The 226620-nt window shown below is 64.1% G+C and carries 221 protein-coding genes, 4 tRNA genes, 1 pseudogene and 1 riboswitch (2 of these 227 running past the window's edge); of the genes and pseudogenes, 125 read left to right on the top strand and 101 right to left on the bottom strand.

From position 1 onward, the window contains the following. Positions 1-764: the 5' portion of a cardiolipin synthase B gene (locus HUK73_RS12050; protein WP_176592106.1), read on the bottom strand. It extends 469 nt beyond the left edge of the window; the window shows 764 of its 1233 coding nt (coding positions 1-764); it begins with the start codon at positions 762-764; its stop codon lies off the left edge, out of view. 88 nt (positions 765-852) lie between these two features. Between HUK73_RS12050 and rpoZ the strand changes: the two genes are divergently transcribed. After that, positions 853-1197, top strand: a complete 345-nt coding sequence (gene rpoZ / locus HUK73_RS12055) for a DNA-directed RNA polymerase subunit omega (RefSeq protein ID WP_176592107.1) — start codon at positions 853-855, stop codon at positions 1195-1197. Positions 1198-1297: 100 nt separating this feature from the next. Here rpoZ and mprF read toward each other — a convergent pair whose 3' ends face one another. The 4 genes from mprF to HUK73_RS12075 are packed head-to-tail and all read right to left on the bottom strand — an operon-like array spanning position 1298 to position 6623. Beyond that, positions 1298-3952: a bifunctional lysylphosphatidylglycerol flippase/synthetase MprF gene (mprF, locus tag HUK73_RS12060; protein ID WP_176592108.1), complete on the bottom strand. Its 2655-nt coding sequence runs from the start codon at positions 3950-3952 to the stop codon at positions 1298-1300. Then, on the bottom strand, positions 3949-5391 hold the full coding sequence (locus HUK73_RS12065; protein ID WP_176592109.1) for a virulence factor family protein: 1443 nt from the start codon (positions 5389-5391) through the stop codon (positions 3949-3951). The genes mprF and HUK73_RS12065 overlap by 4 nt, the downstream gene beginning before the upstream one ends. A gap of 11 nt (positions 5392-5402) precedes the next feature. Continuing rightward, positions 5403-5831 carry a DUF2147 domain-containing protein gene (locus HUK73_RS12070; protein ID WP_176592110.1) on the bottom strand — a complete coding sequence of 143 codons (429 nt, stop codon included), beginning with the start codon at positions 5829-5831 and terminating at the stop codon, positions 5403-5405. 42 nt (positions 5832-5873) lie between these two features. Beyond that, positions 5874-6623: an AcvB/VirJ family lysyl-phosphatidylglycerol hydrolase gene (locus HUK73_RS12075; protein WP_176592111.1), complete on the bottom strand. Its 750-nt coding sequence runs from the start codon at positions 6621-6623 to the stop codon at positions 5874-5876. Between the two features lie 100 nt (positions 6624-6723). On the opposite strand from HUK73_RS12075, the gene HUK73_RS12080 reads away from it, so the two are divergent. The 3 genes from HUK73_RS12080 to HUK73_RS12090 are packed head-to-tail and all read left to right on the top strand — an operon-like array spanning position 6724 to position 9224. Further along, positions 6724-7968 carry a glycosyltransferase family 1 protein gene (locus tag HUK73_RS12080; protein ID WP_176592112.1) on the top strand — a complete coding sequence of 415 codons (1245 nt, stop codon included), beginning with the start codon at positions 6724-6726 and terminating at the stop codon, positions 7966-7968. Between the two features lie 7 nt (positions 7969-7975). After that, positions 7976-8512 carry a sigma-70 family RNA polymerase sigma factor gene (locus HUK73_RS12085; RefSeq protein ID WP_176592113.1) on the top strand — a complete coding sequence of 179 codons (537 nt, stop codon included), beginning with the start codon at positions 7976-7978 and terminating at the stop codon, positions 8510-8512. Next, positions 8505-9224, top strand: coding sequence for an anti-sigma factor (locus tag HUK73_RS12090; RefSeq protein ID WP_176592114.1), 720 nt, complete (start codon positions 8505-8507; stop codon positions 9222-9224). Before HUK73_RS12085 ends, HUK73_RS12090 begins: the two co-directional genes overlap by 8 nt. 35 nt (positions 9225-9259) lie before the next feature. Here HUK73_RS12090 and HUK73_RS12095 read toward each other — a convergent pair whose 3' ends face one another. Beyond that, entirely contained in the window at positions 9260-9853 is a 594-nt protein-coding gene (locus HUK73_RS12095) for a nitroreductase family protein (RefSeq protein ID WP_176592115.1), read from the bottom strand. Between the two features lie 490 nt (positions 9854-10343). Between HUK73_RS12095 and HUK73_RS12100 the strand changes: the two genes are divergently transcribed. The 7 genes from HUK73_RS12100 (at position 10344) to HUK73_RS12130 (ending at position 18991) form a co-directional block, all read left to right on the top strand. Beyond that, entirely contained in the window at positions 10344-13691 is a 3348-nt protein-coding gene (locus tag HUK73_RS12100) for a glycosyltransferase (protein WP_176592116.1), read from the top strand. Between the two features lie 106 nt (positions 13692-13797). Next, positions 13798-14055: a hypothetical protein gene (locus HUK73_RS12105; RefSeq protein WP_176592117.1), complete on the top strand. Its 258-nt coding sequence runs from the start codon at positions 13798-13800 to the stop codon at positions 14053-14055. 73 nt (positions 14056-14128) lie between these two features. Then, positions 14129-14530 carry a PDZ domain-containing protein gene (locus HUK73_RS12110; protein ID WP_176592118.1) on the top strand — a complete coding sequence of 134 codons (402 nt, stop codon included), beginning with the start codon at positions 14129-14131 and terminating at the stop codon, positions 14528-14530. After that, positions 14527-15213, top strand: coding sequence for a response regulator transcription factor (locus tag HUK73_RS12115; protein ID WP_176592119.1), 687 nt, complete (start codon positions 14527-14529; stop codon positions 15211-15213). The genes HUK73_RS12110 and HUK73_RS12115 overlap by 4 nt, the downstream gene beginning before the upstream one ends. Positions 15214-15292: 79 nt before the next feature. Further along, entirely contained in the window at positions 15293-16585 is a 1293-nt protein-coding gene (locus HUK73_RS12120) for a HAMP domain-containing sensor histidine kinase (RefSeq protein WP_176592942.1), read from the top strand. A gap of 205 nt (positions 16586-16790) precedes the next feature. Next, positions 16791-17848, top strand: a protein-coding gene (locus HUK73_RS12125) for an IS630 family transposase (RefSeq protein WP_176592120.1) whose coding sequence is annotated in 2 segments (ribosomal slippage) — positions 16791-17276 and positions 17279-17848 — 1056 coding nt in all. Because the reading frame shifts where the segments join, the coding sequence is not laid out codon by codon here. Positions 17849-17989: 141 nt separating this feature from the next. Then, on the top strand, positions 17990-18991 hold the full coding sequence (locus HUK73_RS12130; RefSeq protein ID WP_176592121.1) for a LacI family DNA-binding transcriptional regulator: 1002 nt from the start codon (positions 17990-17992) through the stop codon (positions 18989-18991). Here HUK73_RS12130 and HUK73_RS12135 read toward each other — a convergent pair. Next, the gene (locus HUK73_RS12135) at positions 18976-19833 is read right to left on the bottom strand and encodes an SMP-30/gluconolactonase/LRE family protein (RefSeq protein ID WP_176592122.1); all 858 of its coding nucleotides are present in this window, start codon (positions 19831-19833) and stop codon (positions 18976-18978) included. The genes HUK73_RS12130 and HUK73_RS12135 overlap by 16 nt on opposite strands. 11 nt (positions 19834-19844) lie before the next feature. Further along, on the bottom strand, positions 19845-21002 hold the full coding sequence (locus tag HUK73_RS12140) for an aldose epimerase family protein (protein WP_369805485.1): 1158 nt from the start codon (positions 21000-21002) through the stop codon (positions 19845-19847). A 115-nt stretch (positions 21003-21117) separates the two neighbouring features. Between HUK73_RS12140 and HUK73_RS12145 the strand changes: the two genes are divergently transcribed. Further along, positions 21118-22422, top strand: coding sequence for a sugar MFS transporter (locus tag HUK73_RS12145; RefSeq protein WP_176592123.1), 1305 nt, complete (start codon positions 21118-21120; stop codon positions 22420-22422). Between the two features lie 96 nt (positions 22423-22518). Here the strand turns inward: HUK73_RS12145 and HUK73_RS12150 are convergent, their stop codons facing one another. Continuing rightward, positions 22519-23274 carry a FadR/GntR family transcriptional regulator gene (locus tag HUK73_RS12150; protein WP_176592124.1) on the bottom strand — a complete coding sequence of 252 codons (756 nt, stop codon included), beginning with the start codon at positions 23272-23274 and terminating at the stop codon, positions 22519-22521. A 247-nt stretch (positions 23275-23521) separates the two neighbouring features. Here HUK73_RS12150 and araD1 point away from each other — a divergent pair, with 247 nt between their 5' ends. The 7 genes from araD1 to HUK73_RS12185 all read left to right on the top strand — a co-directional run bounded on the left by araD1 (position 23522) and on the right by HUK73_RS12185 (position 33312). Continuing rightward, positions 23522-24514, top strand: coding sequence for an AraD1 family protein (gene araD1 / locus HUK73_RS12155; protein WP_176592125.1), 993 nt, complete (start codon positions 23522-23524; stop codon positions 24512-24514). A 4-nt stretch (positions 24515-24518) separates the two neighbouring features. After that, positions 24519-25445 (top strand): Gfo/Idh/MocA family protein, encoded by a 927-nt coding sequence (locus tag HUK73_RS12160; RefSeq protein ID WP_176592126.1) that lies wholly within the window; start codon positions 24519-24521, stop codon positions 25443-25445. A 16-nt stretch (positions 25446-25461) separates the two neighbouring features. Further along, positions 25462-27024, top strand: a complete 1563-nt coding sequence (locus HUK73_RS12165) for an alpha-N-arabinofuranosidase (protein WP_176592127.1) — start codon at positions 25462-25464, stop codon at positions 27022-27024. Between the two features lie 70 nt (positions 27025-27094). Next, the gene (locus HUK73_RS12170) at positions 27095-28132 is read left to right on the top strand and encodes an arabinan endo-1,5-alpha-L-arabinosidase (protein ID WP_176592128.1); all 1038 of its coding nucleotides are present in this window, start codon (positions 27095-27097) and stop codon (positions 28130-28132) included. A gap of 24 nt (positions 28133-28156) precedes the next feature. Beyond that, entirely contained in the window at positions 28157-29584 is a 1428-nt protein-coding gene (locus HUK73_RS12175) for a glycoside hydrolase family 43 protein (protein ID WP_176592129.1), read from the top strand. A gap of 254 nt (positions 29585-29838) precedes the next feature. Further along, a complete protein-coding gene (locus HUK73_RS12180) occupies positions 29839-32670 on the top strand; it encodes a TonB-dependent receptor (protein ID WP_176592130.1) in 2832 nt (943 codons plus the stop codon). 219 nt (positions 32671-32889) lie between these two features. Continuing rightward, on the top strand, positions 32890-33312 hold the full coding sequence (locus HUK73_RS12185; protein ID WP_176592131.1) for a DUF1810 domain-containing protein: 423 nt from the start codon (positions 32890-32892) through the stop codon (positions 33310-33312). A gap of 70 nt (positions 33313-33382) precedes the next feature. Here the strand turns inward: HUK73_RS12185 and HUK73_RS12190 are convergent, their stop codons facing one another. Next, a complete protein-coding gene (locus tag HUK73_RS12190) occupies positions 33383-34333 on the bottom strand; it encodes a LysR family transcriptional regulator (protein ID WP_369805486.1) in 951 nt (316 codons plus the stop codon). Positions 34334-34671: 338 nt separating this feature from the next. Between HUK73_RS12190 and HUK73_RS12195 the strand changes: the two genes are divergently transcribed. The 17 genes from HUK73_RS12195 to gltB all read left to right on the top strand — a co-directional run bounded on the left by HUK73_RS12195 (position 34672) and on the right by gltB (position 55476). Further along, on the top strand, positions 34672-36813 hold the full coding sequence (locus tag HUK73_RS12195; protein WP_255326268.1) for an FUSC family protein: 2142 nt from the start codon (positions 34672-34674) through the stop codon (positions 36811-36813). 525 nt (positions 36814-37338) lie between these two features. Continuing rightward, complete coding sequence (locus HUK73_RS12200; RefSeq protein WP_176592132.1) at positions 37339-38076, top strand: helix-turn-helix transcriptional regulator; 738 nt, start codon at positions 37339-37341, stop codon at positions 38074-38076. A gap of 145 nt (positions 38077-38221) precedes the next feature. Continuing rightward, the gene (locus HUK73_RS12205) at positions 38222-39655 is read left to right on the top strand and encodes a DNA recombination protein RmuC (RefSeq protein WP_176592133.1); all 1434 of its coding nucleotides are present in this window, start codon (positions 38222-38224) and stop codon (positions 39653-39655) included. Positions 39656-39819: 164 nt separating this feature from the next. Next, positions 39820-40449, top strand: coding sequence for a nicotinate-nucleotide adenylyltransferase (locus HUK73_RS12210; protein WP_176592134.1), 630 nt, complete (start codon positions 39820-39822; stop codon positions 40447-40449). A gap of 12 nt (positions 40450-40461) precedes the next feature. Then, entirely contained in the window at positions 40462-40851 is a 390-nt protein-coding gene (gene rsfS / locus HUK73_RS12215; RefSeq protein WP_176592135.1) for a ribosome silencing factor, read from the top strand. A 42-nt stretch (positions 40852-40893) separates the two neighbouring features. Next, complete coding sequence (locus tag HUK73_RS12220; protein WP_176592136.1) at positions 40894-41316, top strand: 23S rRNA (pseudouridine(1915)-N(3))-methyltransferase RlmH; 423 nt, start codon at positions 40894-40896, stop codon at positions 41314-41316. A gap of 86 nt (positions 41317-41402) precedes the next feature. Then, positions 41403-42638, top strand: coding sequence for a peptidoglycan DD-metalloendopeptidase family protein (locus HUK73_RS12225; protein ID WP_176592137.1), 1236 nt, complete (start codon positions 41403-41405; stop codon positions 42636-42638). 136 nt (positions 42639-42774) lie between these two features. Then, on the top strand, positions 42775-44127 hold the full coding sequence (locus HUK73_RS12230; protein ID WP_176592138.1) for a S41 family peptidase: 1353 nt from the start codon (positions 42775-42777) through the stop codon (positions 44125-44127). 129 nt (positions 44128-44256) lie between these two features. Further along, positions 44257-44742 (top strand): disulfide bond formation protein B, encoded by a 486-nt coding sequence (locus HUK73_RS12235; RefSeq protein ID WP_176592139.1) that lies wholly within the window; start codon positions 44257-44259, stop codon positions 44740-44742. Next, positions 44739-45305 carry a demethoxyubiquinone hydroxylase family protein gene (locus HUK73_RS12240; protein ID WP_176592140.1) on the top strand — a complete coding sequence of 189 codons (567 nt, stop codon included), beginning with the start codon at positions 44739-44741 and terminating at the stop codon, positions 45303-45305. The genes HUK73_RS12235 and HUK73_RS12240 overlap by 4 nt, the downstream gene beginning before the upstream one ends. A gap of 9 nt (positions 45306-45314) precedes the next feature. Then, entirely contained in the window at positions 45315-45905 is a 591-nt protein-coding gene (locus tag HUK73_RS12245) for a hypothetical protein (RefSeq protein ID WP_176592141.1), read from the top strand. Positions 45906-45996: 91 nt separating this feature from the next. Continuing rightward, complete coding sequence (locus HUK73_RS12250) at positions 45997-46395, top strand: hypothetical protein (RefSeq protein ID WP_176592142.1); 399 nt, start codon at positions 45997-45999, stop codon at positions 46393-46395. Positions 46396-46426: 31 nt separating this feature from the next. Then, positions 46427-46628, top strand: a riboswitch (yybP-ykoY riboswitch). A gap of 6 nt (positions 46629-46634) precedes the next feature. Further along, entirely contained in the window at positions 46635-47213 is a 579-nt protein-coding gene (locus tag HUK73_RS12255; protein WP_176592946.1) for a TMEM165/GDT1 family protein, read from the top strand. A gap of 124 nt (positions 47214-47337) precedes the next feature. Next, on the top strand, positions 47338-48264 hold the full coding sequence (locus HUK73_RS12260; protein ID WP_176592143.1) for a complex I NDUFA9 subunit family protein: 927 nt from the start codon (positions 47338-47340) through the stop codon (positions 48262-48264). A gap of 153 nt (positions 48265-48417) precedes the next feature. Then, positions 48418-49227 (top strand): undecaprenyl-diphosphate phosphatase, encoded by an 810-nt coding sequence (locus tag HUK73_RS12265; RefSeq protein WP_176592144.1) that lies wholly within the window; start codon positions 48418-48420, stop codon positions 49225-49227. A 165-nt stretch (positions 49228-49392) separates the two neighbouring features. Further along, the gene (locus tag HUK73_RS12270) at positions 49393-50844 is read left to right on the top strand and encodes an NAD(P)-dependent oxidoreductase (protein WP_176592145.1); all 1452 of its coding nucleotides are present in this window, start codon (positions 49393-49395) and stop codon (positions 50842-50844) included. Between the two features lie 93 nt (positions 50845-50937). Continuing rightward, a complete protein-coding gene (gltB, locus tag HUK73_RS12275; protein ID WP_176592146.1) occupies positions 50938-55476 on the top strand; it encodes a glutamate synthase large subunit in 4539 nt (1512 codons plus the stop codon). A gap of 10 nt (positions 55477-55486) precedes the next feature. Here the strand turns inward: gltB and HUK73_RS12280 are convergent, their stop codons facing one another. Next, positions 55487-55831, bottom strand: a complete 345-nt coding sequence (locus HUK73_RS12280; RefSeq protein WP_176592147.1) for a hypothetical protein — start codon at positions 55829-55831, stop codon at positions 55487-55489. Between the two features lie 52 nt (positions 55832-55883). On the opposite strand from HUK73_RS12280, the gene HUK73_RS12285 reads away from it, so the two are divergent. Further along, a complete protein-coding gene (locus HUK73_RS12285; protein ID WP_176592148.1) occupies positions 55884-57083 on the top strand; it encodes an IS256 family transposase in 1200 nt (399 codons plus the stop codon). A gap of 30 nt (positions 57084-57113) precedes the next feature. Here HUK73_RS12285 and HUK73_RS12290 read toward each other — a convergent pair whose 3' ends face one another. Beyond that, positions 57114-57392: a hypothetical protein gene (locus HUK73_RS12290; RefSeq protein ID WP_176592149.1), complete on the bottom strand. Its 279-nt coding sequence runs from the start codon at positions 57390-57392 to the stop codon at positions 57114-57116. Positions 57393-57541: 149 nt separating this feature from the next. On the opposite strand from HUK73_RS12290, the gene HUK73_RS12295 reads away from it, so the two are divergent. The 12 genes from HUK73_RS12295 (at position 57542) to HUK73_RS12350 (ending at position 67257) form a co-directional block, all read left to right on the top strand. Beyond that, a tRNA-Leu gene (locus HUK73_RS12295) sits at positions 57542-57628 on the top strand. 375 nt (positions 57629-58003) lie between these two features. After that, positions 58004-58789 carry an LPS export ABC transporter ATP-binding protein gene (lptB, locus tag HUK73_RS12300; RefSeq protein ID WP_176592150.1) on the top strand — a complete coding sequence of 262 codons (786 nt, stop codon included), beginning with the start codon at positions 58004-58006 and terminating at the stop codon, positions 58787-58789. A gap of 51 nt (positions 58790-58840) precedes the next feature. Further along, entirely contained in the window at positions 58841-60361 is a 1521-nt protein-coding gene (gene rpoN, locus HUK73_RS12305; RefSeq protein ID WP_176592151.1) for an RNA polymerase factor sigma-54, read from the top strand. A gap of 52 nt (positions 60362-60413) precedes the next feature. Continuing rightward, entirely contained in the window at positions 60414-61265 is an 852-nt protein-coding gene (locus tag HUK73_RS12310; protein WP_176592152.1) for a D-amino-acid transaminase, read from the top strand. A gap of 233 nt (positions 61266-61498) precedes the next feature. Then, positions 61499-62503, top strand: coding sequence for a MarR family transcriptional regulator (locus HUK73_RS12315; protein WP_176592153.1), 1005 nt, complete (start codon positions 61499-61501; stop codon positions 62501-62503). 86 nt (positions 62504-62589) lie between these two features. After that, a tRNA-Val gene (locus tag HUK73_RS12320) sits at positions 62590-62665 on the top strand. A gap of 87 nt (positions 62666-62752) precedes the next feature. Next, positions 62753-62926: a hypothetical protein gene (locus tag HUK73_RS12325; protein ID WP_176592154.1), complete on the top strand. Its 174-nt coding sequence runs from the start codon at positions 62753-62755 to the stop codon at positions 62924-62926. 53 nt (positions 62927-62979) lie between these two features. Then, positions 62980-63207 carry a zinc-finger domain-containing protein gene (locus HUK73_RS12330; protein ID WP_176592155.1) on the top strand — a complete coding sequence of 76 codons (228 nt, stop codon included), beginning with the start codon at positions 62980-62982 and terminating at the stop codon, positions 63205-63207. 45 nt (positions 63208-63252) lie between these two features. Continuing rightward, positions 63253-64695 (top strand): metalloprotease TldD, encoded by a 1443-nt coding sequence (tldD, locus tag HUK73_RS12335; protein ID WP_176592156.1) that lies wholly within the window; start codon positions 63253-63255, stop codon positions 64693-64695. Positions 64696-64750: 55 nt separating this feature from the next. Further along, positions 64751-65326 (top strand): DUF924 family protein, encoded by a 576-nt coding sequence (locus HUK73_RS12340; protein WP_176592157.1) that lies wholly within the window; start codon positions 64751-64753, stop codon positions 65324-65326. A gap of 160 nt (positions 65327-65486) precedes the next feature. Further along, positions 65487-65825: a P-II family nitrogen regulator gene (locus HUK73_RS12345; protein WP_013847864.1), complete on the top strand. Its 339-nt coding sequence runs from the start codon at positions 65487-65489 to the stop codon at positions 65823-65825. A gap of 13 nt (positions 65826-65838) precedes the next feature. Next, complete coding sequence (locus HUK73_RS12350) at positions 65839-67257, top strand: ammonium transporter (protein ID WP_176592158.1); 1419 nt, start codon at positions 65839-65841, stop codon at positions 67255-67257. 100 nt (positions 67258-67357) lie between these two features. Here HUK73_RS12350 and HUK73_RS12355 read toward each other — a convergent pair whose 3' ends face one another. The 4 genes from HUK73_RS12355 to crtY all read right to left on the bottom strand — a co-directional run bounded on the left by HUK73_RS12355 (position 67358) and on the right by crtY (position 71683). Next, positions 67358-68281 carry a phytoene/squalene synthase family protein gene (locus HUK73_RS12355; protein WP_369805522.1) on the bottom strand — a complete coding sequence of 308 codons (924 nt, stop codon included), beginning with the start codon at positions 68279-68281 and terminating at the stop codon, positions 67358-67360. Between the two features lie 107 nt (positions 68282-68388). Continuing rightward, a complete protein-coding gene (locus HUK73_RS12360; protein ID WP_176592159.1) occupies positions 68389-68970 on the bottom strand; it encodes a TIGR00730 family Rossman fold protein in 582 nt (193 codons plus the stop codon). Between the two features lie 71 nt (positions 68971-69041). Continuing rightward, positions 69042-70523 carry a phytoene desaturase gene (locus HUK73_RS12365; RefSeq protein WP_176592160.1) on the bottom strand — a complete coding sequence of 494 codons (1482 nt, stop codon included), beginning with the start codon at positions 70521-70523 and terminating at the stop codon, positions 69042-69044. Next, positions 70523-71683, bottom strand: a complete 1161-nt coding sequence (gene crtY / locus HUK73_RS12370; protein WP_176592161.1) for a lycopene beta-cyclase CrtY — start codon at positions 71681-71683, stop codon at positions 70523-70525. The genes HUK73_RS12365 and crtY overlap by 1 nt, the downstream gene beginning before the upstream one ends. Before the next feature lie 75 nt (positions 71684-71758). On the opposite strand from crtY, the gene HUK73_RS12375 reads away from it, so the two are divergent. The 3 genes from HUK73_RS12375 (at position 71759) to HUK73_RS12385 (ending at position 73644) form a co-directional block, all read left to right on the top strand. Further along, entirely contained in the window at positions 71759-72031 is a 273-nt protein-coding gene (locus tag HUK73_RS12375; RefSeq protein ID WP_176592162.1) for a metal/formaldehyde-sensitive transcriptional repressor, read from the top strand. Then, on the top strand, positions 72028-73053 hold the full coding sequence (dmeF, locus tag HUK73_RS12380) for a CDF family Co(II)/Ni(II) efflux transporter DmeF (RefSeq protein WP_176592163.1): 1026 nt from the start codon (positions 72028-72030) through the stop codon (positions 73051-73053). The genes HUK73_RS12375 and dmeF overlap by 4 nt, the downstream gene beginning before the upstream one ends. Positions 73054-73197: 144 nt before the next feature. Beyond that, complete coding sequence (locus HUK73_RS12385; protein ID WP_176592164.1) at positions 73198-73644, top strand: glycine zipper 2TM domain-containing protein; 447 nt, start codon at positions 73198-73200, stop codon at positions 73642-73644. 150 nt (positions 73645-73794) lie between these two features. Here HUK73_RS12385 and HUK73_RS12390 read toward each other — a convergent pair whose 3' ends face one another. The 4 genes from HUK73_RS12390 to HUK73_RS12405 all read right to left on the bottom strand — a co-directional run bounded on the left by HUK73_RS12390 (position 73795) and on the right by HUK73_RS12405 (position 77743). Beyond that, positions 73795-74979 (bottom strand): NAD(P)/FAD-dependent oxidoreductase, encoded by a 1185-nt coding sequence (locus HUK73_RS12390; RefSeq protein WP_176592165.1) that lies wholly within the window; start codon positions 74977-74979, stop codon positions 73795-73797. A 2-nt stretch (positions 74980-74981) separates the two neighbouring features. Beyond that, positions 74982-75410 carry a TIGR01244 family sulfur transferase gene (locus HUK73_RS12395; RefSeq protein WP_176592166.1) on the bottom strand — a complete coding sequence of 143 codons (429 nt, stop codon included), beginning with the start codon at positions 75408-75410 and terminating at the stop codon, positions 74982-74984. 63 nt (positions 75411-75473) lie between these two features. Then, on the bottom strand, positions 75474-77246 hold the full coding sequence (gene recQ, locus HUK73_RS12400) for a DNA helicase RecQ (RefSeq protein WP_176592167.1): 1773 nt from the start codon (positions 77244-77246) through the stop codon (positions 75474-75476). A gap of 182 nt (positions 77247-77428) precedes the next feature. Further along, positions 77429-77743 (bottom strand): hypothetical protein, encoded by a 315-nt coding sequence (locus HUK73_RS12405; RefSeq protein WP_176592168.1) that lies wholly within the window; start codon positions 77741-77743, stop codon positions 77429-77431. A gap of 96 nt (positions 77744-77839) precedes the next feature. On the opposite strand from HUK73_RS12405, the gene HUK73_RS12410 reads away from it, so the two are divergent. Beyond that, a complete protein-coding gene (locus HUK73_RS12410) occupies positions 77840-78961 on the top strand; it encodes a serine hydrolase (RefSeq protein WP_176592169.1) in 1122 nt (373 codons plus the stop codon). On the opposite strand, the gene HUK73_RS12415 is transcribed toward HUK73_RS12410, so the two are convergent. The 5 genes from HUK73_RS12415 to HUK73_RS12435 all read right to left on the bottom strand — a co-directional run bounded on the left by HUK73_RS12415 (position 78958) and on the right by HUK73_RS12435 (position 84039). Continuing rightward, a complete protein-coding gene (locus tag HUK73_RS12415) occupies positions 78958-79746 on the bottom strand; it encodes a PhzF family phenazine biosynthesis protein (RefSeq protein WP_176592170.1) in 789 nt (262 codons plus the stop codon). The genes HUK73_RS12410 and HUK73_RS12415 overlap by 4 nt on opposite strands. 404 nt (positions 79747-80150) lie before the next feature. Further along, complete coding sequence (gene aroC / locus HUK73_RS12420) at positions 80151-81242, bottom strand: chorismate synthase (protein WP_176592171.1); 1092 nt, start codon at positions 81240-81242, stop codon at positions 80151-80153. A 69-nt stretch (positions 81243-81311) separates the two neighbouring features. Then, entirely contained in the window at positions 81312-82118 is an 807-nt protein-coding gene (fabI, locus tag HUK73_RS12425) for an enoyl-ACP reductase FabI (protein ID WP_176592172.1), read from the bottom strand. Further along, positions 82115-83086 carry a YihY/virulence factor BrkB family protein gene (locus tag HUK73_RS12430; RefSeq protein ID WP_176592173.1) on the bottom strand — a complete coding sequence of 324 codons (972 nt, stop codon included), beginning with the start codon at positions 83084-83086 and terminating at the stop codon, positions 82115-82117. Before HUK73_RS12430 ends, fabI begins: the two co-directional genes overlap by 4 nt. Positions 83087-83100: 14 nt before the next feature. Next, complete coding sequence (locus HUK73_RS12435) at positions 83101-84039, bottom strand: DnaJ C-terminal domain-containing protein (protein WP_176592174.1); 939 nt, start codon at positions 84037-84039, stop codon at positions 83101-83103. Positions 84040-84177: 138 nt separating this feature from the next. On the opposite strand from HUK73_RS12435, the gene pdxH reads away from it, so the two are divergent. After that, positions 84178-84753: a pyridoxamine 5'-phosphate oxidase gene (pdxH, locus tag HUK73_RS12440; protein ID WP_176592175.1), complete on the top strand. Its 576-nt coding sequence runs from the start codon at positions 84178-84180 to the stop codon at positions 84751-84753. A gap of 158 nt (positions 84754-84911) precedes the next feature. Continuing rightward, positions 84912-86243, top strand: coding sequence for a dicarboxylate/amino acid:cation symporter (locus HUK73_RS12445; RefSeq protein ID WP_176592176.1), 1332 nt, complete (start codon positions 84912-84914; stop codon positions 86241-86243). 33 nt (positions 86244-86276) lie between these two features. Here HUK73_RS12445 and HUK73_RS12450 read toward each other — a convergent pair whose 3' ends face one another. From HUK73_RS12450 to HUK73_RS12460, 3 genes are all read right to left on the bottom strand, one after another. Beyond that, entirely contained in the window at positions 86277-86840 is a 564-nt protein-coding gene (locus HUK73_RS12450; protein ID WP_176592177.1) for an NADPH-dependent FMN reductase, read from the bottom strand. 58 nt (positions 86841-86898) lie between these two features. After that, entirely contained in the window at positions 86899-87078 is a 180-nt protein-coding gene (locus HUK73_RS12455) for a hypothetical protein (RefSeq protein ID WP_176592178.1), read from the bottom strand. Between the two features lie 62 nt (positions 87079-87140). After that, positions 87141-88430, bottom strand: a complete 1290-nt coding sequence (locus HUK73_RS12460) for an adenylosuccinate synthase (RefSeq protein ID WP_176592179.1) — start codon at positions 88428-88430, stop codon at positions 87141-87143. Positions 88431-88763: 333 nt separating this feature from the next. Here HUK73_RS12460 and HUK73_RS12465 point away from each other — a divergent pair, with 333 nt between their 5' ends. Then, positions 88764-89579 carry an alpha/beta hydrolase gene (locus HUK73_RS12465; protein ID WP_255326359.1) on the top strand — a complete coding sequence of 272 codons (816 nt, stop codon included), beginning with the start codon at positions 88764-88766 and terminating at the stop codon, positions 89577-89579. Here HUK73_RS12465 and HUK73_RS12470 read toward each other — a convergent pair. The 3 genes from HUK73_RS12470 to HUK73_RS12480 all read right to left on the bottom strand — a co-directional run bounded on the left by HUK73_RS12470 (position 89573) and on the right by HUK73_RS12480 (position 93664). Beyond that, the gene (locus tag HUK73_RS12470) at positions 89573-90709 is read right to left on the bottom strand and encodes an ATP phosphoribosyltransferase regulatory subunit (protein ID WP_369805523.1); all 1137 of its coding nucleotides are present in this window, start codon (positions 90707-90709) and stop codon (positions 89573-89575) included. The two genes, HUK73_RS12465 and HUK73_RS12470, sit on opposite strands and share 7 nt — an antisense overlap. Positions 90710-90763: 54 nt before the next feature. Further along, positions 90764-92344: a phosphoglycerate dehydrogenase gene (gene serA, locus HUK73_RS12475; protein ID WP_176592182.1), complete on the bottom strand. Its 1581-nt coding sequence runs from the start codon at positions 92342-92344 to the stop codon at positions 90764-90766. A 159-nt stretch (positions 92345-92503) separates the two neighbouring features. Beyond that, complete coding sequence (locus tag HUK73_RS12480) at positions 92504-93664, bottom strand: phosphoserine transaminase (RefSeq protein WP_176592183.1); 1161 nt, start codon at positions 93662-93664, stop codon at positions 92504-92506. A 177-nt stretch (positions 93665-93841) separates the two neighbouring features. Here HUK73_RS12480 and HUK73_RS12485 point away from each other — a divergent pair, with 177 nt between their 5' ends. The 6 genes from HUK73_RS12485 (at position 93842) to HUK73_RS12510 (ending at position 100146) form a co-directional block, all read left to right on the top strand. Then, positions 93842-94537 (top strand): extensin family protein, encoded by a 696-nt coding sequence (locus tag HUK73_RS12485; RefSeq protein WP_176592184.1) that lies wholly within the window; start codon positions 93842-93844, stop codon positions 94535-94537. Positions 94538-94615: 78 nt separating this feature from the next. Beyond that, positions 94616-95494: a TIGR00730 family Rossman fold protein gene (locus tag HUK73_RS12490; protein WP_176592185.1), complete on the top strand. Its 879-nt coding sequence runs from the start codon at positions 94616-94618 to the stop codon at positions 95492-95494. 44 nt (positions 95495-95538) lie between these two features. Further along, complete coding sequence (locus HUK73_RS12495; RefSeq protein WP_176592186.1) at positions 95539-96210, top strand: pyrimidine 5'-nucleotidase; 672 nt, start codon at positions 95539-95541, stop codon at positions 96208-96210. Then, a complete protein-coding gene (gene dapD, locus HUK73_RS12500) occupies positions 96207-97046 on the top strand; it encodes a 2,3,4,5-tetrahydropyridine-2,6-dicarboxylate N-succinyltransferase (RefSeq protein WP_176592187.1) in 840 nt (279 codons plus the stop codon). Before HUK73_RS12495 ends, dapD begins: the two co-directional genes overlap by 4 nt. 41 nt (positions 97047-97087) lie before the next feature. After that, a complete protein-coding gene (locus tag HUK73_RS12505; protein ID WP_176592948.1) occupies positions 97088-98956 on the top strand; it encodes an ABC transporter ATP-binding protein/permease in 1869 nt (622 codons plus the stop codon). Positions 98957-99162: 206 nt separating this feature from the next. Continuing rightward, positions 99163-100146 carry a TerC family protein gene (locus tag HUK73_RS12510; protein ID WP_176592188.1) on the top strand — a complete coding sequence of 328 codons (984 nt, stop codon included), beginning with the start codon at positions 99163-99165 and terminating at the stop codon, positions 100144-100146. Here HUK73_RS12510 and HUK73_RS12515 read toward each other — a convergent pair. After that, a complete protein-coding gene (locus HUK73_RS12515) occupies positions 100108-100356 on the bottom strand; it encodes a hypothetical protein (protein ID WP_176592189.1) in 249 nt (82 codons plus the stop codon). The two genes, HUK73_RS12510 and HUK73_RS12515, sit on opposite strands and share 39 nt — an antisense overlap. 54 nt (positions 100357-100410) lie before the next feature. Continuing rightward, a complete protein-coding gene (gene pgeF, locus HUK73_RS12520; RefSeq protein WP_176592190.1) occupies positions 100411-101166 on the bottom strand; it encodes a peptidoglycan editing factor PgeF in 756 nt (251 codons plus the stop codon). Between the two features lie 163 nt (positions 101167-101329). On the opposite strand from pgeF, the gene HUK73_RS12525 reads away from it, so the two are divergent. Continuing rightward, positions 101330-102946, top strand: coding sequence for an amino acid permease (locus HUK73_RS12525; protein ID WP_176592191.1), 1617 nt, complete (start codon positions 101330-101332; stop codon positions 102944-102946). A 41-nt stretch (positions 102947-102987) separates the two neighbouring features. Here HUK73_RS12525 and HUK73_RS12530 read toward each other — a convergent pair whose 3' ends face one another. Then, positions 102988-104256: a multidrug effflux MFS transporter gene (locus HUK73_RS12530; protein ID WP_176592192.1), complete on the bottom strand. Its 1269-nt coding sequence runs from the start codon at positions 104254-104256 to the stop codon at positions 102988-102990. A 200-nt stretch (positions 104257-104456) separates the two neighbouring features. Here HUK73_RS12530 and HUK73_RS12535 point away from each other — a divergent pair, with 200 nt between their 5' ends. Continuing rightward, complete coding sequence (locus tag HUK73_RS12535; RefSeq protein WP_176592193.1) at positions 104457-104753, top strand: SEL1-like repeat protein; 297 nt, start codon at positions 104457-104459, stop codon at positions 104751-104753. 38 nt (positions 104754-104791) lie between these two features. Here the strand turns inward: HUK73_RS12535 and HUK73_RS12540 are convergent, their stop codons facing one another. Genes HUK73_RS12540 through HUK73_RS12560 form a run of 5 tightly spaced genes read right to left on the bottom strand, consistent with a single transcriptional unit; the run spans position 104792 to position 108047 of the window. Beyond that, a complete protein-coding gene (locus tag HUK73_RS12540; protein ID WP_176592194.1) occupies positions 104792-105937 on the bottom strand; it encodes a GNAT family N-acetyltransferase in 1146 nt (381 codons plus the stop codon). Continuing rightward, positions 105934-106656, bottom strand: a complete 723-nt coding sequence (locus HUK73_RS12545; RefSeq protein WP_176592195.1) for a glycerophosphodiester phosphodiesterase family protein — start codon at positions 106654-106656, stop codon at positions 105934-105936. The genes HUK73_RS12540 and HUK73_RS12545 overlap by 4 nt, the downstream gene beginning before the upstream one ends. Next, positions 106640-107101 (bottom strand): RidA family protein, encoded by a 462-nt coding sequence (locus HUK73_RS12550; protein ID WP_176592196.1) that lies wholly within the window; start codon positions 107099-107101, stop codon positions 106640-106642. Before HUK73_RS12550 ends, HUK73_RS12545 begins: the two co-directional genes overlap by 17 nt. Beyond that, entirely contained in the window at positions 107098-107754 is a 657-nt protein-coding gene (locus tag HUK73_RS12555; RefSeq protein WP_176592197.1) for an HAD family hydrolase, read from the bottom strand. Before HUK73_RS12555 ends, HUK73_RS12550 begins: the two co-directional genes overlap by 4 nt. Continuing rightward, positions 107751-108047 (bottom strand): DUF3572 domain-containing protein, encoded by a 297-nt coding sequence (locus tag HUK73_RS12560; RefSeq protein WP_176592198.1) that lies wholly within the window; start codon positions 108045-108047, stop codon positions 107751-107753. Before HUK73_RS12560 ends, HUK73_RS12555 begins: the two co-directional genes overlap by 4 nt. A gap of 77 nt (positions 108048-108124) precedes the next feature. Here HUK73_RS12560 and HUK73_RS12565 point away from each other — a divergent pair, with 77 nt between their 5' ends. Together HUK73_RS12565 and HUK73_RS12570 are read left to right on the top strand one after the other, a co-directional pair. Then, positions 108125-108487: a response regulator gene (locus tag HUK73_RS12565; RefSeq protein WP_176592199.1), complete on the top strand. Its 363-nt coding sequence runs from the start codon at positions 108125-108127 to the stop codon at positions 108485-108487. A 152-nt stretch (positions 108488-108639) separates the two neighbouring features. Continuing rightward, positions 108640-110520 carry a PhoX family phosphatase gene (locus HUK73_RS12570; protein ID WP_176592200.1) on the top strand — a complete coding sequence of 627 codons (1881 nt, stop codon included), beginning with the start codon at positions 108640-108642 and terminating at the stop codon, positions 110518-110520. 136 nt (positions 110521-110656) lie between these two features. Here HUK73_RS12570 and rpmG read toward each other — a convergent pair whose 3' ends face one another. Beyond that, positions 110657-110824 carry a 50S ribosomal protein L33 gene (rpmG, locus tag HUK73_RS12575; protein ID WP_007687342.1) on the bottom strand — a complete coding sequence of 56 codons (168 nt, stop codon included), beginning with the start codon at positions 110822-110824 and terminating at the stop codon, positions 110657-110659. Between the two features lie 219 nt (positions 110825-111043). On the opposite strand from rpmG, the gene HUK73_RS12580 reads away from it, so the two are divergent. The 3 genes from HUK73_RS12580 to HUK73_RS12590 all read left to right on the top strand — a co-directional run bounded on the left by HUK73_RS12580 (position 111044) and on the right by HUK73_RS12590 (position 112571). Further along, complete coding sequence (locus HUK73_RS12580; protein WP_176592201.1) at positions 111044-111361, top strand: hypothetical protein; 318 nt, start codon at positions 111044-111046, stop codon at positions 111359-111361. A 32-nt stretch (positions 111362-111393) separates the two neighbouring features. Beyond that, a complete protein-coding gene (locus HUK73_RS12585) occupies positions 111394-111960 on the top strand; it encodes a TMEM165/GDT1 family protein (protein WP_176592202.1) in 567 nt (188 codons plus the stop codon). Positions 111961-112079: 119 nt separating this feature from the next. Beyond that, positions 112080-112571 (top strand): Dps family protein, encoded by a 492-nt coding sequence (locus HUK73_RS12590; protein ID WP_176592203.1) that lies wholly within the window; start codon positions 112080-112082, stop codon positions 112569-112571. 53 nt (positions 112572-112624) lie between these two features. Here HUK73_RS12590 and HUK73_RS12595 read toward each other — a convergent pair whose 3' ends face one another. The 6 genes from HUK73_RS12595 to HUK73_RS12620 form a co-directional block, all read right to left on the bottom strand. After that, the gene (locus tag HUK73_RS12595; RefSeq protein WP_176592204.1) at positions 112625-113095 is read right to left on the bottom strand and encodes a GreA/GreB family elongation factor; all 471 of its coding nucleotides are present in this window, start codon (positions 113093-113095) and stop codon (positions 112625-112627) included. A gap of 114 nt (positions 113096-113209) precedes the next feature. Continuing rightward, complete coding sequence (gene cobT, locus HUK73_RS12600) at positions 113210-115036, bottom strand: cobaltochelatase subunit CobT (protein ID WP_176592205.1); 1827 nt, start codon at positions 115034-115036, stop codon at positions 113210-113212. Beyond that, a complete protein-coding gene (locus HUK73_RS12605; RefSeq protein ID WP_176592206.1) occupies positions 115036-115821 on the bottom strand; it encodes a tyrosine-protein phosphatase in 786 nt (261 codons plus the stop codon). The genes cobT and HUK73_RS12605 overlap by 1 nt, the downstream gene beginning before the upstream one ends. Beyond that, positions 115818-116237, bottom strand: coding sequence for an OsmC family protein (locus tag HUK73_RS12610; RefSeq protein ID WP_176592207.1), 420 nt, complete (start codon positions 116235-116237; stop codon positions 115818-115820). The genes HUK73_RS12605 and HUK73_RS12610 overlap by 4 nt, the downstream gene beginning before the upstream one ends. Before the next feature lie 20 nt (positions 116238-116257). Beyond that, entirely contained in the window at positions 116258-117265 is a 1008-nt protein-coding gene (cobS, locus tag HUK73_RS12615; RefSeq protein WP_176592949.1) for a cobaltochelatase subunit CobS, read from the bottom strand. Positions 117266-117353: 88 nt separating this feature from the next. Then, positions 117354-118643: an Hsp70 family protein gene (locus tag HUK73_RS12620; RefSeq protein WP_176592208.1), complete on the bottom strand. Its 1290-nt coding sequence runs from the start codon at positions 118641-118643 to the stop codon at positions 117354-117356. A gap of 107 nt (positions 118644-118750) precedes the next feature. Between HUK73_RS12620 and HUK73_RS12625 the strand changes: the two genes are divergently transcribed. Next, complete coding sequence (locus tag HUK73_RS12625) at positions 118751-119020, top strand: DUF1294 domain-containing protein (protein WP_176592209.1); 270 nt, start codon at positions 118751-118753, stop codon at positions 119018-119020. 4 nt (positions 119021-119024) lie between these two features. On the opposite strand, the gene HUK73_RS12630 is transcribed toward HUK73_RS12625, so the two are convergent. Then, positions 119025-119642: a J domain-containing protein gene (locus HUK73_RS12630; RefSeq protein WP_176592210.1), complete on the bottom strand. Its 618-nt coding sequence runs from the start codon at positions 119640-119642 to the stop codon at positions 119025-119027. A 44-nt stretch (positions 119643-119686) separates the two neighbouring features. Here HUK73_RS12630 and HUK73_RS12635 point away from each other — a divergent pair, with 44 nt between their 5' ends. From HUK73_RS12635 to HUK73_RS12645, 3 genes are read left to right on the top strand one after another with little or no spacing between them, the layout of a single operon-like run. Beyond that, positions 119687-119971, top strand: a complete 285-nt coding sequence (locus tag HUK73_RS12635) for a BolA family transcriptional regulator (RefSeq protein ID WP_176592211.1) — start codon at positions 119687-119689, stop codon at positions 119969-119971. Positions 119972-120021: 50 nt separating this feature from the next. Beyond that, positions 120022-120729, top strand: a complete 708-nt coding sequence (locus HUK73_RS12640; protein WP_176592212.1) for a glutathione S-transferase — start codon at positions 120022-120024, stop codon at positions 120727-120729. Continuing rightward, positions 120726-121631, top strand: a complete 906-nt coding sequence (locus HUK73_RS12645) for a pirin family protein (RefSeq protein WP_176592213.1) — start codon at positions 120726-120728, stop codon at positions 121629-121631. The genes HUK73_RS12640 and HUK73_RS12645 overlap by 4 nt, the downstream gene beginning before the upstream one ends. Before the next feature lie 43 nt (positions 121632-121674). On the opposite strand, the gene HUK73_RS12650 is transcribed toward HUK73_RS12645, so the two are convergent. Next, positions 121675-122487, bottom strand: coding sequence for an MJ0042-type zinc finger domain-containing protein (locus HUK73_RS12650; protein ID WP_176592214.1), 813 nt, complete (start codon positions 122485-122487; stop codon positions 121675-121677). A 156-nt stretch (positions 122488-122643) separates the two neighbouring features. Here HUK73_RS12650 and ftsE point away from each other — a divergent pair, with 156 nt between their 5' ends. Genes ftsE through HUK73_RS12670 form a run of 4 tightly spaced genes read left to right on the top strand, consistent with a single transcriptional unit; the run spans position 122644 to position 125503 of the window. Next, positions 122644-123354 carry a cell division ATP-binding protein FtsE gene (gene ftsE / locus HUK73_RS12655; protein WP_176592215.1) on the top strand — a complete coding sequence of 237 codons (711 nt, stop codon included), beginning with the start codon at positions 122644-122646 and terminating at the stop codon, positions 123352-123354. Further along, positions 123354-124268: an ABC transporter permease gene (locus HUK73_RS12660; protein WP_176592216.1), complete on the top strand. Its 915-nt coding sequence runs from the start codon at positions 123354-123356 to the stop codon at positions 124266-124268. Before ftsE ends, HUK73_RS12660 begins: the two co-directional genes overlap by 1 nt. Further along, entirely contained in the window at positions 124265-124795 is a 531-nt protein-coding gene (locus HUK73_RS12665) for a YdcF family protein (RefSeq protein WP_176592217.1), read from the top strand. Before HUK73_RS12660 ends, HUK73_RS12665 begins: the two co-directional genes overlap by 4 nt. Positions 124796-124807: 12 nt before the next feature. Continuing rightward, positions 124808-125503, top strand: a complete 696-nt coding sequence (locus HUK73_RS12670; protein WP_176592218.1) for a 1-acyl-sn-glycerol-3-phosphate acyltransferase — start codon at positions 124808-124810, stop codon at positions 125501-125503. Here HUK73_RS12670 and HUK73_RS12675 read toward each other — a convergent pair. Genes HUK73_RS12675 through HUK73_RS12685 form a run of 3 tightly spaced genes read right to left on the bottom strand, consistent with a single transcriptional unit; the run spans position 125495 to position 128505 of the window. Then, complete coding sequence (locus tag HUK73_RS12675) at positions 125495-126400, bottom strand: prephenate/arogenate dehydrogenase family protein (RefSeq protein ID WP_176592219.1); 906 nt, start codon at positions 126398-126400, stop codon at positions 125495-125497. The genes HUK73_RS12670 and HUK73_RS12675 overlap by 9 nt on opposite strands. After that, entirely contained in the window at positions 126400-127497 is a 1098-nt protein-coding gene (gene hisC, locus HUK73_RS12680; protein ID WP_176592220.1) for a histidinol-phosphate transaminase, read from the bottom strand. The genes HUK73_RS12675 and hisC overlap by 1 nt, the downstream gene beginning before the upstream one ends. Positions 127498-127545: 48 nt before the next feature. Continuing rightward, positions 127546-128505 (bottom strand): 2-hydroxyacid dehydrogenase, encoded by a 960-nt coding sequence (locus HUK73_RS12685; RefSeq protein WP_369805524.1) that lies wholly within the window; start codon positions 128503-128505, stop codon positions 127546-127548. Between the two features lie 58 nt (positions 128506-128563). Between HUK73_RS12685 and HUK73_RS12690 the strand changes: the two genes are divergently transcribed. Together HUK73_RS12690 and metW are read left to right on the top strand one after the other, a co-directional pair. Further along, the gene (locus HUK73_RS12690) at positions 128564-129700 is read left to right on the top strand and encodes a homoserine O-acetyltransferase (RefSeq protein ID WP_176592222.1); all 1137 of its coding nucleotides are present in this window, start codon (positions 128564-128566) and stop codon (positions 129698-129700) included. Then, positions 129697-130284 carry a methionine biosynthesis protein MetW gene (metW, locus tag HUK73_RS12695; protein WP_176592223.1) on the top strand — a complete coding sequence of 196 codons (588 nt, stop codon included), beginning with the start codon at positions 129697-129699 and terminating at the stop codon, positions 130282-130284. Before HUK73_RS12690 ends, metW begins: the two co-directional genes overlap by 4 nt. A gap of 60 nt (positions 130285-130344) precedes the next feature. Here metW and HUK73_RS12700 read toward each other — a convergent pair whose 3' ends face one another. The 3 genes from HUK73_RS12700 to HUK73_RS12710 are packed head-to-tail and all read right to left on the bottom strand — an operon-like array spanning position 130345 to position 133465. Next, the gene (locus HUK73_RS12700; RefSeq protein WP_255326269.1) at positions 130345-130965 is read right to left on the bottom strand and encodes a glutathione S-transferase; all 621 of its coding nucleotides are present in this window, start codon (positions 130963-130965) and stop codon (positions 130345-130347) included. After that, a complete protein-coding gene (locus tag HUK73_RS12705) occupies positions 130962-132539 on the bottom strand; it encodes a peptide chain release factor 3 (protein WP_176592224.1) in 1578 nt (525 codons plus the stop codon). The genes HUK73_RS12700 and HUK73_RS12705 overlap by 4 nt, the downstream gene beginning before the upstream one ends. A 44-nt stretch (positions 132540-132583) precedes the next feature. Further along, positions 132584-133465 carry an aldose 1-epimerase family protein gene (locus HUK73_RS12710; RefSeq protein WP_176592225.1) on the bottom strand — a complete coding sequence of 294 codons (882 nt, stop codon included), beginning with the start codon at positions 133463-133465 and terminating at the stop codon, positions 132584-132586. Between the two features lie 93 nt (positions 133466-133558). Between HUK73_RS12710 and HUK73_RS12715 the strand changes: the two genes are divergently transcribed. Then, a complete protein-coding gene (locus HUK73_RS12715; RefSeq protein ID WP_176592226.1) occupies positions 133559-134086 on the top strand; it encodes a hypothetical protein in 528 nt (175 codons plus the stop codon). A 119-nt stretch (positions 134087-134205) separates the two neighbouring features. On the opposite strand, the gene pheT is transcribed toward HUK73_RS12715, so the two are convergent. From pheT to rpmI, 6 genes are all read right to left on the bottom strand, one after another. After that, positions 134206-136635 carry a phenylalanine--tRNA ligase subunit beta gene (gene pheT, locus HUK73_RS12720; protein ID WP_176592227.1) on the bottom strand — a complete coding sequence of 810 codons (2430 nt, stop codon included), beginning with the start codon at positions 136633-136635 and terminating at the stop codon, positions 134206-134208. Further along, the gene (gene pheS / locus HUK73_RS12725; protein ID WP_176592228.1) at positions 136632-137735 is read right to left on the bottom strand and encodes a phenylalanine--tRNA ligase subunit alpha; all 1104 of its coding nucleotides are present in this window, start codon (positions 137733-137735) and stop codon (positions 136632-136634) included. The genes pheT and pheS overlap by 4 nt, the downstream gene beginning before the upstream one ends. 23 nt (positions 137736-137758) lie before the next feature. Continuing rightward, complete coding sequence (locus HUK73_RS12730; RefSeq protein WP_176592229.1) at positions 137759-138118, bottom strand: GIY-YIG nuclease family protein; 360 nt, start codon at positions 138116-138118, stop codon at positions 137759-137761. A 78-nt stretch (positions 138119-138196) separates the two neighbouring features. Beyond that, on the bottom strand, positions 138197-138817 hold the full coding sequence (locus HUK73_RS12735) for a LysE family translocator (protein ID WP_176592230.1): 621 nt from the start codon (positions 138815-138817) through the stop codon (positions 138197-138199). A gap of 92 nt (positions 138818-138909) precedes the next feature. Continuing rightward, complete coding sequence (gene rplT, locus HUK73_RS12740; protein ID WP_007689504.1) at positions 138910-139272, bottom strand: 50S ribosomal protein L20; 363 nt, start codon at positions 139270-139272, stop codon at positions 138910-138912. Between the two features lie 13 nt (positions 139273-139285). Continuing rightward, positions 139286-139489 (bottom strand): 50S ribosomal protein L35, encoded by a 204-nt coding sequence (gene rpmI / locus HUK73_RS12745; RefSeq protein ID WP_007689506.1) that lies wholly within the window; start codon positions 139487-139489, stop codon positions 139286-139288. 334 nt (positions 139490-139823) lie between these two features. Between rpmI and HUK73_RS12750 the strand changes: the two genes are divergently transcribed. Continuing rightward, positions 139824-140237 carry a VOC family protein gene (locus HUK73_RS12750; RefSeq protein WP_176592231.1) on the top strand — a complete coding sequence of 138 codons (414 nt, stop codon included), beginning with the start codon at positions 139824-139826 and terminating at the stop codon, positions 140235-140237. Positions 140238-140240: 3 nt separating this feature from the next. Here the strand turns inward: HUK73_RS12750 and HUK73_RS12755 are convergent, their stop codons facing one another. Further along, positions 140241-141110 (bottom strand): tetratricopeptide repeat protein, encoded by an 870-nt coding sequence (locus HUK73_RS12755; protein WP_176592232.1) that lies wholly within the window; start codon positions 141108-141110, stop codon positions 140241-140243. Beyond that, a complete protein-coding gene (locus HUK73_RS12760; RefSeq protein WP_176592233.1) occupies positions 141110-141865 on the bottom strand; it encodes an alpha/beta fold hydrolase in 756 nt (251 codons plus the stop codon). The genes HUK73_RS12755 and HUK73_RS12760 overlap by 1 nt, the downstream gene beginning before the upstream one ends. 140 nt (positions 141866-142005) lie before the next feature. Between HUK73_RS12760 and HUK73_RS12765 the strand changes: the two genes are divergently transcribed. Further along, positions 142006-142092: transfer RNA gene (locus HUK73_RS12765), tRNA-Leu, on the top strand. A gap of 333 nt (positions 142093-142425) precedes the next feature. Here the strand turns inward: HUK73_RS12765 and HUK73_RS26775 are convergent. Next, complete coding sequence (locus HUK73_RS26775; RefSeq protein WP_255326270.1) at positions 142426-142656, bottom strand: hypothetical protein; 231 nt, start codon at positions 142654-142656, stop codon at positions 142426-142428. Between HUK73_RS26775 and HUK73_RS12770 the strand changes: the two genes are divergently transcribed. Both HUK73_RS12770 and HUK73_RS12775 read left to right on the top strand, forming a co-directional pair. Beyond that, a complete protein-coding gene (locus HUK73_RS12770; RefSeq protein WP_369805488.1) occupies positions 142640-143242 on the top strand; it encodes an alpha/beta fold hydrolase in 603 nt (200 codons plus the stop codon). The genes HUK73_RS26775 and HUK73_RS12770 overlap by 17 nt on opposite strands. Positions 143243-143295: 53 nt before the next feature. Next, a complete protein-coding gene (locus HUK73_RS12775; RefSeq protein ID WP_176592234.1) occupies positions 143296-144858 on the top strand; it encodes a benzoate-CoA ligase family protein in 1563 nt (520 codons plus the stop codon). A gap of 259 nt (positions 144859-145117) precedes the next feature. Here HUK73_RS12775 and HUK73_RS12780 read toward each other — a convergent pair whose 3' ends face one another. Next, positions 145118-146671 (bottom strand): ISL3 family transposase, encoded by a 1554-nt coding sequence (locus HUK73_RS12780; RefSeq protein WP_176592235.1) that lies wholly within the window; start codon positions 146669-146671, stop codon positions 145118-145120. A 168-nt stretch (positions 146672-146839) separates the two neighbouring features. Then, positions 146840-147340 (bottom strand): annotated as a pseudogene (locus HUK73_RS12785) (FMN-dependent NADH-azoreductase); the annotation flags it as partial. Between the two features lie 138 nt (positions 147341-147478). On the opposite strand from HUK73_RS12785, the gene HUK73_RS12790 reads away from it, so the two are divergent. From HUK73_RS12790 to HUK73_RS12800, 3 genes are read left to right on the top strand one after another with little or no spacing between them, the layout of a single operon-like run. Further along, entirely contained in the window at positions 147479-148513 is a 1035-nt protein-coding gene (locus tag HUK73_RS12790) for a TonB-dependent receptor (protein WP_176592236.1), read from the top strand. Between the two features lie 32 nt (positions 148514-148545). Further along, positions 148546-149160 (top strand): glutathione S-transferase family protein, encoded by a 615-nt coding sequence (locus HUK73_RS12795; protein ID WP_176592237.1) that lies wholly within the window; start codon positions 148546-148548, stop codon positions 149158-149160. A 1-nt stretch (position 149161) separates the two neighbouring features. Continuing rightward, positions 149162-150652 carry an MFS transporter gene (locus HUK73_RS12800; RefSeq protein ID WP_176592238.1) on the top strand — a complete coding sequence of 497 codons (1491 nt, stop codon included), beginning with the start codon at positions 149162-149164 and terminating at the stop codon, positions 150650-150652. 631 nt (positions 150653-151283) lie between these two features. Here HUK73_RS12800 and HUK73_RS12805 read toward each other — a convergent pair. Both HUK73_RS12805 and HUK73_RS12810 read right to left on the bottom strand, forming a co-directional pair. Next, positions 151284-152600 (bottom strand): FAD-binding oxidoreductase, encoded by a 1317-nt coding sequence (locus HUK73_RS12805; RefSeq protein WP_255326271.1) that lies wholly within the window; start codon positions 152598-152600, stop codon positions 151284-151286. Between the two features lie 25 nt (positions 152601-152625). Then, positions 152626-153870, bottom strand: coding sequence for an MFS transporter (locus HUK73_RS12810; RefSeq protein WP_176592239.1), 1245 nt, complete (start codon positions 153868-153870; stop codon positions 152626-152628). An 83-nt stretch (positions 153871-153953) separates the two neighbouring features. Here HUK73_RS12810 and HUK73_RS12815 point away from each other — a divergent pair, with 83 nt between their 5' ends. Beyond that, positions 153954-154523 (top strand): TetR/AcrR family transcriptional regulator, encoded by a 570-nt coding sequence (locus HUK73_RS12815; RefSeq protein WP_176592240.1) that lies wholly within the window; start codon positions 153954-153956, stop codon positions 154521-154523. 42 nt (positions 154524-154565) lie between these two features. Here HUK73_RS12815 and HUK73_RS12820 read toward each other — a convergent pair whose 3' ends face one another. Next, the gene (locus HUK73_RS12820; RefSeq protein ID WP_176592241.1) at positions 154566-156899 is read right to left on the bottom strand and encodes a TonB-dependent receptor; all 2334 of its coding nucleotides are present in this window, start codon (positions 156897-156899) and stop codon (positions 154566-154568) included. 180 nt (positions 156900-157079) lie between these two features. Here HUK73_RS12820 and HUK73_RS12825 point away from each other — a divergent pair, with 180 nt between their 5' ends. Together HUK73_RS12825 and HUK73_RS12830 are read left to right on the top strand one after the other, a co-directional pair. Beyond that, a complete protein-coding gene (locus tag HUK73_RS12825) occupies positions 157080-157454 on the top strand; it encodes a RidA family protein (protein WP_176592242.1) in 375 nt (124 codons plus the stop codon). Between the two features lie 48 nt (positions 157455-157502). Further along, complete coding sequence (locus HUK73_RS12830; protein WP_176592243.1) at positions 157503-159104, top strand: GMC family oxidoreductase; 1602 nt, start codon at positions 157503-157505, stop codon at positions 159102-159104. Positions 159105-159144: 40 nt separating this feature from the next. On the opposite strand, the gene HUK73_RS12835 is transcribed toward HUK73_RS12830, so the two are convergent. The 5 genes from HUK73_RS12835 to HUK73_RS12855 all read right to left on the bottom strand — a co-directional run bounded on the left by HUK73_RS12835 (position 159145) and on the right by HUK73_RS12855 (position 165803). Continuing rightward, positions 159145-160794, bottom strand: a complete 1650-nt coding sequence (locus HUK73_RS12835) for a Glu/Leu/Phe/Val dehydrogenase dimerization domain-containing protein (RefSeq protein WP_176592244.1) — start codon at positions 160792-160794, stop codon at positions 159145-159147. Positions 160795-160892: 98 nt separating this feature from the next. Then, the gene (locus HUK73_RS12840) at positions 160893-161270 is read right to left on the bottom strand and encodes an Hpt domain-containing protein (RefSeq protein WP_176592245.1); all 378 of its coding nucleotides are present in this window, start codon (positions 161268-161270) and stop codon (positions 160893-160895) included. Further along, positions 161267-163984 carry a response regulator gene (locus tag HUK73_RS12845; protein WP_176592246.1) on the bottom strand — a complete coding sequence of 906 codons (2718 nt, stop codon included), beginning with the start codon at positions 163982-163984 and terminating at the stop codon, positions 161267-161269. The genes HUK73_RS12840 and HUK73_RS12845 overlap by 4 nt, the downstream gene beginning before the upstream one ends. Beyond that, positions 163981-164643, bottom strand: coding sequence for a tetratricopeptide repeat protein (locus HUK73_RS12850; protein WP_176592247.1), 663 nt, complete (start codon positions 164641-164643; stop codon positions 163981-163983). The genes HUK73_RS12845 and HUK73_RS12850 overlap by 4 nt, the downstream gene beginning before the upstream one ends. Positions 164644-164918: 275 nt before the next feature. Further along, positions 164919-165803 (bottom strand): LysR family transcriptional regulator, encoded by an 885-nt coding sequence (locus HUK73_RS12855; protein ID WP_218036453.1) that lies wholly within the window; start codon positions 165801-165803, stop codon positions 164919-164921. An 88-nt stretch (positions 165804-165891) separates the two neighbouring features. Here HUK73_RS12855 and HUK73_RS12860 point away from each other — a divergent pair, with 88 nt between their 5' ends. Then, positions 165892-166860, top strand: coding sequence for an SDR family NAD(P)-dependent oxidoreductase (locus HUK73_RS12860; RefSeq protein WP_176592248.1), 969 nt, complete (start codon positions 165892-165894; stop codon positions 166858-166860). A 172-nt stretch (positions 166861-167032) separates the two neighbouring features. Here HUK73_RS12860 and HUK73_RS12865 read toward each other — a convergent pair. Next, positions 167033-167124: transfer RNA gene (locus tag HUK73_RS12865), tRNA-Ser, on the bottom strand. A 230-nt stretch (positions 167125-167354) separates the two neighbouring features. Between HUK73_RS12865 and HUK73_RS12870 the strand changes: the two genes are divergently transcribed. Beyond that, positions 167355-168167 (top strand): DUF1134 domain-containing protein, encoded by an 813-nt coding sequence (locus HUK73_RS12870; protein ID WP_176592249.1) that lies wholly within the window; start codon positions 167355-167357, stop codon positions 168165-168167. Positions 168168-168173: 6 nt separating this feature from the next. On the opposite strand, the gene dinB is transcribed toward HUK73_RS12870, so the two are convergent. From dinB to HUK73_RS12885, 3 genes are all read right to left on the bottom strand, one after another. Further along, entirely contained in the window at positions 168174-169256 is a 1083-nt protein-coding gene (dinB, locus tag HUK73_RS12875; RefSeq protein WP_176592250.1) for a DNA polymerase IV, read from the bottom strand. A gap of 63 nt (positions 169257-169319) precedes the next feature. Next, positions 169320-169844 carry a DUF177 domain-containing protein gene (locus HUK73_RS12880; RefSeq protein WP_176592251.1) on the bottom strand — a complete coding sequence of 175 codons (525 nt, stop codon included), beginning with the start codon at positions 169842-169844 and terminating at the stop codon, positions 169320-169322. Further along, on the bottom strand, positions 169841-170356 hold the full coding sequence (locus HUK73_RS12885) for a ubiquinol-cytochrome C chaperone family protein (RefSeq protein WP_176592252.1): 516 nt from the start codon (positions 170354-170356) through the stop codon (positions 169841-169843). The genes HUK73_RS12880 and HUK73_RS12885 overlap by 4 nt, the downstream gene beginning before the upstream one ends. 141 nt (positions 170357-170497) lie before the next feature. On the opposite strand from HUK73_RS12885, the gene HUK73_RS12890 reads away from it, so the two are divergent. After that, entirely contained in the window at positions 170498-171013 is a 516-nt protein-coding gene (locus tag HUK73_RS12890; RefSeq protein ID WP_255326272.1) for an outer membrane protein assembly factor BamE, read from the top strand. Here HUK73_RS12890 and HUK73_RS12895 read toward each other — a convergent pair. The 3 genes from HUK73_RS12895 to HUK73_RS12905 are packed head-to-tail and all read right to left on the bottom strand — an operon-like array spanning position 171010 to position 173257. Further along, positions 171010-171885, bottom strand: a complete 876-nt coding sequence (locus HUK73_RS12895; protein WP_255326273.1) for an NAD(P)-dependent oxidoreductase — start codon at positions 171883-171885, stop codon at positions 171010-171012. The genes HUK73_RS12890 and HUK73_RS12895 overlap by 4 nt on opposite strands. A gap of 8 nt (positions 171886-171893) precedes the next feature. Beyond that, positions 171894-172877: an ATP-grasp domain-containing protein gene (locus tag HUK73_RS12900; RefSeq protein WP_176592255.1), complete on the bottom strand. Its 984-nt coding sequence runs from the start codon at positions 172875-172877 to the stop codon at positions 171894-171896. Next, positions 172874-173257 carry a hypothetical protein gene (locus HUK73_RS12905; protein WP_255326274.1) on the bottom strand — a complete coding sequence of 128 codons (384 nt, stop codon included), beginning with the start codon at positions 173255-173257 and terminating at the stop codon, positions 172874-172876. The genes HUK73_RS12900 and HUK73_RS12905 overlap by 4 nt, the downstream gene beginning before the upstream one ends. On the opposite strand from HUK73_RS12905, the gene HUK73_RS12910 reads away from it, so the two are divergent. Beyond that, positions 173234-174070 (top strand): calcium-binding protein, encoded by an 837-nt coding sequence (locus HUK73_RS12910; protein WP_304413753.1) that lies wholly within the window; start codon positions 173234-173236, stop codon positions 174068-174070. The genes HUK73_RS12905 and HUK73_RS12910 overlap by 24 nt on opposite strands. A gap of 32 nt (positions 174071-174102) precedes the next feature. Here the strand turns inward: HUK73_RS12910 and HUK73_RS12915 are convergent, their stop codons facing one another. Beyond that, positions 174103-174615 (bottom strand): flavin reductase family protein, encoded by a 513-nt coding sequence (locus HUK73_RS12915; RefSeq protein WP_176592256.1) that lies wholly within the window; start codon positions 174613-174615, stop codon positions 174103-174105. Positions 174616-174720: 105 nt separating this feature from the next. Here HUK73_RS12915 and cofE point away from each other — a divergent pair, with 105 nt between their 5' ends. From cofE to cofC, 3 genes are read left to right on the top strand one after another with little or no spacing between them, the layout of a single operon-like run. Beyond that, on the top strand, positions 174721-175479 hold the full coding sequence (gene cofE, locus HUK73_RS12920) for a coenzyme F420-0:L-glutamate ligase (protein WP_176592257.1): 759 nt from the start codon (positions 174721-174723) through the stop codon (positions 175477-175479). Continuing rightward, positions 175476-176411 (top strand): 2-phospho-L-lactate transferase, encoded by a 936-nt coding sequence (cofD, locus tag HUK73_RS12925; protein ID WP_176592258.1) that lies wholly within the window; start codon positions 175476-175478, stop codon positions 176409-176411. The genes cofE and cofD overlap by 4 nt, the downstream gene beginning before the upstream one ends. Beyond that, positions 176408-176986: a 2-phospho-L-lactate guanylyltransferase gene (gene cofC, locus HUK73_RS12930; RefSeq protein ID WP_176592259.1), complete on the top strand. Its 579-nt coding sequence runs from the start codon at positions 176408-176410 to the stop codon at positions 176984-176986. The genes cofD and cofC overlap by 4 nt, the downstream gene beginning before the upstream one ends. A gap of 19 nt (positions 176987-177005) precedes the next feature. Here the strand turns inward: cofC and HUK73_RS12935 are convergent, their stop codons facing one another. Next, positions 177006-179267, bottom strand: coding sequence for an NADP-dependent malic enzyme (locus HUK73_RS12935; RefSeq protein ID WP_176592260.1), 2262 nt, complete (start codon positions 179265-179267; stop codon positions 177006-177008). A 137-nt stretch (positions 179268-179404) separates the two neighbouring features. Here HUK73_RS12935 and mutS point away from each other — a divergent pair, with 137 nt between their 5' ends. Both mutS and HUK73_RS12945 read left to right on the top strand, forming a co-directional pair. Further along, the gene (gene mutS, locus HUK73_RS12940) at positions 179405-182056 is read left to right on the top strand and encodes a DNA mismatch repair protein MutS (RefSeq protein ID WP_176592954.1); all 2652 of its coding nucleotides are present in this window, start codon (positions 179405-179407) and stop codon (positions 182054-182056) included. Positions 182057-182065: 9 nt separating this feature from the next. Continuing rightward, entirely contained in the window at positions 182066-184825 is a 2760-nt protein-coding gene (locus HUK73_RS12945; RefSeq protein ID WP_176592261.1) for a [protein-PII] uridylyltransferase, read from the top strand. Here the strand turns inward: HUK73_RS12945 and HUK73_RS12950 are convergent, their stop codons facing one another. The 12 genes from HUK73_RS12950 to HUK73_RS13005 form a co-directional block, all read right to left on the bottom strand. Continuing rightward, complete coding sequence (locus HUK73_RS12950) at positions 184826-185326, bottom strand: L,D-transpeptidase family protein (RefSeq protein WP_176592262.1); 501 nt, start codon at positions 185324-185326, stop codon at positions 184826-184828. It abuts the gene before it with no gap. Then, complete coding sequence (gene ribA, locus HUK73_RS12955; RefSeq protein ID WP_176592263.1) at positions 185323-186381, bottom strand: GTP cyclohydrolase II; 1059 nt, start codon at positions 186379-186381, stop codon at positions 185323-185325. The genes HUK73_RS12950 and ribA overlap by 4 nt, the downstream gene beginning before the upstream one ends. After that, entirely contained in the window at positions 186381-187178 is a 798-nt protein-coding gene (gene xth, locus HUK73_RS12960) for an exodeoxyribonuclease III (protein WP_176592264.1), read from the bottom strand. Before xth ends, ribA begins: the two co-directional genes overlap by 1 nt. A gap of 260 nt (positions 187179-187438) precedes the next feature. Continuing rightward, complete coding sequence (locus HUK73_RS12965; protein ID WP_176592265.1) at positions 187439-188077, bottom strand: outer membrane lipoprotein carrier protein LolA; 639 nt, start codon at positions 188075-188077, stop codon at positions 187439-187441. 546 nt (positions 188078-188623) lie between these two features. Then, positions 188624-190954 carry a DNA translocase FtsK 4TM domain-containing protein gene (locus tag HUK73_RS12970; RefSeq protein ID WP_176592266.1) on the bottom strand — a complete coding sequence of 777 codons (2331 nt, stop codon included), beginning with the start codon at positions 190952-190954 and terminating at the stop codon, positions 188624-188626. Positions 190955-191198: 244 nt separating this feature from the next. Further along, positions 191199-191690, bottom strand: coding sequence for a GNAT family N-acetyltransferase (locus HUK73_RS12975; protein ID WP_176592267.1), 492 nt, complete (start codon positions 191688-191690; stop codon positions 191199-191201). A gap of 10 nt (positions 191691-191700) precedes the next feature. Continuing rightward, complete coding sequence (locus tag HUK73_RS12980) at positions 191701-192609, bottom strand: DMT family transporter (RefSeq protein WP_176592268.1); 909 nt, start codon at positions 192607-192609, stop codon at positions 191701-191703. A 17-nt stretch (positions 192610-192626) separates the two neighbouring features. Next, entirely contained in the window at positions 192627-193787 is a 1161-nt protein-coding gene (gene ispG, locus HUK73_RS12985; RefSeq protein ID WP_176592269.1) for a flavodoxin-dependent (E)-4-hydroxy-3-methylbut-2-enyl-diphosphate synthase, read from the bottom strand. Positions 193788-193840: 53 nt separating this feature from the next. Continuing rightward, positions 193841-195136: an OmpP1/FadL family transporter gene (locus tag HUK73_RS12990; protein WP_176592270.1), complete on the bottom strand. Its 1296-nt coding sequence runs from the start codon at positions 195134-195136 to the stop codon at positions 193841-193843. A 411-nt stretch (positions 195137-195547) separates the two neighbouring features. Continuing rightward, on the bottom strand, positions 195548-196930 hold the full coding sequence (gene pgmG, locus HUK73_RS12995) for a phosphoglucomutase/phosphomannomutase PgmG (protein WP_176592271.1): 1383 nt from the start codon (positions 196928-196930) through the stop codon (positions 195548-195550). A gap of 20 nt (positions 196931-196950) precedes the next feature. Then, positions 196951-197388: a molecular chaperone DnaJ gene (locus HUK73_RS13000; RefSeq protein WP_176592272.1), complete on the bottom strand. Its 438-nt coding sequence runs from the start codon at positions 197386-197388 to the stop codon at positions 196951-196953. Further along, positions 197388-198194: a division plane positioning ATPase MipZ gene (locus HUK73_RS13005; protein WP_176592273.1), complete on the bottom strand. Its 807-nt coding sequence runs from the start codon at positions 198192-198194 to the stop codon at positions 197388-197390. Before HUK73_RS13005 ends, HUK73_RS13000 begins: the two co-directional genes overlap by 1 nt. Positions 198195-198303: 109 nt before the next feature. On the opposite strand from HUK73_RS13005, the gene panC reads away from it, so the two are divergent. Continuing rightward, positions 198304-199149, top strand: a complete 846-nt coding sequence (gene panC, locus HUK73_RS13010) for a pantoate--beta-alanine ligase (protein ID WP_176592274.1) — start codon at positions 198304-198306, stop codon at positions 199147-199149. Positions 199150-199192: 43 nt separating this feature from the next. Here panC and HUK73_RS13015 read toward each other — a convergent pair whose 3' ends face one another. Together HUK73_RS13015 and hemE are read right to left on the bottom strand one after the other, a co-directional pair. Continuing rightward, a complete protein-coding gene (locus HUK73_RS13015; protein WP_176592275.1) occupies positions 199193-199633 on the bottom strand; it encodes a CopD family protein in 441 nt (146 codons plus the stop codon). After that, positions 199633-200697 (bottom strand): uroporphyrinogen decarboxylase, encoded by a 1065-nt coding sequence (gene hemE / locus HUK73_RS13020; protein ID WP_176592276.1) that lies wholly within the window; start codon positions 200695-200697, stop codon positions 199633-199635. Before hemE ends, HUK73_RS13015 begins: the two co-directional genes overlap by 1 nt. 306 nt (positions 200698-201003) lie before the next feature. On the opposite strand from hemE, the gene HUK73_RS13025 reads away from it, so the two are divergent. The 11 genes from HUK73_RS13025 (at position 201004) to HUK73_RS13075 (ending at position 208074) form a co-directional block, all read left to right on the top strand. Next, a complete protein-coding gene (locus HUK73_RS13025) occupies positions 201004-201825 on the top strand; it encodes a pyruvate, water dikinase regulatory protein (RefSeq protein WP_176592277.1) in 822 nt (273 codons plus the stop codon). Between the two features lie 3 nt (positions 201826-201828). Continuing rightward, complete coding sequence (locus HUK73_RS13030; protein WP_176592278.1) at positions 201829-202434, top strand: nucleoside triphosphate pyrophosphatase; 606 nt, start codon at positions 201829-201831, stop codon at positions 202432-202434. Next, the gene (gene aroE / locus HUK73_RS13035) at positions 202431-203252 is read left to right on the top strand and encodes a shikimate dehydrogenase (RefSeq protein ID WP_176592279.1); all 822 of its coding nucleotides are present in this window, start codon (positions 202431-202433) and stop codon (positions 203250-203252) included. The genes HUK73_RS13030 and aroE overlap by 4 nt, the downstream gene beginning before the upstream one ends. A 6-nt stretch (positions 203253-203258) precedes the next feature. Beyond that, a complete protein-coding gene (gene coaE, locus HUK73_RS13040; RefSeq protein ID WP_176592280.1) occupies positions 203259-203852 on the top strand; it encodes a dephospho-CoA kinase in 594 nt (197 codons plus the stop codon). Positions 203853-203885: 33 nt separating this feature from the next. Next, on the top strand, positions 203886-204578 hold the full coding sequence (gene dnaQ / locus HUK73_RS13045) for a DNA polymerase III subunit epsilon (RefSeq protein WP_176592281.1): 693 nt from the start codon (positions 203886-203888) through the stop codon (positions 204576-204578). Between the two features lie 88 nt (positions 204579-204666). After that, positions 204667-205263, top strand: coding sequence for a ribosome hibernation-promoting factor, HPF/YfiA family (gene hpf, locus HUK73_RS13050; RefSeq protein WP_176592282.1), 597 nt, complete (start codon positions 204667-204669; stop codon positions 205261-205263). 120 nt (positions 205264-205383) lie between these two features. Then, positions 205384-205851, top strand: a complete 468-nt coding sequence (locus HUK73_RS13055) for a PTS sugar transporter subunit IIA (RefSeq protein ID WP_176592283.1) — start codon at positions 205384-205386, stop codon at positions 205849-205851. Then, entirely contained in the window at positions 205811-206308 is a 498-nt protein-coding gene (locus HUK73_RS13060; RefSeq protein WP_176592284.1) for a PaaI family thioesterase, read from the top strand. The genes HUK73_RS13055 and HUK73_RS13060 overlap by 41 nt, the downstream gene beginning before the upstream one ends. Continuing rightward, complete coding sequence (locus HUK73_RS13065; RefSeq protein WP_255326275.1) at positions 206298-206651, top strand: DUF1491 family protein; 354 nt, start codon at positions 206298-206300, stop codon at positions 206649-206651. Before HUK73_RS13060 ends, HUK73_RS13065 begins: the two co-directional genes overlap by 11 nt. Positions 206652-206828: 177 nt before the next feature. After that, positions 206829-207476, top strand: coding sequence for a cell wall hydrolase (locus HUK73_RS13070; RefSeq protein WP_176592285.1), 648 nt, complete (start codon positions 206829-206831; stop codon positions 207474-207476). 106 nt (positions 207477-207582) lie between these two features. Beyond that, positions 207583-208074, top strand: coding sequence for an MmcB family DNA repair protein (locus HUK73_RS13075; protein WP_176592286.1), 492 nt, complete (start codon positions 207583-207585; stop codon positions 208072-208074). A 47-nt stretch (positions 208075-208121) separates the two neighbouring features. Here the strand turns inward: HUK73_RS13075 and HUK73_RS13080 are convergent, their stop codons facing one another. Then, the gene (locus tag HUK73_RS13080) at positions 208122-208721 is read right to left on the bottom strand and encodes an ankyrin repeat domain-containing protein (protein ID WP_176592956.1); all 600 of its coding nucleotides are present in this window, start codon (positions 208719-208721) and stop codon (positions 208122-208124) included. A gap of 72 nt (positions 208722-208793) precedes the next feature. On the opposite strand from HUK73_RS13080, the gene HUK73_RS13085 reads away from it, so the two are divergent. From HUK73_RS13085 to HUK73_RS13100, 4 genes are read left to right on the top strand one after another with little or no spacing between them, the layout of a single operon-like run. Beyond that, positions 208794-209447, top strand: a complete 654-nt coding sequence (locus HUK73_RS13085) for an SCO family protein (protein ID WP_176592287.1) — start codon at positions 208794-208796, stop codon at positions 209445-209447. Positions 209448-209450: 3 nt separating this feature from the next. Then, positions 209451-209876 (top strand): YcgN family cysteine cluster protein, encoded by a 426-nt coding sequence (locus tag HUK73_RS13090; protein WP_176592288.1) that lies wholly within the window; start codon positions 209451-209453, stop codon positions 209874-209876. Next, positions 209857-210567: a M48 family metallopeptidase gene (locus HUK73_RS13095; protein ID WP_176592289.1), complete on the top strand. Its 711-nt coding sequence runs from the start codon at positions 209857-209859 to the stop codon at positions 210565-210567. Before HUK73_RS13090 ends, HUK73_RS13095 begins: the two co-directional genes overlap by 20 nt. 3 nt (positions 210568-210570) lie before the next feature. Next, positions 210571-210831 (top strand): hypothetical protein, encoded by a 261-nt coding sequence (locus HUK73_RS13100; protein ID WP_176592290.1) that lies wholly within the window; start codon positions 210571-210573, stop codon positions 210829-210831. On the opposite strand, the gene HUK73_RS13105 is transcribed toward HUK73_RS13100, so the two are convergent. Next, entirely contained in the window at positions 210828-211664 is an 837-nt protein-coding gene (locus tag HUK73_RS13105; protein ID WP_176592291.1) for a rhodanese-related sulfurtransferase, read from the bottom strand. The genes HUK73_RS13100 and HUK73_RS13105 overlap by 4 nt on opposite strands. Positions 211665-211728: 64 nt before the next feature. Between HUK73_RS13105 and pdeM the strand changes: the two genes are divergently transcribed. Both pdeM and HUK73_RS13115 read left to right on the top strand, forming a co-directional pair. After that, positions 211729-212394: a ligase-associated DNA damage response endonuclease PdeM gene (gene pdeM, locus HUK73_RS13110; RefSeq protein ID WP_176592292.1), complete on the top strand. Its 666-nt coding sequence runs from the start codon at positions 211729-211731 to the stop codon at positions 212392-212394. 150 nt (positions 212395-212544) lie between these two features. Next, positions 212545-215328 (top strand): TonB-dependent receptor, encoded by a 2784-nt coding sequence (locus tag HUK73_RS13115; RefSeq protein ID WP_176592293.1) that lies wholly within the window; start codon positions 212545-212547, stop codon positions 215326-215328. Here the strand turns inward: HUK73_RS13115 and HUK73_RS13120 are convergent. Beyond that, on the bottom strand, positions 215306-216040 hold the full coding sequence (locus HUK73_RS13120) for a YggS family pyridoxal phosphate-dependent enzyme (protein ID WP_176592294.1): 735 nt from the start codon (positions 216038-216040) through the stop codon (positions 215306-215308). The two genes, HUK73_RS13115 and HUK73_RS13120, sit on opposite strands and share 23 nt — an antisense overlap. Positions 216041-216062: 22 nt before the next feature. On the opposite strand from HUK73_RS13120, the gene HUK73_RS13125 reads away from it, so the two are divergent. Continuing rightward, positions 216063-216626 (top strand): thiamine phosphate synthase, encoded by a 564-nt coding sequence (locus tag HUK73_RS13125; protein WP_176592295.1) that lies wholly within the window; start codon positions 216063-216065, stop codon positions 216624-216626. Between the two features lie 62 nt (positions 216627-216688). On the opposite strand, the gene HUK73_RS13130 is transcribed toward HUK73_RS13125, so the two are convergent. After that, complete coding sequence (locus HUK73_RS13130) at positions 216689-217423, bottom strand: hypothetical protein (protein ID WP_176592296.1); 735 nt, start codon at positions 217421-217423, stop codon at positions 216689-216691. A gap of 239 nt (positions 217424-217662) precedes the next feature. Here HUK73_RS13130 and HUK73_RS13135 point away from each other — a divergent pair, with 239 nt between their 5' ends. From HUK73_RS13135 to HUK73_RS13160, 6 genes are all read left to right on the top strand, one after another. Beyond that, complete coding sequence (locus tag HUK73_RS13135; protein WP_176592957.1) at positions 217663-218112, top strand: DUF3576 domain-containing protein; 450 nt, start codon at positions 217663-217665, stop codon at positions 218110-218112. A gap of 82 nt (positions 218113-218194) precedes the next feature. Then, positions 218195-220726, top strand: coding sequence for a leucine--tRNA ligase (gene leuS, locus HUK73_RS13140; protein ID WP_176592297.1), 2532 nt, complete (start codon positions 218195-218197; stop codon positions 220724-220726). Between the two features lie 123 nt (positions 220727-220849). After that, complete coding sequence (gene lptE, locus HUK73_RS13145; RefSeq protein ID WP_176592298.1) at positions 220850-221347, top strand: LPS assembly lipoprotein LptE; 498 nt, start codon at positions 220850-220852, stop codon at positions 221345-221347. Continuing rightward, positions 221344-222381, top strand: a complete 1038-nt coding sequence (gene holA / locus HUK73_RS13150; protein ID WP_176592299.1) for a DNA polymerase III subunit delta — start codon at positions 221344-221346, stop codon at positions 222379-222381. Before lptE ends, holA begins: the two co-directional genes overlap by 4 nt. Positions 222382-222427: 46 nt before the next feature. Beyond that, complete coding sequence (msrB, locus tag HUK73_RS13155) at positions 222428-222832, top strand: peptide-methionine (R)-S-oxide reductase MsrB (protein WP_176592958.1); 405 nt, start codon at positions 222428-222430, stop codon at positions 222830-222832. A gap of 111 nt (positions 222833-222943) precedes the next feature. Beyond that, the gene (locus HUK73_RS13160) at positions 222944-225022 is read left to right on the top strand and encodes a transglycosylase domain-containing protein (RefSeq protein WP_176592300.1); all 2079 of its coding nucleotides are present in this window, start codon (positions 222944-222946) and stop codon (positions 225020-225022) included. On the opposite strand, the gene HUK73_RS13165 is transcribed toward HUK73_RS13160, so the two are convergent. Further along, positions 225019-225975: a retroviral-like aspartic protease family protein gene (locus HUK73_RS13165; RefSeq protein ID WP_176592301.1), complete on the bottom strand. Its 957-nt coding sequence runs from the start codon at positions 225973-225975 to the stop codon at positions 225019-225021. The two genes, HUK73_RS13160 and HUK73_RS13165, sit on opposite strands and share 4 nt — an antisense overlap. Positions 225976-226248: 273 nt before the next feature. On the opposite strand from HUK73_RS13165, the gene rho reads away from it, so the two are divergent. Further along, a protein-coding gene (rho, locus tag HUK73_RS13170) for a transcription termination factor Rho (RefSeq protein WP_176592302.1) crosses the window boundary here: on the top strand, positions 226249-226620 show its start. The gene runs 885 nt beyond the window's last position; only the first 372 of its 1257 coding nucleotides appear in the window; its start codon is at positions 226249-226251; the stop codon falls past the right edge of the window.

Here is a 226620-nt window from a genome sequence, read left to right on the forward strand (position 1 = left end):
GAGAAATAGGCCTCCACCATGTCCAGCCGTTCGGCCCGTTCCAGATCGCGCTTCACCAGTTGCGCCCAGGGGCTGAGGCGCCGGGTGGGACCGCCGATCACCCAGCGCATGGGCCCGTCCTGATCGTGGCCCGGCCCCTGCCAGTGGCGCACCATCCGGCGCAGCGTGCGGAAACGCTGCTTGCGGGTCGACACCCAGCGCCAGAGTTGGCCATACCAGCTCGACATCGCCTGCACCTGCGGCCCTTCGACCGACAGGCCCAGATCATACCAGCAATCCTCCGGCGGAATACCGAAATAACCGTCCTCGACATTGAAGCCGCCCATCAGCAGCAGCCGGTCGTCGGCAATCGCCAGCTTCTGATGGTTGCGGATCAGATAGCGCGTGGACCGCCGCGCCCCGAAGCGTCCGAAATGCGCGCCCGCCGCGATCAGGGGATCGAAAAAGCCAAACGGCGTCGCCGCCGATCCGAAAGCGTCGATCATCAGCGTGACCGCCACCCCCCGCGCCCGCGCAGCGAGCAGCCGGTCGAGGATCAACTGCCCGCTCTCGTCCGCCGCGAAGATATAATAATAGAGCTTCACGCTCTCATGGGCGCCGTCGATCAGGTCGACCAGCGCCTGCCGCAACGCCAGGCCCGTCTCGATCACCCGCAGCCGATTGCCGCGCAGCGACAGGCTGATCCCGTCTTCGCCAATATGGGCCTCAGCCTCCTGCATGGTCGCCATGCTCCGTTCATGCTCGCATTCGGGGCGGCTTGCCATGACTTTATGGGCTTTTCATTGACTCTTGTGGCGCGCGCTGTTAGGCGCCTCTCTCACGACTTTTCTCTGGTTGTTCAGGAGCGCCCGTTTGGCCCGCGTTACCGTCGAAGATTGCGTCGACAAGGTTACCAACCGTTTCGATCTCGTTCTGCTTGCTGCGCAGCGCGCCCGTGAAATTTCGGGCGGCGCCGAACTGACTCTGGACCGCGACCGCGATAAAAATCCGGTCGTCGCCCTGCGCGAGATCGCGGAAGAAACCATCCTGCCGGTGGATCTGCATGATTCGCTCGTCGCCTCACTGCAGAAGGTGCAGATCGACGACGACGATACACCGGATGAAATCGGATCGATCGCCCAGTCGGCGGAGGCCCTGCGCCTGACCGCCGCCGCCCCGCCGCGTAATCAGAATATCGGCGGCGACTACGACGGCTGATCCGTTCCAGTTTGGAGAGGGAATGAGGCCCGGCCTGCGCAAGCAGGACCGGGCCTCGACTTGTTGGGGCTGGCCGGAACAGCCTGCAGGGAAGCAACTCCTAATGCACTTCCGCGATTTCCGGGGCCGCAGACGCGTCATCCACTGGATCGACTGACGGAGAGGGCAAGGACAACTGCTTCCTCCGCGTCTTCGTCGCCGCGCTGCCCGACCCGCCGCCCACCAGCTTTTGCAGGTCGATCATCGCGCGGGACAGGGAAATACCGCGCGGTCCGGCAATGAAGCGCGGCTCCCAGCGCGGAGAATATTTGTCCTTATAGGCGCGCAGCCCCTCAAAGCCGTAGAAGCTTTCGCCATGGCGGAAGAAGAAGGCCCCCGCCTTGGCCCAGAGCGGGGAAAGACGCCGCGCCTCAATCCCTGAAAGCGGCGCCAGGCCCAGCGTGAACCAGTCATAACCCTGCTCCCGCCCCCACAGCATCAGCCGGATGAACAGGAAATCCATCGTGCCATAGGGCGCGTCGCCGACATAGCGCATCAGGTCGACCGACAGTTCGCGGCGATTGGCGGTTGCCCAGATATTGGCGAAGGCGACGATCCGCCCCTCCTGGCGCACGATGGCGCAGTCGCAGGTCGCGATATAGGCGGGGTCGAAACGGCCCACGCTGAACGCCTTTTCGCCATGGCCCTTGGCGGCGAGCCATTCGTCGGAAATCTGCTGCAACTCGTTCAGCAGCAGCGGGACATGGCGTCCGGGCACGATCTCGAAGCTCGCCCCCTCCCGCACGGCACGGCGCTCCGCATAGCGCAGCGGCTTGGCGTCGGGGCCCTCCAGCGTGAAATGATGCAGGTCGACCCGCGCTTCCTCACCATATTTGACGATGACGAAGCCCAGATCGATCGCCAGCGGCAGCGCGTCGAGGCTCAACTGATAAAGCAGCAGCCGCCCCTGCTCGGCATCGGCCCTTTCGCGCAATTGCCAGAGCAGGTCGGGCCATTCTTCCCGATCGCCCACGGGGTCGCCCATGACGATCCAGCTATGGCCCTGCACCTGATACATGACGAAGGCACGTCCGGATTCGGAGATCAGGAACAGCTTGTCCCCGGTCGTCGCCAGAAAGGCATCGGTCCGCTCGGCCAGCGCCAGCGCATCCGTGCTGGGGGTGTTGGATGGCCGGTCGGCCCGGCGCGGCGCGGTCGCCGGACGGAACATCCGCCAGAAGGCCGCCGCCACCGCCAGCACCGCGCTCGCCAGTCCCGCGCGCAGGAAGCGGGCGGCATTGGCGTGCGGGCCGAAATGCCACCACAAGTCATTCTGATAATCGACATGCTTATAGGCGAAGAAGCCGATCCAGATCGACAGGCCGACCGCGACCGCCAGCGTCGCGATCCAGGCGGGCGTCAGCGCTTCGGCGGTGAAGCTGGTGCGCCGGTAGAAGGCCCCGCGCGTCCATTGCAGCAGCCCGGCGATGATGAGCAGCGCGCTCGCTTCCTCATAATCCAGCCCCTTGATCAGCGAGAAGAGCGCGCCCGCCAGCAACAGGCTGCGCGTCATCCAGAAGGCGGCGTCCAGCCGGCGATAAAGGCCGGAGGCGAGCAGGATCAACAGGGTGCCGATGATGCTCGCGGCGAAATGCGACGCCTCGACAAAGCTCAGCGGCAGCCAGCCGGTGACGATGTGCATGCGATATTTGATCGCGGGCAAGGCGCCCGAAATCAGCAGGATCACCCCGCCCACCGCGACCAGCAGCGACAGCATGACCGGCGCCATGCCAGACGCGGCGGACTGGGCGCCGTCCAGCACCCGGCTGACGGGATGGCGCCAGTTATTCCCCTCATGCAGGGCGATGGCGATCACACCCAGCATCAGGGGAATGAGATAATAGATCAGCCGATAGGCGATCAATGCGGCCAGCAGGCTGGGCCTGTCGACATCGGGCAAGGTGGCGACGATCACCGCCTCGAATATGCCGAGGCCTCCAGGCACATGGCTGACCAGCGTGACGATGATCGCCAGCGCATAGGCCAGGAACAGCGTTGGATAGAGCGCGGGCGCGATACCCGGCACCAGAATGAACAGCGCTGCGCTGGCGGCGGCAAGGTCGATGCAGGCAACGCCGATCTGGGCGAGCGCCTGCCCCCGCGTCGGCAAGGCCAGCATCCAGCCGAAGATGCGCGGCGCACTGCCTTCCTTCCCTGCGGCAATCAGTCCCACAAGTGCGGCAAGGAGGATCGCACCGCCCGCCAGCCGTTGCAGCACCGGCGCAAAAGTGACACCCATCAGCGTGATATCCGCCGGATGGACCGCCATCAGCAACCCCGCCAACACGAACACCCCGCCCCAGAAGGAAAGCCCGGCAGAGGCAATGATGCGGGCAATGTCCCCGCCCTCAAGGCCTGCGGCGGTGTAGATACGGTAACGCGCCGACCCGCCGGTCAGCAGCGACAGCCCCAGATTATGGCTCAGCGTATAGCTGCAAAAGGATGCCAGCGCCGCCGTGCGCCATGGCAACGGCCGTCCCACGATGCGCAAGGCGACATAGTCGTAAAAGGTCAGCGCCACATAGCTCGCCGCCGTCAGCGCCAGCGCCCCGCCCAGTCGCCAGCCCGCGATCATGTGCACGGCATGGCGGATATCTTTCAGGCGCACCTCCGCCAGCAGGCCATGCAGCGCAACCAGCCCCAACGCCGCCACGGCCAGCATGACGGCAACGGTCAGCGGCGCCTTCCAGGGCCGGATGCGGTCGGCCAGGATCATATCGTCAGCCCCTTGAGCATATGGTTCACCAGCAACGGGGCGTTACGGTCGAAATGATGGCCGCCCGGCACCACCACCGTCTCCGCCAGTCCGCGGGGAATGGAAGGACAAGCGCTGTCATTCTCCTGGGTTCCCTTGACGCAGAGGATCGGCACGCCGCGCAGCCGGGCAATCGCCGGAACGGTCGGATATTGCGGGCTGTCGTCCATGTTGAGCCAGCTCGACAGGTGGAACTGGAAATCCGCCGACGGGCTGAGGCCCAGCAGCGACAGCCGCTCCACCTTCGCCCGCTGGGTCGGCGGCAGACTGCCCACGATATAGGGCAGCACGTCCGCGCCGAAACTGTATCCGACCAGCAGCACCCGCGGCCGGTGCCAGTGCTGCGAATAGCCCCTGATGATCGCGGACAGGTCGGCGGCGGCACCCCGCGGCGTACGCTGGCTCCAGAAATAGGAGAGGCTGTCCATGCCGACGACCGGAATGCCGGCATGGGCGAGCTGCCCCGCCACATCCTTGTCCAGCCCGACCCAGCCGCCATCGCCTGAATAGATCACGGCCATCATGTCCGTGCGCGGCGCGGCGGGATCGGTGACGATATTGACCGGCAACCCGACAGGCAGCGCGGCATCGGCGCTGACCGGCGGCGGTGCGAGGAAGGGCTGGATCTGCGTCAGCAGCGCCGCGTCCTTCTGCCCCACCGCCGTGACCAGCCGTCCGCTGCCCGTGCGGCTGACGAAGCGCTGCAAGGCCGCCGGGCGCATCGCGTGGCGCCCGCTATCGGTCAGCGCGATCCAGGGCGAAGGGAGTTGGCGACTGGGCGCGAAGGCAAAGCCGCGATAGGGCCGGCCATAGCCGGTAAGCTTCAGACTGCCCGACCGGCACCAGGGCCGCCCGCCGCTCAGCACGGGCGCGAAATCCTGCGACAGCACCGCCTTGTAGGCGCCGTTCGGCCCGGAGGCGAGCGCGGCATAGGCCAGCGCCGCCCCCTCGCCCCGGCCGATCAGGACCGGCTTGTTGTACATGGGCAGCTTCCAGCGATGCTGGAGGTCGCGGGCAAGGTCGATGATCCCGTAATTGGGGTTGACGCAGCGCTTCGACGCCTGAAGCGCCTTCAGAAATTGCGGCGTGGAGATACCCGCCACCATCGCCCCGCGCGCGGCCAGATGGCGGGCGAAGTCGGCACTGCCCTGATCCCATCCGTTCCGGTCGGACAGCGCCAGCACCACGCCGGTCGGCAGGCCCACCGGGCGATAGACCGCGATGGGCCCCATTGGCGGCAAGTCATAATCGCTCTCACCCACCATGCCGCCCATCGCCGCCGGCACCGCATCGGCTTCCGCCCGCGCCGGGTTCATGGCGTTGAAGGTCGACAGCAATATCCCCGCCCCGGCAAGCAGGCCGGGGATCAGCCACAGACGTGCGCGACGCAGCCGGATCATCCTTGCCTCCGTCAGTCCCCTGGAACCCGGTCTATCCGGGTCCATGTTTGCGACTTGCACAGCAGGCCGCCCAATATGCAGCCCTTGACCCGCATCTGGGCGGGCGACAACTGGCTGATCTGCGAACTGAAGCGGCGGCCCATGTCGGGGACGAAGACAGTACCGCGCCATTCATTCTTGCCGTCCGCGCGATAATCTTCCAGCAATTCGGTGCCGATCAGCCGGGCCGTGCCGCCGTCCCGCGCATCGTCCTGCGCCTCACGGTCGGCCCAGACGACCCAGCCGCACAACCGGTCACCGCAAGGGCCGGTACGCACCGCGACATTGTTGTGAGGGCCAAGCCACAGCCCCTCGGGCTGCGCGACGGGCACCTTTGCCGCCAATGCGGGCGCGGCACATGCCAGGCATGCACTTGCGATCAAAAGCCTCCCCAACCTCATATGACCATCCTTTCAGGAACGATCATCCTGTTTTAGGCCAGCTTACATTGCGCGTCGCTCTGCATATTCTGAATTTTTGGCAATGTTTGCCGCGCGCAGAACGGTGGCCGCCACCAGCGCCGAATCGCTGTGCAGGAAATGCCCGCCCGGCAGGCCGACGACATGCACATTGGACTGGCGCCAGCCCGAACACAGGCTGCCGCTTTCCTCCACCCCATGGATGCAGAGCACCGGCGCCCAGTCGAGCCGCAGCGCAGCGGGCCGGGCCGGGCCGTCATCGGCGAAGTCGAAGACCCCGCCCGGTGTGGCACGGAACAACATGGTGTCGGCCGGCACGATCAGCGCGACCATGGCCACCCGCGATCGCAAGGCAGGCGGCAGGGCCTCCACCCCCGCCAACAGCATGTTCGCGCCGAAGGACTGACCGACCAGCACCAGCTGCCGCGCGCCCGGCTCCGCCAGGGCGCGGCGCACGGCCTGCTCCACCAGCGTGCCGGTTTCGGCAAGCGTGCGGCGGCGGGAGAAGGCGGCCAGCGAGTTGACCCCGATCACCGGCAGCCCGCCCTGCGCCATATGACCGGCGATCACCGGCCCCATGCCCGCGTTGAAGCCCATGTCGCCGGACAGGAAGATCGCCACCGTGCCGTCGCGATTCGACGCCGGGGCCGGCACCAATGTGAACAGCGGCCCGTCGGGATAGCCCAGATACCGGCAATACACCGCCGCGCCGGTCAGCAGCGCGAAGATCGCCGCCAACGTCAGGCCCCATTTGCGGCGTCGGAAAAACGACATTGAAGACACCTGCATTGCTTAATCGCGGCGTGACGTTACCGGCTTTTCCCCGAACGCCAAGCCGCAGAGGGAATAAATGCCGATCGAACCGCGTATATGCATGATGAATAACAATACCGACCTTCGTTCCGCTGCCTCCCGTCTTCCTTTATCCCGTGTCGCTCTGGCCACCGCGCTGCGCCGTCCGCTGCGGGTCGCCCTGTTCTCCGGCAATTATGATTGCGTGCGCGACGGCGCGAACCAGGCGCTGAACCGGCTGGTCGCCTATCTGCTGAACAAGGTGCAGGCGGAGGTCCGCATCTATTCGCCGACTGCCCCGCGCAAGGCGTTTGATTCGGTGGGCGATGTCCGTCCGGTCCGGTCCGTCAGCATTCCGGGGCGGCCGGAATATCGCGTCGCACTGGGCTTTCCCCGCGCGACCCAACAGGATTTCGAGAGTTTCGCCCCTGACATCGTCCATCTCTCCGCCCCCGACCTGCTGGGGCGGCAGGCGCAGAAATATGCGCTTGCACGGGGCATTCCCGTGGTCTCCAGCCTGCATACGCGCTTCGAAACCTATCTCGATTATTATCGGCTGTCCTTCCTGCGCGGGCCGGTCAATCGCTATCTCGACCGCTTTTACGGCGGGTGCGCCTGCATACTCTGCCCAACCCTGCCGATCGCGCAGGAAATGGGCGACCGTTTCGGTACGGATCGCACCGCCATCTGGGGTCGCGGCATCGATCCCGCCTGTTTCCGCCCCGGCCTGCGCGACACGGGGTTCCGCGAGAGACTCGGCTACACGGCCGAGGATGTGGTGCCGCTCTTCTTTGGGCGGCTGGTGCTGGAAAAGGGGCTGGGCGTCTTTGCAGACGCCATCGACGCCCTGCGCGCGCAGGGGCTGGCGGTCCGCCCGCTGATCATCGGCGACGGGCCGGCACGCAATTGGCTGGCGCAGCGGCTGCCCAACGCCACCTTCATGGGGCATCTGGCGGGCGAGGCGCTGGGCCGCGCGGTCGCGAGCGCCGACATATTGATCAACCCATCGGTCACGGAAGCGTTCGGCAATGTCAATCTGGAGGCAATGGCATCGGGCCTCGCGGTCATTTCCGCCGATGTGCCCAGCGCCTCCTCCCTGATCGACGACGGGCGCACCGGCCTGCTTGTGCCGCCCAAGGACGTCGCAGCCTATGCGGAGGCCGCTGCCGCGCTGGTGCGCCAGCCCCATCGCCGCATGGCCCTGGGCACGGCGGCGGCGGAAGCGGCGACGCGCCATCAATGGGACGATGTGCTGGAGGCCGTGGTCCGCAGCTACGCCCAACTCCTCCAGATCCCGCTTGCCACGCCCGTCGCACGGGCGGCATGAGACAGCCATGATGGACGAAGATCCGGACATCCGGGACGATCTGGCGGCGATGCGGCGCTATGCGCGCTCACTGACCCGCGACGATCAGGATGCCGACGACGTCGTGCAGGACGCGCTGCTGCGCGCCATAGAGCGGCGGGCAACCTATCAGCAGGGCCGCAGTCGCCGTCGCTGGCTGCTGGCGATCGTCCACAATGTCTTTTTCTCCGCCAAACGGCGCGAGGCGTCGGAGGCCCGGCGCAACAGCCGCTTTGCCGAAACCCTGATCGACCAGCTGGAACCGGGGCAGGAGGAACATGCCCGCCTGACCGAAATCGCGCGGCAATTCTCCGCCCTGCCCGAACATCATCGCGCAGTGCTGCATCTCACCGCGATCGAAGGGTTGAGTTACCAGCAGGCGGCCGAAACCCTGGGCGTGCCGGTAGGCACGGTGATGTCGCGGCTGTCGCGGGCGCGGGCTGCGTTGCGGGAGCAGGAACAGGGACAGGGACAGGGACAGCAGGCGGCATCTGGCCTCCGGCTGATAGGAGGAAGCGATGACTGACCGTCCGACCGATGTGGAAATCGACGCCTATATCGACGGCGAACTGGATGCGGAGCGCCGTTTCGTGGTCGAAACCCATCTCTCACGCCAGCCGGCGCTGGCTGCGCGGGTCATGGGCGACCTCAGCACGCGCAGCGCGCTTCACATATTGGGCCATGACCGCCGTTCTCTTCCATCCGACCTGATGGCGAAGGCGCAGCGCCTGATCCCGGCGCAGAAAAGCCGCTGGCGCCGCCTGATGCCGGCGGGGCTGGTGGCGAGCAGCCTGGCGGCGGGCCTTGCGGTCTGGACCTTGGGCGTCCAGCATCCACCCGCCTATGTCAACTTCGCGGTGGCATCGCACCGCATCGCCATGATGCGGGCCGTCATGAATTCGCAGGTCGAAACGCCCAAGTTCGATGCGCGGGAAATCGCGCTCAACACCCGCATCGCCATGCCGCAATTGCCCAACGACTGGCATGTGACGGATGTCCAGCTGTTCCCGACCGACAGGGAACCCGCGCTGCTGATGGCGATCCGCACCGATCAGGGGCGCAGGATGACGATCTTCGCCGTGCATGAGAAGACCCATGCCCCCGAACAGCCCGACGCGGTGCGCGAAGGGCCGCAGTCGGTCGCCTATTGGCGGCGGGGCGACATGTCCTATGCGCTGACCGGCGATCAGGAGCCGGGGACGATGGATGCCACCGCCACCGCACTGACGCGGACATGATGGACGGGGCGCACGGAGCGCCCCATCGCTGACGCTCAGGCCTTGAAATTGCCCGCCGTGGCGAAGTCGGCAATATCCTTCCGGCCGCTTGGCGCTTCACGCGTCTGAAGCGCTTCGGGCAGGATCGACTTGTCCGCGATGCGGCCGATCGCCGCGGCCGCCTCGATACGGAAACGGTCGGGAACGGCCAGTTCGATCCGGGCCTTTTCGAAATCCAGGCCAGTCATGCCATGGCTGTGATAACCAAGCCGCGTCGCCTGCAACGCCATCAGCGCCCAGGCCGCACCCGCGTCGAAGCTGTGGCTGTGCGACGGCTTGAGCTCATCCGAGCCGGGAGAAGCCATCTTCGTGTCGGACAGGATGAAGATCAGCGCCGAGGCATTCTGCACCCAGCTCTGGTTGAACGGCAGCAACAGCTCCACGAAACGTGCCCAGTCCGCACTGTCGCGATGGGCATAGAGGAAACGCCAGGGTTGATAGTTGAAGGCCGACGGCGCCCAGCGCGCGGCATCGAATATCGTGTCGAGATCCTCCTGCGGGATCGCCGAGGAATCGAAGGCGCGGGGCGACCAGCGCTCCAGAAAAAGCGGATCGACGGCGCGTGAGACCGCGCGGGCAGCAACTGACATAATAACTCCCAATAGCCGTGGAGCGGAGGGCGGGACCGCCCATCCGGCAATGCGAGCGCGATATTGGTGGCAGGAATGGCGGCCGCAAGACCGGCCGGCATTTTAACTCAATTCGAGGGAGGGTTCGGCGCTCTTGACCTTATCCTTCGGCGGCACGGCATCGGGACCGCGCTCCAACAGGATGCGTTCCGGTTCGCGCAGCAATTCGCGCTTCATGGCGTCGCTTAACCGACCCCAATGTCGACCGATCGCCGAGCGCCACATCCTCTTTCTCTCCCCATGCCGAATCGAGACGGCTCTTATCTATTATGGCGGTAGAGAATTTTCGCTCAAGCATATCTGAAGGGATGGCGAGAAAAGCTTGTCCTGAAATAGGCACGTCACATCGCCCGCCGATCATGACCAATAATTCATGAACGGACCATCGGCCCGGCGTCCGGTATGGCGTAAAGGCGATCCCGTCACAGGGGTAACAGGCAAGTCACGCATCATGAGCAGACCGATTTTCTTCGATCCCACCGGTCGCCGGGGGCTTTGGGCGCGGCGGATACTGGCGGGCGGATTGCTCGCCATTCTGCTGGCCGCCATCGCCTTTGCCACCACGCTGGTGGCGGTGCCGTCGGAACGCGACCTTGCCCTGCCGTTGCCCCAGGCCCATGCCGCGCGCATGTCGGGCATGTCCACCCTGCGTCGCGACATCGCCAAATGGCTGCCGCACTGGGGCAAGACCCATGTGCAAGCCAAACCGCTCAATGTCGGCTTCTACGTGCCGGGCACGGAAAACAGCATCGCCTCGCTGCGCCGTAATGTCGGACAGCTCGATTGGGTGGTCCCCGCACTCGTCAACGTGGCCGGTCCCGGCGAGCCCATTCATTATGCCAATGATCAGGCCTTCGACCGGATGATCGCCGCCATGCCGCGCCCGCCCAAGGTGCTGCCGATGGTGCAGAATCTGGGGGCGGACAGCTGGAACGGCACGGGCGCGGCGCGGGTGCTGCGCGATCCTGTCGCCAGCAAGGCCCTCGCCGGGCAGCTCGGCGCCTATGTCGCCCGCCGCCATGAGGCGGGGCTGGTGATGGACTTCGAATCGCTGCCCGCCAGCGCCATGCCCTCCTATCTGCATTTCCTCCGCCTGCTGCGCACCCAGCTTCCCGCGGGCGCCAAGCTGGCCGTCACCGTGCCGGCGGATCAGGAGGAATGGCCGCTCGCCCAGTTCGCCCGCGTCGCCGACCGGGTGATCTTGATGGCGTATGACCAGCATTGGCAAAGCGGCGAGCCGGGCCCGATCGCCGCGCAGGACTGGTTCACGCGGGAGGTGAAGAGCGCTCAGCGCGCCATCGGCCCCGACCGCATCGTCGTCGCGCTCGGCAGCTATGCCTATGACTGGCATGGCGCCGAAGGCAGCAACAGCACGGCCGATGCCCTGTCGCTGGACGAAGCCTGGCTCGCCGCGCATGACAGCGACGCGCGCCCGATCTACGACATGGCCAGCGGCAATGCGGGCTTCGCCTATGACGAAGCGGGACAGCGCCACCAGATCTGGATGCTGGACGCCGCAGCGACATGGAATGAGTTGCTGGTGCTGAAGCGCCTGGGTATCCAGAGCATCGCCCTCTGGCGGCTCGGCAGCGAGGATCCGGGCGTCTGGTCCGACCTGACCGCCTGGCGCAATGGCGGCCGCCCCAATCTCAGCCACATGGCCAGCACGCTCGACACCGATGTCGAGGGATCGGGCGAAATCCTGCGGATCACCGCGACGCCGACCGAAGGCAATCGCACCATCACCTTCGGGCCCCAGAATGTCATCGAACGGGAAAGCTACGGCACGCTGCCCACCCCCTATCAGGTGCAGCGCACCGGCGGGCAGAACCCGAAGATGCTGGCACTGACCTTCGACGACGGACCGGACCCCGTCTGGACGCCGAAAATCCTGAACGTGCTGGAGCAGATGCACACGCCCGCGACCTTCTTCGTGATCGGGGAAAATGCGCTGGAACATCCGGGCCTGCTTGAGCGGATCGTCGCGGACGGGGATGAGATCGGCAACCACACCTACGACCATCCCAATCTCGCCACCTGGTCGGACGATGCGACCCGCTTGCAGCTCAACGCCACGCAGCGGCTGGTGCAGGCCTATACCGGCCATGGCATGCGGCTGTTCCGCGCGCCCTATTTCGGTGACGCGGAACCGACCACGGCGGACGAACTCGGGCCTGCACTAGCGGCGCAGAAGCTGGGCTACACAGTCGTCGGCCTGCACGTCGACCCCAATGACTGGCAGCGCCCCGGCGTCGACGCCATCGTCTCCCAGGTGATCGACCAGGTGCATAACGTGTCGGACGACCGGTCGGAAAATATCATCCTGCTGCATGATGGCGGCGGCGACCGGGCGCAGACGGTGGAGGCCCTGCCGCGCATCATCGCGAAACTGCGGGCGGAGGGCTATCGCTTTGTGCCGGTGTCGCAACTCGCCGGCCTGCCACCACAGGCCGCCATGCCGCCGGTCAAGTCCAGCGACCTGCTGGCGGTACGGGTCGATGTCGGCGTGTTCGTCGCGCTCGCCATCGTGAGCGCGCTGCTCGGCTGGATCTTCTACCTCGCCATTTCGCTGGGTCTGGCCCGGGCCGTGCTGATGACGCTGCTCGCCTGGATACAGGAACGGCGCGAACGGATCGTGCCGCCGGTGCACCAGCCGACGGTGTCCGTCATCATCCCCGCCTATAATGAGGCGCGGGTGATCGAATCGTCGGTGCGGCGCGTGCTGGCGAGCGATTATCCCGCCTTGCAACTGATCGTCGCGGATGACGGGTCGAAGGATGAAACCAGCGCCATCGTCACGCGCGCCTTTGCCGGCGATCCGCGCGTCACGCTGCTGACGCTGGTCAATGGCGGCAAGGCGGCGGCGCTCAACCGAGCGCTGAAGGAAGCCTCGGGCGAGATCGTCATCGCGCTGGACGCCGACACCCAGTTCGAGCCGCAGACGATCACGCGCCTCGCCCGCTGGTTCGCGGACCCCGCCATCGGCGCGGTCGCGGGCGACGCACGGGTCGGCAATCGCGTGAACCTCGTCACCCGCTGGCAGGCGGTCGAATATATCACCGCCCAAAATCTGGAGCGCCGCGCGCTGGCCGGTTTCGACGCCATGACAGTGGTGCCCGGCGCGGTCGGCGCCTGGCGCCGGGCGGCGCTGGACGCAGTGGGCGGCTATCCCGAAAACACGCTGGCGGAGGATCAGGACCTGACCATCGCGATCCAGCGCGCGGGCTGGCGCGTCACCTATGATCCGGAGGCCGTCGCCTGGACCGAAGCGCCTGAAAGCTTCAAGGCTCTGGCCAAGCAGCGCTACCGCTGGGCCTTCGGCACGCTGCAATGCCTGTGGAAGCATCGCCGCATCCTGCGCGAACGGCGGCCGACCGGGCTGGCGCTGGTGGGCATGCCGCAGGCGTGGCTGTTCCAGATCCTGTTCGCGGCGATTTCCCCGCTGATCGATCTGGCGCTCGTCACCTCAATCATCGGGACCACCATCCGGGTGCACCAGCATGGTTGGGCGCAGACCAGCAATGATGTGTGGATGATGGGCCTCTACTGGCTCGCCTTCACCAGCATCGATGTCGCGTGCGGCTGGGTCGCCTATCGGCTCGACAATCGCGACGTGCGCTATCCGCCGCATCTGCTGGTGGCGCAGCGCTTCGTCTACCGCCAGATCATGTACTGGGTGGTGGTGCGCGCCATCGCCTCGGCCATTGGCGGCTGGGTCGTGGGCTGGGGCAAGCTGGAACGCAGCGGCCGCGTCGCCGTGGCGGCCCAGGACAAGCCTGTAATTCCGTCCGGGGCATGAACAAAGCTTAACATGACTTGGACCTTCAGGCGCTTCATCCTTCATTCGGCGGCGGAAAGCCCGGCGATCCCGGTTTCCCGCCGCCGGAAAGTGAAGGAGATGATCCATGAAATATCTGATCTTCCCTCTCGTGGCCCTGGGGCTGGGTACGGCCGCCATGGCACAGCCGGCACCCAGCGCGCCCAAATCCTATCCGCCCTGTTCCAAAAGCGTGACGGACGAATGCATGGGCTCCTCGCACGCGGCGATGCACCACACCGCCATGCGTTCGCACCACAAGATGGCGACGCATCACCGGACCCATCACATGGCACATGCCGCCCATCATGGGATGAAGGCCAAGCCCGAACCGAAACCGTCCTGACGCCAGCAAGGCCGGGGAAGGATGGTCTCCCGACATCCCTCTCCGGCGCTTGCCGCGCGGGGGAGTGAGGCTGATGGGGAAGCGCTCGATCGACAATTATGCGACCGGACTGCTGCTGGCCGGCCTTGCCCTGTGCGCATTGTTGATGAGCGGCGCCTTCTTCCTTCACGTCCGTCACGCCACGGACGGCCATATGGAAGCCGCAGCGGCCAAGGCCCGCGCCCTGCCCGGCGTCACCCTGACTGACGGCCATCCCGGCGTCATCGTCACCAGCATGGAAACCAACGGCCAGGCCGCGCGCCTTGGCATCAACGTCGGTGACGGCGTGATCAGCCTGAACGGCACACCGATAAGCTCGCTGGATCAAGCCAGTAGCTATCTGTTACACCATCCCCAGCAAAGGATAGCGCTGGGGCTGAAACATGCGAATCAATTGCGCGTGGTGATGCTGGTCCGGCCGGAAAGGGGACAATGAGCCACAAGATATTGGTGGTGGAAGATGATGCGGCCACCGCCGCCTATGTCGCCAAGGGCATGAGCGAAGCCGGCTTCACCATCGACCAGGCGGACAATGGCCGCGACGGCCTGTTCCTGGCCAGTGACGGCAGCTATGGCGCGATCATCCTGGACCGGATGATGCCCGCGATGGACGGCATGGCGATGCTGAAGGCCCTGCGCGCGGCGGGGATCGAAACGCCCGTCATCATCCTGTCGGCGCTCGGCACGCCGGAGGATCGGGTGGAGGGCCTTACCAACGGTGCCGACGACTATCTGGTGAAACCCTTTGCCTTTGCCGAACTGCTCGCCCGCGTGCAGTTGCTGCTGCGCCGGGGCGGCAGCGGCAGCACGGTCGTCACCCATCTGCGTCATGAGGATCTGGAAATGGACCTGCTTTCCCGCCGGGTGAAGCGGGGCAGCCGGACCATCGACCTGCAACCGCGCGAATTTCGCCTGCTCGAATTTTTCCTGCGCCATCCCGATCAGGTGGTGACGCGCACCATGCTGCTGGAAGGCGTGTGGGATTATCATTTCGATCCCGGCACGAACGTCATCGACGTCCATGTCAGCCGCCTGCGCCGCAAACTGGACGAAGGCGGGGACAAGCCGATGCTGCACACGGTGCGCGGCATGGGATATCGTCTTGGCCCGGAGAACTGATCGGGTCTGGCGCTGGTTCGGCTTTGCCCGCTCGACCATCGGGCGGTTCGTCGGCCTTGCCTTTCTCTGCCAGTTCCTGCTGACCGGCGGCGTCCTGCTGTTCGTGCAGCAGGCGAGCCAGCGCACCGTCGTCGCCGCCGACCAGCAGGCGGTGGAGGATGCACGCGACGACATGCTCGCCCTCTATCGGGAGGGTGGCACGATGGCACTGCGCAGCGAAATAACCCGCCGTTTCCGCAGCGTGGAGGGCGAGCGCGCCGTGCTGCTCCTCACCGATACGAGCGGGCAACCGATCAGCGGCAATGTGGGCGCCTGGCCCGCAGGCCTTGCCGCGGACGGGCGCTGGCAGACCATGTCGCTCTACCGCGTCGGGCGCGACGAGCCGGAGCCGATCGGCGTCATCGCCGTCAGGCTGGAGAATGGCGATCAGATGCTGATCGGCATGGTCATTTCCAACAGCCTGCAACTGGCGCGCATCTATGAGGAGGCGTTGAGCGTCGCCTTCATCATGAGCCTGGTGCTGGCGCTGGCCATCGCCATCATGTTGGGCCGCATATTGGCGCGGCAGGTGTCGGACATCGCGCAAACGGCCAATGACGTCGCGGTCGGCGCACTCGACCGGCGCGTGCCGACCGACGGCAGCGGCGACGCCTTCGACCGGCTGGGCCAATCGATCAACGCCATGCTGGAGCGGATCGACGCGTTGGTGACGCAGCTTCGGATGATGACCGACGGGCTGGCGCATGACCTTAAATCCCCGGTGACGCGGCTGATCTCCGTGGTGGAACAGGCCAGTGCCCAGACCCGCGACGATGCCGCGCTCGACGCGCTGGAAAAGGTGCATCATGAGGCGCAGACGCTGCGTTCCATGCTGACCACGGCCCTGCTCATCAGCCGGACCGAGGCGGGTTTCGGCGGCGATCTGCTGCGCGACACCGATATCGGCAACCTGCTGCGCGACGTGGGAGAGGTCTATGGCCCGCTGATCGAGGACAGCGGCTTCGCCCTCACCCTCAGCGCGCCGGAATCGCTGATTTTTCCTCTGCACCGCGAACTGGTGAGCCAGTCGCTCGCCAATCTCATCGAAAATGCGCTTTATTATGCGGAGGGCGGCGACTGCATCGGCCTGAGCGCATCGCTGGTGGATGGCCATTTGCTGATCGAGGTGGCCGACAACGGCCCCGGCATCCCCGCGGCAAGCCATGCCGCCGCGCTCAAGCGCTTCGGTCGGCTCGACCCCGCGCGCGGCAAGCCCGGATCGGGGCTGGGCCTGTCGCTGGTGGAGGCGGTGGCGCGGCTGCACCATGGCATGGTGACACTGGCGGATAACGGCCCCGGGCTGCGGGTCACACTGACCCTGCGGCGGCCCTGAGGCCCGGCAAAAAGCCCATCCCGGGCGGAGTCTGACGCGTGCAGTTCGTCTGACCGCCACCCGAGATGCCCAACATTGCCTTGCATGGAGAGTATGACAACGTTGTCCTGTCGCTATTATACCAACGTCCGGAAAGCCTGACTCATAAGGGGTTGCCATGTCCGAGCGGTGCTGATTCAAGGTGGCAAACGAGCTGGAGTTTGTCATGCCGATCCCGCTTCGCGCCGACTTTGACGCTACCCTGGTGAGGGCCGCGGCCCGTAAATCGAAGGATGGCGCGCAAGCGCGGCGATTACTGGCGCTGGCGGCGATCTATGAGGGGTCGAGCCGTACCGAGGCGGCACGGATCGGCGGGGTGACGCTGCAGATCGTCCGCGACTGGGTGTTGAGGTTCAACGCGGCCGGACCCGATGGATTGATCGACCGGAAGGCGCCGGGCCAGCCCTCGCGCCTGAGCGCTGCCCACCGCGCAGCCCTCGTCGAGATGGTCGAACGGGGTCCGATCCCCGCCGTGCACGGCGTGGTGCGCTGGCGGATCATTGATCTGGCTCAGTGGCTATGGGACGAGTTTTCCGTCTCGGTTTCGAGGCCGACACTGAGCCGTGAGCTGCGGGCGCTGGGCTACCGCAAGTTGTCAGCCCGGCCCAAACATCATGCCCAGGATCCAGAGGCAATTGAGGCCTTCAAAAGGGGGGCTTTGCCGCCGAGCTGGACAAGGTCAAAGCGTGCCTCCCGCGGGGCACACCGATAGAAATCTGGTTCACGGACGAGGCCCGGATCGGACAGAAGAACAAGATCACGCGGCGCTGGGCCAAACGAGGGACGCGACCATCCGCGCCGCATGATCAGCGCACCAGCTCCGCCTATATCTTCGGCGCGATCTGCCCGCAGGAAGGCAAGGCTGCAGGCCTCATCCTGCCGTTCTGCAACACCGACACAATGAACCTGCACCTGGCCGAGATCTCACTGGCCGTCGCTCCTGACACGCACGCCGTGCTGCTCATGGACCAGGCTGGCTGGCATCTGACGCCCAAGCTCAACGTGCCCGGTAATATCTCGATCATCCCGATCCCATCGAAGTGCCCCGAGCTCAACCCGCAGGAGAATATCTGGCAGTTCCTGCGTGACAACTGGCTGTCGAACCGCGTGTTCAACTCCCACGAGGACATCGTCGATCACTGTTGCGACGCCTGGAACAGGCTCGTCGAACAGCCCGGGCGCATCATGTCGATCGGCCTGCGCGATTGGGCCCAGGGGTTCTGATCAGTGAATCTTGGTATTAGCCCTTTTGCACTTGTGAGATCAAGGTGATTTTTTCACCGGATGATCGCAGGCAAGCCCTGTTCCCTCCGCCCGCCTTCCATGGCAAGACCAGCCGATGTTCATCCCTCCCTTCCACCGCTGATGCCCAGCATTCGCGACGTCGCGGCGCTGGCTCGCGTATCGATCAAGACTGTGTCCCGCGTCGTCAACAAGGCGCCCAATGTCAGCGAGGAATTGCGTCAACGGGTCACGGCGGCGATCGACCAGCTCGATTATCGCCCCAACCAGTCGGCGCGTCGGCTGGCCGGCGGGCGGTCGTTCATGATCGCTTTCCTCTACAACAACCCCGCGCCGTCCTATAATAGCGGGATTCAGTCAGGCGCGGCGAACCGATGCCGGGATCTGGGCTATCATCTGGTGGTCGAACCAATGCCGCTGGCCGGGGAAGAGCGGCTTGCCATCCTCGACCGCCTTGTCGCCGCCTTGCGGCCCGACGGCGTGTTCCTGGTGCCGCCGCTTTCCGACGATGCCCATCTGCTCCAACGCCTGTCCGACCTGAAACTGCCCTGCGCCCGGATCGCCGGATCGGTGATGGGGGAAAGCTTCAACATTCCGACCCCCGATCGCGCAGCGGGGCGGATGATCGCGGACCATCTGATTGGCCTCGGTCATCGCCGCATCGGCGTGATCACGCCTCCCGCCGGCCATCGGGCCGCCATGCAGCGCATCGAAGGCTTTCGCGACGGTCTGGCCGCTGCCAATCTGCCCCTCGATCAAACGCTGTTCGTGGAAGGGTCGTTCGATTTCAGCTCCGGAATCGCGGCGGCCGAAACATTGCTGACCCGAAGCGAGCGCCCGACCGCGATCTTCGCCACCAATGACGATATGGCGCTGGGCGCCCTGACCGTCGCCCACCGGCTGACGCTGCGCGTGCCCGAAGAATTGTCGGTGGTCGGCTTTGACGACACGCCCGCCGGCCTCACTGCCTGGCCGCCGCTCACCACCGTCAGCCAGCCGCTGGAGGCGATGGGCAGCGCCGTGATCGACACGCTGGTGGGAGATTCCGACGCCGCGCCGCAATTCACCTTCAAGCTGGTGCAGCGCGGCAGTTCGGGACCGGCGCCCGATCAGCCCGCAAACTGATGGGTCGGCAGGCCCCGAACGCCTGGAAAGACCTCAAAAAAGGCACCGTCATATTCCGTTTCGGGCAGTCCGATGGAAGCGGAGCTGACGAACATCCGGTCCAGCTCCTCCCCGGCGAAGCAGATATTCGTCACCTGCTTCGCGGGCAGCGCGATCGACCGATCCAGCTTCCCGTCGGGCGTGAAGCGGCTGATCCGCCCGCCGCCCCAATGGGCAACCCAGAGATGCGCTTCCGCATCCACCGTCATCCCGTCGGGATAGCCATCCTCCTCGGCAAAACGGATGAAGGGCTGGCGGTCGCTGATCCCGCCCTCCGCCGTACGCGCGAAGCGATAGATTTCCCGTTTGACCGTATCGCTATGATAGAGCCACTGTCCGCAGGGTGAAAAGGCCGGACCATTGGGCACATGATAGCCGCTGTCCTGCACCGCCCAGCTTCCATCCGGATCGAGCCGGTAGAGCGCGCCGACATCCTCCGCCTCCGCCATGTCCATCGTGCCGCACCAGATGGCGCCGCTCGCATCGGCCTTGCCATCATTCATCCGGCTGCCGGGCCGATGCGGTTCGGGATCGCCGACCGGCATGATCGCCAGCGGATCGAGTGTGATCCGCGCGAAACCGCTCTGGAACCCACCGATAAAGCCGCCGCTGGCTCGCTCGGCCACCCAGCCCAGCGGTTCGGGCATGGCCCAGCGCCGGATGGCGCCGTCATCGAGCGACAGCCGGTTGAGCGCGGGCGCAAGGATGTCGACCCAATAGACCGCATTGTCCCGCGCCGACCACAGCGTCCCCTCGCCCAGCATATCGCGCGCATCGCGATCAATTCTGCGCCATTCGGTCATGTCCGTTCCCCTCAGCGCTTGACTGACAGACGATAGATCATCTGATGGTGATAGGGCTTGCCGGGATCGACCCGCGCCGAAAGGAACTTCGGCTGGTTGGGGGCATCGGGAAATTTCTGCGGCTCCAGCGCAATGCCATCCCCCATGCGGTAGAGATGCCCCTGCTTCCCCACCAGCGTGCCATCCAGGAAATTACCCGCATAGAATTGCACGCCCGGCTCGGTGCTCAACACTTCGAGCACACGGCCCGAAGCCTGATCTTCCAGTCGCGCGGCCAGTTCCGGCGTCCTGGTCGCCCCCTTGTCCAGAGCGAAATTATGATCATAGCCGCGCCCGGCAACAATCTGCGCATCGCGGCCGTCGCGAATGCCGTCCGCCACCCGGCGGGGCGCGCGGAAATCGAACATAGTGCCGTCCACCGGCTTCAGTTCACCAGTCGGGATCAGATTCGCGTCGACCGGCGTGAAGGCCTTGGCCGGAATGGTCAGCAGATGACCCAAGGCACCATCGGGCGCGCCCTCCCCCGCCAGATTGAAGATCGCATGGTTAGTCATGTTGACGATAGTCGGCTTGCTGGTTCTGGCGTCGAAGGCAATGCCCAGATTGCCCGCCTCATCCAGCGTATAGGTGACGGTGGTGTCGAGCTGGCCCGGATAGCCCGAATCACCATCGGGACTCATGTAGGACAAAATCAGCGTGGCGGTCGGCCCGCTCTTCAGCGACACGACCTTCCACACCTGCTTGTCGAAGCCCTTGCCCCCGCCATGCAGCGTGTTCACCTTGTCGTTGAGCGGCAGTTGATAGCCCTTGCCGTCCAGCGTGAACTTGCCGCCGGCGATGCGGTTGGCATAGCGGCCCACGGTCACGCCAAAATAATTGGGATGGTCGACATAGCCGGCCAGATCGTCATAGCCGAGCATGACATCGGCCACCTTGCCCCGGCGATCCGGCCCGGCCAGCTTCTGCAAGGTCGCGCCATAGGTCAGGATGGTGGCAGAAACCCCCTGTCCGTTTTTGAGCGTGATCGCCTCGATCGCGGTGCCGTCGGACAGCGTGCCGGCAGGGGCGCGGCTGGCCTCCGCCGCCAGTGCAGTGGCGCTTGTCATCACACACAAGGCACCGTATGACAACGTTGCCAAGACTGATCTGTTCATAAAGGCCTTTCGCATGCAGTTCCTCCCGGACGCCATTGACGCGCCGCGGGCAGAGATATACTCCTACAAAATAATCGGGCGCAACCCTGTTCCGGCGGCGCTTCTTTTCGACTTTTCCGGAGAAGGATGAATGGCAGGACCCATTTCCTCTGCTGCGGCGCCCGCCGCGGCCTATAATCCCGGCACGCGCTACGGCCCTGCCCTGACCTTGCTCGCCAGCCTCTTCTTCATGTGGGGCTTCATCACCGTCATCAACAACACGCTGCTGCCGCATCTGCGCAGCGTGTTCGAACTCAGCTACACCCAGACGACGCTGATCGAATCAGTGTGGTTCATCGCCTATTTCGTCGCCTCCATCCCGTCTGCGAAGCTGATCGAGCGGATCGGCTACCAGAAATCGCTGGTGACGGGCCTGCTCATCATGGCGGCAGGCGCGCTGGGCATGATGCTGGCCGCCAGCATCCCCTCCTATGGCGTCACGCTGGTCATGCTGTTCGTGATCGCCAGCGGCATCACCCTGCTTCAGGTCGCCGCCAACCCCTATGTCGCGGTGGTCGGCAAGCCCGAAACCGCGTCCTCGCGCCTCAACCTTGTGCAGGCGATGAATTCGGCAGGGACAATGCTGGCGCCGATGTTCGGCGCTTATCTGATCCTCGGCCGGTCGAAGAGCGGCACGGCGGAGGCCGGGGCGGTCATCAGCCAGGCCGAACGCCTGGCCGACGCCCAGTCTGTGATCCTGCCCTATGGCCTGGTCGCGGTGGTGCTGGTGATGCTGGCGGTCGTGATCGCGCGCTTCCCCCTACCCGCCATGGGTGCGTCCGCCCAGCGTCTCGCCAAGGAAGAACGGAAGAAACATTCGCTGTGGGCGCACCGCAATCTGGTGTTCGGCATCCCGGCGATCTTCATCTACCTGATCGCGGAAATCGGCGTCGCCAACCTGTTCGTGAACTTCGTCAGCCAGCCCGACATCGCCAATCTGACCCATGAGCAGGCCGGGCGCTATCTCAGTTTCCTCTGGGGCGGCATGATGGTCGGCCGTTTCGCCGGTTCCGCGATCATGCAACGCTTCGACGCGGGCAATGTCCTGGCGACCTTCTCGGTTGGCGCCTTCATCGTGATGATGACCACCGTCTTCGCCCATGGCCCCGTCGCCATGTGGTCGCTGATTCTGGTCGGACTGTTCCACTCGATCATGTTCCCGACCATCTTCACGCTTGGAATCAAGGGGCTTGGACCGCTGACCGAGGAAGGCTCCGGCCTGTTGATCATGGCGATCGCCGGTGGTGCGCTGGTGGTGGTGCAGGGCTATCTGGCGGACCATTTCGGATTGCAGACAAGTTTCCTGCTCACCGCCGTCTGCGAACTCTACATTCTCTTCTACGCGCTGTGGGGGTCGAAGCCGACCCACGCGCTGCCCGATCAGCAGATCGGGTAATCAGGGACCGAGGGTCGCCTTCCCGAAACCGAAAAGGCCGGAGCGGGATGTTCGCTCCGGCCTTTTTCATGTCCATCCCTTGGGAGGATCAGCACCTCACCGCGTCATGGCGCTGGCCGTATCCTCCAGCGCCAGATCGACCAGAACGCCCATCGCTTCCGCCGCGGCCGCCCCGTCGCCTGCGGCAATGGCATCATATACCCGCACATGGTCCGGGATCGGATTGCGCGGCAGGGCGCGAGCGCGTTGCTTGAACTGGGTCGTCCAGTTGACCGCCGCGCCGATGCTGGCCGACAGCGTCTGCAGCGCATCATTGCGCGTCGCATTCAGGATGGCATTGTGGAAATCGCGGTCCGCCGACCGTCCCGCCTCGGTCGCCAGCGTATGGCGGCGCATCGCGGCCAGCGCGTCCTTCATCAGCCTGATGTCGTCCTTGGTCCGCCGCTGCGCCGCCAGCCGCGCCGCCGCCGGCTCGACAATGGCGCGCAGTTCGAACAGGTCGCGCACGAACTGCACGTCCGGCTCCCCGGCAAAGGCCCAGGCCAGCACTTCGGGATCGAGCAGGTTCCAGCGGTTGCGCGGCAACACGCGCGTCCCCGCCTTGGGCCGGCTTTCCACCAGCCCCTTGGCGGTCAGCACCTGAATCGCCTCGCGATAGGCGCTGCGCGACACTTCCAGTTCCTCGGCAAAGGCGACTTCACCCGACAGCACGTCGCCCGGCGCATATTGGCCAGACAAGATCGCTGTTCCCAGCTTGTGCGCAATGGCGCCGTGCAGGCGCCTGCCGGGTCCACGCGCCTCCTTGGCGGCGGCGCCTTCAACCCCCTTCAAAGACCCCTTTTTCTCAGCCATTCATGCTCCTCCGCACCCCTCCTTAGCAGTCGATCCGGCCGCGTAAAACACAATCATTGCCTTCGCGGGCTTCCTGTAATATGTCGGAGTAATAAGGAGATTCACATGGCGGATAAATGCCCAACCTTCAAACAGCAGGGCAGGTAGATCGCCGCGCGGCAGTCTCGCGCTTACCAAATGACTGACAATTTTGCTTTTCGATGAAATTTGGCCAGCGCCGGCAGAGGCGCGCGGGAGGAGATTTTTCATGACTTTGCGCCTGTTGCAGCACCGTGCCGACCATGGCGCCCGCTCCGTCATCGCCGCGGAGGACGACGCAGCCCATTTCCTGATCGGCGTGGACAGCATCCGCACGCTGGCGCTGGACGCCATCGCCAAGGGTGTCACGCTGGCTGAGGCCGTTGCTGCCATCGCCAAGGGCGACGCCGTCGACATCGCTGCCGAATTCGAAGCGGGCCGCCTGCTCGCCCCGATCGATCATGATGATCCCGCCCATGTGCAACTGACCGGCACTGGCCTCACCCATCTTGGTTCCGCCGAGGGTCGCGACAAGATGCACCGCGAAGCCGCCTCCGCCGAGACCAAGACCGATTCGATGCGCATGTTCCTGGAAGGGCTGGAAGACGGCAAACCCGCCCCCGGCGCAATCGGCCAGCAGCCCGAATGGTTCTACAAGGGTGACGGATCGCAGCTTGTCGGCCCGACCGATCCGCTGACCATGCCCGCCTTCGCGCAGGATGGCGGCGAGGAACCAGAAATCGCCGGCATCTACATCATCGGCCCCAATGGCCGGCCCTATCGGCTCGGCCTCGCGCTCGCCAATGAGTTCAGCGACCATGTGACCGAGCGGCACAATTATCTGTGGCTCGCCCATAGCAAGCTGCGCCAGGCCTCGCTTGGTCCCGAACTGCTGGTCGGCCCCGCGCCCGAGCATATCGAGGGCAGCAGCCGCATCCTGCGCAATGGCGAAACCCTCTGGGAAAAGCCGTTCCTGTCGGGCGAAGGCAATATGTCGCACAGCCTGGCCAATCTGGAACATCATCATTTCAAATATGACCTGTTCCGCCGCCCCGGCGACGTGCATGTCCATTTCTACGGCACGGCGACCCTGTCCTTCACCGACGGCGTGCAGACCCAGGAAGGCGATGTGTTCGAAATCCTCGCCACGCCCTTCACCCTGCCGGTGCGCAACCCGCTGAAGCGCGCAGCGCCGGTCGAAGTGACCATCCAAGTCCTCTAAGGCCATGGACCCGATCCGCATCGCCATCGTCGGCATCGGCAAGATCGCGCGGGACCAGCATGTCCCCGCGATCCGGGGCAACAGCGCCTTCAGCCTCGCCGCGACCGTCAGCCCGCAGGATGCGGGGCTGGACGGCATACCGCATCATGCCAGCCTGGACGCCTTGCTGTCGGAGGGACCCGCTGTTGATGCCATCGCGCTCTGCACCCCGCCGCAGGTCCGCTACGAGTTGGCGTCGCAGGCCCTGGCGCGCGGCATCCATCTGTTCCTTGAAAAGCCGCCCGGCGCCACGCTGGCCGAGGTCGCCGCGCTGGAGGCGCAGGCGTCCAGGGTGGGCGTCAGCCTGTTTGCGGCCTGGCACTCGCGCTTTGCCGCCGGAGTGGCCCCGGCCCGCGCCTGGCTGGCCGAGCGCCGGATCGACAAGGTTTCCATCGTCTGGCGGGAGGATGTGCGCGTCTGGCATCCGGGTCAGGCGTGGATCTGGCAACCCGGCGGACTCGGCGTGTTCGATCCGGGCATCAATGCGCTGTCCATCGTCACCCACATCCTGCCGCGCCCCTTCTTCCTGAAGGACGCCTGCCTTGTGCTGCCGGAAAACCGCGCCGCACCGATCGCCGCCGACCTCGCTTTCCGCGACACCGGCGGCGCGGACATCCATATGGACCTCGACTGGCGCCAGACCGGCCCGCAAAGCTGGGACATCATCGTCGAAACCGACGCGGGCACGCTGAAGCTCAGCCAGGGCGGCGCCGTGCTGTCGCTGCCCAGCGGCACCGAGCATGGCGAGGATATCGAATATGCGGGCCTCTACAGCCGCTTCGCCACGCTGATCCGCAGCGGACGCAGCGATGTGGACACGACCCCGCTGCGCCTCGTCGCGGACGCGTTCCTGCGCGGCAAGCGTGAAACCACCGACGCATTTTACGATTGAATTCAGGGAGAGAAGAATGATCAAGGCCCTGCGCCGCACGACTGCCGCGCTCCTGCTCTGTGCCACGGCGCTGACCGGCGCGCACGCCCAGACCGACGGCAAGCCGACCACGGCGACCATCCACGCCGACAGGCCCGGCGCGATTTATGACAAGGCGATCTTCACCCAGTTCGCCGAGCATCTGGGCAACGGCATTTATGGCGGCCTGTGGGTCAGCAACGACAAGTCGATCCCCAATACCAACGGTTTCCGCAACGATGTCGTGGCGGCGCTGCGCAACCTGTCCGTGCCGATCATCCGCTGGCCGGGCGGCTGCTTTGCCGACGAATATCACTGGCGTGAGGGCATCGGCCCGAAGAAGGACCGCCCGACCAAGGTCAACACCCATTGGGGCGGCGTGACCGAGCCGAACAGCGTCGGCACCCATGAATTTTTCGAACTGCTGCGCCAGGTCGGTGCGCAGGCCTATATCGCCGGCAATGTCGGCAATGGCAGCCCGCAGGAAATGGCCGAGTGGGTCGAATATATGACCGCGCCGGCGGGCAGCCTGGCCGATCTGCGCGCCCGGAACGGGCATAAGGAACCCTGGGCGGTTCCCTATTTCGGCGTCGGCAATGAACTGTGGGGCTGCGGCGGCAATATGCGGCCGGAATTCGCGGCCGATGAAACCCGGCGTTACGCCACTTTCGTCAAGGCGCCTGCCGGCACGAAGATTCTGAAGATCGCTTCAGGCGCCAATGTCGACGATTATAACTGGACCGAAACGATGATGCGGGTGGCGGCCGACCGGCTCGACGGCCTTTCGCTCCATTATTATGTCCATCCCGCCGGTGGCTGGCCACCCCGCGCGCCTGCCGTGGATTTTGACGAGACGGGCTGGGCCGATGCGCTGAACGGCGCGATGCACATGGATGAGCTGATCACCAAACACAGCGCGATCATGGACCAATATGATCCGGCCAAGCGCGTTTTCCTTGCCGTGGACGAATGGGGCGCCTGGTATGCGCAGGACCCCGGCACGCATCCGGGCTTCCTGCGTCAGCAGAACACGCTGCGCGATGCACTGATCGCCTCGATCCATCTCGACATCTTCGCCAGACATGCCGACCGCGTTCGCATGACCGCCATCGCGCAGATGGTGAACGTGCTTCAGGCGATGATCCTGACCGAAGGCAGGAAGATGGTGCTGACACCTACCTATCATGTCTTCGAAATGTACAAGCCCTGGCAGGACGCCACGGTGCTGCCGATCGACATCGACACGCCATGGTATCACAAGGACAAGTTCACGATGCCCGCCGTCAGCGGCTCCGCGGTCAAGGGCAAGGACGGCAGGGTTCATGTCGGCCTGTCCAATCTCGATCCCAATCAGACCAACACCGTCACGGTGAAGCTGAGCGGCCTCAATCCCGCAAGCGTGTCGGGCCGTATCCTGACGGCCCCCGCGATCAATTCGCACAACACATTCGACGATCCGCAGGTGGTGAAACCCGCCGCCTTCACCGGCGCGCACGTCCGTGGCGGCACACTGACCGTCACGCTGCCGCCCAAGTCGGTGGTGGTTCTCGACCTGCAATAAGCCTTTGGAGCGGGCGGAGGGTGGAATCGCTGCCCGCTCCATCCCCTTTTGATTTCAGGAGAGCGGACGCATGGCGCGACCGGACATTTTGAAAGCGGCGAGCCTCGCCCTCATCGCCCTTGCGGCCCCGACCGGCGCTCAACAGGCCGCCCGGCAAGCCGACGCCACCCTCAACAGCCGCCTCTCCGGCGACCTCACGCCGACCCATGACCCGGTCATCATCCGCGAAGGCGACACTTACCACGTCTTCAGCACCGGCCATGGCCAGCGCCTGATCGAAACCCGCACCTCGCCCGACCTCATCCACTGGACCGCCGGCGCCCCGGTCTTCACCGCGCTTCCCGACTGGGCGACCAGAGCGATCCCCGGCAGCAACGGCATGTGGGCGCCCGACATCAGCTACGTCAACGGTCGTTACCGGCTCTATTATTCGGTCTCCACCTTCGGATCGAACCGCTCGGCCATCGGCCTTGCCACCAGTGTCACGCTCGATCCCAGGGCGCCCCATTATGGCTGGCGCGACGAAGGGCTTGTGATCATGTCGACCAGCCAGGACGACTTCAACGCCATCGACCCCAATTTCGTGATCGATCGCGAAGGGCGCCACTGGCTGACGCTGGGCAGCTTCTGGTCCGGCATCAAGCTGTTCGAACTGGACAAAAAGACCGGCAAGCCGCTGCACCCCGGCCAAAAGCCCTTCTCCATCGCCCGCCGTCCCGCCCCTACAGGGGGTCCGGCCCCGGTGGAGGCGCCCTTCATCCTCTCCCATGGCGGCTATTACTGGTTGATGGCGTCCTATGATTATTGCTGCAAGGGTGTGAACAGCACTTACTACACCGTGATCGGCCGGTCCAAAGCGATCACCGGTCCCTATCTGGGCAAGGACGGCAGCCCGATGATGGAAGGTGGCGGCACCATCTTCCTGCGCGCCGATCTTCAGGAACAGCAGCGCTGGCGCGGCCCCGGCCATGCGGGCTGGCTGCATGATCGCGACGGCAAGAATTATGTCGTCTACCACGCCTATGACAAACAGGCGGACGGGGCGCCGACCTTGCGGATCGCGCCCGTCCGCTGGGGCGCGGACGGTTGGCCCGTCGCCGATTATTGATGAATGCACCGGAGTAGAAAAACCATGAATTTCAGCCTGTCCCGCCGCGGTTTCATCGTCAGCACGGCGGCCATGTCCGCCGCCCCGATGATGGCCCGCGCCGCGACGCACGAGCAGCCTGCCCCGCCCCCCGTCAATCCGCTGGTGAAGCAGCGCGCCGACGCCCAGGTCTTCCGCCATGAGGACGGCTATTATTATCTGACCGGCTCGGTCCCCGAATATGACCGGCTGGTCCTCCGCCGCTCAAAGACGCTGGCGGGCCTCTCCACGGCGGAAGAAGTCGTACTCTGGCGCCACGAAAAGACCGGCCCCATGTCGGGTTTCATCTGGGCGCCCGAGCTCCATCAGATCGATGGCAAATGGATCATGTATTTCGCCGCCGGTCCCAGCGGCGGCGGCGAAGATGTGTTCCGCATCCGCACCTATGCGATCGTCTGCGACGGTCCCGATCCGATGACCGGCAAATGGAGGGTGCTGGGCCGGTTCCAGGCGCCCTGGGACAGTTTCAACCTCGACTCCACCAGCTTCGTTCATCGCGGCAAGCGCTATTTCGCCTGGGCGCAGCGCGAACCGGGGATAGAAACCAACAGCAACCTCTATATCGCTCCCCTTGAAACGCCGCTGAAACTGGCTGCCAAGGCCACCCGCCTCACCATCCCGACCCTCGACTGGGAAGTGCGCGGCTACAAGGTGGCGGAGGCGCCCGCCGTTCTGCACCGCAACGGGCGCCTGTTCATGACCTATTCGGCCAGCGCCACCGACGCACGTTATTGCCTGGGCCTGCTGACCGCACCCGAGGATGCCGACATCATGGACCCCAATGTCTGGGTGAAGTCGCCGCAGCCGGTCTTCACCACCTGCCGCGAAACCAGCGTCTACGGTCCCGGCCACAACAGCTTCACCGTGGACGAGAAGGGCCGCGACATACTGGTCTATCATGGCCGCGACTATGAGGCGATCAAGGGCGACCCGCTGTTCAACCCCGATCGCCACACCCGCATTCAGCGCCTTTATTACAAGGCCGACGGCACGCCCGATTTCGGCGTGCCCGTGGGCAATGGTCCGCTGCCCGAACGTTTCGCATCGGCCACCAATCCCAAGGCGCTGCTGGCGCATGAGGGCACCCGCCTGATCGCCGGCAATCCCTCCCTGCCCGCTACCCAGTTCCGCCAATCCGCCGGTCGCGCCGGACCGCAAAGCATCATGCTCTCCCCCATTCTTCTGCCCGATCATTATCTGGTCGCGGCCAAGGACGGCACGGTCGCGCTTGCCCGCGACGACCGCAGCGCGGATTTTGCCCTGCGCAGCCAGTTCGTCCGCTTCACCGATGCGCGGTCGGACACCGTGCGCTTCGTATCCATCGCCGTGCCGGGCAAGGCGCTGGGCGCGGTCGAGGGCGAAATCCGCCTGACACGCAGCCGCGACGCTACGGCTCATTGGATTGCCGACTGAACAAACTCAGACAAATAATTGACAAAGAGCCGGTCTTCTCCCGCGAAGGCCGGCTCTCTTTTTGCGATTGGACCGTGCTTCTTTCGGGGATGGAATGCCGAAATCATCGCCACTGCGGCAAATTTATCACGACCTTCCGATTTTCAGATGCACGGCGATGAAATTTCCTCTTGCGCTCTATTACTCCGAGAAATAATTAGTCAGAGTAATTCCTGGCGCACCAACGCGCCCAAATCTCCAGGGGAGGATACACCATGGCCGCAAAGCCACTCATTTCCACATCTGCATCCCTTCTGGCGCTCATGCTGGCCGGCGCCGCCCATGCCCAGACTGACGCCGCGCCGCAGACCATCCCGCAGCAGGACGAAGCCAATGACATTGTCGTCACCGGCGTCCGTGCATCGATCGTCGGGTCGCTGAATATCCGCAAGCAGTCGACCCAGATCGTCGATTCGATCGTCGCGGAAGACGTTGGCAAATTGCCTGACAACAACGTCATCGAAGCGCTGCAACGCGTCACTGGCGTACAGGTCAGCGACAAGGGCGGCGCGGAAGCCGGTGCGATCTATATTCGCGGCCTCAGCGATCCGCTCACCACGCTCAACGGTCGCAACATCTTCACAGCCGCCAACCAGTCCTTCTCGCTCCAGGATATCTCGGCGAACCTGATCAGCAGGGTCGACGTCTACAAGACCCGTTCCGCCGATCAGATCGAAACCGGCCTTGCCGGACAGATCAATGTCGACACCCGCCGCCCGTTCGATTTCGACGGCTTCGCCATTTCAGCCCTCGCCCGCGGCATCTATAATGAACAGGCCGACAGCTATAATCCCAACGTCGCGCTGCTCGTCAGCGACCGCTGGGAAACCGGCATCGGCGACATCGGCATATTGGTGAACGGCAGCTACAGCCGCAGCAAATATCGCCAGCAGACCGTGACCGCAGGCGCCTTCGTACCCTTCGCGACGATGACGCCTGCCGCCGGAACGGGTCTGACGCCCTTCCAACGGATCTTCCCGGCTGACCGCGATCCGGTCACCGGTGCATTCGCGGTGGCGCCGGCGCTCGGCGCATGGGAACCCGGCCTCAGCCAGGGTCTGCCGACCGCAGCCGGATCGACGATGTTGGTGAACGGTGTCGAAACGCCTTATTATCTGTCGCGCGACGCTGCGTTCAGCTCCGACCTCTACGGCAAGCGCACCCGCCCGTCCTTCAACGTCGCGCTGCAATGGGCGCCCAACAGCAGCTCGGTCTACACCGCCGAGGTCTTCTATGCCGGCTACCGTGATCAGACGTTCAACAGCCTGCAATTCAGCTTCGTCGACTATTGGGGCAACCCGCAAGCGCCGACGCTCTATGACGGCACCAACATCGTCAAGGCGCGCACGGCCAACAGCGTCTATGGCTTCAACAGCGGCGACTTCACCAAGAAGAAGACCGACAGCTTCGTCTATGCCCTGAACGGCAAGTGGGACCTGGGCGATCGCGGAAAGATCATCGGCGACGTCGCCTATCAGACCAGCAAATATCAGACATCCTTCATCGCCATGCGCACGGATCGCGTCGCGAACTCCATCGACGTCGATTTCAACGCAGGCGGCGGCATCCCCTCCTATCATTTCGACGATGATTCGCAGCTGACCAATCCCGGCGCCTGGAACATCGCCCAGCTTTACGACAATGCGCAGAAGGACAAGGGCAGCGCGCTGACGGGGACGCTGGACGCCTATTATAAGTGGGATGAAGGCTTCCTGCGCCAGATCAAGGGCGGCCTCCGCTATGACAACCGCAAGGCGTCGACCTTCGTGCGCACCCAGGATGCAGGCGCGCTCGGCACCAATTTCTCGACTCTGCCGGAAGAGGCCTATTTCACCAACAAGGACTTCTTCCAGGGTCGCGCCGACGTGCCGACCAGCTGGGTTCTGCCCAATGGCTGGTGGCTCTATGACAATGCGGATTATGTCCGTGGCCTTTATGGCCTGAAGACGTCCGACCAATTGTCCCTGCAGCGGGTGTTCGACATCGACGAAACCACCCTGTCCACCTATTTGCAGGCTGACGGCGAATTGTCGATCTTCGGCCGTCCGCTCCAGTTGCAGGCCGGCGTCCGCTATGTCGCGGTCGACACCAACTATAATTTCTTCGACCGTTATAATGGCGGCGCGCAGACCCGCGTCGGCAGCTATTCCAGCAAGTGGCTGCCCAGCTTCACCGCACGCTATGAACTGACCAACAAGCTACGCCTGCGCTTCAACTATGGTGAAACGCTGCGGCGCCCCAACTACTCGGACATCAACCCCAATTACTCGCTGACGGGCGACCTCACCAAAGTCGGCTATGGCAGCGGCACGGCGGGCACCGCGACCCTAAAGCCCACCCATTCGAAGAATTTCGACGTTGCGGTGGAATGGTATTTCGACCGCGACAGCGCGATCACCGTCACCGGCTTCCGTCGCGAAATCGACGGGCTGGTCGTGCCGCTGACCTTCATGGAATATATTCCCAACAACGGCATCATTGCCGGCGCGACCAACAATTTCTCGGTCACTCGCCCGGTCAACGCCTCCAATGGCGTGCTGAAGGGTCTGGAAGTCGGACTCACTTACTTCCCGCACTATCTGCCCAGCTTCCTCGACGGCCTGGGTTTCACCGGCAGCCTGACCGTGCTGGACTCGAACCAGACGATCCCGCTCTCGGACTCGCAGGGCAACATCACGGGCACGACCCAGTCGGATTTCTTCGGCGTGTCGAAGCTGTCCTACAACGCCACGCTCGCCTATGATAACGGCCCGATCGGCGCGCGCCTGTCCTACATCTGGCGCAAGGCGTTCCTCTACGCCAACGAAGCGCGCCTGTTCGCCAACCCGATCGGCATTTGGCGGACCCCGGAAAAAAGCTTGGATTTCCAACTCACCTGGAACATCAACGACCGTCTGGGCCTGACCTTCGACGCCGTGAACATCACCAAGTCGACGCAGCAGACCTATTACAAGTTCGACAATGTGGGGAATGCCGACCAGTTTAATCTGGGCACCACCCTGTTGCCGCGCACCCTCGCGCTGGGGGTCCGCTACACCTTTAAATAATAAATAAGTGCCCGATGGGATGCGGCGCCCTCCTTACCGCGTCCCATTTTCATGGCGGTCGTTCCGGCAAACCTCTCCAAATCGCCGGGACGGCCGCCATATTTGTTTCTGGCGTCAGCGATGCGAAACGCGCGCTTGCGGATTGGCCGACCACATGACTGCGTTCACCGATCCGGCGGCCCCTGACGGAAGCATGGCTGTAGCAAGGAGGATGATCCCATGACCGCAAACGACGCGCTTGCCCGCTTTGTTGAGGCCCAAGCCCATGTCTATGACACCGCGCTTTCGGAAATCCGGGCCGGTTCAAAGCGCTCGCACTGGATGTGGTTCATCTTTCCCCAGCTTCGGGGTCTGGGCCAAAGCCCCACGGCGCATCATTACGGCATCGCCTCGATCGAGGAAGCGCGCGCCTACCTCGCCCATATTGTGCTTGGCCCCCGCTATCGGACCTGCGTCGAAGCGCTGGAAGGCCTCTCCACCAACGACCCGGTTGCCGTCTTCGGCTCGGTGGACGCCATGAAACTGCGTTCCTCGCTGACGCTGTTCGAGGCCGCCGAGCCATCCCCCCTTCTCGCTCAGGCGCTGGACCGCTGGTTCGACGGCACGCGAGATCCGGCGACGCTCCGGATGCTCGCGGATTGACCCGTTTCGATATGAGCGCGTCGATGAGAAAGACGCTCGCAAAGACTCTCCGAACGGCCGGACGAACCGCTCAAACGCCACCCCCTCTGTTCGCGACATGCGCGAATTCCGGAGCCAGCGGCCATTCCCATTCGCGATAGAGCTGGCCGTAAAGTTCGAGCAGCGATCCCAGTTCGGCCGATCCATCATCCTTGCGAAAGCGTATGATCAGGGGCGCCGTCATCGGCTCTACAATATCGAGGAACAGCACGTCGCTGCGCCCATGATGGCGCACCGACTGCGGCACGATGCAAATGCCGATATCGGCCGCGACCATGACCAGCGCCGTCTGGAGTTCGCGCACTTCCTGAACATGTTCCGGCGTCATGCCATGGGCCGCAATGGCGGAAAGCACCAGATCGGCAAAGCTCGGCCGCGGTTCGCTCGGATACAGGATGAGCGGCGTCTTGCATAATGTCGCGAGATCCACGCAAGCGCCTCCCTCCGCGAGTTGATGATTTCGCGACACCGCCGCCACCAGCGGCTCGTCCCGCGTGACGATGTGCCGGACATTCGGGTCTTCGATCAGAATCCGGTCGAACCCGATGTCGATCCGCCTGTCGTTGAGGGCTGCCATCTGCTCCTCGCTTCCCATTTCGGCGAGGCCGACATCCACGTGCGGCACGATTTCGCGGAACCGGCGAATGACCTCGGGCAAGCCCGCATATAAGGTGGATGGCACAAGACCGAAAACGAACCGGGGCGCCTGACGGACAGCCATTCTTTGCATGGAGGTCTGCAATTGCTGCATCCCCCGCACAACCATGTTCGCCTGCTCGTACATGAGCTGCCCTGCCACGGTCAGCCGCAACGGCCTGCTTTCCCGTTCGAAGAGCGTCACGCCCAGAGCCGCCTCCAGTTCCTGAATCCGCTTGCTCAATGGCGGTTGCGCCATGTGAAGCCGTTCGGCGGCACGCGTGAAGCTGCGCTCATTTGCGACCGCGAGAAAGTAACGTAGCTGGCGAATATCAATATTGAGCACAATCTATCCGCTTCAATCCGTGGCTTGGCAGATTCTGGACGGCGCCATGTCGGGCCACTGTCCATGGTGCATCGGGTTTATATCGTAGCGATATGGAAACAGATCAACATGGTCCTGTTCATGCCCATCGCGAAGATGCAGTGACGCCGCCGTCGGCTCGCTGGCCGACTCTGGAAGGGCTGCTGTGACGCATGGCGCAAGTTACCAAATCCGTTGGCGTCGATGCCCCCCGATACGACGCATGACAATATGGTGACGACCGCCACATGTGGCGCGCGCCGCATGATATTGGCAACTCCTGCATGACGGCAGCCCCTTCCAGATATATCAAAACGGGCATGAGCTTGACCTCTTTGCGCAAGCCTCGGGAGGAAACGTCCAAGACATTGCGCACCGACAGGCAAAATGCGTTCATGGTCGCCGAAGGCAAGGCGGGCATCGCCGACGCGTGCTTTTCACTGAAGACCTATGCCTCGGCGATTCTCGCCTATTATATCGCTTTGCGTATAGGCCTGCCGCGCCCCTACTGGTCGATCGTCACCTGCTATATCGTGGCGCAGCCGCTGGCCGGGGCGATGATGTCCAAGGCCGCCTTCCGGATGATCGGCACGCTGTTCGGCGCGATGGTCGCCATCATCATCGTGCCGCAATTCGTGAATGCACCTGAACTGCTGTCCTGGGTTCTGGGACTGTGGCTGGCGCTGTGCACCTATGTGGCGATGCTGGACCGCACGCCACGTTCCTACACCTTCCTTCTTGCCGGTTACACGGCCAGCATCGTGGGCTTCCCCGCGGTCAGCAATCCCGGCACGGTCTTCGACATCGCCAGCCTTCGCGTGCAGGAAATCCTCATCGGCATTTCCGCCAGCACGCTCATCCACGCCCTTGTCCTGCCGCGATCCGTGTCCCTGAAACTGGCCGAACGCACCAGCCAGATATTGCGCGACGCGGAACTCTGGTCGCGCGACGCCCTGACCAAAGTCGATGCCGGCATGCTGGACCGGGATCGCCGCCGGCTGGCTCTCGACCTGCACGAACTGCATCAGTTGGCCGTGCACCTGCCATTCGATCTCTCTCGTCTGGCGGTGCGTGTCGCGGTGCTGCGCGTCCTTCAGGATCGGCTGTCGCTGCTGCTGCCGCTTGCCAGCGGGATCGAAGACCGTCTGGGCCAACTCCGCGCGATGAACGCCCTGCCGCGCGAGCTTGAGCGTCTGGTCGCCGACGTCGCGCAATGGCTGGAGAATGTTCAGGACGATCCGCGCTCAATCCATCTGGCCGACATGCTGACGGCAAGGGCCCGTGCGCTCGAACCGCTTTATGACGCGCCCTGGGATTGGGAAAGCGCGCTTCGCCTCAGCCTGCTCGACCGCCTGCAGGACCTGATCCGCGTCCATCGCGACGCCCGCGAACTGCACGACATCATCACGACCCATGGCCAGAAGGGATCACCCGCGATCCGCATGGCCATCCGCAAGGCACGCGCCCAGCCGCTGAACCGCGATTACGGCCTCGCGCTCCGCGGCGCATTCGCCACCATGGGCACGTTGGGGATCGGCACCGCCCTGTGGATCGCCATGGCCTGGCCCGAAGGCGGCAATGCCGTGGTGATCGCCTGCATCGTCTGTGCCCTGTACAGTCATCTCGACAATCCGGGGCCGACCGCGACCCAGGTGCTGTGGGGGACGATCACGGCCATCCCGGTCAGCGCCATCTACGCATTCATCATCATGCCGCGCACCAGCGATTTTCCGACGCTGGCCGCCCTTCTTGCACCTGCCCTGCTGGTGATCGGCAGCTTTCAGGCGCGGCCGGCCACTATACCCTATGCGATCGGGATCATGCTGACGCTGCCCGGTCTGCTCGGCCTCAACGAACATTATGACGCGCATTTTCAGCTGTTCCTGAATTCAGCCGTCGCCCAGCTCGTCGGCGTGGGCATCGCCGTATTCATGCTGAATTTCGCCAGTTCCATGGGTGCGCGGTCCAGCGTCATCCGGCTCGTTCGCGCCGGATGGCACGAACTGGCCGCGATGGCCGCCGGTAAGGGATCGCTTGACCCCAGCGCCTGGATCGGCCGGATGCTCGACCGCGTGGCGATGCTGACCCCGCGCCTCAAGACCCTGGCCCTCGATCCGACCCAGCCGCTGCTGGATATTCTGGCCGACACGCGTGTGGGCATCGCAATCACCGACCTGCGCAAGTTCCAGAAACGCTCGACACCCTGGGGCGCGAAGCTGGTCGCGGTCGTGCTGCGCCAGGTCGAGACGCATTATTCCGAACTGCGCGAGGATGGCCCTATCGATCCCGATCCCGCGCTTGTTCGGGCGATCGACCGCGTGCTGCCCAGGATCGCAGGGCTGGACGATCCGGAACTGCGCCGGCTGGGCGTTCTGGCCTTGACCAGCCTCCGGCGTAATCTCGCCTCCTATGCGCCGCCGCCAGCGTGGGTCGTGCATCCCTCTGCCGCCCTGCCGCGCTGACCCGCGTCAATTGCCCGGCGCATTGCCGATCAGGCCGGCGGAAATTTCATTCCAAGTTAATCTAGCGCCTTCTACCCAGTCTCGACACTTTGATGGCTGCGTGATGGGAGAAAGAAGATTGGCCCGGAACGAAATCCTTCATTTCAACGTGAGGCAGAAATGAGCTCACTCATATATGAATATGAGTGAGCTCAAGTTTGGAATCGACTTTTCATTAAAGCCGGTTCCTCGGGTCGCCTCTTAGAACTTTCAATAAATTTTCCACTTTATTTAAATAATTATTTATTTATAAATTAATTAATATTAAATAAATTAATTTATATTAATATCATTAAAAATAATTTCTTATGAAATACTCAATATTATCAGTTATCTATTTTAATAAGTTACACAACTAGTAAAATTACCGGATTTTCCACACCACATCATTCGATATCATTATACGAGAATCAAAAATGACAGACTTGGCCTGCCGCTCAACAGACAGGCATTCGAAGGCAAGAGTTCGAAGAGGAACTGGATTAAATGGCGCAAACAGAGCGTCGACGCCCCCGGAAAACCAATAAAGAAATTACCAATTACGATCGGCTATCTTTATCCTTTAAGGCGATTGGCGGCGGGATTTGGGATTTCGATATCGAAACCGGAAAGATGTTTTGCAACGAACGCTGGCATGAAATACTTGGAATAGATTATAATATAAAAAAGATTGAAACGATATCTGATTTCATATCGTATATATTTCCGGAAGATATCGAAAAAGCAACGCGTATAGATGATGATGCAATATCGAATCTTATTGAAAATGATGAAAGATATGACATCGAATTTCGGATTGTACGATCATCCGGAGAAGTGCGCTGGATAAGATCAGTCGCATCTATTATATATGACGCACAAAACCACAGACGCGCAATCGGTTGCATAACCGATATTACCGATTTCCGTTCCAGAACCTTGCAATCAGCCCTAAACGGCTCCCAACAACTCGAATTCTCGAACGGAAGCGGGGATGAAGCCACCGCACCCCCTATTTCTTCGAACATGCCAGGCGAAACCACCGACAATCTTCATCCCCTCACCGAAAAGGAGCGGGAATGCCTGCTCTGGGTCAGCGTAGGAAAGACTGCATGGGAAACGGCCGAGATCATCGGACGAAGCCGCCGAACGGTGGAATTCCACCTCAACAATGCCATCGTGAAACTGGAAGCGTCGAATAAGATCCATGCTACCGCCATAGCGATCCGAAACGGATGGCTATGAAAGATCAGGCTTGCTGCCGGGTGGTGGACGTCGACGGGATCGCCCGTAACCGTTGATTGATTTCCTCCCGATGCCAGGCGCGAGAAGGCTTGCGGGAATGACGTCACGCCGTTAAGTTCACCTTTCGTTCCAAGAAGGGGTGCCCATGGACAGCCTTGCCGTCATTTTCATCATTGTCGCGCTTGTCGCTGGGCTGGGCCTGGGCTGGCTGCTCGGGGGCAAGGCGGTGGCGCCTCTTGCCGCGGAAAAGGCCGATCTGACAGGCAAGCTCGACATGGCGTCGGCCCAGCGCAACGCGGCACTTCAAGAATTGGTTGTGGCGCAGGAGCGTGCGGCGCAGGCGGCGGATCTGTCTTTGAAGCTGGAAACGGAACGTGCGGGCCGGGAACTAGCGGCGCGGGAACTGGCGGCGCTGCGGTCCGACACGCAGGCGCGGGCGAAGGCTTTCGAGGCTCAGATCGCCGCGCTCAAGGATGCCAAGGAACAGCTTTCGGCGCAATTCAGCGAGATTGGCGGCAAGCTGCTGCATCAGGCACAGAACCACTTCCTCGAACGGGCCGACCAACGGCTGGCGCAGGCACATGAAAAGAGCGAGGCGCAGCTCAAGCAATTGCTCCACCCGGTCAACGAAACGATCCAGCGCTACGACCAGAAGATCACGCAGATCGAACAGCAGCGTACAGAGGCTTATGGCATCCTGCGCGGCGAAATCGAATCGATGAAAACGGGGCAGGAAGCGGTACGCGCGGAAGCCCAGCGGCTGGTCGATTCGCTGCGTCATGCCCCCAAGGCCCGCGGGCGCTGGGGCGAACAGCAATTGCGCAATGTCCTCGAAACCTGCGGCCTGAGCGAACATGTCGACTTCCAGACCGAAGTGAGCGTGGAGGGCGAAGATGGCCGGTTGCGGCCCGACGCGATCCTGCGCGTGCCGGGCGGGCGGGCGCTGGTGATTGACGCCAAGGTATCGCTGAACGCCTATCAGGACGCCTATGGCGCGGAGGGTGACGAGGAGAAAAAGCGCTTCCTTTCGGCCCACGCCGCCGCGATGCGCGCGCATGTCGAGACGCTGGGACGGAAGGCCTATGCCGACCAGTTCGACGAAGCTCCCGACTATGTGATCATGTTCGTGCCGGGCGAGCATTTCCTCTCCGCCGCGCTGGAACATGATCCCCAGCTCTGGGATCACGCATTTGGGAAACGCGTCCTGTTGGCGACCCCGACCAATCTGATCGCCATCGCCCGCACGGTCGCGGCGGTCTGGCGACAGGAAAAGATGGCGGACGAAGCCAAGCGGATCGGCATGCTCGGCAAGGAACTTTACGAACGGCTGGCGGCGGCGGCCGGATCGCTCAAGAAGCTCGGCAACCGGCTCAACGGCGCGGTGGGCGATTATAATGCCTTTGTCGGCAGCTTCGAAAGCCGGGTGCTGGTGACAGGGCGCAAGTTGCGCGATCTCAATATCGAGACTGGCGGCAAAGAGCTGGACGAACTGGAGCCTGTGGAAGCGCTGGTGCGTGAACCCGCCTCAGCCGAGGCCTTGCGGGCCTTGCCGGAAGCTTTACCCAGTGCGGCGGAATGATTCTGAAATGGCAAGACGATTAGGCAGCTAATTATATTATCAGCTTTCCGGTGGGTTTCTGCCTCGGGGAAAGCACCTCCATTAGTTTGCTAAATAATCATTAACCAAAGGAACGCTGCCAACAGATTTGCCCAAAACCCAAGCAACTGGCATGGGGCCGAATCATGAAATGCATTGGGCTTCTGGGCGGCTCCTTCAATCCGGCACATGGCGGGCATCGTGCCATTTCGACGTTCGCGGCGACGGCGCTGGGGCTGGATGAAGTCTGGTGGCTGGTGTCTCCGGGCAATCCTCTGAAACCAAAGACCGGCATGGCCCCTCTGTCCGCCCGGCTTGCCCACGCCCGAAAAGTCGCGCGGCGCAACCCCATACGTCCCACCGCCATCGAAGCGCAGCTTGGCACGCGTTACACCGTCGACACGCTCAAGGCGCTGCGCCAGCGCTATCCGCGCCACCATTTCATCTGGCTGATGGGCGCCGACAATCTCGCCCAGTTCGGCCAGTGGAAGGACTGGCGCGGCATAGCCCGGATAATGCCCATTGCCGTCATCGCCCGGCCCGGCTATGATGACGCCGCCCGTGGCTCACCGGCCATGAGTTGGCTGCGGCGCTTCGTCCGGCCCGCGCGCCAGAGTGCAGACTGGACGGATTGGAGACTCCCGGCGCTCGTGCTTTTGCGCTTTCGCCCTGATCCAAGATCGGCAACCCTGCTGCGGCAGGCGGACCCCCTCTGGCATCGCGAATATAGTAAAACGCGTGTGCGTGACCCGCTCACGCGCCGGATGATCGTCTAGAATGGAGCACTTTTGACCAGACCGCACCCCGCCAACGACACGGCCCTGAATGCCGACAGCGTTGCCGCCCTGCATGACCTTGTCCTGAAATCGCTGGACGATGACCAGGCGCAGGAAACCATCTCCATCCCCCTCGAAGGCAAGAGCAGCATTGCCGACCATATGGTGATCGCCAGCGGGCGTTCGTCCCGTCAGGTCGCGTCGATGGCACAGAAGCTGGCCGAACGGATCAAGCAGGCGACCGGGCGCTCCGCACGGGTCGAGGGCCTGCCGGTGGCCGACTGGGTGCTGATCGATGCCGGCGACGTGATCGTCCACCTGTTCCGGCCGGAAGTGCGCAGCTTCTACAATCTGGAACGGATGTGGGGCTTCGTCGACGCGCCGGTGGCGGGCACCGCCTAAAGCCCCTTCGACAAGCGCGCGATGAAGGGCTAGGGGCAGGCCATGCTCCTCCACATCATCGCGCGCGGAAAGATCGGGCGCTCGCCCGAAGCGGAACTGGTCGACCGCTATACCAAGCGGTTGACCATGCCGTTCAAGATCACCGAATTGCCCGATCGGGGCGGCAAACTGCCCCCTGCCCCGCCGGGGTGCGTCACCGTGATGCTGGATGAAAAGGGCCGCCAGCTCGGCTCCCTGGATTTTGCCCGGCGCATCGAGGGCTGGCGTGACGGGGGCAAGCGCGAATGCCGTTTCCTGATCGGCGCAGCCGATGGTTTCGATGATGCGGAACGGGACAATGCCGACCTGCTGATCGCCTTCGGCGCCATGACCTGGCCGCATATGGTGGCCCGCGCGATGCTCGCCGAACAGCTCTGGCGCGCCTGCTCGATCCTTGCGGGACACCCCTATCACCGGGAAGGTTGAGCGATCCGGCGCTCGACAGGAACGGGCGTTTCTGCCTAGTCAGGGAAGGTCGGCGCCGAACGCGGCACCGGCGGGGGGCATTTCAGGTGAAACGAACGGCGATTATCGCGGCATTCCTCGCTGGGGCGGCAGCCCTTGCCGCGTCGCGGCTTCCCGCCGCCGATGGTCAGGCCATCATCCTCCCCGGCACTGCGGGCACCAGCCTCTCCGAAGAACAATCCGCCCTCCGGACCGCCCGCCGCCAGTCGGAGGAAGCGCGCGAACGCTCCGAACGCCTTGAACAACAGGCCGCCGCCGCCCGTGACGAAGCCGAGCAGGCCCGCCGCCGCGCCGCCGCCATGGCCGCGCGCATCCAGCAGGCCGAGGCCGATATTCAGGCGGCGCAGGCCCGCATCGCCATCATCGCCCGGCTTCAGCGCGCACAGGCCGCCCGCCTCGCCGCCCGGCAGGAACCTGTCGTCCGCCTGACCGCCGCCTTGCAGATGATGGCGCAGCGGCCGCTTGCCCTGGCGCTGGTGCAGCCCGGATCATTGAGCGACGCCATCCATATGCGCGCCGTGCTGGGGCAGGTGCTGCCGGTCATCCGCGAACGCACCGCCGGGCTGCGCGCGGAACTGGATCGCAGCCGCGCCCTGCGGGCCACCGCCGAACAGGCGGCGAATTCGCTCACGCAGAGCCAGACGGATTTGAAACAGCGACAGACCGCGCTCCAGACGTTGGAGGCGCAAAAACGGCTCGCCGCGCAGGATTACCGGGCCAATGCCGATCTGGAGAGCGACCGCGCTCTCGCTCTGGGCGAACGGGCGCGCGATATTGTCGACCTGATGGACAAGCTGGAAGAGGCGGGCGACCTGCGCGACCGGCTGGCGGCCCTGTCCGGCCCGATACTGCGCCCCGCTCGCCCCGATCAGGCCCGCGCCCCTGTTCCGGAACAGGCTCGCGGCCCCAGCGCCGCGCCGCCCTACCGCCTGCCGGTCGTGGGGCAATTGGTGACAGGCATGGGCGAGGTATCCGAAAGCGGCATCCGCTCGCGCGGCCTTACCATCGCAACCCGGCCCAATGCCCTGGCCGTCGCGCCGACCGGGGGCCGCATCGTCTTTGCCGGCCCCTATCGCGGCTATGGGCAGATCGTCATCATCGACCATGGCGGCGGCTGGACGACGCTGATCACCGGCCTGCTGCGCCTCCGCACGGCGGTCGGCGACAGCGTCAGGCAGGGTGATCCGATCGGCAATAGCGGGCCGGGCCGGTCCAGCATCACCGTCGAATTGCGCCGAAACGGCCGCCCGGTGGACATCGTGCCGCTGGCGGGCCTTGGCTGACCCGCCAGATAGAAACCGGCAAAAACCAGCTTTTTGCGCGGGTCTGCCCCGTCCGGACCCGCCAGATGACACACGCTTTTGCTTCTGTCCGAAAAGCGCCTATACTGACCGTTCGATGCAGGACTCAAGGACAGCGATGAAATCCAATTTCTTCCGGGGCGCCATTGCCCTCGGCGCGCTCGCACTCATCCCCGCCACCACGGCCGCGCTCGCCGACGGGGAAGCCAGCAGCTACAAGGCCCTCGACGAGTTCATGGACGTGTTCCAGAAGGTCCGCAGCGATTATGTCGAGAAGGTCGACGATGAAAAGCTGATCAAGGGCGCCATTGACGGCATGCTCGCCAGCCTCGACCCGCATTCGAGCTTCCTCGATGCCCGCGACTTCCAGAATCTGCGCACCCAGACCGAAGGCAGCTATGGCGGCCTCGGCCTTTCCGTCACGCAGGAGGATGGCGCGGTCAAGGTGATCGCGCCGACGCAGGACACCCCGGCCTGGCGCGCGGGGATCAAGGCGGGCGATTATATCACGCATCTCGACGGGCAGCTGATCTATGGCGGCACGCTGGATGAAGCCGTCGACAAGATGCGCGGCGCGCCCGGCACGCAGATCAAGCTCACCATCGTCCGCCCCGGTCGCGACAAGCCGATCGAAGTGACGCTGACGCGGGAGATCATCCAGATCAAGCCCGTGAAATGGGAAGTGAAGAACGGAGTCGGCGTCATCAACATCGTCAGCTTCTCCGCCAATACCGGCGCCGACTTGCGTCAGGCGATCCGCAGCATCGACAAATCACTGGGCCACAAGCCGACCGGCTATATCCTCGACCTGCGATCCAACCCCGGCGGGCTGCTGGACGAAGCCGTCTCGGTCAGCGACACCTTCCTGGAGCGTGGTGAGATCGTATCGCAGCGCGGCCGCAACAAGGGCGATGTCGAACGCTATTATGCCAAGCCCGGCGACGATGCGAAGGGACTGCCGATCATCGTGCTGGTCGACGCGGGTTCCGCCTCGGCCTCCGAAATCGTGGCGGGCGCGTTGCAGGACCAGCATCGCGCGCTGGTGATGGGTGAACGCAGCTTCGGCAAGGGCAGCGTCCAGACCATGCTGCCCCTGACCAACACCACCGCGCTCAAGCTGACCACGGCACGCTATTACACCCCTTCGGGCCGCTCTGTGCAGGAGGGCGGGATCGAACCGGACGTGAAGGTGCCGCAGCTTTCCGACCCCGATTACAAGAGCCGCCCCAAATTCCGCGAAAGCGATCTGCGTCGGCACCTGATCAACGAGATCAAGACCGATAACGCCGCGCTGGAAGAGGATACGAAGGAGGATCCGCGCTTCGCCGCGACGGCGGAGGAGTTGAAGAAGAAGGGGATCGAGGATTTCCAGCTCGACTATGCGCTGAAGACCATTTCCCGCCTCGCCGCCAAGCCGGGCGCCGCCGTCGCGCAGGCCCAGCCCGCCGCGCGCAAGCCTGCCACGCGCTGAACCTTCCTCCCTTTCGTCGTGCAGACGCAAGTTCAGCATGACGAAAGACTTTGCGCGAAGATTCTTCTTTCCGCATTCTGCGAGCCGCCGACTGTTCCAGCCGGCTCCAGAATGCTTTAAGCGAGCAATATGAAGAGCCTGCCCCTCGCCCGCGCTCTGGCGCTGATCGTTCCCCTGGCCATGCTGGGGGGCGCCTATGCTTTCCAGTTCATCGGCGGACTGCATCCCTGCGAAATGTGCTGGTGGCAGCGCTATGCCCATATGGCCGCGATTCCCCTGGCCCTGATCGCCTATGCGACGCGCGGCAGGGATTGTGTGAGCGGGTTGTTCACGGGCCTTGCGGGCCTCGCCATCGGCATTGGCGGCGCCATCGGCCTGTTCCACGCCGGGGTTGAATATGGCTGGTGGCAGGGACTGACCGCCTGCTCCACCAGCCCGACCGGCGGCAGTTCGACGGATATCCTCAACCAGATCATGGCAACGCCGATCACCCGCTGCGATGTGGCGCCGTGGAGCCTGTTCGGCATTTCGATGGCGGGCTATAATGGCCTCTTGTCGGGGGCGGTTGCGCTCCTCATCTTGGTTTTGCTGCTCAGAAAAGGGAGCAAGGCATGAGCGCAAAGGATTTCCCCCGCCCCGATTTCCCGCGCCCCGGCCGCCGCCTGACTGACGCACAGCGCGCATCCATGCTGCGCGTCGATCAGGCCGGAGAGTTCGGTGCGACCCGCATCTATGCCGGGCAGCTCGCCGTGATGGGCGATCGCCATCCCGATTCCCGCATCATCGCCGGCATGGCTTCGCAGGAAGAGCGCCATCGCAAGCATTTCGACGCCATGATCGTGCGCCGGGGCGTGCGACCGACGGCGTTGCAGCCGATCTGGAATGTGGCGGGCTTCGCGCTGGGTGCGGTGACGGCTGCGATCGGACCGCGTGCCGCCATGGCCTGCACCGCCGCGATCGAAACCGAGATCGACCGACATTATGCCGAACAGCTGGAGCAACTGGGTCAGGACGACCCGGAACTCTCCACCGCGATCGCGGATTTTCAGGCGGAGGAAGTGGAGCATCGCGAGGCCGCCATCGCCCATGGCGCGGAGCAGGCTCCGGCCTATCCCTTATTGTCAGGCGCCATCAGATTGGGTTGTCGTGCCGCCATTGCCCTGTCGAAGCGGATCTGAGGAGAAAGCATGATGAAGACACATATGATCGCCGCCATGCTTTTGCTGGGCGCCGCCTCCCCCGTGCTGGCGCAGCAGGGACCGGCCGTTCCTCAGGAACAGGCCCCCGCCGGACAGGCCGGATCGGAACGGGTCAATCTGGTCATCGTCTATGGCGACGATCCCTGTCCGCAGAGCCAGGGCAGCGACATCGTCGTCTGCGCGCGCAAGGGCGAGGAAGAACGCTATCGCATTCCCGAACCGCTGCGCGGCGACCCGAACCAGCCCAGCCACCAGGCCTGGGGCGAGCGGGTGAAGTCGATGGAATATATCGGCCGCAGCGGCACCGAAAGCTGTTCCCCGGTGGGTGGCGGCGGCGCGACGGGCTGCTTTACGCAATTGGCGCGCCTCGCCAAGGCGGAACGGCAGGCCGCGAACAATGCGGGCTGGAAAGATCTGGTCGCCGCGGAACGGGCACGGCGCCTTTCCACCATCGATGCCGAAAGCAAGGCGATCGAAGCGCAGGCCGTGGCCGATGAAAAGGCGCAGGCTGCGCAGCAACAGGCTCAACCGACCGCTCCGGCACCAGCAACGGCTCAGGACACGGCTCCCAAACCCTGACGGGTTTCGCCGCCTGGCGGCGTTTGGAATAATGGCTGCCGGAACCGGGCAATCCGGGCGGTGGAAGAGGGGATCAACGAGGAATTTATCGATGCGTACCCCCTCTTCCCGCTTCCTGATGGCAGCCCTGCTGCTCTCGCCGCTGGCGTTGGCGACGCCGGCGCAGGCCGAACCGCCGGAACGCATCACCAATCTGGTCGTCTATGGCAATGACCCCTGCCCCCAGGGCAAGGGGGACGAGATCGTCGTCTGCGCCCGCCGGCCCGAATCCGAACGCTATCGCATTCCCAAGAAGCTGCGCGAGAAGCCGGAACCGATGGGCGGCCCCGGCTGGGGCAGTCAGGTCGCCACCATGGAACAGGTCCAGCGGCAGACCCTGCCGGGCAGTTGCTCGGCCATCGGCAGCAACGGCTTTACCGGCTGCACCGCCAAGGCGCTGGAGCAATGGTTCGCCGAACGGCGCATGCAGGAATCCAAGGGCGAGCCATAAGGCTTGCCTCCCCGATCCATCTGACCTAAAGACAGCCCCGTCATCTGGGGAGTAGCCAGCCGTCCGGGCTTCGGACGGGCCGTTCGTCAACATATTTGGCCGAGAGGTCATGGCGGGCGGGATACGAAGCACAGGCTTCGCATCGGGCGAGACCAATGGCACCATCTTCCCTGTCCGGCCGGGCGGGGGAAGGCGGTGGCATTGTGTCTTTTCTCTTCGCCCGGCCCTGGATCGATCGCATGGAAGCCATTCTCACCTCCACCGCTCTCGTCGCGCTCGCCGAAATGGGCGACAAGACGCAATTGCTGGCGATGCTGCTCGCCACCCGGTTCCGCAAGCCAGTGCCCATCATATTGGGCATATTGGTCGCGACGCTGGCCAACCATTTTCTCGCCGCGCTGGTCGGCCATTCGGTCGCGGGCGTGCTGACCCAGCCCTGGTTCCGCTATGCCATCGCCGTCAGCTTCATCGCCATGGCTGCCTGGACGCTCATCCCCGACAAGTTCGATGAAGACGAGCCGCTGAAGGCCCCGTCCAAGGCGGGCGTGTTCATGACCACGCTGATCGCCTTCTTCCTGGTCGAAATGGGCGACAAGACGCAGGTGGCGACCGTGATGCTGGGCGCGCGGTTCGATAATGTCTTTGCCGTCACCGCCGGGACGACGCTGGGCATGATGATCGCCAATGTGCCCGCCGTGCTGTTCGGCGACGTGCTGGCGAAGAAGGTGCCGATGCGGGCGCTTCAGATCGGCGCGGCTCTGCTGTTCCTGGGCCTTGGCCTGTGGATGATTGCTGATTTGCAGGGCTGGGTAGGCTAAAAAAGCGTAAGGCGGTTGTCAGCAGGCAGCGGCTGTTGCAAGGGGATGACGAACGGTCATCCCCCCAGCGAAAGACGGGATGGCCAAGAGTCATCCCCTATCAAAGACAGGCATTGGACGCGTGATGAAGGACAGTCTGGTAACGGTGTTCGGCGGCGGCGGCTTTCTGGGCCGGCAGGTCGCACAGGCCCTGATGGCGCGTGGCGCCCGGGTGCGCGTGGCCCAGCGTGATCTGGCGACCGCCTTGCGCGTCAAGCCGCTGGGTGGCCTTGGCCAGACCCAGTTCGTCGCGGCCGACATCCGCAAGCCCGCCAGCGTCGCGCGCGCCCTTGCCGGCAGCGATATCGTCATCAATCTGGTCGGCGTGCTCAGTGGCGATTTCGAAGGCTCACACCATGAAGGCGCGGCCAATGTCGCCCGCGCGGCGGCGGAGGCGGGCGTTCAGGCGCTGGTCCATGTCTCGGCCATCGGCGCTGATGCGCAAAGCCCTTCTGCCTATGGCCGGTCGAAGGCGGCGGGCGAAGCCGCGGTCAAAGCCGCCTTCCCCAATGCCACCATCCTGCGTCCGTCGATCATCTTCGGGCCGGAAGACCAGTTCCTCAACCGCTTTGCCGAGATCATCCGGCTGGCCCCGGTCGTGCCGGTGATTGGCGCGAACACGAAGTTCCAGCCCGTCTATGTCGCGGACGTCGCGCAGGCGATCGCCAATGCCGCCGAAAAGCCCGGCGTCTATGGCGGCAAGACCTATGAACTGGGCGGGCCGCAGACCTATTCGATGCTGGAACTCAACGCCTGGATCGCCAAGGCCATCGGCCGCCAGCGTAGCCTGTGCGCGGTTCCCGCCTCGCTGGCGTCGCTGATCGCCATGCTGCCGGGCGGGCCGATCACCCGCGACCAGCTGGCGATGCTGGGCAAGGACAATGTTGTCGCTGCTGGCGCGCAGGGCCTCGCCGATCTGGGCGTGGCGCCGACGCCCATGCCCGCCGTCGCGGAAAAGTGGATGGTCCGCTATCGCAAGCACGGCCGCTTTGCCGGGCGGGTTCAGGCCTGATCGGCTGGACCGATAAGGGACCGCGACAGACCGTGCGGCGCCTCGCTTGCGCAGGCCTTTCGCCGTTGCACAATATAATCCAATAGCTTCACGCCCTCTCCCAGCCGGGGGAGGGCTTCCTTTTGTTCGCCCCCACAAGGATCTGACCCTCCCATGGACCTGCACTATCTGACAGTCATCCTGCTTGGCATTGTCGAGGGGTTGACCGAGTTCCTGCCCGTATCCTCGACCGGCCATCTGATCCTGGCGAGCGAATTGCTGGGCTATGACGCGTCCACCTGGGCGATGTTCAACGTCATCATCCAGTTGGGCGCGATCCTGGCGGTGGTGGTGCTCTACTGGCGCACCTTCTGGGCGGTCGGCATGGGCCTGTTGCGCAATGAGCCGACCAGTTGGCGCTTCCTGCGCAATCTGGTGGTCGCCTTCATCCCCGCTGCGGTCATCGGCCTCGCGCTGCATAAATATATCGAGCAACTGCTCGGCGCCCCCAAGGTCGTCGCCTGGGCGCTGATCGTCGGCGGCGTGGCGATCCTGGCGATCGAGCGCATGGTGAAGGAGAACCGCTTCCACGGCATTGCCGACATCCCCTTCGTCCGGGTGATCGGCATCGGCTTCATCCAGTGCCTCGCGATGATTCCGGGCGTCAGCCGGTCAGGCGCGACGATCATGGGCGCGCTGACGCTGGGCGTCGAACGCCGCACCGCCGCCGAGTTCAGTTTCTTCCTCGCCATTCCCACCATGTTGGGCGCAACCACGCTGGAATTGCTGAAAAATGGCGACAAGCTGACCTCCGCCACGGTCGGCTGGGACAGCATCGCACTGGGCTTCATCGTCGCCTTCATCGTCGCGCTGCTGGTTATCCGCTGGTTTGTCGGGCTTGTGTCGCGCCACGGCTTCACCCCCTTTGCCTGGTATCGAATCATCGCGGGAATCACGGCTTTGGCGTGGCTTTCGATGAGATAGGACCGATACGGCCTTAATTAACGCAAGATTATTTCAGGGTTTCTTCGCCCATGCGGAAAATACGGTGAAATTAGGTAATATATACTGACTTAAATTGCAGAATCCGCGTGACTCCGGGAGTCTTTCTGCTATGTGCGCCCCTGACATCATTTTCAGGGACTCATCATGGCTGACAATCCAATGCTGAAATTCGTGGGAACGGGCCAAGCCTATCCCGAGAAACGTTCGGCCGACGATCGCGCCGACGACTTTCTGGAAATCAGCCGCAGCTTCATTCTGGACAAGGCGGAAGAACAGGCGTCGCGCTGCTCGCAATGCGGCGTGCCCTATTGCTCGACCCATTGCCCGCTGCACAACCATATTCCCGACTGGTTGCGCCTGACCGCCGAAGGGCGATTGCGCGAGGCTTATGAACTCAGCAACCTGACCAGCACCATGCCGGAAATCTGCGGCCGCATCTGCCCGCAGGACCGCCTGTGCGAGGGCAATTGCGTCATCGAATTTTCGGGCCATGGCTCCGTCACCATCGGCTCGGTCGAAAAGTTCATCACCGACACCGCCTGGAAGGAAGGCTGGGTCGAACCGCTGGTGCCCGGCGCCGCGACCGGCCAGTCGGTCGGCGTCATCGGCGCGGGTCCCGCGGGGCTGACCACGGCGGAATATCTGCGCGTCGCGGGCTATGAAGTGCATGTCTATGACCGGCATGATCGGGCCGGTGGCCTGCTGACCTATGGCATCCCCGGCTTCAAGCTGGAGAAGGACGTCGTCATGCGCCGTATCCAGCGGCTGAAGGACGGCGGCATCGTCTTCCACGAAAGCTTCGAGGTCGGCCGTGACGCGACGATGGAAGAACTGCGCAGCCGCCACGACGCGATCCTGATCGCCACCGGCGTCTACAAGCCCCGCGACATCAAGGCGCCGGGCGTCGGCGCGCCGGGCGTGGTCAAGGCGCTCGACTTTCTGATCGCCTCCAACAAGGCTGGATTCGGTGACGCCGTGCCGGAACATGAGGACGGCTCGCTGCACGCCAATGGCAAGAAAGTCGTCGTCATCGGCGGCGGCGACACGGCGATGGACTGCGTCCGTACCGCCGTCCGCCAGGGCGCCACGTCGGTGAAGTGCCTCTACCGCCGCGACCGCGACAATATGCCCGGCTCGCAGCGCGAAGTCGCCAATGCCGAGGAAGAGGGCGTCGAGTTCGTCTGGCTCTCCGCCCCGATCGCCTTCGAGGGCACGGATCATGTCACCGGCGTCAAGGTCACGAAGATGCGCCTCGGCCAGCCCGACGCCTCGGGTCGCCGCGCACCGGAACCCGATCCGGGCACGGAACACACGCTGGAGGCCGACCTCGTGATCAAGGCGCTCGGCTATGATCCGGAGGAGCTGCCCAGGCTGTTCGGCGCGGAGGACCTGTCGGTCACCCGCTGGGGCACGCTGCGCGTCGATCACAAGACGATGATGACCAGCATGGATGGCGTATTCGCCGCTGGCGACATCGTGCGCGGCGCTTCGCTGGTCGTCTGGGCGATCCGCGACGGCCGCGACGTAACCGAGCATATGCACCGCTATCTCAAGGCAAAGGCCAACGCCGCTGCCGGGGAAAGGCAAGCGGCTTAAACCATTTCAGCCCGTTCGGTTCGAGCTTGTCGAGAACGTGGCACAAGGATTTCCAGACAGGCTCGAACCGGACCGTACCAAGAGGAGGCGCTGATGTCCGACACCCCTTATATGGCGAGCCCCGAAGAGCGCGCGCGCCTGGCCCGTGAGGGCATGTATCATCCCGAGATGGAAGGCGATGCCTGCGGCGTCGGCCTGGTCGCCGCGACGGACGGCCGCCCGAGCCGCCGCGTGGTCGCATCGGCCATCGACGCGCTGAAGGCCGTGTGGCACCGTGGCGCGGTCGACGCGGACGGCAAGACCGGCGACGGCGCGGGCATCCATGTGGACCTGCCGGTGCGCTTCTTCGACGATGCGATCGCGGACTCCGGCCACAAGCCGCTGCCCAACCGCCTCGCCGTCGGCATGATCTTCCTGCCGCGCACCGACCTCAGCGCCCAGGAAACCTGCCGCACCATCGTCGAGGCCGAGATCATCGACGCAGGCTACACCATCTATGGCTGGCGCCAGGTGCCCGTCGACGTCTCCGTCATCGGCGAGAAGGCGCAGCGCACCCGGCCCGAGATCGAGCAGATCATGATCGCCGGCCCGATGCCGGAAGAGCGGGACGTCGCCGAGTTCGAAAAGGACCTCTACCTCATCCGCCGCCGGATCGAGAAGAAGGTGATCGCCGCGCAGATTCAGGACTTCTACGTCTGCTCGCTGTCCTGCCGCTCGATCATCTACAAGGGCCTGTTCCTCGCGGAATCGCTGTCGGTCTTCTATCCCGACCTTCAGGACGAGCGCTTCGAGAGCCGCGTCGCGATCTTCCACCAGCGCTATTCGACCAACACCTTCCCGCAATGGTGGCTGGCCCAGCCGTTCCGCACGCTCGCGCATAATGGCGAGATCAACACCATCCGCGGTAACAAGAACTGGATGAAGAGCCACGAGATCAAGATGGCCGCGCTGGCGTTCGGCGACCAGTCGGAGGACATCAAGCCCGTGATCCCGGCCGGTGCGTCCGACACCGCCGCGCTCGACGCCGTGTTCGAGGCGATCTGCCGTTCGGGCCGCGATGCGCCGACCGCCAAGCTGATGCTCGTCCCCGAAGCCTATCAGTCGGCCAGCGCCGAACTGCCGCAGGCCCATTCGGACATGTATGAATATCTTGCCTCCGTGATGGAGCCGTGGGACGGTCCCGCAGCGCTGGCGATGACCGACGGCCGCTGGGTCGTGGCGGGCGTCGACCGCAATGCGCTGCGTCCGCTGCGCTACACGCTGACCGGCGACAATCTGCTGATCGTGGGTTCGGAAACCGGCATGGTCGTGGTTCCCGAAACCACCATCGTGCGGAAGGGCCGCATGGGTCCTGGCCAGATGATCGCCGTCGACCTGCAGGAAGGCGTGATCTTCGACGATCATGAGATCAAGGACCAGATTGCGGGCGAGCGCCCCTATTCGGAACTGATCAAGGACTTCATGACGGTCAATGATCTGGCCGACGCGCCGAGCGCCCTGCCCAGCTGGGACAAGGCCGAATTGACGCGCCGCCAGGTCGCCGCCAACCTGACGCTGGAAGACATGGAACTGATCCTCGCCCCGATGGTCGAGGATGCGAAGGAAGCCGTCGGCTCCATGGGCGACGACACGCCGCTGGCCGTCATTTCCGACAAGCCGCGCACGATCAGCCATTTCTTCCGCCAGAATTTCAGCCAGGTCACCAACCCGCCGATCGATCCGCTGCGCGAGCGGTACGTCATGAGCCTGAAGACGCGCTTCTCCAACCTCCACAACATCCTGGAGCAGGACGCGCAGAACAGCCATGTGCTGGTGCTCGATTCGCCGGTGCTGACTTCCCCCGAATGGTCGAAGCTGAAGGGCCATTTCGGTCCTGCGGTAGCGGAAATCGACTGCACCTTCCCGGCCGAGGGCGGGCAGGAGCAACTGCGCGCCGCCATCGCCCGCATCCGTGAGGAAGCGGAACAGGCCGTGCGCGAGGGCCGCACCGAAATCTTCCTGACCGACGAGCATGTCAACGCAGACCGCGTCGCCATTGCCGGCGTGCTGGCGGCAGCGGCCGTCCACACCCATCTCGTCCGCAAGGGGCTGCGCAGCTACGCGTCGATCAACGTGCGCTGCGCCGAAGCGCTCGACACCCATTATTTTGCGGTGCTGATCGGCGTCGGCGCGACCACGGTGAACGCCTATCTGGCCGAAGCCAGCATCGCAGACCGCCATGCGCGTGGCCTGTTCGGCGATCTGACGCTGGAGGCGTGCTTCGAACGGTTCCGCGTCGCGATCAACGAAGGCCTGCTGAAGATCATGTCCAAAATGGGCATCGCGGTCATCAGCAGCTATCGCGGCGGCTATAATTTCGAAGCGGTCGGCTTGTCCCGCGCGCTGGTCAACGATCTCTTCCCCGGCATGCCCGCGAAGATTTCGGGCGAAGGTTATCAGTCGCTCCACTATAGCGCCAAGATGCGCCATGACGCCGCCCATGACAGCGCCGTGGTGCGCCTGCCGGTCGGCGGCTTCTACCGCCAGCGCAATGGCGGCGAGACGCATGCCTATTCGGCGCAGCTGATGCACCTGTTGCAGACCTCGGTCGCGACCGACAGCTATTCGACCTATCTGCAGTTCTCGCGCGGCGTGCGCGATCTGCCGCCGGTCTATCTGCGCGACCTGCTGGAGTTCAACTTCGCCCGCGAAGCCGTGCCGATCGATGAGGTCGAGGCGACCACGGAGATCCGCAAGCGCTTCGTGACGCCGGGCATGTCGCTGGGCGCGCTCAGCCCCGAAGCGCATGAAACGCTGGCCATCGCCATGAACCGCATCGGCGCCAAGGCCGTGTCGGGCGAAGGCGGCGAGGATGCGAACCGCTTCAAGCCCTATGAAAATGGCGACAATGCCAATTCGGTGATCAAGCAGATCGCGTCGGGCCGCTTCGGCGTCCATGCCGAATATCTGGGCAGCGCCGAGGAAATCGAGATCAAGGTCGCGCAGGGCGCCAAGCCCGGCGAAGGCGGCCAGCTGCCCGGTTTCAAGGTGACCGAGTTCATCGCCAAGCTGCGCCATGCGACGCCCGGCGTGACGCTGATCTCGCCGCCGCCGCACCATGACATCTACTCGATCGAGGATCTCGCGCAGCTCATCTACGACTGCAAGATGATCAACCCCCGCGCTCGGGTTTGCGTCAAGCTGGTCAGCCAGGCCGGTATCGGCACGGTGGCGGCGGGCGTGGCGAAAGCCCACGCAGACGTCATCCTCGTCGCGGGCCATGTCGGCGGCACCGGCGCCTCGCCGCAGACTTCGGTGAAATATGCGGGCACGCCATGGGAAATGGGCCTGTCGGAAGCCAATCAGGTGCTGACCCTCAACGGCCTGCGTCATCGCGTGAAGCTGCGCACCGACGGCGGACTCAAGACTGGCCGCGACATCGTGATCGCGGCGATCCTGGGCGCGGAAGAGTTCGGCATCGGCACGCTGTCGCTGGTGGCCATGGGCTGCATCATGGTGCGTCAGTGCCACAGCAACACCTGCCCGGTCGGCGTCTGCGTGCAGGATGAGAAGCTGCGCGAGAAGTTCACCGGCACGCCGGAGAAGGTCATCAACCTCATGACCTTCATCGCGGAAGAGGTTCGCGAGATCCTCGCCCGTCTGGGCTATCGCAGCCTCGATGAAGTGATCGGCCGCACCGAATTGCTGAAGCAGGTCAACCGTGGCGCCGAGCATCTGGACGATCTCGACCTCAACCCGATCCTCGCCAAGGTGGACGCGCCCGACGATCAGCGCCGTTTCAGCCTGACCGAATGGCGCAACGCCGTTCCGGACAGCCTGGACGCGCAGATGATGAAGGACGCCCGCGCGGTGTTTGAACGCGGCGAGAAGATGCAACTCACCTATACGGTGCGCAACACGCATCGCGCCGTGGGCACCCGCCTGTCGGCCGCCGTGACCGAGCGGTTCGGCATGTCCAGCCTTGCGGACGGTCATCTGACCGTGCGGCTGCGTGGTTCGGCGGGCCAGTCGCTGGGCGCCTTCCTCTGCAAGGGCATCAAGCTGGAAGTCTTTGGCGACGCCAATGACTATGTCGGCAAGGGCCTGTCGGGCGGCATCATCACGGTGCGCACGACCGTCTCCTCGCCGCTGTCGAGCAAGGACAACACCATCATCGGCAACACCGTCCTCTACGGCGCGACCAGCGGCAAGCTGTTCGCGGCGGGTCAGGCCGGGGAGCGCTTCGCCGTCCGCAACTCGGGCGCGCAGGTGGTGGTCGAGGGCTGCGGCGCCAATGGCTGCGAATATATGACCGGCGGCACGGCGGTCATCCTCGGCAAGACCGGCGCGAACTTCGGCGCGGGCATGACCGGCGGCATGGCCTTCATCCTCGACGAGGATGGCAGCTTCCCGACCCGCGCCAATCCGGAGAGCATCATCTGGCAGCGTCTGGAAAGCGCCCATTGGGAAGCGGAGCTGAAGTCGCTGATCGCCCAGCATGCGGTCGCAACCGACAGCAAATGGTCGAACACCATCCTGGACGATTGGGATCGCTGGCGCCGTTATTTCTGGCAGGTGTGCCCGAAGGAAATGGTGAACCGCCTCGCCCACCCGCTGAGCGATGCCCCGGCGGAAGTGGTCGCCGCAGAATAAGCGGCCCCGCTTAGTTGGAAAGAGCAGCGTCCGCCGGGATATCCTCGGCGGGCGTTTTGCTATTGGAAAGCTGCGCGATTCTGACCGTGCCCCAACTGCCCCCGTTCTCCCCCGCCGCGAAACGCTCGACCGACGCTGACAGCGGGTGGGCGGGCGGCGGTTCGCTATTCCCCACCGGAATCGCCTCATTCTGCGCTGCATGATCGCGCACCATCGGATCATTCATACCGTCCCAGCCCGCCCTGTCGGGATCGTGCCCCGCCGAGTGGTGTAGGTTCTGAGGGTAGCGAAACTGACCGGACGCGCGCTCATCGATAAAGCGCTGTAGCGGCCGGTCAGTTTTGCGGGTGGCCATCGGCGAACTTCGGATAAGCTTGGGTTGCGAAACTCAACTTACGGAGACACCGATGACCAAGGACATGATGGACGTGCAGTCGTTGATTGGGAAGAGCGCCGATGGCAATTTCCTGCGTGAGATGATTGGTTTTGCGGCGCAGCGGCTGATGGAGATGGAGGTTGGCGGCCTGACGGGCGCGGCGTACGGGGAGAAGGCTCCTGAACGTCTCGCCCAGCGCAACGGCTATCGCGAGCGGGACTGGGAGACGCGGGCCGGCACGGTGGAGCTGCGGATTCCCAAGCTGCGTAAGGGAACCTACTTCCCCGGGTTTCTGGAGCCGCGCCGGATGGCGGAGAAGGCACTGACCGCTGTCATCCAGGAGGCGTACATTCAGGGCGTCTCGACGCGGTCAGTCGACGATCTGGTCAAAGCGATGGGCATGAGCGGGATCTCAAAAAGCCAGGTGAGCCGCCTGTGCGAAGAAATCGACGTACGCGTGAAAGCTTTCCTCGAGCGGCCGATCGAGGGCGACTGGCCGTACGTGTGGCTCGATGCGACGTACATCAAGGTTCGCCGGGAAGGCCGGATCGTATCGGTTGCCGTGATCATCGCAGTCGGCGTGAACAGTGACGGCCGCCGCGAAGTGCTCGGCATGACGATCGGTCATTCCGAGGCGGAGGTTTTCTGGACCGAGTTCCTGCGCAGCCTGGCGCGCCGCGGCTTGCGGGGCGTGAAGCTTGTGATCTCCGATGCCCATGAGGGTATCAAGGCTTCTGTCGCCAAGGTGTTGAGCGCCACTTGGCAGCGGTGCCGTGTGCACTTCATGCGCAACGCCTTGGCGCACGCCGGAAAGAGCGGCCGCCGCGTCGTCTCAGCGTTCATCGCAACCGCCTTCGCCCAGGACACACCCGAAACGGCAAAAACCCAGTGGCGTGCGGTCGCAGACCAGTTGCGCTCTTCCGTCCCGAAGCTGTCCGCCTTGATGGACAGTGCCGAGGAGGACGTCCTGGCGTATATGACCTTCCCGGCTCAGCATCGCACCAAGCTTCACAGCAACAACCCCATCGAGCGCCTCAATGGCGAGATCAAGCGCCGCACCGAGGTAGTCGGGATCTTCCCCAACGAAGAAGCCATTACCCGACTCGTCGGCGCTATCTTGCTGGAACAGAACGATGAATGGTCGGTCCAGCGGTCCCGCTATATGACGCTTGAGAGCGTCGCGGGATTGAGCGATAATAGCCTCATCACGTTGCCCAACATGGCAGCGTGATCAACCCGGCCTAGCCGGAGATCGACGTGGCTACGCCCGCGATCCTACACCACGCAATGGGACACGATCCCTGTCGGCGGCCATTTGCCGGTCGGCCAGCGCCGGGCCGCAGCCCTTGCAAGTGACGATCGCAGGTCCGTTCAAGGCGACCGGATCATAAGCCGCGCTGTCGCCCCGCGCCGGCGCGTCAGGCAGAGCCGTTTCCATCGCGGGCCGGGGCAAGGCCGTGGCGTAAAGCCCAAGGCCATAGCCGCCGATCAGCGCCGCCCCCGCACAAGCCGATGAAAATAACCAGAAGCGCGCAGACATGGAACGACCCTTCCTTTTCCTCCGCTCGCTCCCCGACTTTCTCTATCCAAAATAACGCAGATGCAGATAGGTTGTTGCATGACCCAAAAGCCTTTGCTAAGGGCCGCCTCCTACCAAGGCACCGGCCCCGCCGGTTCCCCGGAAAATGTGCGGTCGTGGCGGAATTGGTAGACGCGCAACGTTGAGGTCGTTGTGGCCGAAAGGCCGTGGAAGTTCGAGTCTTCTCGACCGCACCATTTTCAAACCATCGGAAATGATCATTGCCTTCGGGCAACCGGCGCGCTTTTGCCGGCGAGCGGCGTTGAAAGCGGGCGGGCCAGTCCCAATCTTGCCGCGGTTCATGGCCTTAAGGGTCAATCGACATGCAGATGATGACGTGCCGAAAATGGTGATTTTTCGTGACCGGAGCGCAGCGTACTAAAAGTAGGTGAGCACCGGAAGCACGGAAAAGCGCCATTTGCAGGCCGTCAGGGCTGAATGTCGATTGACCCTGGCCGGCATAGACGATTTTCCCCCTTGCCCCAGCGGCAATCCCATGCACAAAGCTTGCCAATTGCCGCGCGGGATAGGGACACCCCCGCGATCAATCATCCGGCAGCAAGGACGATGTGATGGACGACGTGATGATGCAGGACAAGACAGCCCCGGCATCGCCCCTTTCGCCGCAGGAAGTGGGAGAGGGCCTGTCCGTCATCTCCATCGCCAAAAGCTATGACAAGCGCGTCGTGCTGGCCGATGTCTCGCTGACGGTCGGCAAGGGCGAGGTGGTCGGCCTGCTTGGCCCCAATGGCGCGGGCAAGACGACCTGTTTCTATTCCGTCATGGGTCTGGTGCGGCCCGATCACGGCCGCATCGTGCTGGACGGGCAGGATATCACCGGACTGCCCATGTATCGGCGCTCGATCCTGGGCCTGGGCTATCTGCCGCAGGAAACATCGATCTTTCGCGGCTTGACCGTCTCCCAGAATATCAGCGCGGTGCTGGAACTGGCCGAACCCGACAGGGAAGCGCGGGCGGCGCGGCTGGAGCAGTTGCTGGAGGAGTTTGGCCTGACGCGGCTGCGCGATTCATCGGCCATGGCGCTGTCGGGCGGTGAACGCCGGCGCTGCGAAATTGCCCGCTCGCTGGCGGCCAATCCGTCCATCGTCCTGCTGGACGAACCCTTTGCCGGGATCGACCCGCTCTCCATCGCCGATATTCGCGATCTGGTGAAGCAATTGAAGACCCGTGGCATCGGCGTCCTCATCACCGACCATAATGTCCGCGAGACGCTGGAAATCGTCGACCGCGCCTGCATCATCTATGACGGCAAGGTGCTGTTCGCGGGCAGCCCGACCGAACTGGTGGCCAATGCCGATGTGCGGCGGCTCTATCTGGGCGAGAATTTCTCGCTTTAGCATGACTGGCGCGCGGCCCCTTCCCCGGCTTGACGGCAAGGGCAGCGGCTGATGGCGCTCGCGCCCCGCCTCGACCTGCGGCAGAGCCAGTCGCTCGTCATGACGCCGCAGCTCCAGCAGGCGATCAAGCTGCTGGCGCTCTCCAATCTGGAAATCGAGGCTTTTGTCGCGGGCGAGCTGGAGAAGAATCCGCTGCTCGAAGCCGGAGGCCCTGCCGAGGATTTCGCACAGCCCGCCGCCGATGGCATTGACCGGGAAATGGAGGCCCACGCCGTCGCGGCGGAGGTCGGCCCAAGCGACCAGTTGATCGGGCAGGGATTGGGCGGTGCCGATTCGCCCCTCGACGTCGATTATGGCGCGGAAACCTTCATCGACAATGGGCCCGGCGACCGGATGGCGGGTCCTGCGGGTGGGTCGAGCGGCATGGACCTGCTTTCCCCCGGTAGCGGCGAAGCGCCCGATTTCGACAGTTTCGCCAATCCCGAACAGGGGTTGCAGGAACATCTGATGGATCAGGCCCGCGCCGCACTGACCGACATGGACCTGCTCATCGCGACCCAGTTGATCGGGCAGATCGATGAGGCGGGGTATCTGGAAACCAATCTGCTGGAGATGGCCCATGCGCTCGGCGTGCCGCTCCAGGCGGTCGAGCATGTGCTGGGTGTGATTCACAGCTTCGACCCCAGCGGCGTCGGTGCACGGTCGCTGTCGGAATGTCTGGCGCTCCAGGCGAAGGAAGCCGATCGCTACGACCCCTGCATGGCGAAGCTGCTCGCCAATCTCGATCTGCTGGCCAAGGGCGCCCTGCCCCAGCTGCGCCGGATATGCGGCGTGGACGAGGAGGATATGGCGGACATGATCCGCGAACTGCGCGGCTATGACCCCAAGCCCGGACTGCGCTTTTCCCATGAAAGCGCAGCCCCGGTGACGCCCGACCTGTTCGTGCGGGCCACGCGCGAGGGCTGGGCAATCGAGATCAACAGCGCTACCCTGCCCCGCCTGTTGGTCAACCGCAGCTATTATGTCGAACTGGCTTCCGGCCCGCAGGACAGGGTGTCGAAAGCCTGGCTGGCGGATTGCCTCGCCAGCGCCAACTGGCTGGTGAAGGCGCTGGACCAGCGGCAGAAGACCATCATCAAGGTCGCAAGCGAGATCATCCACCAACAGGAGGATTTCTTCCGCAAAGGGGTGGAATATCTGAAGCCCCTGACCCTGAAGGCCGTGGCCGACGCGATCCAGATGCATGAATCGACCGTCAGCCGGGTGACGTCGAACAAATATCTGTCCTGCCCACGCGGCCTTTATGAACTCAAATATTTCTTCACCAGTGGCGTCGCGGCGGCGGGCGGCGACGGCGCAGTGTCGGCCGAGGCGGTGAAGAGCCATATCAAGGCGCTGATCGGCGCCGAGACGCCCGATGCGATCCTGTCCGACGACACGCTGGTCGACCTGCTGCGCGCCAAGGGCATGGACATCGCCCGGCGCACCGTCGCCAAATATCGGGAATCGATGGGCATCGGCTCCTCCGTCCAGCGGCGCCGGCAGAAGGCATTGCGCGGGCGAGCGGCTTGACCGCAAAGCTCCGGCAAGCCAGATCGGCCGCTTCATATCAAGGGATCGCATCATGTCCGTCGCCTATCTGAACGGCCGCTTCGTGCCGCTGGAACAAGCCCAGATCTCCGTGCTGGACCGCGGTTTCCTGTTCGCGGACGGCATTTATGAGGTCGCGGCGGTGATCGACGGCAAGCTGGTCGACAGCGCATCCCATCTCGCCCGGCTGGAACGCTCGACCGACGCGATCGGTATCGTCCTGCCGCTCTCCCTTGCGGAGATCGAGGCGGCGCAGAAGGAACTGGTGGCCCGCAACGCGCTGACCGAGGGGCTGGTCTATCTCCAGATCACGCGCGGCGCCGATGCGACCCGCGATTTCCTGCCCTCACCCGGCCTCCAGCCGACGCTGCTGATGTTCACCCAGGTCAAGCCCTTTCTTGACGTGCCTGCGGTGCGCAACGGCATAGCGGTCGCGACCATGCCCGACCTGCGCTGGGCGCGGCGCGATATCAAGAGCGTCGGTCTGCTGGCGCAGGCCATGGCCAAGCGCGCCGCGGCCGATGCGGGCGCGCAGGAAGCGTGGATGGTCGAGGACGGCTTCGTCACCGAGGGCGCCTCCTCCACCGCCTTCATCGTCACGGACGAAGGCATCGTCACCCGGCCCTATAGCCGGGCAGTGCTGGCGGGCTGCACAGGCGCGGCGCTGGGCGCTCTGGCGGAGGAAAGCGGCATTGCCGTCATCCGCCGCCCCTTCACCGTGGGCGAAGCCCTGACGGCGAAGGAGGCGTTCATCACCAGCGCCTCGACCCTCTGCCAGTCGGTGGTGCGGATCGATGGCCAGACCATCGGCACCGGCACGCCGGGTCCCGTCGCGATGCGGCTACGCGCGCTGTATATCGACTTCGCCCGGCGCACGGCGGTCTGAAACCCGCCCGGTTACGAATGGAGCCACGCAAAACTTGATCCATTTCGGATGGAGGCCATCCCCGCCATTTCGGCGGCGCAAGACGCTCCATTTCGGTGTTCCGCTACGGCAACGGGCCGCCAAGGGCGACAGGGGAGGCCCGTCCAAAAGGGAAAATCTCCATATTGGAGAATGGCTTGGCTGCGTAATGGTGCTTTTGCGATAAGCTGCGGCCAACAGAGGGAGAGATCGGCATGGGAATGGATCAATCGGACATCGGCTTGGGCACATCCCTGGACCTGCCCTTTGGCGCGAAGGACGAGCGACCGGGCCTGTTGATCCTTGCGGACGACATCTATCTGGATGACGCCAAAGCGCTGAGCCGGGCGGCGGGCCTGCGCCTGCTGGGCGCGGTGCCGCTGGAACAGGCATCGATGCGGCTGGACGTGCAGATCGGCTGCGACGTCATCCTCTGTTTCTGCCCGTCGCCGGACGCCATGGTCGAACGCCTGCTGGTGCAGATCGAGACGCTGGCGATGCAGAACGACATGCCGGTCATCATCGTGGCGGGTCTGGATGCCATCGACCTTGCCTATGCCTCCATCCGCAGCGACCGCACGCAACTGCTCTGCATGCCCTCCCATAGCGATCTGGCCGCCGCGCTGCTCGCCGCCGCAAACGGCGCGCAATCGCACACCCTCCATGAGGCGACGCGGGACAGCGAGGGGCTGCGCCTGCAGCAGTTGAGCGAGGAGGTGAGCCGTCTCGCCCGCACGCTGGAGGCGCTGACGCTGCGGCCCCGCCATGCCACCCCCTCTTTCGAGCTTGGCCCGCGCATTTCGGACCAGCCCAGCGACTATATCGGCATGCCGGCGCTGGAACCGATCGGCAGCGCGGACAAAAATGCCGACGCCGTGGAGGTCGACGCGGCGCAGGTGCGCGATCTGTTGCGCGCGCGGCGGCTGCGCGACGATTTCCTGCCCGCCGACCTGTTCGCCGATCCCGCCTGGGACATGCTGCTGGACCTGCTCGCGGCGCGGCTGGAGCATGAGCGGGTGTCGGTGTCCAGCCTGTGCATCGCCTCCGCCGTGCCGCCGACCACGGCTTTGCGCTGGATTCGCACGCTCACTGAAAAGGGCTTTGTCCGCCGCCATGCCGACCCGCATGACGGCAGCCGTATATTCATCGCGCTGGCCGATCATACGGCCGAAGCGATGAGCCGCTGGTTCGCCGCCAGCCGCCGTTTCCTGTGCGCATGACGAATATCCTGTTTTGGCGGCTTGACCGGCGGGCGGATTGCCGTAGATAGGCGCGCACCGACGATCATGCCGTCAGCATGGACATCGGGCGATTAGCTCAGTTGGTAGAGCGTCTCGTTTACACCGAGAATGTCGGCGGTTCGAGCCCGTCATCGCCCACCATCCCCCTTCATCCGAAAGCTGCTTGCCGCACGGCCGCGATGGTTTATTGTCCGCCGCGCGTCAGGCTTTTGCGAGGCACCCGATCCCATGTCTCTCACGGTCCTTTTCGGCGGCACCATAGCGCCCTTTCTGTTGATCTTCTCACCGCTGTCGCTGGCGGTGGCCCGCGATTGCCTCGATTGGGAAGCGCCAGGCAAAGCGGTCGATGTCGCGACGAAAAAACCCTGCCACAGGAAAAGACCGCCGATTCTGCTGATGTAACCGGCTTTCGGGGATATTGCAGCGCAACGTCGGCGCTGCTAATCGGTGCCCCCATGATCCAGCCCCCTGAAATCATCCGAGTCACCAAGTCCCGCGTCGCCTGCGACGGATCGGGCGAAATTCCTGCCGCGCTCGGCCATCCGCGCATCTTTCTTGAGATTGACGAGCATGGCTATATCGACTGCGGTTATTGCGACCGCCGCTTCGTGCTGGCGGGTGGCCCGGCCGATACCCCGGAAATCGCGGGCCTGCCGGACATTTCCTCGGGCGCCAGCCTCTAAACAAATCGGTTGGGCTTGTGACCTGCCGCTCCTATATCGGGCGGCATGACCGACGCTGCTCCCCAGTTCACCGACGCCCGTGGCCTGCTTTACCGCCCCGGCCTGCTCGATCCCGATGGCGCGCGCCGCCTGACTGCCGAAGCGCTCAAAGGCTGCGACGATGGCGAGCTGTACCTGCAATATCGGGCGAGCGAGAGCTTCGGCTTTGACGACGGCCGGTTGAAGACCGCCGATTATTCGACCGATGCGGGCTTTGGCCTGCGCGGCGTGTCGGGCGAGATGACCGGCTTTGCCCATGCCAACGACATCAGCGAGGCGGCGATCCGCCGCGCCGCCGAGACGCTGACCCTGCTCGATCCGGCCAAGGGGCAGGCTGCCCCCCCGCCGCAGCACACCAACCGCCATCTCTACACCGACGTCAATCCGCTGGAGATCGTGCCCTTTGCGGAGAAGGTGACGCTCTGCGCCGCCATCGATGCTGCTGCCCGCGCCCGCGATCCGCGCGTCGCGCAGGTTTCGGTGAGCCTGGCGGGAAGCTGGTCAGTGATCGAGATCGTGCGCGCCGACGGCTTCACCGCCACCGACATCCGCCCGCTGGTGCGGCTGAACGTCTCCGTCATCCTGGAGGAAAATGGCCGCCGCGAAACCGGCGTGTTCGGCATTGGCGGACGCTATCTCTACGATCAGGTGATGGACCCGGCGATCTGGAATCGGGCAATCGATGAGGCATTGGCGCAGGCGCGGGTCAATCTGCGCTCCGTGGCCGCGCCTGCGGGCGAGATGACCGTGCTGCTGGGGCCGGGCTGGCCGGGCGTGCTGGTCCATGAGGCTATCGGACACGGGCTGGAGGGCGATTTCAACCGCAAGGGCACCAGCGCCTTTTCCGGCCGCATCGGCGAAAGGGTGGCGGCGCCGGACGTCACCGTGGTCGATGACGGGGCGATCATGAGCCGGCGCGGCTCGCTCTCCATCGATGACGAGGGCACGCCGACCCGCGAAAATATGCTGATCGAGGATGGCATCCTCAAGGGCTATATGCAGGACCGCCTCAACGCCCGGCTGATGGGCGTCGAGCCGACCGGCAACGGCCGCCGCGAAAGCTATGCCCATGCGCCGATGCCGCGCATGACCAACACCTTCATCAAGGGCGGGAAGGACGATCCCGAAGAGCTGCTGTCCCGCATGAAGTCAGGCATTTTCGCGAAGAGCTTCGGCGGCGGGCAGGTCGACATCGTGTCGGGCAAGTTCGTCTTTTCCTGCACCGAGGCGTACAAGGTCGAGAACGGCAAGCTGGGCGAGCCGATCAAGGGCGCAACGCTGATCGGCGACGGGCCGACCGCGCTGACCAAGGTGATCGGCGTCGGCCATGACTGGGCATTGGACGAAGGCATCGGCATGTGCGGCAAGGGCGGGCAGAGCGTCCCCGCCGGTGTCGGCCAGCCGACGCTGCTGCTGGAAGGCCTGACCGTGGGCGGCACGGCAACCTGAGCCGCCGACGCCATGGATTGAGGAACCAGCCGCCCCTTTCGACTTTATCCCTGTTATGAACATGTTGACCGACAGTCATGATGCGGTGACCGCCGATTGGGCGGCGGCACTGCTGGATTTCTGGTTCAACCGCATCGGCGAGGCAGGCTGGTGGGGCCACGACCCGGCGCTGGACCGGCAGTGCGCGGCGCAATTTGGCGATCTGTGGGCAGAAAAGCGCCGGTTGCCGCCCGGCGATTTCATCGATCGCGCCGACGACGCACTGGCGGCGGTGCTGCTGTTCGACCAGTTGCCGCGCAACATGTTCCGCCATTCAGCCCAGGCCTTTGCAACCGACGAACTGGCGCGGGAGGTGGCGCGCGGCGCCATCGCCCAGGGCTATGATATCCAGATCAGCGGCGCGGGTCGGCTGTTCTTCTACATGCCCTTCCAGCATAGCGAGGATCTGGATGACCAGAAGCTGTCGCTCAGCCTGTTCGAAGGGGCCGGCGACGCCCAATCGCTGGACTTTGCGCGGCAGCATCATGCAACCATCGAACGTTTCGGTCGCTTCCCCCATCGCAATGCCGTGCTGGGCCGGGCGACGCTGCCCGAAGAGCGGGAAGCCGCAAAGCAGGGGGAAGGCTGGTAAATCCAGCAGTGCTGCCTAAAATTTAGGCAGAGCCGCCCGGCTGCACAATTTTTCAGCGGCTTGTGCAAATCCGCCGCGCAAAAACCCCGCATGATCGCGCCTTTTACAAATTGGCACGGTGCTTGCTGGTATGTCGCTGCACACCATTAGAGGGGGCGACATGAAACTTGTCATGGCTATCATCAAGCCGTTCAAGCTTGACGATGTCCGCGAGGCACTTTCCTCGCTCGGCATCGCCGGCATGACGGTGAGCGAAGTGAAGGGCTTCGGCCGCCAGAAGGGGCAGACCGAAATCTATCGCGGCGCCGAATATTCGACCAACATGGTTCCGAAGATCAAGATCGAGGTGGTCTGCGACGACGACCTCGCGCCCCGCGTCGTGGAAGCCACGCAGGCGGCGGCCAATTCAGGCGCCATCGGCGATGGCAAGATCTTCGTCCTCGATGTCGAGCAGGCGGTGCGCATCCGTACCGGCGAGACCGGCGAAACCGCACTGTAAGAAGGGGGAATTGATGACCTTTTCCAAGAAACTTTGCGGCGTGATGGGGGCGGTTGGCCTGTCCCTGCTCGCGGCCGCACCGGCGCTTGCCGCGCCGATCAAGGCACCAGCCGCCGCTGCCATGGCCGGCATGGTCAACAAGGGCGACGTCGCCTGGATGCTCGTCTCGGCCGCTCTGGTCCTGATGATGTCGATCCCCGGCCTCGCCCTGTTCTACGGCGGTCTGGTCCGCACCAAGAACATGCTGAGCGTCCTGATGCAGGTGTTCATGATCGTTTCGGTCACGGGCCTGCTCTGGTGCTGCTACGGCTATTCCGTCGCCTTCACCAGCGGCGGTGAAAACCACTTCTTCGGCGGTCTTTCCAAGGCGTTCCTGATGGGCGTCGACGGCACGACCTATGCCGCGACGTTCAGCAACAACGTCTATCTGCCCGAACTGGTCTATGTCGTCTTCCAGATGACCTTCGCCATGATCACCCCGGCGCTGATCGTCGGCGCCTTTGCGGAGCGCGTGAAGTTCTCCTCCCTGATCGTGTTCGTCGTTCTGTGGTCGACTGTCGTCTACTACCCGATCGCGCACATGGTCTGGTATTGGGCCGGTCCGGACTTCCTGGCTGACACCCCGACCGATGGCGGCTTCCTGTGGGCCATGGGCGCACTGGACTTCGCCGGCGGCACCGTCGTCCACATCAATGCCGGTATCGCTGGCCTGGTTGGCGCCCTGATGATCGGCAAGCGCGTCGGCTTCCCCAAGGAGCCCATGCCGCCGCACTCGCTGACCATGACCATGATCGGCGCCAGCCTGCTGTGGGTCGGCTGGTTCGGCTTCAACGCCGGTTCCAACCTGGAAGCCAATGCCGTCACGGGCGTCGCCTTCATGAACACCATGGTCGCCACCTGCGCGGCAGCCGTCAGCTGGGCGCTCATCGAACAGATCCATCATGGCAAGGCTTCCCTGCTGGGCGCCGTCACTGGTGCGGTCGCCGGTCTGGTCGCCATCACCCCGGCTTCGGGCTTCGGTGCGCCGATGACCTCCATGGTCCTGGGCTTCGCCGTTTCGCCGGTCTGCTACTTCTTCGTGGCATTCGTGAAGGGCAAGCTCGGCTATGACGACAGCCTGGATGTCTTCGGCGTCCACTGCGTCGGCGGTATCTTCGGCGCCATCGCGACGGCGATCGTCGCCGACCCGGCGCTGGGTGGTCAGGGCTTCTTCGACTACACCGTCTTCCCGTCGGTCGTCGGCAAGTACGACATGGCCGCGCAGATCATCACCCAGATCAAGGCTGTCCTGTTGACGCTGGTCTGGTCGGGTGTCGGCAGCGCGATCCTCTACTTCATCATCGACAAGACGATGGGTCTGCGTCCGAGCAAGGAAGCCGAAATGGAAGGTCTCGACCTCTCCAGCCATGGCGAACGCGCCTACAATTACTGAGATCGGCAGGGCGGGCCGATCGACAAAGGCCCGCCCGCCTCACCCTGTTCCTCCTGCGAACAATCCTTGGGGCCGATACGCAAGTATCGGTCCCTTTTTTTCAGGTCCGGGGTCGGGTCCAGAGCGCGGCGGACCGCAGCGTTCCGGCAGGCCAGCGGCGAGCGCGGCCGGGAAGCTGAAGGCCCGCGCGCAGGACCCAGCCAAGCTTTTCGTTCCTGGATGTGGTCACGCGATGGTCCCAGGCATGTTCGCCCCGGCGGGCGACTTCGCGGGCGATGCCGCCATAGATTCCGGCGGCGGCCAGAACGGCCCAGGCGGACCGAAGCGGCAGAGCGCCGGTCCCATGGCGGGCGCTCTCCTCATAGGCAGCGGCCCTATCGGCAAGGCGGCGCGCAAGAATGGCAAGGCGCGGACGCACCCAGGGCTTCATATGTTCACCGGGCGGGATATCCATTTCGACCAGCCATTCCTCAGGCAGATAGCAGCGGTCGGCGACTTCATCCTCGCTGATGTCGCGGGCGATATTGGCAAGCTGGAAGGCAAGGCCAAGGTCGCAGGCGCGGTCGAGCATGGCTTCATCATCGGGGTCCACACCCATCAGGATCGCCATCATGCAGCCGACCGTGCCCGCCACATGATAGCAATAGCGCAGCATGTCGGCTTCGCTGCGGGGCCGCCATTCGCGCGCGTCGAGGGCAAAGCCTTCGATCAGGTCATGGGCATAGCGCTGCGGAATGGCGCATTCACGCATGACGAGTCCAAAGCCATCAAAGGCCGGATCGCCGGTCGGATCGCCATGAAGCGCCGTGCTGGTGAGGACGCGGATGGTCGACAGGCGGGCCTGACCATCGGCCACGCCGCGCATCGCGCCGCCATGATCCTGCCCGTCCGCGATATCGTCGCATTTGCGGCACCAGCCATAGAGCAGCCATGCCCGTTCGCGGGTTTTGCGGTCGAACAGCTTCGATGCCAGAGCAAAGGAACCGGAACCGCGAGCGATGCTCTCACGGGCGTAGGCGATCAGGGTCGCGCGGTCTGGCGGGACAGCGGTCAGGGTCACTTCCCTGACATGCTCTCCCCCGTCCGCCGCGTCGAGTCACTTGCCCGCCGGCAAGGTGCGCGGCAGGCAAGTCAGAGCCGGTCGGCTTTCATCGTGAAGATGGTTTCATGGGGTTGATAGGCCGCCATATGATCGAGCAACGCTTCGATGGCGTTGGCGTGGATCAGGATGTTCGCATGCTGCGCCCGGATGAAACCGGCTTCGACCATATGCTGGTTGAAGGCAATAAGCTGGTCGTAGAAGCCCGCGGCATTGAGCAGGCCCACCGGCTTATGATGATAGCCAAGCTGCGCCCAGCTTATCGCTTCCCACAACTCGTCCATCGTGCCGACGCCGCCCGGCAGGGTGACGAAACCGTCCGAAAGGTCGGTGAAAAGCTGCTTGCGCTGATGCATGGTCCGGACGACGTGCAGTTCCGTGCAGCCGCGATGCGCGACTTCCGCGCCGACCAGCGCCTCAGGGATGACGCCGATCACTTCGCCGCCCGCATCCAGCGCGGCATCCGCCACCGCGCCCATCAGGCCCAGACGGCCGCCGCCATAGACGACGCCGATGCCGCGTTGGGCCAGCACGCGCCCGACATGGCGGGCGGCTTCGACAAAGGCGGGATCGGCCGGGGTGGCCGAACCGCAATAGACAGCCAGTCTCTTCATAAATCCTTCAATCCGTTCCTGGTGGTCGCATTTTGCGAGTCATCGGCTGTTCCAGCCGATTTCAAAATGCTTCAAGCAAGGTCTTCCAGCATCAGCGCGGCAGTGGCCTTGGCGCTGCCGACCACGCCGGGTATGCCTGCGCCCGGATGCGTCCCGGCTCCTACCAGATAAAGGTTCGGAATGACATCGTCGCGATTATGCGCCCGGAACCAGGCGCTTTGGGTCAGCAACGGTTCCAGGCTGAAGGCGCTGCCCAGATGCGCCGACAGGTCATGGCGGAAATCGGGCGGCGCATAGTGGAACTGCGTCACGATGCGCGAGCGAATGTCGGGAATCAGGCGATGCTGGATTTCGTCGAGAATCCGCTCGGCATAGACCGGCGCGAATTGCTGCCAATCGATCGGCAACTTGCCCAGATGCGGCACCGGGGCAAGCGCGTAGAAGGTCGAATGACCATCGGGCGCCATCGACGGATCGGTGACGGTCGGATGATGCAGATAGAGGGAGAAATCCTGCGGCAGCACGCCATGATCGTAAATGTCGGCCAGCAATCCTTCATAGCGCGGGCCGAAGAGGATCATGTGGTGCGGAATGCCCGGCCAGCTGCCCTTGATGCCGAAATGCAGCACGAACAGGCTGGGCGACCAGCGCTTGCGGGCCAGCTTTTCCGCCTGTTTTTCCCCGCGCGGATGATGGCCGATCAGGTCGCGATAGCTGTGCATCAGGTCGGCATTGGACGCGACGGCATCCGCCTCCCCCCGCCAGCCTGAAGCAGTGCGCACGGCGACGGCGCGGTCACCATAGGTTTCGATCTGCACCACCGGATCGGCCAGGCGCAGCGTGCCGCCCAGCCGCTCGAAATGGGTCGCCATCGCCTGCACCAGACGGTTCGTGCCGCCTTTCGCGAACCACACGCCGCCATCCTTTTCCAGCTTGTGGATCAGCGCATAGATGGCGCTGGTCCTGAGCGGATTGCCGCCGACGAGCAGCGTGTGGAAGGACAGCGCCTGCCGCAGCTTCTCATTCTTCACATGGGATGAAACGACCGAATAGACCGAACGCCAGGCCTGATGCTTCACCAGCGCGGGCGTGGCCCGGACCATTGAGGCGAAGTCGAGAAAGGCGACCGAGCCGAGTTTGCGATACCCCTCCTCATACACCCCGCCGGCATAGTCGAGGAAGCTTTCATAGCCCGCCACATCCTCCGGATTGAGTTTGGCGATCTGGGCACGAAGGGCCGTTTCGTCGTTGGAATAGTCGAAATTCGTCCCGTCACGCCAGTTCAGCCGGTAGAAGGGCGAAACGGGGACAAGGCTGACATCCTCCGCCATGTCATGGCCGGACAGCCGCCACAGCTCGCCCAGGCAATCGGGGTCGGTGATGACGGTGGGGCCGGCGTCGAAAACGAAGCCGTCCTTCTCCCACATATAGGCGCGCCCGCCCGGCCGGTCGCGCGCCTCGACCAGCGTGGTGTCGATACCGGCGGATTGCAGACGAATAGCGAGCGCAAGGCCGCCAAAGCCCGCGCCAATGACGATCGCTTTCCTGTTCATCAGGCGGGAGGGCTCAACAATGCTCGCATGGCGTCCCTTATGGGCACCGGGGGCCGCCCGCACAAGATGCGTATGCGATCCCTGAATGTCGGGCACCCGGCATAGAAACGGCCGATCAACGCCGGGCTAAGCCGATAGAAACGTTCGAAGATGCGCCAGCGTTGCTCAGGCCTGGCCGCGCCGAACAGCATCCGCCCCAGCAGCCGGTAATAGCGGCCCTGACGCCAATGAAATTGCGCCCTGCCCCGCGTCACATGGGCCAGAAGCGGGCCATCCATCGGCCAGTCATCCGCCAGACACAGCGCGAAACGCACCGCGTCCGGCAGGGAATAGCCGGTCATGGGGTGGAACATTGCCGCCCTCACCCCCGCCCGGGCAACCGGATCGTCCTCCGGCCAGAAACGGTCGAAATCGCCGCCATGAACGACCGGCAGAACGCCGCTTTCGCTATGGAGGATGGCCTCGACCTGCCAGCCCTGCGCCCGGACATAGGCGGCGATCTGGTCGTTGAGCGTGGGCGGGTCGAGATCGGAACGGTCGCTATAATAGGTATCCTCGACAAAGACGGTCCGCTCATCCCAGGGCAGCAGATAGACGAAACGATAGCCGTCCTGTTGTTCGACGGTGGCATCCATGATGACGGGTCGGGCAAGGCCGTGCGTGGTTCGCAACCTCAGCATCTGGCCCACGAACTTCTGCCAGCCGCAGCGCAGGGCCGAAAGATCGCCCCCGCCTCTGGCGTCGATCACCGCCCCGGCGTGCAGGATATAGCCATCGGACAGGGTGATGCTGGTGGGCGTCAATTGGGTGGCCTGCGCCCCGGTCATGACGGCATCGCCCAGAATGGTACGGACATGGGCATCAAGGGAGGCCGAGGTGATGCTGTTATAGGGCGCGGCCAGCCTGCGGCTGTGTCCGGGGAAGCGAACCTCATGCCCGTCGGGCCAGCGGTGGGCGATCAGCGGATCGACCAGCCAGCGGTCCCCGGCAGCCACATCGCCATCGAAAAAGGACCAGATATGTTGGCCGGCCAGCATGCCGGCACTTTCCACCAGCCGCAGGGAAACATCCGGATGTCGCGCGGCGAAGGCAAGTGCGATCAGGCTGCCGGAGAGGCCGCCGCCCACTATAGCCAGGTCGCAATCATTCCGGTCCGCCATCCACCCTTGTTAGGGGGGTGGCGCCGCAAATGCACAGATTGTTTTCGGCCGCAATATAGTATAGGGGGGTATCCTATGCACATCATTGCGGATCGGGAAAAGCTGTTGGCGCGGGTGCGCCGGATCGCGGGACAGGTCGGCGCCGTGGAGCGGCAACTGGCGGGCGATGCAGGCTGTTCGGAAACCTTGCAGCTTGTCGCCTCCGTCCGGGGCGCGGTCGGAAGTCTGATGGAAGAGCTGATCGAGCAGCATATGCGGGAACATGTCGCGCGTCCGGGCATCAGCGATGAAGCCAGGGAAGCAGCGGCGGAGGAAATGCTGGCACTGATCCGGCGGTACGGGAAATGAGCATGCACGGCGATCATCATCATGGCGGGCACCATCATGGCGGGCACCATCATGGCGGGCACCATCATGGCGGGCATAACCATGATCATTCTTACGCCCTGCCCCCCGCCTTCACCAATGGCGATGGCGAGGAAAGCCATTATTTCGACCATATCTACCTGACGGCGGGGCATGACCAGAATGCCCGCCGGACCATCTGGGTGCTGTGGCTGACTGCCGCGACCATGGTGGTGGAAATCGTCTTCGGCTGGATCACCGGATCGATGGCCCTGCTGGCCGACGGTTTCCACATGGCGACCCATGCGGGCGCGATGGCGGTGGCGGCGGCAGCCTACAGCTATGCCCGGCGCCATGCGCGCAATCCGCGCTATACCTTCGGCACGGGCAAGGTAGGCGACCTGTCGGGCTTCGCATCGGCGCTGATCCTGGCCTTCACCGCGCTGTTCATCGCCGTCGAATCGGCCATGCGCCTGTTCCAGCCGGTGACGGTCGCCTTTGGAGAAGCCGCCTTTGTCGCCGTTCTGGGCCTCATCATCAACCTGATCAGCGCGCTGATGCTGGGCCATGACCATAGCCACGATCATGCGCATGACCATGGGCATGATCATAAACATAGCCATGCCGACAATAATCTGCGCGCCGCCTATGTGCATGTGCTGACCGACGCGCTGACCTCCATACTGGCCATCGCCGCCCTGCTCGCCGGGCGCTATATGGGCTGGTGGTGGATGGACCCTGCGGTCGGCCTGCTCGGTTCCGCCGTGATCGCGCAATGGGCCTGGGGGTTGATGAAGGACACCTCCACAATTCTGCTCGATACCGCCGAACCGGGACTGATGGCGCGAATCAAGGCGCTGGCGGAGGCTGAAGGCGCAACGATCCGCGACCTGCACGTCTGGCGGCTGGGACCGCATGCCCATGCGGCGATCATCAGCCTGGCCCCCGGCGCCGATGCGGCGGCGGTGCGACAGGCCGTGAACGCCCTGCCCCGGATGGAGCATGTGACCGTCGAAACGGTCTGACCGCGCAAGCCCTTCATTTTCGGTCGGATAGCCCCCGATCCGCGACCGCAGGATATTTCTGAACGATTGCCGACCGAAATATTCAGCGAACTGTCATGGTCGAACCTCCATAACGCTCTTCACAAAGGGTCGCTGGAGGTTTCCATGTTCAAGAAGATGATTGCATCCGTTTCCATTGCCAGCGCCGCCATCGTCGGCTTCGCAGGCACGCCCGCATTGGCGCAGAGCAATTACCATTATAGCGAACGCTATGAAGGCGATGACGGCAGCTATTATCGCAGCGAAACCTATCGCGGCGATGACGACCGGGGTTATTATGACCGCGGCTATCGCGATAGCGGCTATGACCGGCGCCCGGTCGAATATCGCGAGGATTATCTCCGTGAACGGCCGCGCCCCTATCGTCACCGCTATGCCAACTGTTCGTCGGGCACCACTGGCGCGGTCGTGGGCGGCGTGCTGGGCGGCCTGCTGGGTCGCGAGATCGGGCGCGGCGGGCGCTGGGATCGGCCGAGCACCACCGGCCTGATCCTGGGTGCCGGCGCGGGCGCTCTGGCCGGACGTGAGGTCGAACGGAGCGATTGCCGCTAAAACAAGGTGCGAAGGATTTTTTCTCAGTAGCATCTTGAAACTGAATTGGACGAGCCTATTTCGGTGTCGTCCCGGTTTTCCCTCCCCCTCTGCCGGGACAATCCCTGAGCAGCCCCGGCGTCCCTTGCGCCGGGGCTTCTTTTTCAGGCGTCAGATAGCCTGCGCCGCCGCCCAGCCGCTGGCCCAGGCCCATTGGAAATTATAGCCCCCCAGCCAGCCGGTGACGTCAACCGCTTCGCCGATCGCGTAAAGGCCGGGAACGCGGCGCGCCTCCATCGTCTGCGAGGAAAGTTCAGCGGTGGAGATGCCGCCGATGGTGACTTCCGCCTTGGTGAAACCTTCCGTGCCATTAGGACGGAAGGACCAGGCCGACAGGCGGCGCTCGGCCTCCTGCAACTTGCGGTCGGGGAGATTGCCGAGATCACCGGGAAGCGCGAGGCGTTCATTGAGCGCATCGGCCAGCCGATCAGGCAAATGACCGCGCAGCAGACCGACCAGCGTGCCGCGGGGCCGGTTGCGCTTGGCGTCGGTCAGCCAGCCCTGCGGTTGGCCGGGCAGGAAATCGAGGGTGATCGCCTCGCCATGACGCCAGTAGGAGGAGATTTGCAGGATCGCCGGGCCGGACAAGCCGCGATGGGTGAGCAGGGCAGCCTCGCGAAAGGCGGTCTTGCCATGACGGGCGATCACCTCCGTGGAAACGCCGGAGAGCGAGCGGAAGAGCAGATCGTCGCCGCCCAGCGTCAGCGGAACCAGCGCCGGACGCGGTTCGATGATTTTCAGGCCGAATTGACGGGCAAGGTCATAGGCAAAGCCGGATGCGCCGATCTTCGGAATGGACGGGCCGCCAGTGGCGACGACCAGCGCCGGGGCCGTGGCGACCCGGCCGCCATGGGTGACGCTGTAACGACCGTCCGCATGGCTGACCGAGGCGATGACGTGATCGAGGCGAAGGGTGACGCCCCCCGCTTCGCACTCCGCCAGCAGCATGGCGACGATCTGGCGTGCGCTCTGGTCGCAAAAGAGCTGGCCCAGCGTCTTTTCGTGCCAGGCTATGCCGTGCCGTTCGATCAGGGCCAGGAAATCCTGCGCCGTATAACGGCCCAGCGCCGACTTGGCGAAATGGGGATTGGCCGAAAGATAGCAATCCGGCGCCGTGTGGATGTTGGTGAAATTGCAGCGGCCACCGCCGGAGATCAGGATCTTCTTTCCCGGCTGGTCGGCATGGTCGATGACCAGGATGCGCCGACCACGCTGACCGGCCATGGCGGCGCACATAAGGCCAGCGCCGCCAGCGCCCAGCACGATGGCGTCATAAAGATCGATCGGATTGGACAAGATCAGCCTGCGGCGAGCGCATCCATGATCTGGCGCACGGGCGTGACATCATAGCCCGCCGAAGCCGCCTGCTCGGTCAGGGCGGCGGGATGGTCGCCCGCGCGGGCGCGGGTCAGCGCCCAGAGCAGAGTGCTGCGCGTGCCGGAGCGGCAATAGGCCAGAACCTTGCCCTCGCCAGCCTGTTCCAGCGCGGCGGCCATGCCGTCAAGCTGCCAGGGGGCGAACCCGCCATGCGCCACCGGGACGGCCGCATAGCCGATGCCGGCGGCCTTGGCGGCGGCTTCGATCTCCGCACCGTTGGTCTGGCCCGGTTCCTCGTCATCGGGGCGGTTGTTAACGATCATGGTCACGCCCAGCGCCTTGGCCTCCGCCACCTGATCGACGCCGATCTGCGGGGACACGTAGAGGCTGTTGGTGATCTTGCGGAACATGGGTCGGACTCCTTCTTGGGCGATGCCATGCGCCTGTGGAGCCACGGATTCAAGGGGAAAGGATCAGGCGTAGGGACGGATGGCGGCGAGGAAGGCATCGCCATAGGCGTCGAGCTTGCGCTGGCCGATGCCGCTGATGTGGCCGAGTTCGATCAGCGTCGTGGGGCGCTGCTCCGCCATTTCGCGCAGGGTCGAATCGTGGAAGATGACATAGGGCGGCACGCCCGCCTCTTGCGCCAGTTCACGGCGGCAGGTGCGCAGCGCCTCGAACAACGGATCGCCGACCGGATTTTCGGCGCTGCCGTTGCGGGCGCTTTTGCGGCGGCGTTCCCTGCGCGGCGGCAGGACCAGACTGACCGCCTCCTCGCCGCGCAAAATGGGACGGGCATTGGGGCCGAATTCCAGCCCGCCATGCTCATTGGTCTGGAGCGCGTCACGCACCAGCAGGGCGCGGGATACGGGACGGAGCAGCGCCGTTTCCTCGCCCTCGACAATGCCATAGACCGAAATCCTGTCATGGCCGCGCTCGCGGATCTTGTCGCTGACGGCGCCGGTCAGGACCTGTTCGATATGGCCGACGCCAAAGCTCTGCCCGGTGCGGTAGACCGCCGAGAGGAATTTCTGGGCGGTCTGGCTGGCGTCGATGCTGGCGGGCGGATTGAGGCAATTGTCGCAATTGCCGCAGACCTGCGGCGGATGCTCCCCGAAATGGCGGAGCAGGATGGCGCGGCGGCAGGTGCCGGTTTCGACCAGCCCGCCCAGCGCCGTGATGCGCGCGCGCTCGCCCTGTTGGCGCAGGGGATCGAGTTCGCCAATGCGCTGGCGGGCGCGGGCGAAATCGTCGGCGCCCCAGAATAGATGCGCCTCGGCCGGTTCGCCGTCGCGCCCGGCGCGGCCGGATTCCTGATAATAGCCCTCGATCGATTTGGGCAGTGCGGCGTGGGCGACGAAGCGGACGTCGGGCTTGTCGATGCCCATGCCGAAAGCGATGGTGGCGACCATCACCATATCCTCACTGGCGATGAAGGCGGCCTGATTGGCGGCGCGGACCTGCGGGTCGAGGCCCGCATGATAGGCGCGGGTCGGGCGGCCGGTCTTCGCAAGCGTTTCGGCCAGCTTCTCGGTCGCGGCGCGCGTGGGGGCATAGACGATGCCGGGGCCGGTCTGGCCGGCGATGAGGTCGGCAAGCTGACGCGGCAGGCCGTCGCGGGGATGAACGGCATAGCGGATATTCGGACGGTCGAAGCCCGCAATGACAAGGCCGTCGCGCGGGATGCCCAGCTGGACGAGGATATCGTCGCGGGTGTGATGGTCTGCCGTGGCGGTCAGCGCAAGGCGCGGAACGTCGGGAAACTCGTCGAGCAGCGGGCGCAGCAGGCGATAGTCCGGGCGGAAATCATGGCCCCATTCGGAGACGCAATGGGCCTCGTCTATGGCGAAAAGGGCGATTTTCGTGGTACGCAGGAGGTTGCGGAAACCCTCCCCGCTGGCGCGTTCCGGGGCGACATAGAGCAGGTCGAGATCGCCATTGCGCAACCGGTCCTGTGTCTCGCGCCAGTCGGCATCGACGCTGGTGAGGCTGGCCGCGCGGATGCCGACCGCCTGCGCCGCGCGCAGCTGGTCGTGCATGAGGGCGATCAGCGGCGAGACGACGACGCAGCACCCGTCCAGCGCCACGGCGGGAAGCTGGTAGCAGAGCGACTTGCCCGCGCCGGTCGGCATGATCGCCAGCGTGGGCTGGCCCGCCATGATGCGGCCGACCACCTGTTCCTGCACGCCCCTGAAACCGGGAAAGCCGAAGATGTCGTGAAGGAGTGTGGGGATGTCGGGACGCATGGGGACGGCTCTAACGGCTCAATCGGCGGAGGGCCAGCCTAGGGCCGATCGACATTCAGCTCTGACGGCCTGCAAATGGCGGTTTGTCGCGCTTCCGGTGCTCACGTACTTTTGGTACGCTGCGCGCCGGGTCACGAAAAACCACCATTTTCGCCACGCCATCATCTGAATGTCGATCGGCCCTAGGGTTCGAGCAGGCAACCCCAGCCATGCCGATAGCGGGCAGTGCGGGAGGCAAGCAGCGGGACGGCGGCATTCACCGATTGCGACTCGGGCAGGTCCTTCAGCGACACCGCCCACATGCCCGGTTCCTTGTCGCCCCGGCAGTTCCCCATCGATCGGCCCTCGACATAATGGCAGGAGCAGGCAACCCGCGCGCCGAAGCCCACGCCGACCTGGGCACGGGCGCGCAGCGCGCTCCAGTTCCAGATGAACAGGGCCATCGCCGCGGCCCCGACCGCCGCCAGGGCGTATATCCATTTCCGGCGCGCGGACATGCTACCCCTTATTGCCTTCCATCCATTGTTCGATGCCGCATATTCCGGGCCGACGGGCCATTTCGCCCGCCTCCGAAATGCTCTAGGGCGCGGCTTATGAGGCTTGAGCGGGAAAGGGTAAAGCGCCTTGGCGCGATAGGCGGCATTTTGGCGGTGCTGGCGGTGGCCGGCCTGTGGACCGTCCGCGCCGCCGGGCCGGAGCCTGTCATCCACATCGCCGGCGATTCGGACGTGGATGCGGCGGCGCTGGGCGCGGCCATCGATCCGCTGTTCGAGGACAGCGTCGGCCAGACGCGGGCGCTGATCGTCATGCATGACGGCAAGATCGTGGCCGAACGTTATGCGCCGGGCTATGGTCCGCAGACCCGGCTGCTATCCTGGTCCATGGGCAAGAGCGTGACGGCGGTGCTGATCGGGCTGATGGTGGCCGACGGGCGGCTGGCGCTCGATTCGCCGGTGCCGGTGGCGGCCTGGGGCCAGCCGGGCGATCCACGCGGACGGATTACCCTGCGGCAGTTGCTGGCCATGACCTCCGGCCTGGATCATATCGAGGATGCGGAACCGCTGGCCCAGGCCGATACGGTGCGGATGCTGTTCACCGACGGGGCACAGGATATGGGCGCCTTTGCCGAGGCGAAGCCGCTTGCCCATGCGCCGGGCACGGTCTTTTCCTATTCGACCGGCAGCACGATCATCCTCACCGACCTGATGGCGCGGATGCTGACCAACAGCGCCGATCCCGATGTGCGGCGCCGGGCGATGCAGATGTTCATCGACGGACGGCTGAAGATTCCGGCCCGGCTAGGCAGCCTGACCGTTGAATATGATGCCGCCGGGACGATGATCGGGGGCAGCTTCATGCATATGACGGCGCGGGATTATGCCCGCTTCGGGGAGCTGCTGCGCAATCAGGGGCGCGGCATTGCCGGGCATCAGATCGTGCCGGAAAAATGGATCGACTATATGCGCACGCCATCGCCCCGCAATGCGGCCTATGGCGCGCATCTCTGGCTCAACCGGGACAGCGCGGAGAGCGCGTTGATGCCGGGGCGCGCGCCGCGCAGCCTGTTCGGCTGCGTCGGGCATGACGGGCAATATATATTGGTGTCGCCGTCCCAGCGGTTGACCGTGGTGCGGCTGGGCATGTCGCCTGCCAGGGAACAGCGCGATGCCCTGAAGGATGGGCTGGCCAAACTCATTGGGCTTTATTCCCGCTAAAGCAGGAAATTGCCCTCGATCACGGTGCGGCAGGCGCCCGTCAGGATCACCCGGTTACCAGAAAGACGGCACCCCAGGCGGCCACCACGCCGGGAAGCCTGATAAGCCGTCAATTTGGCCTTATCGAGCCGCCTGGCCCAATAGGGGGTGAGCAGGCAATGGGCCGAACCCGTGACCGGGTCTTCGTCTATGCCCGCGCCGGGGACGAAGACCCGGCTGATGATGTCGCTGTCATCGCCGGGGGCGGTGGCGATGAGCATGATGTCTCCCGCCTTTTTGAGCGCGGCGAAATCGGGTTCCAGCGCGCGGACCGCCGCGGCGTCGGGATAGACGAAGATCGCATAGCCGCCCTCGCGCCAGTGGGTTTCGACTATGTCGCCGCCCATCAATGCGGCGAGGTCGGGCAGCGCTTTCGGCTCGACCGCCCAGGCCGGGAGCGAGAGGGCATAGCCGTCGCGGTCGCGGGATACGGTGAGGACACCGGCCTGACGCGTGCGAAAGCGGACGGCGGTACGGCCGCCCATCAGCACATGCCCACTCGCCAGAGTGGCATGGCCGCACAGCTTGACCTCCACGGCGGGGGTGAACCAGCGCAGCGCATAATCGGCGTCGGGATCGTCGGGCGTCGGGACGGCGAAGGCGGTTTCCGAGAGATTATTCTCCTCCGCGATCGCCTGCAGCGTGGCGTCGTCCAGCCATTGGCCCAGCGGCATGACGGCGGCCGGATTGCCGGTGAAAGGCGCGTCGGCAAAGGCATCGACCTGAACGAAGGGCAGGCTGGTCATGAGCGATCCTTAGGTTTTTCCTGACACCATGACGTTGCGATTTGCAACGAGACAGAGCCGGTTGGAACGAATTGGCTTGGCGCCAGCCCAGCACGACCCGCGCCAGATCGGCGGCGAGCATCGCGAAGATCTGGATCGCCCACGCCGGAGCCTGTCCCTTGACGAAGGTGAAACGAAATGGGCCAGCCATGGTTGCATGGCTGGCCCGTGTTCGCGGCTTAAGGGGACGTTTTGACCGTCATTCCATGCTCAGCATGATGACGCTCCCCAGGCTTACGCACTGCCGCTCGCCCTCCCGCGGGCGATCTGTAACGCCGATGTTATCGCAGATCGGGCGAGTCGTCTCGCCGGAATCGCGTCTTCACCGAAATTATGGCTCGATTCAGCGTATGGAGAGCGAGCAGTCAGCCTTCCCCGCACTGCGCGCGGTGGAGAAGCCTCTGATCAGCCAGCACCAGCGCCATCATCGCTTCGACCACCGGCACGCCGCGGATGCCGACGCAGGGGTCGTGGCGGCCCTTGGTGATGATCTCCGACGCTTCGCCCTGCCGCGTGACGGTTTCGACCGGGATCAGGATCGAACTGGTCGGCTTGAAGGCGATGCGGATCTTGATCGGCTGGCCGGTGGAAATGCCCCCGGCGATCCCGCCGGCATGGTTGGCGAGGAAGATGGGATTGCCGTCATCGCCAGGCCGCATCGGATCGGCATTCTGCTCGCCACGCAGGCGGGCGGCGGCGAAACCGTCACCGATCTCCACGCCCTTGACCGCATTGATGCTCATCATCGCGGCGGCCAGTTCGCTGTCGAGCTTGGCATAAAGCGGCGCGCCCCAGCCGGCGGGAACGCCGCTGGCGACGCATTCGACCACCGCACCGAGCGAGGAGCCGTCCAGCCTTGCATCATCCACCAGCTTTTCCCAGCGCTTCGCGGCTTCCGGGTCGGGGCAGAAGAAGGGGTTGTTGTCGATCTCACCCGCGTCGAAGCGGGCATAGTCGATGGCGTCGCCGCCGATCTCGCTGACATAGGCGAAGATGTCGACATCCGGGATGACGAGACGCGCCACCGCGCCCGCCGCCACGCGGCTGGCGGTTTCGCGGGCCGAGGAACGCCCGCCGCCGCGATAGTCGCGAAAACCATATTTGGCGTCATAGGCATAGTCGGCATGGCCGGGACGATAGGCCTTGGCGACTTCGCCATAATCCTTGGAGCGCTGATCGGTATTCTCGATCATCAGGCTGATCGGGGTGCCGGTGGTGCGCCGGACTCCGTCCGGCGCCTCGAACACGCCGGACAGAATGCGGACCTCATCGGCTTCGCGACGCTGGGTGGTGAATTTCGACGTGCCCGGTTTCCGCTTGTCGAGGAAAGGCTGGATGTCGGCTTCGCTCAAGGGCAGGCCCGGAGGGCAGCCGTCGACCATCGCGCCGATGGCAGGCCCGTGGCTTTCGCCCCAGGTCGAAAAGCGGAAGACGCGGCCGAAGGTGTTGAAGCTCATATCTGCCTTTCATGGGGAGGGCTTTCGCCCTCACCCTCCCCTCTCCCGCCTGGGAAAGGGGATCATGACTTACTTGTCCAATGCGATATCCGGTGCGTCCTCGGCCTTCATGCCGATGACATTGTAGCCCGCGTCGACATGGTGGATTTCGCCGGTGACGCCCGCCGCCAGATCGGACAGCAGGTACAGGCCAGCGCCGCCCACATCCTCGATCGTCACATTGCGGCGAAGCGGGCTGTTCAGCTCGTTCCACTTCATGATGTAGCGGAAATCGCCGATGCCGCTGGCCGCCAGCGTCTTGATCGGGCCTGCGGAGATCGCGTTGACGCGGATGCCTTCCGGTCCCAGATCCATCGCCAGATATTTGACGCTGGTTTCCAGCGCCGCCTTGGCCACGCCCATGACGTTATAGTGCGGGATGACCTTTTCCGCGCCATAATAGCTGAGCGTCAGCAGGCTGCCGCCCTCCGCCATCAGGTCGCGGGCGCGCTTGGCGACGGCGACGAAGCTGTAGGCCGAGATGTTCATCGTCAGCAGGAAGTTTTCCAGGCTGGTGTCGACATATTTGCCGCGCAGCTCATTCTTGTCCGAAAAGCCGATGGCATGGACGACAAAGTCCAGCTTGCCCCAGCGCGCCTTGATTTCGTCGAACGCCGTGTCGAGCTTCGCCATGTCCGACACATCGCAATCGATCAGGAAATCGGAGCCGAGTTCCTCCGCCAGCGGCTTCACCCGCTTGGCGAGCGCATCGCCCTGATAGGAGAAGGCCAGTTCGGCCCCCTGTGCGCGCAGCTGCTTCGAAATACCCCAAGCCAGCGACTTGTCGTTCGCCAGACCCATGATCAGACCGCGTTTTCCCGCCATCAAGCCTGTCATTTTATCGTCCCATTTCCTTTGTCGACCTGCGCAGCGGCTTGGGCTTCCTCTTCGGGAAATTCCGCGAGCGCCGCATTCAATTCCGCGCCAATTACCACGCCAAGCCCGACAAGGAAGAAGAAAATGAGCGTGATCATCACGCCGGCCAGGCTGCCATAGGTGCGATCGTAATTGCCTAGCAGCGAAAGCGTCGGCGGCAACAGCATGGTGACGCCATACCACCAGAGCGCCGTCGCAATGGCGCCGGGCCATTTGGGGAAGCGCGGGTCCTTGTACAGGCTGGGGGTCAGCGAGACGTAAAGATAGTAGAGCGCGACGCACAGGATCGCCATCGGCACCAGTTTGGTCAGGCTGACGATCTGGATCGCCTGGTCGGCGAAGGGCAGGATTTGGTGCAGGAACTGGTCGATGCCGGTGATGACGACCTGAAGCGAGAAGGCGAACATCACCGCAAAGACGCTGACCAGCGTGATGCCGATGGCGGTCAGGCGATACTGCCAGAAGGGCCGCGTGCTTTTCGTCCCATAGGCGCGGCGGAGAATGTCGCGGATCGTTTCGATCAGACTGCCCACCGTCCACAGGCCGACCAGTCCGCCCAGCCACAGCAACGGCCCGGTGCGGGCGTGGAGCACGTCATGAATCGGCTGCCGCACCGCATTGGCGACGCCGGGCGGCACATTGTCGAGAAAGGCGTTCACCGCCGCCAGCCCGTCCTGCGAACGGCCGAAGATGCTCGCCACCGCCGCCGCGACGATGAAGAAGGGGAACAGCGTCATCAGCGAGAGATAGGCCAGATTTCCCGCATGGATAAAGCCGTCGCTATAGGTGCCGACGACGACGCGCCTGGCGATTTCGAAAGGATGCGAGCCGGGACGGACACGGGCGATCTCCCGGTCGAACCGGTTGCGGACCTGGTCCGCGAGATGATGACGACGGGATTCAGGAGACAGGGGGGAAGGTTGCGGCATTCCTCCCTAACCCCTCAGACGCCGAGATGGGTCCGCACGGCCCGGCTGTCCTGCCAGCCTTCGACCAACGCCTTGATCGTCGGGTCGTCGGCGGGCACGTCGATCAGCAGGGTGACGAGCTGGTCGCCGCGCTGGCCGCCCTTTCCGGTAAAGCCCTTGCCGCGCAGGCGCAGCGTCTTGCCGGAGGTCGCGCCGGCAGGGACGCCCAGCATCACCGGGCCGTCGACCGTGGGCACCTTGACCTTCGCACCCTTCACCGCTTCGTCGAGCGTGATCGGCAGATCGAGCAGCACATTGTCCCCGTCGCGGGTGAAGAAGGGGTGCGGCTTGATCTCGATCGTGACGATGGCGTCGCCCGCCCCGCCTGCGCCGGGCTGCCCCTTGCCGGAAAGGCGCATCTGCGTGCCGCTCTCGACGCCCGCCGACAGCTTGAGGTCGATGGTCTTGCCGTCCTGAAGCGTGATCCGCTGCGGCGCGAGGGTGGCCGCATCGACGAATTGAACGGCCAGTCGATAGGAGACATTGGCGCCCTTTTGCGGCGGCGCACCCCGGCCGAATCCGCCAAAGCCGCCACCGGCGCGGCGTCCCGCACCGCCGCCTCCGCCGAACAGCCCTTCGAAAATATCACCGAAATCCGCGCTGCCGCCGTTGAACTCGAAGCCACCGCCCTGACCGCCGGGATGACCGCGAAAACCGCCGCCGCCCCCGCCGAAACCAAAGGGCGCGGTCGGATTGCCGTCGCCGTCAATCTCTCCCCGGTCAAAGCGGGCGCGCTTGTCCTTGTCGGACAGCAGATCATAAGCAGTGGTGACGGCGGAAAATTTCTCCGCCGCCTTCGGATTGTCCTTGTTCCGGTCGGGATGCAGTTCCTTGGCCAGCTTGCGATAGGCGGACTTGATCTCTGCCTCGCTCGCGCTGCGCGCCACGCCCAATGTGGAATAAGGGTCGGCCATGGCCGGGTACACATCCTTCTTGCATGAAAAAACCGTTGGCGCCCTATGTGGCGAAAGCCGCCAAATGGTTCAAGCGTGGCAAAGCCTTATCGACAAGCTCTTATCGACATCGCAGGGCGCCAGGCCTAAATCATCGCCATGACCGATCCCTTTGCCCTGTTCGACGCCTGGTACAATGAAGCGCGCGAGACCGAGATCAACGACAGTAACGCCATGGCGCTGGCCACCGCCGATGCGCGCGGGCGACCTTCGCTGCGGATGGTATTGCTGAAAGGACATGGGCCGGACGGCTTTATCTTCTACACCAATTTCGAGGGACGCAAAGCGGAGGAACTGCATGCCAATCCCCATGCGGCCCTGCTGTTCCACTGGAAATCGATGCGGCGGCAGATCCGCATAGAGGGGCCGGTGGGGCCGGTGGACGATGAAACCGCCGACGCCTATTTCGCCACGCGCAGCCGGGACAGCCAGCTCGGCGCCTGGGCGTCGGACCAGTCGCGCCCGCTGGAATCGCGCGACCTGTTCATGGCCCGCTATGAGGAGGTGAGCCTGCGCTTCGAAGGCGGGCCGGTCCCCCGGCCGCCGCACTGGTCGGGATTCCGCGTATATCCTGAACGCATCGAATTCTGGCAGGATCGCGAGCATCGCCTGCATGAACGCCGCCTGTTCGAACGCACCGGCGACGGCTGGCGCGAAGGGTTGCTCTACCCCTGATCCGCAAGGCGGGGCGCGGAAACCGATCCCTTATTCGTTGAATGCGATAACGGCCCGGCGCGCTCCGATTGCGGGCGCTTCGGGCGCCTGTTAGGTGTAGCCGCCTGACAGGGGCAAAAACAGACGCGTGCCGGACGGGCCGGGCAAAAAGGATCAAGATGCGAAATCGACTGACGGCGTTCATCCTGACGGGCATGGTTCTGGGGGTGATCGTGGGCTTCGCCACCAACCTCTGGGTCGGGGGCGACAAAGCGCTGGCGAAGGATGTGGCCGGCTATTTCCATCTGTTGGCCGACATCTTCCTCCATCTGATCAAGATGATCATCGCGCCGCTGGTCTTTTCGACTCTGGTCGCGGGTATCGCCCATATGGGCGACAGCGCGGCGCTGGGGCGCATCGGCGGGCGGGCGCTTGCCTGGTTCATCATCGCCAGCCTGATATCCCTGACTCTGGGCCTGATCTTCGTCAATTTCTTCGCTCCGGGCGAAGGGCTGAATCTGGTCCGGTCGGGCGCGGATTCAGGGGTCAATACCGAGGCGCTCAACTTCCGCGACTTCATCCTGCATGTCTTCCCGACCTCCATGGTCGGCGCCATGGCGGAAAATTCCATTCTTCAGATCGTCGTCTTCTCCCTGTTCGTGGGCGTCGCGCTGACCGCCATCGGGGAAAAGGGCAAGCCCATCGTCACCGTGATCGAGGCGATGGTCGAGCTGATGCTGCAAGTCACCGGCTATGTCATGCGCATGGCGCCGCTGGCGGTGTTCGGCGCGCTGGCATCGGTCATCACGACCGAGGGGCTGGGCGTGCTGAAGACCTTCGGGCAATTGGTGGGCGAATTCTATCTGGCGCTGATCGCGCTGTGGCTGCTGCTGTGCGCGGCGGGATCGGCCTTCCTCGGCAAGCGGATGGTGAAGCTGATCCGTTATGTGCGGGAGCCGGTGCTGATCGCCTTTTCCACCGCATCATCCGAAGCGGCCTATCCCAAGATGCTGGAGCAGCTCGACCGGTTCGGCGTGCCGCGCCGCATCTACAGTTTCGTGCTGCCGCTCGGCTATTCGTTCAACCTCGACGGGTCGATGATGTATTCGACCTTCGCCACCATCTTCATCGCCCAGGCCTATGGCATCGACCTGCCGATCGCGACGCAGATCACTATCCTGCTGGTGCTGATGGTGACCAGCAAGGGCATCGCCGCCGTGCCGCGCGCTTCGCTGGTGGTGGTCGCCGCGACACTGGGGCAATTCGATCTGCCGGTGGAGGGCGTGGCCTTCATCCTCGCCGTCGACCATTTCATGGACATGGGCCGCACCGCGACCAACGTGCTGGGCAATGCCATCGCCACCTCCGTCATCACCAAATGGGAAGGGATGCTGGAGGTCGAGGAGCCGGAATATGTGCCCCATCCCAAGGCGCCCGCGCACACCGCTTCACATGGGCGAGCCGGACTGGAGCTGGCGTCCGATATGGTGGACAGGGACGAGCGGTCCTGAGCCCGTCCAGGGGATGGTGAAACGGCGGCCGGGTTAGCGCTGCACCGCCTCGGCCCAATAGACAAGGCTGCGGGCGAAGCTGGCGAAGCCTCGCTCCAGCGCGGCGCCGCCCTCACCATGGGGGTGGGCCTCGGCATCGAGCGTATCCCCGATCTGGCCGACGCTGAGCCGCTCAGGGATGACGGTCATGCCCATGGCGCTCAGCGTCACCGTCCAGTTGGCATGGCTGTTCACGCCGGCATAGCGGCCCATGGAATAGCTCGCCACGCCTGCCGGGCGGCGGTCGAATTCCTTGAGGAAATGGTCGGTCAGGTTCTTGAGGCCCGGCTGAACGCCGCGATTATATTCGCCCGCGACGAAGACGAAGGCATCAGCGGCGGTAAGGCGTTCGGACAGCGCGGTCATGGCGGCGGGCGCTTCGCCGGCGGGATAGTCGCTGTAGCGAAGGTCCAGCATGGGCAGGCCGATGGCCTTGGCATCGATCAATTCGGCCTTGTGGCCAAGTTGCTGGAAGCCCCGGATCAGATAATCGACCAGCCGGATGCCGAGTCGGCCACGCCGGTAGGAGCCGTAAAGGACGAGAATATCGAGCGCCATGGGAGACTCCCTTGATGGGTCAGGGGAGTGTCGCACCGGCGCTCGACGGCGTCCAGTCCTAGCGCAGCTTTGCGATGTTCAGCCCGTCCTGCTTGGCCCGGGCTTTCACCGATTCCTCGCTGCGGGTCAGGGCCTTGGCGATCGCCTTGAGCGCCATGCCCTTTTTCGCCAGCGTGTGGAGCTTTTGCAGCTCATCCGCCGTCCAGGGTTGCTTGTGGCGCTCGAAGCGTTCGCCCATTGGTTTGTGCTTTGTCACCGCACCGGCCGATAGGTTTCAACTTAACGGAAACCCGAAAACCCTCAATCCGCGAAGGGATCGCGCACGAGGATGGTGTCCTCGCGCTCGGGACTGGTGGAAACGAGCGTGACCGGGCAGCCGATCAGTTCCTCGATCCGGCGGATATATTTGATCGCCTGCGCGGGGAGCTCCGCCCAGCTGCGGGCGCCCGCCGTGGTGTCCTGCCAGCCTTCGATCGTCTCATAGACCGGTTCGGCCTTGGCCTGATCCTGCGCATGGGCGGGGAGATAGTCGAAGTTCTGGTCGCCAATCCTGTAGCCGACGCAGATCTTCAGTTCCTCGAAGCCGTCCAGCACGTCGAGCTTGGTGAGCGCGATGCCGGTGACGCCCGACACCGCAACCGACTGCCGCACCAGCACCGCGTCGAACCAGCCGCAGCGGCGCTTGCGGCCGGTGACGGTGCCGAATTCATGGCCGCGCTCACCGAGGCGCTGGCCGACCTCATTCTCCTGCTCGGTCGGGAAGGGACCGGAGCCGACGCGGGTGGTGTAGGCCTTGACGATGCCCAGCACGAAGCCTGCGCCCGAGGGGCCAAGGCCGGTGCCGCTCGCCGCCGTGCCCGCCACCGTGTTGGACGAAGTGACGAAGGGATAGGTGCCGTGGTCGATGTCGAGCAGCGTGCCCTGCGCGCCTTCGAACAGGATGCGCTTGCCTTCCGCCTTGGCCTTGTTGAGCGTCAGCCAGACGGGCTTGACGAAGGGCAGGATGAAGCTGGCGATGTCGCGCAGTTCGGCCATCAGCGCGTCGCGATCGATCGGCGCTTCGTTGAACCCGGCGCGCAGCGCGTCATGATGCGCGGTCAGGCGGTCAAGCTGCGGACCGAGATCGTCCAGATGGGCAAGGTCGCAGACGCGGATGGCGCGGCGGCCGACCTTGTCCTCATAGGCCGGGCCGATGCCGCGACGGGTGGTGCCGATCTTGCCCGCGCCCGAAGCATCCTCGCGCAAACCGTCGAGGTCGCGGTGGAAGGGCAGGATCAACGGGCAGGTTTCCGCGATCTGGAGATTTTCAGGCGTGATGGCGACGCCCTGTCCGCGCAGCTTGGCAACCTCGTCACGGAAGTGCCAGGGGTCCAGCACCACGCCATTGCCGATGACCGACAGCGTGCCGCGCACAATGCCCGAGGGCAGCAGCGAGAGCTTGTAGACATTCTCGCCCACGACCAGCGTGTGGCCGGCATTGTGACCGCCCTGAAAGCGCGCGACGACGTCAGCGCGTTCCGACAGCCAGTCGACGATCTTCCCCTTGCCTTCGTCACCCCATTGGGCGCCGATCACGGTAACATTTGCCATGGATACACTCCTCCGCCCGCCGCGCGGACCGGCCATGCCCTTCGACGGGACTCGGCATGCCGGTGGGATAATATGGGCGCTCCGATATGGTCGTGGGCGCCCTATGCGGGGCGCGCGTTAGCCGGGCGCGGCGGGCACGTCAAGGCAGACAGGTTACACTTTGATACAGCGGCGCGGGTTTACGGGATCGAGCGGTCTGGCAAGCTCGCGTCCAGGATTGGGAAAAGGTTGCGACAGATGCGGCGGCGATTCTCTCTGGGGGCGATTCTGGTGCTGGCGGTGGTGGCGTCGGGCGTCGACGCGCAGGGCTTGCGCGAGCGCTGGCGGGCACGGATGGCCGAGGGGCAACAGAGCGCCGGGCAAAGTGCACCGGGCGCGCAGACCATGGCCTATGGCAAGGATGCGTTGCAGATACTGGATTACTGGCCAGCCGAGGCGAGGAAGGCGCCGCTGGTCCTCTTCGTCCATGGCGGCGGGTGGAAGCGGGGCAGCAAGGACAATGCCACCGGCGCGGAGAAGGTCGGCCATTATCACAGCCTCGGCTATGGCTTTGCGTCGATCAACTACCGGCTGGTGCCCGATGCGACGGTGGAGCAACAGGCGCAGGATGTGGCGGATGCCGTGGCCTTTCTGCGCGGGAAGGCCGGGGTGCTGGGTTTCGATCCCGATCGGATCGTGTTGATGGGGCACAGCGCGGGCGCGCATCTGGTGGCGCTGGTGGGCACAGACATGCACTATTTCGCCAAGGCGGGGCTAAAGTCCGACGCCGTGCGCGGCGTGATCCCGCTGGACGGCGCGGCCTATGACGTGCCCAGGCAAATGGCCGAGGGCAACCGCTTCATGGCCGGGACCTATGAACAGGCCTTCGGCACCGATCCGGCGCGGCAGAAGGCGCTGTCACCAACCTTCCACGCCGAGCCGCCCAATGCGCCGGGCTTCCTGATCCTGCATGTCGACCGCGCGGACGGGACGGCGCAATCGGAAGAACTGGCGGCAGCGCTGCGCAAGGCGGGGACGCCGGTGGAGATCGATGCGCTGGAGGGTCAGGGCCTGCGCGGGCATATGCAGATCAACCGGTCGATGGGCGATCCCGACTATCCGGGGACCGCCATCGTCGATCGCTGGCTGAAACGCCTCTTCGGTCAGTAAGCGCGGGGTTCCGTGCCGTCGAGCCAGTGGGAACAGCGCAGCATCTCGCCATTTTCCTGCCCCGTAAGGGCGGCGATGGTCCGCCAGCCCTCTGCCCGCAGCGCGGCGGCACGGGCCGTGTCATGATGCAGCGGCAGGAACAGGCGCTTGGGGGATTCGCCGCCGAAGCCCGCGTCGATCAGCGGATCGGGATAGAGCGAGAAGCCCATGGCCGGTTCGTCCGAACCGTCGGAGCGGGTGATGGCATAGCTGCCGCCCCGACCGATCTCACCAATGAAGCCTTCCGCGAAGATCGAGAAGCCGAACCAGTTCTGATATTCAAAACCATGGCGCTCCGTGGGATCGAGCGTCAGGGTGATGTCCCAGCCGATCGGCTTGGCGATGGCGCGCAGGCCCGCGATCCGGCTGTCGATGGCGCCGCCAAGCTCGGCGTTGAGCGCTTCGAGCCGTTCCATCGCGGCGTGGAAGGGGCCAGTCGCCTCGATCAAAGGCAGATAGGCGGCAGCGGCCGGGCCGATCGCCACGAGCGCGCCAGCATCCTTGGCATCCAGTTCGGTGCGGACCGCCTCAATCTCCCCCGGCGCCAGAGGCAGCGGGCCGGCGGCGAGACTGTCGATCAGGTCCGGCAAGGTGAAGTCGATGGTGATGCCGGTGACGCCCGCGGCCTGCAGCGCTTCAATGGCGACATTCACGATTTCGACGGCGGCGGTGGCGCTGTCGCTGCCGATCAGTTCGGCGCCGATCTGGAAGCGTTCGCGTTCGGGGCGAAGCTGATTCGCGCGCAGGCGGATCACCGGCCCGGCATAGGAGAGACGCAGCGGACGGGGGGCGGACGCCAGACGGGTGGCGGCGATGCGGCCGACCTGCGCGGTCATGTCCGGGCGGAGGGCCAGGCTGCGCTGGGAAACGGGATCGATGGCGCGGACAAGATCCTGCGCGCGCATCGTTTTCAGGCGGCCGACCAGCGTATCCTCGAATTCCGCGAGCGGCGGCATGACGCGTTCATAGCCATGCCCGGCAACGGTATCGAGCACGCGACGCGCAAGGCGCGCGGAAGCTTCTGCCTGCGGCGGCAGGCGGTCTGACAGTCCTTCGGGAAGGAGGCCGGGCGGGATCGTGGCACTCTTCATGGTCATGGGGCTGGCCTTTAGCGGATTATACGCAATAGGCCAGCCCGAACCATATCAAGCGAAGCGGAGCAGCTTGACGGTCTTGACGCCTGCCAGCTTGCAGATGTCGGCAAGAACGGTTTCGCTCACCGCGCCGTCGACCGACAGCAGCAGCACAGCTTCGCCACCCTGATTGCGGCGGCCAAGGTGGAAGGTGCCGATGTTGACGTTCGCCTCACCCAGCGTCGAACCCAGACGGCCGATGAAGCCCGGCGCGTCCTGATTGACGATGTAGAGCATGTGCCCGGCGAGGTCGGCTTCGACCTTGATGCCGAACAGTTCGACCAGACGGGCCTGGGCGTTGCCGAACAGGGTGCCCGCCACCGACTTGTCGCCGCTTTCCGTCTTCACGGTCACGCGAACGAGGGTCTGATAGTCACCCTCACGATCATGACGGACCTCACGAACGTCGAGGCCGCGTTCCTTCGCGAGGAAGGGCGCGTTGACCATGTTCACCGTGTCCGAATAGACGCGCATCAGGCCAGCCAGCACCGCAGCGGTGATCGGCTTCTGGTTGAGTTCGGCGGCATGGCCCTCGACCTCGACCGAGACGCTCTGGATGCGGTCGCCTTCAAGCTGGCCGACGAGGCTGCCCAGTTCCTCGGCCAGCGCCATATAGGGCTTGAGCTTCGGGGCTTCCTCCGCCGACAGCGACGGGACGTTCAGCGCATTGGTGATGCCGCCGTCGAGCAGATAGTCGCTGAGCTGTTCAGCCACCTGAAGCGCGACATTGACCTGCGCTTCGTCGGTCGATGCGCCGAGATGCGGGGTGCAGATGAAGTTGGGCGTGCCGAACAGCGGCGATTCCTTCGCCGGTTCGGTCACGAACACGTCGAGCGCGGCGCCCGCGACATGGCCCGAATCCAGCGCTGCCTTGAGCGCGGCTTCATCGATCAGACCACCACGGGCGCAGTTGATGATGCGCACGCCCTTCTTGGTCTTGGCGAGGTTTTCCCTGCTCAGGATGTTGCGGGTCTGGTCGGTCAGCGGCGTGTGCAGCGTGATGAAGTCGGCCTTCGCCAACAGCGTGTCGAGGTCGGCCTTTTCCACACCCATTTCGACGGCGCGTTCCGGGGTCAGGAAGGGGTCGAAGGCCACGACCTTCATCTTCAGGCCAATGGCGCGGCTGGCGACGATCGAACCGATATTGCCCGCACCGATCAGACCCAGCGTCTTGCCGGTCACTTCCACGCCCATGAAGCCGTTCTTCGGCCACAGGCCCTGCTGCGTCTGGGCATTGGCTTCGGGCAGCTGGCGGGCCAGCGCGAACATCAGCGCGATGGCGTGTTCGGCGGTGGTGATCGAGTTGCCGAACGGGGTGTTCATGACGATCACGCCCTTGGACGAGGCATAGGGAATGTCGACATTGTCGACGCCGATGCCGGCGCGGCCGATGACCTTCAGATTGGTCGCGGCGTCGAGGATTTCCTTCGTAACCTTGGTCGAGCTGCGGATGGCGAGGCCATCATAGCTGCCGATCATCGCGGCCAGTTCTTCCGGCGTCTGGCCGGTGATGACGTCGACCTCGACGCCCCGCTCACGGAAGATCGCTGCGGCGCGGGGGTCCATCTTGTCGGAAATGAGTACCTTGGGCATGGAAATGCTCCTTCGCTTCTATGAACCCGTCACCCCCGCGAAGGCGGGGGTCCATCTCCCATCGGTTGCGTCATGCGGGACGGTTGGGAGATGGATTACCTGCGGTACACTTACGTGCCCGCCTGCGCGGGAATGACGTCGATATTTTGGGTTAGGGAATTAAGCAGCCTTGGCGGTGGCGTAGGCCCAGTCGAGCCACGGACCCAGCGCGACGATGTCGGCGGTTTCGACGGTCGCGCCGCACCAGATGCGCAGGCCCGCCGGGGCATCGCGGTAGCCCGCGACGTCATAGGCGGCGCCTTCCTTCTCCAGCAGACCGGCAAAGGTCTTGATGAAGGCTTCGTCCGCACCCTCGACGGTCAGGCAGACGCTGGTGGTCGAGCGCGACGCTTCGTCGGCGGCGAGATGGCCGAGCCAATCGCGTTCCTCGACGATCCTGTTCAGCGCCGCCGCATTGGCGTTGCTGCGCGCGATCAGGCCAGCGGAGCCGCCCAGCGACTTGCCCCATTCCAGCGCGAAGATCGCGTCCTCGACGGCCAGCATCGAGGGGGTGTTGATGGTTTCGCCCTTGAACACGCCCTCGGCCAGCTTGCCCTTCGCCATCAGGCGGAAGACCTTGGGCAGCGGCCAGGCGGGCGTGTGGGTTTCCAGACGCTCGACCGCGCGGGGGCCGAGGATCAGCACGCCATGGCCGCCCTCGCCGCCCAGCACCTTCTGCCAGGAGAAGGTGGCAACGTCGATCTTCGCCCAGTCGATGTCGTAAGCGAACACGGCGCTGGTGGCGTCGGCGAAGGTCAGGCCCTCGCGGTCGGCCGGAATCCAGTCGGCATTGGGCACGCGCACGCCGGAGGTGGTGCCGTTCCAAGTGAACAGCACGTCGTTCGAGAAGTCGACGGCGCCAAGGTCCGGCAGCTGACCATAATCGGCGCGGATGATCGTCGGATCGAGCTTCAACTGCTTGGCGGCGTCCGTCACCCAGCCTTCACCGAAGCTCTCCCAGGCCAGCGTCGTGACGGGGCGGGCGCCCAGCATGGTCCACATCGCCATTTCGAAGGCGCCGGTGTCCGAACCGGGAACGATGCCGATGCGGTGGGTTTCGGGCAGGTTCAGCAGTTCGCGCATCAGGTCGATGCAATAAGCGAGGCGGGTCTTGCCGATCTTGGCGCGGTGCGAGCGGCCCAGCGACTCGGCGCTCAGCTTGTCGGCGCTCCAGCCCGGAGGCTTGGCGCAGGGACCCGAAGAGAAATAGGGACGGGCCGGACGGTTGGCGGGCTTTTCAGCAGGCGCAATGGTGGCGTCAACGGCAGTCAGATCAGTCATGTAATGCGTCTCCTTACAGAGAGCACGCGCGGCGTTGGGACCGCGTGGCCCGCTGGCCGCCCTAAAGATTTGGAGGGAAGAGTCAAGCCGCCAAAGAGTCCAGTCGAATGGCGGGATGCGACAAGCTGAGTCCGCCGTTAACCCCTGAGCCAGCCGGACGTGGTAGATAGCTGTCCCATGTTTGAGCGGGTTAGGGGGAAAGCGATCCTTCGCGCCATGGGCTTTGCGGCCATGGCGACGGCTGGGGTGACGCTGGCGGGCTGCGGCGGCGATCTGGTGCCGCGGGGGCGCGTGGAGCGCCCCTCCAAGCCGGTCAGGACCGTGCGGCCCGCCACCCCACCGCCGATGGAGTTGCGCCAGTGCATGGCGAAGCTGAGTGCGCAATCGGTGCTGTACACCCCCCTGCCCGACCAGAATTTCGGCGGCGGATGCACCGCCATGGGCAGCGTCAAGCTGCTCGACATCGGCGTGCCCGCGACCAATCTGGGCGCCATGACCTGCGGCCTGGCGGCCAATTTCGCAGCCTGGGTGCGCTATGGCGTGCAGCCCGCCGCGCGGATGATCCTGGGTGCGGAGATCGAGCGGGTGGAAACCTTCGGCACCTATAATTGCCGCCCCATAGCGGGCAGCGGGAAACTCAGCGAACATGCGCACAGCAATGCGGTCGACGTATCCGCCTTCGTGCTGAGCGACGGACGGCGGATTTCGATCGAGAAGGACTGGAACGGCGACCAGCGGACGCGGCAATTCCTGCAAGTCGTACACGCCAGCGCCTGCAAGCGGTTCAGTACGGTCCTCAGTCCCGATTACAACGCCGCGCATCACGACCATTTTCATTTCGACATGGGAGGCCGCGGCGGCTTTTGCCGCTGAGTGGAAAAATAAAGGAGTGGAGGATTCTGCCGCTGACGGCCCTTGGCTTTAGCGCGGCGGCTCCCTAATTTGAGCATAATGACCAGAAAAGAAATCGAAGAACGCAAATTCCGTCCCGCCCGCCAGGAAGCGGCCGATGCCCGAAAGGGGATCGAAACCCCCCAGACCAGCAGCTCGGCCTATCGGCTTGCCTTTCAGGATACCGAATTCCTGCTGCGCGAGGATTTGCGCCCCGTCCGCTTCCAGCTGGAGCTGCTGAAGCCCCAATTGCTGATGGACGAAGCGAAGATCGAGTCGACCTTCGTATTTTACGGCTCCGCCCGTATTCCCGAACCCGATCAGGTGCAGGCGCGCATCGACGCCGCCGCCACCCCTGACCAGAAGCGCATCGCCGAAAATCTGGGCAAAAAGGCCCGCTATTATGACGAAGCGCGCAAACTCGCCCGGATCGCCGCGCAATATCCGGTGAATGAGGCGGGATGCCGCCATTTCGTCGTCTGCTCGGGCGGCGGCCCCTCGATCATGGAAGCGGCCAATCGCGGCGCCTATGAGGTCGGCCAGACCACCATCGGCATGAACATCGTCCTGCCGCATGAACAGGCCCCCAACCGCTTCGTCACGCCGGAACTGAGCTTCCAATTCCATTATTTCGCGCTGCGCAAGATGCACTTCCTGCTGCGGGCGCGGGCGCTGGCGGTCTTCCCCGGCGGCTTCGGCACGTTCGACGAGATGTTCGAACTGCTGACCTTGATCCAGACCGGCAAGATGAAACCGATCCCGATCCTGTTGTTCGGGCGGGATTTCTGGACGCGGGTGGTGGATTTCGAGGCGCTGGCCGACGAAGGGGTAATCTCCCCCTCCGACCTCAACCTTTTGACCTGGGTGGAGACCGCCGAGGACGCCTGGGCGGCGGTGCAGACCTTCTATCAGGATTCGGAAGCGCCGGGCTGCGGTTGAACGCCGCCCTTGCCCTAGGCTTCGGGGAGGATTAGGGCGCGGCCATGCGCGCGGACCTTGCCCATGTGGATAGCTGGATCTTCGATCTGGACAATACGCTTTACCCGGCGAAGGCGGACCTGTTCGCGCTGATCGACGTGAAGATGGGGGAGTTCATCCAGGGGCTGCTGGGTTGCGACCCGGTGGTCGCGAAGGAAACGCAGAAACGCTATTTCCTGGAGCATGGCACCACCCTTTCCGGCCTGATGCACCATCATGGCATCGAACCGGGCGCGTTCTTGGACTATGTCCATGATATCTCGATGGACCGGCTGGAAGTGGACGAGGCGCTGAATGCCCATATCGCCGCGCTGCCGGGACGGCGGCTGATCTTCACCAATGGCGACGGGGCCTATGCGACGCGGGTGCTGGACAAGCTCGGCCTCTCCGGCGCGTTCGAGCTGATCCACGACATCCATGCCTGCCAATATATTCCGAAACCCGATCCGTCGGGCTATGCGGAGCTGTGCCGGGTGCATGGTGTCGATCCGACCCGCGCCGCCTTTTTCGAGGATATGGCGCGCAACCTGAAACCCGCCAAGGCCATCGGCATGTCCACCATCTGGGTCAATAACGGCTCGGAAGCGGGCGACCACGGTCATCATCCCGATTTCATCGATTTCGAAACCGACCATCTGACGCCGTTTCTGGCGGATATTCTTGGGGAAAAGCCATGAGCAACGAACTGATCGCGACCATCGACACCGCCTGGGAGGACCGGGCCAATGTGAATATGTCGACGCAGGGCGCCATCCGCCAGGCGGTCGACAAGGCGCTGGCGATGCTGGACAGCGGCGAAGCGCGCGTGGCCGAACCGACCGCAGAGGGCTGGCAGGTCAACCAGTGGCTGAAGAAGGCGGTGCTGCTGTCCTTCCGCCTCAACGACAACGCCATGATCGACAATGGTCCGGGCGCGGGCCACTGGTGGGACAAGGTGCCCAGCAAGTTCGCCGGCTGGGACGAGGCCGCCTTCCGCGCCGCCGGTTTCCGTGCGGTGCCGGGGTCGTTCGCCCGTGCAGGCGCGCATATCGCCAAGAACGTCATCCTGATGCCAAGCTTCGTCAACATCGGCGCCTTCGTCGATGAAGGCACGATGGTCGACACCTGGGTCACGGTCGGCAGCTGCGCGCAGATCGGCAAGAATGTCCACCTGTCGGGCGGCGTCGGCATCGGCGGCGTGCTGGAACCGTTGCAGGCCGATCCGGTCATCATCGAGGACGACTGCTTCATCGGCGCCCGTTCCGAAGTCGTGGAAGGCGTGCGCATCGGCAAGGGGTCGGTGCTGTCGATGGGCGTGTTCATCGGCCAGTCGACCAAGATCGTCGACCGCACCACCGGCGAAATCTTCATCGGCGAAGTGCCGCCCTATTCGGTGGTCGTGCCCGGCAACCTGCCCGGCAAGCCGCTGCCCGACGGCACGCCGGGGCCGAGCCTCTATTGCGCGGTCATCGTGAAGCGCGTCGATGCGCAGACCCGTTCGAAGACGGGCATCAACGAACTGCTGCGCGACTAACATCTCTGGATAGAAGCGGCATGACTCCCTAAATGGATGTCATGCCGCCATCCACGCCTGACAATTCGCCCCTTCCGCCCGTCTGGGCGACCATGCGGCGCTTCTTTCCCTATCTCTGGCCCGCCGATGCCCCGGCGCTGCGGCGTCGGGTCGTTCTCGCCATGCTGCTGGTGCTGGTGGCCAAGGTCGTCAGCCTCGCCATGCCCTTCGCCTATAAGGGCGCGGTCGACCGGATGGCGCCGGGGATGGAATCGGGCGCGGGCCTCGCCGTAGCGCTGGTGGTGGCCTATGCGGGCGCGCGCTTTGGCAGCGTGCTGTTCGACAATCTGCGCAACGCCATTTTCGAGCGGGTCGGGCAGGAAGCCGGGCGGCGGCTGGCCGACGATGTGTTCGTGCATCTGCACCGCCTGTCGCTGCGCTTCCATCTCGACCGGCGGACCGGCGCCGTCACCAAGATCGTCGAACGCGGCACGAAGAGCATCGACACGATGCTCTATTTCCTGCTGTTCAACATCGCGCCAACGGTGCTGGAACTCGCCGCCGTCTGCGTCATCTTCTTCGTGAAGTTCGGCCCTGGCCTCGTCGCGGCGACGCTGGTGATGGTGGGCCTCTATATCTGGTTCACCCGGACCATCACCGAATGGCGCAACCAGTTGCGGCGCGACATGGTGGACATGGACACCAATGCCGTGGCCCATGCGGTCGACAGCCTGCTCAATTTCGAGACGGTCAAATATTTCGGCGCCGAGGAACGCGAGGCCGCCCGCTATGGCAAGGCGATGCGGCGCTATGCCGATGCGGCGGTGAAGTCGGAAAATTCGCTGGCCTGGCTCAATATCGGCCAGTCGCTGATCACCAACCTGATGATGGCGGGGGCCATGGGCTATACCGTCTGGGGATGGAGCCGGGGGCAGTTCTCGACCGGCGACGTGGTGCTGGTGAACACGCTGCTGAGCCAGCTTTTCCGGCCGCTCGACCTGCTGGGCATGGTCTATCGCACGATCCGGCAGGGCCTGATCGACATGGAGGCGATGTACAAGCTGATCGACACGGAGACGGAGATTGCCGATGCCCCGAACGCGCCGCTGCTGCAGGTCGAGGCGGGCGAGGTCCGATTCGATCATGTGCATTTCGGCTACGATCCCGAGCGCGAAATCCTGCACGGGGTCAGCTTTGCCGTGCCTGCGGGCAAGACTCTGGCGATTGTCGGGCCTTCGGGCGCGGGCAAGTCGACCATCGCGCGCCTGCTGTTCCGATTCTACGACATTCAGGATGGGCGAATCCTGATCGATGGGCAGGACATAGCGCAGGTCACGCAGTCTTCCTTGCGATCGGCCATCGGTATCGTGCCGCAGGACATGGTGCTGTTCAACGATACGGTCGGCTATAATATCGGCTATGGCCGGGCCGGCGCGACGCAGGCCGAGATCGAGGAAGCAGCGAAAGCGGCCTCCATCCATGAGTTCATCCTGGGGCTGCCGCAGGGCTATGCCACGCGGGTCGGCGAGCGGGGCCTGAAGCTCTCCGGCGGGGAGAAGCAGCGGGTGGCGATAGCGCGGACGCTGCTGAAGGACCCGCCGGTGCTGGTGCTGGATGAGGCGACCAGCGCGCTCGACAGCCGGACCGAGACGGAGATTCAGGACGTGCTGCGCAGCATTTCGCGCAAGCGCACGACCCTGATCGTGGCGCATCGGCTGTCCACCGTGGTCGATGCCGATGAGATCATCGTGCTGGAGCAGGGCCGCATCGTAGAGCGCGGGCGCCATGCCGATCTGGTGCGGGCGGACGGGCTTTACGCCGCCATGTGGGCACGGCAGGCGACCGAGCGGGACGACATGCCGGTCGATCCGTCGGCCGAACCCAGAATCGACGACATGTTCGAAGTGGTCGACCTGCCGGTTACCCGGTAGAATCCGCCTCGGTTGATTTTCCAGGCTTTCTCCCCTATTCTGCTCCACGCGGACCGGGCCCCTCTGGCGCGCTGATTTCCAACAGCGCGTGATGTCGGACCGCATCGGACTATCCGGTGCGACTGACGGCTTGGTTTCAACCACCCCTCCCTTTCGCAGTGGATTCTCCGATCAACCTTTGTTGTTGAACGAGAGGAGCATATCCTGTGGAATTTCTCTTCATGGACTGGCTGGGGACACCGGCCTGGTTCTGGCTGGCCTTTCTCGCCATCGTCGCGGCGCTGACGGCCTTCGACCTCGGCTTCCTGCACAAGGAAAACAAGGAGATCGGCATCAAGGAGAGCCTGAAACTCTCCCTTTTCTACATCAGCATCGCCTGCGCGTTCGGCGCCTGGGTCTGGTTCGTGCGCGGACCGGAACCGGGGATGCAATATTTCACCGGCTTCTTCATCGAGAAGGCGCTGTCGATCGACAATGTCTTCGTCATCAGCCTGATCTTCTCCTACTTCGCGATTCCGGCGAAATATCAGTATCGGGCGCTGCTGTGGGGCATCGTCGGCGTGATCGTGCTGCGCGGCCTGATGATCGCGGGCGGGGCCATGCTGCTGCATCAGGCCTATTGGGTGCTGTATCTGTTCGCCGCCTTCCTGATCTTCACCGGCATCAAGATGATGTTCAGCGGCGATGAGGCGATGGACGTGGGCAGGAATCCGCTGATCCGCTTCATTTCGAAGCATATGCGGGTGACGCCGCAACTGCATGGCGAGCATTTCTTCGCGCGCATGGCCGATCCGAAGACAGGGAAAATGGTGATGGCCGCCACGCCGCTGCTGCTGGCGCTGGTGGTGATCAATTTCGCCGACCTCGTGTTCGCGGTGGACAGCGTGCCCGCGATCTTCGCGATCACGACCGACACCTTCATCGTCTATACGTCGAACGTGATGGCGATCCTGGGCCTGCGGGCGCTCTATTTTGCGTTGTCGGCCATGGTGCACCGCTTCCACTATCTGAAATATGCGCTGGCGGCGATATTGGTGTTCATCGGCACCAAGATCTTTGTCGCGGACTTCCTGCTCGATGGCGGGAAATTCCCGCCGGTGTTGAGCCTGGGCGTCACTTTTGCGCTGATCGGCGCAGGGGTGGGCTGGTCGCTATGGAAAACGCGACAGGAAGAGCGGCGCCTGACCTGAGGCCTGTGGGGATTCATCGAGATTGATGACGGCTGCTGCGAGGCAGATCATGGCTTCAACGCTGTGGTCTGTTTTGCAGACGCCCATGGCGATGCGTTTGTTGAGATCGGCAATAATGTCGTTGCTGTCCAAAGCCTTGTCGGCGAGCAATGCTCCGAAGGCGAAAACGCACAAGATTGCCCAAGGCATCCGCCGGCACAAAGCGGCCATCCACAGGATGGCTCACATCTCCTCAAAGATGGGAAGTCTAAATCCCCACAGGCCCTAAAGCGCGATCATCGAGATTTGCCGGCCATAATCCGGTTCGCCGCGATGGCAGGACCGCCGGTAGCTGTAAAAGCGGTCGGGCTGGCCATAGGTGTCCTGGTCCAGCATTTCGATCCGCCCGATGCCCGCCCCGGCCAGCCGGGCCGCGACATAGGCGGCAATGTCGAACTGGCAATGCCCGTCCCGCCCGGCGGTGAAGAAGCGGTCGTTTTCCGCATCCTCGGCCGTGAAGCGCGCGGCGAAATCCAGCGTCACCTCATAGGAGGAACGTCCGATGCACGGGCCGATGGCCGTCGCGATCCGGCTGCGGTCCGCGCCCAGAGCCTCCATCGCATCGATCGTGCGATCGGTGACGCCGGCGATGGCGCCCTTCCACCCCGCATGGGCGGCCCCAACGACGCCCGCCTGCGCATCGGCGAACAGCACCGGCACGCAATCGGCGGTCAATATGCCCAATATCAGCCCCGGACGGTCCGTCACCATGGCGTCGGCGGCGGGGCGGTCCGCTTCGGGAATCGGCGCCGTGACCGTCACGACATCGGGCGAATGCACCTGATGCACCGTCACCAGAGTCGCGCCGGGCAGCAGCGCATCGCGAACCAGATCGCGGTTGCGCAGCACCGCTTCCCGCTCATCGGCAGAGCCAAGGCCAACATTCAGCCCGGCATGAACCCCGGTCGAAACGCCGCCGCGCCGCCCCGCAAAGCCATGTTTTACATCGCTTAAGGCTGGTGCCCGCAGCAGTTCGATCATCCGTCACTCCCTGGGACCCAGCGCCGGAGGCACTATTAATCCATGTCCGAAATGCGCAACATACTTGCGCACGCCAGATTAGGCGATAGTCTCCGCTTCCATCACAAAAGGGGAGCGGCTGCAACGGGCCGCCTGGGCAAAAGAGAGAGATAAGGGCTCCATCATGATTTTCGGGCGCATAAAGCCTTTGGATGCCATATTGGCCACGGCCGAGAAGAAATCGCTCGTCCGTACATTGGGGCCGATACAGCTGACATTATTGGGTGTCGGCGCCATCATCGGCACCGGCATTTTCGTTTTGACCGCCGCCGCCGCGCAAAAGGCCGGGCCGGGCATGATGTGGAGCTTCGTGATCGCGGGCGCTGTCTGCGCCTTCGCCGCGCTCTGCTATTCGGAAATCGCGTCGATGGTGCCGGTTTCGGGCTCCGCCTATACCTATACCTATGCGGTGGTCGGCGAATTGCTGGCCTGGATGGTCGGCTGGGCGTTGATCCTGGAATATGCGGTCGCCGCCAGCGCCGTGTCGGTCGGGTGGTCCGGCTATTTCATGGGACTTTTGAAAAGCATAACCGGGCTTCAATTACCACAGACCCTGTCCGCCGGTCCGGTCTGGACGATGAACGGCCTGCTCCCCCACGCCGATTTCACCCATGGCATCATTAACGTTCCCGCCATCGTCGTCGCGCTGGCCGTCACCGCGCTGCTGGTCATCGGCACCACGGAAAGCGCCCGCGTCAACGCGGTGCTGGTCGCGATCAAGGTGACGGCGCTCACCGCCTTCATCATCCTGACGCTGCCGGCGCTCAAGACCGGCAATTTCTCACCCTTCGCGCCCAATGGCTGGTTCGGCCCGGCGGGCACCAGCGGCATGGGCATCGTCGGTGCCGCCGCCTCGATCTTCTTCGCCTATGTCGGCTTCGATGCGGTGTCGACCGCGGCGGAGGAAACCAAAAATCCCCAGCGCAACGTGCCCATCGGCCTGATCGGCAGCCTTGCGCTCTGCACCGTCTTCTACCTGCTGGTGGCTGCCGGTGCGATCGGCGCGATCGGCGCGCAGCCCGTCCTTGGTCCCGACGGTTCGATCGTGGCGCCCGGTTCGCAGGGCTTTGCCGCCGCCTGCGCCACCGCCTCCCATGCCAAGGATCTGGTCTGCTCCAACGAGGCGCTGGCCCATGTGCTGCGCGAGATCAACTGGACGGTCGTGGGCAATGCGCTGGGCCTGGCCGCCAACCTCGCCTTGCCTTCGGTCATCCTGATGATGCTGTTCGGCCAGACCCGCATCTTCTTCGTCATGGCGCGCGACGGCCTGCTGCCCGAAAAGCTGGCCAGCATCCACCCGAAGTTCAAGACGCCGCATATCGTCACCATGCTCACCGGCATGTTCGTCGCCATCGCCGCGGCGCTGCTGCCCGTCGGTCAGCTTGCCGACATTTCCAACTCGGGCACGCTCTTCGCCTTCTTCATGGTGTCGATCGCGGTGCTGGTGCTGCGCGTCAGGGAACCGGGCCGGGCACGTCCGTTCCGGACCCCGGCGGTCTGGGCGATCGCGCCGACCGCGGCCTGCGGTTGCGTGTTCCTCTTCCTCAACCTGCCTGTCGACGCGCAGCTAGTGTTGCCGGTCTGGGGTGGCTTCGGCCTCGTAATCTATTTCCTCTACGGCTATCGCAAGAGCCATGTCGGGCGCGGCCTGATCGAGACGCATGAACAGGATGTCGGCATTCCGCCGCAGCCGGTGCCGCCCTTGCCCGGCGCCCACACGCCGGGCGGGCAGGACGCCTGATCGAACAGAGGATGGGGCGGGTCACACCGCCCCGTTTTTTTTTAACGCATGCCCTCGAACTCGCGCAGACCCGCATGGTGAGGCCGGGTGAAGAGCCGCCCCTTCTCAGCCCAGACGACGATCAGGAAGGAGATCGCGCCGAAGCTCGCCAGCCCGAGCGTCAGCGGCATCGTCGTCCCGTTAAAGGCACGGCCCACGATGCTGCCAAGCGCGCTCGAGACGGCCGTGGTCAGGAAGGACTGAAAGGAGGAGGCAACGCCTGCCCCCTTAGCGAAAGGCTCCATCGAGATCGCGCTGAAATTGGACGCGGTGAAGGCAACCGTCAGCATGGTCGCGGCCTGAAGGACCATGAAGGTGACGATCGTCTCATGCCCCGACAGGATCACCGACAGATGGACGAGATTGATCGCGACCAGCGCCAGCAGCGCCGTCTGGCTCAGCCGCCGCGCGCCGAAGCGGGAGACGAGGCGGCTGTTGAGCAGGCTGCCGATTCCCATGCTGCCCGCGATGCAGGCGAAGGCGAAGGGAAAGAATTTCTGCGCGTCGAAAATATCGAAGAAGATCTGCTGCACTGACAGGATGAAGCCGACCAGCCCGCCCATCACAACGCCGCTCGCCAGCATATAGCCGATGGAACTGCGTGTACGGATGATCGTGCCGACCGCGCCGAAGATGGTCTTCACGCTCATCCGCAGCCGGTTTTCCGGCATCAGCGTCTCGGGCATCCGGACCAGCATCCATAGCAGGATCAGCGTCGCCAGGATCGCCAGCGCCCAGAATATCCAGCGCCATGGCGCGATCCACAGAATGGCCTGACCAAAGGTCGGCGCCATCACCGGGATCAGCATGAACACAGCGAAGATCAGCGACATGACCCGCGCCATGGCATCGCCCCGGAAACGGTCGCGGATGATGCCGACGGTGATGACGCGGCTGGCCCCCGCAAAGAATCCCGCGCAGACGCGGCCGACCAAGATCATCGCGAAGCTCTGCGCCCCGGCGCAGGCGATGGAGGCGAGGATGAACAAGGCCATGGCGCTGCCCAGCACCCGCTTGCGTCCGAATCGGTCGGACAGCACGCCGAACAGCAGCGATCCGATGCCCAGTCCCAGAAAATAGACGCTGATGATGAGCTGCCGGTCATTGGCATGGGGAATCGCCAGATCGCGTCCGATTTCCGGCAAGGCGGGCAGCATCGGGTCGATCGACAGCGCGTTCATCGCCATCAGACAGGCGCAAAGCATCACGAATTCGCGGAAAGCTATATCCTGTTTCGGGGCCGCCGCGGCGGTTTCGAGGCGATTGGTCATGGCAAGGGGCTATGGGGATATTCGCCTGTCGGCGCCACCCCTTTAGTACCCGCTGTATATCGTTAACCCTGCTGGGCAGCATATTTGCGTCATTCGACCGCCGATCGCCGCAATGGCCGTTAACCATTTTTTATCCGCCGCCGATGCAAGCTGCGGCTCGTCGAAAACCATCATGACGATTCCACAGGGGGAATTGGGTTATGGCGAACAGTCTGAAGAGTGCGCAGTTTCTGATGGAAAGCCGGCTTCCGGGTGCGGCGAGCCAATCCGCGGAAGCCTGCTTCGATCTGGGCGTGGCCTATAGCTGCGGCACGGGTGGCGTGTCGGTCGATCTGATCGAGGCGCATAAATGGTTCAATCTCGCCGCGCTCAAGGGCAGCGAGGAAGGACAGGCGATGCGCGCGGAAATCGCCGGGGAAATGTCGGCGCGCGAAATTGCCGAGGCGCAGCGACAGGCCCGCGCAGTGATCGCGATGACGCAATTGCGCGCAGCCTGAACCCGATCGGGCCTAAACCCGGTCAGGCCTAAATCCCGTCAGGAAAGCCGCACCTCCCCCTTCCGGAACGGGGTTCGTTCAGTCAGCCAGTCCCGGTCGCGCTGCACGCCCTGTCGTTCGCTTTCCAGAAAATCGGCGACGGCGCGGCGGAAGCTGGCATTGGGAATGAAATGCGCGGAATAGGTCGGCTCGGGCGCGTAACCCCGCGCCAGCTTGTGCCCGCCCTGCGCCCCCGCCTCCACGCGCTGAAGGCCACGGGCGATGGCGATGTCGATCGCCTGATAATAGCAAAGCTCGAAGTGCAGATGGGGCACCTCTTCGGTGCAACCCCAATAGCGGCCGTACAGCGTGTCCGCGCCGATGAGGTTCAGCGCCCCGGCAATCGGCCTGCCGTGCCGGAGCGCCAGCACCAGCAGCACCCGGTCCGCCATGCTTTCACCCAGCATCGAGAAAAAGGCGCGGGTCAGATAGGGGCGCCCCCATTTGCGCGCGCCGGTATCCTGATAGAAGGTCCAGAAAGCGTCCCAATGCGTTTCGGTCAGCGCATCGCCGGTCAGGTGGACGATCTCCAGCCCCTCGACCGCGCGCTCCCGTTCCTTGCGGATATTCTTGCGCTTGGCGCTCGACAGATCGGCCAGAAAGTCGCTGAAATCGCCATAGCCGCGATTGGTCCAGTGGAACTGGCTGTCCTCCCGGATCAGCCAGCCCGCCGCCTCGAACAGCGGCACCTGTTCCGGCGCGATGAAGGTCGCGTGGGCGGAGGACAGTTCATTCTGCTCCACCACCGCCTCGATCCCCGCAATCAGCGCCGGGGCGAAACTGTCTTCGCGTAACAGCAGGCGCGGGCCTGGCACGGGGGTAAAGGGCGCGGCGATCTGAATCTTGGGATAATAGTGCCCGCCTGCCCGCTCCCAGGCATCGGCCCAGCCATGATCGAACACATATTCGCCCTGGCTGTGGGTCTTGCCGTAAAGCGGCGCGGCGGCGGCGATCCGTCCATCCGGCCCATCGATGACCAGCGGCAGAGGCTGCCAGCCGCTATTGTCGCCGACGCTGCCCGACCGTTCCAGCACGGTCAGAAAATCCCAGCTGACAAACGGGTTGCCGGTCCCGGCGCAGGCATCCCATTCATCGCGCGGCAGTTGCGCGACGCCCTTGGCCATGCGCGCCACGCACTCCGTCATGCGGCGCGCTCGAAAATGATCTGATCCGCGTGCAGCGCGGCGCGGGCGCGCTCTTCCTCGCTGCGCACGGTCCAGCTCAGCACGGGCATTTTCCGCTGGCGCATATGCGCGGACAGGGGGGATGGCAGGTCGCGAATGTCACAGGCAATAAAATCGGGCTTCGCCGCCCAAAGTGCAAGGGCGCGCCCGATCTTCCCGCGCCATCCCTTGTTGTTTTCGTCCGTGACGACCAACCCGCGCACGATATCGGGCCGGCGGCGCGCGAACCAGCGCATCGCCACGGGATTGAAGGACATCACCGCCGCCAGCGTCTTGGGCCGCCGCGCCAGCTCCTCGGCGACCGCCGCGCAGATCGGGGCGACATGCCGCCCATCCACCTTGATCTCGATGAGCAGAGGAACATCCGTCCCGCACAGGTTGAGCAGGTCGCGCAGGCGCGGAACGCTGCCGCCGTCGGGCAGCATCAATCGATCGATCGCCTGCGCCTCATGGTCGCAGATCGCGCCGGTCGCCCCCGTCATGCGCCGGAGCGAAGCATCGTGAAAGACGATAACCACCCCGTCGCGGCTGAGGCGGACATCGCATTCAATGCCGAAATGACCGGCGATGGCGGCCGAGAAGGCCGCCATGCCGTTTTCGCTGACCCCGCCCCCATGCAGCCCGCGATGGGCGAAGGGGCGTGACGTCAACGCCGCAAGGACATCAGGCCGAACGGACAAGGACGATCGCGTCGATTTCGACCACGGCGCCCAGCGGCAGCACCGGCACGCCGACGGCGCTGCGGGCATGTTTCCCAGCCTCGCCGAAGACCTCCACCATCAGCTCCGACGCGCCGTTGGCGACCTTGGGCTGGTCGGTGAATTCGGGCGTGCTGCTGATGAAGGCGCCCAGCTTCACGATCCGCTCGACCCGGTCGAGGCTGCCAAGCGCCGCCTTCATCTGGGCGATGAGGTTGAGGCCGCAGGCACGGGCCGCCTTGACGCCATAGTCGAGGTCGCGGTCCTCGCCCAGCCGGCCCGTCATCAACTGGCCGTCGGACAGGGAGATCTGCCCGGAAATATGCAGCAGGCCGTTGGCCTCGACCGCCGCGACATAGGCGGCGACCGGCGCTGCGGCGGCGGGCAGGGTGATGCCCAGTTCGGTCAGGCGGGCTTCGATGCTCATTGGGACACTCCTTGAATGGTCGGAAAAACTTCTGGCGCCGGTCCTTCGGCCAGCCGGGCGGCGATCCAGGCTTCGGCGGCGGCCCAATCGTCGATCCGGGCATGGGCCAGCGACGCGGCAGCGACGTCGCGGGCGATTTCCGGTTCGCCTACCATGTGCAGCCGCCAGACGCCCGGCGCATGGTCCGCGACGGAAGCATGATGCTCCGCCAGATCGTCGATGAACAGGGCGACGCTGGGCTGGCGCTCCGCGAGGATGGCGGCGAGCGGACGGCCCTTGCCGCCCTGGTTCCACTGGACCGGAAAGGACAGGCCATGGGATGCGAGTTGCTCCTCGCGCTGGCGGTGATGGCGTTCGGTGATGTTGGTGAGGACGACGATGTCCGCCATGGCGCTCAACCGGCCGAGCGCCTCCACCGCGCCGGCGATCGGCATCTGGCGATGCATCTGCGTGTCGAAAAAGCCGATCAGCAATTCCCAAACCAGCGCCCGCTCCAGCGGCAACCCGCTGTCCTTGTGCCGCAACGCCTCTGCAAAACCGCGTTCGCGCATGTCGAAATGCACATCATGGGTCGCCTCGAGCCATTCCCGGAACGGCACGACCATATGCAGCAGCACTTCATCGCAATCGGTAATGATCAGCGGGCGGTTCATGCGGTGAGGGACTCCTTTGCGGCGATCAATGCTTCCGGCGTGCTGTCGAGGCTTTCGGCGCAGGCGATCAAATCCGGTTCATGATCGGCCAGAAAGCCCAGTACCGCGCCCAGCACCACGGGATCGCCCACGCCCGTCCGCAGCGTTTCGGCGTCCAGCCCGGTCAATGCCAGCAGCCGGTCGGCGCGGCGATCATCCGCCAGCGTCCAGGCAAGCGCCATCAGCGCCAGTACGGATGGCTCTCGAGCCTCGCTTGGACTATGCTGCTTGCCATGGTTAATGTCGGGACGCATGATTGATCTCTATGGGGGGCGGGCTTAGGGCACGCGCTTGACGGATTGGCGGCATCTTCTTGAAACGCGGGTGAGTGGTGGCAAAGCGCGTGCTCGTTGTCGAGGACAACGAACTTAATCTCAAACTTTTTTGCGACCTGCTGCGCGCGCACGGGCGTGAGGTGCTGCCGCTGCGCGACGGGCGCGACCTGCTGGCGCAGGCGCGGGAGTTTCACCCCGATCTGGTGATTACCGACATCCACCTGCCGCATATCAGCGGCCTGGACCTTATCATCTCGCTGAAGGGCGACGCGCAACTGTCATCGGTGCCGATCATGGCCGTCACCGCCTATGCCGGGCATGGCGATGAGGAACGGATTCGCGGCGCCGGGGCGCAAGCCTATGTGTCCAAGCCGATTTCCGTGCTGCGCTTCGTCGAACAGGTGAACGCGCTGCTGTAGCGGCCCGACCATGACTGTCATGCTGTCGTAATCGAACCTTCACCCCTTCGTCGCACAGGCGCAGTCTTGGCGTCATCTGCCTCTGCCATCCAACCGGGCGCAAGGGCGCGGCGTCCCGCCGACGGCCCGAACGGCACACAGGGGTATCATTCATGTCTCATCTGACCGACGAGGCGCGCGCAGCCTTCCGCGATGCGCAGCCCAGGATCACTTCCGGCGACGATTGCCTGGAGGCGATTGTCGCCGCCAATCCGGCACGGCGCACGGTGTTGAAGAACGGCCTGCTGGGCCTGTCCGTGCTGCCGATGCTGGGCGCACTCGCCGCCTGCGACGATGACGATGGTTCAGGCTCGCCCACCCCGACGCCGACCCCCACGCCAACCCCCACGCCGACGGCCAGCTATGCGATCAACTTCGCCCCGGTCGCGATCAATTCGAACGACACCGTTACCGTCCCTGCCGGCTATACCGTCGACGTGCTGCTGAAGGCGGGAGATTCTGTGGAAACCGGCACCGCCTATGCGCCGAGCAGCTTTCCGGGCAGCGCGACCCAGACCAACCTTTGGGCCGGCGGCAATCATGACGGCATGGAATTTTTCGAACTCTCGGGCGTCGATCCCAATATGGGCGGCCTGCTGGCGATCAACCACGAACTGCCCGACTATAATATCCTCTTCTCCAGCGGCAGCTATACCGCCGCCACCGCCACGGCCGACCAGAAGGCAATGGCCCTGTCAGCGGTCGGCGTTTCGGTCGTGGAGATCGCCAAGGGCACGGACGGCAAGTTCGCGGTCAAGGCCGGATCGCGTTTCAACAAGCGCTATACCGGCAACACCGATTATCGCGCGGGCGGCCCCGCCGCGGGCCTGCTGTCCTCGACCATTCGCGGCACGCTGAACAATTGCGCGTCGGGCCGCACGCCCTGGGGCACTTACCTCACCTGCGAAGAGACGACGAACAACTATCTCGACCCGACGCAGCCCAACAGCAATTATGGCTGGGTGGTCGAGATCGACCCCTATCAGGAACTGGCCGCGCCGACCAAGCGCACCGCCATGGGCCGCTTCAGCCATGAAAATGTGGCTTATCTGAACGACAGCAACAACCGCGTCGCTTTCTATATGGGCGACGATTCGACGCCGGGCTGCATCTATAAGTTCGTGCCCGACAGCGCCTATAATCCGGGCAATCGCGCCGCCAATATGAACCTGCTCGACTATGGCACGCTCTATGTCGCGCGCTTCAATGCGGACGGCACGGGCGAATGGCGCGCGCTGGTGCAGGGGCAGAACGGCCTCGTCGCCAACGCGTCCGATCCGGGCAATGTCAGCCAGTCGACCACTCCGCCGACCCCGGCGACGGTGAGCTTCAACACCACCGCCGATGTCCTGATCAACACCCAGTCAGCGGCGCGCGTCGCCGGTGGCACGCTGATGGACCGTCCGGAATGGATCACGGTCGCCCCGAACAAGCAGGCGATCTTCGTCACGCTGACCAACAATAGCGGCCGCCGCGTCACCGATGCGCCCAATCCGCGCACGACCAACCTGCACGGCCATATCCTGAAGTTCCGCGAAAATGGCGATTCGCCGCTGGCCACCGCCTTCACCTGGGAACTGTTCCTGCTGGCGGGCAACCCGAACCTTGCCGAAGCGAATCTGAAGGGGAACATCAACGGCGATTATTTCTCCAGCCCCGATGGTCTCCGCATCGATCCGCAGGGCCGCCTGTGGGTCGAAACCGACCATAATCTGACCGGCAATGCAGGCACGCTGAATGGCGCCGCGGTCAACATGACGCAGGCCTTCGGCAACAATTCCATGTTCCACATCGACCAGACGTCGAAGCTGTCGAAGCGCTTCCTCGTCGGTCCCGAAGGCTGCGAGATCACCGGCATTGCCTATACGCCGGACCTGAAGAACTTCTTCATCAACATCCAGCATCCGACCGGCAACTGGCCGGTGTCCGGTCAGCAGCCGCGTTCCTCGACCATCGTGGTCCGCCGCACAGACGGCCAGCCAGTCGGCAATTGACCGTCGCCATCCCCGGTCTTCGGGCCAGGAATGAAAGCAACAAGGAAAGGCCCGTTCCCTCAGGGGGACGGGCCTCTTCGTTCAGGCAGGACGCCATGAACCCAAATGTCGTCAGGCGGCGCGAACCGCCATCAGATCACTTGATCTTGGCTTCCTTGAACTCGACATGCTTGCGCACGACCGGGTCGTACTTCCGGAAGCTCAGCTTCTCGGTCTTGGTGCGCGGATTCTTCTTGGTGACGTAGAAGAAGCCGGTGTCAGCCGAGCTGACGAGGCGAATCTTGACGGTTGCTGGCTTGGCCATGGCCTTAGTCCCTGGTCGTGAATATCGTGAAAAAGAAGAGCGGCCCCCCGAACCTCTTTCGAGGAAGGGACCGCCCCGTTTCAGCGGCGGCTCATGAGGGAGATTCGGGCCGATGTCAAGGCTCGTGGCTGAAACCTGGCACTCATGCTACACTTTACGCGGCCTTAACCGGTGCCGGTCCATGCTGGAGTCGGCGCTAAAGGACGGGGGAGTCACGCCATGCGACATGATCCGATGTTGGCCATTCTTGCCGATCTGCTGCGGCGCGTCGATGGACTTGCGGGGGAGCGGGGACATGTTTCCGTGCCGCGCCTGCGCGATGAAATCGACCAGATCCGCCATGTCGCGCGCGCCTTCCACATCGATTCGGTCGAGGGATTGGCCGGGACGCTGCAATCGGCGCTGTCGGTGCAGGGTGCGGGGCCGGTGGTGATGTCCTATCTCGACCTGATGCGGGACGCGATCACGTCGGAATTGCCCGACGCACAGGTCATTCCCATGCCGGTCGCGGCTGCCGTCACGCATCTTTCCGCCTGAACCGAATCGGGATGGATCTGGGCGGCTGCTGAATGGACGCATTGCTGATCGCGCTGCTCGGCTGCCTGATGGGGGAAATCGGCGACAAGGGGCAATTGCTGGCCCTGGCGCTGGCCACCCGTTTCCGGCGGGACGGCGCGGTGATCGCGGGCATCGCCGCCGCCGCCATCGCCAATGCCGCCATCGGGGCCGCTGCGGGGGCCTTTCTGGCGCCCATGCTCGGGTCCGACGCGCGGCTGCTGTTCCTGGCGCTGGCCCTGATCTTCCTCGCCATCGCCATGATCTGGCCCGTCAAGCAGCCCGATCCGTTGGCGAACTGGCGACTGGGACCGTTTTTCACGACCGCGCTGGGGCTGTTCATCCTGGGCTTTGGCGATGGCGCTCAGTTCCTCATCCTGGGGATCGCCACCCGCACCGCCGATCCTCTGCTGGCGGCAACCGGCGGCGCGATCGGCATCGTCGCTGCGACCGTGCCCGTCGTCCTGCTGCGCGAACAGTTGTTCAGGGCACTTCCGCTCCGCGCCATCCGTGTTGGCGGCGGCGTGCTGATGCTGCTTGTCGGCCTGGTGGTGACGGTGGCGGCGCTGCACCTTGGCTGATCGACCCTTCCCATCAGACTGAGCGACAATTTCCGTTCAAATTTAGGCGATTTCCGTGGCACCTTATCGGCAACCGATCATTATAGCCACGAAACCAAATCACTTAGCAGGAGCCAGGCATGACCTCCCCCGACCTTCAGACCCCAACGGACCTCCGCAGCAACGCGACCAAATCGGTCGCGCAGGCGCTGAACGGCGTGCTCGCGGACAGCTATGCCTTGTATTTCAAGACCAAGAATTTCCACTGGCACGTCTCCGGCCCGCATTTCCGCGACTATCACCTGATGTTCGACGATCAGGCGACGCAGATCCTGGCCACCACCGACCTGATCGCGGAGCGCGTGCGCAAGACCGGCAACACCACGCTGCGCTCGATCGGCGATATTTCGCGCCACCAGTCGGTCAAGGACAATGACGCCGACTATGTGACCCCCGGCGACATGCTGAAGGAACTGCGCGAGGACAATCTGAAGCTGGTCGAGGCCCTGCGCGCCGCCAAGGCCGCCGCCACGGACGCGGGCGACAACGCGACCGAAGGCATTATCGACGACTGGACCGACCAGGCCGAGGAACGCGCCTGGTTCCTTTTCGAAGCTGGCCGCAACGCCTGACAAAAGAAAAGCCCTCCAGCGCAAACTGGAGGGCTTTTTCGTGGGTACGGGGATTATTCCTCCACAACCGCTTCAATGGCGACGATCATGATCGCCCCAGGCTTGCCACCAAAATCGACGGCCTCATCCTCTTCGGCATCCATCATCGCGCGGGCGAGCGGCGCGGAAAAGGCAATGCGCCCTTCCGCCGGCTCCGCCTCATCATCGCCGACGATGGTGATCTGCTTCTCCTTGCCATTCAGCCGATAGGTCACGCGGCTGCCGAAGGCGACGGCCTCTCCATCCGGCACCGGCCGCAATTCCGCCGTCGCAAGGCGCGTCCGCCAATAGCGCAACTCGCGCTTGTGCTTCTTGGCGTCCTCCTCGGCCATGCCATCGGTTTCGACCGCCTCCAGCGCCTCCACCTTCTCCCGCGTCAGCCGCAGGCCGCGCGCCGTCACCCAATTGGGGCCGGGCGGCAACGGAATCTCGAAAGTGGGTTCCAGATGCTCCTCGTCACTCTCGCGACGAAAGGCGACACTCATTGCACTCTCCTACACAAACGCTTCTCCGCGCTGTGACGAGGTCGAGATTGCCGGTCTTCTTTTCAAGGGAAGGGCCGGGTTTCGACATCGCCGAAGCCCGGACAAGCAGGGCTTCTAATCTTCGTCGAACAGTCCGGCGAGCTGTTCCACCATGGTCCCGCCAAGCTGTTCGGCATCCATGATGGTCACTGCGCGGCGATAATAGCGCGTGACGTCATGGCCGATGCCGATGGCGACAAGCTGCACGGGTGAGCGGTTCTCGATCCACTCGATCACCTGCCGCAAATGCCGCTCCAGATAGGTGCCGCTGTTGACCGACAGGGTGCTGTCATCGACCGGCGCGCCGTCGGAGATCACCATCAGGATGCGGCGTTCCTCATTGCGCGCGATCAGCCGGTTATGCGCCCAGAGCAGCGCCTCGCCGTCGATATTCTCCTTGAGCAACCCCTCGCGCATCATCAGGCCCAGATTCTTGCGCGCCCGGCGCCAGGGTTCGTCGGCCTTCTTGTAGACGATGTGCCGCAGGTCATTGAGCCGACCCGGCATCGGCGGACGACCGGCCGCCAGCCAATCCTCACGGCTTTGTCCGCCCTTCCACGCGCGGGTGGTGAAGCCCAGAATTTCGGTCTTGACGCCGCACCGCTCCAGCGTACGCGCCATGATGTCGGCGCTGATCGCCGCGATGGAGATCGGCCGCCCGCGCATCGAGCCTGAATTGTCGATCAGCAGCGTCACCACGGTATCGCGGAACTCGGTATCCCGCTCGATCTTGTAGGACAGCGAGCGCGTCGGATCGATCACGATGCGCGCCAGCCGCGCCGCGTCGAGCAGCCCTTCCTCCTGATCGAAGTCCCACGACCGCGACTGCTGCGCCATCAGCCGCCGCTGCAAGCGGTTGGCGAGCTTCGTCACCGCCCCCTGCAAGCTGACAAGCTGCTGGTCGAGGAAGCCGCGCAACCGCAGCAACTCATCCTCGTCGCACAGATCCTCGGCAGTCACGACTTCATCATGCAGCTGCGTATAGGGCTTATAGTCGAAACCCGGCGGCAGATCGCCCATCGGACGGTTGGGGCGAACCGGCATCATGCCTTCCTCGCCCATATCGTCGGCGCCTTCATCGCTGTCGGCGTCGAACTCGTCGCTATATTCGGTTTCGCCTTCCTCGGTGTCGCCGCCCTGATCCTCGGCGCGGGCTTCGGCGAAGGCGTCGCTGTCGCCTGCTTCGTCCTCGCCGGAGTCGCCGTCTTCCTGCTGCTGTTCCTCGTCCTCGCCCTCTTCCTGTGGCTCGGAGTCGTCGGTTTCGGGCGGCGTATCGGCATCGACCAGCTGGAGATGCTCCAGCATGGCCGAGGTCAGCTTCTGGAAGGCCCGCTGGTCGTCGATCGCCATGGACAGCGCGTCGAGGTCGGCTCCTGCCTTTTCCTCGATCCACTGATCCACCATCGCCATGCCCGAAGCGACATCCCTGGGGATCGCCTGCCCGGTCAGCCTCTCCCGTACCTTGAGCGCCAGCGCCGTGGACAAAGGCACTTCGTCGGCCGAACGCGCCCGGCGGATGGGATCGGATTTCAACCGGAGATCGAGCGCGTGGTTGAGGTTCGCCCGAACCCCGGCCATGGCCCGCGAGCCGATGGCCTCCACCCGCGCCTGCTCGACCGCGTCATAGACCGCCCGCGCCACGGCATCGGACGGCGCGGCAGCGCCATGGACCTTCGCATTATGATGCCGCAATTTCAGCGCATTGGCATCGGCAAAACCCCGCGCCAGCGCCACCTGATCGGCAGGGAGATTGCGGCCCGGCGTCGGCACCTTGATCGCCTTGCCCGCCATATGCGGCGTGTCGGCGGTGAAGTTCACCTCCACCTCCGCGTCGCGCGCGATCGACCGCGCCGCGCCGGACAGCACGTCCTTGAAAGCATCGAGGGGCGAACGGTCGGCCATCAGTCCAGCAGCATCCCGCGCATGGCGTCCCGCGCCGCGGCGTCCACGCCCAGCACATCGGCCAGATAGCCGTCGACGCCGCCATGACGCTCATCCAGCGCGGCGAACAGGCTGTCGAGATAGGCGGCATCCGCGACCAGCAGCGGCCTCAGCGTCTCGGCCCTCGCCTGCCGCATCCGCGCGACCAGCGTATTGCGCTGCGCCAACAGCCATTCCCAGTCGGCATGGTCGTTGGTCAACAGATAATCCTGAACGATCGTGGCGCGCGGCACGCCCAGCGCCGCCAGCACCAGCGCCGCACCGACACCGGTGCGATCCTTGCCCGCCGAACAGTTGATCAACAGCGGCACCCGCCCCTCGGCGATCCGCGCGAACATGGCGCGGTAGGATTCGGCATGATCGACGGGAATGTCGCGGTAGAGCGCGATCATCGTGGCGCGCATATCCTCCGCCGTCGCGCCGTCACGCTTCAATATCTCGCCCAGCAGGCCGCTGCTTTCCGTATAGTCGCGGCAGAAATAGTCGACCTCCGCCCCATGCCAGTGCGTCGGTTCGGCGGTGCGTTCATTGCCCCGGCGAAAATCGCAGATCGCCTTGATGCCGAAGGATCGCAACTGCTCCGCATCTGCGTCGGTCAGCAGCGCCATCGTCCCCGACCGATAGAGCACCCCGCGCTTCACGCAGCGCCCTTCCGCGGTCGCATAGCCGCCGAAATCGCGCAGATTGAATGCGCTGCCGAGCGGCAGGCCATGGCGTGTTGCGGACAGGGAAATCGTCTCGCTCACGGCCGCTCGCCCTCACCGACATAAGGCACGGCGACGGTTTCGATCTGCGTCTCGACCTCGCTCATCAGCTTGTGCACCGGGCACTTGGCGGCCACGGCGATCAGCCTGTCATGCTGCTCCTCGGTCAACGGGCCGGTCAGCGCGATGCGCGTCGTCAGCCTGTAGACGCCCTTGCGCTCCTGACTGGCATCGCGAACCACGCCGACATGGATGCCCTCGACCGGGATGCCGTTGCGCTGCGCATACCAGAGCATGGTCATCGCCTTGCACGCACCCAGAGCCGAATCATACAGGTCATGCGGGTCCGGCCCGGCATCATGCCCGTCCGGCGCCGTCATATCGACGGTCAGTTCATGGCCGCGAATGCTGATCCGATGAGGGGTATCCTCGGGCGAGATGCGTTCGACGACGATCATTTTCTGCTTCCTTTGGGCGTTCACGCCGCCCGGTGGGCGACGCTTTCGGGCAGGTCCTTGCCGAAGACGCGCTGATAATATTCGGCCACCAGCGCCCTCTCCGCCTCATCGCATTTGTTGAGGAAGGACAGGCGGAAGGCAAAGCCGATATTCTTGAAGATCAGCGCATTCTGCGCCCAGCTGATCACGGTACGGGGCGACATGACGGTCGAAATATCGCCGTTGATAAACCCTTGGCGAGTCAACTCCGCCACCTTGATCATATTCTCGACTTCCTTGCGGCCGCCCTCATGATCATATTCGCCCGACTTGGCCAGCACCACCTGCGCCTCGGTCGCGGCGGGCAGATAGTTCAGCGCCACCACCAGATTCCAGCGGTCCATCTGGCCCTGGTTGATCTGCTGCGTGCCGTGATAGAGGCCGGTCGTGTCGCCCAGACCCACGGTGTTGGCGGTCGCGAACAGGCGGAAATGCGGGTTCGGCCGGATGACCCGATTCTGGTCGAGCAGCGTCATCTTGCCGTCGGTTTCCAGCACGCGCTGGATCACGAACATCACGTCCGGACGGCCGGCATCATATTCGTCGAACACCAGCGCCACGGGCCGCTGCAACGCCCAGGGGAGCAGGCCTTCGCGGAATTCCGTCACCTGCTGGCCTTCCTTCAGCACGATGGCGTCACGCCCGACCAGATCGATACGGCTGATATGCGCGTCCAGATTGATGCGGATACACGGCCAGCGCAGGCGCGCGGCGACCTGTTCGATATGGCTCGACTTGCCGGTGCCGTGATAGCCCTGCACCATCACGCGGCGATTATAGGCAAAGCCCGCCAGGATCGCGAGCGTGGTATCCGGGTCGAACACATAGGCCGGATCGAGATCAGGCACGCGCTCGTCCGCCTCCGAAAAGGCCGGGATCTTCATGTCGACATCGATGCCGAACACTTCGCGCGCGTCCACTTCGCGGTCGGGCGCAGCCAACAGCGTTTCGGCGCGGGTATCGGGCTGGACGTTGGGGATGTCGGTCATCATCTTGTCTCTTTGAGCGGTCTTGTCATCCATGCCCTAGCCATCGCGAAGGGGCATGTCGATAGAGTGGGACTTGTCACGCGGGCAATCAAGCGGCCCATTCGGCCAAATTGGCCTCCTGTCCGATCAGCGCCAGTCCATGCGCGATGGAGGTCAATTCGCCGCCGGTGGCAATATGCTCCGCGCCGAAACGCTGGTCGAAGATGCGCCGGATCGCCGGTATCAGCGAGGTGCCTCCGGTCAGAAACACCCGGTCAATGGCGTCGGGTTCAACCCCTGCCTTGGCGAGCGCCATATCAACCGTCGCTTCGATCCGGGCGATGTCGGGCGCGATCCAGCCTTCGAAATCGGCGCGCGTCACTTCCGCCTCGATGGCAAGACCGCCGCCTTCGAACGCGAAGGTCGCGCTTTCCACCTCCGACAGCCGCCGCTTCAAAGACCCCACCGCATCATAGAGCGGATAGCCCAGTTCCTTCTCGATCACCGTGATCATCCGGCCGATGGCAGCGGGATCGTTGGCCGTCTTCTGCAAGCGCGCCAGTTCCTCCATCGTCCGCCGGTTGCGCATCAGCGCCAGCCGGGACCAGTCGGCAAAATCCGCGAAATAGCTGCGCGGAATCTCCAGTTCCTTGCCAAAGCTCTGATAACTGCCGCCCTTGCCCAGCATCGGCAGCACCAGATGATCGACGATCCGATAGTCGAACCGGTCCCCGGCCAGACCGATACCCGCCGACCCCAGCGGCACGCAACGGCGCGCCGCCCCCGGCGCCTCGACCCGAACGATGGAAAAGTCGCTGGTGCCGCCGCCGAAATCCGCCACCAATATCGTCGCCGCTTCGGTCAGGCGGCTGGCGTAGCTGAACGCGGCGCCCAGCGGTTCATAGACATAGTGAATCTCATCGCCAAAGCCGCCGAACATGGCGTCATAGCGCCGCCGGGCCAGGGCTTCATCGGGCCGCGACCCCGCATATTCCACCGGCCGCCCGACCACGATCCGCTCCGGCCGCCGGTCCAGCGTCCCGCCCGCATGGCCGACCATGCGCGACAGAAACATCTGCCCCAGTTCCTCGAAGCGGAAACGCTTTTCGAACACGCTGGCGCTTTCGAAGATCGGGCTGGCGGCCACTGACTTGAAGCTTTGCAGGAAGCGGCTGTCCTCTGGAAATTCCAGATATTCGGCAATCGCCCATGGCCCGGCCTCATGCGCCATGCCGCCCTTCACATCACCATCATGCCAGAAGCACAGCGCCGAGCGGAACACCGCGCCAGCCGCCTGCTCGCCCGCAAATTCGACCAGTTCCGAACCGCCGTCCCCGGCAAGCGCGGCCACGCTGTTGGTCGTGCCGAAATCAAGGCCCAGGGCGCGGGGCATCGTCATGAAATTCTCCGGGAGGTAAGGGGCCGGCGCCTATGACAGCGGCCGCGATTGGGGGCAAGCCCGGATCGACGATATGAAAATCAACGCCCGTCCGCTATCGCGACATCATGGGCATGGCGACATTATTCCTCATCCTGCTGGGGCTGAACGGCTGGACGATGCTCCGTTTCCGGCAGGACAAGGCCGCAGCCATCGCTGGTCGGCGCCGCATAGCAGAGGCTGATCTGCTGGGTCTGGCGTTGATCGGCGGCTCGCCGGGCGCCCTGCTCGCGCGCCGCCTGTTCCGTCACAAAACCCGCAAGCAACCCTTTTCAACCCTGCTGCTGCTGATCGCCGGCATGCAACTGGGCCTGGGCATCGGCTGGTTCCTGCTCTGAGCGTTCAGGCGAAAACCTCCGCCTTCCGGAGCAGTTGATAGGCCTCGATCACCCCTTGCAGCGAGGTTTCATGGCTCCGGTCCCCGCCATTATGGTCGGGATGATAGCGTCGCAGCAATTCCGTATAGCGTTGCCGAAGGGCCTTGCGATCCGCATCGATCGGCAGCCCCATGACATCCAGCGCCCGGCGGTCGTCCTTCGACAGGAATTTGCCGTCCTGCCGCATCTGATTGTCCGCCCGCGCCTTTGCCACCCGTTCCCTGAACTTGGCGCCGATGGCGTCGAGCGGGTCCTGAAAGTCCGACCATTTGGGCGGCGGGCTGGCGGCGTTGGAGGAAAAGGCCCGCGTCTCCCGTTCCCATCCCGCATAGGGACGCTGGGCGGCGTTGATCTCCTCCGGGCTCATGCCGGTGAAGAAATTATAACCCTGGTTGAATTCCCGCACATGGTCGAGGCACAGCCAGCGCCAGCGCGGGCCTTCTTGGTTCGACCGCCCCCCCTCCAGCGGCGGCGCGCGGAACTCGCCCGGTTCCAGGCAGCCGGGGACCGCGCAGGGACGGTCGCTTTCCACGCGGCCATGGAAACGGTTGAAACGCCGGGTCGAGAAAGGATCGCTAGCCAAGATTGTCCTGATGCAACTGCGGGCAAAGGGCCTATATAGGCGCCATGACCGAGATTGTTAAAGGCCCCGTAGCCACTGAAATCGAAGCCCGGCTGCGCGCCGCCCTTGCTCCTGAACGGCTCGCCGTGATCGACGACAGCGAAATGCATCGCGGCCATGCGGGGCATGACGGATCGGGCGAAAGCCATTTCACCGTGGAGATCGTGTCCGACCGCTTCACCGGCCAGAATCGCGTGGCCCGCCAGCGGCTGGTCAACGCCGCGCTGGCCGACCTGCTGCGCGAGAAGGTCCACGCCCTCGCCATCAAGGCCCGCGCGCCCGGCGAATGAGACCTTGATCCTCCTCATGCGTTGTTCCGCCGTCCGAGGAGGATCAACGCATGGCTTATGATCTCTGGTACTGGTCCACCGTCCCCGGCCGGGGCGAATTCGTCCGGCTGACGCTGGAGGCGTGCGGCATCGCCTATCGCGACCGCGCCCGCATCGATGGCGACGAAGCACTGATGGCCGACATGGAGCGGCACGATGGCGGCCCGGCCTTCGCCCCACCCTATCTGGTGACGGACGGCCAGACGGTGGCGCAGACGGCGAACATCCTTTTTTATCTGGCCGAACGGCATGGATGCGGCCCCGCTGGCCCCAAGCCCCGCCACTGGCTCGCGCAGGTGCAACTCACCATCATGGACATGGTGGCCGAAGCCCATAATGTCCATCACCCCATCGGCCCGGACCTTTATTATGAGGATCAGAAGACCGAAGCCCTGCGCGCCGCCCATGGCTTGCGCCAATTGCGCATCCCCAAATATCTGACCTATTTCGAACATGCGTTGAACGCGGAACCGGGCGACTGGCTGGCGGGCCAGCGCTGGAGCTATGCCGACCTCTCGCTCTTTCACCTGATCGCCGGGATGCGCTACGCCTTTCCGCTGCGCATGGCGACGCTGATGCCTTCCTTCCCGTGCCTTGCCGATCTGCACGACCGGGTTGCGGCGCTGTCCGAATTGCAGGACTATCTCGCAAGCGACCGGCGCCTGCCGTTCACCCAGGAAGACATCTTCCGCCACTATCCCGAACTGGACGCACCATGACCCCGACCGACCCGATCATCCAGACCATCACGCCGACATCCCATAATCTGGGCGATTTCCGGGTCCATCGCTCCCTCCCGGCCAAGGAGCGCACCATGGTCGGCCCGTTCATCTTCTTCGACCAGGCCGGACCCGCCCGCATCGCGCCGGGCCAGGGGGTGGACGTGCGCCCGCATCCGCACATCAACCTCGCCACCGTCACCTATATGTATGAGGGCAGCTTCCTCCACCGCGACTCCCTGGGCACGGAGCAGTTGATCGAACCGGGCGCGGTGAACCTGATGACGGCGGGCAAGGGCATCGTCCATTCCGAGCGTTCGCCCGACGAGGATCGCGCGAAACTGTCCAAACTCTCGGCCATCCAGACCTGGCTCGCCCTCCCCGACCGCAACGAGGAAATGGACCCGGCCTTCGAGCATGTCGGCGAAGGCGGCCTGCCGATCATCGATTGCGGCCAGGCCCGCGCCAGGGTCATTATGGGCAGCCTCTGGGGCGAAACCTCCCCCGTCACCACCTATGCGAAGACGATCTACGCCGACATCCAGCTGTCCCCCGGCGGCTCGGTCCCCATCGATGCGGAGGCGGAAGAGCGCGCCATCTATGTTTCCGGCGGCGACGCGGCGCTGGACGGGGTGATGCTCCTGCCGCAGACCCTCTATGTCCTGCGCCCCGGCACGCGAGCGACGCTGATGAGCGTCGATGGCGGCCGCGTCGTGCTGTGCGGGGGAGAGGCATTCCGCACGCCCCGCCATGTCTGGTGGAATTTCGTGTCCTCGACCAAGGACCGGCTGATGCAGGCGCGCGACGATTGGGAAGCCATGCGTTTCCCCCTGATCCCCGGCGACGACAAGGAGTTTATTCCGATCCCTCAGGGCCGCCCCAAAACGATCAGCTATCCCTGATCCCCATCCTCCCCGTCAGGCGATGGGGAGGAATAAACCCATCCTACTGCACGAAGGTCAGCGAGAGATTCTCGGCATTTTTGGGAATGTCGATCCGGCTTTCGTTGATCGACGCTTCCTCGCCCGGCTTCAGGCTGGTCCGATCCGCCTTGGTGGTCCAGCTGAATACCAGCCGGTTCTGCCGGTCGCGCAGTTGCACCAGCACCGGCGGCACCGGCAACTGCTGTTTCCCGCTGTTCACGATCCGCGCGCCGAAGGCGAAATATTCCTCGCCGGTCGGCAATTTGCGCCGTTCGGCGGGCTTGGAAAGATAGAAGAGCAGGTCGGGATCGCCCTCCTCCGCCACCAGCCCCAGATTGATCGCCCAACTCGGCGTGCCGAAATACCAGAGCGCACCGCCCGCGGCCGCCACCAACAGGCAGAAGCCGGTCGCGGCATAGGTCCACATCTTCAGCCGGTTGCGGCGCGGCTTGAACGGCGCGGCAGGCACGTCCGGCTCCGGCACACGGTCGTAAACATTGTCGAACCGATAATCGGGCGTCGCCACATCTGCTGCGGACGGCGGGGGTGTCGCCTCGACAACGGGTTCGGGAATCTCGGGCACCTGCGCTGCGGGAGCGACCTGCTCCGGCACCGGCGGAGGGGGGGACGGCGGAGGCGGCGGGGGCGGCGGCGCGGCAGCCACCGGCTCGGCAGCGCCCACGGTTTCCAGCGCCTCTTCACGCGGCGCCAATTGGGCGCCTTCCTGGAACCAGCTATGTTTGCAGGCGGCGCAGCGAACCTGGCGGCCGTTCGGACCGACGGCGCTGTCCGGCACGATGTAGCGCGTGGCGCAGTTGGGACACACCAGGATCATGACGCTTCATAGCCATGAGTTGGATTCGAGGGCAAGCGGCTTCGACATGGCTGCGACTCGCGGGATAAGGCCGCATGGGCTTTACGGCTGCCCGTCCGCTGTGCCATGGCTGCACGTCAGGGGAAGCAGGGAGCGCCGGGGCGCAGTCATTCACTCATGTCCGCCATCGTCCAGTTCGAAAATGTCGGCCTGCGCTATGGTCTGGATAGCGAGACGCTGTCCGACGTCAGCTTTTCGCTGGCCGGCGGCGGCTTTTATTTCCTGACCGGTGCGTCGGGCGCCGGCAAGACCTCGCTGCTCAAGCTGCTTTATCTTGCCCAGCGGCCCAGCCGCGGCGTCATCCGCCTGTTCGGTGAGGATGTGGTGACGCTGCCGCGCAAGCGCCTGCCCGGCTTCCGCCGCCGTATCGGCGTTGTGTTTCAGGATTTCCGGCTGGTTCCGCATCTGTCGGTCTATGACAATATCGCCCTGCCCCTGCGCGTCGCCGGGATGGAGGAGGCGGAAATCGACGCCCCGGTCAGCGAAATGCTGAACTGGGTGGGCCTGGGCGACCGGGGTCAGGCGCGTCCCGCGACCCTCTCCGGCGGGGAGCAGCAGCGCGTCGCCATCGCCCGCGCAGTGATCGGCCGGCCTGAAATATTGGTGGCGGACGAACCGACCGGCAACGTCGACGCGGACATGGCCCGGCGGCTGATGACCCTGTTCGAAGCGCTCAATCGCCTTGGCACCACGATCGTCGTCGCCACCCACGACCTGCCGCTGATCGCGCAGGTCGGCAGCGCCCAGATGATGAAGCTGGACAAGGGCCGCCTGTCCGACCCGACCGGATCGCTGCGCTATCCGCCCAAGCCGCAGGCGAACGGCTGATGGCCTCCCTCCACAATGTCACTGATCGCCGCGCCGCCGCCGCCGCGCGCCACCGGCTTTTGCCGGAAGGGCGTGTGGCCGGCCCCATGCCCTGGATCATCGCGATCATGATGTTCCTGACCGTGCTGGCGGCGGCGGCGGGCCTCGGCCTCGGCGCGGCGGTCAAGGCGATGGGCGCCGACCTGGCCGGACGCGCCACGGTGCAGATCGTCGAGGCCAATGCCGAGCAGCGCGACCGGCTGGGCGCGCTCGCGGCTCAGGCGTTGCGCAAGAACGGCGCGATCCGCGCGATCCACCCCGTTCCGGCCGCCACCCTTGCCGACCAGATCCGTCCCTGGCTGGGGCAGGATGCGGTGAGCGGCGACCTGCCGATCCCGGCGCTGATCGATATCGAGCTGACGCCCGGCCAGACCGATGCGAAGGTTGCCCGCCTGCGCCAGCAACTGACCGCCCTCTCCCCCAGAATCCGCATCGAACCCCATGCCGCCTTTCTGGCGCCGCTGGCCGGGCTTCTCTCGGCACTGGGCTGGCTGGCGGCGGGGATCGTGCTGCTGATGACGCTGGCGACCGGCGCGGTGGTGGTGCTGGCCGCCCGTGCCGCGCATGACGGTCACCGCGCGACCATCGACGTGCTGCACCTGATGGGCGCGACCGATGTGCAGATCGCCCGGCTGTTCCAGCGCCGCATCGGTCTCGACGCGCTCTTCGGCGGCGCGCTGGGTTTTACCGTGGCGTTGCTGGCGATCGTGCTGCTGGGCGCGCGGTTGCTGGCGACCGGCTCCGAATTGCTGGGCGCCATCCATCTGCCCTGGACGAGCTGGGCGATCCTGGCCGCGCTGCCGGTGGGCAGCGTGCTGCTGGCGACGCTGGCCGCGCGCTGGACCGTGCTGCGGTCGCTGGGACGGCTGCTATGATCGTCCGCTTCATCGCCGTCACGCTGCTGGCGTGGATGCTGGGCTTCGCCTGGTTCGCGATCTTCCTGCCGCAACCGCTGGACGGGCGCGAAACCGACGCCATCGTCGTGCTGACCGGCGGGGCCGGGCGCATCGATCGCGGCCTGTCCCTGCTGCAGGACGGCGCGGCGAAGCGGATGCTGATCTCCGGCGTCGACCGATCGGTCCGCCCATCCGAGCTGGCCGCGAAATATCACGCGCCCGAACGCCTGTTCACCTGCTGCATCACGCTGGGCCGCGAAGCCATCGATACCCGCTCCAATGCGATAGAAACCGCGCATTGGCTGGAACGTCGCGACTTCAAGACGGTGCGCCTGATCACCACCGACTGGCATATGCGCCGCTCCGCCCTTGAACTGCGCCAGGCCTTGCCGGGACGGGTTACGCTGGTCTACGACGCCGTGCCCAGCCGCCCCAGCCTCACCATGCTGGCGCGGGAATATAATAAATATCTGCTGCGCCGGGCTGCGGCGCTGATTGGTATCTGACGGTTTTTCTCGATGCTCACCGCCCTGCGATCCCTGGCCTTCATGCTGGTCTTCTATATCGGAACGGCGCTGTTCGTGCTGGCGGCGATGGCGGTGAATCTGGTCGCGCCCCGCTCCATCCCCGGCATCGCCACCGCATGGAGCCATTTCCACCGTTTCTGCGTGCGATGGCTGCTGGGGCAGAAGGTGCGGGTGGAGGGACCCCTGCCCAAAGGCCCCTATCTCTACATTCTCAAGCATGAATCGATGTTCGAGACGATCGACCTTCTCTGCCTGCTGGATCGCCCGGCGATCGCCGCCAAGCGCGAGCTGTTCGACATCCCGTTCTGGGGCGGCATCGCGCGCCGCTATGGCCTGATCCCGATCGAGCGCAGCGCCGGAGCCAGCGCCCTGCGCGCGCTGCGCACCGCCGCCCGGGCCACGACGGCGCAAGGCCGTGCCGTCTGCCTCTTTCCCGAAGGCACCCGCGTCCCCCATGGCGAAAGCCCGCCCTTGCGCGCCGGTTTCGCGGGTCTTTACGCGCTGCTGGGCCTGCCGGTGGTGCCCATCGCGGTGGACAGCGGCCGCGTGTCCCCGCGCGGCAAGTTCATGAAGCGCGCCGGCACCATCACCTACAAGGTCGGCGAGATCGTCCCGCCCGGCCTTGATCGCGGCGAGGCCGAAGCCCGCGTCCATGCGGCGATCAACGCGCTGAACGCTTCAGTGTGAGCGTCCAAAATCGGGCTTGGGATCGTCCTGCCCCTGCTCGATGATCGACCGGCGGATCGCCCGCGTCCGGGTGAACAGGTTGAACAGCGTATCCCCGTCATTCCACCGGATCGCCCGCTGCAAGGTCGACAAATCCTCCGAAAAGCGCTGGAGCATCTCCAGCACCGCATCCTTGTTGGCCAGGAACACGTCCCGCCACATGGTCGGGTCGGACGCGGCAATGCGGGTGAAGTCGCGAAAGCCGCCCGCCGAATATTTGATGACCTCCGACTGGGTCACATCCTCCAGATCGCTGGCCGTGCCCACGATGGTATAGGCGATCAGGTGCGGCAAATGGCTGGTCACCGCCAACACCAGATCATGGTGCGCGGGGTCCATCATCTCGACATCCGCGCCCACGCGCCGCCACAGTTCGGCCACGCGCTCCACGGCGACCGGATCGGCCTCCGCAGGCGGCGTCACGATGCACCAGCGCCCCCGGAACAGCGAGGCAAAGCCCGCCTCCGGCCCGCTATTCTCGGTCCCCGCCACCGGATGCGCCGGAATGACGGTCCGACCCGGCAGCGCGGCGCTCAATTGCGCCAGCACATCGACCTTGCACGATCCCACGTCGCTGACGATCGCTTCCGCAGGCAGATCGTCGGCAATTTCCATGGCGGCCACGCCCATCGCCCGCACCGGCACGCACAGCACGACCAGATCGGCGTCGGTCACGCTCGCGCCCGCCGTATCGGTCACGTCATCGCACAGGTCGATGGCTCGTGCGATCTCCCGCACCCGCACATCGGCATCGTAACCTGTCACCCGCACGGTCGGCATGGTTTCGCGGATCGCCCGCGCCAGCGAAGAACCGATCAGGCCCAGCCCGATGATCGTGACCCGCGCGAAGGGCAGCATCAGGCCGCTTCCGCCATGGCGCGCAACCGGGCGGCGACGCGGCGCATCTGATCCTCGCTGCCGATGGTGATGCGCAGGCCGTTGGGCAGGCCCTGTCCGGGCAGCCAGCGGGTGGCGAAGCCCTCATCCCACAGGCCCTTCATCGCCGCTTCGGCGGTCAATTTGCCGTCGAACAGGATGAGCAGGAAGTTCGCCTTGCTCGGCACGGCGCGCAGGCCATGGTTGGAGAGCGCTGCCACCTCCGTCGCCAGCCACTCGCGCCACTGGCGATTATGCACCCGGCTCGCCTCGACCCAGGCGGTGTCCCCGACCGCCGCAATCGCCGCAGCCTGCCCCGCCGTCGTCACGTTGAACGGTGCGCGGATGCGGTGCAGCACGTCGATCACCTCGGCACTGGCATAGCCCCAGCCGATCCGCTCGGCGGCGAGGCCGTAAATCTTGGAGAAGGTCCGCGTCACGAACACATTGGCGGCGGTCTTCGCCAGTTCCAGCCCGCCATCATCCTCATCGGCGTCCAGATATTCGGCATAGGCCTGATCCAGCACGAACAGGATATCGGGCCGCAATCCCGCATGCAGCCGCGCAATCTCTTGCCCTGACGTCATGGTGCCGGTCGGATTATTCGGATTGGCGAGGAAGACGACCTTCGTCTTTTCCGTCACCGCCGCAAGCAGCGCGTCCACATCGGTCGCATAATCCTTGTCCGGCGCGATCACCGGCGTGGCCCCCACGCGGCGCGCCGCGATGTCGTAGACGGAAAAGCCGTAGCGGACGTAAAGAACCTCATCCCCGGGTCCGGCATAGGCGCTTGCCACGATATGCAGCAGCTCGTCCGATCCGGTGCCATAGATCACCCGCGCCGGGTCCAGCCCATGCACCGCTGCGATCGCCTCGCGCATCTTCGCGGCGCCGGGATCGGGATAGGTGGCAAGGTCCGCCGTCGCCGCCACCAGAGCGGCCCGCGCGGCCTCCCCGGTGCCCAGCGGATTTTCATTGGCGGACAGCTTCACCAGCACGCGGCCGTCATCGGCGGCCGACTTGCCCGGCACATAGGGCGAAATACCGAGAATCCAGTCTTTGGGGGCAGGCTTTGTCATGGCCCGCGCTTTAGCGTCATCGAAGCGAAACGCAAAGTGCCAGAACGTCTACACCACGGGCGTCAGCAAAGGCTCCCCCGCCGCCCAGGCGTCCAGATTGGCCAGCACCAGATCGGCCATCGCCTTGCGCGTCTCAATGGTCGCGCTGCCCTGATGGGGTTGCAACACCACATGATCCATGGCGAACAGCGCTTCGGGCACATGCGGTTCGTTCACGAACACATCAAGGCCCGCGCCCGCGATCCGCCTGTCCGCCAGTGCAGCCACCAGCGCGTCTTCATCGATCACGCTGCCCCGGCTGATATTGATGATATATCCCTCCGGCCCCAACGCATCCAGCATGGCGGCATCGATCAGCCCCCGCGCTTCCGGCCCGCCGGAGGTCGCGACGATGATCACATCGCTTTGCGCCGCGAATTCGAGCGCATCGGCCACATAATGATAGGTCGTGTCCGCTGCCGGCCGCCGGTTGTGATAGAGGATTTCCCCCGCCACCGGCTCCAGCCGCCGGGCAATGGCGCGCCCGATCCGTCCCAGCCCCAATATCCCGATCCGCTTGCCCGTCACGCGCCCGCACAGCGCCGGCTTCGCGCCCCGCGCCCAGTCGCCTGCGCGCACCGTCCGGTCATTGGCGGCGATATGGCGCACCGTAGCATAAAGCAGACCCACCGCCAGATCGGCCACATCCTCCGTCAGCACATCGGGCGTGTTGGTGACGCGGATGCCTTTGGCCCGCGCATGATCGATATCGACCTTGTCATAGCCCACGGAAAACAGCCCGATCATCTCCAGCCGGGGCAAGGCATCCATGATCGCGGCGGGGGCACCCACCGACCCGAAACTCACCAAGGCCCGCGCCTCCCTCACCTGCGGCGGTAATGCGGCAAGATCGGCATCCGCCGCCACCCGATGAACGGCAAAGCGCCGGTCCAGCGCTTCGTCCAGATAGGGATAAAGGGGACCAAAGGCGACAACAGGGATGGGAGCATTATCGGTCATGCCCGCGATGTAGGCCAAAGGGCAGCCGATTGACAGACTCCACCCCCGGTCCTAGCCCGGACAGACAATGGCCAGCGCGTCCTTTCCCGATGATATTCGTTTCGGCCTGCGCCGTCAGGTGCGCCTGACGGGACCGCTGCGCCTCGACAGCGGCGCCTCCCTCGGCCCGGTCGACATCGCCTATGAAAGCTATGGGCAGATGAATGCGGACCGCTCCAACGTCATCCTCATCTGCCATGCGCTGACCGGCGATCAATATGTCGCGTCGGAGCATCCCGTCACCGGCAAGCCCGGCTGGTGGTGGCGGCTGGTGGGTGAAGGAAAGCCGGTCGATCCCAGCCGCCATTTCATCATCTGCGCCAATGTCATCGGCAGCTGCATGGGGTCCAGCGGCCCGGTCAGCATCGATCCCGCGACCGGCGAACCCCATGCCATGCGCTTCCCGGTCATCACCATTGCCGACATGGTGCGCGCGCAGGCAATGTTGCTCGACCATCTGGGCGTGGACCGCCTCTCCGCCGTCATCGGCGGATCGATGGGCGGGATGCAGGCGCTGAGCTGGCCGACCCTCTACCCGGAGCGCGTCGAAAGCTGCATCGTCATCGCCTCGACCGCCCGCCACAGCGCCCAGAACATCGCCTTCCACGAAGTCGGGCGGCAGGCGATCATGGCCGATCCCAACTGGCGCGGCGGCGACTATTATGCCGACGGCGCGATCCCCAGCGCAGGCCTCGCCGTCGCCCGCATGGCCGCGCACATCACCTATCTCTCCGAAGCGGGCCTCACCGAGAAATTCGGGCGACGTTTGCAGGGGCGTGACGCCAAGACCTTCGGCTTCGACGCGGACTTCCAGGTCGAAAGCTATCTCCGCCATCAGGGCCTGAGCTTCGTCGAGCGTTTCGACGCCAACAGCTATCTCTACATCACCCGCGCCATGGACTATTATGACATAGCCGAGGACCATGGCGGCAGCCTCGCCAACGCCTTTGCCGCATCGAAAGCGCGCTTCTGCCTCGTCAGCTTCGACACCGACTGGCTCTATCCGACAGCGGAATCCCGCATCATCGTCCACGCCCTCAACGCGAGCGGCGCGCAGGCGAGCTTTGTCGAACTCTCAAGCCCCTTCGGCCATGACGCCTTCCTGCTGGAATGCCCCGAACTCAACCGGGTGGTCGATGGCTTCCTGAAAGGCGGCCGCGCATGAGCCTGCGCCCCGACCTTGCCCTGATCGCGCGCACCGTGACGCCGGGCGCCCGCGTCCTCGACGTCGGCTGCGGCGACGGCGCGCTGATGGCGGCGCTGCGCGATACGAAGCAGGTCGACGCCCGGGGCCTTGAAATCGACCCGCATAATGTCGCCGCCGCCGTGGGCCGGGGCCTCTCGGTCGTGCAGGGCGACGCCGACACCGATCTCACTTACTATCCGCAAGCTAGCTTCGACTACGCCATCCTCAGCCAGACGCTCCAGACCACCCGCCATCCCGACCGCGTGGTCGAGGAACTGCTGCGCATCGGGCGGCAGGCCTTCGTCTCCTTCCCCAATTTCGCCCATTGGCGCGGACGGCTCTCGCTCTTCTGGGGCGGGCGGATGCCGGTGACGCGGCTGCTGCCCGACACATGGTATGACACGCTCAACATCCACCATGTCACGGTCGACGATTTCCGCGCGCTGGTGAAGGATCGCGGCTGGACCATCGACGGCCAGTGGTTCCTCAAGGGCGACCGGGAAACCACCCACGCCAACGCCAATCTGTTCGCGGAACATGCGGTGTTCCTGCTGCGGAAATGAGCATTTTCAAGTCAGATGGAAACATCTGACGACTCGGAAAATGCGGCAAGCAAAGGGCGATCAATTCAGAAACAGCGACTCGTCGCCCTCGGCCCAGGGTTTCAGACGGACCATGACGCGGACAAAGACATCCGATGCCAGATGCTCGCCCAGCCAGCGCCGGACGTGCGGCAAGGGCTGATCCGCGAACCACTCCGGCTCCGTCGCCGCGAACTGGCGGATGAAGGGAAAGATCGCGATATCGGTCAGGGACCGCCGATCGCCGGTCAAATAGCGGCTGCGCTCCAGCCGCGTTTCCAACATGGCCAGCCATGCCATCGCCTGCCCCCGATGCTCCACGGGATCGGACCCATGGCGGCTGGCATATTTGTAGCGGTCGAGATGGCTTTTGAACGGCCCGTCATTGGCGGCGATCAAATCGCTGTCCTCACCCGCCAGCCATTGCTCCGGATCGTGCCGGCCAAGCGCCCAGCGCATGATGTCCAGACTTTGGTCCAACACCGACCCATCCGGCAACAGCAGCACCGGCACCGTCCCCTTGGGCGAGATCGCCAGCATGTGGGCGGGCTTGTCGCGCAGCACGATCTCGCGCAGTTCCACCACCTGCCCGCTCGCCAGCAGCGCCATGCGCGCCCGCATCGCATAAGGGCAGCGCCGGAAGCTGTAGAGAATCGGGTTCAACGCTCCTTGGTCGCGCTGAACTTCACCTTGGGATGCCGTTCCTGCTGATAGCCGATATCCCAGGCGCTCTTCGCCATGAAGACGAGATTGCCGTCGCGATCCTTGGCCATATTGGCGCCGTTGAACGACACCAGATCCTTGACCGCGGCGTCATCCCCGGACACCCAGCGCGCCGTGTCGAAGGGCGACTGTTCCAGCCCGGCCGCGACCTTATACTCCGCCTCCAGCCGCGAAATCAGCACTTCCAGCTGAAGCTGCCCGACCACGCCGACGATCCAGTTCGACCCGATCTCCGGATAGAAAACCTGAATCACGCCCTCTTCGCTGAGGTCGTCCAGCGCCTTGCGCAACTGCTTGGTCTTGGTCGGGTCCTTCAGTGCCACGCGGCGCAGGATTTCCGGCGCGAAATTGGGCAGGCCGGTGAAGCGCAGCCCCGGCTTCTCGGACAGCGTATCGCCCACGCGCAGCGCGCCATGATTGGGGATGCCGATGATGTCGCCGGGGAAGGCCTCGTCCGCCAGTTCGCGGTCCTGCGCGAAGAAGAGGATCGGAGAATGCACCGCCAGAGCCTTGCCCGACCCACTTGGAGTCAGCTTCATGCCGCGCCGGAACTTGCCCGACACCAGCCGCATGAAGGCGATGCGGTCGCGGTGCATCGGGTCCATATTGGCCTGCACCTTGAAGATGAAGCCGGTGACTTCGCTCTGTTCCGGTTCGATCGGCGCAGGCTCGGCGGGCTGGGCGCGGGGCGGCGGCGCATGGGCGGCCAGCGCGTCGATCAGTTCGGTGACGCCGAACAGCTTGAGCGCCGACCCGAAATAAACCGGCGTCAGGTCGCCATGGCGATAGCGGCCAAGGTCGAATTCGGTGTAGCCGCCCTGCGCCAATTCGGCTTCCTCACGCAGCTTCTCCAGCGCGCGGGGCGACAGATAGTCGGCCAGCTTCGGATCATCCAGACCGCTGAACTGGTGCCGCGTGCCGTCAAATTCCTTGCTTGGCCCGACCGGCTGCATCAGCTGGTTGGTGGCGAAATCGTAAATGCCCTCGAAATCGGCGCCCATGCCGACCGGCCAGCTCATCGGGCAGACGTCGAGCTGCAACTGGTCGGCCACTTCATCGATCAGGCCGAAGGTTTCGCGGCCCTCGCGGTCCACCTTGTTGACGAAGGTGATGATGGGCACGTTGCGCAGGCGGCAGACCTCGAACAGCTTGCGGGTCTGCGGTTCGATGCCCTTGGCCGCGTCGATCACCATGACGGCGGAGTCCACGGCGGTCAGCGTGCGATAGGTGTCCTCGCTGAAATCCTCGTGGCCCGGCGTGTCGAGCAGGTTGAAGGTGATCGTCTCGCCATCGCGCGTCCGCTCGAAGGTCATGACCGAGGACGTCACGGAAATGCCGCGCTGCTGCTCGATCTTCATCCAGTCCGACCGCGCGCGCCGGTTCGCGCCACGCGCCTTGACCTCACCGGCCAGGTGAATCGCGCCGCCTTCCAGCAACAGCTTTTCGGTCAGCGTGGTCTTACCCGCGTCAGGGTGCGAGATGATGGCAAAGGTGCGGCGGGAAGGAATGCTCATGGGCGGCCCATATAGCGATTCGCGGGGGATTCGCCAGTCGGGCCTCAGCCGGTGAGGCTGACATCCATCCGAAACGCCCGTTCCTCGCCCGGCGCGAGCCGCAATATGCCCTGCTTCGCCCAGACATCGCCTTCAAAACCAACGGGATCGGCCATCCCCGCCCAAGGCTCGACGCAGAGATACTGCCCCCCCGGCTTCTGCCACAGTCCCAGCCATGGCGTATCGGGAAAGTCGATCTGAAGCCCCCTCTGCCCCGGCACGCCCCAGAACAGGCTGCGGCTCTCCAGTTGGTCCCAGATCAGCGCGTCGCCCTCGAACATCTTATGGGTCGGCGCCAGCACCGCGCCCTCTACCGGCGAAGCCACGCTCTCCAAAGCGATCAAGCCCGGCTCATCGCCCACTTTGCGGATCAACGCGGGCTCGGCCTTCTCGAACACCACCCGATGCTCCTCAACCGCACCGCCATAGGGCAGAGGCCAGGCAAAGGCCGGGTGATAGCCGAAGGAAAAGGGCATGTCGGTTTCGCCGGGATTGGAGACGGTCGCCGTCATCCGCAACGTCCGCCCTTCCACCGCAAAGCGCATGTCGAGCCGGAAATCGAAGGGATAGACCGCCCGCGTTTCCACATCCGCCTCCAGCCGGAAGGTGACGGCATCGCCGCTCCTCTCCGCCACGGAAAAGTCCCTTCGCCGCGCAAAGCCATGCTGCGGCATCGGATAATCCTGCCCCTGGTAGCGATAGACATCCCCCCGCGACCGCCCGACATAGGGAAAGAGCAACGGCGCATGGCCCGTCCACCAGCGCGGATCGGCATCGGTCATCAACTCGCGCCCCTCCGCATCCTTGAGCGACCAGAGTTCCGCGCCAAAAGGATGGATATGGGCACTCAGGCCATCCGAAGCGATGCTGATGAAATCGTCCGCCATGTGCTGAAATCTCCTTCCCTGCCGGCATAGCGGCGAAGCAGGCCGGGAACCACGCCCTATCTCAAGCGGTTGCAGAAGCAGGGAGAAAAACGGATGAAATGGATCGGGATCGTTGCGCTGCTGCTCTTGCCGACCGCCGCCATCGCGCAGGAGCAGGAGAAAAAGGACGACGCGCTCAAAAAGGCCGGCGACATCGCCACCCAACCGGCGCGGGACGTGGGTCTCGACAAGGACAGGATTCCCGCCATTCTGCAGGATGCGGTGGAGGAACCCTATCAGCGCCCGCCATCGCACAGTTGCAAGGCGTTGAAGACGTCGCTCGATGAACTGGACGCCGTCCTGGGACCGGACTTCACCATCGGCCAGAAGGCCAATGAGAACCGCACCGGCAAGATCGCGGAAGCCGTCGGCAAGACGATCGTCAATTCGATCATCCCCTTTCGCGGGCTGGTGCGCGAGATCAGCGGGGCGGCCCCCGCCGAGCGTCGCCTTCAGGCCGCCGTCACCGCCGGCATCGCCCGCCGCGGTTATCTGCGCGGGCTGGCCGACGCCAGGGGCTGCAAGATCATGAGTCCACCCCCGACTCCGCAGGAAAAGGACGAGGACGCCGCCAGAAAATAGGCGGCGTCACCAGCCTTTAGAGCGTGCTGCGTTAAATCGGACGCAGGAAGCACGCTCTAAGTTTTTATTGTCGCATCGTTGAAAGCGGAAAACCGGTTCCCACTTTTCCGCACGATGCTCTAGGCCCTGAGCGTGCCGCCCAGCTTCCCGGCGGCCTTGACCACCGCCGCGCTGATCGCGTCCAGCTCCTCCTGGGAGAAGCTCTTTTCGCCCGGTTGCAGGGTGATTTCGATGGCCAGGCTCTTCTTGCCATCCTCCACGCCCGGCCCGACGAAGACGTCGAACAGCCGCGCATCGACAATGACCTTCTTGTCCGCACCCTTGACCGCGCGGACCAGCGCATCGGCCTCGACCGCTTCGTCGATGACGAAGGCGAAGTCGCGCTTCACCGCCTGAAGCGCGGGCGGCGCATAGGGCGCGCGCATGAAGCCGCTCTTGCGCTTGGCCGGGATCGCGTCGAGGAAAATCTCGCCCGCGACCACCGTGCCGGTCAGTCCGAACTGCTTGGCGAGCGACGGATGCAACACGCCGAACTCGGCCAGCACGACCTTCGGCCCCAGCCGCAACGTGCCCGACTGGCCCGGATGATAGGCGCCCGAAGCGTCGCCAAAGCTCTGCAAATTCGCCGCCGGCGCACCGGCCGCGGCCAACAGCGCGATCACTTCGCCCTTGGCATCGAAGGCGGAGAAGGCCTGCGCCTTGCCCGTCTGCCAGCCACGCGCAACCTTCTCGCCCGCCAGCACGAAACCGACCGTCGCTCGTTCCCAACTCCCATCATTCTGGCCCGCGAAATAGCGCCGCCCCAGCTCGAACAACCGCACGCAAGCCGCGCCGCGATCCATGTTCCGCCGCGTGGCCGAGAGCAGGCCGGGCAGCAGCGAAGGCCGCATGACCTTCAAATCTTCGGAAATCGGATTGGCCAGCGTCCAGTCGCCGCCACCGACGGAGGCCGCTTCCTTCTCCGAAATGAAGGACCAGTTGATCGCTTCGGCAAGACCACGCGCCGCCGCCGTGCGGCGTACCCGCCGCTCGATCAGTTGCTCCGCGGTCGCGGTCGGCTTGGCGACGCCCGGCATGCGCGGCAGCGGCGTGGACGGCACCTGATCCAGCCCGACGATGCGCACCACTTCCTCGACAATGTCGGGCCAGCCATCGACGTCACGCCGCCAGCTCGGCACGGTTACGGTCCAGTTGGCCGGGGTCGTGACCGGCACGCCATCCTGATATTCAAAGGTCGAGTCATGGCCCTGAACCCCGAAGCCAAGGCTTTCCAGGATGCGCTTCTGCTCACCCTCGGGCACGTCAACCCCCGCCAGCGCCAGACATTGCGACGGCTCATAGGTCACGATCTTGTTCGCCACCGGCGGGCTGCCCGCCCGCGTCGCCTCGCTCGCCGTGCCGCCGCACAATTCCGTCACCAGATAGGTCGCGATCGACAGGCCGTCATCGAGGAACGCCGGGTCCACCCCACGCTCGAACCGCCCGCGCGCGTCGCTGGTCAGCGCCAGCTTCTGCCCCGTCACTGCGATCCGCTCCGGCGTGAAATAGGCGCATTCGATCAGCACATCGGTCGTGCCGTCCTGCGCGCCCGAATGCTCGCCGCCCATGATGCCGCCAATGTCGTGCACCGCCTCATCGTCCGCGATGACCGTCATCGTCTCATCGACGGTATAGGTCTTGCCGTTGAGCGCCAGCACCTCTTCGCCGGGGCGCCCCTTGCGCGCCACCAGTCCGCCCTTCAGCGTTGCCATGTCATAGACATGCAGCGGCCGCCCAAGGTCGATCATGATATAGTTGGTGATGTCGACCAGCGTGCTGATCGGCTTCTGCCCGATGGCCTTCAGCCGCTTCGCCATCCACTCCGGCGACGCGCCGTTCTTCACGCCCTTCACGGCGCGCGCGAAGAAAGCGGGACAGCCATCGGCGTCCTCGACCCGCACATCCGGCCCCGGCCCGACGCCCTCGACGGTCGGCACGACGATGGCGTTCAGCGTGCCGAGGCCCGCCGCCGCCAGATCGCGCGCAATGCCGCGCACGCCCATGCAGTCCTGCCGGTTCGGCGTGATCGACACATCGATCACCGGATCGTCCAGCCCGGCCCATTGCGCATAGACCTGACCGACCGGCGCATCCGGGTTCAACTCGATGATCCCGTCATGATCCTCGCCCAGTTCCAGTTCGCGGAACGAGCACATCATGCCGTTGGATTCGACCCCGCGAATGGCGGTCTTCTTCAGCACCATGCCGTTGACCGGCACCACCGCGCCTTCGGTCCCGAACACGCCGACCAGACCGGCCCGCGCATTGGGCGCGCCGCAGACGACCTGCAAGGCGCCATCGCCCGCATCCACGGTCAGCACCTGCAACTTGTCCGCCTGCGGATGGGGCTCCGCAGTCAGCACGCGGGCGATGCGGAAGGGGGCCAGCTTCTCCGCCGGATTCTCCACCCCCTCGACCTCAAGCCCGATGTTCGTCAGGCCCTTCAGGATCGTCGGCAGGTCGGCATCGGTGTTGAGATGCGTCTTGAGCCAGCTCAGCGTGAACTTCATGCGCCCACTCCTCCGCTGAGCGTGGGAACATCCAGCGCCGAGAAGCCATAATGTTTCAGCCAGCGCAGATCGCCGTCGAAGAAAGCGCGCAAGTCGTTCATCCCATATTTCAGCATCGCCAGCCGGTCGACGCCGGTGCCGAAGGCAAAGCCCTGCCATTCATCCGGGTCCAGCCCGCACGCCTCGATCACGCGGCGGTTGACCATGCCGCTGCCCAGCACTTCCAGCCAGCCGCCGCCCGGCGCATCGCCGTCGCCGCCGATCACCCGCTGGCCGTTGGTGAGGGTGTAACCGACGTCTACCTCGACCGAAGGCTCGGTGAAGGGGAAATAGCTCGGCCGCAGCCGCAGCACGATGTCGTCCCGCTCGAAAAAGGCCTTGAGGAAGGTTTCCAGCGTCCATTTGAGGTGGCCAAGGGTGATGCCCTTGTCGATCACCAGTCCCTCGATCTGATGGAACATCGGCGTGTGCGTCGCGTCGCTGTCCGAGCGATAGACCCGGCCCGGCGCAATGATGCGGATCGGCGGCTCCTCGTTCATCATCGTGCGGATCTGCACCGGCGAGGTGTGGGTGCGCAGCAGCATCTTTTTCCCGTCCCCATTCTCATCGGAGCCGTCGGGGAAATAGAAGGTGTCATGCATCGCCCGCGCCGGATGCGTCTCCGGGATGTTGAGCGCGGTGAAATTATGCCAGTCGTCCTCGACCTCCGGCCCCGTAGCGACGGAGAAACCGAGGTCCGCGAAAATCTCGGCCAGCTCGTCCATCACCTGACTGACGGGATGGACCGACCCCTGCGCGCCCAGTTCGGCGGGCAAGGTCATGTCGATCTTCTCGGCCGCGAGCTTGGCATCGAGCGCAGCCTGCTCCAGCGCCGCCTTCTTCTCGGCCAGCGCGGCGGTCGCGCTCTCACGCAAATCCTGGATCGGCGGGCCTTTCTCCAGCCGCTCCTCCGGGCTCATGGGTCCTAGGGTCTTGAGCAGCCCCGTCACCACCCCATTCTTGCCCATGGCACTCACACGAAGGGTTTCCAGCGCCTCCAGCGTGTCGGCGGCGGCGATGTCGGCGATCAGGCCGGCTTTCAGATTGGCAATCTCACTCATCTTAAAGTCGTTCCACTTTCCCGTCATTCCCGCGAAAGCGGGAACCCATCTCCTGCCCTCTCGCGGCTTAGCGCAGGGAGGGGTTCAAAGCCGAAAGCCAGAGCCAGATCATCCCATTCGGGATTTTCAGCCTCGATCAGCTCGATCTTCCACTGCCTGTTCCATTTCTTGATCCGCTTTTCCCGCACTATCGCGCTATCCATCGCGTCATGCGTTTCGAACCAGACAAGGCGCTTGACGCCGTAGTCGCTGGTGAAGCCATCGATCAAGCCGTTTCGATGTTCGTATAGCCGCTTTACGAGGTCGGAAGTGACGCCTGTGTAAAGCGTTCCGTTCTTCCGGCTCGCCAATATGTAGACGGTGGAGTTGATCTCGCGCTTCATCGCACCCTCAAGAGATGGGTTCCCGCGTTGGCTTTCGCCGCCCTTCGGGTCGCGGGAATGACGGGTTGGGAGGGTTTTCTACGCCCGCGCGCCCAGCAGCGCTCCGCCAAAAGTGATGAACATCAGCCCCGTGCCCCGATTGAACAGCCGCTGCCGGTTGGCGGGCGCCAGCCAGCGGGCGAGCTTCACCCCGCCCAGCGCATAGACGCACTGCCAGCCGAACTCGATGGCGACGAAGCTGACCACCAATATCGCCAACTGCACCGCAAAGGGCCGGTCCGTATCGATGAACTGCGGAAACAGCGCGGCGGCAAAGATGATGAGCTTGGGATTGCTGAGGCCGGTCAGCAGCCCGGTGCCATAAAGCGCCCGCAGCGACCGCGCCCGTGTCGCGCCGACTTCTCTCGCGTCCCCCACCGGCGCACGCCACGCCTTGATCCCCAGCCAGAGCAGATAGGCGACCCCCGCATAGCGCAGAATATCGAACAGGCGCGGCGAAGCCTTCAGCAACGCCCCCAATCCCAGCGCCGAAGCGATCAGGCACAGCAGGATCGCGCTCATCAATCCCGCCATGGTGGCGATGGCCCGTCGCGGCCCATGGTGAATGCTCTGCGTCATCACATGCAGCATGTTCGGTCCCGGCGTGGCCGAGATCAGGAAAACCGCCGTGACGTACAACCACCAGATATGAAGCGACATGGGGAAATCTCCCAGAGGCTCAGAAACGAGAAAGGGCGCCGAAGGCATCTGCCCCGGCGCCCCTTTCAGACGATCTTGCGACCGATCTTGGCTCAGGCCGCGGGCAGCGCAGCCTTCGCCTGGGCGATGATGGCGCTAAACGCCTCGCCTTCGTGCATCGCAATGTCGGCCAGAACCTTGCGGTCCAGCTCCACGCCGGCCAGCTTCAGGCCGTGCATGAACTGCGAATAGGTCAGGCCTTCGGCGCGGACGCCAGCGTTGATGCGCTGGATCCACAGGCCACGGAAGGTCCGCTTCTTGACCTTGCGGTCGCGATAAGCGTACTGGCCGGCCTTTTCGACAGCCTGACGGGCGATGCGGATCGTATTCTTGCGACGGCCATAATAGCCCTTCGCCTGATCCAGAATCCTCTTATGCTTCGCCTTGGTGGTCGTACCACGTTTTACGCGTGCCATGTGCCTCTACTCCTTACTTCAGGCCGTAGGGCGCCCAGAGGCGCACGTGAGCCACGTCGGCGTCGGACATGACCGACGTGCCGCGGTTCTGGCGGATATATTTGGCGTTGTGGCTGATCAGGCGGTGACGCTTGCCAGCGACGCCGTGCTTGACCTTGCCGGAAGCGGTGAACTTGAAGCGCTTCTTCACACCGCTCTTGGTCTTGAGCTTGGGCATTTTCGTCTCCTTTTTCAGCGCGACGATTACGGACAGCCACGGCAGCCCTAGTTAGCCGGGCGGTCCTTCCGAATATCGCGAAGGGCGGCCCATAGTCGGACGCGCACCGAAAGGCAAGCGATTCGGACCCAAAATCCGCTCCCGGCGTTGAAGCGCCATGGCCGATGCCGATCCCCTCCGGCCGAACCGCCCAGCAAGAGCACCCCGGCGGACCAAGAGCGGGCATGGGCAGTCAAAAGGAGAAAAAGAGCCAGGAGAAGAAATTTCCGGGCATCTTCTGATCCGCCTGCAAAGCGTCTATCCTCCCTTTCGTCTTCAGGGAGAGGGTTGACACATGGACGAAGCGCAAAGCCCCAAGGGAGGGGTCGTTCCCCATCTTACCATCGCCAATGACAAGGCGGCCGAAGCCATCGCCTTCTATTCCCGCGCTTTCGGCGCCACCGAATTGATGCGGCATGTCGCGGAGGGGCGTCAGCGCATCATGCACGCTCATCTGCGCATCAACGGCGGATCACTGATGCTGAACGATCATTTCCCCGAAATGAGCGGCGGCGCCCCGGCGCAAGCGCCCCAGGGCGTGACGCTGCATCTGTCAGTCGACGATGCCGACGTCTGGTGGAAACGCGCGATCGACGCGGGCGCGAAGGAGCGCTTCCCCATCGAAAACCAGTTCTGGGGCGAACGCTACGGCCAGTTGACCGATCCTTACGGTCATGTCTGGTCGATCAGCGGCCCGATCAAGGAATAGCGATCAGAGCGCGGGCTTGGCCGCCGGCAGACGCGACAGATTGTCGGCGGCGGCTTTGCCTGCGGGCGAATCCGCCGCCAGCTTGACCGCGCGCTGCCAGGCGGAACGGGCGACATCCTCCTGACCGGTCAGGACGGCGATATTCCCCTCCTCCAGCGCGACGGAGGCGTCATCGGGCGACAGTTGCACGGCGCGCGCGATATGCACCTGCGCCAGCTTCAATTCCCCCCCGCGACGGGCCAGCGTCGCTGACAGCAGCCAGGCCAGCGGGTCCTGCGGCACCTGCTCCAATGCGGTGTCCAGCGATTCACGCGCACCCTTGATATCGTTCAGCGCCACCAGCGCGCGGGCGCGGTCGAGATGGACCTCCCCCTTTTCCACGCCGTCGGGCAGGCCCCGCGCCAGCGCCGCGTCGAAATCGTCGCGCGCCTTGGTCGCATCGCCGCTGGCCAGCGCGGCATTGCCCGCCTGCGCCCACAGCCGGCCGCTCTGTACCATTTCGCCGCCACGCTCGGCTTCATCGGCACCCTGTTCGAAGGAGACGATGGCTGGCGCCCAACGTTCGGCCCGGGCATAGGCAAAGCCCATGCAGTTGCGCGCGTAAAAGCTGCCGCCATCGATCCGCCATTGCTGGGCGAAGGCGACGCCCTTTTCCGTCGATTCGATCGCCAGATCGAGACAGGCCTGGAATTTCTCCGCATATTTGGCTGGCACCGGGATTCGACCATCGCTCGTCTGCGCCGGGGCAGCGGGTGCGGCGGCAACGGAGGCGGCGGCCTCCGCCTTTTCCTTGCGCTTGCGGTTCATCACCGCCTCGATCTCCGGATCATAGGCCTGCGGAGCAAGCAGCAGCAGCGGGAGCAGAAAGGGCATCAGAGGCTGTCCAACAGGCTGGCGACAGTCCGGATCAGCAGAGCGATGTCCGGGTCGCGGGAAAGACGATGGTCGCCATCCTTAATCAGCAGCGTCTGCACATCGGATGAACGCAGCCGCTCTGCTATGCGCAGGGCGATCTGCCAGGGCACATCGGCATCCGCCTGCCCCTGCAGCAGCCGAACGGGGCAATTGATGGCGATCTCTCCTTCCAGCAGCCGGTTCGCCTGACCCGATTCCCAAAAGGCCAGGGTGGTGACATAGGGATCGTCACTATAGGGCGTCGGCTCCAGCAGCCGCCCCTCGGTCGCCAGCAACGCCTTGTCCGCATCGGTGAAGCCCCATTCGGTGAAGTCGGGCGCCGCCGCGATGCCGACCAGCGCCGCCACGCGATCCGGCCGCGCCCGCGCGATCAGCAACGCCAGCCATCCCCCCATGGAAGAGCCGACCAACACCACCGACCCCTGCGTCAAGGAATCGATCAACAACAGCGCATCGTCGCGCCAGCTCGCCAGGGTGCCGTCCTCGAACCGCCCCTCGCTGGCGCCATTGCCGGCATAGTCGAGGCGCAGCATGGCCCGCCCCTGCTCCCCGGCCCATGCGTCAAGGGCGACGGCCTTGCCGCCCTCCATGTCGGACATGTAGCCAGGCAGGAAGACGATCGCCGGTCCCCTTCCCGCCCTGTACCGATGGGCGAGCCGCAACCCGTCCGGGCGCGCAAGAAAGGACGGCGGGGTGACGACGGAACTATCCACGGCATTTTCTCCACGAGCGGACGGGACTTTCACACGAGCCGTAGGAAGCTCCGGGCCAAGAAACCAGAAAAATTAAAAATAATGCCTGGGGCGCGTTGACAGCCCCCGGACCAGCGGCTAGTTGCGCGCTCCTACCCCGTGCCCAGGTGGCGGAATTGGTAGACGCACCAGCTTCAGGTGCTGGCGATCGCAAGGTCGTGGAGGTTCGAGTCCTCTCCTGGGCACCATTTGTTCTTCCGGCACCATCCGGAGACGTTGGAAAAACGGCTGATTTCAGCTGTTTTCTCTGTTATAACCGTCCGGCAAAATCCGGGCGGATACGGCACCAATCGAGAATAATTCGGGTACTTTCGGAAGCTATCCTTCTCCGTCCATTTCCGGGGCGATAGCTTGATGGATGCCCTTTTCGCCACCACCTTGGCCACCGTCAAACCGCAGGACCGGGACTATAAGCTGTCCGACGGCGGGGGTCCGCTGACTGGCTGACACCGGATCAGGCTCACCGGCAGCCCGCTTTTTGGCAATCATAACACCATATGATATAGCGTCCGATCGGTCGGTTAATTAACATGTTTGTGTGACATATCACCATTCAGTCTCGCCGCCCCCAGGCACGCCATCGAAAGCGCCTTCGCATGATTGCCGCCAGCCATTTCATCCAATTGGCGGATCAGCGCATTCACTATCTCGAAGCGGGAGGCGGTGCTCCGCTGGTGTTGCTGCACACCGGCGGCGCGTCCGCCTATGAGTTCGAAGACGTGATCCCGATCCTCCGTGATCGCCTGGGACATGCCCGGCCATGGCGATTCCGACCCGATCTGGACGCATCGCCCGATCGAGCAATATGCCGATGACCTGCGCGCCTTCCTCGATGCTCTCGGGATCGAGCGCGCCATCCTCGTCGGCGTCTCGATCGGCGGCTACATCACGATGGATTTCGCGCGGCGCTGGCCCGAGCGCGTGGAACGGGCGGTCCTCGCCGAGGCGCCGCTACGGTCCGCACAATGGTATGCGCAGAACTGGCTCACCTTCGAAGCGATGTGCGCCATCCCGACGACCAGCTTCGAGGCGGCAGCCAAGCGATTCCGCGCACTCACCCCGGCCCAGCATCAGCGATGGAACATCGACCGGAACAAGGCCGGTAGCGGGACTGTCGTGAGCATCGCGTGGTCGGTTCGGGATTTCGATGCCGCGTCGGCGCTCGCCGCGCTGGCCGTGCCGTTGACGATCGTCATGGGCGCGACAGGGCCGACGGCCCAGGAGCGCGATCGGTGGACTGCGCTTCAGCCATCGGCCCGTCATGAGTTGATGGCCGAGTGCGGCCACTTCGTCATGATCGATGATCCGGCGGCCTTTGCAGCCGTCATTGACGCATGATCGGAGCGGCACCCTGCGGCGAGGCCCGCCGCCAGCGCCCGGGAGCAGGATCGATGAGGAGTGATGAGGTGCGCTGCATTGCGGACCTGCCAAGGCAGTTCAATGCCGCGCAAGATTTGATGTCGACCAATCTGGCGGCCGGCCGTCACGAAAAGACAGCTCTGATCGACTGCCGCGGCGCGTTGACCTACGCCGGTCTGGCGGAGCGGGTGGACCGCATGGCCGGAGCGATGAGCGCTCTGGGCCTGCGTCGCGGCGACCGCATTCTGCTATGTCTGCTGGATACGCGCGATTTTCCGACCGTATTTCTCGGTGCGATCAAGGCCGGCGTCATACCCGTCCCGCTGAACACGCTCCTGACGGGAGACGATTATCGCTGGATCCTCGAAAACAGCGGCGCGCGTGCGGTGTTTGTCACCGGCGAGTTGGCAGACAAATGGACGCCGATCGCCGCGGCCAATCCATCGATCGGTTTCGTTTCCAGCGAGGGCGGACCCTGGCGCGACCTTGAGTCCCTGCTGGACGACGCGACACCGCTCGGCCATGCCGCCGACACCGATCGCGAGGATATCGCCTTCTGGCTCTACACCTCGGGATCGACCGGCAGGCCCAAGGGCGCGATGCATCGGCATGGCTCGCTCCGCTTGACCGCCAATCTCTTCGGGCAGGGCATCGCCGCTCTCCACGAGAACGACGTGGTCTATTCCGTCGCGAAGCAGTTCTTTGCCTATGGCCTCGGAAACTCGCTGACTTTCCCATTTGCCGTCGGGGCCACCGCCATCCTGTACCGGGATCGTGTGACACCCGACGTGGTCAGCAAGATGCTGATCGACCACCGCGTGACCTTCTTTGCCGCGGTGCCCACCTTTCTGGCGAATTGGCTCGATCATCCCGGCTGCCCCGGGATGAGCCAGCTACCACGACTACGGCTCGCGACCTCGGCCGGCGAAACCCTGCCTGCCCGTCTTGCCGTCACCTTCAGGGCCAGATTTGGTGCCGACATCATCGATGGGCTGGGTTCCACCGAAATGCTGCACATATTCCTGTCGCAACGACCCGAACATGTCCGCCATGGGTGTACGGGAAAGCCCGTAGACGGCTACCGGGTCAGGCTGGTCGACGACCATGGCGCCGAGGTTGCCGACGGCGAAATCGGCAATCTGCACATTTCGGGACCGACCTCGGCGACCGCCTATTGGCAGAATGCCGAGAAGTCTGCGGCAACCTTCCAAGATGACTGGACGATCAGCGGCGACAAATATGTACGCGATGCGGAGGGCTGGTACAGCTATGCGGGACGCAGCGACGACATGCTGAAGGTCGGCGGCATCTATGTCTCGCCAATCGAAATCGAAGAAGCTCTTCTCAGCCACGCGCATGTGCTGGAAGCCGCGGTCGTGGGCGCCGCAGGTGCCGATGGCATGGTGAAGCCCCACGCGTTCGTGGTGCTGCGCAAGGGGGCCGCCGCTGGGGAAGAGACCAAAGCGGCATTGAAGACACATGTCAAATCACTGCTCGCACCCTATAAATATCCACGCCGCATCACATTTCTTCCCGAACTGCCCAAGACGGCGACGGGCAAGATTCTCCGATTCAAGCTGCGCGAAACGACCTGATGGCGAGTGCCGGAGCGCTGTCCGCACCGCGCGCAAGAATTCTTCCACCAGCGCAAACCTGGCCATAATCTATCGGATACCACCACAGGGGCGGTCCTATTCCGCCGGTCTTGCGATGCGTCTTCCCATGGGGCCCGCATCCAGCCACTTCTCACGGTGGCGACGATTGGGATAATGTGGTGGATGTCCGCAGAGGACCGTTCAACGAACTGTCAACCGGCGCGCAAAGTTGGCTCTGACGCAATTTTGATGACGGAGATCATGTCGCAGCCGCGATCAGTCTGGCCTCCAGGAGGTCAAGCTTGGCTCGGCCGTACATCTGCCGCTTGACGAGCTTGAGCTTGGTGATCTGGCCTTCGGTCTGCCCGTTTGACCAGTTCGAGGCGATCGCGGCCCGAACGGCGTCGATGTCCTTGGTCATGCCGCGGGCGAAGGAGTTCACCAGGCTTTGACGCGCTCTTTCGAGCCAGGCATCGAGAGAGGAGGCCGCTTTCTTCCGCAGCATGACATGGAAGGCGTCGGTGATGTCGCGTGCCTCGACGAGTTCGGGGACGGATTCCTCGATCGCCGCGACGGTGATCGTTTCAGCTCTCGAAAGAGCTTCGCGCTCTACCATCATCAGCCGCGCGATGGTTCGAGCTGACGGAACCCGGTGCAATCCCTCCGCTTTTTCCGCCCGCCGCTTCCGCGTTGCCCATTCGGTCACTACCCGAAGCGAGCCCCCGAAGCCCTGCTGTCGCATCTGCCGCCAAAGCTGTGCAGCGTTGCGCTGGCCACCAGCCCATTCCGCATCGAGCCAAGGCAACCAGGCTTCAAGGGAGTTTTCCCGAGTACGGAAGATATCGGTCCGCTGACCACGCAACACAGCCCGCACATAACCTCGGCTGCGCCCGGTCCGGCGAACGATCTCCTTGATACCGAGCCCAGATTTTGCCTGCTTCAAAATGATTTCGTTGTTTTCCTGTCGGCGAAGATAGCCCTCATATTGCAAGCGTTCCGCCACCGTGAGCAGGTCCGGATTAACGATGGTCGTGCCGATCGCCGTACGGATTTCGCGCATCGAGCAGCGAACCGCATCGAGAAAGGCGTGGCTGGCATTTTCCATCAGATGCCAACGATCAGCCACTTGCTGGGCGTGGGGAAGGGCCTGGGCGGCGGCTAACGCATATCCACCTCCGCGGTCCCGGGCGACGACCTCAATCTGCTGTTGTCCCACGAGCCAGCCGCGTGCGGTGGCAGGCTCGCGATCGGGGAGCAAACGGATCGGCCTACGCCGTTCGAGATCGCAGATAATTGTGCCGTAACGCTGATTGCGCCGCCATGCCCAATCATCAATGCCGACCACCGTGGGTGCAGCATGTTCAGGACGGCCACGGCGACGGATCGACCGCAGCAGCGTATCCTTGCTGACGGGCGCCATCAGCCGATTGGCAAAACGAGCGCCGGGCCGACCGCCAAGTGCCAAGCCGAGATGAAAGACCAGCAAACCGAGCCTACTGGTTCGGCGCGCCCAAGGTTCCACAACCTCGGTGTCGAAGCGCTCGGCGAAAATACGTCTGGCACAGTTTGCTGTCCGACAGCGGAATCTCCGCGCATTGAGAACCAGACGAACGGATCGGCCGGCCAGCGGAAGGTCACCCAACCGCCGGGAATAATGGCTATGCACCGCCGCCGCCTTAACGTCGCAGCTTGGGCACCGAGAATATGGCTTTGCTGAACGAACCGCGATTTCCATCACCGCTCCAGCATTGTCGACCTGTTCTACCACCAGGCCCGCTGGCACCAACGCTCCATTACGCAATCGACGAGGCATGCTGCTGATCCTCCTTGGAAAATCAACCAAACCCTACCTGCCAATTGCATCAAATATGAGTCAGAGCCAATTTTGCACGCCGCTCCACACAACGAACATCGGGTCCGCCTGCCGAGCAGGCGGCCCCGATCGTGAGACACAGCCGCCACGCCGCTTTCGCGCGGCGCTTCAGGCCGCGAGCGCGGCCACCCCGGCGAGCGCCGCTGTCACGGCATTTGCGCGCCCCTCGGGACCCGCCTTCACTCCGTCCGCTACAACCATTTCGGGAACGATGCCGATGAAGCCGAAAACCGCCCGCAAATAGGTTTCCAGATGCTCGTTGCGCGCAGCGGGCGCGCCCTCGCCGTAGAAATTGCCCCGCGAGATGGCGAGGATCACCCGCTTACCCGGAACGAGACCCTCCGGCCCATCAGGCCCATAGCGGAAGGTCTTGCCCGCGATCAGGACGCGGTCGAGCCAGGCCTTGAGTTGGCTCGGGATCGTGAAATTGTACATCGGCGCACCGATCACAACGACATCGGCGTCCAGAAAATCCTGCAGCACTTGCTGGCTTTCGGCCTTCTCGGGCGAGCCCTCTCCGACCGGCATGTTCGCAAGCGTCAAATGGTCAAGCGGCCGGGCGGCGATGTCACGATAGCGGATTTCGATCGTGGGGTCGGCCTGCTGGAACTGCGCGACGGTACTCGCGGGTCGCGCTCAGCGATCCCAATGCAAACGACACCACGATCTGGGGAATCTCGCAGGAATTCAATTTCAGACTGAGCAACGCGTTCACCCTGAAATCGCTCACGGCTTGCGTCCCGCTCTTTGGCGCTGCCTGAGGCCGAGGCCAAGTCGATCGCGTTCTTCGCGCAGGGCACGTACTGGCCGATCCCAGCCATCGGTCTCACCATCGGTGCTCGCTATACCAGCGATCGAAAGGCCCTCGACTCCTTCGTGCAGCGTACATCGCTCAACCCCGCGACCCCTGGCGCCGTCCTGTCCGGCTTTCCCTTCGTCGCGACGACCGCGCGAACCTATCATTCATTCACACCCAAGTTCGGCATCGACTGGCAGATCACGCCGAACGCCATGGTCTATGCTTCAGCGACCAAAGGCTTCAAGAGCGGCGGAACCAATTATGCAGCGACCAACCCCGCCTTTCTCAACTACAAACCCGAGTCTATCTGGGCCTATGAAATCGGCGCCAAGACCGAGTGGTTCGACCGACGCTTGCGCCTCAATGTGGCGGCCTTCCACTATGACTATACCGATCTTCAGGTTCTCCAGCCGCTGGCCCCCGGCATTGTCGCCATCAACAATGCCGCAAGCGCCACGATCAAGGGACTGGAATTCGAGGCCAGCGCAAAACCCTGGTCCAGCCTTCTTCTGACCGCGAACTATTCCCTGCTCGACGCCAGGTACGACGAGTTCCCGGCCTCGGCAGTGGTTGCCGGTCTGGTGCCCTATGTGGCCAGTTCTCCGCGCTATTCGCCGCTGACCCGCACCTTCAATGCCGGCGGCGACCGAATGAATGCAGCGCCGAAGTCCACATTCTCGGCGAGCGCACAATATGACCATGATATCGGCTACGGCTCGATATTCGTGCGGGGCGAATATTACTGGCAGGCCAGCGCTTCCTATGATCCGTCCAACGCGCCAATCCTGGTCGAACCGTCCTACGATCTGATCAACCTGTCCCTGGGATACAAGAGCGACGACGGTCGCTGGACCCTCAATATCCAGACAAAGAATCTTACGGACCGCGAGTATCTCGTGGGACGCTCCGCAGCTGGCGTCGTGCCTGCTGGCCTTGCAGGGCCGCCGCGGACCATCATCCTTCAATTGTCGCATAAGTGGTGACGGCTCCGCCGCGCCCTCAAAGGAGCAATGTCATGAAGCTGTACGGCGCCCACATGGCTGCCAATCCCCGTCGCGTGAAGATCTATCTCGCGGAAAAAGGGATCGGGATTGAGCAGGTCGACTTCAAACCACCCTATCCTGAGATGAAGACGCCGGAATTTTTGAAGATGAGCCCGACCGGCCGCATTCCCATCCTTGAACTCGATGACGGCACATGCATTCCGGAGACGATGGCGATCATCGAATATCTGGAGGCGGTTTATCCCGAGCCCAATATGCTGGGATCTGACGATCGCGAGCGGGCGTGGACGCGCGCCGTGAGTTCGATGGTCGCTGACCTTGTTATCCCATGGGGCAATCTCGTTCGCCACCGCGCGCCGAGCATCGTCGAAAGCTACGGCTTCAAACGCGTTCCGGAGGTCGCCCTATTCTTCGAGCCTATAGTAGAGCGCGGACTCAACGCGCTCGAGATCGCTATCGGCGACAATCCCTTCCTTGTCGGCGACCGGCCCATGATCCCCGACTGCCACGCCTTTGCGCTCTTTCATGCCACGATCGACAAATTCGACTATAAGCTGCCAGACCGTTTCGAGCGACTGATTGCCTGGTATGCGCGCTTCAGCCAACGGCCCAGCGCGGCCGCCTGACATGACAGGCACTAGAATCCCGCCCGAAAAGCGCCAGTCCTCGGCGGAACCTGCCTGGGATCTTGGCGGAGACGAGGCCGCTCATCCGGCGCGGCTGCGGTGGCCGACGAAGATCACCTACGCGCTCAGCGGAATACCGCCGATGATAGAGCAGCGCGGCATCTCGGCATTCCTGCTCATTTTCTACAGCCAGGTTGTTGGCTTGCCCGCACATGTGGTTGCCAGCGTGCTGCTGATCGTCTCGGTATTCGACTCGCTGTGCGATCCCTTCATCGGGCAGGTTTCCGACAATTTTCATTCGCGACTGGGTCGCCGTCACCCCTTCATCTATGCCTCCATCATTCCCGTTACCGTGAGCTTCGCCATGCTCTGGAGCCCACCGGAAGGATGGTCGCACCTTGCCCTGACCATTTGGCTTCTCGGCACACTCCTCGTGCTTCGCTTCGCCGATACTCTGTTCGACCTGCCTTCGAGTGCGCTGCTTCCCGAACTGACCCGCGACTACGATGTGCGCACAACCATTGTCTCACTCCGGACTGCCTTTGCGCTGCTGGCGGGAACCGGAATGACCATGCTCGCCTATCAGGTGTTCCTCCCTGAAAAGGCGAACGGAACCGGGGGCGTTCTCGCCCGCGATGGCTATTCGGAATATGGGCTTACCGCGGCTGCCCTGATCGCATTCGCGATCCTGGTTTCGGGGCTGGGAACCCACCGTCGCATTCCATATCTGAGCAAGCCCCCACGGCGTCCGGCCGGCTTGCGGCCGATGATGCGCGAAATTGCCCAGACCGTGTCCAATCGTTCTTTCGTTGCGTTGCTGGCCGTCGGAATGATGATGTCGATCGCCAATGGTGCGCGGCTCACGCTCGAGCTCTATTTCGGGCTTTACTTCTGGAACCTGACACAAACGCAGCTTTCCGTTCTACTTGCCATCACCCTCATGGGAACCATTCCCGGCGCCCTTCTGGCTCCGGTGCTCGCACGTCGTTTCGGCAAGCGCGAGATTGCATCCTGCGTTATCCTCGGCGGCATTATCGGGAATGTCGGCCCGGTTCTGGGTCGGCTTGCCGGTATCATGCCCGAGAACGGCACCAATGGTCTTTTTGCGATCCTCGCGGCCGACATTGGCTTCACCTACTGCGTGGCCACCATCACGACAGTCATGCTCACATCCATGTTGAATGATGTCGTCGAGGAGGTGGAGGTTCAGACCGGGCGTCGGTCGGAAGGCCTGCTGCTGGCAGCGGACAGCTTCCTCAAAAAGCTCGTGGCCGGGGTCGGCGTCTTCGTGTCAGGCGTAATGCTGACCTTCATAGCTTTTCCGCAGCATGCCGAACGCGATGCGGTGGCACCCGAAATCGTCGCGCGTCTTGCTTATGGCTATGTACCGATCACAGCCCTGTATTTCGGCGCGTTATGCGTATTGCGGCTGTACCGCATCGACCGCCGCCGGCATCAAGCCAATCTGGAAACGCTGAAAGAGCGCCCTTAGGGTTAGATTTCAATGGCCCCCTCGCCGGTGAGGTGGCCCGTTGAGTCTCTCACCGCACTCCAATCAATACGGCAGCGACTGTCCCCAGCGTTTCCAGTTCCACTACAGCGCAGTAATTGACGATGGACAGCCAGCCTACCCAGGCTTCGGAATTATCGCGCATCTCACATGCCGGATCATTCCATGGCTTGGCACCATTCACCCATCCGCCTTGGCGGATGGGTGCAGCCGAAATCCCACAGAAATCAGCCCATGATATTGACTGCCTAAGGGCAGCGCTTTGCTTCACAGATCACAGTGAAGGCACTCGCGTCCGAAACGCATTTTTCATGCCTGATTTTTTCAAGACGCTGGCGAATATGGCGACGGCGATTGAACGCGCAAAATGCCCGCTGGACCAAGCTAGTCACGACCCACTCCTTCTTGTTTTGCCGGGAATCTAGCATCGGCTTTCGCCGCCACAATATATCGTTCGGATAAGGAAACGAACGACGGCGTGCACGCTTGAGAATGAAGGTAAAATTGTCGCGATGCCTCCCCCATCAGGGTCGTATGGAGATTGGAAACCGACCGATCTTCTGCGGATGGACGTTGATAGGGGCCTTTCCGGGATGAGCGCGAGGATCATCGTCTAAATGATTCCCCATTGTTGCGCAGTTCGAGCGGCGGGGATCAGGATGTGGCGGATGAGCATTTCATATTTGCGGTTGAAGGACACTGGCTCCGGCCGTTCGACCGGGAAGGGCAGGGTCGCCATGTCGTCGCGCGCCAGTCCGCCCGCAAATATCTTGCCCATCAGGGGCGCCATCACATTGCCCCAGGCGTTGAAATACATCAGCCCGAAAATGCCTTTGCCCAGTTCGAACACGCCGGGAAACTGCGCCTTCCGCAAGGCAACCCGGCCCGTCCAATAATCCTCCATCTCGATTCCCATACCGCGTGTTTCCGGCCAGATGCGATGCAACCAGCGCAGTTGCGACTGGAAATGCCATTGCGCATCATGCGCTCCGCCGACCCGAGGGATAGAGGAGAGGATGAGGCGGTCATGGCGATCGCGGACCATCGGATTGAGATCGATCGGCGCCTGCGCGAAAGTGCCGCCGCCGGGGAGAATATGGTCCAGAGCCTCGGCCGGCAGCGGCCTGGTGGTGAGGGCATAGGCGGTCAGCGGGTAAAAGGCCTTGCGGAAGGCGGGTTCGATCCCTGTCGGATAGGCATTGGTGCAGAACACCACGCGATCCGCCGACACGCTGCCTGTCCGCGTGCGGATGCGCCAGCGCTCCCCCGCCCGCTCCAGCGCGAGCGCCTCGCTATCCCCAAATATGCGCGCGCCGAGCCGGGCAGCCGCCGCGATCATGCCATTGGTGAAGAGATAGGGATTGATGCGGCCGCCATCCTCGAACAGCACGCCATAGGGATAGGCGGCCGATCCGGTCCGGGCCTTCATCTCATCCCCGGACATGCGGACCAACTTTTGCAGTCCATGCTCTTCCAGATAGGCAAATTCCCGCAGAAATCCTTCGAAGGCCCGCCGCGTCTTCATCCCGTTGATATAGCCGGAACGGACGGCGTCGCAGTCGATCGCATATTGGGCGGCCAGATCGAAGGGGATGGTGTGATGCGCGCGGAACAGCTCCAGAAATTTCCGGCCCTCGTCCGGAAAGCGGCGGAACACGCGCATGTCGCGCAGGATCGGGAGGACATGCCCGGCATTGCGGCCCGATGCTCCCCAGCCGGGCTGGCGCGCCTCCAGCACGGTCACGGAAACGCCCGCTTCCGCCAGATGCAGCGCGAGGGACGACCCCGCAAGGCCAGCGCCGACGATGGCGATATCGGTGGAAACCGCTTCCCTCAGTGCAGGCCAGTTGGGTGCGACGCCCTGCGGCTTCGTCCAGCCGCTGGCGGATATCGGAATCTCGCCCCGGTTGAAGGCGGCTTTGTTCTGCATCTGCTCAATCTCCAGGGGAATCACGTCAGTTGGCGGGTGCCGCCACGGCGGGCGCGCATTGTTCGTTGCGACAGAAGAGCGCGGCGAAGCTCGCCAGCAGCGTCAGCAGGCCGAGACAGAAGACCGGCAGGGCATAGCCCCGGCTCGCTTCATAGGCCCATCCGACCGCAACCGGCGCCAATGCGCCTACAAAGCCGTTGATCGTGAAGATGATCCCCAGCATCGCGGCATAGGCGCGTTGACCGATCATCTCCGTCAGCAGCATGGACCCGGCTTGCGCGGGCAGACCGGCGACGCTGCCCCAGATCATGACGAACAGCGCGATGGCCACCCGGCCCTGCCAAAGAGTTTCACCACCGACCCCCAGCAAGGCGAGCGTGCCCGCTGCCTGCAAGGCAAGGATGACGGGCAGGAGGATGCGGGCGCTGATCCGGTCGGAGGCCAGCCCGCCGATCACCAGTCCCGGCAGGCTCATGAAATTGGTGATGCTGTAGATTTTGACCGCATCCGCCTGATCGAAGCCGCTATGCTGAAGATAGGCGATCAGGTTGAAGAGGATGGCGTTCAGGGACAGCTGGCTGATCGTGAGGACGATGGCCAGCAGCCAGTAGCCGGGTTTTCTCAGAGCCTGTTCCCGTGTCAGGCCCGGCTCCTCCGCGCCGTCTCCGCCGCATGTTTCGCATAGGGTGCGCGGCAGGACATGCACCAGCCCCGCACATATCAACCCCGCCGCTGCACCGATGGTCCAGAATGTCGCGCGCCAGCCCAATGCTTCGATCAGCCGCCCGCTGATCATGGGCATGGTCGCACTGGCAAGTGCGCAACCGCCGATGAACAGCGCGATCGCCAGCCCCCTGTGCTGATGGAAGCTTTGCGAAATGACCGCGATGCCAGGAACGATCGTCGCCATGCCGACGCCAAGGCCTGCCAGTACCATCGCGGCCATGAAGGACGGCAAGGCCCCGGCGAAGCCCGCCGCGATCCAGCCGCACACCGCCATGCCCGCCCCGAAGGCGAACAGGCCCCGGACGCCGATCGCTCGCATCGCCGGGCCGACGACCAGATTGCCCGCGCTCATGCCGAGCAGCAGCGCCACCGGCCCTGCCCCCATTTCCGCTTCGCTCCAGCGGAAATGGGGCTGCATGACCGACATATAGACGCTGAGCGACGTCAGCATGCCGCCGATCAGGAGGAAGCCGATGACGGACAGGACCGCCATCACCCCCCATGGTTCCGGGCCGAGGGGGGCTTTCTGTTCGCCGTGCTTCACCTTGGTTTTCCTTTATTCCCAACGCCTGTCAGGTCGGGCGATTTATTCTTGAGTCCGCCAGCCTCCGCTCGATAAGAGGGCGCATGACGCGCGGCAGCATTCGCCCCGGAGGGCGCACGGAAAGGGTCAGGCAGACTGTTGCCACCACCGTCTTGCAGTTCATCAAGAACGGCGAGATCGAATTCACGATGCAGGACGTCGCGGAGCAGGCGGGCATAGCGCGCTCGACCCTGTACGCCCGCTGGCCGACGCGCGAAGCGTTGATCGCCGAAGCGCTGACCGCGCATAATGCGAGTTTTCAGGTGGAACCCCGCGCCGACTGGCGTGCGCATCTGCATGGCATTGCCATCGCCTTTCGCGACTTTTCGGCGCGGCCGGACGAAATCGCCATCAACGGGCTGATCGCGCATCTCGGCTCCGGTTTCGTGAATGAGGAAACGCTGCGGCAGTGGCGCGCCATCTCCGAGGAGATGGTCGTCCCACTGGACCTCGCTCAGCAAGAGGGCAAGATTCGCCCGGACGTGAACACGCTGATGGTGATCTCGACCCTGTTCACCTCGATCGCGGGCCTGATCGTGATCGCCAAGGATCAACCGTCCGATGCTTATGTGAGCCAACTTGTCGACCTGCTGATTGCCGGTTGCAAAGCATGAGGCAGGGGCCGGTATGGGGGCCGGCCCCGTTTCGAACACGCGTTAATAGCTGAGCTTTGCGTCCACCCCGAAGGTCCGCTTCTTCTTGAACGAGGCGCTGGCATAGCCAAGACTGCCGAAGTCGATGCCGAAATCGATATTGCGGTCGTTGGTCAGATTGTCGCCCCAGAAACCCAGGTCCAGCTTGCCGCCGCCGACGGCGATGTCGCTCAGCGCGATGCGGGCGCGCAGATTATGATCCGGGCGCGACCGGATATCGCGATTGAACGGATTGATCCGGTCCAGCGTGAACCAGTAGACGGTGCTGCGATAGGAATAGTCGGCGCGCAGCGACAGGGTGCCGATGCCCAATTCATGGTCATATTGCACGCCGGCATGGGTGTTCAGCTTGGCGGTCTGCGACATGCGCGCTTCGGACGCGACGTTGATCACTGCGTCCGTAGCGGGATCACGGTAGAGATAGCTCTTATATTTGGGTGAGGTATAGCCGACCGAACCATCAATCGTCAGGCCGCGTACCGGGATGGCGGTGAGTTCGGCTTCCACCCCGCGATAGGCGACCCGACCCGCATTGACGATGGTCGATGTCGCCCCGCCGGTGCCCGCCAGAAATTGCGGGATTTGCAGATTTTTATAGTCGACATAGAAGGCCGACAAATTGGTCCGCAGACGGCGGTCGAACCATTCGGCCTTCACGCCCGCTTCATAGGATATCGCCTTTTCCGGCGCGAAGATGTTGATCTCCGAAGCGGACGGATTGATGCCGCCGGCGCGGTAGCCGCTCGACACCCGGACATAGGTCATCAAGTCCTGGCGCAGCTTGTAATTGGCGGAAACCAGCCAGGAAAAATTATTATAGGATACCCGGCCGTCCAGATTGGGCTGCACATCACCGGCAAGCGTCAGCCATTTCCTGTCCTTGGTATAGCGAGCGCCGCCGGTCAGCTCCAGATCGCTGCTCGGCGAATAGCTGAGCTGGCCGAAGACAGCATAGGAGCGCGCCTTGCCATGAAAGGCCTGCAGCGGCGAAAGGTTCACGCCCGCATCCCCGCCGGGAAGCACGAAGGTCAATTGCTGATAATTGGCTTCGGACGATTTTTCATGAAAATAGAAGGCGCCGCCGACATATTTGAACGCCCCGGATTCGCCCAGCAACTGCACTTCCTGCGAAAACTGGTGCTGACGCTGCGTGGTGTAGCCGTCATAGGGCGTCACCGGCTGCACGCCTGTGGGCAGAACGGTGCCGTCGACGAACAGCAGCGGACTCAGGGTGAAGCCAAGCAACTGACCATTGCCCGACAGACCATTGGCGCCATCCTGCCGATAGGCGCGATAGGCGGTGATCGATTTGATCGCGAGCGCGGGGCTGAGCTGATAATTGAGCGTCAGGGCGTGGCCGTAAACCCGCGCCTTGACGCTGAAAGTCGGGTTGCCGTTCAGATCCATCGCCGGTTGTTGCTCACCCCGGCGCAGCCCTTCCGAGCCGATCTGAAATGGTGAGCCGCCGAAAGATTGCGAGTTTCCGTAATAGGTCCGAACATCATCCGTCGCGTTCACGACCTGGAAGAAGGTCGGAACGCCCTCGCGAACATTATAGTCGAAGCCGTAATTGACGGTCAGCTTGCCGAAGTCCCCCTGAACCGCGGCGGTGACGGCATCGCTGTTGAGAGCGCCGGGGTCCTTGCTCGACGGGGCAAGGATATTGTCGAAATAGCCGTTCTTCTGCCGATGCATGTAGGAGACCGAAGCCTTGATCGGCATGGTGCCGATCAGGCCGGTATCGAACCGGGCGCGGGCGAACCAGTCGTCGAACGTGCCGTAGCCCGCCTTTCCTTCGAAGCCCGCCTTGTCGGTGGGTTTGCGGCTGACGAGCTGGATCGCGCCGCCGACGCTGTTGCGACCGAACAGCGTGCCCTGCGGGCCACGCAGCACTTCGATGCGTTCCAGATCGACCAGATCGAAGATCGCCCCGGCCGAGCGGGCGATATAGACGCCGTCGAGATAGATGCCGACGCCCTGTTCCGACACGGCACTGGGCGATGCATTGCCGATGCCGCGAATGAACACCGACGCCGCGGTGATCGACGCGGGCTGCGCGCTGATGCCCAGATTCGGGGTGAATTGCGATGTGGCGACCACGTCGCGGATATTGAGCTTGTCAAGCATTTCGCCGGTCATGGCGGTCACGGCGACCGGCGTATCCTGAAGATTCTCGCGCGTCCGCCGCGCGGTCACGACGATGGTGCCCAGTTGAGAAGCGTCGGCCTGCACAGCTGCCTTTTCAGCCCGCGCCTCCGCCGCCAGGGCGGTGCCGTAAGGTACACTGAGCGCTGCACCGGAAAGCAGTATGGATCGCGAAAAATGCCGTAATATCATGCCTATACCCCTCATTTTGCGTAGCTTTTGAAGCTTCTTGCTCTTGATTCATGGCATGCTGGCACAGAGTTTTCTCATAAACAAGACATTGTGTAGTGTTTATGTTCGGGATATGGAAATCGCCATGCCGCCGTCACCCACGGCTGACGGCTGCGAAATCCCGAAAAAGAGAGGAACGACATGTCCGACACCGATACCGCCGACGGCTATGGCTATTGCGAGGCGCGCGTCGCCGGCCGCCTGCTCTTCTGTTCGGGCCAGATCGGGATAGAGGCAGACGGCAGCGTGCCAGCCGACCCTTCCCGTCAATATAAGCTGGCCTTCCTCGCGCTGGGCGAAGTGCTGCACCGCCATGGGTGCGGTGCGGCCGACATCGTGGACCTCACATCCTTCCACGTCGACTATCCCGCCCATATGGAGAGCTTCATGGCCGCGAAGGCGGCGTTCATGGAAGGCGCAAGCTGCTGCTGGACCGCGGTCGGCGTCAGCGCACTGGGCCATCCCGGCTCACTCGTCGAGGTCAAGGCCATCGCCCGGCTGCCCGACGCCGTATAGCCCCCTCCTACCCCCGCATTTCCATTCCTCGCCCGCAGGAGCGACCGCATGCAATCAGGCACAGACTATGACTATATCATCGTGGGCGCGGGATCGGCGGGATGCGTCCTTGCCAACCGCCTTTCCGCTGACCCGGACATCAGGGTGCTCCTGCTCGAAGCGGGCGGGCGCGATCGCAATCCCCTGATCCACATCCCGGCGGGCTTCTTCCCGATGCTGCAAGGCGGGATGGTGAGTTGGCACTATCAGACTGCGCCGCAGCAGCATCTCGACAATCGCATCCTGGCCGATGCGCGCGGCAAGGTGCTGGGCGGCAGCAGTTCCATCAACGGCATGTGCTACAGCCGGGGCAGTCCGGAGATTTTCGACCATTGGGCAAGCCTCGGCAACAGCGGCTGGTCCTATGAAGAGGTGCTGCCCTATTTCAGGCGCGCCGAGTGCAGCGCCCATGGCGAAGACCATTTCCACGGCGGCAGCGGCCCCTTGCCGGTGACGCGCGCGGAGGTCCGCAACCCCGGCCAGCGGGCGTGGATCGAGGCCGCGCAACAGGCGGGCTATCCCTATAGCGACGATCATAATGGCGCCGCGCCCGAAGGTTTCGGCCCGTCGGAGCACACCATCCGCAAAGGCCGCCGGATGAGCACGGCCGTCGCCTATCTGCATCCGGTGCGGGGGCGACGGAACCTCACCGTCCGGACGAGGGCGCATGTCACCCGGCTGCTGCTGCGCGGTCAGCGCGCGGTCGGCGTCGAATATCGGCAGGGCCGGGAGACACGCCAGGTCCACGCCGCCCGCGAGGTGATCGTGAGCGGGGGCACTTTCCAGTCCGCCCAGTTGCTGATGCTGTCCGGCATTGGCGAGGGCGATCATCTGAAGTCGCTGGGCATCAATACCGTCGTAGACCTCAAGGGCGTGGGGCAGAATCTCCATGACCATATCGGCACACAGGTCCAGATCGGCTGTCCAGAGCCCGTCTCCGACTATAAATTCGCGACCAGTCCGGTGCGCATGGCCGCGGCGGCCTTGCGCTACATGATCACGCGTGGCGGCCCGCTGGCCGGCAGCGGCACCGATGCGGTCGCCTATCTGCGTTCGGGTGCGCCGGGCCATGGCGAACTCGATCTCAAATATTATTTCCTGCCGATGCTCCTGGGCATGGGCGGCAGGCCAGTGCGCGAACATGGCTTCACCAAGCTGGTGATCCTCACCCGGCCGGAAAGCCGGGGCGAGTTGAAGCTGCGCTCCGCCGATCCCATGGACCAGCCGCTCATCAACGCAAATTATCTCGCGGAGGAAAGGGATCGCGACGCGCTGCGCCGGGGCATCCGGATTGCGCGGGATATCTTCGCGCAGCCCGCCTATGCCCGCTTCCGCGGACAGGAATATGCGCCCGGCCCCTCCTGCACGAACGACGCCGACCTCGACGCCTTCTTCCGCAGCACCTGCAACGTCAATTATGAAGCGGTCGGCACCTGCCGCATGGGGCAGGACGCGCTTGCCGTCGTGGATGCGCGGCTGCGGGTGCACGGGATGGAAGGGCTGCGGGTCGTCGACGGATCGGTCATGCCGCGCATCACCACCGGCGATCCCAATGCGACGATCATCATGATCGCGGAAAAGGCCGCCGACATGATCCTGACGCGGGATTGAGGCCGGCTATAGAGCGCACCGCTTTGCCATGCCCGGCCATTTACGGGAACAACCCGCGCAGATGATTGGCTGCGCCGACGCGGCTCAAGGCCTCGATCATGGCAGCGGTGCGCATATCGACCTTTTCGGCCTGCGCGCGACGTTGTGTGCGGGCCAGTGCGTCGGTCAGGATGTCGCGCATGCGGTTGTTGATCTCCTCGAGCGGCCAGGTGAGGTTCTGCAGCCCCTGCACCCACTCGAAATAGGATACGACCACACCGCCCGCATTGCACAATATGTCCGGCAGCACGATGATGCCGCGCGCGTCCAGCATGTCGTCGGCCTCCAGCGTGGTCGGTCCGTTGGCGCCCTCCGCCACGATCCTGCAGTTGATGCGGGAGGAGTTTTCTGCGGTGATCTGGTTCTGCAGGGCGCAGGGCGCAAGGATATCGCAATGGAGTTCCAGCAGGTCGCGCCCCGGAATAATCTCCCCATAGGGACAGCCGAACAGCTGGCGATGCTGGCGGACATGGTCCTTCAGCTTGTCGATGGGCAGGCCGTTCGGGTTGTGGAGCGCGGCGCTCACGTCGCTGATGCCGATGATCTTCGCCCCGGCCTCGGCCAGGAAGGTGGCCGCGTGCATGCCGACATTGCCGAATCCCTGGACGACCGCCGTGGCGCCGTTGAGGTCCAGGCCGATCTGCCGGCAGGTCTCGCTCACCAGATAGGCAAGGCCGCGTCCGGTCGCTTCGTGGCGGCCCAGCGAGCCACCCAGGACAACGGGCTTTCCCGTCACCACAGAGGGAACCGAATAGCCGACATGCTCGCTATAAGTGTCCATGATCCAGGCCATGATCTGCGCATCCGTCCCCATGTCGGGCGCGGGAATATCCTTGTCGGCGCCGATCATGCCGATGAATTCGGATGTATAGCGGCGGGTGAGCCGCTCCAGCTCATCCTTGCTGAGCGCAGTGGGATCGACCCGGACCCCGCCCTTGGCGCCACCGAAGGGCAGTTTTGCCAGCGCACATTTCCAGGTCATCCACATGGATAGCGCCGCAACTTCGCCAAGGCTGACGTCGGGATGGTAGCGAAGCCCGCCCTTGGTCGGCCCCATGGTCAGCACATGCTGCACCCGATAGGCGAACACGGTTTCCACCTGATCGACGCCGTCGCGCTTGAAGGGCAAAGCGGCGATCTGCGTCCGTTCCGGAAAGAGCAGCCGTTGCCGGATATTGGGGTCCAGCCCGGCAATATAGGCCGCCTTCAGAAACTGTTGCTGGGCGAGGTGCAGCATGGAGGAGGACCATTCCGCCCCGCGCGCATGGGTGCGTTCGATCGCATAATGGATGGAACGGGTCAGCGCCGCGCCGCTGATGCCATCTTTCAGCAGATAATCCTCCGCCCCGCCTTCGACCGCCTTGCTGGCAAGGCCGACATCGTCCATCGCGCTCTGGACGATGATGGGCGTGCGCATGTCGTGCGCGCGCAGGCGATAGAAAGTGTCCAGCGCCGCGCTGTCGGGCAGCATCAGGTCCAGCAGGACAACATCGATTCCGCCGACCCCCAGCCGTTCGATCGCGCTTTCCAGCGTGCCGGCCATCGCGATCTCGAAATGCTGATGCTCCGATCGGGTGAGCAGTTTCTGGATCAGTCGGGAATAGACCGGATTATCCTCGACCAGCAGGACATTGATGCGTTGCTTCGCCATGGCCTTTCACCCCATTGCTAGAGCATTTTGAAGCAGATGGTAACATCTTCTGGCTCGCAAAATGCGGAAAACAAACAACAAATATAGCTTCTACCCTCTCATGAATTTTGCGTGTTGCGCGCTTCATCCGAACTTTCGCCGCCGACCTTCGCCTTGAGTGCGGCCAGCAGCCCGTCGAACTCGAACCGCAGGATCACCCAGGCATCCTCCACATCCTTGAGATCACCTTCCGCGCCCATGGCTTCAAGCCGGAAGGCGGCGTCGGTGGCGGCTGATGCCGCGAAGATATGCGCCGTGCCTTTCAGGCTGTGCGCGGCGCGCTGAAGCTCCCGCGCGTCCCGGACATCGATCGCGGCGCGGACCTGCCGCATCATCTCAGGCCCTTCATCGATGAAGACGCCCGCCAGTTCGATCAGCAAGTCCTCGTCGCCATCGGCATTCTGGAGCGCCCTGGTCCAGTCAAGAAGCGTGCTCATGTCGCAGGCCCTTCCTTGTCCTCAAATTTCGCGGTCGCCGCGAACCGTCCTTCCACGACCTGGTAGAAATCCTCAGCCCGGAGCGGCTTGGAGATATAATCGTCCATGCCCGCCTGCAGGCAGCGTTCGCGATCGCCCCGCATTGCATGCGCCGTCATGGCGATGATCGGCATATGGTCGCCTGATGTGCGTTCCTGTTCGCGGATGGCGGCGGTCGCCTGGAAGCCGTCCATTTCCGGCATCTGCACATCCATCAGCACCACATCGAAATTATCCTGCCCCATTGCCTCGATCGCCTGCGCGCCATTGCCGACGATTTTGACCCGATGCCCCCGCTTCTCCAGCAGCCGCAAAGCGAGCCGCTGGTTGACCGCATTGTCCTCCGCCACCAGGACATGGAGCGAAACCAGATGATCGGGCAGGGGCTCGGGCGCATGGGCTTCTTCGGCCACCGTCACCTTCAGCGCGGTGAAAATGCTTTCGAGCAGTTCGGATTGGCGCACCGGCTTCAACAGGAAAGCGTCGATGCCGACCGCTTGGCGACGCCGGGCCATTTCGTCCCTGTGCGCGGAAGAGAGCATGATGATGGCCGGCCGCTCCGCATCGCCGCCGCCAGCGATTTCGCGGGCAACGGAAAAGCCGTCCATGTCGGGCATCATCATGTCGAGCAGCACCAGCCGGAAGGGACGGCCGATCCCGGCGGCATTTCTCAGCGCGGCAAGGGCCTTGGGTCCGCTGTCGACCGCCAGCGGCTTCATGCCCCAGCCCCGGATCATCTCGTCCAATATGCGGCGGTTGGTGGCATTGTCGTCCACCACCAGCACCGGCAGTCCCAACAGCGTGGGTTGTTCGACCGGCTGGCCGGCCGGCCTGACCTCCGACAGGGCAAAGGGGATGGTGAAGTGGAAGGTGCTGCCGCGCCCGACCTCGCTATCCAGTTGCAGCTGTCCGCCCATCAGCTGGACGAGCTGCGAGGCGATGGTCAGGCCAAGGCCCGTGCCGCCATAGCGGCGGGTAAAGGAGGAATCCGCCTGCGAAAATGCCTCGAAGATCAGTTGCTGCTTGTCGGGCGGGACGCCGGGGCCGGTGTCGTTCACCGCGATGCGCAACCGCACTGCCGTGTCGCTTTTCTCGTCCATCGCTATGTCGACGACGACCTCGCCCTGATCGGTGAAGCGCAGCGCATTGCCGACAAGGTTGATGACCACCTGCCGCAGCCGATAGGGATCGCCCTCCAGCGCATCGGGCACGTCAAGCGCGACATGGCAGGCCAGTTCTATGCCCTTTTCGGTCGCGCGCGCGGCGAAGGATTGCAGTGTGTCGGCCAGCTCGTCGCGCAGGGTGAAGGCCACATGTTCCAGTTCCAGCCGACCCGCCTCGATCTTCGAGAAGTCCAGAATATCGTTGATGAGGTGGAGCAGCGCGTCGGCCGACTGGCTGACCATATAGAGATATTCGCGCTGCGATACCGTCAGCTTGGTGTCGCTCAACAGCTCGGCCGCGCCGATCACGCCGTTCATCGGCGTACGGATCTCATGGCTCATATTGGCGAGGAACTGGCTTTTCGCGCGGGTCGCCTCTTCCGCCTTTTCCATGGCGGCACGCAGTTCGGCTTCGGATTCCACCAACTGCATCGTTCTTTCTTCCAGCCGCGTATTGACGCCCCGCAATTCCGCTGTCCGCAGGGCCACGACCTGTTCGGTGCGAGCGCGCTGATTGGCGAGCGAGACGAGGTAGATCGTCAGGATCAAGGTGACGGCGAGGCCGCCGGTCAGCGCGATAGTCGGCGTCGACGTCAGCCGTTTAGCCCCATAGGCATCGGTTGCCGCGCTGTAGATGGTGAAGACGCTATCCCCGATGACAAGCGAGCTGGAATGAAACAGGTCGCCCTCCATTTCGGCACCAGTGCCGGGATGCCGTTTTCCCTCATTGCCCGACGCAAGGATGGACAGCAGGACGCGCTGCGACGGCGGGGCGGAAGAATCGAGCAGATAGAGATTCACCCCTTCGCGCGGCGTCAGATCGATGGCGCCCTGGATCATGTCGCCGATGCGCAGCACGGCCACCACGAAACCTTTCAGATGGGCAAGCCGCTCATCGACGGTCATCTCCTCGACCGATCCCTGATAGACCGGCGCGAACACGGCGATGCGCGGCGCGTCGTCGGTCATTTGCGGCAGCTTGATGTGCGCCGCTGCATTGATCTCGCCACTGCTGCGCGCCGCGAGCATCGCCGCCCGCGCATATCGATCCGATCCCCAATCGAAGCCGATCATATCCGTCGCGCTACCCATGGTGGTTTCCGCGTAAAGGATCGGGAAGGTCTCGGCGCGCGCCGCGTCTGGAACAGCGGGCACCCACTGGACGGAGTCGAGGCTCGACAATCCCGTCAGATAGACTTTTGCGAAGGCTGAAAACTGGTCACGGCTGACCGACTCCGATCCCTGATAATAGCCCAGCAACGCCTTGATAACGCTCGTTTCCGCCGCGAATTGCCGCTTGATCCCCTCGGCGCGCTGATCGGCTTCCACCGTAAATTCGGTTTCGATCGAGCGGCTTTGCTCCTGCGAGAGCCAGCGCCATGCGCCGAGGGTGAGAGCCAGACTGGCGAAACCGACCAGTATGGCGAACCAATATCGTCGGCCGCCGCTTCGCCAGCCCTGCATGTCCGAAGCCGCATCCGGGACCGATAGGGAAGCGCGGGAGGGGGTCATGAGCGCCCTCCCTTTGCCGGGATCGCTTTCCACTCGCTCACCTGTCGCTGGGCTTCGGCAATCTGGGCCGGGGTCATGTCCTTGGACAGGCGCGCCAGCGATCCAGCCGCTTTTGCGCGGACGGCGTTCGTGCGCGCGTAGGTCTGACCCAGGGTGAGCCATTTATAGGCCGTCACCGCATCCTTTGGCACCCCCCGACCGGTGCCATAAAGGATGCCCAATTCGACCTGGGCATCCGGATTGCCCTGCGTCGCGGCACGATCGAACCAATAGGCCGCCTTTTGCGGATTTTTCGAGACGCCCCCGCCAATCGTGTAAAGGACGGCCAAGGTGAATTGAGCGGCGACATGCCCCTGCTCGGCGGCACGGGCGTACCATCGCGCGGCTTCGACCAGATCCTGCGTGACGCCATATTCGCGCAGGTAGATTTCGCCCAGATTATACTGGGCATCAGGAATCCCCAGCGCCGCCGCCCGCCGAAACCATTTCATGGCTTCCCGATAGTCCCGGCTGGCGCCCTGACCGCGCAAATACATGCGGCCAAGGCTGTTCTGCGCGCGCGCATCGCCCTGATCCGCCAGGGGACGATAGAGGCGCATGGCGCTTTCATAATCGCCGCGCTTATAGGCTGCGGCGGCATCCTCGAATGGACCGGCCAAGCCCGGTGCCGAGAGCAGAACCAGCCCTAGAAATAACGTTTGCCGAAGACACAGGATGGAAAAAAGGGCATCGCCTGCGCCTTCTACCTTGGACTGCAAAGATCTGTCCCGGCCCTTCATGGCAATACCTCTCCGACATATAGTGCCGGGGTCGATTCCTGGATTGACGGCCAGATTTCATCTTACCCTAAATGGGCCTGAAACGCGTGATATTTTGCTCTGCCTGATCGCTTCCGCGATGGGAACGGTTTGCTGTCCACCAAACAATAACCGGCCTATCTGCAATAAGCCTGGAATTCCCGGACCAGATGATCGAACAGCGCCCGCACGCGCGGGGTTTCGCGCAGATCCTCGTGCATGACGATCCAAGTGTCGAGGTCGGGCAACGGCAAGCCTGGGAGAACGGGACGGAGCGCCGGGTCTGACAGGCCGATCGGGCGCTGCGCCACCGCAATGCCCAGCCCTGCCCGCGCGGCCGCCAGTTGAGCGGGATGACTGTCGGTCCGCAGGATGAAACGGTTTCGATGCAGTTCCGGCAACAGCGCCGCGACCACATCGAGATCGGCGCGCGCCCTATCCGGTCCGATCAGGTCATGGCCGGCGAGATCCGCTACAGTCTCCGGCACGCCCCGCGCCGCGAGATAGTCCATATGGGCAAACAGACCGAGGGGGATGGAAGCGACTTTTTGCGCGACCAGAGCATTCTGGCGCGGCGGAGCCATGCGGACCGCAACATCGACTTCCTGTTCAAGCAGATTGGCAAGACCGTTGCTCATCTCGACCTCGACGATCAACAGGGGGGCTTGCGCGCGCAACCCCGTCAGCATTCGGGGCAACACCTCAATGCCCACGAAATCAGAGACGCTGAGCCGGACGTTACCCGCCACTTCTCCCGGCGGAGCGGAGGCGGCGCGCACAAAGGCCTCCGAAGCGCGATGCATGGCCCTTGCGGCGTCGCTCAACAGGCGCGCCTGTTCGGTCGGGACAAGGCCCTTGACCGACCGGGTGAACAGCACCGTGCCTAGACGCCGCTCCAACGCCTCGATCCGCGCGCGCATCGTGGGCTGGGCCACGCCCATGCGCCGCGCAGCAGCGGAAAGGCTGCCTTCCTCCAGCACCGCCAGAAAGGCGTGCTGGTCGTCCCAATCGATCCTGTTCATCAAAAACATACTAGCTGATGAAGACACTCTGACAATTCCATGCAGAGTGCCGGTTGCCTATTTGTCCGTCAGGCGAAGGAGACGAGCGATGACTGACAGAAAAGCGGCATTGGTTCTGGGTGCCACGGGCGGCATCGGCGGAGAGACGGCGGCGGCGCTGATCCGCCACGGGTGGAGGGTTGTCGCCATGGCACGCAATCCGGTCAGGCCGGCAACCAAGGGCACGGCTCCCCTTGCAGGGGTGCGGTGGGTCCAGGGCGATGCCATGAACGCCGGGGATGTGCGCCGCGCGGCAGAGGGCGTCGAGCTTATCGTCCATGCGGTCAACCCGCCGGGCTATCGCGGCTGGGGACGCCTCGTCTTGCCGATGATCGACAACAGCATCGCGGCGGCACGGGCGGCGCGCGCGCGGATCGTGCTGCCAGGCACCATCTATAACTATGGGGCGGATGCCTTTCCCGACCTGCGTGAAGACTCGCCGCAGCATGCGCCTACAGAAAAAGGGCGCATCCGTGTTGAACTGGAACACCGGCTGGAGGAGGCAAGCAGGGCGGGGGTGCCGGTGCTGATCGTGCGCTTCGGAGATTTTTTCGGACCGATGCCGGGGAACAACTGGTTCAGCCAGGGGCTGGTCACGCCAGGCAGGCGGATAGGAGCGATCACCCGGCCTGGGCCAAAAGATATCGGGCATGGCTGGGCCTATTTGCCTGACGCGGCTGAGACGATCGCGCGCCTGCTGGACAGGTCAAATGAGCTGGAGCCCTTTGCGCGCTTCCACTTCGGCGGCACATGGGACGCCGATGGAAAGGCAATGATCCACGCTATCACCCACGCGCTGGAACGCCCGACGATGAAGGTTCGCGCGCTGCCATGGCCTCTCATCGGCCTGGCCGGCCTGTTCAACGAAACGGCGAGGGAGCTTTACAGAATGCGGTATCTGTGGCGCGAGCCCATCCGCCTCGACAATCGCAAGCTCGTCGCTTTTCTTGGTGAAGAGCCGCACACGCCTCTTGAAGAAGCGGTGCGGACCACGCTGTTTCATCTCGGCATCAGCTGATCGCCAAGGTCCGCTTGCGGCGAGGGCAAAGGGCGCTGAGAGTGGCGGAAAAGGGGTCGGTCACCGGAACCCAGAAGCCCGATTTCATCGCATCCGCCCTTTTCGCGGCTCATGTGGGGCTTTTGGATCGGGGCAATCAAAATCCCCATATCTCAAATAGATATGGGAAAGGTGGCGGAGACGGAGGGATTCGAACCCTCGGTAGCCCCTTAAGGCTACGACGGTTTAGCAAACCGCTGGTTTCAGCCACTCACCCACGTCTCCGCACGAATTTGCCCACCGGAAAGGTGAGCAGTGGCTAGGTGTCGGCCTATAGCGGCGGCTTTCGCGCATGGCAACGGTCCTTGATCATGAAATTTTGCGGCTTTTCGCGAAAAAGGATTCGGACTGGCGCGGAATCGACTCGGGTCGCCGTTCGTTCATTGTCGTTTCAGCTTGTTGCCCGATAATCTGGGGGATCATTTGAGTAGCGGGCCTTTTCGGGAGTATCGGGCATGATCGGGATATTGGGGCGGGTATCCAGCCGCGTGGCGCGGGCCGGCGCGCTGGCGGCTGCGCTGGCCGGGATGACGCTGGCGCCGGTCGCGGCGCAGGCGCAGGTGCGCACGGTCGATCCCAACGCGGCCATCGATTCCGACCTGGCGCCCCCGCCGCAGCAAGGCAGCGCACCGACCGAGCCGGGCGTCGACCACAGCGTCCAGCCGGGCACAAGCTATCCGGCGGACAATGGCGCGGCATCGAACGCCGCGCCCTCCGGTGCGGGAGCCACGGCCACCGGCGCGCCGGTGACGGCCAGTTCGCCGCCCGCCGCGATTACGCCCAGCGATTCCTACCAGCAGGACGACCTGATCGGCGCAGCCGAGGGCGTGTTCGGCAAGGGCGCGGAAGGCCTGGCCGGAATCATCGAGAAAATCCTGAAGGATCAGGGCCGTCCCAACGCCTATATTGCGGGACGCGAAGCGTCGGGCGCGTTCGTCGTCGGACTGCGCTATGGGTCGGGCACGCTCAACCACAAGATCGAAGGCAAGCGCGAGGTCTACTGGACCGGCCCGTCCATCGGCTTCGACGTTGGCGGCAATGCGGCCAATACCTTCGTGCTGGTCTATAATCTCTACGACACGCAGGACCTTTATCACCGCTTCCCGGCCGCGGAGGGCACCGCCTATCTGGTGGGCGGCTTCACCGCCAGCTATCTGCGCTGGGGCAGCGTGGTGCTGATCCCGATCCGGCTGGGCGTCGGCTATCGGCTGGGCGTCAATGCCGGTTACATGAAGTTCACCGAAAAGCGGAACTGGCTCCCCTTCTGAGCGCCGTCAGAGGGAGAGGCTGAGCTGCTCGCCAGCCTCTCCCTCCGGCTCCTCATGGTCCAGATTATGGACCCCCAATCCCAACAGCCGGGCGCCCATGCGCAGCGGCAGTTGCGCCCGGAGCAGCCCGCGCCCGGTTTCCGCCAGCAGATCAGGTGAGCGGACGGACGCAGCAAAGCTTTTCGACCGGGTGATGATGCGGAAATCCGCGAACTTGATCTTGAGAACGACGGTCCGGCCATAGGCACCGCTCTTTTCGATCCGCCCCCAGAGATTGTCGGCAATCCGGTCTATTTCCGTCATCAGCACGTCTTCGGTGAGGAGATCGTCGAAGAAAGTGTCCTCGACGCTCACCGATTTGCGTTCCTGCCGCTCATGGACCGGGCGATCATCCTCGCCGCGTGAGGCCCGATAATAGAATAGCGCGGCGCTGCCGAAATGCTGCTGAAGGAAGGCCAGTTCCCTCGCCCGCAGGTCCGCGCCCGTCTCTATGCCCAGCGCCTGCATCCGCTTCGCCGTCACCGGCCCGACGCCATGGATACGACGCACCGGCATCTTCGCGATGAAGGCCGCCCCCTCCTCCGGCCGCACGACGCAGATGCCATCGGGCTTGTTCTGGTCGGACGCAAGCTTGGCGATCAGCTTGTTGTAGGACACGCCCGCCGATGCGGTGAGGCCCGTTTCCTCGCGGATCAGGCGGCGGATTTCCTCGGCAATGCGAGTGGCGGACGCCAGGCCCGGCTTGTTCATCGTGACGTCGAGATAGGCTTCGTCGAGCGACAGCGGCTGGATGATGTCGGTGAAGCGCGCGAAAATCTCCCGCACCTGCGCGGACACCGTGCGATAAACCTCGAAACGCGGACGGACGAACAGCAGATCGGGGCAAAGCCGCCGCGCCCGCGCCCCCGGCATGGCGGAGCGCACGCCGAATTTCCGCGCTTCATAGCTGGCGGTCGCGACCACGCCGCGCGGCCCGCCACCGCCCACGGCCAGCGCCTTGCCCCGCAGCGAGGGATCGTCGCGCTGCTCGACCGACGCATAAAAGGCATCCATGTCGATATGGATGATCTTGCGCGGAGGGGCTTCCATGGCCCCGGCTTATGCCACAGGGCCGAACAGAAGGGAAAGGCCGGGACGGTTAAGCGCGCAGGCTCATTTCTTGTCCTTGAGCGACAGCAACGCGGCGAAGGGGCTGGCCTGTTCCTCGGTCAGCACCCCCGCTTCGCGCAACACGCCGTCGGCTTCGGGAGAGCGCGGATAGGGCGTCATGGCCAGCGCCACCGTCTCCGCCACCGCCTCGCCCATGTCGATGACCAGACCGTCAAAGCCGATGGTGTCGCAATCCTCGGCATCCAGTTCCAGTTCGTCGGCTTCGGGCGCTTCCGTGCCTTCCTTGACGAAGCGGAGGAGGAAATCGGTATCGACCGTCTCCGGCACCGCGACGCCGGTCGCCACGCAGGGCTGCGCCAGCGCGGCACGAACCCGGCCATGGGCGAAGATCGCGCCATTTTCCTCTTTCAGCGCATAGTCCGCTTCCAGCCGGTCGAGGGCGAGAAGATGGAATCGCTTCGCCAGCGCCTCGCGCTCGGCGGCATCGGCGGTGATCGTCACCGGCTGCGCATGGCGGGCGAGCTGGTCGACCCGCACGGGCCGCGAAAATTCAGGGTTGCTGTTCATCCAAGGTCTCCAGCCATCAGCGCATCGCGGCTGAGGCAACCCAGCCGCACCCATCGCGCGCGCAAATGCGATTCGACATGGGCCAGTGCGTCGGCAGGCGGCGTCTGCCCGCGATAGAGATTGCGTGTCAACGCCCCGGAAAAATCCTCTTCGCCCGACAGCGCCGCGCGATAGGCCGAAAGACGGCCACCCAATGCGCTCACCATCCGGCCGATATGCTTGCCGACGACGACATCGCCAATCCCCTCCTGCCGCAACTGGCCGTCCATGTCGTCGACGAACAATTCGGTCAGCCACACGCTTTCCTGCGCTGCACCGAGCGCTTCCAGCCGCATCAGCACCTGCGCCAAGATCGCGACGATCATGTCGAACCGGCCGTCGATGCTGTCGGGAACCTGCCCTTGCACATACCAATGGGGCTGGCGTCCCTCCGCGACGACGGCGTTGTAGAGGGGGCGCATCGCGTCCTTCGGGTCGCTTTGCGCGAACAGACGCTGGAAGATGCTCGGCATGACGAAACTGTTTCCTGGCTGAACCGAAAGGCGGCCCCTTGCCGAGGCCCCTGCATTTCCATATTGATCGCCCAGCCGCCCGATGCAATGGCGGCTTTGTTTTTCGGCAAGGTCCGGGGTCGCCCCCCGCAGGAGAAGTTCATGCGCCAGTTCAGCCGCCAATCCCGCAGCGGGCGGATCTTGCTTGCGGCAGGCCTTTGCGCACTGCTGCTCGGCGCGTCGGGCTGCACCCGCATCCGCACCCATCAGGGCTATCAGGTCGACAAGCTGCTGGTCGATTCGGTCCAGCCGGGCATCGACAACCGCGCGTCGGTGGAAGGGACGCTGGGCCGCCCGAGCTTCGCCGCGCAGTTCGGCGATCAGGACTGGTATTATGTGTCGCGCGACATGCGGTCGCTGGCCTTTTCCAATCCCAAGCCGGTGGGACAGACGATCCTGCATGTGCGTTTCGACACAGCGGGCAATGTCGTCGCCGTGGACCGCATGGGGATGGAGCAGATTGCCCATATCTCGCCTTCGGGCGACAAGACCCCGACCCTGGGTCGCCATCGCAGCCTGTTCGACGAAATCTTCGGCAATATCGGCGCGGTCGGCGCCGGTGGCATGGGCGGCGGCGGCGGTGGCAGCAACACCGGCGGCGGGCCGAACGGCAGTTAAATTGACGGGCTGATCTTCAGCCCGACCGATATGCCGCGAAGACCATCGACCAGGGACGTCGGGCGGTAGCCCAAGGCGCGCAGGCGATCGATATTGAGCGCGGGGAAGCCCCAATCCTCGTTATCAGCCACTTCATGGGTGATCGCCGCGCCTGTTCGTTCGGCCAGAAAATGCGCCAGCGCGGCTATGGTCGTGCGCGTGCCGCTGCCAACATTGAAGGGGCCGCTTTCCTCGCTATCGAGCAGAAGCAGCATTGCCTGCACCACATCCTTGACCGGAACGAGGTCCGATCCGAACCGCCCCTCGCCCTGCACTCGGATGATGCCGCCTGCCGCAGCCCGCATCATGGCGCCCAGTGCGCCACTCCGCTGGCCCGGCCCATAGACCGAGCCGAGCCTTAGGGTCTGAAGCATCAGCCCCGCCGCCCGACAGCGTTCCGTCGCATAGATTTCCTGCATGATCTTCGACCCCAGATAATAGCCCCGGCTGCGCGGAAAGAGCGGCGCGGACTCATCCGGCGGATTGGTGGCGGGGGCATAGGCATTGGCGCTGCTCGTCTGCATGATCCGGCCGGCCCCGTCGCGGACCGCCGCCTCCACCAGCCGCAATGTGCCGAGCGCGTTGACCTGCCAGCATCGCGCCGCTTCGGCCGGGTCCTGATGGTCGGCCGGAATATGCGCCGCCAGATGGATGAGCGCGTGACAGCCCTTCAGATCAGGCGATCCGATGTCCGATGCCGACAGATCGAGGAAGCACCACTCATCCTCTCCCACCGGGCATTGCCGGGAAAGATGACGGATGCGATAGCCGCTTCGGCGCGCAGCCTCCGCGAAAGCGCGACCGATGAAACCCGAACCGCCGGTCAGGGCCAACAGCGGCCTCACCGCACTGCGTCGATCCGGTCCCGCGGCACGAACATCTCGTCCAGAAGGCGCAGGATGACGCCGGACCGGACCGGCGGCTGGACGATCGGTGTACCGTAGAGCAGCTTGCGCACGCACATTTCGACCTCGTTGAAGCCCGCCATGGCGCGCAACGGAGTCGTGCCGGAAAAGCGGGCGTTGATCTCGAACACGCGCGGAATGCCCCTGTCGTCCAGCCGGAACTGGAAATTGGCCGGGCCATAGGGTTGCAGCGCCTCGCCAAGCGTGCGGACCTGCTCGTTCAGTTCGGGATAGTCGCCGGTATAGGCGCGATAGGTGTTTCCATCACGCAGGTCGCGGCGCATGACGACGGACGCCTGCACCATACCGTCGAAGACCAATGCACTGGCGGTATATTCGCACTCGGGATTGCCGACGCACTCCTGCACCACCAGCCCGATGCGCCCTTCCAGCGCCTGCGCCAGTTCGGCCCGGTCGCGGACCAGCGACACGCCGACCGAGCGCGCGCCGATGCGGGGCTTCACGATCAGCGGGAAGCCGACGCATTCGACCAGCGCCTCCACCGCGTCCCTATCCTCCGCGCAGGCGGAAGCCGGATGCGGCAGGCCGACGCTCTCGAAAAAGCGGGCGGTTTCCAGCTTGTCGTCGGCAATGGCGACGACGCGCGGATCGCTGACCAGCACATGGGTGCGGAACAGCGCTTCGAGCCGGTGACGCTCGGCGGCGAAATAGGACAGTTCGACATCGGTGCCGACCAGCACGACATCGGGCCGCTCCCGGTCGAGCAGTTCGTGGATGCGGTCGCCAAAGGCCGGATCGGCGGCAAAGGGCAACCGGTAAGCCGTATCGGCCCAATAAAGGCCCGAGGACAGCGGATTGGGGTCCGCCGCGATCAGGGTGCAGTCCAGCGTCGATTGCCGCAGCGATTTGATGATGCCCTGCCCCAGCACCGCCCCTGCTCCCGTGACGAGAATCTTCATGCGAAATAGCCGCAGAGCCGCTCCTGCGTGGCGGCGGAAAGCGTGGTGGCGCGGATGGCGTGCATCTGATCCTCCGGGTCGAAGTCAATGTCGCGGGATTCGATGGTCACAATATCTCCCCTGATTTCGATCATCGCCCATTTCGGCGTCCGGGCCCGGTCGTCGCGGGGCTGGCCGAGCGAACCGAGGGTGAAGATGGTGGCGGCGGCGCAGTCATAACGACGATGCCGGTGGACATGGCCGAACAGGCCATAGAGGAAGCCCCGCGCCGCAACCGTCTCGGCCGCCTCTTCCGCCTCTTCCGCCTCTTCCGCCGAGCGGATGTACCGCCAGTCGCCATAGGCGAAGGGATTGGCATGGGCGACGAACAGCGGACCCATCCACCAGCTTTCCTGCCAGTCGAACGCGCTCATGCTGCCCGCCGGGATATGGGCGGCGGCACCGACGCGGACGGCATGTCCGGCGGCGACGGCGGCGACACCTGTATCGTCGACAGCTGGTCCGACGACGGCAACAGCGCCAATGACGATCTGATCTTCGAACTGGCGGGCGGAGGCGCCGATCTGGTCAACGCCTCGGTCAGCTACCGGCTTGCCGCGGAGATCGAGAAGCTGACCCTGACCGGCATCGGCAATATCGACGGCACCGGCAATGATCTGGCCAACAGCATCACCGGCAACGGCGGCAATAACGGCCTGTGGGGAGGCGCCGGCAACGACACCCTGTTGGGCAATGCCGGCGACGACCGGCTCTATGGCGAGGATGGGCAGGACAGTCTGGACGGCGGCGCGGGCAACGACATATTGATCGGCGGCGCGGGCAAGGACATGCTGACCGGCGGGACAGAGGCGGATGTGTTCGTCTTCAATCGGGGCGATACGACGCTCAACACGGCAAGCTATGACCGGATCACCGACTTCAGGGCCGGCGAAGGCGACCGCATCGACCTCGACTTCCTGAACGGCAGCCCGCCCGCCGCCGACTATGCCGAAAAGACGATCGCCACCAATAATTTCTCCGACGCGCTGGCCGCCGCCAACACGACCGCCGGAGTCAATCATGTGGCCTTCATCGCGGGGACCATCGACGGCTGGGTCTTCTACGACGCCAATGGCGACGGCGCTTTCGAACAAAGCGTGCTGCTGCTCGGCATCAACAGCCTGGCCGGGGTGGATTCGACCAGCTTCTTCTGAAAGGGGAGCCGGGGCTCTGCCCCGGCGTCCGCTCAGCTGAGATGGGCGAACTCACCATAGCCGCCCTGGAAGAACAGCAGCGGCTTGCCCGGCGTCTCGACCTCCAGCGCCATCACGCGGCCCAGAACGATATAATGATCGCCCGCCTCATGCACGGCTTCGAGCTGGCAGTCGATCCAGGCCACCACCCCATCCAGAATCGGGGATCCGTTGGCCGAAACGCGATGCGTCACGCCCGCGAACTTGTCCTCCGCACCCTTGACCGAGAATTGCTGGCAGAGCGGCTTCTGATCGCTGGCCAGGATGTTGACGCAGAACTTGCCCGCGCTCTCGATCAGCGGCCAGCTTTGCGAGCTTTTCGCCGGGAAGAAGGCGACCAGCGGCGGATCGAGCGAGACGGAGGTGAAGGACCCCACCACCATGCCGGTCGGCGCCTTGTCCGCCTCCGCCGCGGTCACCACGCAAACGCCGGTCGGATAATGACCAAGAACGCGGCGGAAAGTGGCGCCGTCAAATGCTACCGAATCTGTGCCTGAAATCGTCATCTTCTCTGCTCTTCTCGACTTTCTGTCTTCTCTTCTCGACTTGGCGCGGCTTGGCAAGCAAAAGCCGATGCTACCGTAAATGACACAGGCACGTTAAGGCACGGCATGATTGCGATTCATCCGCTCTTCGATCTTCCCGAAATCCGCGCGGGCGACGATCTCGCCGCGCTGCTGCGCGAAAGCCTGACGGCGGCGGGCCTGTGGCCGCTGAAGCCCGGCGACGTACTGGTGGTGACGCAGAAGATTCTGTCCAAGGCGGAGGGGCGGATGATCGACCTCTCCACCATTGAGCCGGGCGAGGAGGCGATATCCCTCGCGGCCACCACGCACAAGGACGCCCGACTGGTCGAACTGGTGCTGCGCGAAAGCAGCGCCGTGGTACGGGCCGTGCCCCATGTGCTGATCACCCGTCATCGGTTGGGTCATGTGATGGCGAACAGCGGCATAGACCGGTCGAATATCGGGCCGGGCGAGGCGGAGCGCGCCCTGCTGCTGCCGGTCGATCCGGACGGGTCGGCGCGGGGCCTGCTGGATGCGCTGGCCGGGCCGGATGCTGCGGGAATCGGGATCGTGATTTCGGACAGTTTCGGGCGGCCCTGGCGCCATGGCGTGGTGGGCGTCGCTATCGGCGCGGCGGGGCTGCCGGCGCTGGTCGACCGGCGGGGTGAGGAGGATCGCGACGGACGACGACTGGAAGTCACCCAGATCGCGCTGGCCGACCAGATCGCCACCGCCGCGACGCTGGTGACGGGCGAAGGCGCGGAAAGCGTGCCCGCCGCGCTGATCCGGGGCCTGTCGCTGCCCGAAGGCGAAAATGGCGCGGGCGCGCTGGTCCGCCCGCTGGAAGAGGATCTGTTCCGGTGAGCGGCCGCACCGTTGTCCTGACCGGGGGCGTGGGCGGCGCCAAGCTGGTGCTGGGGCTGATGCAGGTCTGCCCACCGCAAGAGATCACCGCCATTGTCAACACGGCGGATGATTTCCGGCATCTGGGCCTCGCCATCTCACCCGATATCGACACTTTGCTCTATACCCTGTCGGGCAAGGCCAATGCCGCGCAGGGCTGGGGCCGTGAGGGCGAGACATGGACCTTCATGGACGCGCTGAAATCACTGGGCGGAGAGGATTGGTTCCTGCTGGGCGACGGCGACATGGCGCTGCATGTGCTGCGGTCGCATCTGCTGGCGTCCGGCGAGACGTTGAGCGCGGTGACGGCGCGGTTCGCGACGGCATGGGGGCTTGGCCTCTCGGTGCTGCCGATGAGCGACGATAGCGTCGCCACCCATGTCGAAACCGATCAGGGCGAGCTTCCCTTCCAGCGCTATTTTGTGGAGCAGCGCTGCGCCCCGGCCGTTCGGGCCATCCGCTTCGAGGGAGCGGAGCGCGCCCGCCCTGCCCCCGGCGTGATCGAGGCGATCAGCGATCCCGATACCCGCGCCATCCTGATCGCGCCGTCCAATCCCTGGCTCAGCGTCGATCCGATTCTGGCGGTGCCGGGGATCAGCGAGGCGCTGGCCGCGGCTTCCGCGCCGGTCGTTGCCGTGTCCCCGATCGTCGGCGGGCAGGCGGTCAAGGGACCGACCGCCAAGCTGATGGGCGAACTAGGCCTCTCCGTCACCAATCAGGCCATCGCCGCCCATTATGCAGACATTATCGACGGCCTGCTGGTGGATGCACGCGACGGCGGCGAGGGCCTTGTCATTCCCCACACCGCGACCGACACGCTGATGAAGACGCTGGACGACCGCGCGCGGGTGGCGCGGGCTGCGCTCGATCTGGCCGAGCGGATCGCCGGTTGAACTGCTGGGTCGTCATTCCGGTCAAGGCGCCCGCCGCCTGCAAGACCCGGCTGATGCCCGTGCTGGACGAAGCGGGACGGCGCGATCTGGTGGCGGAGATGCTGCACCGCACGGTGGCCGCTGCGGCTGAGGTGGCGGGCATGGAGCGGCTGCGGCTGCTCGGGCCGTCGCGCCACGCCTTGCCGGAGACGATCGGCCTGCTTGCCGATCCGGGCCACGGCCTCAATCCCGCCGTGGCGAGTGCGCGGGACGCAGCGCTGGCGGCAGGAATCGACCGGCTTGTCATCCTGTCCGCCGACCTGCCCTTGATCGAGGCGGCGGACATTGCCGCGCTGCTGGAGGGTCCCCCGGACAGTCTTGCCATCGCGCCGGACCTCCACGGACAGGGCACCAATGCGCTGTCGCTGCCGCTACCGCAGGCCGCCGATTTCCAGTTCCATTATGGGGAGGGCAGCTTCGCCGCGCATCGCGCGGAAGCCGGGCGGCTGGGCCTGCCCTTTTCCGCTATCGTCCGGCAGGGTCTGGGCTTCGATGTCGACCAGCCGGACGATCTGACGGGCTGGCGCCGGAGTTGACCCCGGCGCCAAGCCGGTATCAGAGAGCGACGCCCGCCGCCGCCAGCACCGCCAGCGTCAACACTTCCGAAGCGTTGGAAGACATGGTGGCGATCTGCACCGACTTGTCCATGCCGACCAGCAACGGCCCGATCATCGTCGCGCCGCCCAGTTCGCGCAGCAGCTTGGCCGAGATATTGGCCGATTGCAGGCCCGGCATGACCAGAATGTTCGCCGGACCCGACAGGCGGCTGAAGGGATAATTTTTCATCACCGTCGGATTGAGCGCCGCATCGACGGTCATTTCGCCTTCATATTCGAAGTCGACATCCCGCTCGTCGAGGATCTTCACCGCGTCGCGCATATTGGCCAGATGAGCGCCCGGCGGGTTGCCGAAATTGGAGTAGGACAGGAACGCGACGCGCGGATCGTGGCCCATGCGCCGGGCGACGGCGACCGTGCCTTCGGCAATGTCGGCCAGTTCCTGCGCGGAAGGCCGCTCATTGACCGTGGTATCGGCCAGGAACACCGTCTTGTCCTTCGACACCATGACGTGAATGCCGAAGGGGGTACGGCCCGCCGCCGGGTCCATCACCCGCTTCACTTCGCGCAGGGTCTGGGCGAACGGACGCGTCATGCCGGTGATCATCGCATCGGCATGGCCCATCTTGACCAGCAGCGAGCCGAAGATGTTGCGGTCCCGGTTCACCATCCGCTCGCAATCGCGGCGCAGATAGCCACGGCGCTGGAGCCGCTTGTAGAGCAGGTCGACCATTTCCGGCACCAGCGGCGAATTGACGCTGTTGTGCAGTTCGAAGCTCTGCGGGTCCTGCACACCCAGTTCCTTGAGCTTGTCGAGCACATGGGCGCGGCCGACCAGCACGGGGATGCCATAGCCCAGCTCGCGGAACTGGATCGCGGCGCGCAGCACGACTTCCTCTTCCGCCTCGGCAAAGACGACGCGCTTGGGGTTGGCCTTGGCGACCTCATAGGCGGTGGTCAGCACCGAGGTCGTGGGGTTGAGTCGCGCCTTCAGGGACTGGCGATAGGCGGCCATGTCGGCAATTGGCTTCTGCGCGACGCCGGTTTCCATCGCCGCCTGCGCGACGGCGGAGGGGACAACTTCCATCAGGCGCGGGTCGAAGGGCGCGGGGATGATGTAATCCGGGCCAAAGCTGTGCGAGCGGCCATAGGCCTTGGCGACTTCCTCCGGCACCTGTTCGCGGGCCAGTTCGGCGATCGCCTTGGCGGCGGCCAGCTTCATCGGCTCGTTGATCCCGGTCGCCCGCACGTCGAGCGCGCCGCGGAAGATGAAGGGGAAGCCAAGGACGTTGTTGACCTGATTGGGATAGTCCGACCGGCCGGTGGCGACGATGGCGTCGGGGCGCACCGCATGCGCTTCGGGCGGCGAGATTTCCGGGTCCGGGTTGGCCATGGCGAAGATGATCGGCTTATCCGCCATCGACTTCACCATGTCCTGCGACATGGCGCCCGCGACGGAGAGGCCCAGGAACACGTCCGCCCCCTTGACCGCTTCGGCCAGCGTGCGCGCGTCGGTCCTCACCGCATGGGCCGACTTCCACTGATTCATGCCCTCGGTGCGACCCTGATAGATCACGCCCTTGCTATCGCACATGATGACGTTTTCATTGGGCACGCCCAGCGCCTTGATCAGCTCGGTGCAGGAGATGGACGCCGCGCCCGCGCCGTTCACCACCACCTTCATCGTCTTCATGTCGCGGCCGGTCAGCATCGCCGCGTTGATGACGCCCGCCGCCGCGATGATCGCGGTGCCGTGCTGGTCGTCATGGAAGACCGGAATGTTCATCCGCTCCTTCAGCGTCTGTTCGATGATGAAGCATTCGGGCGCCTTGATATCCTCAAGGTTGATGCCGCCGAAGCTCGGCTCCATCAACTCGACCGCGTCGATGAACTTGTCGACATCCTCGGTCTTGAGTTCGATGTCGATGGAATCGACATCGGCGAAGCGCTTGAACAGCACCGCCTTGCCTTCCATCACCGGCTTGGACGCCAGCGCGCCCAGATTGCCCAGGCCCAGGATCGCCGTGCCGTTGGAGATCACCGCGACCAGATTGCCCTTGGCGGTATAGTCATAGGCGGTCGCCGGGTCTGCCGCGATGGCGCGCACGGGCACCGCGACGCCGGGCGAATAGGCAAGGCTGAGGTCACGCTGGGTCGCCATCGGCTTCGATGCGATGATCTCGATCTTGCCGGGGCGCCCCGTCGAGTGGAAGAACAGCGCCTCGCGTTCGGAAAACTCCACATTCGACTTGTCGGTCATCTCTACACCCGGATTAAGGAACAATTCCCCTTGGCCCTAGCGGTAAGATTATATTGTGGGCAAGTGCGAGAACGCAATTTTCCTGCCCTTTTCCGAAACTCTGGCCTGAGCCTTTGGTTCGGGCTATCCGCATGATCATGGCGAGAACGATCGACACATCCACGCAACAAGCGACGCCTATGATGGCGCAATATCTTGCGCTCAAGGCGGAGGCGCAGGACTGCCTGCTCTTCTACCGCATGGGCGACTTTTTCGAGCTGTTCTTCGAGGATGCGAAGGCGGCGGCGGCGACGCTCGACATTGCGCTGACCAGCCGGGGCGAACATGCCGGGGTGCCGATCCCGATGTGCGGCGTGCCGGTGCACAGTGCGGAAAGCTATCTTGCGCGGCTGATCAAGGCGGGGCACCGCGTCGCCATTGCCGAACAGACCGAGACCCCGGCCGAGGCCAAGGCGCGCGGGTCCAAATCGCTCGTCGCCCGCGCGATCGTCCGCTATGTGACGGCGGGCACGCTGACCGAAGAGACGCTGCTCGACAGCCGGCGCGACAATATGCTGGTGGCGCTGGCGCAGGTCGGGGGCGAGGACGTAGGCGAATATGGCCTTGCCGCCGCCGATATTTCGACGGGTCGCTTCGAAACGCTGACCCTGCGCGCCGCCGACCTGCCCGCCGAGCTCGCCCGGCTGCGTCCCAGCGAGATCGTTCTGCCCGACAGCCTGGACCTGGATCTGCCCGATTCTCACCCCTTCGACCGCGACGCTTTTTCCAGCGGCCGCGCCGAAGCGTCCCTGAAGCGCGTCTTCGGCGTCGCCACGCTCGACGGATTCGGCCAGTTCAGCCGCGCCGAACTGGCGGCCATGGGGGGCTTGCTCAGCTATCTCGACCATGCGGGCAAGGGCACCCTGCCCTTCCTCGCCCCGCCGATGCGCAAGACCAGCGGCGCCCATGTCGCGATCGACGCCGCGACGCGCGAGAGTCTGGAGATCACCGCCACGATGAGCGGTTCGCGCCAGGGCAGCCTGCTCGGCGCGGTGGACCGCACCGTCACGGGCGCGGGGGCGCGATTGCTGGCGCAGGATCTTTCTGCGCCGCTTATGGATCAGGCCGCCATCGAAGCGCGGCTGGGCCTTGTCCAGTTGTTCCACGACGACAGCATGCTGCGCGACCAGTTGCGCGTCGCCCTGCGTGCCTTGCCTGATATCGGGCGTGCGCTCGGCCGCATCGCCATGGGCCGGGGCAGCCCGCGCGACCTTGGCCAGCTTCGTGACGGGCTGGGCGAAGCGCGGCTGCTGCGCGAGCGGTTGGGGCGTTTGCCCGACCAACCGTTGTTGCTCGCCCAATTGCTCCCCTCGCTCGACGGCCATGGCGCACTGGTCGATGTCCTGTCCCGCGCCCTTGTTCCCAGCCCGCCGACCGAAACGGCCAATGGCGGCTATATCGCCGACGGCCATGACCCCGCGCTGGACGAGCTGCGCAAGCTGGCCGGTGACGGCCGCCGCGCCATCGCCGCGCTGGAGGCCAAATATCGCGAGCAGACCGGCATCGCCGCGCTCAAGATCCGGCATAATGGCGTACTCGGCTATCATGTCGAAGTGCCCGCCCGCGCCGCCGACCAGCTGATGCAGCCCGACAGCGGCTTCACCCATCGCCAGACGCTGGCCGGCGTGGTGCGCTTCAATTCGGTCGACCTGCATGAACAGGCGAGCCGCGTCGCGCAGGCGGGCGCCCATGCACTGGTCGCCGAAGCCGCACATCTGGAGGATCTGATAGAGGCCACCCTCGCCCGCAAGGCGGAGATCGCCCGCGCCGCCGATGCCCTCGCCCGGCTGGACGTCGCGGCGGCCCTTGCCGAACGCGGGGCCGAAGGCGGATGGCAGCGGCCCCATTTCCTGCCCGACGATGGCGAAGGACCCTGCCTCGACATCAGCGGCGGCCGCCATCCGGTGGTCGAGGATGCGCTGCACCGCGAAGGCCAGCCCTTCGTCGCCAATGACTGCCGCCTTGCCACCGGCGACCGGCTCTGGCTCGTCACAGGCCCCAATATGGGCGGTAAATCGACCTTCCTGCGTCAGAATGCGATCATCGTCATTCTTGCGCAGGCGGGCGCCTACGTTCCTGCCGAGGCCGCGACGCTGACGCTGGTCGACCGGCTGTTCAGTCGCGTCGGCGCGTCGGACAATCTGGCCAAGGGCCGGTCCACCTTCATGGTCGAGATGGTCGAAACCGCCGCGATTCTGGCGCAGGCCACGACACGCAGCTTCGTCATTCTGGATGAAGTCGGGCGCGGCACCTCCACCTATGACGGGTTGGCGCTCGCCTGGGCGGTGGTGGAGGCGGTGCATGAGGTCAACCGTTGCCGCTGCCTGTTCGCCACCCATTATCATGAGCTGACCCGTCTGGCGGAAAGCCTGTCCTCCCTTTCGCTCCATCATGTCCGGGCGCGCGAGTGGAAGGGCGATCTGGTCCTGCTGCATGAGGTTGCGGAGGGGCCTGCGGATCGCAGCTACGGTCTGGCCGTGGCGCGGCTGGCCGGGCTTCCGCCAGCCGTCCTCAAGCGGGCGAAGGACGTTCTCGCCCGGCTCGAAGCGGGCAAGGCCAAGACCGGCGGCATCGCGGCGGGGCTGGACGACCTGCCCCTTTTCGCCGCCGCCACGGCGCAGGTCGAGGAGATGGTCGATCCCCTGCGCGCCGCGCTGGACGGCATCGATGCCGATGCCCTCTCGCCCCGCGAAGCGCTGGATCAGCTATATCGCCTCAAGCAACTGGCAGCGGCCGGTCAGGAAGGCTAAATACATCACATGGTCATGCAGTTTCCGAAATTGGGGTCCCGACGCGCCATCATCGACCGGCGCGCCATTTCCGACCGCATCAACGCCCTGGCGCAGGAGCACCGGGGCGACCAGATGAAGCTGCGCGGCCTGATCGTGAAAGAGTTGAAGGCGGCTCTGGACGCAGGGCGGGAGGATGTCGCCCGCCGCCTCGACCAGAAACCGACGCGTGGGCGTGAAGCGGTCACGGCCTTCGCCTTCCTGATCGACCAGATATTGCGGTTGCTCTACGACGCGACGACGCATCATCTCTACCCGGCGAGCAATCGCAGCACAGGCGAACGAATCGTGCTGACCGCAGTGGGCGGCTATGGCCGGGGCGAGATGGCGCCGCACAGCGATGTCGATATCGGCTTCATCACCCCCTGGAAGCCGACCGGCTGGACCGAGCAGGTCATTGAATCCATGCTCTATTCCTTGTGGGACCTGGGGCTGAAGGTCGGCCACTCCAGCCGCTCCATCGACGAAACCATGCGCATGGCGAAGGCGGACCTGACCGTCCGCACCGCCCTGCTGGAAGCGCGCTATATCTGGGGCGACCGCGCCCTGTACGAGGAAACCGCCACCCGCTTCGATGCTGAGGTGATGCAGGGCACAGCCCGCGCCTTCGTCACCGAAAAGCTGGAGGAGCGCGACGAGCGCCACCGGCGGATGGGCGACAGCCGCTACGTCGTCGAACCCAATGTGAAGGAGGGCAAGGGCGGCCTGCGCGACCTGCACACGCTGTTCTGGATCGGCAAATATGTGAACCGGGTGAAATCGGTCGATGAGCTGGTCGATGTCGGCCTGCTGACTGAAAGCGAGCTGCGCCAGTTCCAGAAGGCGGAGGATTTCCTGTGGGCGGTGCGCTGCCACCTGCACATGATCACCGGGCGGGCGGAGGACCGGCTGACCTTCGACCTTCAGCTGGAAACCGCGACGCGGATGCACTTTACCGGGCGCGCCGGGCGGTCGGGGGTGGAGCGCTTCATGCGCTATTATTTCCTGAACGCGAAGACGGTTGGCGACCTGACCGCCGTGTTCCTTGCGCATCTGGACGACCAGATGGCGGAACGCGGGCGGCGCTACATCCCCAGCTTCTTCCGACGCCCGAAGAAGCTGGACGGTTTCGTGCTGGATCGCGGGCGGCTGGCATTGCCCAACGATCATTTCTTTCAGGATGATCCGGTCCGGCTGCTGGAAATCTTCGCGCTGGCCGACAAACATGGCCTCGCCATCCATCCCAGCGCCATGCGCTCCGCCAGCCGCGACGCCAGCCTCATCACCGCCAGGGTCCGCCGGGACCCGCGCGCCAACGCCGCCTTCATGGAAGTGCTGACTTCTCCCCGCGACCCGGAAACGGTGCTGCGCTGGATGAACGAGTCCACGGTGTTCGGCCGCTTCATCCCCGATTTCCGCCGCGTCGTGGCCCAGATGCAGTTCGACATGTACCATCATTATACGGTGGACGAGCATACCATCCGCGCCGTCGGCCTGCTGGCGCGGATCGAGAAGGGCGAGTTGGAGCAAGACCATCCGCTGTCCACCGAACTCATGGGCAAGCTGATCTCCCGCCGTGTCCTCTATGTCGCGGTGCTGCTGCACGACATTGCCAAGGGCCGCGGCGGCGACCACAGCATATTGGGCGCGGAAGTGGCGGAATATCTCTGCCCGCGTCTGGGCCTGACGGCAGCGGAAACCGAAACGGTGTCGTGGCTGGTGCTGCATCACCTGCTGATGTCGGCCACCGCCTTCAAGCGCGATCTGGCCGATTACAAGACCATCCTCGATTTCGTCGACGTGGTGCAAAGCCCGGAACGGCTTCGCCTGTTGCTGTGCCTCACCGTGGTCGACATCCGCGCCGTCGGACCGGGCGTGTGGAACAGTTGGAAGCGGCAGTTGCTGGGCGACCTTTACGAAGCGGCGGAAGAGGTGCTGCGCCTTGGCCACAAGCAGAAGGGCCGCAGCGAACGCGTCGCCGCCAAGCAGCAGGCGCTGCGCGAGGCGCTGAACCTGCCCGAGGCGGATTTCGACAGGCTCAGCAAGCGACTCCCCGAAAGCTACTGGATCGCGGAGCCGGAGGACATCCTCATCCACAATGCGCAGCATATATTGGAGGCGGGCGATTCCCCGCTCTCCATCGCCGCGCAATATTATCCGCAGCGCGGGGCGACGCTGGTCACGGTCTATGCCGCCGACCATCCGGGGCTGTTCTACCGGGTGGCGGGCGCTATCCATCTGGCGGGCGGCAACATCATCGACGCGCGCATCCACACCACGCGCGACGGCGTGGCGATCGACAATTTCCTAGTGCAGGACCCGCTGGGCGGCGCCTTCCACAGTCCCGACCAGCTCGCCCGCATCAGCAAGGCGATCGAGGATTCGCTGGCCAACCGCCACCGCATGATCACCAAGCTGGAAGCGCGGCCCCTGCCCCGCACCCGCGCCGAAGCCTTCCGCATCGAACCCAATGTGCTGATCGACAACAAGGCGTCGAACCGCTTCACCGTGATCGAGGTCAATGCGCGCGACCGTCCGGCGCTGCTGTTCAGCCTGGCCAATGCGCTGTTCCAGTCGAAGGTGACGGTGCACAGCGCGCATGTCGCCACCTATGGTGAGCGGGCGGTGGATACTTTCTATGTGACCGACCTGCTGGCCGGGAAGATCGAGAGCAAGGGACGGCTGCAAACGCTGGAGCGGCGTCTGCTGGAAGCGGCTGGTGGTGAGGTGGCGGAACTGGAGCGGGCTTAGCTAAACAATCTCCATGACATCGCCCGGCACCAGCAACGGCAGCAGCCGGAGCATGTCCGCCCGGTCCACCGCCACGCAGCCGGCGGTGGGTCGCCCCTCCGACAGATGGAAGAAGATCGCGCTCCCCTGCCCCGGCACTGGCGGCGCGTCATTATGCCCGAGGACCACGATCACGTCATAAGCATCGTCATCGCGCAGCAGATTTTCCGCCGAGAAAGCGCGCGGCAGATGGACAGGCCGGTTATAGGCCGGGTCGGCCGGATCGTCCGACCAGCCATCCCCTGCCCGCACCCAACGCCAAGGCAGACGGATGCCGGTCGCCTCCGCCTTGCCCGGCCGCAGCAGCACCCCCCGGATCGGCCAGATGCCCAGGGGCGTGCAGCCATCCCCTTCCCGCTTGTCCGCCGCCGCGCAGGCGCCGCCGCGCCCGATGGTGCAGGCCATTTCGATCGCGCCGCAAGACAGCCGCCCCGCGCCAGTATCGACGCGGACCATGCTCACAGTTGATGCCCGGTCCGGTCGCGCTTGGTCGCCAGATAGCGTTCATTGTGCGGATTGGCGGGCAGGATGATCGGCAGACGCTCCGCCACCTTGATTCCCGCCGCTTCCAGCCCCGTCACCTTGTTGGGATTGTTGGTCAGCAGCCGCACCTCGCCCACGCCGAGCAGGTGGAGCATCCGCGCCGCGACGGAAAAATCGCGGGCATCGATGGCGAAGCCCAGCCGCACATTGGCGTCGACCGTATCGAAACCCTGATCCTGCAAGGCATAGGCGCGCAGCTTGTTCACAAGGCCGATGCCCCGCCCTTCCTGCCGCAGATAGAGGAGTATGCCCCATTTCGAATCCGCGATCTGGTGCAGCGCCTCATGCAATTGCGGCCCGCAATCGCATTTCAGCGACCCCAGCACATCGCCGGTCAGGCATTCGCTGTGCAACCGGATCACCGGCGGGGAGGAATCGCGCTGGCCGACGATCAGCGCGACATGCTCGCGCGGTTCGTCCGGGCTGCGGAAGGCGACGATCTCCGCCGTTTCACTGGCGGAAACCGGCAGCCGCGCCCGCGTCGCTATGTCCAGATGCACGGCGTCGTCATAAGCGTCGATGTCGGCAGCGCTGACTTCCGCCTCGCTCTCACCGTCCGCCGTCGCGAAATAGGCCGGCAATATGCCTGCCAGCCGCGCCAGCCGCAGCGCCGCCTTGGCCGCCAGCGGCGCGGCCAGCGGCCTGGCCATGAACGGCCCCTTGAGCGGCGAGGCAAGGTCCAGCACCGGATCGGAAATGGCGGTGGCCACATCCACGTCGATCCACGGCGCGCGCGCCACCAGCACGGGCATATCGGGATCGGCCGCCGCAATCTGATTGGCGAGCTTCAGCGTCTGCGCCCGCGCGGCAGAGATCAGGATATCGGCTTCCCCCGCCGGGTCGAAGCCGCCCAGCGTCACCGCATCCGCCCCCTCCACCGCCATCAGGCGCAGCGCGCCGTCGGCAGCGCGCACCGTTACCGCCCAACCGCGGCGCAGCGCATCGATGGCGCGAGCAGCAGCGCGCGCGCTCATCAGAAAGCGAATTCCGTAATGATCGGAATATGGTCGGACGGCTTGCCCCAGTTGCGCGCGGGTTCAACCACGCGATGGCTGAGCGCCTTGTCCGCTACCTCCTTGGTCATCCACATATGGTCGAGCCGCCGTCCACGATCCGATTCCGCCCAGTCACGGGCACGATAGCTCCACCAAGTGTAAAGCCGCTGCGGCGCGGGATAAAAATGCCGACCGATATCGACCCAATCGTTGGACGCCTGCAACCGCGCCAATATCTCGCATTCGATCGGCGTATGGCTGACGACGTTCAGCAGTTGCTTGTGACTCCACACATCGCATTCCATCGGCGCGATGTTGAAGTCGCCGGTGAGGATTGTCGGCTTGTCTTCCAGTCCGGAGGACCATTCGATCATACGCTCCAGAAAATCCAGCTTCTGGCCGAATTTCGGATTGACCTCCCGATCGGCCACATCGCCGCCCGCAGGCACATAGACATTCTCGATCCGCACCCCATTATCCAGCCGGACACCAACATGGCGCGCCTCGCCATTGGCCTGCCAGTCGAGGCGGTCATCCTCATGGATCGGCACTCTGGACATGATCGCCACACCATGGTGCATCCGCTGACCGTTCAGCACCTGATGGACGTAGCCCAGCCGCCGGAACATGTCCGTGGGGAAAATCTCGTTCACCACCTTCGTTTCCTGAAGGCACAGAATATCGGGCGCCTCCTCCTTCAGAAAACGCTCGACGATATCGAGCCGGGCACGAACGCTGTTGATATTCCAGGATGCGATGCTGAGTGTCTGAGGCATGGTGATCCACTAGGAGCCTCCAGCGCGGTGCGCAAGGGCGGCCCGCTCTCAACCGCATAAGTAAGACCCCCGCTCCGGGGGCGTGGAACGGGGGTCTCGATCGCGCCCTTGAAGCGCTTTGCGACACGAGCGGGGTTCCGGGTAACAGGGGGGAAATCCCGGTTTCGTCTCGCGCCGTGGAGTCCTTTCTAGGGGCCGGGATATGAGCCTCAGATGAACGGAAACGAAATCTTTTCCACCCGTCGCAGCCCCTACCCGCTTCAGCCTCCGGGGGCGCGTCCCTTGGGCCGCGGATCGACCCAGCGGAAGGCGGAGTCGGCAACCGGCGCACCGTAACGCTGGTTGGAAAGCTTCACCGCCGTCCGGTTGTTCTGCGAATCCAGCGCCACCCAGCCGTAAAGCTGCAGGCCCGCCGGGCTGGAGGCATCCCGATTGAAGATCATGGTGATCGTACCATATTCGGGCCGCCTGGGATCGCGCGCCTGGATGGACAGCACATTGGGGTCGCCGGTCTGGATCACCTTGCCGAATTTCGACAGGTCCTTCGACGGATCGATCAGCGCACCCAAAGGTGAATTGCCGATCGGCCAGCGCTGTACCTGACGCACTTCATAATCGATCATGGTCAGCGCCTTGCCGTCGCCGACGATCAGCAGCGGCACGCCCTTCTGATATTGGAAGCGGATCTTGCCCGGCTGTTTGATGGTGAGTTGGCCGGTCAGCGTCTGGCCGTTCCGGTCGGTCTGGGCGAAATCGGCGGTCATGGTCGTCACCGCGCGGATATAGGCGTTGACCCTGGACAGGTCGGACTGGTCCGCCTGCGCCGCGGCGGGCACCATCGGGGCCGCGAAAGGCACGGCGGCCAGCGTCAAGGCGAGGGGCGCAAGCATGCGCTTCATGCAATCAACTCCGGTTGTTCAGGATGAGGACCCTAGGTGACAGGGCTTGAACCCGCTGTGAACCCACTCGTTCCACGAAAGCAACGGTCGCGTCGACCTGACGAAGCTAGGGGGCCGTTGGAACGGAAAGGGGGAGAGCGGCCATCTGCCGCTCAATCCCCCTGCGCTTCCGCTTCGCCAGTGCCGGTCTTTCCGGCGGCCCCTCTCCCAAATTATTTTTTTAGGCGCTGCGGTAAGCGGCTTCTGCTTAGACCGGCGCGGCGACAAAAAAAAGGCTGATCCGAAGACCAGCCCGAAAGTTTTTAGGAGAGGATGCCTGAAAGGCAGGGCCTTCTTCGGTCAAAATGCGTTTCGCTGCAAATGCGAAGAACCCCATTGCGATTGCATGAAACGCAATCATGCCCGGAAATCAGGCGTTTTTCAGGCCTTGCGATCCATTTGCAATGCCGAATCCGCCGGAACAGCCAGGCAAAATCCCGTTGCAGAGCGAAATGGGCCGTGGCTTTTTCGCATCAGCCCAAATGAAATTTTTCCGCGCCGACAGGATCAGAGCGGATTGCCATTCTCATCGCGCAGCACTTCGCGGCGGCCGACATGGTTGGGCGGACCGACCAGACCCTGCTCTTCCATCTGCTCAATCAGGCGCGCCGCGCTGTTGTAGCCGATACGAAGTTGGCGCTGGAGCCAGCTGGTCGAGGCCTTCTGATTCTCGAACACCAACTGACAGGCCTTGCGGAACAGCTGCGCATCGGGGCTATCATCGCCCAGATCGACACCATCGAGCGCGAAGCTGCCTTCCTCCGGCTCCTCGGTGACGGCGGCGATATAGTCGGGCTGGCCCTGGGCGCGCCAATGATCGGCGACCACCCGCACCTCGTCGTCCGATACGAAGGGACCATGGACGCGCATCAGCCCCTTGCCGCCATGCATGTAGAGCATGTCGCCCTTGCCCAGCAGCTGCTCGGCACCCTGTTCGCCCAATATGGTGCGGCTGTCGATCTTCGACGTCACGAAGAAACTGATGCGGGTCGGCAGGTTCGCCTTGATGACGCCGGTGATGACGTCGACGGAAGGGCGCTGCGTCGCGAGGATCAGGTGGATGCCCGCGGCGCGGGCCTTTTGCGCAAGGCGCTGGATCAGGAATTCGACTTCCTTGCCAGCCGTCATCATGAGGTCGGCCAGCTCGTCCACGACCACCACGATCTGCGGCAGCGGCTGGAAATCGAGTTGCTCCTCCTCATAGATGGGCTTGCCGGTTTCCGGGTCGTAGCCGGTCTGGACGCGGCGGCCGAGCGGCTTGCCCTTCGCCTTCGCGGCGCGGACCTTCTCATTATAATTGGCGAGGTTGCGGACGGAGATCGACGCCATCATGCGATAGCGGTCCTCCATCTGCTCCACCGCCCATTTGAGCGCGCGGATCGCCTTGCTCGGCTCGGTGACGACCGGCGAGAGCAGATGCGGAATATCGTCATAGGTCGACAGTTCCAACATCTTGGGATCGATCATGATCAGGCGCAGCTGGTCCGGCGTCATGCGGTAGAGCAGCGACAGGATCATGGCGTTGAGGCCGACCGACTTGCCCGAACCCGTCGTACCGGCGATCAGCAGGTGCGGCATGGGCGCAAGGTCGGCGATGATCGGCTCGCCCGAGATATTCTTGCCCAGGATGATCGGCAGGGTCGCTTCCTGCCCGAACTGCTCACTGGTGATGAGTTCACGGAAGGACACACCCTCCCGGTTCGCATTGGGCAGTTCGATGCCGATCACAGTGCGTCCCGGAATGGTCGCAACGCGGGCCGACAGCGCCGACATGTTGCGGGCGATGTCGTCGGCCAGCGCGATCACGCGGCTCGCCTTGATGCCGGGCGCCGGTTCCAGTTCATACATGGTGACGACCGGGCCGGGACGGACCTCCACGATATTGCCCTTCACATGGAAGTCGTCGAGCACGGATTCCAGCAGCCGTGCATTGCGCTCCAGCGCGGCCTTGTCGATCTTCGCACCCTGGCTCGCCGGGATCGGGTTCAACAGGTCAGGCGAGGGCAGGGAACTATGGCCGAACAGATCATCCTGCGACACCGGCGCCATGGCACGCTGCACGGGGGCGGGCTTGGGCGTCTGGATATTGATCGGCGGCTTGGGTTCGTTGGTGACGGTCTTGCGCGGCGCGGCGACGCGCTCGACGACCTCATCCTCCTCATCGAGAGGATCGGCCGCTGCGCCGCCCACGCCCGGCAGAGCGAAAGCGGGCCGGGGCAGACTGAGGCGCGGCAGCGAAGGCCGGCGCAGCGCGATGATCGGCTTTTCCAGCGCCAGACTGCGGTACCAGAAGGCCAGACCCGCGATCAGGGTGAGCGCCACCAATATGCCGGTGATCCAGCTCTGGGCCGAGGGAAATTGCGCGGTCAGGCTCAATATGCCCTTCGCCACCGCCAATCCCATCATGCCGCCCCAGCCCGAGGGCAGGCCAACCAGCGGATTGGGCTGGTACAAGGCCAGCGCCACCCCGATCAGGGCGATGCCGGCGACGCATTTGCCCGCCTGCCCCTTCCATCCGCTCATGTCCTGATCGCCCCACAGGCGACGCGCCGTGATCGCCATCAGCGGCAGCGACAACGCCACCGGCACGCCCAGCAACAGCAGCAGGAAATCGGCCACCCATGCGCCGGGCGAACCCATGATGTTGTGAACGGCCTCATCGCCTGCCACCGTCATCAGCGACGGGTCGCTGGGCGAATAGCTCAGCAAGGCCAGAGCCAGGAAAAGCGTGGCCGCAATCAGCCCCAGCGCGCCCATCAGAGCGCCGCTGCGGATCAGACTGCGTTTCAGCATTTCACGCCATTCCGGTGTGCGTTTGGCTCCACGGCCGACAGCCATGCTATTCTTGTCCCCCAAATGTTCCGTTTCGGCACAATGCGCCGAGCGGGGAGTCCCCGTCAAGGGTCCGGCCCCTCGGCTCGTCCCGCCCGGTCCGTACCATTTCCTCCGTAACATTCCTTATGTCGATGCGGCGCGAAGACACGCAAAAGACTGGCGAAAGGAGACTTCGCCATGATCGTCACGCTTTATCTCATGCTTGTCCCCGCCGCGCTGGGCGCCTTCGCCGCTGTCCTGCTGGGCGTCAGCGTGCAGGATGCGCTGAAGCGAGGGCGTTGAGCGCGTCACCATCGACACGCTGCACGGTCCATTCGTCCATCGGCCGGGCGCCGAGCGAGCGGTAGAAAGCGATCGACGGCTCGTTCCAGTCCAGCACCCACCATTCCAGCCGCGCGCAATCCCGCTCCAGCGCCAGTTGCGCGAGGCGGGACAGCAGCGCCTTGCCCGCACCGAGGCCCCGCGCTTCGGGGATGACAAACAGGTCCTCCAGATAAATTCCCGGCCGCCCCTCGAAGGTCGAGAAATTGTGGAAGAAGAGTGCGAAGCCAATGGCTTTGCCGTCATTTTCCGCGATCAGCACTTCAGCCATGGGGCGCGGGCCGAAAAGATATTTGTCTAGGGTCGCACGATCGGCCCTGACCTCGTGCGACAGCTTTTCATAATCGGCCAGAGCGAGGATGAAGCCGTGGATCGCTCCGATGTCGGAAGGGACTGCTTCGCGGATGGTGACGGACATGCTCTTCCTTTCAGGCGACGGAGGATTCGACATGCGGCGGTTCGGCCGGCCGCATGCGGGCGGCGATCAGGCACCCCGCGACGATCAGCGCCGCGCCTGCCACGGTGGTGACGGTCAGCCGCTCGCCAAAGGCCAGCCGGCCGATGATCGCCGACCAGATAAAGGCGGTATATTCGACTGGAATCAGCACCTGTGCCTCCGCCCGCGCATAGGCCCAGGCCAGCGCCGCCAGCGAGGTGAAAGCGAGCGTCGCGGCCAGCAGGATCAGCGCCCATGACGGTGCCTGCGGCACGACCGGCGGCCATTGGGCAAGGATCGCAAAAAGCGCAAAGACAGCCAGCATCACGATATGCTGGAAGAAGGCGACCTCAATCGGCGAGGCAAGCTGTGCCTGTTGCCGTTGCAGGATCAGATTCCACGCGAACAGCACGGCCGAGAGCAGGACCGCGCCCGCACCGAGCAGCGCGTCCAGATCATAGTCGCCCCGCATCCGCCCGGACAGGATGATCCCGACACCGACCAGCCCCAGCAGCGATGCCCCGACCGCCTGCCGTCCAATCCGTTCCTTGAGCAACAGTGCGGCAAGGTAGAGCGCGATCAGCGGCGCGATGAAGGAGAGGGCAATGGCTTCGGCCAGCGGCAGGCGCATGATCGCCCAGAAGAACAGGCTCGCCATCACGGCGACGACCACGCCACGCAGCAGATGCAGCCGCAACACCGCCCGGTTGGGCCAGCGCTGACGGGTCAGCAGCATCAGCGCAAGACCCAGCAGACTGCCCGCCGTCGCGCGCCAGAACAGCGCATTGAACAGGCCGATGGAGAGGCTCAGTCCCTTCATCGCCGCGTCCATCACCGAAAAGAGCGCGACACCCAGACAGCAGACAGCAAAAGGGATGGCGGAGGAACGCGGTGCAGCCATGGAAACAGGAGAGCCGCTTATTCCGCCGCCTCCGCCTTGCCGGCGTCGGTGGTTTCGGCTTCCAGCTTCTCCGCCTCGATCTCGGCCGCCTTGGCCTCCACCAGTTGCACGATATGGTCGATCATGCCTTCGTCATGCACCGTATGGTCGGTCAGGCCGGAGAGATAGACCATATGCTTGCCCGCGCCGCCGCCGGTGAGGCCAATATCGGTCTCCCGCGCTTCGCCGGGACCGTTCACCACGCAGCCCAGCACGGACAGCGAAAGCGGCGTGTGGATATGCTGGAGCCGTTCCTCCAGCGCCTGCACGGTGCGGATCACGTCGAAGCCCTGACGCGCGCAGCTCGGGCAGGAAATCACCTTCACGCCGCGGGTGCGGATGCCGAGCGATTTCAGAATCTCATAGCCGACGCGCACTTCCTCTTCCGGTTCGGCGGAGAGGGAGACGCGGATCGTATCGCCGATCCCCGCCCAGAGCAGATTGCCGATGCCGATGGCGCTCTTCACCGTGCCGCCGATCAGGCCGCCCGCTTCGGTGATGCCAAGGTGCAGCGGGCAGTCGACCGTTTCGGCCAGCTGCATATAGGCGGCGACGGCCAGGAAGACGTCGCTGGCCTTCACCGCGACCTTATATTCGTGGAAATCCTGATCCTGCAGCAACTTGATATGATCGAGCGCGCTTTCGACCAGCGCTTCCGGGCAGGGCTCGCCATATTTTTCGAGCAGGTCCTTTTCCAGACTGCCCGCATTGACGCCGATGCGGATCGAGCAGCCATTGGCCTTGGCCGCGTCGACCACTTCCTTCACCCGCGCTTCGCTGCCGATATTGCCCGGATTGATGCGCAGGCAGGCCGCACCCGCATCGGCGGCTTCCAGTGCGCGCTTATAATGGAAATGGATGTCCGCGACGATCGGCACGCGGGCAGCGCGAACGATCTGTTTCAGCGCGGCGGTCGACGCCTCATCGGGGCAGGAGACGCGGATGATGTCCACGCCTACCTCTTCGCAGCGTCGGATCTGGTCGATCGTCGCCTTGACGTCATGGGTCGGCGTATTGGTCATGGTCTGGACCGTGACCGGCGCGCCGCCGCCTACAGGCACATTGCCGACCATGATCTGGCGGCATTGGCGGCGGGCGATATCGCGCCAGGGACGCAGGCCGGGATTATGGTCGGACATGACAAAGGGGCTCCATCGGTGATGAAGCCCCCTATAGAGATTTATCGGGAAAGTTAGAAGCGCGCCGTCAGCGATGCGGCGACCTGATCCGCATTGCCGCTGGTCTGCGACAAGGTGGTCGCAGTGATCAGGCCTCCATAATAGGCGTCGGGGCGGATGATATTCGCCTTTTCCACGAAAGTATGCGCGTAGCTGACATTGAGGGCGAAGGCGGGCGAGATGTTGTAGGTCGCGCCGCCCGTCAGCCAGGCACGGTCGCCATCGGGCACGCGCGTCGTCAGATGCTGCGGATTGGTCGGCGTACGGTCGAACATCGTGCCGGCGCGGAGAGTCAGCGCCGGGCTGACATCATATTCGCCGCCCAGACTGACGCTGTAGCTGTCCTTGTAATCCAGTTCCTTGTTGTTGGTGCCCGTCGCGGTGGTGATGGCGATGCCCTTGAACTTCGACCAATTATACCAGCGGGCGCTGATCATCGCGCGCAGCTTGGGCGTCATGCGGTGCATGAAGCCGACCGTGACGATATCGGGCAGGTCGAGCGGCGCGGTGGCATCCGTAGTGCCGTTGAAAGCCGCCAGCTGAAGCTGCAGGCCCGAAACGGTCTGCGTGCCCTTCAGATGATGCTTGATGCCCGAGCGATAGGAAATGCCGACATTGGTGTCGCCATTGGTGTAGAACAGGCCCGCATTCCAGCCGACCGTCCAGTCATCACCCTTCACCCTGGCAAGACCATCAGTGGGAATGAGCGGTGACAGCTGGGGCAGGGCGTTGGTCAGCGTGACCTTCACATATTGCACGTCGACGCCGCCGCCGATCGAGAAATTGTCGTTCAGCTTATAGGCCGCGCTGGACTGAATATTATAGGTTTTGAGGTTGGTGTAGAGCGAGTCATAGCGCCCGAAGAAACCGTCATCATAATCCAGCTTCAGGCCAAAGGGCGCGTTGACGCCCAGGCCAAGCCAGAGGCGGTCGTTGACCTGACCCGTCAGATAGAAGCTGGGGATCGGGATCACCTTGTCGAACGGATTGCCGCCCGAATTGCCGGTCACCGGAAATGTGCCGGGCAGAGTGGGATAGGTGCGTTTGCTGCCACGATTGGTCTGATGGGCGGAGGCCATCAGGGCGCTGCCGCCGATCGAGGTCTGGATGCCGGACAGGTTGGTCATCGCGGCGGGATTGAAGAAGATGGCCGATGGATCATCCGCCGCGGCACCCGCACCCGCCAGCGCGCGGCCGGTTTCTATGGGCGATTGTTCCTGAAGGTAGAAGCCGCCAGCCAGAGCTGGCGCCGGTACCGCCATGACCCCCGATAGCAAGAGACTGGCAATGACGGGACGACGCAAGGGCATGGTAATTCCTCTCCTGAATTCAACTATCAGCACGACTTTTCACCGTGAAACGGTCCCCTGAAGGTCGTGATGCTATAAGCAATATGATTAATTTAGCGTTCGAAAAGCCCTAATTTTCGCGGCTTTGCGCTTTGTGATGACCCTGTTGCCGGAACGACGCTACGGCAGGAAGCGAAAATCGGCGATCGCGGCAGGGCAAAAAAAAAAGCCGCCCCGAGGGACGGCTTAAAGTTTTTAGGAGAGGATGCCTGAAAGGCCCGTTCCTTTTGCGAGGCGGCGACATTTTCCGCAAATGCGAAAAACGGAAGCTCGATTGCATTTCATGCAACCGTCATTCTTTTGTCCGCTTTCCGTAACGGAAATAATTTCCTGTTTTTCGACAAGCCATCGATTTTTGACCCGCCAAACCCATCATGAATAGGCAGTTGCGGGCCGAATCACCCCTGAATCAGCCAAGTGCGAATCAATTTCCGCAATCAACTGCGCGAGTCCCTGTTTATCGCTGGCCTCGGCTCGCACGACCAGAACGTCCTGGGTATTGGAGGCGCGCAGCAGCCACCAGCCGTCCGCCGTCCTGACTCGCAGGCCATCGGTTTCGTCGACCTCCACCCCCGCTTCATGGAGCCGGACGCGCACTTCCTCGATCACCGCGAATTTCCGGCTTTCTTCCACGGGAAAACGGATTTCCGGGGTGTTGGCCATGTCTGGCATCTCCTCCCGCAGGGCCGTCACGCTGCGTCCTAAGCGGGTAAGACCACGGATCAGGCGGACAGCGGCATAAAGAGCGTCGTCGAAGCCGTAATAGTCGTCCGCAAAGCAGATATGGCCGGTCATCTCCCCGCCGAGCGGCGCGGCAATTTCCTTCATTTTGGACTTGATGAGGCTATGGCCGGTCTTCCACATCAACGGCCGCCCACCCAGCGCCGATATGCGGTCGAACAGGGCCTGACTCGCCTTCACATCCCCGATAATCACGGCGTCAGGCCGGTCTTTCAAAACCAGTTCGGCAAAGATGCCGAGCAACTGATCCCCCCAGATCACCCGACCCTTGCCGTCGACCACGCCGATCCGGTCGCCGTCACCATCGAAGGCCACTCCAAAATCGAGCTTCTTCGAAAGGACAAGCGCTTTCAGATCGGCCAGATTCTTCTCGACTGTGGGATCGGGGTGATGATGGGGAAAATGGCCGTCTATCTGGGTGAACAGCACATGATGCTCGCCCGGCAGGAGTTTGACGAGCTTGTCCACCACCGGACCAGCAGCGCCATTGCCCGCGTCCCAGCCAATACGCCAGGCTGCGCCATCGAACCCTTCGACCAGACGGGCGACATAGCGGTCCATGATGGCGACGGTTTCGACCTTTCCCGCGCCTTCGCTCCAGCCGCCAGCCGCCGCCATGGCACTCAGATTCGCGATCGCCTCGCCAAAAAAGGCGTTGTGCTGAAGCACCAGCTTGAAGCCATTATGATCGGCGGGATTATGACTGCCGGTTATCTGAATGCCGCCGTCCACATCGAGCACCGCTTCAGCATAATAAAGCATGGGAGTAGGGCCGATTCCTATGCGGACAGCGTCCGTACCGGAGTCCTGAAGACCCTTCACCACGGCCTCTTCCAGCGCAGGGGAACTCAGTCGCCCATCATAGCCGACCGCGACCCTTGACCCACCGGACTGCCTGACGATCGTGCCGAAGCTCCGGCCGAGCGCATAGCCGTCCGCTTCGGTCAGCGTCCGGCCGACCACGCCCCGAATGTCATATTCGCGCAGGATCGTGGGATGAAAGCGGTGGGCCATGACATCCTCTCCTTCCAACCTCAGTTGCGCTGCGCCAGGTCCCCGATCAGCAGGTCGCGGGCCGCGTTGATCTGGGCCGCCAGCGCTTCTGTACCACCCTTGTCGGGATGAACCGAGGCAATCAGGCGGCGATGTGCGGCGCGAATCGCGCGGGCATCGGAATCCGGCCCGACGCCCAGCAGCTTGCGCGCATCGATGATGGCCTGAGACGAAATGGTCTGGGAGGCAGGCTTGCCCGATCTGGTCTTTTTCCGGCCCGGCTGGCTTTTGGCGAAGAAGAAGAGGGTGGCGCCCACCAGCAGCGGCGCGCCGATCAGCGGCTTGCCCTTGGCCGCCATCACCGCACCGACCAGAGCGGCGCCCAGCGCCATGCCGTCCCTTCCACTCATGCGTTGCAGTCGTCCCGTCCAGATCAGCCAGCCGGCAAGGCCGACCAGCAAGAGGGCAAACAGACCCATCAGGCCGCGCCGAGCATATCCAATGACGCGACTTCATTGCGGGCGGGCAGGGCGAGGCCCGACACCATTTCGCGCAGTTCCTGCCGTGCGGCGATATGGCTGACGCCCAGTTCGCCCAGATGCCCCTTGTCCAGCAGAGTCAGGCCCGAAGGGAAGAGTTCGCGGAAGATCACGCGTTCCGAAAGACCCGGAATCACGCGGAACCCGACGCGGCGGGAGAGTTCGGACAATGCATCGCCCACGCGCTTCTTGTTGCGGGCATCATGATGCTGGACGCGGTTGCGCAGGACGACCCAGTCGATGGTCACGCCATCGGCCTTGGCGCGGGTCTTGCGCGCCTCGAAAATCAGTTCGGAATAGAAGGACAGGCGCTTCACCTTGAAGGTTTCCGCGTCCACCTGACCGATCAGGTCGAAATCGACGAAACTGTCGTTCATCGGCGTCACCAGCGTATTGGCGCGGGCGGCCATGTGACGGGCATAATCATCGTCGCGGCCGGGCGTATCGACCACCAGAAAATCCTTGTCCTGCGCCATGGCGGCGGCCTGCTCCTCCAGCGCCTCGACGCTGTCGCCCTTGAACACCGCGAATTCCGGCGTCGGCAGATCGATGTCACGGCGCTTCGCGGTTTCCGTGCGATTTTCCATATAGCGGGTGATGGTGCGCTGGCGCGGATCAAGGTCGATCATGCCGACGCGATGGCCTAGGACCGTCAGCGCGATGGCCGTGTGCACGGCGGTCGTCGATTTTCCGGTCCCGCCTTTCTCATTGGCAAAGACGATATGGTGCGTTTGGGCGTTCGCCATCGGACCTTGATAACCCCGTTGATTGTCGCATTGTCAGTTGACCGTTCCGGCCGGCCGTGCCTTAGCAGGATGTACCCCTGTTGATGCCCTTATCGGAGCCTATCCTGTCGTGCAAACCCTCCGTGATCTGCCTTCTCTCCGTGCCGCCGTCGAAGCGCTGAAAAGCGACGGAAAACCGTTGGCTCTGGTGCCCACCATGGGCGCGCTGCATGACGGGCATATGGCGCTGGTCGAGGAAGCGCGGCGTCATGCGGGGCATGTGGCGGTGTCGATCTTCGTCAACCCCCGCCAGTTCGGGGTGAACGAGGATCTCGATGCCTATCCCCGGCGCGAGGCCAAGGATGCCCAGATGTTGCAGGCGGCCGGAGTCGACATTCTCTGGGCGCCCACGGTCGACGTCATGTATCCGACGGGCTATGCCACCAATATCTCGCTGTCCGGAGTGACCGAGGGGCTGGATGGTGCGGCGCGGCCGGGACATTTCGATGGCGTGGCGACGGTGGTGACGAAGCTGTTCAATCAGGTCCGGCCCGATGTCGCCCTCTTCGGGGAGAAGGATTATCAGCAGCTCGCCGTGATCCGGCAGATGGTGAAGGATCTGGACGTGCCGATCGAGATCATCGGCGTGCCGACCCAACGGGCCGAGGATGGCTTGGCCCTGTCATCCCGTAACGCCTATCTGACCGAGGAGGAGCGCAAGGATGCGCTCGGCCTGCCGCGCGCTCTGGGCGAGGCGGCGCGGCAGATGGAGAAAGGCGCGACGGTAGACGCCGCCATCGCCAAGGCGATTGCCATGCTGGAGACGCATGGCTTCGATCCGATCGACTATGTGACGCTGTGCGACGCAGTGACTCTGGAGCCGATGACGGCGCTGGATCGCCCGGCCCGGCTGCTGGGCGCGGCGAAGCTCGGCCGGACGCGGCTGATCGACAATATTCCGGTCGATCCGGCCTGATTGTTGCGGAAAGTCATCCCGGCTTGCGCTGGGATGACAGGCCTCAAAATGGTTTCACGATCACCGCGATCACGATGACGGCCGCGGCGATTCCGGGAATCTCATTGAGCAGGCGCAATTGCTTTTCGCTGAGCGGCCGCTGCCCCCTGGCGAGCTTCTTCGTGTAACCGGCGATCCAGCCATGATAGCCGGAAAGCCCCAGCACGAAGAGCAGCTTCAGGTGGAACCAGCCGAAATGCCAGGCGCCAATCTCCACCATCAGCATCAGGCCAAAGACCCAGACAAGGACAATGGAAGGGTTGAGGATGATCTTGAGCAGCCGCCTTTCGCGGTCGATCCATTTTTTATCCTCTTCCGATCCCACCGGGCATTGCTGGTGATAGACGAAGAAGCGCGGCATCATGAACAGACCCGCCATCAGGAAGATGACGAAGATGACATGCGCGGCTTTGACCCACAAATAGGCTGCTCCCAGATAAGGCATCAGGCCGTCTCCCGACGTCGCACATAATGAAGCAGCGCTTCGACATGCTCGATCGGCGTGTCGGGCAATATGCCGTGGCCAAGGTTGAAGATATGCGGCCGCCCGGCAAAGGCGGTGCGGATGTTGTCGACGGCCTCTTCCACCGCCTTGCCGCCGGCGATCAAGGCCAGCGGGTCCAGATTGCCCTGAACCGGCAAGCCTTCCGGCAGCATGCGATTGGCCCAGTGCGGATCGACCGTTTCATCGACGCCGACAGCATCGACGCCCGTGCCGACCGCATAATCGGCCAGTTTCGCGCCCGCCCCCTTGGGGAATCCGATGACCGGAATCTCCGGGTGGAGGAGCTTTAATTTCTCCACGATGCGTTTGTTGGGTTGAATCACCCAGCGCTCGAACTCCAGCGGGGCGAGGCTGCCTGCCCAGCTGTCGAAGAGTTGCACCGCTTCCACTCCCGCCGCGATCTGGCCGCACAGATAGACGACGGTGGCATCGATGATCGCATCGATGATCGCGGCGAAGCGTTCGGGCTGCTGATAGGCGAGGCGGCGGGCTGCGCCCTGATCCTTGCTGCCCTGACCCGCCACCATATAGGTTGCGATCGTCCAGGGGCTGCCTGCAAAGCCCAGGAAGGTCACTTGGGGGTCGAGGGCGGCCTTGACCTGCCGGACTGTCTCATAGACCGCCTCAAAGCGGCTGAAATCGGGTTTAAGGGCCTCCAGCGGCGTCTCGGACAGGATCGGGGCCAGACGCGGGCCTTCCCCGGTCTCGAACCAGAGATCCTGGCCCATGGCATAGGGCACGATCAATATGTCTGAAAAGAGGATCGCGCCGTCGAAGCCGAAGCGGCGCAAGGGTTGAAGAGTCACCTCCGCCGCTGTCGCGCTGTCATAGACCAGTTCCAGGAATCCGCCCTTTTCCGCCCTTAATGCGCGATATTCGGGGAGATAACGGCCGGCCTGGCGCATGAGCCACATAGGCGGCACATCGGGGCATGCACCCTTCAGGACCGAAAGAAGCGGCTTGGCGTGAGGCCCGTTGGAAAGGCCGGCATCTGATCCCGTCATAAACTCTCTTATATTTAGATTCTTAGAAGGTAGTGGAGATTGTAGGGCGCTTGGCAGCGGGGTTTATGCGCTGTGCCCGGATTTGCCAACAACTTGACTCCTTGGGGCGGCCGATTCCGATCCGAGTCAGTCTGCTTATCCCCGTTATCCACAGGCTGTGGGTGGAAAAATCCATCTGTTGGCGGGCTGTGGACAAGATTCCCGGAATCGAGGATGGCAATAAGTGCCTGATTTTGCCCGCAACCTATCCCTTGATTTATCCACAGCCTCCCCACAGAGATATTCGGCCCTGAAGAGAAACCAGAAATGTCGCGCATCCATCTTCACCTGCTTTCGGACTCCACCGGCGAAACCCTGGAAAATATCGCCAAGGCGGCGATCGGTGCGTTCGAAAATGTCGAGGCGGTACGCCATTTCTGGCCGATGGTGCGCTCTGATATTCATCTCGACCGGATCATGGAGGAGATTGCCGCCAATCCGGGACTGGTGCTGTTCACCCTGTCCAACCACCAGTTGCGGCGGCGGCTGGAGACGCGCTGCCGGGCGCTGGGTCTGCCGCATGTGGCGGCGCTGGACAGCGTGACCGATGCGCTGTCCAACATATTGGGGCAGGAGACGCGCAACCGTCCGGGCCGCAAGCATATTCTAGACGAGGCCTATTTCGCGCGGATCGAGGCGATCCAGTTCACCATCGCCCATGACGATGGCGTGGGTCATGAAAATTGGGAGGAGGCCGATATCGTCCTGGCCGGCGTGTCGCGTGCGTCCAAGACGCCGACCTCCATCTATCTTGCCAATCGCGGCTACAAGACCGCGAACATCCCGCTGGTGGTGCAATCGCCGCCGCCGCGCAGCCTGTATTCGCTCCACCATCCGATGGTGGTGGGGTTGACGGTCAGTCCGGAGCGGCTGGTGCAGATTCGGCGCAATCGCCTGCTGTCTTTGAATCAGGCGCCGGAAACCAGCTATGTCGATCTGGAAAAGGTGCAGGAGGAACTGGCCTTTGCCCGGCGCATGTTCGCCGACAATGGCTGGCCGGTGATCGACATGACCCGCCGTTCGATCGAGGAAGCGGCGGCGGCCATCATCAATCTGTTCAACGACCGCGTTCTGGCGGAGGGAAGTTAAGTCATGCTAAAAACCCCGATCGTGCTGGCATCGCAAAGCGCGAGCCGCCGGGCGCTGCTGAGTGCGGCGCAGGTGCCGTTCGAGGCGCTGTCGCCGCAGGTGGACGAGGAAGCGGCCAAGGAAGCATTGCGCGCCGATGGCCTTGATGCGCGCAAGCTGGCCGATGCGCTGGCGGAACTCAAGGCGCTGCGCGTGTCGCGGCGGGTGCCGGGCGGGCTGGTGTTGGGCTGCGACCAGACATTGAGTCTGGAAGACGGCGCGATGATCGACAAGGCCGTCGACCGGGCGGACGCAGAGCGGATATTGAAGCTGCTCTCGGGCCGGGTGCATTATCTGCACAGCGCGGCGGTGATGGCGCTGAATGGCGAGCCGATCTGGCGGCATATCGAACGGGTGCGGATGACGGTTCGGCCCTTGTCCGATGCCTTCATCGCCCAATATCTCGACAGTGATTGGGAGGAATGCCGCTGGTGCGTCGGCTGTTACCGGATCGAAGGGCCGGGTGCGCAGCTTTTCAACCGGATCGAGGGCAGCCAGTTCGCGATTCAGGGTCTTCCCCTGCTGCCTTTGCTTGACTTCCTGCGGATAAGGGGCGTTCTGACAGCATGACCGACAAGCTCCCCTATGCAGAAGTGATCGGCGATCCGATCGCGCACAGCAAATCGCCGCTGATTCACAATTTCTGGCTCGATGCGCTGGGGATCGAGGCGGAATATAAGAAGACGCATGTGACCAGCGAGGGTCTGTCCGCCTATTTCCTCGCGCGCCGGGCCGATCCTGACTGGCTGGGCTGCAATGTCACCATTCCGCACAAGATCGCGGTGATGGACTATACCGACGATCCGGGCGGCGTGCGGGAACGGATCGGGGCGATGAACACCATTGCCAGCGAAACCGGCGGGCCGCTGATCGGCACCAATACCGATGCGGGTGGATTCCTCCAGCCGCTGCTGCGCGACAAATGGAAAGGACAGAGCGCGGTACTGGTCGGGGCGGGCGGTGCGGCGCGGGCGATCTTGTTCGCGCTGACCAGCCTGGGCGTGTCGGACATCAACATCATGGTGCGCGATGCGGCCAAGGGACAGGCGCTGCTCGACCGGGCAGGGGTCGAAGGGCGGGTCATCGGCATGGGCGATACGCTGCCCCAGGCCGATCTGCTGGTGAACAGCAGTTCGCTGGGCATGGTTGGACAGCCTGACTTGGATATCGATCTTGCGCCGCTGGCCAAGGACGCCATCGTCTACGACATCGTCTATGCGCCGCTCGAAACAACATTGCTCAAGGCGGCGCGGGCGAGGGGCCTCAAGACTCTCGACGGTCTGGAAATGCTGATCGGGCAGGCGGCGCTGGCCTTCGATATTTTCTTCGATGCCGAAGCTCCGCGTGAGCGGGACGAGGAATTGCGCGCTTTGCTGCTCGCGGCCTGAATCGCCATGAAGATTTATGGCCTCACCGGCTCCATCGGCATGGGCAAGTCCGCCGTCGCCGCGATGTTGCGGCGCGAAGGCGTGCCGCTGTTCGATGCCGATGCCGAGGTGCATCGCCTGCAAGGGCCGGGCGGCGCGCTGCTTCCTGCTATCGAGGCGCGCTTTCCCGGCACGACCGGGCCGCAGGGCGTCGACCGGGTGAAACTGGGCGCGGCGGTGTTCGGCCATCCGCAGGAATTGAAGGCGCTGGAAAGGATCGTCCATCCCGCGGTCCATGCGGCGCGGGCCGAATTTCTCCGCCGGAATCGGTCGCGCGCCTTTGTCGTGCTCGACATTCCGTTGCTGTTCGAGGGGCGGGGGGAGCGCAAGCTGGACGGTGTGATCGTCGTCAGCGCTCCAGCCTGGAAGCAGCGCAAGCGCGTGCTGGCGCGCCCGCGCATGACGGCGGCCAAATTCCGCCAGATTGTCAATCTGCAAACTCCCGACGCTGAAAAGCGGCGGCGTGCGGATTATATCGTCCATACGGGAACGACCTTCGCCGGGACTCGCAGCCAGGTTCGCCGCTTGGTCGCTTGCCTTGGCGCGAAGACAGGTCGATAAGGTACAGTCCGGCAAGAGTCGTTGAAGAGGGCGATGCGCGAGATTATTTTCGACACCGAAACGACTGGATTCGACCCCGCCTCGGGCGATCGCCTGGTCGAAATCGGGTGCATTGAACTCATTAATCGGGTGCCGTCAGGCCGTACCTTCCACGCTTATTATAATCCACAGCGGTCGATGCCCGCCGCGGCCGAAGCTGTGCACGGGCTGTCGGACATTTTCCTGAAGGACAAGCCGCTCTTTTCGCATGGTGTCGAGGAGCTTCTGGCCTTTCTGGAGGACAGCCATCTGGTCGCGCACAATGCGCGTTTCGACTTTGGCTTCCTGAATCATGAACTGAAGCTCTGCGGTCTGGCTGAAGTGTCGATGGATCGGATGATCGACACCGTCGCCATCGCCCGTCAGCTTCATCCAGGCGCCAAGCACAGCCTGGACGCCCTTTGCACCCGCTACGGCATCGACCGCAGCCATCGCATCAAGCATGGCGCCTTGCTCGACGCCGAATTGCTGGCCCAGCTTTACATCGAACTGACCGGCGGCCGTCAGATCGGCCTTGGTCTTGCACAGGAGGAAGAGAAACAAGGATTTGGGGCGGAACTCACGGCGCAAGTCGCGGTTCGCCCTGTACGTCCCGCGCGCGTCTTCACGGCCAGCGCGGAGGAGTTGGAGCGGCACGCAGCGTTCGTCGCGACGCTGGACAAGCCGCTCTGGTTCGAGGAGGCCTGAAACAGCCGTTTTCCCAAAACGGTCAGCCTTCAGGCCCCATGCCAGCCGGATCGTCGTCCGCGGTCCGGGCAGAACAAGGAGAAGGCATATGGATATTCGTGTTTCCGGGCATCAGGTCGAAACGGGTGACGCGCTCAAGGAGCATGTCTGGACCCGGCTGGAGGCCATGGCCGAGAAATATTTTTCCCGAACCCTTTCCGCCCAGGTCACCTTTCGGCCAGCGCCGCACGGGGCCTTCCATTGCGACATCGTCTGCCATGTCATGACCGGCCTGATCCTGAAAGGGGCGGGGGAGGCGCAGGAGGCGCATCCTGCCTTCGAACAGGCGGCCGAGCGGATCGAAAAGCAACTGCGCCGTTATCTGCGCCGGCTGAAGGACCGCAGCGCGCAGGCCGCAGCTGCCGAAGCGCAACGGGCCAATGGCTATGGCCTCGAAGAGCTGGATGGGGCGGGTTACACCATTTTTGCGTCGATCGACGATGAGGAGGAACCGGCTGAAGCTCCGCTGATCGTGGCGGAAACCCGGGTGGACATTCCCGAGGCCAGCGTGTCGGACGCGGTCATGATGCTGGACCTGCGCAACACCAACGCGCTGCTGTTCGTCAATGCGGGCACGTCCGCCTATAATATGGTCTATCGTCGTCATGACGGGACCATCGGCTGGGTCGAACCTCGGCTTGGCTGACACCGCTTCCCGGGCCGCCGGTTGACCTTGGTCAGCGGGCGGCCTATGGGGCCGGACTTTAAAGATCCGGGCATTGCGTCATTTTTTCCGAAGCTGGGCGCGGCTCGGCTGGGATTTGGCATGGTTCATTTCAACGATATCGTCGCGCCGGACGCACTGGCCACTGGCCTTTCGGTGAACGGCAAGAAGCAGTTATTTCAGAAAGTTGCGGCTCTGGCGGCAAAGGCCTATGGCCTGAACGCCGATCTGGTGGCCGACGCGCTGCTGGAACGCGAGAAGCTGGGTTCGACCGGATTCGGCGGCGGCGTTGCGATTCCCCATGCGAAGATTCCCGACCTTCAGAAAATGTGCGGCGTGGTCGTTCTGCTCGATCCGGCCGTGCCCTTCGACGCGGTGGATGAGGCGCCGGTCGATATCGTCTTCGCCCTGCTGTCCCCGGTCGATTCCGGGGCCGAGCATCTGAAGACGCTGGCCCGCGTGTCCCGCTATCTGCGCGACGAAGGACAGGTTGTCCGCCTGCGCGGCGCCAAGTCGACGGCGGCGCTCCATGCCCTGCTTGCCGGTGGCGAGGCGCGTGACGCGGCTTGAGGCCGGTTCCTCGCCCAGCGGCGAGGCGGCGCATTTCCGGGCATTGGAGAATCTCTATCGGTCCGCGCCGATCAACCGCCTGTTCCGGTCGGAACTCACCATCACCGAGGAAGGCCGGTCGGTCATCCATTTCGATGTGGATGAGACGCAGTTCCATGCCGCCGGCGCGGTCCATGGCACCGTTTATTTCAAGATGCTGGACGATGCGGCCTTCTACGCCGCGAACAGCCTGGTCAATGATCGGTTCCTGCTGACCACCAGCTTCAACCTGCTCTTCACCCGCCCGATCGGGCCGGGCCGGATCCGCGCCGAGGGGCGGTGGATCAGCGGCAAGCGGCGCGTCTATGTGGCCGAGGCCAGCCTGATCGATGAGGAGGGGGAAGAAGTCGGGCGCGGCACCGGCACCTTCATGCGCTCGCAATTCCCGCTATCCTCGCTGCCGGGCTATGCCGCCTGACTCACTGAGCACGCCCCGGCTGACCAGCGCGATGCTGGTCGGCATATTGGTACGGCGCAGCGCGGCCGAAGGCGGTTTTGCGACGATACTGGTCAAAGGCGATGAGATCAGTGGCGTCATTCTGGTTCAAGCGCTTGAAAAAGGGCGGGAACTGGGATTGTATGAGCGTGTTTTCGACTTTGCGGGCAGTTATCGCATGGTGCGATGCGGCCCGGACCCGAATGAGGGTGCGGAAGCGCTCTCCCAATATCTGGCGCGTCGCCGCCGTTCGGACCCCGATCTGTGGGTTATCGAGCTTGATATCGTGGATGCGCAACGGTTCGCCGCTGAAACGATCTGTTGATCGTTGACTCATTTTCCACGCGCGGGCACAGGCCTTCGACGCTTTCAACGCGCAGGTTGCCAGTTTCGTCCATGGGGGGCGGATGCAGGTAAACACGCAGACGGGGGGCGGCCGGACGTCGTGTTGATTTGGGGTATTTGACGTTCCCGGCCAAGAACCGCACGATTTTGAGCTGTAATGAGTTTTCGTCTGAAAGCTGCGATCATCGCGGCATTTGCCCTTTCCGCCACTGCGGCGGTTACTGCGGCCGACAGGTCGAGCGCCAGTGAGGCTGCTCCGTCGGTCACGTCCCTTCCGGGGACTTCGGAGTTCGCAGCTCCCTCGGCCGGTTCGAAGCCCGCCGTCAATTTCGCCGCGCCGCGCGAAGTCGCGCAGCCGCTGGCTCCTCTTTCCAACAGCGACGATGTGAAGGCCGACAACCTGGCCGCTCTCGTGGACGCGCAGGGCGTGCCCGAGGATGTGGAAGGTGACATGAAGTGCCTGGCCGGCGCTGTCTATTTCGAATCCAAGGGCGAAAGCCTGGAAGGTCAGCTGGCTGTTGCCCGCGTTATCATCAACCGCGCCAATTCGGGTCGTTTCGCTGACAGCCTGTGCGGCGTGGTGTACCAGCCGGGTCAGTTCAGTTTCGTCCGCGGCGGCAGCATGCCGTCGATCCACATGTCGAGCCACAGCTGGCGCGAAGCCGTCGCCATCGCCCAGATCGCGATGGACGACAGCTGGAACAGCAAGGCCGAGGGTGCGCTCTATTTCCACGCTCGCCGCGTTTCGCCGGGCTGGGGCAAGCGTCAGCTCGCCGCCATCGACAATCATATCTTCTATCGCTGAGATACGCTTTTCACGCCTGGCGTGAAGGGGGTGAAGCAGGGTCGGTTCGGGATTATCCTGAATCGGCCCTTTCTTTTTGTTTCCTATTTGTTCTAAAGTCGCGATCATGACTTCAGATATCGATAGCTGCTCGCCCTTGACCGACGGTACAGCGCTGGCGGTGGCGCGGGGAACGCTGCGCCTTTTCTTCCGCCACGACATGAGCGGGATTTTGGAAGTGCCGCTGCCCAATGGCCGCCGCGCCGACATCATGGCGCTGGATGGGGCCGGGCGCATCACCATCGTTGAAATCAAATGCAGCCGCGCCGACCTGTTGGGTGACATGAAATGGCCGGATTATTTCGACTATTGCGACCGGTATTTCTGGGCGGTGCCGTCCGGTTTCGACCTGTCGCTGTTTGACAGCGAGGCGCTATGGCCGGGCCGGACCGGGCTGATCGTGGCGGATCAATATGATGCGGAATTGGTGCGGCCGGCGCCGATGGAGCCACTGGCTGCGGCGCGGCGCAAGGCGGAAACGCTGCGCTTCGCCCGGCGTGCAGCGCGACGGCTGACGGCGCTGGCGGACCCGGATCATGCAGCGGAACTGGGGTGGTGATGGAAAGCGCGCTGCGTTTCATCCAACGCAGCGTGCCCTAAGGGAAATCAGAACACCGGGCCCTGCACCGGTCCTTTCGGCGCGGCGGTGCTTTTCGCCGCGTTCAGCGCTTCGACGAGACCCGGTGTACGGCCGTCACGCTCGGCATAATCCCGCGCGGACATGCCCGCGATGGTGTCGCGCTTGTCGGGGTTGGCGCCCTGCGCCACGAGCAGGCGGACCAGACCGACATCCCGCAATTGCACCGCGCGGATCAGGGGAGTCTCGCCGCTGCCATTGGGCTTGTCCACCTGCGCATTATAGGTGAGCAGGCTGCGCACCCCTTCCTCGAACCGGGCCTGCACCGCGTCCATCAGCGGCGTGTTGCCGTTGTTGTCGGTCAGGTTCGGATTGGCGCCCTTGGCCAGCAGGAAGGTCAGCCAGCTATTGTCACGCTTGGCCACGACCAGGTGCAGGGCGGTGTCGCCCGTGCTCACGTCGCGGCTGTTGATGACGGTGGAGCCGGGCTTCTGGATCATGTCGGTCACTTTCTGCCCGTCGGCATCCTTGACCGCCTTCAGAAAGTTGTAATTGTCCGAAAATTGCGCCTGCGCCGCGACCGGTGCAAGCAGCGCCAATGCCAGAGCGGCGGCACGGCCAACGCCCATCCAAGCCGGAAAACGTCCTGTCATAATCTTCAAAAGCCCCGTTGGGATTTGCAAATCGGGCCATAGCAGGGCATGGCTGGCGGCGCCATGAACAAAGCGCTGATTTCGCTCGCCCTGCCGCTGACTGCCCTGCTGGCGGCTTGTAATATGGGGACGGGGGGCAATGCATCAAGCGGGGAAAGCATCCCCGGCGATCTGCACGGAGCGGCGATCGGCGGGCCCTTTACCCTGACCGATCAGGACGGGAAGAAGGTCCGCTGGGAGGATTTCAAGGGCAAATACCGGATGGTCTATTTCGGCTATACCTATTGCCCCGATGTCTGCCCGGTCGATTTGCAGCGGATCATGCAGGGTTTTTCGAAGTTCGAGAAGGACAGGCCCACGCTGGCGGCCAAGGTCCAGCCGATCTTCATCAGCGTCGATCCGGACCGGGATACGCCCGCGGTGTTGAAAACCTATGTCGCGGCTTTCCATCCCCGGCTGATCGGGCTGACCGGCACGCCGGATGAGATCGCCAAGGTGGCAAAGGATTTCGTCGTGCTCTACAATAAGGAAGAGACGAAAGGCGCGAGCGGCTATCTGGTCAGCCACAGCCGGACGCCCTATCTCTTCGGGGCCGATGGCGCGCCGGTTGCGCTGGTGCCGGTGGACGATCCGGGGACGCCGGATGTGGATGAGGGCGATCCCGCCAAGGTGACCGCCTTCCTCGAAAAATGGGTGAAGTGACGGTTGGACTTCTGGGAAAAACCCCTCGACAAGCTGGACCGCGCCGAATGGGAAGCGCTGTGCGACGGTTGCGGCAAATGCTGCCTGCACAAGGCTGAGGATGAGGATACGGGGCATATCTACCCCACCAATGTCGCTTGCCGGCTGCTCGACCGGCATAGCGGACAGTGCACCAACTATAAGGAGCGCCGCCGCTTCGTACCCGATTGCGTGCGCCTGACGCCCGCCAAGGTGAAGACGATCGGCTGGCTGCCGCGCACCTGCGCCTATCGGCTGCGGGGCGAGGGGCAACCGCTGCCGGAATGGCATTATCTGATCTGCGGCGACCGGGAAGCCGTGCATCGGGCACAGGAGTCCGTGCGCGGCTGGACCGTGGCCGAAGCCGATGCCGGGGACTGGGAAAACCATCTTGTCGACAGAGAAATCTGACGCCGTCCTGGTTGTCGACGGCGTTGCCGTTCCGGTGCGGATACGCCGGTCGGCGCGGGCGAAGGCCTATCGGCTGTCGCTGGATCATGCGCGGGGGGAGTTGCGTCTCTCGCTGCCGACGCGGGCGAATCTGACACGGGCGCTCGGTTGGGTGCAGGAGCATGAGGGCTGGGTCCGCTCGCAAATGGCGCGGCAACCGGCGCAGGTGATGCTTGACGACGGCGCCGTCTTTCCGCTGGAGGGGCGGGAGGTGCGCATCTGCTGGGTCGATGGCGCTTCGCGCACGATCCGGCTGGAGGGCGATCGGCTTCTGCTGGGCGGTGCGGCGGAATCGGTGGGGCCGCGTGTGGTGCGTTGGCTGAAAATGCGGGCGAAGGCGGTGCTGGAGACCGAGAGTCATGAGATGGCGCGCGACAATGGGCTGATCGTGGCGTCGGTCGGCATTGGCGATCCGCGCAGCCGCTGGGCGAGCTGCGCTTCCAGCGGCGCGATCCGCTATAGCTGGCGGCTGATCCTTTGCCCGCCGGAGGTGCGCCGGGCGACTGTGGCGCATGAACTGGCGCATTTGCTGCATATGGACCACAGCCCGGCCTTTCACGCGGCGCACAAGCGGATTTTGGGGGAAGATCCCAAACCCGCGCGGGCGTGGCTGCGCGCCCATGGAACGGCGCTGCATCGTTTTGCGGGCTGAGATATGGGCAGGAAAAAGCGCTATCTGACGGCGACGATGCCGGATGGTTATGTGAAGACCATCGGCCCGACGGCCGATCCCTTCACCCATTATTGGCGGATCGTCGCCGAGCTGGAAAATGGCAAGACCGAGATATTCTGGGGTCATACGCGGTCGCTGGCCGAAGCGAAGAAGAAACGGACCGCTGCGGAGGAAGGCGCCCGGATGCGCGGCTGGAAAAGCTATGCGTTCGAGATTGCGGAACTGGTCGAGATGCCCGTTTAACCTTGCTTCCTGTGCGGCCAGACGCCCGACCCGTCAGCGGGACAGTGGTGGACGGCGTCGCGCGGATGCGGCAGGCCGCAGGCGCGGCAGGTGAGATAGTCGCCCGCTTTCAGCCCATGGCCCACGGCCACCCGCTCATCGAAGACATAGCAATCGCCCTGCCAGCGGCTGTCCGCTTCGGGCATTTCCTCCAGATAGCGCAGGATGCCGCCGCGCAGATGATAGACCTCTTCAAATCCGCGTGAACGGACCAGTGCGGTCGATTTCTCGCACCTTATGCCGCCGGTGCAGAACATGGCGATGCGCGGCTCGCGCCCCTCTTCGCGCAGTTTGTCGGCAAAATCGTCGAACCAAGCGGGGAAATCGCGGAAGGAGCGGGTGCCGGGATCGATCGCGCCCTGGAAGCTGCCGACCGACACTTCATAGGCATTGCGCGTGTCGATGATCACCGTGTCGGGATCGGCGATCAGTTCGTTCCATGCGGCGGGATCGAGATAGGCGCCGGCCTGGTTCGCCGGATCGAGATCGCCTGCGCCCATGGTCACGATTTCTGCCTTCACCTTCACCTTCATCCGGGCGAAGGGGGCTTCATCGCTCTGGGCATATTTGACGTCGAGATCGGCGCAGCCGGGCAGGGTGCGGATATGTGTCAACAGGGCCGCAATGCCCGCCTCGCTCCCGGCGACCGTGCCGTTTATCCCTTCGCCCGCGACGATCAGCGTGCCGCAGGTGCCAAGGTCAGCGCAGAGCTGGCGCAGGTCGCGCGCGATCGCGTCGGGGTCTGGGAAGGGAGCAAAGCGGTAGAGCGCGGCAATGGTGAAGGGTTGGGCCATGCGCGCCCCATAGCCTGTTGCCGCTCCTCTTGAAAGCGGGGAGCCAAGGGCGCATAGCCTCGCCATGGTTCCCCTTTCGTTCGCAGGTCACGAGTTTCTGGCATTGCCCGAGGCGGCCTTGTTCTGGCCGGCGCAGGGCGCGCTGCTGGTGGCGGACCTGCATTTCGAAAAGGCGAGCTGGTATGCGCGCTTCGGCCAGTTCCTGCCGCCGCATGACAGCCGGGCGACGCTGGATATGATCGAGGCGCTGGTCGAGCGGACCGGCGCGCGGGCGGTCTGGTCGTTGGGGGACAGTTTTCACGATGCCGATGGCGCGGCGCGGCTGGACCCGCAGGCAAGGGCGCGGCTGGAGGCCCTGACCGATCGGCTGGATTGGGTGTGGATCACTGGCAATCATGACGTCGCTTTGGCGGAAACCCCGGGGGGCAGGCGTTGCACGGACATGCCGGTCGATGGCATCTGGCTGCGGCATGAGGCTGATCCGGTTGATTTCCGGCCGGAAATTTCGGGTCATTTCCATCCCAAGCTCCGCCTGTCGTTGCGCGGGCGACATGTATCGCGGCGTTGCTTTGTCGGATCGCGGACCAAGCTCATCCTTCCGGCGCTGGGGGCGCTGACGGGCGGACTGGATGCGGGACATGGGGAGATCCGGCGGATCATGGGACCGGACGCCATGGCATTGGTGCCGGTCGCGGACCGATTGCTGCGTTTTCCGCTCAATCCGAAATGACCTTAGGGAAACGCTAATTTAAGCTGTTCCTGCTAGGCATTAAATACCGGAAAATGCAGGGCTATCTTGCCTTTGTGACGCCATGTCCGCATGATCCGGGAACATCCGACGCGTGGGGAAAATCGCGGGGATGAGGAGAGGGAGCGTAATATGAAGGGGAAGAGCCTTTGGCTGATATCCGCCGCCATGGTCGCATTGGGCAACCTTCCGGCGGCGTGGGCGCAGGACAGCAGCGCCGCCGCTGAACCGGACAACGTCAATATCATCGTCACCGCAACGCGGCGCGCCAGTCCCTTGTCGGATGTGCCGATCGCCGTGTCGGCCGTTACCGCGCAGGCGATGCAGAACAGCGGCGCCACTGATATTCGGTCGCTGAACCAGCTCGCGCCGTCGCTGCTGTTGTCGTCCACCGGAACGGAAGCCAATGCCTCGGCGCGTATTCGCGGGATTGGTACAGTGGGCGACAATCCGGGGCTGGAAAGCTCCGTCGCGGTGTTCATCGACGGGGTTTACCGATCGCGCACGGGCGCGGGTCTCAACGAACTGGGCGAGATCGAGCGGGTCGAGGTGCTGCGCGGACCGCAGGGGACCCTGTTCGGGCGCAATGCCTCGGCGGGTCTGATCAACATCATCAGCAAGGCGCCGGAGTTCAAGCTGGGCGGCAAGGCCGAGGTTACCTACGGCAATTATGACTATTGGCGTCTGGCGGGCCGCATCACCGGGCCGGTCAGCGATCAGCTGGCGCTCAGTCTGGATGGCGTCTGGTCGAAGCGCGACGGCTTCTTCGATCTGGTCGACGCAGCGGGCAAGAAGGTCGGCGACACCAACGACCGTGACCGCTATTTCCTGCGCGGACAGGCGCTGTTCGAGCCGAATGATGCGCTCTCCGTCCGGCTGATCGGGGATTATACCAACCGCGACGAAAGCTGCTGCGGTGCGGCCTATATCGAGACGCGGGAGCGGCGCCCGGTGGCGGGCGGGGGTTACAGCACCGCGCCGTTCAATCGGATCGCGGCGATCCTGGCGGGGCAGGGCAGTGTCTTTGCCGCCGATCCCTATGACCGCCAGCTTCACATCACGCCGGGCCGCGATTATGTGAGCAAGCTCAAGGATTGGGGTGTTTCGGGCGAGATCAATTATGATCTCGGCGGGGCCAAGCTGACCAGCATCACCGCCTATCGCGACTATAAGAGCCAGGATTATGGCGATTATGACTATAGCGGAGCCGACCTGCTCTATCGCGATCCCAACACCTACCGCCAGTTCCGTACCTTTACCCAGGAATTGCGGGCGCAGGGTTCCGCCTTTGGCGAGGTGCTCGACTGGCTGGTGGGCGGCTATTATGCGCATGAGAAGCTGACGCTGGAGGATAATATCCGTTTCGGCGCGGATTATGGGCGCTTTGCGGCCTGCCGTTTGATGGCGGGGGCAAAGGTGAACAGCAACTTCAACGCGGCCCAGTTGGCGGCTTGTGGAAGCGGTCTTATAACGCCGACTTTGATAGGACTTACGCAGAATGGCCTGAATGCTGGTCTGACAGCGGCCTTTCAGCAAGCAGGTTTGTCACCTGTAATCGCAGCTGCGCGCGCTTCCGCAATTTCTGCGGGTCTGGCAGGCGGCTTGACTGCATTGACCAATATTCAATCGGGGGCGGGTGACCAAGCCTCGCTTTATCATCAGAAGAGCGAGAATTGGGCGCTGTTCACGCATAATATCATCCATATCACCAAGCGGCTCGATCTGACTCTGGGCCTTCGCTACACGCATGAGCGCAAGCGCTTCTCGGCTGATTTTGAAAATAATAACGACACCTGCGTGACGTTGCAGAACTCCAGTTTGCCAGGGATCGCGACCGCTGGGCTGGGGGATGCATCGGCCTTAGCAGGAGGCATTCTGACCTTAGGTTGTCTTGGTAATAGTTCCAGCGGCCTTAACGCGCTTAATCTTAAAGATAAAACCAGCGATGGGGAATTTTCCGGCACTGCCGTCCTCTCGTGGAAGCCGGTGGATGAGTTGCTGGTCTATGGCAGCTATTCGAAGGGCTATAAGGCCGGTGGTTACAATCTCGATCGGTTCCAACTGGGATCGACGGGGCTGAACGCGGTTCCCGCTGTGTTTTCGCCACGTCAGCCTTCGGACGTGACCAGCCTGCGCTTCGCCGCCGAGAAGGTCGATGTCTTTGAAATCGGTCTGAAATATACCCAGCCCAAATGGAGCGCGAACATCGCCGCCTTCCGGCAGGAGTTCAAGAATTTCCAGCTCAATACGTTCAACGGCACCAGCTTCGTGGTCCAGAACATCAATGGCTGTGACAGTGGTCTGACGGCATCGCGGACCTGCGCCAGCGATGATGTCGGCCCGGGTCTGATCAGTCAGGGCGTCGAGTTGGAACTGTCGGCAATGCCGGTGCGCAATGTCCGCTTCGCCGGTGGTTTCACCTATGCTCGCGCCCGGTTCGCCAACAGGCTGGTCGGCAGCAGCAATGGCGCGGTGCCGCTCGATCCGGCGCTGTTCCTGTTGCACGGATCCGTCAACTCGCAGGCGCCGGAGGTAGTGACCACGGTCAGCGCATCATGGACGCCCAGCCTGGGCACGGGTGGGCTGTCGGCGCTTTTCTACATTGATGGGCGCATGACCGGCGACTTCAACACCGGGTCCGACCTGTTCCCAGAAAAGCGCCAGGACGGCTATGCGGTCTTCAACGCCCGCATCGGCATCCGTGGGCCGCAGCAGCGCTGGGCGGTCGAATTCTGGGGTCAGAATATCTTCAACCAGGATTACACCCAGGTTGCCTTCAGCAGTCCGTTGCAGTCGAGCAGCCCGGCCACCTCGACCATCGCGCAGTTCCCCACCGCGCCGATGGCGAACCAGCTGATCTCGGCCTATCTGGCCGAACCGCGCACTTACGGCATCACTTTGCGCGGGAGTTTCTGACCATGCCCCTGCCGCTCGTCGGATCGGGGCGAGCGGCGGACGGGCGTTCGCCGAACAAGGCGGTGCCGACGCGGATGTCGGTGGCGCCCAGCATGATCGCCGTTTCATAATCGCCCGACATGCCCATGGAGAGGCGCGCGAGACCTTCCTCGCGCGCCATTTTTGCGAGCAGCGCGAAAAAGGGCGCCGGTTCGATGTCGGCGGGGGGGACGCACATCAGGCCGAGCAGGGGAATGTCGGCGGCCCGCGCCGCCTTGATCAGTGCCGGGGTATCGGCGATGGCGCAGCCGCCCTTCTGCTCCTCCGCACCGATATTGACCTGGATATAGCAGGGAATGCGGCGGTCGGCGGCGTCCATCGCTTTGGTCAGCGCGGTCAGCAACGATGGCCGGTCGAGCGAATGGATGACGTCGAACAGGGCAATGGCGTCGGCCGCCTTGTTGGACTGAAGCTGGCCGACCAGATGCAGTTGGAGATCGGCACATTCTTCGCGCAGGGCGGGCCATTTGCCCTGCGCTTCCTGCACGCGATTTTCCCCGAAGGCGCGCTGGCCGGCGTCAATCAGGGGACGGATGGCGTCGGCCGCCTGCGTCTTGGATATGGCGATCAGGGTGATGTCGTCGGCGGTGCGGTCCGTCAGGCGCGCGGCGCGGCCCATGGCTTCGCGGACGGTAGCCAATCGCTGGGCCGCTTCGAGGGTGTCGGTCGTCATGGGGGCTGCTATAGGCAGGGCCATGAAGCCTCGCCACCGCAAAAAATTGCCGGCCATCTGGTTGCTGACGGATGAGCGCGTGGCGAAGGAGGCTTTGCTGGCTGCCGCGCGGCGCTTGCCCAAGGGGGAGGCGGGGATCGTGCTGCGCCATTATCGGACGCCGACAACCGAGCGGCGGGCCTTGTTCGACCGGCTGGCTGCCATCGCGCGGAGACGGCGGCTGACGCTGATGCTGGGCGGCACGGCGGCGCAGGCGGCAGCGTGGGGCGCGGCTGGCTGGCATGGGCGGGATGGGCGGAGGGCCATGCGCCCGCTGCTGCACAGCGCGCCGGTACATGATGCGCAGGAATTGAGGGCGGCCGAGAGGGGGAGGGCGGACTTCATCTTTCTCTCGCCGCTGTTTCCGACGCGGTCGCATCCGGGCGCACGGACATTGGGGCGGGTGCGTTTCGCGGCGCTGGCGCGGCGGGCCGACATGGACGTGATTGCGCTGGGCGGGGTGCGTGCGGTGCACCGGCCCATGTTGACGGGAATCGGAGCCTCCGGCTGGGCAGCTATTGACGGTTTGTTGATCGAGCGGCGGTGACCGTCGTCAGCGCACGCATTTTGCGGCCCGCAACAGGCACAGGATATCGCAGGCTCGTGCTTTTAGAATTTGAAGATCGTGCCCAGATAGACGGCCTGGGCATCCTGCCGGTCGTCGGTCATCGGCGTCAGGCGGCCAGCGAAGCTGTTATTGTAGCGAATGCCGGCGGTGACGTTCAGGTTACGCGTGAGCGAATAGGAACTGGCCAAATCCAGCGAATAATCCTTGTCCGCACTGGGATTGCGGATCGTCGCGGCGGGTTCGCGGCGGCTTTCGATCAGCACCTTGGTGCTGAAGCGATCCTTCTTGTCCCGATCCCGATCCAGCGAGAAATTCTTGGCGCCCGCCATTTCGACAGGAACCGGATCCAGCTCCTTGCGGCCCACGGCTTCCGGCAAAGCGAACTTGCGCCAGTTATGCGCGCTGTTCAGGCTGAACGCGACCGGCGCGATGTTCACCGTGTCAAGCGTGCGGCTGACGGCGATGCGGTCATTGAGATCGGCTGCGCGCACCATCACGGTGACGGAGCGCTGACCGCTCAGCGAGCCGCTGGTCGGCGTGAAGCGGAAATGCTGGCGCCCCGCCGACGCCGCGATCTTCGCATAGGCGGCTGCCAGGCGCGGGTCTTTGGTCGTGGGGGTGAAAGAGGAGATGCTGCCAAGCGCGCCGAGCGACACGGGAACATCCGCGCGCAGTCGCACGAGATCAGTTGCAGCGCCGATTGCCGGAGACAGCATAAAGCCGGCTGCGGCGATTGCCGAGCCTGCCAATGCAATATGTCCCCTTTTCAGGCGCATGATCCGAATCTCTTCCCCGCCGACTACTTTTCTAGGACTCTCTCTACACGCAAGACTCTGAAATTGGTAGAGCGCGCCCCGTTTTTTATCCGGCCTGTTGCACGGAATACACAGGACTCGTTCACCCGCGCGACGAACCGTGGTGGGGCTGCCGAAGGTGGCGGCCCGGTCCCTCTTGCCGATTGGCGCGGCTTCTCTATAGAAGCGAAGCGTTTTTCTCGTTTGATGGGACAGTCATGATGGTCCGCCGCCTTTCCACGCCCCTTTCCGCCGGTCTGCTGCTGGCAGCTGTTCTGCCGCTCGCCGCTTGCGGCGGTGGCGCCAAGGATCGTCCCAAGGCGGATCTCGCCGCGTCGAAGGTCACGACCATTGGCGTCAACGCCTATCTGTGGCGCGCGACGCTGGACACCCTGTCCTTCATGCCGATGGTGCAGACGGATTCGAACGGCGGCGTGATCGTGACCGACTGGTACGCCAATCCGAACAGCCCCAATGAACGGATGAAGCTGACCGTCTCGATCCTCGATCAGGATCTGCGCGCCGATGCGCTGCGCGTCGCCGCCAGCCGTCAGGTCAGCCAGAACGGCCAGTGGGTCGATGCCCCGGTTCAGGCCGCGACCGTGCAGAAGCTGGAGGAGATCATCCTGACCAAGGCGCGCGATCTGCGCCGCATGGCGATTGCAGGCTAAAGCCCTTTTTTCCGTCGATTTTATGAAACAACGGGGCTGGGCTTGCAAAAGCTCAGCCCGAATGCATTTTGAGGACTAACCCATGCAAAGGCGCTTCAACCCACTTGAGGCCGATGCCCGTTGGCAGGCCGTCTGGGACGAGAAGCAGACGTTCAAGGCGTCCGACAGCAGCGACAAGCCGCGCAGCTATGTGCTGGAGATGTTCCCCTATCCCTCGGGGCGCATTCATATCGGTCATGTGCGCAACTATTCTATGGGCGATGTGCTGGCGCGATTCCGTCGGATGACCGGGCATGAGGTGCTGCATCCCATGGGTTGGGACGCCTTCGGCATGCCCGCCGAAAATGCCGCGATGGAAAAGAAGGTGCATCCCGGCGCCTGGACCCGTTCCAACATCGCGACGATGCGGGCGCAGCTCAAGAAGCTGGGCTTCGCGCTGGACTGGAGCCGGGAACTCGCCACCTGCGAGCCAGATTATTACGGCCAGGAACAGGCGCTGTTCCTCGACATGCTGGAAGCGGGTCTGGTCTATCGCAAGGAATCGGCGGTCAACTGGGACCCGGTCGACATGACCGTTCTGGCCAATGAGCAGGTGATTGACGGCAAGGGCTGGCGTTCCGGCGCGCTGGTCGAGAAGCGCAAGTTGAGCCAGTGGTTCCTGAAGATCACCCAGTTCGCGGACGATCTGCTGGGCGGCCTCAAGACGCTCGACCAGTGGCCCGACAAGGTCAAGCTGATGCAGGAGAACTGGATCGGCAAGTCGGTCGGCCTGCAATTCCGTTTCAAGCTGGACGCGCCGGTGGGCGACATCGCCGAGGTCGACGTTTTCTCCACCCGTCCCGACACGATCTTCGGCGCGAGCTTCGCCGCCATCGCGGCCGACCATCCAATCGCGCTGGCGCTGGCCGCGAAGGATGCCGCGCTCCACGCCTTTGCCGAGGAATGCCGCCAGACCGGCACCGCCGCGGCCGAGGTCGAGACGCAGGAAAAGAAGGGCTATGACACCGGCCTGTCGGTGATCCACCCCTTCACGGGCGCCAGGCTGCCGCTGTTCGTCGCCAATTTCGTGCTGATGGACTATGGCACCGGCGCCGTCATGGCGGTTCCGGGGCATGACCAGCGCGACCTCGACTTCGCGCGCAAATATATGTTGCCCGTGGAGCGCGTCGTCGCCGCTGAGGGCGATGAGGGCAAGGGTATTGGCGACGAAGCCTATACCGGTTCCGGTCGCCTCGTGAACTCGGACTTCCTGAACGGTCTGGGCGTCGAAGAGGCCAAGGCCGAGGTTATCCGCCGCGCCGAGAGCGAGGGCTGGGGCACCGGCACCACGGTTTTCCGCCTGCGCGACTGGGGCGTGTCGCGCCAGCGCTATTGGGGCACGCCGATCCCGGTCATCCATTGCGACGACTGCGGCCCGGTGGCTGTGCCCAAGGACCAGTTGCCCGTGGTGCTGCCCGAGGATGTCAGCTTCGACATTCCCGGCAATCCGCTGGATCGCCACCCGACATGGAAGCATGTCGATTGCCCCAAATGCGGCAAGGCGGCACGGCGTGAGACAGACACGCTGGACACCTTCGCGGACTCCAGCTGGTATTTCATCCGCTTCGCCAGCCAGCCCAAGGACAGGCCCTTCGACCGCGAGACGGTCGAGAAATGGCTGCCGGTCGGCCAATATATTGGCGGCGTGGAACATGCGATTTTGCATCTGCTCTATGCCCGTTTCTGGACGCGCGCGCTCCAGCACATGGGGCAGCTGGGCTTTGCCGAGCCGTTCACCGGCCTCTTCACCCAGGGCATGGTGACGCACGAAACCTACAAGTCGCCCGAAGGCGTCTGGCTGGCGCCGCAGGATGTCGAGCGGCAGGGCGACAGGCTGGTCATGGTCGAAAGCGGCGCGCCGGTCACGGTCGGCCGCGTCGAGAAAATGTCCAAGTCCAAGAAGAATGTCGTCGATCCCGATGACATCATCGCCCAATATGGCGCGGACGCGGTGCGCTGGTTCATGCTGTCCGACAGCCCGCCGGAACGCGATTTGCCCTGGACCGAAGCCGGGATCGAAGGATCATGGCGTTTCGTGAACCGTCTGTGGAGGCTGTTCGGGGAGGCGGACAAGGCTGCCGAAGGGCAGGAAGTTTCTGGTCAGGATCGGGCCCTCGACCGCAAGTTGCATCAGACCGTCGACGGCGTAGCCAAGGATATCGAGGCCCTGTCCTTCAACAAGGCGGTGGCGAAGATCTACGAACTCACCAACGCGGTCGAAAAGGCCAAGCCTTCCGCCAGCCGCAGCGCTGCGATTCGCGCACTGGCGTTGCTGGTCGCGCCGATGACTCCGCATCTCGCGGAAGAGGCCTGGGCCGACATGGGCGAACAGGGGCTGATTGCGGAAGCCGCCTGGCCGGCGGTCGATCCCGCGCTGCTGGTCGAGGATGAAGTGACCATCGCCTGCCAGGTGATGGGCAAGCTGCGCGACACCATCACCGTCCCCAAGGGTACGCCGAAGGATGAGCTGGAAAAGCTGGCCCTTGCCGCGCCCAATGTGGTCCGCACGCTGGACGGCGCGACGCCGAAGAAGGTGATTGTGGTGCCCGATCGTCTGGTGAACCTGGTCGTCTGATCGCGAACGGACGGAAGGGTGAAGGATTGGTAGACCGTTCACCCTTCTATTTTCGTTTGTTTGCCGCATTCTGCGAGCCTTCGACTGTTCCAGCCGACTTCAGAATGCTCTAAGGGTCCTTCCATGAAGCGCATTTTGCCCCTGCTCGGCCTTACGGTTCTCCTCTCCGCCTGCGGGCTGCGTCCCGTCTATGGCGGGGGCAGCCATGGCACGGTCGCGCAGACGCTCGGCAATGTCGAGGTGCAGCCGATCGAGGGCAAGGGCGGCTGGCTGGTGCGCAATGCGCTGAACGACCGGCTGGCGGCGATGAGCGGCACCGGGCCCGGTTATAAGCTGGTGGTGAAGCTGGAGGATGACATTAGCGGCTTCGGCCTGCGCTCCGACGCCGCCGTGACGCGGGAGCGTCGGACGCTGCGTGCCCGCTACCAACTGATCGACAGCACCACGGGTGCGCAGATTCTGGACGCTACCGCCGGATCGGATGTCGGCATCGATGTCGTGTCCAGCGAATATGCGACGATCGCGGCCGAAGACACGGCGCTGGAACGCCTGTCGCAAACCATTGCGGATCAGATCGTCAATCGGCTGGCCATGTTCGCCCGACGGGAAAAGGCCCGTTGAAGGCCAGTCGCGGCCAGATCGAAAAGGCGCTCGACGCAGCAGGCCAGGGATTGGCCGCCGATTGCCGCTTCTTCCTGCTCTACGGTCCCGATGAAGCGGGTAGCGCCACGCTTGCCAAGCGGCTGGAGCGCGCCATGGGACCGGAGGCGGAACGGATCGATCTCGACGGGCCGACTCTGCGCGACGATCCGGCGCGGCTGGCGGACGAGGCCGCATCCTTCTCCATGTTCGGGGACAAGCGCTGGATTCGCCTGAATGGCATTGGCGAGGAATCGCTCTCCGCGCTGACTGCGTTGCTGGAGGCGGAAGCGGCGGGCAATCCGGTCATCGCCTTGGCCGGTGCACTGAAGGGCACGTCGAAGCTGCTGAAGCTGGCGCTCGATCACAAGCAGACCATGGCCTTCGCATCCTACCAGCCCGACGCGCGGGAGGCGGAGCAGATCGCCATCGCCATCGCGCGGGAAGGGGGGCTGCGCCTGTCGTCCGAACTCGGCCGCCGCATCGCGGACCTCACCAATGGCGATCGTACGCTGATGGCGGGGGAGGTGGAGAAGCTGATCCTCTATCTCGACGCCGCGCCCGACCGCCCGCGCGAGGCGACCGAAGAGGCGCTGGATGCGTTGTCGGCGGATAATCCCGATTCCGATGCGGCACCGTTGGTGAACGCCGTGCTGGGCGGCGATTTGCGCGGCATGCACCGGGAGCTGGGGCGTCTGGCGGAAGCGGGAACGGCGATGGCGGCGGTGCTGCGGCCGCTTTTGACCCGCGCCATGCTGCTGGCCAATATCCGCGCCGATTTCGATGACAGCGGACGGCTGGAGGGCGCGGTCGAGGCAGCGGGCAAGGCGGTCTTCTGGAAGGAAAAAGGCATCGTCACGCGGCAGGTCCGCATCTGGGATGCGACCGGCATCGCCCGCGTCATCCAGCGGCTGGCTCAAGCCGAGCGTGCCAGCCGGTCGGGCAGGGGACTGGGCGATCTGATGGTCCGCCACGAATTGCTCGCCATCGCCCGACAGGCGGCGCGCGAGCGGTGAGCCTAAGCGCTTGATCGGACGCCGTGCCGACGCCATATTGCCGCGCATGGACAAGCTCAACCTGACCGATGCCGAATGGCGCGAGCGCCTTTCCCCCGAACAATATCATATCCTCCGCGAGGGCGGCACGGAACGGGCGTTCACCGGCAAGTATAACAGCAACAAGGCTGATGGCCTCTATTTCTGCGCCGGTTGCGGCACGGAGCTGTTCGACGCGGAAGAAAAATATGACAGCGGTTCGGGTTGGCCCAGCTTCACCGCGCCGGTCGACATCGATGCGGTCGATGAAATCCGCGACACCAGCCATGGCATGATCCGCACCGAAGTCCGTTGCGCGAAATGCGACGGGCATCTGGGGCATGTCTTTCCCGATGGGCCGGGGGTCAACGGCCTGCGCTATTGCATGAACAGCGCGTCGCTCGATTTCAAATCGCGCGACGACGTTGAATAATCGTTCATCGCCTGTAAAGCGTCGCTTCTCTTGAGAACCCTCAAGAGTCTGCGCGGCCTGCACAGCTTTTCCACTGGCCGCCTTTCCGTTTAGCGCATATCCGGGCGAACCATGGCACGATCGAGCAGTGAACCGCGAGGCAGGGTGAAGAAATGGCTGATACGCGGCCTGAAGATCGGGCTGGTCGGCATCGTCAGCGCCGTCATCGCGGTCGTGGTCGCTGTGGTGATCGCCTATCAGTCTCTGCCTGACTATGAATCGCTGAAATCCTCTCCCAATGGGCAGATGATCCGTGTTCATGCGGCGGACGGCAGCGTCATCGTTTCGCTGGGGCCGAGTTTCGGCCGGTGGCTGAGTTATGACCAGATTCCCACGGTCATGGTCGACGCGATGGTGTCGACCGAGGACAGGCGCTATTATCTCCATCCCGGCGTCGACCCTGTCGGCATGGCGCGCGCCGCCTGGGTGGCGCTGGAGCGGCGCGGCACCGGTCGCCGCTGGCAGGGCGCCTCCACCATCACCCAGCAGGTGACGCGCAACATCTTCCTCAACAACAGCTATAGCTGGGGCCGCAAGGTTCGGGAGATGGTGCTGGCGCTGGCGCTGGAACGCAAATTCTCCAAGCGTCAGATCCTCGAACTCTACCTCAACAAGGTGTATTTCGGCGGTGGCGCCTATGGCATTGATGCGGCCAGCCGGAAATTCTTCGGCCATCCCGCGACCGGCCTGAATCTGCCCGAAGCAGCGATCATCGCCGGGTTGGTGAAGGCCCCGTCCAGCTATTCCCCCACTGCTGACAAGGAAGCAGCCATCGGCCGCGCCGGGGTGGTGCTGGAACTGATGCAGGACAATGGCGTGATCAGCGCAGCGCAGCGGGCCGGCGCCGACCTTCAGGACGTGAAGATGGCGCCCGAACCGCCGCAGAACAGCGTGCGCTATTTCACCGACTGGGCGCTGCCGCAGCTCGACACGCTGATCGACGAACCCAATGAGCCGCTGGAGGTCTATACCACCATCGACCTTGGCATGCAGAAGGCGGCGACCGCTGCGATCCAGGCGAATGTCAGCAACGGCATGCAGGGCGCGCTGGTGTCGCTCGACCGCGACGGCGCGGTCAGGGCGATGGTCGGCGGCCTTGATTATGTGACCTCCAACTATAACCGCGCCACGACGGCGACGCGCCAGCCTGGCTCGGCCTGGAAGATCTTCGTCTATATGGCGGCGCTGGAGGCGGGCTACACGCCCGATACCGGCGTCACCGACAGCGCGGTCGACATTAATGGCTGGAAACCGCGCAACAGCAATGGCCGCTATTCCGGCGACATCGATATCCGCACCGCCTTTGCCTATTCGGTCAACACCGTTGCGGCGAAACTGGGTGTGGAGGTCGGTTTCCCGACCATTGCCGATATGGCGCGGCGTTTCGGCATCACGACGCCGATCAACACCCATCCCTCCATGGTGCTGGGCACGTCCGACGTCCGGCTGATCGACATGACCCGCGCCTTCGCCTCCATCGCGCGCAAGGGGGTGGCGGTGACGCCCTATGGCATTACCAAGGTGACGACCGCTGATGGCCGTGTCCTCTACGAGCATCAGGACGATACCAGCCGTGTGCTGGTCGCGCCCTGGGTCGCGGCGGGCATGACCGACCTGATGCAGACGGCGGTCAGCACCGGCACCGGCAAGGCTGCGCAGATCGGTCGTCCGGTCGCGGGCAAGACCGGCACCACCAACAGCGGCAAGGATGGCTGGTTCCTCGGCTTTTCCAGTGGCATCACCACCGGCGTCTGGGTCGGCCGTGACGATGCGAAGCCCGTGCCTGCCCTCTATGGCGGCCGCGCCCCGGCGCACGCCTTTGCCGATTATATGAAGGTCGCCGTCGCCAATCGCCCGGTCGAACAGTTCGAGACGCAGGTGACTCTGCCCGAATGGCAGTTGGAGCCGGACGATGAAGCCTATTATGGCCAGCCCGACAACGGAATGGACGGGGGCATGATGGTCGATGAAAACGGCCTGCCCATCGAACGCGGGCGGCAGGCGCCGCAGGACGATCAGCAGAGCGACGACCAGGGGGCAGACGCTGCCCCCAATCCCGCCGATCGTCCCCAGCCACCCCGTCTGGACCAGCAATGGATCGACAATGTGCTGGGCCGCAACCGTCAGCAGCAACAGCCGCCGTCGCGCTAACCCGCCGCCCGCCGCGTTGCGGCAAAGCGGGTTCGGTCGAGCAATCCGGTATCGGGCAGGAGGAAGTCCACCTTCCCTCGCCCGAAATCGATTGCCACCCGATCGAAGACCTTGAGCGCATCGATGCCGAGCAGCAGAGTGGGTTTGTCCTGAAGGTCCAGTTCCCTGAAGGGCTGGGCGTCGGCGAACATGACCGGCGTGTCCTTCAGCGTCACCTGCCCCATGCGGATCCGGTCGATGAGGCCAAGCTGGCCTGCCAAAGACTCGCCCGTCACGCTGGTCAGCGTCACCTGACTCAGCGCCGGCGCCCTCTTCTTGCGCATCAGCTTGTTCATCAGCGCCATATTGCCGACGCTGATCGACGTGCCGGTGTCGAGGATGATGGCGACCTTCGTTCCGTTCACTTCGGAATTGAGCAGGATCAATTGCCCCTTGCGCCGGTGGGCCTCGACGATGATGGCGTTGGGATCGCGCCAGCTCTGCTTGCTGGTGCTGATCTCCATTCGCCCCGTGCGGAAATTGAGCAGCAGTCGTTTGGCATGCAGCCCGTCCAGCCCCAACAGTCCCGCCGCGCCGAGATTGTCGCCCTCCAGCACCGGCGCTTCGATGTCGTCCACCACCGTCTGGCCGAAGCCGAGCCGCGGCACGGCAACCGTGTCGACCTCAGCCCGGCCGGTCATGCTGACGATCGTCACCCGATCGCGCACCGGCAGCGCCAGCCGTTCGGCCAAAGCACGGGAAATGACGGTCCGCTGCGATCCGGTGTCGACCACGAAGTTCCACGGACCCTTGCCGTCGATCTGGATCGGAATGGTGATGCGGGAATCGGAACTGGGGACGGTGCGGACGACGGCCGGCGGTTCGTCCGGATTGAGCGTCGGGCGGTCTTGCGCCGCAAGGGGAGGGCTGGCAATCGCGATGGCGATGCCCAGAGCGGCGCGCAGGCGTCCCATCTCCTCATACCTCCATTATTTTATATCTGTATAGCATGAGCGCCCGCAATCCGCCCATCCCATTTCATGCGCGCCAGGCCGTGGAGCGGCAATTTTCTGTCCCCTGCCATCGTCGAGCCGCCTTGACTTGCCGGGGGTCGGATCGCTAAACGCCAGACACTCCACCCGCCCGTCCGGCGCGGGCGTTCCCGAGTCTTTAGCCGGGCACTGACTTTCCCATTTCGATTTCCCTATTTTCCTTCCCTGTCTCTCCATCCATCGGACTTCACGCGAATGCACCTTAAGGATCTCAAGAAAAAAGCGCCTGCCGACCTCGTAACCATGGCGGAGGAGCTGGGCGTCGAAGGCGCATCGACCCTGCGCAAGCAGGACCTGATGTTCGCGATCCTCAAGGTTGAGGCCGATAATGGCGAGCAGATCATGGGCGAGGGCACGATCGAGGTGCTGCCCGATGGCTTCGGTTTCCTGCGCAGCCCGGAAGCGAATTTCCTGGCCGGTCCGGACGACATTTATGTCTCGCCCAATCAGGTCCGCAAATTCGGCCTGCGCACCGGCGACACGGTGGAAGGCGAAATCCGCGGGCCCAAGGATGGCGAGCGCTACTTCGCTCTCACCAAGCTGATCTCGGTCAATTTCGACGATCCT

Origin of the sequence: Sphingobium sp. EM0848 (assembly GCF_013375555.1) — a bacterium.
In the GTDB taxonomy this organism is placed as follows: Bacteria; Pseudomonadota; Alphaproteobacteria; order Sphingomonadales; family Sphingomonadaceae; genus Sphingobium.

Coding starts and splice junctions, on each gene's coding strand:
- HUK73_RS12375 (WP_176592162.1), top strand. CDS start 71,759: ATGCACATCATTGCGGATCGGGAAAAGCTGTTGGCGCGGGTGCGCCGG.
- HUK73_RS12755 (WP_176592232.1), bottom strand. CDS start 141,110: ATGCCCTTTCTGCTCCCGCTGCTGCTGCTTGCTCCGCAGGCCTATGAT.
- HUK73_RS13115 (WP_176592293.1), top strand. CDS start 212,545: ATGAAGGGGAAGAGCCTTTGGCTGATATCCGCCGCCATGGTCGCATTG.
- HUK73_RS12885 (WP_176592252.1), bottom strand. CDS start 170,356: ATGCCGAGCATCTTCCAGCGTCTGTTCGCGCAAAGCGACCCGAAGGAC.
- HUK73_RS12795 (WP_176592237.1), top strand. CDS start 148,546: ATGAAGCTGTACGGCGCCCACATGGCTGCCAATCCCCGTCGCGTGAAG.
- HUK73_RS13055 (WP_176592283.1), top strand. CDS start 205,384: ATGGTTCATTTCAACGATATCGTCGCGCCGGACGCACTGGCCACTGGC.
- HUK73_RS12535 (WP_176592193.1), top strand. CDS start 104,457: ATGGCGAACAGTCTGAAGAGTGCGCAGTTTCTGATGGAAAGCCGGCTT.
- HUK73_RS12590 (WP_176592203.1), top strand. CDS start 112,080: ATGACCTCCCCCGACCTTCAGACCCCAACGGACCTCCGCAGCAACGCG.
- HUK73_RS12170 (WP_176592128.1), top strand. CDS start 27,095: ATGGCGCGACCGGACATTTTGAAAGCGGCGAGCCTCGCCCTCATCGCC.
- HUK73_RS13075 (WP_176592286.1), top strand. CDS start 207,583: ATGACTTCAGATATCGATAGCTGCTCGCCCTTGACCGACGGTACAGCG.
- HUK73_RS12645 (WP_176592213.1), top strand. CDS start 120,726: ATGACCCCGACCGACCCGATCATCCAGACCATCACGCCGACATCCCAT.
- HUK73_RS12410 (WP_176592169.1), top strand. CDS start 77,840: ATGAGGCTTGAGCGGGAAAGGGTAAAGCGCCTTGGCGCGATAGGCGGC.
- HUK73_RS13130 (WP_176592296.1), bottom strand. CDS start 217,423: ATGCGCCTGAAAAGGGGACATATTGCATTGGCAGGCTCGGCAATCGCC.
- HUK73_RS12820 (WP_176592241.1), bottom strand. CDS start 156,899: ATGATATTACGGCATTTTTCGCGATCCATACTGCTTTCCGGTGCAGCG.
- pgmG (WP_176592271.1), bottom strand. CDS start 196,930: ATGGCCCACCGCTTTCATCCCACGATCCTGCGCGAATATGACATTCGG.
- HUK73_RS12075 (WP_176592111.1), bottom strand. CDS start 6,623: ATGTCGTTTTTCCGACGCCGCAAATGGGGCCTGACGTTGGCGGCGATC.
- HUK73_RS12830 (WP_176592243.1), top strand. CDS start 157,503: ATGCAATCAGGCACAGACTATGACTATATCATCGTGGGCGCGGGATCG.
- HUK73_RS12315 (WP_176592153.1), top strand. CDS start 61,499: ATGGGAATGGATCAATCGGACATCGGCTTGGGCACATCCCTGGACCTG.
- HUK73_RS12860 (WP_176592248.1), top strand. CDS start 165,892: ATGACTGACAGAAAAGCGGCATTGGTTCTGGGTGCCACGGGCGGCATC.
- HUK73_RS12805 (WP_255326271.1), bottom strand. CDS start 152,600: ATGCAGAACAAAGCCGCCTTCAACCGGGGCGAGATTCCGATATCCGCC.
- HUK73_RS12525 (WP_176592191.1), top strand. CDS start 101,330: ATGATTTTCGGGCGCATAAAGCCTTTGGATGCCATATTGGCCACGGCC.
- dinB (WP_176592250.1), bottom strand. CDS start 169,256: ATGGAAGCCCCTCCGCGCAAGATCATCCATATCGACATGGATGCCTTT.
- HUK73_RS12550 (WP_176592196.1), bottom strand. CDS start 107,101: ATGAGCATCGAAGCCCGCCTGACCGAACTGGGCATCACCCTGCCCGCC.
- HUK73_RS12165 (WP_176592127.1), top strand. CDS start 25,462: ATGATCAAGGCCCTGCGCCGCACGACTGCCGCGCTCCTGCTCTGTGCC.
- HUK73_RS12815 (WP_176592240.1), top strand. CDS start 153,954: ATGACGCGCGGCAGCATTCGCCCCGGAGGGCGCACGGAAAGGGTCAGG.
- HUK73_RS12065 (WP_176592109.1), bottom strand. CDS start 5,391: ATGATCCGGCTGCGTCGCGCACGTCTGTGGCTGATCCCCGGCCTGCTT.
- HUK73_RS12180 (WP_176592130.1), top strand. CDS start 29,839: ATGGCCGCAAAGCCACTCATTTCCACATCTGCATCCCTTCTGGCGCTC.
- recQ (WP_176592167.1), bottom strand. CDS start 77,246: ATGCGTCCCGACATCCCCACACTCCTTCACGACATCTTCGGCTTTCCC.
- HUK73_RS12595 (WP_176592204.1), bottom strand. CDS start 113,095: ATGAGTGTCGCCTTTCGTCGCGAGAGTGACGAGGAGCATCTGGAACCC.
- serA (WP_176592182.1), bottom strand. CDS start 92,344: ATGCCCAAGGTACTCATTTCCGACAAGATGGACCCCCGCGCCGCAGCG.
- HUK73_RS12975 (WP_176592267.1), bottom strand. CDS start 191,690: ATGTCCGTCACCATCCGCGAAGCAGTCCCTTCCGACATCGGAGCGATC.
- HUK73_RS12405 (WP_176592168.1), bottom strand. CDS start 77,743: ATGTCCGCGCGCCGGAAATGGATATACGCCCTGGCGGCGGTCGGGGCC.
- HUK73_RS12570 (WP_176592200.1), top strand. CDS start 108,640: ATGTCTCATCTGACCGACGAGGCGCGCGCAGCCTTCCGCGATGCGCAG.
- rpmI (WP_007689506.1), bottom strand. CDS start 139,489: ATGCCCAAGCTCAAGACCAAGAGCGGTGTGAAGAAGCGCTTCAAGTTC.
- HUK73_RS12840 (WP_176592245.1), bottom strand. CDS start 161,270: ATGAGCACGCTTCTTGACTGGACCAGGGCGCTCCAGAATGCCGATGGC.
- HUK73_RS12705 (WP_176592224.1), bottom strand. CDS start 132,539: ATGAGCATTCCTTCCCGCCGCACCTTTGCCATCATCTCGCACCCTGAC.
- hemE (WP_176592276.1), bottom strand. CDS start 200,697: ATGACGGGATCAGATGCCGGCCTTTCCAACGGGCCTCACGCCAAGCCG.
- HUK73_RS26775 (WP_255326270.1), bottom strand. CDS start 142,656: ATGTCCCAGGCGATCACGGAGGATCGGGATCACGTCTTCGAACTCATA.
- HUK73_RS12670 (WP_176592218.1), top strand. CDS start 124,808: ATGCTCACCGCCCTGCGATCCCTGGCCTTCATGCTGGTCTTCTATATC.
- xth (WP_176592264.1), bottom strand. CDS start 187,178: ATGCCTCAGACACTCAGCATCGCATCCTGGAATATCAACAGCGTTCGT.
- rpmG (WP_007687342.1), bottom strand. CDS start 110,824: ATGGCCAAGCCAGCAACCGTCAAGATTCGCCTCGTCAGCTCGGCTGAC.
- HUK73_RS12460 (WP_176592179.1), bottom strand. CDS start 88,430: ATGGCAAATGTTACCGTGATCGGCGCCCAATGGGGTGACGAAGGCAAG.
- HUK73_RS12430 (WP_176592173.1), bottom strand. CDS start 83,086: ATGCCGCAACCTTCCCCCCTGTCTCCTGAATCCCGTCGTCATCATCTC.
- HUK73_RS13025 (WP_176592277.1), top strand. CDS start 201,004: ATGTCGCGCATCCATCTTCACCTGCTTTCGGACTCCACCGGCGAAACC.
- HUK73_RS12990 (WP_176592270.1), bottom strand. CDS start 195,136: ATGCCCTTGCGTCGTCCCGTCATTGCCAGTCTCTTGCTATCGGGGGTC.
- HUK73_RS13030 (WP_176592278.1), top strand. CDS start 201,829: ATGCTAAAAACCCCGATCGTGCTGGCATCGCAAAGCGCGAGCCGCCGG.
- HUK73_RS12230 (WP_176592138.1), top strand. CDS start 42,775: ATGAAATCCAATTTCTTCCGGGGCGCCATTGCCCTCGGCGCGCTCGCA.
- HUK73_RS12910 (WP_304413753.1), top strand. CDS start 173,234: ATGGGCGACGAACAGCGGACCCATCCACCAGCTTTCCTGCCAGTCGAA.
- HUK73_RS12080 (WP_176592112.1), top strand. CDS start 6,724: ATGATGAATAACAATACCGACCTTCGTTCCGCTGCCTCCCGTCTTCCT.
- HUK73_RS12150 (WP_176592124.1), bottom strand. CDS start 23,274: ATGGCTGAGAAAAAGGGGTCTTTGAAGGGGGTTGAAGGCGCCGCCGCC.
- HUK73_RS12145 (WP_176592123.1), top strand. CDS start 21,118: ATGGCAGGACCCATTTCCTCTGCTGCGGCGCCCGCCGCGGCCTATAAT.
- HUK73_RS12245 (WP_176592141.1), top strand. CDS start 45,315: ATGATGAAGACACATATGATCGCCGCCATGCTTTTGCTGGGCGCCGCC.
- HUK73_RS12935 (WP_176592260.1), bottom strand. CDS start 179,267: ATGACCGACAAGTCGAATGTGGAGTTTTCCGAACGCGAGGCGCTGTTC.
- HUK73_RS13085 (WP_176592287.1), top strand. CDS start 208,794: ATGGCTGGCGGCGCCATGAACAAAGCGCTGATTTCGCTCGCCCTGCCG.
- HUK73_RS12620 (WP_176592208.1), bottom strand. CDS start 118,643: ATGACGATGCCCCGCGCCCTGGGCCTTGATTTCGGCACGACCAACAGC.
- HUK73_RS12665 (WP_176592217.1), top strand. CDS start 124,265: ATGATCGTCCGCTTCATCGCCGTCACGCTGCTGGCGTGGATGCTGGGC.
- HUK73_RS12455 (WP_176592178.1), bottom strand. CDS start 87,078: ATGGGCGAACGCTTCGAGCGCCACAAGCAACCCTGGACGGCGGATGAG.
- HUK73_RS12130 (WP_176592121.1), top strand. CDS start 17,990: ATGCCCAGCATTCGCGACGTCGCGGCGCTGGCTCGCGTATCGATCAAG.
- HUK73_RS12280 (WP_176592147.1), bottom strand. CDS start 55,831: ATGGCCACCCGCAAAACTGACCGGCCGCTACAGCGCTTTATCGATGAG.
- HUK73_RS12205 (WP_176592133.1), top strand. CDS start 38,222: ATGGACAGCCTTGCCGTCATTTTCATCATTGTCGCGCTTGTCGCTGGG.
- HUK73_RS12890 (WP_255326272.1), top strand. CDS start 170,498: ATGCGCCAGTTCAGCCGCCAATCCCGCAGCGGGCGGATCTTGCTTGCG.
- HUK73_RS12200 (WP_176592132.1), top strand. CDS start 37,339: ATGGCGCAAACAGAGCGTCGACGCCCCCGGAAAACCAATAAAGAAATT.
- HUK73_RS12160 (WP_176592126.1), top strand. CDS start 24,519: ATGGACCCGATCCGCATCGCCATCGTCGGCATCGGCAAGATCGCGCGG.
- HUK73_RS12495 (WP_176592186.1), top strand. CDS start 95,539: ATGCGCGCGGACCTTGCCCATGTGGATAGCTGGATCTTCGATCTGGAC.
- gltB (WP_176592146.1), top strand. CDS start 50,938: ATGTCCGACACCCCTTATATGGCGAGCCCCGAAGAGCGCGCGCGCCTG.
- HUK73_RS13105 (WP_176592291.1), bottom strand. CDS start 211,664: ATGGCCCAACCCTTCACCATTGCCGCGCTCTACCGCTTTGCTCCCTTC.
- HUK73_RS12340 (WP_176592157.1), top strand. CDS start 64,751: ATGAACATGTTGACCGACAGTCATGATGCGGTGACCGCCGATTGGGCG.
- HUK73_RS12660 (WP_176592216.1), top strand. CDS start 123,354: ATGGCCTCCCTCCACAATGTCACTGATCGCCGCGCCGCCGCCGCCGCG.
- HUK73_RS12070 (WP_176592110.1), bottom strand. CDS start 5,831: ATGAGGTTGGGGAGGCTTTTGATCGCAAGTGCATGCCTGGCATGTGCC.
- HUK73_RS12395 (WP_176592166.1), bottom strand. CDS start 75,410: ATGTTCCGCAAGATCACCAACAGCCTCTACGTGTCCCCGCAGATCGGC.
- pgeF (WP_176592190.1), bottom strand. CDS start 101,166: ATGATCGAACTGCTGCGGGCACCAGCCTTAAGCGATGTAAAACATGGC.
- HUK73_RS12825 (WP_176592242.1), top strand. CDS start 157,080: ATGTCCGACACCGATACCGCCGACGGCTATGGCTATTGCGAGGCGCGC.
- HUK73_RS13125 (WP_176592295.1), top strand. CDS start 216,063: ATGAAGCCTCGCCACCGCAAAAAATTGCCGGCCATCTGGTTGCTGACG.
- HUK73_RS12490 (WP_176592185.1), top strand. CDS start 94,616: ATGACCAGAAAAGAAATCGAAGAACGCAAATTCCGTCCCGCCCGCCAG.
- cofE (WP_176592257.1), top strand. CDS start 174,721: ATGATTGCGATTCATCCGCTCTTCGATCTTCCCGAAATCCGCGCGGGC.
- HUK73_RS12970 (WP_176592266.1), bottom strand. CDS start 190,954: ATGGCTGTCGGCCGTGGAGCCAAACGCACACCGGAATGGCGTGAAATG.
- HUK73_RS13015 (WP_176592275.1), bottom strand. CDS start 199,633: ATGCCTTATCTGGGAGCAGCCTATTTGTGGGTCAAAGCCGCGCATGTC.
- HUK73_RS13120 (WP_176592294.1), bottom strand. CDS start 216,040: ATGACGACCGACACCCTCGAAGCGGCCCAGCGATTGGCTACCGTCCGC.
- HUK73_RS12690 (WP_176592222.1), top strand. CDS start 128,564: ATGGCCAGCGCGTCCTTTCCCGATGATATTCGTTTCGGCCTGCGCCGT.
- HUK73_RS12185 (WP_176592131.1), top strand. CDS start 32,890: ATGACCGCAAACGACGCGCTTGCCCGCTTTGTTGAGGCCCAAGCCCAT.
- HUK73_RS12465 (WP_255326359.1), top strand. CDS start 88,764: ATGGCCGAGGGGCAACAGAGCGCCGGGCAAAGTGCACCGGGCGCGCAG.
- crtY (WP_176592161.1), bottom strand. CDS start 71,683: ATGGCGGACCGGAATGATTGCGACCTGGCTATAGTGGGCGGCGGCCTC.
- HUK73_RS12090 (WP_176592114.1), top strand. CDS start 8,505: ATGACTGACCGTCCGACCGATGTGGAAATCGACGCCTATATCGACGGC.
- HUK73_RS12730 (WP_176592229.1), bottom strand. CDS start 138,118: ATGAAGCGCGAGATCAACTCCACCGTCTACATATTGGCGAGCCGGAAG.
- HUK73_RS12505 (WP_176592948.1), top strand. CDS start 97,088: ATGCCGCCATCCACGCCTGACAATTCGCCCCTTCCGCCCGTCTGGGCG.
- lptE (WP_176592298.1), top strand. CDS start 220,850: ATGAAGCGCATTTTGCCCCTGCTCGGCCTTACGGTTCTCCTCTCCGCC.
- pheT (WP_176592227.1), bottom strand. CDS start 136,635: ATGAAGTTCACGCTGAGCTGGCTCAAGACGCATCTCAACACCGATGCC.
- HUK73_RS12360 (WP_176592159.1), bottom strand. CDS start 68,970: ATGAAGAGACTGGCTGTCTATTGCGGTTCGGCCACCCCGGCCGATCCC.
- HUK73_RS12915 (WP_176592256.1), bottom strand. CDS start 174,615: ATGACGATTTCAGGCACAGATTCGGTAGCATTTGACGGCGCCACTTTC.
- HUK73_RS12110 (WP_176592118.1), top strand. CDS start 14,129: ATGGGGAAGCGCTCGATCGACAATTATGCGACCGGACTGCTGCTGGCC.
- HUK73_RS12175 (WP_176592129.1), top strand. CDS start 28,157: ATGAATTTCAGCCTGTCCCGCCGCGGTTTCATCGTCAGCACGGCGGCC.
- HUK73_RS12650 (WP_176592214.1), bottom strand. CDS start 122,487: ATGATCCTGGTGTGTCCCAACTGCGCCACGCGCTACATCGTGCCGGAC.
- cobT (WP_176592205.1), bottom strand. CDS start 115,036: ATGGCCGACCGTTCGCCCCTCGATGCTTTCAAGGACGTGCTGTCCGGC.
- leuS (WP_176592297.1), top strand. CDS start 218,195: ATGCAAAGGCGCTTCAACCCACTTGAGGCCGATGCCCGTTGGCAGGCC.
- mprF (WP_176592108.1), bottom strand. CDS start 3,952: ATGATCCTGGCCGACCGCATCCGGCCCTGGAAGGCGCCGCTGACCGTT.
- HUK73_RS12100 (WP_176592116.1), top strand. CDS start 10,344: ATGAGCAGACCGATTTTCTTCGATCCCACCGGTCGCCGGGGGCTTTGG.
- pheS (WP_176592228.1), bottom strand. CDS start 137,735: ATGAGTGAGATTGCCAATCTGAAAGCCGGCCTGATCGCCGACATCGCC.
- pdeM (WP_176592292.1), top strand. CDS start 211,729: ATGGTTCCCCTTTCGTTCGCAGGTCACGAGTTTCTGGCATTGCCCGAG.
- HUK73_RS12385 (WP_176592164.1), top strand. CDS start 73,198: ATGTTCAAGAAGATGATTGCATCCGTTTCCATTGCCAGCGCCGCCATC.
- tldD (WP_176592156.1), top strand. CDS start 63,253: ATGACCGACGCTGCTCCCCAGTTCACCGACGCCCGTGGCCTGCTTTAC.
- HUK73_RS12415 (WP_176592170.1), bottom strand. CDS start 79,746: ATGACCAGCCTGCCCTTCGTTCAGGTCGATGCCTTTGCCGACGCGCCT.
- HUK73_RS12555 (WP_176592197.1), bottom strand. CDS start 107,754: ATGAACCGCCCGCTGATCATTACCGATTGCGATGAAGTGCTGCTGCAT.
- ftsE (WP_176592215.1), top strand. CDS start 122,644: ATGTCCGCCATCGTCCAGTTCGAAAATGTCGGCCTGCGCTATGGTCTG.
- HUK73_RS13135 (WP_176592957.1), top strand. CDS start 217,663: ATGGTCCGCCGCCTTTCCACGCCCCTTTCCGCCGGTCTGCTGCTGGCA.
- rpoN (WP_176592151.1), top strand. CDS start 58,841: ATGGCGCTCGCGCCCCGCCTCGACCTGCGGCAGAGCCAGTCGCTCGTC.
- metW (WP_176592223.1), top strand. CDS start 129,697: ATGAGCCTGCGCCCCGACCTTGCCCTGATCGCGCGCACCGTGACGCCG.
- HUK73_RS12775 (WP_176592234.1), top strand. CDS start 143,296: ATGAGGAGTGATGAGGTGCGCTGCATTGCGGACCTGCCAAGGCAGTTC.
- HUK73_RS13060 (WP_176592284.1), top strand. CDS start 205,811: ATGCCCTGCTTGCCGGTGGCGAGGCGCGTGACGCGGCTTGAGGCCGGT.
- HUK73_RS13160 (WP_176592300.1), top strand. CDS start 222,944: ATGGCACGATCGAGCAGTGAACCGCGAGGCAGGGTGAAGAAATGGCTG.
- HUK73_RS12290 (WP_176592149.1), bottom strand. CDS start 57,392: ATGTCTGCGCGCTTCTGGTTATTTTCATCGGCTTGTGCGGGGGCGGCG.
- HUK73_RS13080 (WP_176592956.1), bottom strand. CDS start 208,721: ATGGGCGTTGGCCGTGCCGCCGCTCTGGCATTGGCGCTGCTTGCACCG.
- HUK73_RS12780 (WP_176592235.1), bottom strand. CDS start 146,671: ATGCCTCGTCGATTGCGTAATGGAGCGTTGGTGCCAGCGGGCCTGGTG.
- HUK73_RS12750 (WP_176592231.1), top strand. CDS start 139,824: ATGGACGAAGCGCAAAGCCCCAAGGGAGGGGTCGTTCCCCATCTTACC.
- HUK73_RS13000 (WP_176592272.1), bottom strand. CDS start 197,388: ATGGGTCTGTTTGCCCTCTTGCTGGTCGGCCTTGCCGGCTGGCTGATC.
- fabI (WP_176592172.1), bottom strand. CDS start 82,118: ATGACAGGCTTGATGGCGGGAAAACGCGGTCTGATCATGGGTCTGGCG.
- HUK73_RS12610 (WP_176592207.1), bottom strand. CDS start 116,237: ATGATCGTCGTCGAACGCATCTCGCCCGAGGATACCCCTCATCGGATC.
- dapD (WP_176592187.1), top strand. CDS start 96,207: ATGAGCAACGAACTGATCGCGACCATCGACACCGCCTGGGAGGACCGG.
- HUK73_RS13070 (WP_176592285.1), top strand. CDS start 206,829: ATGAGTTTTCGTCTGAAAGCTGCGATCATCGCGGCATTTGCCCTTTCC.
- HUK73_RS12800 (WP_176592238.1), top strand. CDS start 149,162: ATGACAGGCACTAGAATCCCGCCCGAAAAGCGCCAGTCCTCGGCGGAA.
- HUK73_RS12870 (WP_176592249.1), top strand. CDS start 167,355: ATGATCGGGATATTGGGGCGGGTATCCAGCCGCGTGGCGCGGGCCGGC.
- HUK73_RS12635 (WP_176592211.1), top strand. CDS start 119,687: ATGACCGAGATTGTTAAAGGCCCCGTAGCCACTGAAATCGAAGCCCGG.
- HUK73_RS12345 (WP_013847864.1), top strand. CDS start 65,487: ATGAAACTTGTCATGGCTATCATCAAGCCGTTCAAGCTTGACGATGTC.
- HUK73_RS12835 (WP_176592244.1), bottom strand. CDS start 160,794: ATGGCGAAGCAACGCATCAATGTCCTGCTGGTCGAGGATAATCCGGTC.
- cobS (WP_176592949.1), bottom strand. CDS start 117,265: ATGACCGACATCCCCAACGTCCAGCCCGATACCCGCGCCGAAACGCTG.
- HUK73_RS12330 (WP_176592155.1), top strand. CDS start 62,980: ATGATCCAGCCCCCTGAAATCATCCGAGTCACCAAGTCCCGCGTCGCC.
- HUK73_RS12580 (WP_176592201.1), top strand. CDS start 111,044: ATGCGACATGATCCGATGTTGGCCATTCTTGCCGATCTGCTGCGGCGC.
- HUK73_RS13005 (WP_176592273.1), bottom strand. CDS start 198,194: ATGGCGAACGCCCAAACGCACCATATCGTCTTTGCCAATGAGAAAGGC.
- hpf (WP_176592282.1), top strand. CDS start 204,667: ATGGATATTCGTGTTTCCGGGCATCAGGTCGAAACGGGTGACGCGCTC.
- HUK73_RS12140 (WP_369805485.1), bottom strand. CDS start 21,002: ATGCGAAAGGCCTTTATGAACAGATCAGTCTTGGCAACGTTGTCATAC.
- HUK73_RS12675 (WP_176592219.1), bottom strand. CDS start 126,400: ATGCTGCCCTTCGCGCGGGTCACGATCATCGGGCTGGGCCTGATCGGT.
- coaE (WP_176592280.1), top strand. CDS start 203,259: ATGAAGATTTATGGCCTCACCGGCTCCATCGGCATGGGCAAGTCCGCC.
- HUK73_RS12900 (WP_176592255.1), bottom strand. CDS start 172,877: ATGAAGATTCTCGTCACGGGAGCAGGGGCGGTGCTGGGGCAGGGCATC.
- ribA (WP_176592263.1), bottom strand. CDS start 186,381: ATGAGCGCGCGCGCTGCTGCTCGCGCCATCGATGCGCTGCGCCGCGGT.
- HUK73_RS12450 (WP_176592177.1), bottom strand. CDS start 86,840: ATGGCGCTCGATATTCTCGTCCTTTACGGCTCCTACCGGCGTGGCCGA.
- HUK73_RS12560 (WP_176592198.1), bottom strand. CDS start 108,047: ATGCGTCCCGACATTAACCATGGCAAGCAGCATAGTCCAAGCGAGGCT.
- HUK73_RS12310 (WP_176592152.1), top strand. CDS start 60,414: ATGTCCGTCGCCTATCTGAACGGCCGCTTCGTGCCGCTGGAACAAGCC.
- HUK73_RS12540 (WP_176592194.1), bottom strand. CDS start 105,937: ATGACGGAGTGCGTGGCGCGCATGGCCAAGGGCGTCGCGCAACTGCCG.
- HUK73_RS12710 (WP_176592225.1), bottom strand. CDS start 133,465: ATGGCGGACGATTTCATCAGCATCGCTTCGGATGGCCTGAGTGCCCAT.
- HUK73_RS12095 (WP_176592115.1), bottom strand. CDS start 9,853: ATGTCAGTTGCTGCCCGCGCGGTCTCACGCGCCGTCGATCCGCTTTTT.
- HUK73_RS12115 (WP_176592119.1), top strand. CDS start 14,527: ATGAGCCACAAGATATTGGTGGTGGAAGATGATGCGGCCACCGCCGCC.
- HUK73_RS13165 (WP_176592301.1), bottom strand. CDS start 225,975: ATGGGACGCCTGCGCGCCGCTCTGGGCATCGCCATCGCGATTGCCAGC.
- HUK73_RS12485 (WP_176592184.1), top strand. CDS start 93,842: ATGTTTGAGCGGGTTAGGGGGAAAGCGATCCTTCGCGCCATGGGCTTT.
- rplT (WP_007689504.1), bottom strand. CDS start 139,272: ATGGCACGCGTAAAACGTGGTACGACCACCAAGGCGAAGCATAAGAGG.
- HUK73_RS12945 (WP_176592261.1), top strand. CDS start 182,066: ATGGTCATGCAGTTTCCGAAATTGGGGTCCCGACGCGCCATCATCGAC.
- HUK73_RS12435 (WP_176592174.1), bottom strand. CDS start 84,039: ATGGCCGACCCTTATTCCACATTGGGCGTGGCGCGCAGCGCGAGCGAG.
- HUK73_RS12445 (WP_176592176.1), top strand. CDS start 84,912: ATGCGAAATCGACTGACGGCGTTCATCCTGACGGGCATGGTTCTGGGG.
- araD1 (WP_176592125.1), top strand. CDS start 23,522: ATGACTTTGCGCCTGTTGCAGCACCGTGCCGACCATGGCGCCCGCTCC.
- HUK73_RS12625 (WP_176592209.1), top strand. CDS start 118,751: ATGGGCATGGCGACATTATTCCTCATCCTGCTGGGGCTGAACGGCTGG.
- HUK73_RS12210 (WP_176592134.1), top strand. CDS start 39,820: ATGAAATGCATTGGGCTTCTGGGCGGCTCCTTCAATCCGGCACATGGC.
- HUK73_RS12515 (WP_176592189.1), bottom strand. CDS start 100,356: ATGGCCGCTTTGTGCCGGCGGATGCCTTGGGCAATCTTGTGCGTTTTC.
- HUK73_RS13100 (WP_176592290.1), top strand. CDS start 210,571: ATGGGCAGGAAAAAGCGCTATCTGACGGCGACGATGCCGGATGGTTAT.
- HUK73_RS12905 (WP_255326274.1), bottom strand. CDS start 173,257: ATGGGTCCGCTGTTCGTCGCCCATGCCAATCCCTTCGCCTATGGCGAC.
- HUK73_RS12480 (WP_176592183.1), bottom strand. CDS start 93,664: ATGACTGATCTGACTGCCGTTGACGCCACCATTGCGCCTGCTGAAAAG.
- hisC (WP_176592220.1), bottom strand. CDS start 127,497: ATGACAAAGCCTGCCCCCAAAGACTGGATTCTCGGTATTTCGCCCTAT.
- dnaQ (WP_176592281.1), top strand. CDS start 203,886: ATGCGCGAGATTATTTTCGACACCGAAACGACTGGATTCGACCCCGCC.
- HUK73_RS12585 (WP_176592202.1), top strand. CDS start 111,394: ATGGACGCATTGCTGATCGCGCTGCTCGGCTGCCTGATGGGGGAAATC.
- HUK73_RS12135 (WP_176592122.1), bottom strand. CDS start 19,833: ATGACCGAATGGCGCAGAATTGATCGCGATGCGCGCGATATGCTGGGC.
- HUK73_RS12980 (WP_176592268.1), bottom strand. CDS start 192,609: ATGGCTGCACCGCGTTCCTCCGCCATCCCTTTTGCTGTCTGCTGTCTG.
- HUK73_RS12735 (WP_176592230.1), bottom strand. CDS start 138,817: ATGTCGCTTCATATCTGGTGGTTGTACGTCACGGCGGTTTTCCTGATC.
- pdxH (WP_176592175.1), top strand. CDS start 84,178: ATGACCGATCCCTTTGCCCTGTTCGACGCCTGGTACAATGAAGCGCGC.
- HUK73_RS12105 (WP_176592117.1), top strand. CDS start 13,798: ATGAAATATCTGATCTTCCCTCTCGTGGCCCTGGGGCTGGGTACGGCC.
- HUK73_RS12880 (WP_176592251.1), bottom strand. CDS start 169,844: ATGAACAGCAACCCTGAATTTTCGCGGCCCGTGCGGGTCGACCAGCTC.
- HUK73_RS12270 (WP_176592145.1), top strand. CDS start 49,393: ATGGCTGACAATCCAATGCTGAAATTCGTGGGAACGGGCCAAGCCTAT.
- HUK73_RS12265 (WP_176592144.1), top strand. CDS start 48,418: ATGGACCTGCACTATCTGACAGTCATCCTGCTTGGCATTGTCGAGGGG.
- HUK73_RS12530 (WP_176592192.1), bottom strand. CDS start 104,256: ATGACCAATCGCCTCGAAACCGCCGCGGCGGCCCCGAAACAGGATATA.
- HUK73_RS12085 (WP_176592113.1), top strand. CDS start 7,976: ATGATGGACGAAGATCCGGACATCCGGGACGATCTGGCGGCGATGCGG.
- lptB (WP_176592150.1), top strand. CDS start 58,004: ATGGACGACGTGATGATGCAGGACAAGACAGCCCCGGCATCGCCCCTT.
- HUK73_RS12220 (WP_176592136.1), top strand. CDS start 40,894: ATGCTCCTCCACATCATCGCGCGCGGAAAGATCGGGCGCTCGCCCGAA.
- HUK73_RS12350 (WP_176592158.1), top strand. CDS start 65,839: ATGACCTTTTCCAAGAAACTTTGCGGCGTGATGGGGGCGGTTGGCCTG.
- HUK73_RS12250 (WP_176592142.1), top strand. CDS start 45,997: ATGCGTACCCCCTCTTCCCGCTTCCTGATGGCAGCCCTGCTGCTCTCG.
- HUK73_RS12195 (WP_255326268.1), top strand. CDS start 34,672: ATGAGCTTGACCTCTTTGCGCAAGCCTCGGGAGGAAACGTCCAAGACA.
- HUK73_RS12855 (WP_218036453.1), bottom strand. CDS start 165,803: ATGAACAGGATCGATTGGGACGACCAGCACGCCTTTCTGGCGGTGCTG.
- HUK73_RS12845 (WP_176592246.1), bottom strand. CDS start 163,984: ATGACCCCCTCCCGCGCTTCCCTATCGGTCCCGGATGCGGCTTCGGAC.
- HUK73_RS12260 (WP_176592143.1), top strand. CDS start 47,338: ATGAAGGACAGTCTGGTAACGGTGTTCGGCGGCGGCGGCTTTCTGGGC.
- mutS (WP_176592954.1), top strand. CDS start 179,405: ATGGCGAGAACGATCGACACATCCACGCAACAAGCGACGCCTATGATG.
- HUK73_RS13065 (WP_255326275.1), top strand. CDS start 206,298: ATGCCGCCTGACTCACTGAGCACGCCCCGGCTGACCAGCGCGATGCTG.
- HUK73_RS12240 (WP_176592140.1), top strand. CDS start 44,739: ATGAGCGCAAAGGATTTCCCCCGCCCCGATTTCCCGCGCCCCGGCCGC.
- HUK73_RS12365 (WP_176592160.1), bottom strand. CDS start 70,523: ATGAACAGGAAAGCGATCGTCATTGGCGCGGGCTTTGGCGGCCTTGCG.
- HUK73_RS12255 (WP_176592946.1), top strand. CDS start 46,635: ATGGAAGCCATTCTCACCTCCACCGCTCTCGTCGCGCTCGCCGAAATG.
- aroC (WP_176592171.1), bottom strand. CDS start 81,242: ATGAGCTTCAACACCTTCGGCCGCGTCTTCCGCTTTTCGACCTGGGGC.
- aroE (WP_176592279.1), top strand. CDS start 202,431: ATGACCGACAAGCTCCCCTATGCAGAAGTGATCGGCGATCCGATCGCG.
- HUK73_RS12285 (WP_176592148.1), top strand. CDS start 55,884: ATGACCAAGGACATGATGGACGTGCAGTCGTTGATTGGGAAGAGCGCC.
- HUK73_RS12235 (WP_176592139.1), top strand. CDS start 44,257: ATGAAGAGCCTGCCCCTCGCCCGCGCTCTGGCGCTGATCGTTCCCCTG.
- HUK73_RS12640 (WP_176592212.1), top strand. CDS start 120,022: ATGGCTTATGATCTCTGGTACTGGTCCACCGTCCCCGGCCGGGGCGAA.
- ispG (WP_176592269.1), bottom strand. CDS start 193,787: ATGTCCGACCATAATCCCGGCCTGCGTCCCTGGCGCGATATCGCCCGC.
- dmeF (WP_176592163.1), top strand. CDS start 72,028: ATGAGCATGCACGGCGATCATCATCATGGCGGGCACCATCATGGCGGG.
- HUK73_RS12325 (WP_176592154.1), top strand. CDS start 62,753: ATGTCTCTCACGGTCCTTTTCGGCGGCACCATAGCGCCCTTTCTGTTG.
- HUK73_RS12715 (WP_176592226.1), top strand. CDS start 133,559: ATGAAATGGATCGGGATCGTTGCGCTGCTGCTCTTGCCGACCGCCGCC.
- HUK73_RS12470 (WP_369805523.1), bottom strand. CDS start 90,709: ATGAAGAGTGCCACGATCCCGCCCGGCCTCCTTCCCGAAGGACTGTCA.
- HUK73_RS12965 (WP_176592265.1), bottom strand. CDS start 188,077: ATGAAGCGCATGCTTGCGCCCCTCGCCTTGACGCTGGCCGCCGTGCCT.
- msrB (WP_176592958.1), top strand. CDS start 222,428: ATGGACAAGCTCAACCTGACCGATGCCGAATGGCGCGAGCGCCTTTCC.